Here is a 228,294-nt window from a genome sequence, read left to right as displayed (position 1 = left end):
TGGTCCCTAAACGGCCTGGCACGGGCATCGGCCTCACAGTGAACGTGGGAAGTCCCAAGGGGCGGGCCATCAGCATCGTATTTACGATCCTCTTTGTGGTGGTGCCGCTCGTTCTGGGCGTCATCGCCACCCTCTAAGGAACTTCGCGCCCGGATGTTGTTCGCCGTTTCGGTGCTTAGCTGCGCATTCGACGTCGCGCACGGCCTTGCGTGCAGCTAGGCGTCGGATCGGCGGAGCAGGCGGCGAACGCCTCTCCTCACTTTCAATCTATACGGCACTGGGGGCCTTGCCGCAAGGCCCAGGGGCTGCTGCACAATGGGGAGCTGAATCCGGACCAAGGAGCTCCCATGCCACTCGCAACCAGTGCCTTCAACCTGCCCGAGCACCTCTCCCCCAAAGCCGATCCTTCCCTCATCACCACGGACGAACAGCACTTCGCAGCCATCGCCGCGAGCTTGGAGGAAACGATCGCGGACCTCGAAGGCCAGCTCGAAGCCATCAAGAAAGCGCCAACCCGCTTCGGCCAGGAAGCCGTTGGAAAGGATGTCGAAACCCGCCGGCTCACAAGCCGCCTCAAAGCCCTGAAGCGCTTCGGCCTGGATCTTTGCCTGGGCCGCGTCGTCACCACAGCAGATGATGAAACCCTCTACATTGGTCGCCTCGGCCTCACTGACAGCGACGGCAACCGCCTCCTCGTCGACTGGCGCTCCCCCGCTGCCGAACCGTTCTTCGGTGCCACCCACGCCAACCCGATGGGTCTGGCCAGCCGTCGTCGGTACCGGTGGACGCGCGGCCGCATCACCGATTACTGGGATGAGTCCTTCGCGCAGGACAACAACCAGAACACGGCAGCGCTGGAGGACCTCTCTGCGTTCATCGCCAGTCTGGGAACCAGCCGCTCCTCCAAGATGCGCGATGTGCTCGGCACCATCCAAGCCGACCAGGACTCGATCATCCGGGCCTCCTCCCGTGGTGCGTTGGTGGTCGACGGCGGTCCCGGCACCGGTAAGACGGTGGTCGCCTTGCATCGCGCCGCGTATCTGCTCTACTCCGATCCCCGGCTGGGCCATCGCCGCGGCGGAGTGCTGTTCATCGGCCCCCACCGCCCGTACTTGAACTACGTCGCGGACGTCCTTCCCAGCCTGGGCGAGGAGGGTGTGCAAACGTGCACCATCGCTGACCTGGTTCCCGAAGGAGCCACCGCGGCGCCTGAGCCGGACGCCGCCGTCGTGCGTTTGAAATCCACCAAGGAGATGGTGAAGGCGATCGAAAATGCGGTCCGGTTCTACGAACAGCCGCCCAAGGAGGGCCTGGAGGTCGAGACCCCGTGGGCCGATGTCCGGCTGAGCGTGGAGGACTGGGCCGAGGCCTTCAACGCACCGAGCCCTGGCACCCCGCACAACGAGGCCCGCGAGGAAGTCTGGGACGAGCTGGTGGCCATCCTGCTGGACAGGTTCGATACCGAGGAGATTCCCGAGGACCTCCTCAGAAGGGCATTCGCGCAGAACTCTGAGCTGAGGGAAGAGTTCACCAAAGCATGGCCGCTGCTGGATTATGCCGAGCTGGTGGCTGATCTCTGGCGGGTCCCGGCATTCCTCAAAGTGTGCGCACCCTGGCTCGCAGAAAATGAGGCAAGGATGCTCCTACGCAAGGAACCCAACGCTTGGACCATCCCCGATCTCCCGCTCCTCGATGCGGCCCGCCAACGGCTGGGCGATCCCGAAGCCGCCAGGAACAGGCGGCGCCAGCGGGCAACGGCAGCAGCCGAGAAGGAACTCATGGACCGCGTGGTGGAGGACCTCATCGCGGCCGACGACTCCGAGCTCATGGTCATGTCCATGCTTCGTGGCGGGGACATGCAGGAGAAGCTCGCCGAGGATGTACCCGTGGCTGACCCCGATGTGCTGGCCGGCCCGTTCGCCCACGTGGTGGTGGATGAGGCACAGGAACTCACCGACGCCGAGTGGCAGATGCTGCTGCAACGCTGCCCCTCGCAAAGCTTTACCGTGGTGGGCGACCGCGCCCAGGCCCGGCACGGTTTCCACGAGTCATGGAAGCAACGGCTGGAGCACGTCGGTTTGGGGAACATCAACCAGACGAGCCTCACCATCAACTACCGCACGGCCGAGGAAGTCATGGCGGAGGCCGAGCCCGTGATCCGAGCCGCCCTCCCCGACGCCAACGTTCCCATCTCCATCCGGTCCAGCGGAGTGCCCGTCCGGAACGGAGGCGTTTCCGAGCTGCGGTCGATACTCACCGATTGGCTTGCGGGCAACGCTGACGGCGTTGCTTGCGTTATCGCCAGGCACGACGTCGGACCGGCCTCGCTCCCGGCCTCGCCACGCATCCGCGTGCTGGCGCCTGAGCTGGTGAAGGGGCTGGAGTTTGACCTGGTGGTCCTGGTGCAGCCGGAGCTGTTCGGAAGCGGCATCGAGGGAGCCGTGGACCGCTACGTCGCCATGACAAGGGCTACGCAGGAACTGGTGATCCTCAGCTAAGGCCGGCCCCGAATCGGCGCCGTCACGAAACAGCCCTTTGCAGCACTGACTTGAAAAGACTCACGTGCAAAAGAGGGATGACTCATGACTGGAATACGGGAAACCAAGGCTGCCGCAGAGCCGGGGGTTGGTTGGGTTATTGCGACTGACTGGACGGGATTGAGGGGCCGGAACGTCGAAATCTACGATCATGGGGAACTGCTGGACAAAGGGAAAGTGGAGAGTGTCACGCTGAGCGGCAACATCCTGTGGCTCTCCTTCCACGGCAACATCCCGCGACGGATCATCGAGAAGCTGCCCGAGATCAGCGTCCGCGTCATGCCGGACTAGGTCATGCCTAAGCGGTTCAGGTTGCCGCGGGCTTCCGCCACATCACCGAGAGCGCAATGACCACCAGGCTCAGGGCGAGCATTACCAGAACCATCAGGCCCCAGTTGGCTTGGTTCACGCCGGGACCGTAGAACACCCCTATGAGTACGGTGGCCGTGATGGCGCCAAGGTAACGGCAGGTCTGGAAGATCCCGGCGGCAACACCGCGTTCTTCAGGCCGCGCCGAGACGTACAAGCCCTGGTTCGAGGCCGTGCTCACGGCGCCGTACGGGACACCCATGACTGCGGTGAGCACCAGGACCAGGGGCGGCCATAGGGAAAATGTCAGCAAGCCGAGGCCTGCCGACGCCAAGGTCAGCACCAGCACCCCCGTAATCAGGACGGTCCTGACGCCGAACCGCTCGATCAGCCGCACCGTCAAGGGCGTCACCAAGACCGACATGGACGCCAGGGGAAGCATGAGCAGGCCCACCAGCCCGGCGTCGTAATTTCCTGCTTCCTGGAGCAACTGCGGAAGGCCGAAGAACGCAAAGTAGTAGACCCCGCTGAACACCACGAACAGCAGGTAGACGAGCAGCAGCGGCCGGTTCCTGCCCAGCAGCCGAAGGTCCAGGAAAGGCGGGCTAAACCGCAGTTCACGCCATGCGAAGAGGGCACCGATCACCACAGCCGCGCCGAGCAGGTACCAGCGGAAGGCCGGCATGACGTTGAGCAGCGCCATCATGGCGAGCATCAGGGAGAGCACGAACGCGAGGATGCCCGGAATGTCGGAGTCGCGGATGAGCTTCCCGAGCGAGCCGGTCTCCCGTCCGGCGTCGGCGGGTGCCGTCTTCTGCACGACCAACAGCGCGATCAATGCGAGCGGAACGTTGATCATGAACAGGGCCTGCCAGTCGAAGAGGCTCACCAGGAGTCCGCCGACCACCGGCCCGATAGCCGCAGCGGAGGTGTTGGCCATCTGGATCCGGCCAAGTGGCCGGGTGGTCGGCACCTTGGCCAGGCGGCTCAGCTCGGTGACCATGACGACGGCGGACGGGTACGCCGTCGCTGTTCCCACCGCCATCAGTGCGCGGGCCACGCAAACCAGCGCGAAGCTCGGAAGGAACGGCGCGATGGCGCACGTCACCGCCACGAGGGCCATACCGAAAGTGAACAGCCGACGCGGCCCAAAGCGGTCGGCAAGCCTGCCCATGAGTGGTTGGCCGGCAGCAGAGGCGAGGTAGAACGCGGTGATCACCCAGGTGACCGTTGCGACGTCGAGCGCGAAGTCCTCCCGGAGCACCACCAAGGCGACCGCAATCATGGACGAGTTCAGCGGGTTGAGCGCTGTGCCGATGCTGAGGGCAGCGATTGCGAGGCCGGGCCGGGAGTTCTTGTTGGTCACCTACCCCAGTCTGGTGCATGGTTGCCTCGGGTCACGAAACGTGGCTGCAGTCGGGGGCCTACTCCTCGAAGTGCGTCGTAACCTTCCCGGATGACACGGCCGCGATGATCGTTTGGGCCAAGTGCCGAAGCTTGATGTTCCGGTTGCTGGATGCGGTGCGCAGGATGGTGAACGCTTCGTCCTGGCTGCAGTGGTTCTGCGCCATGATGGCCCCCACGGCGAGGTCGATGATGGTCCGCGACTGCATTGCCGCGGCGAGATCGTTCCGGGCATCGCTGAGTTGGGCGATCTTCAGGGCAAGCCGCAACGACTTGGAGGCGTGGGACGCGAAGACTTCCGCCCGCTCAATGTCACCTTCCGTGAAGGCATTGGGCCGCTCGGAGTACAGGTTCAGAGCCGCGCGGGTATCACCCTCCACGAGGAGCGGGACGCTGAGGATGGAGCGCAGGCCTTGGTTGGAGGCAGCCTCAACGTACTGCGGCCAGCGGTTCTCGCGCAGCAGATCCGGAACCAATACCGGGGTCAGCTCATCCATGGCCGTGAGGCATGGACCCTCGTTCGTATTTTGAAGTTCGTCCATGAGACGGGCACGGTCGTCACTGCTGGCCGCCGTTGCAGCCCGCTTTCGGCGCAGGACAGTGACGCCGCAGAAGACAGGGCCAGGGTTCGAAAGACTTTCGGCGGAGAATGCAGCCAAGTCCGCCAGGAAGGCCTCGACATCTTCGCTACCCAGGACAAGATCCAGAAAGTATCCATTCTGGAGAGCTTCCTGTTCGGGGCGGGGGTTGACCATGTGACGTGTTCCTAATGACTGAAAAGCGTCCCTGGCCTACAGCAAAGGAGCGAAAATTGCCGCCCTCTGCAAAACGGTCTGAAGATACCTTATCCTCCAACGATCACCGGTACAAAGTGCAAGACGGCGGGGGCTGACCTGCGGTTTCACGAATCATCTCAAGGGCATCTGTCAACTCCAGGCTACTGTCACCTTGCGCAATAACTAAGTATGCTTACTATTGTAGTGCGAGTGTCCCAACAGGACCAATGGTGCAAAGGAGTTATCTGATGGGCATTGAAGAGAGCATCCACAAGGCAGCCGAAAACGCAATGGAAGATCTGGCCGGCACGTCGGATCCAGTTAACAAAGAGAGCGTCCCGGATCCCAACGAGAAGGCAGACGACATCCACGTCCACTCCTCGCTGAGTGAAGGCTCGAACGCCAACGATTCCGAGACCCCCGAGGAACAGGCGAAGCACACCTCAGGCCACGGCTCACCGGCAGATGGCCAGCCCTCTCCGGAGACAGCCGACGAGCGCTCCTTCGCCGTGGACGGCCATGGTGAAACGCACGAGGAGCACGCTCATCACGACACGGGCGTCACCGACAGCGACATCAACCAGGACCGCGAAGGCGACCAGGACGTGCCGGCAGCTTCCGGAGACGTTCCCGGGCCGGCAGGCCTACCCGAGGGCGATCCCGACGCGCTGCGCGCAGACCCATCCGAGGGCGGAGAGGATCCGTCCACCAGCATGGGCCGGGGTTAGGGCCCGTACCTCCCCGACCCGTTTTCACAAGCGAACGGCCACTTCGCAACCAGCTGCAGTTGCGGAGTGGCCGTTCTTCCATGAAAGAAGGTCGGGAGGCTACACCCACCGGCCTCAAGCGATCCGAGCGTCCGTGTCCGGGTCCTTCCGGGCACTGATCATCCCGGCGATCTTCTCCTCGAGTGCGGCGACCGTGGTTTCGGGCAAGACAATCAGTCCGTCCAGTTCCTTGCGGGCACGCTTGTAGGCCGTCTGCCGCTCAGCGGGGGTCGCGGCAATGTCCTCGGCAATGCGCAGGAGCTTCCTGGCGGTGGCAAGGCGTTCGCGTTCGGGGCCGGTGAAGTTGCCGTCCTTGATGCGCCTCGCTTCGTGCTCAGCCACTTCAAAGGCAATCTCGTAGCTGTGCACCGCCGCACGGTACTCGGCGAGCCGCGCCGCCGTCGTGATTTCCGAAGCAGCGGAAGGGCGCAGTCCGTCAGCCTCCTTCTTGGCGCGCAGGAAGGCAACGGTGAGGGGCTCGCGGACATCGCTCATGAGGGGGTAGTCGATGAGCTTTCCGACATCGAGTTCGTAGTCCAACCATTTGTGGTTCACGGCATCGTGGGCGGCCATCAGCGCAGCCACCTCGGCCTGGCTGGCCTGTTCAGTGACGGCTTGCTGGTTCTTCAGCTTGTACAGCTCCACCTTGCGTCGATGGCGCTGTTCACTGGCCCGGGACCATTGCCTGGCCCAACCGCCGGCCATGCCGCCGATGGGAAAGATGAGCCACCAGTAGTGTCCAAGAAAATCGAAGAAGGGTTGCACAGGTTCATCCTCCCACCGTCGCTGACTGCCCCTCAACACCCAACTACGGGTCACGGCTTAGGCGGGCACAAACTCCCCGAGCAAGAGAAATCCTTATGCTCACCCATATTTCCCATAAGCGCCGCCGAGCCCTCGGTACGCTCCTTCAAGAACACGTTAACCGTTTGGAAGGAATCGCTTTGCCTATCTCGAATGACCACAACGACGTGGCCGGCACCGAACAGACCACACCCGTCAACGTCGTGGTTGCCGGATCGACGAGCGCCGCAGGACAAGCGGTGGTGGCTGCGCTCCTCGCCAAGGGAGCCCGGGTGGCAGCCGTGGATCTGGACGCAGCGAAACTGGAGGCATTGGCCGCCTCACATGAGGGCATCACCCCCTACACCTGCAATCTGGCCAACCTCGAATCCGTGGAAAAGCTTGCGGCGTCGGTGAGGAACGATCTTGGCTCCGTCGACGGCCTTGTCCACCTCGTGGGTGGCTGGCGGGGCGGCGAAGGAATCACCGGCCAGAAGGACGAAGACTGGGACGTCCTGCACATGAGCATCATGACCACCCTCCGGAACACCTCCCGCGTTTTCTACCCGGATCTGGAGGCCTCGCCGCGTGGCAGGCTCGCAATCGTTTCCGCCACGAGCGCTGCCAAGCCCACAGCGGGCGGCGCGGGCTACTCGGCCATCAAGGCCGCGTCCGAAGCATGGGTCCTCGGCGTGGCGGACGGTTTCAATGCTGCCCAGTCCGGCCACAAAACGGAGCCCGTGGAGCAAACCTCCGCTGCCGTGGTCTTCGTGGTCAAGGCCCTGCTGGACGACGCAATGAAGGAAGCCGCCCCGCACCGCAAGTTCCCGGGATACACCCACGTGAACGAGCTCGCCGAGCACATCTCGGCGCTCTTCGACGCCCCGGCATCCCACCTCAACGGCACGCGGCAGCACCTGGGCTGAGTTCCGCCGTCGTACCCCCTCGCTAGCATGTGCGGTATGGATCAGCGACTGCATTTCATTACGTTCGCCACGCCGGACCTCCACCGGGCCCGGTCCTTCTATAAGGTCGGGCTCGGTTGGGAGCCCCTCATGGACGTCCCCGGGGAGATCATCTTCTTCCAGATCGCGCCGGGCCAAGTACTCGGCCTGTTCGATGCCGACAAATTCGACCAGGACCTCGGCGGCGGCATTTCAACGTCCGGAATCAGTGGCGTAACGCTTTCGCACAACGTGGGCAGCGAGGAGGAGGTCTCCAGCACCATCGACCAACTCAAGGCCGCAGGCGCCACCGTGCTCAAACCCGCGCAGGCCGGCGCTTTCGGCGGCATCTTCCACGGCCATGTAAAGGATCCCAACGGCATCGTGTGGGAGATTGCGTTCAACCCCGGATGGCGGATCGACGACGACGGAAAGGTGGTTTTCCAATGACCGCATATAAAGCTTCCACCGAGGATGTCATCACCGAAGACATCCGCACGCAGTTCGAGGCATTCCTTGACGAGCACCGCAAGGCACTGACCGCCAGTTTGGACGGGCTCACCGAGGAACAAGCACGACGCCGGTTGGTCCCCTCGCGCACGACCCTCCTGGGCTTGGTGAAGCACGTGACCTTCGTGGAGAAGGTGTGGTTCGACGAAGCCATCACCCGCCGATCCCGCACCGAGATCGGCATTCCCCTCACTCCGGACGAGTCCTTCATTCTGGACAATTCGGACACCATCAAGTCCATTCAAGAGGCCCACTTGGAAGCCTGCGAGGCTTCCCGTCGGGCGGCGGCACATCTGGACATCGATGACGAAGTACTGGGAAACCGCCGCGGGCCCTTGCCGCTGCGCTGGGTATATCTGCACATGCTCCGGGAGCTGGCACAGCATTGCGGGCACGCCGACATCCTCCGGGAGCAGCTCCTCAGCGACGAATAGCCGCCTTTGGCATACCAAACGTTTAACTGAGGTGTGGTCATCACGCGCCCTGTCTTGCCTAACCCGCCACTCCTAGGGCATTCTGGAATACCAAAAGCCGGGAACCGTCTTTATTGGAACCCGGCGTTTCCTTCCCCAGGAGTACAACGATGTGCCTTCACGACCACACCTCAGCACCCACACCCAAAGGTGAGCTGCCCCGCCGCGGCATCCTCGCCGGAGCGGCGGCCCTGGCCGGGATCTCCGTAGCAGGCATCGCCGCACAGATGGTTTCCGCTCCCCCAGCCCTGGCAGACAACCCCAACTACGGACCCAACTACGCGGGTAGCCCCCTCCCAACGCAGGCCGTGATCATCGAGGGCGGAACCGTCGTCGACCCTAAGACCGGCGATGCCGTCCCGGATGGAGTGGTGGTCCTCGACGGCGGGAAAGTCGCCGCCGTCGGCAGCCGTGATGAGACCCGGAAGGCCGTTGCCGCCGTCGCAAAGCGTGCCCGGGTGCTCAACGCATCGGGCCGCTGGGTCCTCCCCGGCCTGGTGGATGCGCACGTCCACGCCAACGCCCTCGCCGATGCGCGGCTCCTCCTCCAGGGCGGCGCTACCAGCGTCCGCAGCGGATCGAGCACTTTCTACCAGGACATCGCCATGGCCGCGGTCCCTTCGTGGGCTCCCGGCGTCACCCCGCGCATGACACCGGCAGGCCTGTTCATCTCACCGGACCAGGGTGACTCGCTGCTGGCCGATCCCGACCTCGCCCCGCTTGCCACGCTCAAGGGTGGAGTCAAGGAACCCCAGGACCTGGCCTACCTCACCCGCATCAACCTCAAGCGCGGGGCCGAGGTGATCAAGACCCGCGCCAACCCTCGCGCCGGCATTCCCGAGCAGGATCCCCGCGAACTCGTTTACAACGTGGACCAGATCGGCGCGATCGTAAAATCGGCGAAGGGCGCGGGAGTGCTGTGCCACGCCTACAGCGCGGAGGGCATCGACGGCGCGGTCCGCGCGGGTGTCCGCAGCATCGAGCACGGTGTATTCATGACGGAGGCAACCATCCACGAGATGGCCCGGCGCGGAACGTACTTCACGCCAACGATGGACGCGATCACCGGCATGGCCACCTCCTCCAACCCGATCCTCGCGGCCCGCGGCAAGGAGTACACGCCTATCCTCCAGGCTGCCGTGCGGGCGGCCAAGGACGCCGGCGTGACGATCATCGCGGGAACCGACTCGTTCGGCACGGATGTCACTCCCATCGGCACTGAGGTCCGGCTTCTCTCCGAGGCGGGGCTCACTCCGTTGGAGGCCCTTCAGGCGGCGACCACCAACGCGGCCCGCTTGCTTGGCCGGGGCGACGCCGTCGGTCGACTGGTCCGCGGTTCGCTGGCCGACGTCGTGATTGTCGACGCCGACCCCCTGTCCGACGGTAGCGCCCTCGAAAAGGTGAGCACAGTTATCGCCCAGGGAGCGGTGGTCCGAAGCAATCTCTAAGGTCCCGAAATCCATTGACACGTGACCAAATGGTCACCTATTCTGGCTGCATGGACCCCGTGTTCAAGGCACTCGCAGATCCAACCCGCCGGGAATTGCTCGACGAGTTGTACCGTGAGGACGGGCAAACCCTGTCCGGCCTCGGAGCCCGGTTCGAGATGACCCGGTTCGGTATCGCAAAGCACCTCAAACTGCTGGAAGATGCAGGACTCGTGGTCACCCGCCGTCGGGGGCGTGAAAAGCTGCACTTCCTGAACCCGGTCCCCATCCGGCTCATTCACGATCGCTGGGTGAGCAAATATGCAGAACCATGGGCCGCTGCCCTCAGCGACCTCAAATCCAGATTGGAAAGTCCCATGGAAAAGATCTTCGAGATTTACATCAAGACCACGCCCGAACGGCTGTGGGAAGCCATCACCACCAGCGAAATCCGCAGCAAGTACCAGTTTGGGAACACCCTCACCTCGGACTGGACCCAGGGTGGACGCTTTGAGATGCGGAATCCCAAGGCGGACGCTCCCCTGGGCGAGGGCGAAAACATCGAGGTCGACCCTCCGCGACGGCTGGTCCAGACCATGACCGCGCTGTGGGGCGAGGATGTGAAGGCCGAGGGAACCTCACGCATCACCTGGGAGATCGAGCCCGTTGGCGATTCGTGCCATCTCACCGTGACGCACGATCAGCTGCGCGAAGGCGCCAACGACCAGCTCTATGGTGGCTGGCCCATGATCCTCTCGGGCCTGAAGACCTGGTTGGAGACGGGCGAGACGCTCACAACCCCGGGCTCGCTGATGTACGCATAACCTCGTCCTCCGAGAGCCAGGCTGCCTGCATGGTTCCCAGCAGGTGCGGCGCGAACTCCTCGCCAATGGACAGCACCACGCGGCATCGGGCGCCGCGTTGATCCGGGAAGCCCACGTACTGACCGCGGAGATCACACACGGTCTGGCCACGGCCCGGACCGCCGGTGGTGTCTACCTGCACCCGAACCTTCGGAGCAACCGCGAGTTCGACTCCCCTGACGGCAATGGCCGCAGCGAGGGGATCGTGCATGGCCGAGCAAGCGCGCCCAAAGATGTCCACGTAGAAGCCGAAGTAGTAGCCGAGCATCTCACCCAGCGCCTGCGAAACCGCGTGGTCCGAGGCCAATAGTTCCTGCCTGTGGCTCTCCTCGAGAACGTTGGTCATGGTCACGTCCAAGGGCACCAGTGTCACGTCCCAGTCTGCAGCAAGGACCTCGGCCGCGGCTTCGGGATCGTTGGCGATGTTGGCTTCGGCAACCGGGGTGATGTTTCCGGGAGCCAGGGCCGCACCTCCCATGATGGTCAGCTCCGCGACGAGTGCGGGCAGATTAGGCTCCAGGCGCAGGGCTTCGGCAATGTTCGTCAACGGACCGATTGCGACGACGCGCAGCTCACCGGCGTGCTTCCGGGCGAGTTCGACCAGGAGCTCGGCCGCCGTACCCTCCACCGGCTCACGGTCCGAGGGCTCCAGGTCCACTCCCCCGATCCCGTTGTCTCCATGGACGTGCGGTGCGCCGCCGTGAAACGTGCCCACCTGCGGATCGTGCGCGCCCACGGCCACCGGGATGTCCGGATGGCCCGCAAGCTTGAGCAGGTCCAGGGTGTTCCGGGCCCCGCCTGCGGCGCTGATATTCCCGCTGACCGTGCCGATACCTACGAGCTCGGCCCGTGGAGTGGCCAGGAGGTAGGCGAGGGCCAAGGCGTCGTCGATGCCGGTATCGCAGTCAAGGAAGAAGGGGGCGGGCTGGTTCATGGTTTCTCTTTTCGGATCGGCTGGCGCCGTGGGTCGGCGTGCTGGGAGGAGGTGCGTTGGCCCGGAGGGTGCGGTCCGGCGTCGTGCGTTAGATCTTTTCGCCCTTGGGGGCAGCGATGAACAGGCTCACTATGAAGGCGAGAACAGTGATGGACACGGAAATCCAGAGGGCTGTTGAGTAGCCAGCGGCGGTGCCGAGGCCCGCGAACGGGGCAACAACCACGACGCCGAGACTCGCCCCGATGCCGAAGCCCGCTCCGTTGATTCCCGGCAGGGCGGCGGGTGCTTCCTTGGGCGAGAGGAGGACCGAGAGGCCGTTGATGGCGGTGAGGAAGAAACCGTTGTAGAAGACGCCGAGCGCTGCGATCGCGATCAGGACGGCGATCTGGTTGCTGGCGAACAAGGCAGCCACGATTGCGCAGGCAAGGCTGGCCGTGGAGCCAACGCGGACGGTCTTGATCCAGCCGCGGCGGTCGGCTATCCAACCGGCAAGCGGCGCGGCGAACACGCCGATCAGTGCCGCAGGAGTCAGGAAGAGGAGCGCCGCGACGGACGCGGACAGGCCGAAACCGCTGTTCTTGTCCTGGCTGAGGAGCACCACGGTGAAATTGATGATGGCGAAGATGCCGGCCAGGGTCAGGACCGTGGTGGCGATGACCGGCCACACTTGGCGGGAGCAAAGGTGGTGGACGGCTACCAGGGGCGTTTCGCGCTTCTTCTCGATCAGCCAGAAAGCCGTGAAGGAGGCGATGCTCCCGGCCAGGAGACCAAGGGCGGCAGGCGAGGTCCATCCCGCGGACGAACCCGTGGAGACGAAGTACGTGATGAACACGAGGAACACCGAGAGCGAACCGGCACCCCACCAGTCCATCCGGCCGGTCGCGGCAGTCGGGAGTCCCTTCGGGACGACTTTGATGACACACACGACGGCGATCGCAGCCAGTACCAGCACGGCGACGAAAATCGACTGGAAGCCCAGGGTCTCTGCCATGAGTCCGCCGAAGTAGCCGTCCACTCCGCCTACGCCGCCGTTGATGGCAGCGATGATGCCGATCGAAGTACCAAAAAGACGGGCAGGCAGGTACTCGTTCAGGACGATGTAGGAGAGGGCGAAGATCGCGCTGGAAACACCCTGCATGAAGCGGCCGGTAACCAGCAGGGGCAGGTTCGGGGCGAAGATGCACAGCACTGTTCCCGCGCCCATGATGCCCAGCACCAGCAGCAGGGCAGTCCGGCGTCCGATGAAGTCGCTCCACCGTCCAATCACGGGACCGGAGATGGCGCCGGCGAGGAAGAACATGGATTGGACCTGGGCTACGGCCTCGGGCGATTCGCCGAAGAAGGAGCCGATGTGCGGCAAGGCCGGCGTGATCATGCTGGCGTTGAGCTGGAACGCGAGCACGGCCAGGACCAGCGTGGTGATGAGGAAGGCCGCGGCACGGCCTTGGAAGCGGCTTTCCTCTTCGACGACGGCGGCCGTTTCGTGCGGCTCCACCGCTGTGTTGGGGATGTTCACATCAAACTCCTTTGTCCGAGGGCGCGAGACGGCGCCGCGAGATGTGAGTTGTTATACAAGCATGTATTACGAGCTTGTGCAACCTCTCACATTTCTCGGGTACAGTGTCCCTAACCGATTTCAAGCGAGGCTTCCTTGACCGACAACGCCGTCCAGTTCCTGTCCCGGCCCATTGCTCCCCAGCAGGGCCAGCCCCTGCGCGTAGCGGCGTACTCCCGCATCGCCGAGGCCATCCGGACCAAGATCCTTCCGCCAGGCTCACTCCTGCCCACGGAAACCGAACTGGGCAACATGATGGACGTCAGCCGGACCGTGATCCGGGAAGCGCTGATGCTCCTTGAGGAAGACGGCCTCACCCGTGCACGGCGAGGAGTGGGCCGCTTTGTTGCTGATTCGCTCCCCCGGATCGGGATCGAGCACATCCGGCCCTTCGATCAACTCCTCGGCGGCCAGGACTCGGATATCCAGGTCAAAAGGGTTGCCGCCATCACGCAACCTGCCTCGGAATTCGTGGCGCCCGGCCTCGGGGTCCAGCCAGAGGAAGACGTCTGGTTTTGGGAAAGCGTGCTCATCCGCAACGGAGAACCTGTGGCCCACCTGCAGGAAAACGTGCCGCAAGGAATTCCGGAGGCGGTTGCACTCACAGAGGCCGCGGAAGCTCCCGGGCTGCCCGCATCAACGCTGCTTGAAGTCCTTGCTGGCGTGTCGGGGACAAGCCTCGGGCCGGGTGAATGCCAGATCAGCCTGAGCACCGCCGGTCCCAGCCGCGCCAAGTTGCTGGACCTCCGCCCCTCCGATCCTGTGCTGGTGCTGACCCAGTACGTCCGCCGCAACGGTTCGCCGTTCTACTTGGCCAAGTGCCTCGTGGCCGCCCGCGCCGGCCACCTCTCGGTCATCCAGTCCTCCTGAACTTCCGCTCCCAGATAGGCCCCTCCATGAGCTCTTCCATGCCCAAATCCGCCCTCACCATCGTGGGCAGCATCAACCTCGACATCACCGCCACCACCCACCGACTCCCCTCCCCCGGCGAAACCGTTGGAGACGGCGTCCTTTGCCGGCAACCCGGTGGAAAGGGAGCCAACCAAGCAGTTGCTGCAGCCCGTCTGGCAGGTGCCTCGCGCATGATCGGGGCCGTTGGGCGCGACGAGGCCGGACGCCAACTTCTGGACGCAATGGCCAGTGCCGGCGTCGACGTCAAGAACATCCGGCACGTGGACGAGGCAACCGGCACCGCGCTGGTCCTGGTGGATTCCGACGGCGAGAACCAAATCGTTGTGTGCCCGGGCGCCAACGGGGAGGTGTCCGTGGATGGAGTGTCCTTCGGCGAGGAAGAAGCAGTGCTGTGCCAGCTCGAAGTGGACCAGGACGTAGTGCTGGACGCCGCCCGTCGGGCCAAGGGCTTCTTTGCCCTGAACGCTGCACCGGCCGCGCCGCTATTGCCGGAACTCCTTGAACGGTGCGACCTGGTGATCGTGAACGAAACCGAATATGCGCTCATCCCTGAGCTCCGGCAAGCTCCTCTGGTGGCCGTCACGTACGGCGGAGAAGGCTCGGCAATCTTCGAGCACGGCGAACGGGTGGCCGAAGCCCCCGCCGTCGCTGTTACGGATATCGCCAATACCATCGGGGCCGGGGACGCCTTCTGTGCGGCGCTGGTCCTGGCATTGCAGGCCGGGCTGGAGTACGAGCATGCCCTTGCTGCGGCGAATGCCGTGGGTGCCGACGCGGTCCGCGACGCCTCCTCCCAGCCTGCGCTGCAGCCGCTGGATCACTACGTCGCAGCGGGCCGCGCTTTGGCCGGCGACAGCCCCACGTAGTCTGGACGGCACCTCGACGCGACGTCACAGATTGGGTTGCTACCGTGACTGAGCATGACGTCACAGCATCCTTACAGCTCATCCCTTCGCAGCGGCATGGAGACCGAAGCTCAGGCATCGGCGCATGTATTTGCCGAACTGCTCGCGACGGTCAATGTGCGGGCTCTCCAGAACACGAATGCAGACTTTACCGCACTGGAGCGAGTGAAGGGGGAGATGAGCACGGCCGTGATACTGGCTGATGTTCGGGGTGACCGTTGAATTGGCCTAGCCGACTATATTGAACCCTTTGAACTCACCGGTCGCCTCGGTCACAGCTGATTCGATGTCTGCCACGCGGCCGGGGGCATCGGGTGAGTCCAACCAGGCCAGCATGCGGTCAACGTCAGCGGACGGTCCTTCGGCAACGAGCTCCACGGACCCGTCAAAGAGGTTCCGGACGGTCCCTTTCAGCAGGAGCTCGTCAGCTTTCCGGGCGGTCCAGTAGCGAAACCCAACGCCCTGCACCACTCCGGTAACGCGCGCCGTGAGCCTCACGTCCTCTGCAACCATGGACCCACCTTAACGAATCCCGCCCTTGTTCGCTGCTCCCCGCATTGATGAATGGGTACAGCGCACAAGGGCGGCATTCGTGTCCGGGCGGACCTAGCCCACCACGATGTCGTGCGTTGCGTGGCTGTACGTGATGGTGACGGGGCCGCCGTCGTGGTTCAACTCGTGGTTAGCACCGTCGCGGGTGCCGAATGCCCCATAGTTTTCGTCCCACGAGCGGTTAAGGGCGATCTTGTAGGTGTAGAAACCGGCGGGCAATTCGGCCTGGAGCGTCCACACCTGGACCAACGGGTTGAACTCCATCTGTGCCTCGTCGTACTGCGGAGCCCAGTCCTCCGGTGCGCCCAGGATCTTGTTGAAGTCGCCCGCAACAGCCACGGCTTCCGGCTGCGGCAAGGTCTCGACGGCGGGAGTAGCGGTTGCCTTGGCCGGGGCCTTGCGCGTGGTCTTCTTGGCCGTGGTCGCCTTGACTGCCGCGGCCTTCGGAGCAGCTACCTTCGCAGCTGCAACCTTCGGCTCCGCGACCTCACCGGCAGCAGCCTTCTTGCTCGCAGCGCGCTTCGTCTTCGGCTTGGCGGGAGGCGCGGTGGGAACGGCGACGTCGTCCGGAACGGGAGTCCCGGCGTCGAGCGCTGCAGCGAAAGCCGCAACGTCAGGGAAGGCGACCGTAGCGCGCAGCCCGTCCTCCGGGATGGTCCAGCCCGAGCGTCCCTTGACCAGCCAACCCGCCTTGACCAGCTTGGCCGAGGCCGAGGTGAGGGTCTTGTGGCCACGCGGGATGCCGCCGCTAAGCAGTTCAGCCTCGTGGGCGTTGAACGGGACGCGGGCGATCGCTTCGGCCAGCACCTCACCGGCGTTCAACGTTGCTCCGGACCACACGCCTTCAGCGAGGATGTCCAGGACGGCCTTCAAACGAAGGTTGGTGTTCTCGGCGGTGTTCGCGCCCATGCTTCTCCTTCAATGGGTGGATACTCACCCAGCAGTTTGCCAATGATTTGTTAATTCCCGCGACTGCAGAAGGTAAACACCGTGTGTCGTGACCGAGTGTGACATTCGCGACGCCCTAAGTGAGCTAAGAGTCTCGCCTGGAGCCCGGTTACTGGGGAGGAAGTGACTCTTTGACCCACTCGGAGACCTCGTCCAGCAGCACGGACTTCCGTTCATCGCTCGCGAACGAGGAGCGGATCGAGTTGGCCGCGAGGGTGGCTTGCTCGGGGATGGAGAAGCCGTGGACTTTGACCAACTGCTGGTAGTTGTCATCCACGTAACCGCCGAAGTACGCGGGATCATCGGAGTTCACACACACGTTGAGCCCGATCGCCAGCATCTCGGGCAGCGGGTGGTCCTCCAGCTTGTCGACGGCACGGAGGCGCACGTTCGAGAGCGGGCACACCGTCAACGGCACCTGCTCGGCGACCAGGCGCTGTACCACCTCGGTGTCCTCCATGCAGCGGATGCCGTGATCGATGCGCTCCACGTGCAGGAGGTCCAGGGCTTCCGTGATGTAAGACGCCGGGCCTTCCTCCCCCGCGTGGGCGATCCTCCGGAGGCCCGCCTCGCCTGCGCGCTCGTAGAGCTTCTCGAATTTCGACGGCGGGTTGCCCACCTCGGCAGAGTCCAGCCCGATTCCAACAATCGGAGCATGCATGTCGAGGAGCTGGTTCAACACCTCCAGCGCGGATTCCTCGGACATATCCCTCAGGAACGCGGCAATGAGCAGTGTCGAGACGCCGAAGTCCTCCTCTGAAGTGGCCAGCGCGTTGGCTACACCGTTGACGCACGTTTCCAGCGCCACACCACGGGAGACGTGCGCCTGCGGGTCCATCATGATCTCCGCATGACGCACCCCGCCGGCAGCCGCGCGCTTAAGGTAGTCCCTGGTCATATCCGTGAAGTCCTGCTCCGTCTGCAGGACGGCCATGTTGGCGTAGTAAAGGTCCAAGAAGGACTGCAGGTCGGTGAACTCGTACTTTTCGCGCAGTTCATCGATGTCCTCGTAGGGCAGTTCGATCCCGTTGCGCTCAGCCAGGGCGAAGATGAGCTCGGGCTGGAGGGTCCCTTCGATGTGCAGGTGCAATTCGGCAACCGGGGGTGCCGACGTCGTCGTTTTCTCGCCAAAAGTTTCCACCCGACAACTCTAGGCCGGATCGCAGCCGCGTGTCCCGGACCCTCAACTTGGTTCTCTGCCGGTGCACCCGCAGACTTAAAGGATGCAGACTTTCCTCCCCTTCGCCGACTTCCGCGAGAGCGCCGCCGCGCTGGACACCTCAAGGCTCGGCAAGCAGCGCGTCGAAGCCCTCCAGGTGCTCCGCGCACTCGTCATCCCCAACTACGGTTGGCAGAACCACCCCGCCGTCCGGATGTGGATGGGACACGTCCCGGCACTGACCATGTACGGCCTTGCCATGGCCGACGAATGGATCAAGCGCGGACACCCGGACAACACCCGTGCCAACATCGCCGAGTTCGCACCCCAGGCCGCGCACCCGGACTACGCGGCCAAGATCGTGATGCCGTGGTGGCTCGGTGACGAGGACCTGCACGAGACGCACCGGTCCAAGCTCATCGCCAAGGATCCTAAGCACTACGGCCCCCTCTTCACCGGCACGGAAGAGCGCCTGGAGTACATCTGGCCCGAGCCCCGCCACGAATTCCACCCCGAGGATCCGGAAGACGAGCGCCTCTGGATCCTGCGGGCCGCCGTCGAGGATCTCCGGCCGGAGGACCTGACCACGGTGAGCCTGCCCCCGCACGGCAAAGCCCGGCCGGCCGCGAACCCGGACGAATACCAGTTTGTGTACGAGGAAGAGAAGTCCCGCCGTAACCTCGGCGCCCCCAAGAAACGTGCAGTCAAGCTCGAGAAGAAGCCAACCCGCAAGCGCGCTGCCGCGGAAGAGGCGTTCAACACCCTCCCGGGCAAGACCGAGATCGCGGTCCCGTTCGAGGGTGGGCGGGTCTTCGCACTGGGCAAGGTAGTGGGCCGGCCCATCACCGTGGACGGGCGCTTTGCACGCAACTTCGAACTCACTGACGTGATCGACCGCGCCGCGTTCGACTACCCGGCCCTGCTGCAGGACCCCCGGGTCTTCTTCCCCGTTCCCGCACCGTAACGCCAGCACCGATAGTCCAGCACCGCCAGGAGGGCCATGGATTTCCAGCACATCATCGAGGTAGTTGGCCGCTACATGGACTTTGCAGGCGTGGCGGTCATGGTTGTTGGCGCCGTGATTTCCATTCCGCTGGCCGTCCGCGGTTACCAACCCAAGCGCGCCGACGGACTGGCTCCGTTCTCTCCCTACCGCGCGTACCGCCAGTTGCTTGGCCGTTCCATCCTGCTGGGACTCGAACTCCTCGTGGCCGCCGACATCATCCGGACAGTCGCGGTGACGCCCACGTTCGAGAGCGTGGGCGTCCTTGCGATCATCGTGCTGATCCGGACGTTCCTCAGTTTTTCCCTGGAGTTGGAGATCACCGGGCGGTGGCCGTGGCAGAAGGAAAAGAAATCCGACGGCGGCACGCGGGTACCTGACGGATCATCCGTTCCGTCGTAGCCGGCCTTCGCTATTTGCCAAGCCCGGCCCGGCGCAGGGCTTCCGCCATGGCCGTGTCCGCGGGTGCTGGACTGCCTTGGCGGCGGTTGCCGCCACTTCCGGGGTTGCCAACGCGTGGGTTGCTTTGGGCCTGCCGGCGCTGCCCCGGGCCGCGCTGGCCACCGTCGCGCCCTTCGCTGCGGGCCCCTTGGCCCCGGCCACCGGCTGCCCCAGGCTCGTCTTCCAAGCGCAACGTCAGGGAGATGCGCTTCCGTTCGGGATCGGCTTCGAGCACCTTGACACGCACCACCTGCCCTGACCTCACAATTTCCCGCGGATCCGAAACGAACTTGTTGGACAGTGCGGAGACGTGAACCAGGCCGTCCTGGTGCACTCCGACATCCACGAAAGCACCGAACGCGGCAACGTTGGTCACGGTTCCTTCCAGGATCATTCCGGGCTTGAGATCGGAGATCTTCTCAATACCCTCGGAGAAGGATGCAGCCTTGAAAGCAGGTCGCGGATCACGGCCGGGCTTCTCCAGTTCGGACATGATGTCTTTGACCGTCGGCAAACCGAACGTGCCGTCAACGAAAGCCTGCGGGTTTAGGGACGTGGCCGGTGCACCGCCGGCCGCCACGAGGATCTTGCGGGCAACGGAGTACGCCTCGGGGTGAACGCTGGAGGCGTCCAACGGCTCCGCTCCCCCGGTGATCCGGAGGAAGCCCGCGCACTGCTCGAAGGCCTTGGCACCCAGTCGAGGCACCTTCTTCAGGTCGCTGCGTTTGGCGAACGGCCCGTGCTCATTCCGGTAGGCCACGATGTTCTCGCTCAGCAGCGGCCCCACACCGGCCACGCGGCTCAACAAGGCGGGTGAGGCTGTGTTCACGTCGACTCCCACGGCGTTGACGCAGTCCTCCACCACGGCATCCAGCGAACGGTCGAGCTTGGCCGCCGTGACGTCGTGCTGGTATTGCCCGACGCCGATGGATTTGGGCTCGATCTTCACCAACTCGGCAAGGGGATCCTGCAGCCTGCGGGCAATGGACACAGCACCGCGGAGGGAGACGTCCATACCGGGAAGCTCGGAAGCAGCCAAAGCCGACGCCGAGTACACGGAGGCGCCGGCCTCGGAGACCACCAGCTTCTGGACTCCCTTCACGCCCGCGGCGTCAAGGGACTTGATGAGCTCGGTTGCCAGCTTGTCAGTTTCCCGCGAAGCCGTGCCGTTGCCGATGGCCACAAGCTCAATATTGTGTTGCTTGGCCAGGCGCCCAAGCGTTGCCAGTGCCTCGTCCCACTTCTTGGCCGGAGCGTGCGGGTAGATGGTGTCGGTAGCCACCACCTTCCCGGTTCCGTCAACGACCGCCACCTTCACGCCCGTTCGAAGTCCCGGGTCCAGGCCGAGGGTGGCCCGGTTGCCGGCGGGTGCCGCGAGGAGGACATCGCGCAGGTTCGCCGCGAACACACGAACGGCCTCGTCCTCGGCATCGGCGAACAGGCGGCCTCGAAGGTCCGTGGTGAGCCGATCAAGGATGCGGCCGCGCCAGGCGAGCTGGGCCGTCTGGGTGAGCCAGGAATCGGCGGGACGGCCTTGGTTGGCGACGCCGAGGGACTTGGCCACAGCATTCTCGTACCGCGAACGGGCGGCGGCGAGGGCGTCGTCGTCGGCTGGATCTGCTTCGGTGAGGTCGAGCTCCAGGACACCGTCCTTCTCGCCGCGCAACAGGGCAAGAACCCGGTGCGAGGGCATGCCTGAGGGGACCTGCGTGAACTCGAAGTAGTCCTTGAACTTCTGGCCCTCGGCCTCCATGCCCTTCTTCACCCGCGAGACCATCCGGCCCTGCTTCCACAGGCGTTCGCGGAGGTCCTCGGCCAGGTCCGGGTCTTGGGCCACGCGTTCCACCAGGATGGCCCGTGCGCCTGCGAGCGCCGATGCGGAGTCGTCGATGGAGTGCTCGGCGTTCAAGTACCTGGCAGCTTCCGTTTCCGGGTTCAGCTGCGGGTTGGCCAGGAGGGCGTCGGCCAGCGGTTCGAGCCCCGCTTCGCGGGCTATCTGCGCTTTGGTGCGGCGCTTGGACTTGAACGGAAGGTAAATGTCTTCAAGGCGCGCCTTGGTGTCGGCCCCGACGACGGCGGCTTCGAGTTCGGGGGTCAGCTTCCCTTGCGCTGCGATCGCTTCGAGGACGGACTTGCGCCGCTCTTCCAGTTCGCGCAGGTACCGCAGGCGTTCCTCGAGATCACGCAACTGGGTGTCATCCAGCGTCCCGGTGGCTTCCTTACGGTAGCGGGCGATGAAGGGAACGGTGGATCCGGCGTCGAGCAGTTCCACCGCTGCCTTGACCTGCCAGGCCTGGACGCCCAGTTCCTTGGCGATGAGTTGGTGGATGGCAGAGTCGGCTGACTGGTGTTGGAGAAGTTGGGTCACCATGACAGTTTGCCTCACCGGGCCGACAGTTTTCAGGTCCGGCCCTATCCCGGCGCCGAGGTTAGTGCTGTAGTTGGACCATGCAGGAACTGCTGATCATTCTCCAGGACGGGTTTGAATCCGATGACGTGACGGTGACCGTCAACGGCAAGCCGGCCGCGTCCGAGCGGGGTGTGTCCACCAAGATGCTCTTGGGAATGGCCGACGAACTCACGGTGGAACTGCCCGCGAAGGGAGCCACGGTAGGTATTGAAGTCGGCAGCCGAAAACTCAGCGCAACCAGGAAGCTGGCGGGTAAGCCCAAAAGCCTGATCGTCTCGATCGAAGACGGTGAATTGGTGCTGCGCGAAGGAACGGGCCGCGAGGCGTTCCTCTAGGAGGAGCGCTTCGCGGCGGCTGGATTACTGGGTGCTCCTGGCGGGGCTAGTGAGCCATGTGCTCCCTGGCGGAAATGTGCTCCACCATCTCGCCTACGCGGTCCTCGCTGTAGTTCCGGGCAATATCTCCCTGGCTGATGATGCCGACGAATTTGTGGTCGCTGATCACGGGAAGCCGGCGGACCTGGTGCTCTTCCATCATGCGGATGCATTCGTCGATGCTGGCGTCCGCATCAATCCAGTACGGCTTGCCCTGGGCCAGCTCGCTGGCCCGTACTTCGCGGGCATCCTTGCCTTCGGCCAGGCACTTGATCACGATGTCGCGGTCGGTGATGACGCCGGAGAGCTTGCCGTCATTACCGCAGATGGGAAGCGAACCGCAGTCCAGTTCCTTCATCTTGCGGGCGGCGTCCTCAAGAGTCTGGTCTTCCGGGATACACCAGGCATCCGTGGTCATGAATTCACGTACGACACTCATGGGTCCTCCTTCATCGATTGGGGTGTATCGACGCGGGGTCCTTCGGGTTGAGCCTTCGGCACCGGCGCCGATGATGCCAGCCTACGCCGGGCTGTCAGCACTGACTAGGCAACCCTGCGGCCTCCTGGGTAATAATTTCCCGGAAACCTATGGATATATTCCATTCGTTGGAGTATCTTCGTCTTGGGTTTATTCACGGCTTCTGGGCTAAGGCCTAACACCCCCATCATCGGGACTCCCCACTCGCACCGCCCCGCCCTGAACCGTCATGCCGCCGATCCGCCCGGAGCAGACCGACCAACAAGGTCCCTCTGTGCCTGTGACGCCGGCGAACGCATTGTTTGATTGCATGCAGCGCGAGAAAGATCCCTCCCATGGACATCCCCAACGTCCCCAGCACCCTCCTTGACCCTGTGCCCCATCACCCGTCAGCCTTCCCGTTTCAGTCCCCCGCCGACCAGTCGCCGCAGTCCTTCTCCTGGCCCACCGAGGATTGGTGGCGCTGCTGGCGCACCGCAGCGATCAGCGGGCGCTATGAGGGTACGCAAGCCACCAGCGGCCCGGTGGGCAGCGCACTTGACCTGAGGCTCGACGTCGATCCCCGCCAGGGCGTCGAATCTCCGGTTCTTAACAAAGTCAGCGGCGATATTTACAGCACCCGCCTCGTGAAAGTCGACGGCCTTACCCAGCTGGTGAAGACCTATGTGGAATCGTGGATTGTCGATACACCCGCGGTGACCATGAACCGCTCGGACGCGCGCATCACCGGGACGGTCCGGTATTGGAAAGGCGCCCATCCCGCCACCACCGTGGACATTGTGGTCTCTTGGGCCCACGGCGCCATCACGGGTGCCGTGGTGACGTTCACGGGAGGCGGCGTGGCCGGGCAGCCGTTTGCCTGCAAGTACCGCTCCGATTGCTTCAGGGACGTCAACCTTGAGCTGGACTATTGCCAGTCGGTGGACATCGATCCCAAAGCACCCCTGTACAACACCCACTTGCACAACAACCGTCCCGCGGATCTGGCGGAACGGACCCTGAGCATCGAGTCCGCCTACAAAGACGCGGGCGTCGCGGTGACGATCGATCCGGACCACACTGTGATCGACGACAGTGCCGCGGGCTTCGCATCCTGGAACGTGGGCGAACTCCACGACGCCATGGAAACTTCCTTCGGCAAATACAACTCCGGCTGGCCAGCGTGGAACCTGTGGGGCGTGCAAGCAGGACTCTTCGACACCGCGGGCGTGGGTGGCATCATGTTCGACGCCGCCGCGGGCTTTGGCGGCGCAGGCCGCGGACCCGACCGGCAGGGCTTTGCTGTGTTCAGGAAGCACACATGGTTCACCAACCTGGTCAATAACCCCGCCACCCAGGACCAGGCCTGGGCCATGCGCCATTTCCTTTACACCTGGGTCCACGAGGCAGGCCATGCCTTCAACTTCCTGCATGCGTGGGACAAGGCGCGCCCGGATGCGTTGTCCTGGATGAACTACGACTGGAAATACGATCAGCGCAACGGAGCCGACACGTTTTGGGCCAATTTCCGCTTCCGCTTTGACGACGACGAGTTGCTCCACATGCGCCACGGCGACCGCGCCGCCGTGATCATGGGCGGCGATCCGTGGGCCTCCGGCGGGCACCTTGAGTCCCCTCCCGGCGCCATGACCGTATCCGGTCCCGGCAGCGATGTGGAACTGGCGCTTTCCGCGAAGAGCTACTTCGACTACATGGAGCCTGTGGCCATCGAGTTCCGCCTGCGCAATACCAGTGACGCTCCCGTGTTGGTGGATGGCCGTTTGGATCCGCGGTACGGCAACACCACGGTCTATGTGCAGAAACCCGACGGAACCGTGGTCTTGCACGAATCGGTGGTCTGCTTCTACGGCCTTCCGGAACCGGTGAACCTGGCGCCCGCCGGCAATACGGACGGCAGCGACCGCTACAGCCAACTGGTCCAACTGGCCTTCGGCACGGTGGGTTTCGCGTTCGATGAACCCGGCCAGTATCTGGTTCGGGCCGTCTACAGCACTGACGGCGTGGTCCAGGCATCCAATACCCTGCCGCTTCGTGTCGGCTTCCCCGCCACCAAGGAGGAGGACCGCTTCGCTCCCGAGTTCTTTACCCGCGAAGTGGGCCTGACCCTGGCCTTCGAGGGCTCCATGTCCCCGCACCTGAGCAAGGGCCTGGACACCCTGACGGAGGCTGCCGAGCGGTTCAGCGGCGAACCTTTGGGCGTCAAGGCCGCCACGGCAGTGGCACAGTCCGTGGGAGACGATTTCTACCGTCGCAAGGACGACAAGATGGTCAAACACCACAGCGCCGACCCGGAACGTGCCCTTGCAATAACGGACGCAGGCTTGGCCGCGTATCAGCAGGAAGGCGTTCCCGGCAGCAACCTCGCCTACCGCAAACTGGTGGAGTTGCGCACTGAACTGCACGTGAAGGCCGACGACGCCGCAGCCGCAAAGTCCGAGGTGGAAACCCTCGCCAAAGACCTGGGAACGCGGGGCGCCAACCCCGCTGTCGTGGCCCAGGTCAAGGAACTGATTCCCCCAACTCCGGCGGCCCGTTCCCGCCGGTCGGCTCCAGGGAAGCCTGCCAAATAGCCGTCGGACGGCCTTTTGACGAATGGCTTCACAGCAGCCGGCGACGGCGGCACCCCGCCCTTGGTGCCGCCGTCGTACTTTAAGCCTTCACTCGGCGATGTCCTCGGCCCACAGTTCAGGGTGTTCTTCCTGGAACGCCCGCATCATGTCGACGCAGCGGGGATCGTCGAGGACCACCACCTCCACGCCACGTGACCGCAGGAGATCGAACTCGCCGGGGAAGGTCTCCGCTTCACCCACCACCACCCGCGGGATCTTGAACTGGATGATGGTCCCGGTACACATCGCACAGGGGGCAAGCGTGGTGTAGAGGGTGGTGTCCCTATAGGTCTTCTGGCGTCCGGCCGCCCGCAGCGCGGACATCTCTCCATGCGCAATCGGGTCACCGTGCTGGACGCGTTCGTTGTGGCCGCTTGCGATGACCTCTCCTCCGCGGGCCAAGGCCGCCCCGATAGGGATGCCCCCTTCGCTGAGGCTCTTTTGTGCGGCCTGGTATGCGGCTTCGAACGCCGGGTCTGTCAGGGCTGATTCAGTCATGGGGGCAGTCTAATTTGCCGGGCCTCCCGAATTGCCAAGCCTCCTATATTGTCCGGGCCCGCTATATTGTCAGGGCCCGCTGATAGCTTGGCAGCAAGGGTTTCAGCTTTGCTTGGCGTTAGGAGTCGGTCACCGTGTTCTTCCTCGATCCGGAGATAGCGGGCGCGCCCCGGGACCTGGTCTATTCCGCCAGCGACCTTGTCATTGCTGCCACGTGCGAGTACCAGCTGCTGCGCAAGCTCGACGAGAAGCTGGGACGGTCGCCGGTTCCCGATTTTGCCAAGGACGCGATGCTGGATCGTACTGCCAAGCTGGGCGATATCCACGAGCACATGGTCCTGGACGAGTTCGTAGCGGAATTTGGGCCTTGGGATGCGGCTACTGGAAGGGGCGTGTACGACGTCGATCCCGCCACTGAGATGGACCGCGCCACCCTTACGGCCAAGCATGCGGAATCCATCGAGGCTTTGCGGGCCGGCGCGGACATCGTGTTCCAGGCGGCATTCTTCGACGGCGTATTCCACGGCAGGTCCGACTTCCTGGTCAAGAGGCCCGGCGGCACCTATGCCGTCTTCGATACAAAGCTTGCCCGTCATGCCAAGGTCACGGCACTGCTCCAATTGGCGGCCTACGGGGATCAGTTGCTCAAGGCCGGGATCACTCCGGATCCGGTGGTGACGCTGGTCCTCGGCAACCGCGTGCACTCCGACCATCCGCTCGCGGAGATCCTGCCCGTCTTCAAGGAACGCCGCGAACGATTCCTGCGGATGACCTCGACCCGCATCGGTGAACCTGAACCCGTCCAATGGGGCGATCCCCGCTACACGGCATGCGGCCGTTGCGACTACTGCGCCGAACAGGTGTTGCTGCACCGCGACCTCCTGAAGGTTGCCGGAATGCGGATCAGCCGGCGGAAGAAACTGATCGAAGCCGGCATCACCACCATCGACGATTTGGCTGCCCTGCCTCCCGAAGGCGACCACACCTTGCTGCGGCTTAGGGAGCAAGCCAGGTTGCAGACCGGCACCGGGAACCCGGACGGCACGGTCCACTACACGGACAAAGCAGGCGAATCCAAGTCCGTCAGCTACAACGTCCTGCCCGACAACACACTGGGCAGGCTCCCCGCACCTGATCCGGGCGACATCTTCTTCGACTTTGAGGGCGATCCCCTCTGGCAGGATCCAGTCACCGGAAAGTGGGGCCTGGAGTACCTGTTCGGCGTCGTGGAGACCCCGGAGGATCCCGAGGCCGCGCCGGTGTTCCGGCCGTTCTGGGCCCACTCGCGTCCCGAAGAAGGCCAAGCATTCGTGGACTTCCTGGACTACGTGGACAAGCGGCGCGCCCAGTACCCGGGCATGCACATCTACCACTATGCGGCCTACGAAAAGACGGCCCTCAGGAACCTTTCCCTCACGCATGTGGTGGGCGAAACCGCCGTCGACGATCTTTTGCGGCAGGGCGTCCTCGTGGACCTTTACGATACGGTCCGGCACAGCATCCGGGTTTCAGAGAACTCCTACAGCATCAAGAAACTCGAGCCCCTGTACATGGGCCGGCATTTGCGGTCCGGTGACGTGACCGACGCCGGCGCTTCCGTTGTTGCGTATGCGGACTACTGCACAGCCAGGGACAACGGACAGGCCGAGCAGGCCGCTGCCATTCTTGAGAGCATTCGGGACTACAACGAATACGACTGCCTCTCCACCTTGGAGCTGCGGAATTGGCTGCTGGCACGCGGGGCGGAGCGGGGAATTGTTCCCGGCGGTGCTGAAGCTTCGCCAGTGGATGCGGAGTCCACGCCCGAGCCGGCGAAGTATCAAGCCGCGCCGGAAGAACAGGCACTGTTCGAGTACCTTGACGGGTTGTCCGACCACGAGCGGGCTTCAGCGGATTCGCGGGCCATTGGCATCGTGGCGGCGGGAGTCGGCTACCACCGCCGGGAGGACAAGCAGTACTGGTGGGGGCATTTCGACCGCCTTGAGAAGCCCACATCTCAGTGGGACGACGGGCGGGACCTCTTCATTGTTGACCACGCCCAAGTGCTGAAGGACTGGGCAAAGCCAACGCCCAAGAGCAATCCGGCGCGGATCCTGAAATTGGCGGGCCGTTCCGGTGACGGAGCAGGACTGGAGGTCGGCAAGAAATACTTCAGGATGTACGGCCCTCCGCTGCCTGATGCCTTGGTCGCAAAAGAGTCGTCCGTCTTGGGCCGGAGTGGTTGGGACGGAACAGAGGTGGTGGAGACCGGAGAGGAAGACGACTTCGAGTTCGTCATCGTCAAAGAAGGGCTACGCAATGATTCTTCGGAGTTCCGGCAACTCCCCATGGCTCTCACTCCCAGCCAGCCCATCTTCACAACAGGACAGAAGGCCGCACTGGCCGCCCTCGCCGCACGACTGCGGAACTCCCTGCCCGAATGGCCAAAACAACCTGCCCTGGACATCGTCCGCAGGCAACCGCCGAGGCTGGCCACACGTGAAGCACTGCCACCCGTCGGGGCGGGACCGGATGGATACATCGACGCCATCACCGACGCCGTCAAGGACCTGGACAACTCCTACCTCGCAGTCCAAGGACCTCCCGGCAGTGGAAAGACTTACGTTGGAGCCCATGTCCTGGCGCGGCTGGTGGACGAGGGCTGGAAAGTGGGCGTCGTTGCCCAGTCGCATGCCGTGGTGGAGCACATGCTGTGCGCCGCCGTGGAGAAGGCCGGCGTCGATCCGGAACGGGTAGCCAAGGAGGTCAAGCACAACGATCCCCTGCCGTGGAAACGGTGCGCCAAAGCAGACGTCGAGGGCATCCTGGCCAAACCCGGGGGCGCCCTCATCGGAGGGACAGCCTGGACCATGGTTGGCGCTTCGGTACCGGAAGGATCTCTGGATCTGCTGGTCATCGACGAGGCCGGACAGTTCTCCCTGGCCAACACCATGGCCGTCAGCCGGGCAACCAAGCGCCTCCTGTTGCTCGGCGACCCCCAACAGCTGCCGCAAGTCAGCCAGGGGACGCACCCGGAACCCGTGGACGAATCGGCCCTCGGCTGGCTCTCCGAGGGCTACAACACCTTGCCGCCGAACCTCGGCTACTTCCTTGCCCACTCATGGCGAATGCATCCCGCTCTGTGTGATGCCGTCTCCGACCTCTCCTACGACGGTCGGCTTGAGGCAGCACCCGCGGCGGCAAAACGCCACTTGGAGGGCGCCCGGCCTGGAATAGCTTGCGTGTACGTTGACCACACCGGCAACTCGACGTCTTCGCCCGAAGAAGCCGCAGAAGTCGTGCGGCAAGTACAGGCACATCTGGGGCTCCAATGGCTGGACCCGGAAGAAGACGGACCACGTCCCCTCGATGAGACGGGCATCCTCGTCGTTGCCGCCTACAACGCGCAGGTGCAGCTCATCAAGCACCAACTCCGGGAGGCCGGCCTCGGCAGCGTCAGGGTGGGCACTGTGGACAAGTTCCAAGGCCAGGAAGCGCCCGTGGTGATCGTGTCCATGGCGGCCTCCGCAGCGGGCGAGGTTCCCCGTGGAATGGAGTTCCTTCTCTCACGCAACCGGATCAACGTGGCAGTGTCGCGCGCGAAGTGGCGTGCCGTCGTCGTGCGTTCCCCCGAACTGACCAGCTACCTCCCCACGCACCCGGAGGGACTGGAGAACCTGGGCGGTTTCGTAGCCCTTTGCCAGCGCGCTCAGGACGCCAACTGAGTCGCAGTTGGGGTCGTTCCCAGGGCTGGGAACGACCCCACTGCGACCTACTTGGGGAGGGCGAGGGCTTCGTCCAGCACACGGCCGAAGTTCACGGGATCGTGCGCGAAGCGGCCCAGGAACAGCCCGGAAACCCCGGTGAGCTGCGGGAGGAGACCGGGTTTGGCCGAGCCTCCATAGATGATCGGCAGTCCGGCCAGGCCATGTGCGGCAACCAGCCCGCGAAGCTCCGCAACCACGGCCGAGACATAGGTGGCCGAGGCAGGCTCGGGGGCCCCAATGGCCCAGATGGGCTCGTACGCAAGCACCAAGCGACCGGCAGCGGACCAGTCCCCCGCGACGGCCGCTTCGATGCTCGCGAACACGAACCCCGCAGCCTCAGCGGGTTCGCAGCGGAGTTCCTCGCCGACGCACAGCAACGGCGTCAGGCCGGATTCGACGGCGGCACCCACCTTGCGTGCGATCATCTCGTCGGACTCACTGAACCAGCGCCGCCGCTCGGCATGCCCGATTTCCACCAGCCCAACCCCAAGCTCGGCGAGCATGGACGGTGAAACCTCGCCGGTCCACGGCCCGTCAGCCCAACCGCAGTTCTGTGCACCGAGTACCAAAGGTGTACCGGCCACCAGGTCGGCCGCCGCGGGAAGCACCGGGAATGACGGGATGACAAACGGGACCACCCGCCCGGCCGCGAGGGCCGGACGGGTGTCCACTTCTTTCACCAACTGCTCCAGCCACGCCAGGGATTGCGCATAGCCCAGATACATTTTGGTGCTGACTCCCACATAGACGGCGTCAGTCTTCAACAACATCACTTGCCCAGCAGCTCATCTGCCTTGTTGGTGAAGGCCCTGGTTCCGAACATCATGATCGCTGCGAGGAAGGGCAGGACGCCCAGCGCGTAGACGCCCATGGTTCCGGTGTCCGACGCCGTTGCCTCGTTGACCGCAGTGCGGAGGATCGGTGCCACGAAGCCACCCAGGTTGCCGAGGGAGTTGATGAGGCCAATGCCCGCAGCTGCGGCAGTTCCGGTGAGGAACGCCGTCGGGTAGGACCAGGCGATGGGGCCGATCGCCAGGAAGCTGCACACCGCGAGGGTGATGAAGATGATGCCGAGCGCCGGCTGGTGGTTGGCCCCGGCCCAGGCGGACCCGAAGATGCACAGGCCCGTTGAGACGAACAGGGCTGTACCCCAGCGGCGGCGACGGATCACCGTGTTGGCGGCCTTGCCAATGAAGAAGCAGGCAAAGATACCGAAGAACCACGGGATGGCGGTCAGGAGCCCGACCACGAGCCCCACCTTCTGGCCGGTCAGCTGGGACACCTGCTGCGGAAGGTAGAACGTCACACCGTACACCGCGATCTGCAGGCAGAAGTAGATGATGGTGAAGTACCAGACCTTGCCGTTCCGCATGGAGGCGAGGACGCCGCGGGGGCCGGATTCTTCCTTGACGTTGTCTTCGAGCGCCATGACGTCGGTCAGCGCAGCCTTCTCGTCCTTACTAAGGAACTTGGCGTCCTGCGGGCTGTTGATCAGGAAGAAGAAGGAGGCGATACCGGCAAGGACGGCGAGCAGGCCTTCGACGAAAAACATGACCTGCCAACCGGCCACTCCGGGAACCTGGTCGCCGATGTTGATCAGCCAGCCGGACAGCGGAGCACCGATCATCTGCGAGAACGGCTGGGCCAAGTAGAAGATGGCGAACATCTTCACGCGGACCTTGTTGGGGAACCATGCCGCAAGGAACATGATGACGCCCGGGAAGAGGCCGGCTTCGGTGACACCCAGCAGGAAGCGGAGGATGATGAATGAGGTTTCGCCTTGCACGAAGGCGAAACACGCAGAGACGATGCCCCAGGTGATCGCGATGCGGGCCAACCAAACTTTGGCACCGAACTTGGTGAGCAGCAGGTTGCTGGGGATTTCAAACAGTGCGTATCCGATGAAGAAGATACCGGCACCCAGCGCGTATGCACCTGCGGTAATCCCCTTGTCCACACCGAGGGCAGCCTCAGCGAAGCCCACATTGGTGCGGTCCAGGAAAGCCACAACGTACAGGATGACCAGCATGGGCATCAGCCGGAATGAAGCCTTGGATATCGCCGACTTCAGAACCGGCGAATCCAGCAACTCCTTGGTGGAAGTTGAGGCTACGGACATTGAAACTCCTCTTTGAGTAGTCATTTGGGGGTGATGGCTTTGGGCGCGCGCCATCAACGCGGTAAAGCCTGCGCCGAACAGAGCCGTCAGCGCGGGTAGAGAATGAGCACCATGCCCACAAGGCAGGCGATGACGCCTACGGCAAGGTAGATCTTCCGTTCACGGGTCCAGGTCTTCATCGACGAAGGCCTAGTGCATGTACAGGCCGCCATCCACATTCAGCGTCTGGCCGGAGATGTATCCGGCGTCCTCGCTGATGAGGAAGGCGATCGCTGCGGCGATATCGCGGGTGGAACCGACGCGGTTTACCACGAGGTCCTTGACGAGTTCGTCCTTGCGTTCCTCGCTCAAGGTTCCGCCCATGATGTCGGTGTCGATGGGGCCGGGCGAGATCGCGTTGACGGTGATGTCGTATTCGCCGAGCTCGCGGGCCGTGGCGCGGGTCAGTCCGATCACGCCTGCCTTTGCAACGGAGTACGGCGTCTTGGAGAAGGTGCCGCCGCCGCGCTGGGCGGAAACCGAAGAGATGTTGACGATGCGGCCAACGCGGTTCTTCACCATGGACTCAGCCACCCGGCGGGTTGCGTAGTGCACGCCGTTGAGGTTGATGTTCAGCACGCGGTCCCATTCGGCGGGTTCGAGTTCCAGGTAACCGATGGGTGAGCTGACACCGGCAACGTTGGCGAGTGCCACGATCTGCGGCAGCTCGGCTTCGAGCTCGTCAATGGCTGCGCGGACTTCGGCTTCGCTGGCTACGTTGGCGCCCACGCCGTGTGCCTGGACTCCGTATTCCGCGGCGATTTCCTTCGCGGCGGCCTTGCATGCGGCGTCATCGAGGTCGATGATGCCGATGTTCCATCCCTGCGCTGCGAGGTAGTTCACGGTTGCGCGGCCGATGCCGCGCTCTGAGACAGCGCCTGTAACGATTGCCGTCCGTGATGCGGGGAAAGTCATGTGTTTCTCCTGTTTAGTTGATGGGAGCCGGGCCGAGCTCTTCGATGAGCTTCTGCATGGCCACGTATGCCTTGTTGCGGTATGCGATGAGTTCCGGTGTGCGCTCGGCGGGAACGTTGAGGAAGCCTGCACCCGTCTTGGTGCCGAGCTTGCCGGCTTCCACAAGATCGGTGAGGATCTTCGGCGTGGCGAAGCGTTCCGGGAAGCTGGTCTGCAGCGACTTGTAGCAGAAGTTGTAGACGTCCAGGCCCGCCATGTCGGCAATGGCGAACGGGCCAAAGAACGGCAGGCGGAAGCCGAACGTCGTACGCACCAGGGTGTCGACGTCGTCGGCGGTTGCGATGCCCTGCTCCACCAGCTGCGCGGCCTCGTGGAACAGCGCGTACTGCAGGCGGTTCAGGACGAAACCGGTGACGTCCTTGACGACGGCGGTCTGCTTGCCGGCAGCGTGCACCATTTCCTGCGATGCCGAGACCGTTGCAGCCGAGGTGCCTGCATGCGGGATGACCTCGACGCCGGGGATGAACGGGGACGGGTTGGAGAAGTGCACGCCCAGGAAACGCTCCGGGTTGGTGACGGCTTCGGCCAGCGCGGCGATGGAGATGGTGGAGGTGTTGGAACCGATCAGGGCGTCCGGCTTTGCGGCGGCGCTGATCCGGGCCAGGGTCTGGTGCTTGATCTCCAGGACTTCCGGCACTGCTTCTTCGATGAAGTCGGCATCGGCAACGGCTTCCTCGATGTCCTTCGCAGCCCACAGGTTCTGCTTGAGGATCTCCGTGGAACCTTCCGGGAAGAGTCCGTCGGCGATGAACTGGTCCGATTCTTCCAACAATCGGTCGTAGTTCTTCCGGGCAACCTCTGCGGATACGTCCGCGAGGGCCACGCGGGCGCCACCGAGCGCCAGAACCTGGGCGATACCGCCGCCCATGTATCCGGAACCTACGACGGCGATCTTCCGGGCTTGGGTTTCTGCTGTAGTCATGGTCAGACCACCTTTGTGTAGTCGGGTTCGTAGGAGCAAATGGCGTCCACCTTGGCAGCGGAAGCGGAGTTCTCGTCGAAGCGGTGGCCAAGCCATTCGCCCACGAGCTTCTTGGCCAGTTCCAGCCCGATGACACGCTGGCCGAGGGTAAGTACCTGGGCGTTGTTGCTCAGCACGGAGCGTTCCACGGAGTAGCTGTCGTGTGCCGTGACGGCACGGATGCCGGGGACCTTGTTGGCAGCGATGGCCACACCGAGGCCTGTGCCGCAGATCAGCAATGCCCTGTCGGCCTCGCCTTCGGCTACCTTCCGTGCGGCATCGACGGCGACGTGCGGGTAGGCGGTGGAATCGTTTGCGCCCACACCCACGTCTGTCACCGAAGCTACCCGGGGATCGGCTTCGAGCAAGGCCTTGAGTGCGTTCTTGTATTCGACGCCTGCCTCGTCATTGCCGACGACGATCCGCCAGCCTTCTGTTGTACTCATGCTTCTGCTCCGTTTCCGGCTTGGGCCGCCGAAGCGGCGGAGGCCAGTTGTGAATCGATGAATTGTGAGATGCGTGAGGCGATCAGCCCGAAGGAAACCGCGCCGGGATCGGGGTGGCCGAGGCTCTTTTCCGCAAGCGGGCGGGCCCTGCCTTTAAGGGGGCGCAGCTCCGCGGTTGCCGCGGCAGCGGACTCTGCTGCCGCAGCAGCGACTGCCAGGGCGCGGTCAACCGGACCACCGCCGTCGAGCTCTGCCAGGAAAGCGTCCCGGAACGGGAGGAGGGCATCCACCATGGTCTTGTCGCCGGCCTCGGCTTTTCCGAGTTCGGTAATGGCGCCGGCAAACGCGGTCACGGCCGCCCTCGCGTCCTGCGCCGTGTACGAGTCACGGTTCCCGAGCGCCTGTCCGGCCGCGATGACCGCTGAACCCCAGAGCGCTCCCGATGTGCCTCCGGCCCTTTCGCTCCAGGCCTCGCCGGCTGCGAGAAGCACCCGCGAGACCGATGAACCCGAAGCCGCCTCACCAACGGCCGCAGCGGCGTCCACGCCGCGGCGCATGCCAATGCCGTGGTCACCGTCGCCGGCGATCGCGTCCAGTTTGCCGAGTTCCTCTTCATGTTCGACGACGACGTCCCTCACCTGGGCGAGTACGGCCACGGCCTGCCGCCCAAGTTCGGCAGCCGCAGTGGTGGGCTGCTCGCCTTCGGAGGTTTCGGCGTCGTCCGTCAACGCAGCGGTCCGGGGGGCGCGGGGCGCCATGCTTCCCTTGCGGAAGGCGGGCGTGTCAGCGGGAGCCGACCAATACTGCTCAAGTTCCTCATCCAGCCAGAGCAACGTCAGGGACAGGCCGGACATATCCAGGCTGGTCACCAGCTCGCCGCACTCGGGTTCGACTACCGTGAGTCCGGCACCGGCAAGGAGCTTCTCGATCTTGCCGAACAACAGGAAGAGTTCGTCATACTTCACGGTGCCCAGGCCGTTGACGATCGCCACCACGCGGTCCCCTGCACCTTCCGGCTTATCCGCGAGCAGCTTGGAGACCAGCAGTTCGGCGAGTTCGGAAGCCGTGGGCATCGGGTGCTCCGAGATGCCCGGCTCACCATGGATGCCGAGCCCGAGGGACATCTGACCCGCCGGAACGTGGAACAGCGGATCCTTGGCGCCGGGCAGGGTGCAGCCATCGAAGGCCACGCCAAGGGAGCGGGTCCGGTAGTTGGTCTTGAGGGCCAAACGCTCGACGTCGTCAAGGTTCAGTCCCGCTTCCGCAGCGGCTCCTGCAATCTTGAACACGGTGAGGTCACCGGCGATGCCGCGGCGATTCTCGAGCTGATCGATGGGTGCGCTGGCGATATCGTCCGTCACCAGGGCCGTGCGGGTCTCGATGCCTTCGGCGTTGAGCCGCAACTGGGCCTGGCCGAAGTGCAGGACGTCGCCGGCGTAGTTGCCGTAGCTGAGCAGCACGCCGCCTCCGGCATTGGCTGCCTTGGCCACGCGGTAAACCTGTCCGGCCGCCGGGGAAGCGAACATGTTGCCGCACGCCGATCCAGCTGCGAGCCCGGGACCTACCAGTCCGGCGAAAGCCGGGTAGTGTCCCGAACCGCCACCCACCACGAGTGCCACCTGGCCCTCGGGTATTTCGGTGGAACGGACCACGCCGCCGTCCACCCGGGCCACGTAGTTGCGGTTTGCCGCGACGAATCCGTCCAGTGCTTCATCGGCAAAGTCTGCGGGGTTGTCGAAGATCTGCGTCATTTCGCGGCTCCCGCCAGCTCCGCCGCGGGCTGCTGGCGGCCCTGGGCAACCTTGCTCTTCCCCAGCACGTAGCCGTCCTTCTTGGGCAGGACGTGGCGGCGCAGGTAATCCTGGTTGCTCGCAGTGACGCTGAGGCCGTCGCCGCCATAGTGCTCTACGCAAAGGATGCCCTGGAAGCCGACAGACAACGCGAACTTGAAGGCTTCGCGGTAGTTGATGAGGCCGCTTTCCATGGGCGCAGGCATCGCGATGTAGCTGTCGCGGGCCACGTCTTCGTCGCGGATGTAGTTCTTCATGTGCCAGTAGTTGGAGTATGGCAGGGTCTTGGCCACAAGTTCGCGCCAGTCCTCGATGGGGCGGTGCACGCGGATGAGGTTGCCGAGGTCGGGGTTGAGGCCGACGTTGTCCAGTCCGATGTCCTGGACCAATTGGACCGAGGAGTCGCCGGTGCCGAGGTACGTGTCCTCGTACATTTCCAGGGAGATGAGGATGCCGGCGTCGGCGGCGTGCCGGCCAAGTTCGCGGATGCGGGACACGGCGTTGTTCCAGGCTTCCTTGTCGCCGACCGGGTCCTTGTACCCCTCAACGGTCCAGAACCACAGTTGCTTCTGCTGTTCGGGAGTGATGGCCTGGTGCAGGCCGAAGGAAACTACTTCGCAGCCGAGTTCGGCGGCGGCGTCGATGGTGCGGTGGCTGTAGGCGAGGTTCTCTGCCCAGTCCTGCTGGTGGATGACGCTGCGGCGGATGGCGGAGATGACGGGAATACCGATGCCGACCTCGTTGGCGGACTGCTTGAACTCGGCGAGGCGTTCCTTGCTGAGGTCGCCCGGACGGACCCAGCTGTCAGTGAGGTCGGCGTTGGCGAAACCGGCGTCCTTCACTTCCTGGAAGACGTCAGCCCATACGGAAGCATCGGCGTCGTTGACGTGCCGGCCCGAAGCGTCGGTGCCCGGGAACTGCAAAAGGGCCGCGGTGATGGGCCAGTTTTCGGCGGTATACGCCATGAGTAATCACTCCTTCGTGCAATCCTGTTTCCTATAGGATTTACGAACCAAGCAAAGCTGTCAACCCTTTGGCGGAAACTTCCTAGATCCTATATGTCTTACATATGTTTGTGAAGGGGGTCACTCGGGCGCTGGGCTTGTGGGTGGGCTACACCCGGTTGGCTAGTCTTCCGGTGCGTCCGCCATGGCGCGGCCACGGACCTGCTCGACGTGGTGGACCATGGCCTGGGCCGCCTTCTCGGGGTCGCCGCTCATCATGGCATCCAATACCGCCTGGTGCTCGGCAATAGCCTGCTCAGCGTCGGTGATACCCACTCCCCCGAACAACCTGAAGCGCTGGATCTGCCCGCCGAGGGTGTTGTACGCCGCGAGGAGGAACTGATTGCTGGCTTGGGCGGCGATGAGTTGGTGGAAGCGCTCGTCTGCTTCGAGATAGCTGCGGTATTCGGCGAACGTGCCGCCACGGGGCGCCGTCTTCAGGTCCTCCACCGCCTGCTTCAAGGCGTCCAGGCCGTCCGGTGTCATGCGGGAACAGGCCAGCCGGGCATTCACCGGCTCAATCGAGAGCCTGGCTTCCATGAGCTCCGCGAAGTCCTCGCGCGTGAACACGGGCGCCACACGGTACCCCTTGAGGGCCACCCGGCGAACCATGCCCGTGTGTTCCAGTCGAGCCAGGGCCTCGCGCACGGGAGTAGGCGAAACTTCAAGTTCCCGGGCCATACCGTCAATGCTGACTGCGGCGCCCGGCTCCAGCCGCCCGTCCATGAGCCACTCAAGAAGGGCCTCATACACATGGTCGGCAAGGACTTGGCGGCTCACCGGAAGACCGGTACGGACGGACCTTGGAGAAGCTGCAGGCATGCCCAAATCCTATAGGAACGCGCCGCCCAAGCCTCCGACATCCCCAAAAGTGCCCACCTTTTCGACGTCATAATCCGCCCCCACTCCCCCAACTGGGCACCCGTTAACGCACGACGCCGGCACTCAAGCGAGTGCCGACGTCGTGATCGGTGGGGGTGCTTTGTGCCTAGTTGGCGTAGAACGGGTAGTCCGTGTAGCCCTCGGCGCCTTCGGCGTAGAACGTGGCCGCGTTTGGCTCGTTGAGCGGAAGGCCCTCGCGCCAGCGACGGGCGAGGTCTGGGTTGGCGATGGCGGGCCGTCCAACAACCACACCATCCGCGAGGCCGTCTGCCACCAGGGCGATTGCCTCTTCACGGGTGGTGATTTCGCTGAAGCCGGTGTTCACCAGGAACGTTCCGTTGAAGCGCTCACGCAGATCCTGGACCAGGGAACCCTTGGGATCATGGTGCAGGATGCTGAGGTAGGCAAGGTTCAACGGGGCGATGGTGTCCACCAGGACCTCGTAGGTGGCGCGAACATCTGCGGCATCGGTTTCGGCAATGCCCTGCACGTTGTGCTCCGGGGAGATACGGATGCCTACGCGGTTCGCACCGAGGGCTTCCACCACGGCGTTGACGGTCTCGATGACGAAGCGCGCACGGTTCTCGGGCGATCCCCCGTAGGAGTCCGTGCGGACGTTCGAGTTCGGGGCGAGGAATTCATGAAGGAGGTAACCGTTGGCGGAGTGGAGTTCTACGCCGTCGAATCCGGCCTCAATCGCGTTGCGGGAAGCGGTGACGATTTCCTGGATGACTCCGGGCAGTTCGTCGGTACGGAGTTCGCGGGGCGCCGGGAAGGCCTGCTTGCCCTTGGGTGTACGGACCTCGCCTTCGATTGCTACGGCGCTCGGGCCAACGATCTCGTGGCCGCCCGTGATGTCCGCGTGCGAAACACGGCCGCCGTGCATGATCTGCGCGAAGATCCTGCCACCCTCAGCGTGGACGGCGTCGGTGACCTTCTTCCAGCCGGAAACCTGTTCCTCGGTGACCAAACCCGGCTGTCCGGTGTAGGACTGGCCGGCAGGCGCCGGGTAGGTACCCTCACTAACGATCAGGCCCAGCGAAGCCCGCTGGCGGTAATGCTCGGCAATCAGATCGTTCGGAACACCGTTCAGCCCGGCACGCAAACGGGTCAATGGCGCCATGACCAAACGGTTGGGAAGTTCAAGCTCACCGAGTGCCAAGGGGGAAAACAGCATGCGCAGTTCCTTTCAGAATGAATGAGGTTCATCCTGCCTAACTGTGCGGCGTCTGCAACTATTCCGCGATGAGGGGCAGATCACATCAAACATGCAGGAAGCAGCGGTCACACCGCTGCTTTCCTACCCGCGCTGTTACTTCGCCAGCTCCCGCATTGCCTCGTCGAAGCATTCGCAGAGCGCAAGCACGGCCACCAAGTGGGCCTCCTCGGCATGCGGCGGGTCCGTATTGATGTTGATCGCTTCGCTGACAGCTTGTCCCAGCTCTTTGGAATCCCTGCCCGTTAGGGCCCAGACCTTGGCGCCGGCAGACTTGGCCGCAGCTGCGGCATCGCGGAGGTCATCGGTGATTCCCTTGGCAGCCAGGAGCACCACGATGTCCCCCCGTTTGACCAGTGTGGGAATCTGGTCCCTGATGGTCTCCCCGGCTTCCTTGTTGGCAACTATGGCCTTGAAGGAGCCGGGGCCGCCACCGTGATCGTGTGCAGCATCGTGGGCGGTGAGTTCGGAGGCAAAGCGTTGTGCCTCGTGGGCCGAACCATCGCTTCCGGCGGCGAACACTTTGCCTCCACGGAGCCTGGCCCTGGCCAGTTCCTCGCCCCATTCAGCAAGCCTCGACGACTCACGCCGCAGAGCTGCAACGGCCGGGCCGATCTCGCCCAAGTGGCCCAACACCACGTCCACCGCATGCCTGTTTTGCTTTGCGTCCGATGAGCGCACCGTTTGTCCTGTTCGCCTTACCACGATGCTCACTTCCCCGCCTCCGTCTCTCCCTTGAAACTATGCGTTCCTATCGCCGTCCCGTAAAGACCCATCGCGCCCCGAATCCTGGCGCACGGTGCTGTCACGGTGGGAGCGGTCGCGCGTCAGGCGATGTCCGTCGTGTTCAACATCCACGTCACGGTTGCGGGCGGAGTCGTTGGAACGGCTGGGGTCGGAGTCGTCGGAACGGGTGTTGGCGTCAGGATCGAGCTTTTCGGCATGGCGAAGGTGTTCCTCGACGCGTCCACTGGCTTCCTTCGCCTTGGTGGAGTGCCGTTCAGCCTCCCGGCGCAGACGGTTGGCTTCGGCTTCGGCCTGGACGGCAGCAGCCTCAGCTTGGGCGGACTGGGCTTTCGCCTGGTGTGCGCCTACAGCTTCCTGGTCGGCCTTTTCCCGCAACTCAACCGCACGACGGCGGTTCGCTTCAGTCTTTTTCCGGCGCCCAACCACCACCGCGATGATCACCGCGGCTATGACGATGACGGCCACTACGATAATCAGAACCAATTGCCCGGTATCCATGTGGATTGCCTCCTTGGTGAACGGCTTTCTTGGGCGCCGCTCCTGGCCCACGCTGTGACTGTGCCTCATCAGGCGGGTGATATCCCCGGTGTACCCGTCCGGAGTCGCTGCTAAACACCGTGCCCGCCGCCTGTTCCTAAGCGGGCAATTCCATGCGGAACCCGCAGGCGCACTGCAGCACGCGGGTTTCCAGATAGACATCCATCAGAGGGTCACCTTCGTCTTCGGTGGTGATGGGGGTGTAGATGCTCCGGGCGGACGACGTGGCGAAGGCCATGGGCTCCCCGCAGTGAACGTATTCGGCCCCTGCCCTCAGCAACCCCGTCAGGCCCTCCTGTACATAGGGGGTGTCTTCCGGAACCGGCGAATTCTGTATGATCGACAACTGCTCACTCCTCGGTCTTCACTGCCCGACAGATGTTTGTACCTCCCACCATATTAACACTATTTATCAGGCTGCTTACTAATATTTGGACACAAGTGAGCATCGCTGCAGCGCCGACTGCCGCCGTCGTCGTTTTATTACTTAGCTGCCCGTGGCCTCGGGATGCTCCCGCGCGCGCTTCTCTTCCGGCGATTCGCCGCTATCGTCGGGGATGAAGGTGGGGTCCACTTCCGTCGAGAAATCGCCCGTCCCCGGGTCGCTGTCGTGACTCTCGACGTCGGCTGGTACAGCCTGCTTTGGAGGACCGGCGGGTGCGCCGCCCGGCTCGCTCGGTTCCTGGCTCATAGCTTCAATCTAGGACCGGCAACCAAGGGTGTCGAGGCCGCCGGCGACCTTGTGCCCTGCTTGCATCTCTGATTCGCTGGAGAGGTCTCCTGCAGAGCGGGACACCTCCAGCCAAGAGCAGGGAGAGCGACTATGAAGGCAGTGACGTGGCAAGGCAGGCGCTCACTGAGCGTCATTGAAGTTCCCGATCCAACCATCCAGGAACCCACGGACGTGATCGTCAGAATCACCTCCACAGCTATTTGCGGTTCGGACCTGCATCTGTACGAAATCCTGGGTCCGTTCATGCACAAGGGCGATGTCATCGGGCACGAACCCATGGGCGTCGTGGAAGAAGTAGGCCCGGAAGTGCATCGACTGAAGAAGGGCGATCGGGTGGTGGTCCCCTTCAATATCTCCTGTGGACGCTGCTACATGTGCAACCAGGGCCTGCAGTCCCAGTGCGAAACCACGCAGGTAAAGGAGAAAGGTTCCGGCGCGGCCCTCTTTGGGTACTCGGAACTGTACGGCTCGGTTCCCGGCGGCCAGGCCCAATATCTGCGTGTTCCCTTCGGCGATTACGGGCCCGTCAAGATCGATTCCGATCTTCCGGACGAACGGTACCTCTTCCTTTCGGACATCCTCCCCACCGCGTGGCAGGCGGTGGAATACGCAAACGTCCCCGAAGGCGGAACCTTAGCCGTCCTGGGACTGGGGCCGGTGGGCCAGTTCGCTTCGAGGATCGGCAAGCACAAGGGCTTCCGTGTCATCGGCGTGGACCCCGTTCCGGAACGAAGGGCAATGGCAGAAGCCCACGGTGTGGAAACCATGGACTACGGCCCGGATGTTGCCGCGCAGATCCGTGAACAGACATTGGGTCGCGGACCCGACTCGGTGGTTGACGCCGTCGGCATGGAAGCCCATGGCTCCCCCGTGGCATCCTTCCTCCACAAGGCAGTCTCCCTCTTGCCGGACAAGCCCGCCCAGGTCGCGATGGAGACCATGAGCGTTGACCGGCTCGCGGCACTCCACACTGCGGTGGACCTGGTACGCCGCGGCGGAACCATCTCCCTGAGCGGCGTCTACGGGGGCCAGGCTGATCCAATGCCCATGTTGACGATGTTCGACAAGCAGATCCAGCTCCGCATGGGCCAGTGCAACGTGCGCAGGTGGACCGATCAGCTCCTGCCCCTGGTTGAGGACGACGCCGATCCGCTGGGCGTCATGCACCTGGTGACCCATACCGGCGGGCTTGAGGACGCGCCCGGCCTGTACGAGAAGTTCCAGAAGAAGCAGGACGGCTGCATCAAAGTGGTGCTGAAGCCCTGATCCAGGCACGCCCGTGCAGTTGCGCAGATATTCAGCAAACTTACAGAATTGCTAGCTAGCCTAGCGATCGTCAGCGTTCGCCTATCCGAAAGGGGCCCTCATGGGACTCGGAGACAAGATCAGCAACAAGGCCCAGGAAGTCACCGGCAAGGCAAAGGAAGCCTTGGGTGACGCCACCAACAACGAGAAACTGCAGGCAGAAGGCGCTGCCGACCAGGCCGAAGCCAAAGCAAAGCAGGCCGGCGAACACGTCAAGGATGCAGCCAAGGACGTCTTCGACAAGTAAGCCTCCCAGCACCAAACGAACACAGCGCAACGCCCCGGCTCCCGCCAAGGGAACCGGGGCGTTTGCCTGCACCCAGTTGGGCGGACAGCTCCGGAACCTACTTTTGCGCCGGGAGCACGTACCCGCCCGACTTGTCCGTGGACAAGGCGAGGGACGAGATGTACCGGGGTTCGCCGTCGGGCCCGTCCTGGGCAGAGCGGAGCATGTCCGGACGTTCAAACTCAATGCCCGTGACGTGGCACAGGAGCTTTTCGTTGCTCGGGTTTCCGTCGGCGTCGAACATCGGCAGGTCGATTCCATCGTCCTGGCGGCGGAGGTAGTACCGGCCGCGAGTTGCGATGGCGAGGACCGGCGGCATGATCAGTGCGATGACGACGGCGAAGATCGGCGAGTACGGCTGCACCGCCGCGCCAAATGCTCCGAAGAACACGGCGATGGAGACCCCTGCAGAGACCAGCATGGAAACGAAGCCCACGGGGTTCACGGCGTAGAGCATGCCGCGGCGGAATTCCGGAACCTTCGGGGAAATCTTCAGCAGGTACTTGTTGATGGCGATGTCCGAGGCCACCGTCACAACCCAGGCCATGGCGCAGTTGGCGTAGAAGCCAAGGATGGTGTTGAGGAAGTCGAACATGTTCGACTCCATGAGGATCAGCGCGATCACCAGGTTGACCACCACGAACACCATCCGGCCGGGGTAGGTCTTGGTGATGCGGGTGAACGAGTTGGTCCAGGCGAGCGAACCGGAGTAGGCGTTGGTGACGTTGATCTTGATCTGCGAAATGACCACCAGCACCACGGCCAGGGTCATGGCCAGCCAGGCCGGCATCATCTCCTGGTACACACCCAGGAACTGGTGGACCGGCTCATTGGCGTGGACGGAGGCTGACGGATCAAGGGTGGCGATGAGGTAGATGGCGATGAAGAGCCCGACGATCTGCTTGATCGCACCGAACAGCACCCAGCCGGGACCGGCCAGGATCACCGCGCGCCACCAAGCACCCTTGTTCTCGGCGGTCTTGGGCGGCATGAAGCGGAGATAGTCGATCTGTTCGGCGATCTGTGCCATCAGGGAGAGGCAGACACCCGCAGCCAGCATCACCGAGGCAAGGTTCGGTCCACCGTTACCGGATTCACCCGTGTAGGCGAAGAAGGAATCGATGCTTTCGGGGTGGGAGATCACCAGGTAGCCAACGGGGACCACCATCAGCAGCAGCCACAAAGGTGTGGTCCATACCTGGAGTGTAGCGAGCGTCTTCATCCCGTAGATCACCAGCGGAATGATGATGATGGTGGACGCCGCGTAACCCAACCACTGGGGAACACCGAGGCCAAGTTCAAGGCCTTGGGCCATGATGGAGCCTTCAAGGGCGAAGAAGATGAACGTGAACGTCGCGAAGATGACGTTGGTGACGATCGAGCCGTAGTAGCCGAAACCGGAACCCCGGGTAATGAGGTCGAGGTCTATGTTGTACCGGGCGGCGTAGTAGGCCAGCGGGAAACCCGTGGCAAAAATGATGACGGCCGCTACCACGATGCCAAGGATGGCATTGACAGTGCCGTAAGCGATGCCGATGTTCGCGCCGATGGAGAAATCGGCGAGGTAGGCAATGCCGCCGAGGGCACTGGTTGCCACTACGCCGGCACTCCACTTCCGATAGGACCGCGGGGCGAACCTGAGGGTGTAATCCTCGAGGCTCTCCTTCGCGGCACTCAATGCGTCGGCGTTGCCTTGAGGCGATGCGCCTGCGCCGCCGATTCCGACGGCGCTGCTTGCCGCCGTCGCCGGCTCCAGTATTGCGGTACTCGTCTTGTCGTCGCTCATGCGTGGTCGCTTTCGTCCGGGGAGGGTGCTACGTCCACGACGCTAGTCACGCGGCGCGTCAATCCAGTCACAACGATGTTTCGCAGCTGTAACTTCTGCATCACCCGTACCGCGCCTTCCGTACTAAAAAGGCGGTTCACCCTTTGTACGCACCCCACAAAACAGCCCCCCACCTGCGCGGATACCGTCGAGGACATGACCACTGCACCTCATGACGTTGCCCGCTACGCCATCCTCGAAACCGCCCGCGAACAGGTGCTGGGACGTGGTGAGGGCCTGAATGAAGGCCAGCTGATCGAGATTCTCCGGCTCCCGGACCACGCCATCCCCGCTGCCCTGCAGCTGGCCCATGAGGTGCGGCTCAAGCACTGCGGCGAAGACGTGGAGGTGGAGGGCATCATCTCCATCAAGACCGGCGGATGCCCGGAGGACTGTCATTTCTGCAGCCAGTCCGGCCTCTTTGATTCCCCCGTCCGCGGGGTATGGCTGGACATCCCGGAGCTGGTCAAGGCAGCCAAGGAAACCGCGGCTACCGGAGCTACCGAGTTCTGCATTGTCGCAGCCGTCCGAGGCCCGGACATCAAGCTCATGAACCAGATCAAATTCGCAATCGAGCGAATCAACGAGGAAGTGGACATCAACATTGCCTGTTCGTTGGGCATGCTCACCCGGCACCAGGTGGACCAGCTCAAAGAATGGGGCGTCCACCGCTACAACCACAATTTGGAGACGGCCCGCAGCTACTTCCCCGAGGTAGTGACCACGCACAGCTACGAGGAACGCCTGGAAACCTGTTCCATGGTCAAGGCTGCCGGCATGGAGCTTTGCTGCGGCGCCCTGATCGGCATGGGCGAATCCCTGGAGCAGCGTGCCGAACTCGCCGCCCAGCTTGCGGCGTTGGAGCCGCACGAAGTCCCGCTGAACTTCCTCAACCCCCGCCCCGGCACCCCGCTCGAGAACCAGGGACTGATGGACGGAAAGGATGCCCTCCGCGCCATCGCGGCGTTTCGGCTTGCGATGCCCCGCACGGTCCTGCGCTACGCCGGCGGCCGTGAACTTACCCTCGGCGATCTAGGCACGCGTGAAGGACTGCTCGGAGGTATCAACGCGGTGATCGTGGGGAACTACCTCACCACCCTTGGCCGCCCGGCAACAGCGGACCTGAACCTCCTGGTGGAGCTCAACATGCCCATCAAGGAACTGCAAAAGACGCTGTGACCGGCGAGGAGTCCCGCTGCGGGTACTGCGGTGGCACCGTGGAAAGCGGCGTGGCCGCCAAAGGTGACAGTCCGACGTCGGACTCGCACCGAAGCTGCCAACAGCAGCTGGCGATGGAGCCGCCAAGGTACTGCCCCTCCTGCGGCCGGCGCATGAAAGTCCAGGTAACTCCGCGGGACTGGACGGCCGCGTGCTCACGGCACGGGAGCCTCCAGGGATAGGCGCGTAGGCTGGATCCATGGGCCAGAGCCGCGATCTCCTGACTGCGGAGCAGCGAAGCAGGAACATGTCCAGGATCCGCGGCAAGGACACCAAGCCCGAACTCCTGGTTCGGAAGCTCCTGCATGCCAAGGGCTACCGCTACCGGCTGCACGGCCAGAACGGAGCGGCCAAGCTGCCTGGCCGCCCCGACCTGGTGTTCGCCGGCCGCCGCAAGGTCATTTTTGTCAATGGCTGCTTCTGGCATTTCCACGACTGCAAGGCGGGCCTCCACGCACCGGCGGCCAACGCCGAGTTCTGGGAAGCCAAGCGCACACGTACCCGCGAGCGCGATTCCTTGCAGCGCGAGCAGCTGAGCGCATCAGGTTGGGAAACATTAACCGTTTGGGAGTGCGAACTCAAAGATCGTTCCGTCCTCGAGGATCGGCTGGTGGCGTTCCTGGAGGGCTTTTAGCGCGGACGTTCTACGGTGTGGAGGACGCACTGGATTCTGCCGAATGGCCCACGGACGACTGCGCAGCTTGCTGCCACAAGGCAAAAGCCGACGTGCCTCCAATGCCCAGCAGAACGGCCAGGCAAAAGACGATGATGACCAACAGCCCCGCGGAGGGCCGAACGCCGCCGTCCATGGTTGGAACCTCTCCTGTTACCACGCTGGAATCCCCCTGATCCGCGAACATTCAACCGGTCATTATTACTGTCAGGTAACCCGATCAAGACTTCCTCTGAGTCCGCTCAAGATTGCATCAAGCTTTGGTTTTGCGGCACCTCCGAAGTTCCCCGCGCCCTACTGTTGAATCGTGAATCTGTTGTTTGGAGACGGGAGGAGTTTGGTGTCCGAGTATGACGAGTGCACTGACTCGCTGGTGGATCCCGCCGCCCTCTCCGAACTCCGGGCTGAACTGGGTGGAGACGAGTCAATCGTCAGCAATTTTGTCCGGAACTATGTGGCCATGCTGCCGTGGAGGGTCGCGCGGCTGCACCACGCACTGGACAATCTGGACATCGAAGACGCCATGGATGCGGTTTTGAGCTTGAAGACATCCAGCCACATGGTGGGAGCCATCTGCCTCCGCAGGTTGGCTACGGAGTTGGAGCTCAGCATGAAGCTCCTGCCGAATGGTGATCACCTTGGTGAGCTGAGCCCGCTGGTTGATGAGATCGATGCCTTTGTCTTTGGCACAATCTGCCAGCTCGAAGCGCCACTTCCGTAAAAATCTTCAGCAAAGTAAAGAAAACCATTGACCCGCTAAAAATCTTCACTATAGTTGTGTGAGTTAGCTCACCAACGAAGGATGCGGCAATGACCACCGAGACACCGGCTCCGCCAGCCACCAGCGAACTGCTGGCGACTGTAGGGAACAAGGTGCGCACCATGCGCAAGGCAAAGGGCATGACCCTGGCCCAACTCTCGGAGATCACCGGCCTCAGCCAGGCAATCGTCAGCCAGATCGAACGCGGCATGGCCAATCCTTCCTTCACCACACTGGCCCAACTGGCCCACGGCCTGGACATCCCCGTAGGGAGGTTCTTCATTGGACAGGACGAGTCAAAGTCCCCCGTGGTCCGCAGGTCCGAACGTCGCAACCTAAAAAACGTCACCCGGGAATCCGTGGGCGAGGCAGTACACGAACTGCTGACCCCCAACCGGGACGGAAGCATCGAAGCGCAATGGATCAGCACGCCCCCAGGGCACGACACCAGCGCAACCCCCTTTACCCACAGCGGTGAAGAGTTCTGCTACATCATCTCCGGCCGTAAGGACGTCTATCTGGACGGCGTCTGCTACAGCCTTGAAGAGGGCGACTCCATCACCTACTCCTCCGAAATTCCCCACTGGTACAAGAACAGCTACGAAGAGGTATGCGTAGCCATCTGGGTCAACGCACCACACGCGTGGTAACGCAGCCGCTCCCGAGCGGCCCTGGCGTTTTCCCTTAACTGTCCGGACACGATCCCCGTGGCCGCTGACACTCCTTGCCACTTTCGCATCAGACGCCTCCTCCAACGGGCGTTCCTGCGTCATACCCTTTCACGCCCTCCCGGGCGTCAGCGTAAGGAAACCTCCATGCTCGAAATCCAAACGGACAACGCCGTCCCCGCATCACGAACCAACCACCCATCCGCCGCCAAGAACGCGAAGTTCTCCCCGGAGGTCCGCAAAGGCCTTCTGGGCCTGGGCCTCGGAAACGCCCTTGAGTGGTACGACTGGATGGTCTTCGGACTCCTGTCTGCCTTCATCGGACCCAACTTCTTCCCCAGCACCGAACCGCTGTCCGCGACGCTGAATGCCCTGGCCGTCTTCGCCGTCGGATTCGCTTTCCGGCCCTTGGGCGGCATCCTCCTCGGGACCCTCGCGGACCGCATCGGCCGGCGCCGGGTCATGCTCCTGTCCATCATGCTGATGGCAGGAACCACACTGGTCATTGCAATCACTCCCAGCTACGCCACCATCGGCGCGTGGTCCGGCATCATCCTCCTGGTGTGCCGCGTACTCCAAGGCATCTCGACAGGCATCGAGGCACCGCTTTCAACGTCGCACGCCGTCGAGTTGGCCCCGGAAGGCCGAGAAGGCTACGTCGCGGGCATCATGTCCTTCTACGTCAACATCGGCATCCTGATGGCCTCCCTCGTCAGCTTCCTGTGCAGCCTGGTGATCGGCGGCGCAGCAATGGGCGAGTGGGGCTGGCGGGTTCCGTTCATCATCGGCGCCCTCTTTGGCTTCGTGGTTCTGTTCCTTCGCCGTTCCCTCCCGGAGACGCTCAAGGAAGAGGAAATGGCCACCAACACTCCCCGTGCGGTGTGGAAGGGCGTTGGCAAGCACTGGCTGTCCGTCCTGGCCATCGTCTTCGTGGTGGGCGCGGCCCAGGCCTACAACTACGCCTGGAACGTCGGTCTTCCCACGGCAGCCCGCAGCGGCTTCAAAGAAGACCCCACTGCGGTCTTCGCCCTCACAACCGCCCTCGCCGTCGTCCTGGTGGTGGGCAGCTGGGTCATCGGCAAATTGTCGGACGGCAAGGCCATGTCCCGCTGGTTCCTGGTGACCCGTGTCCTGGCTATTCCTTCGGTATTCCTCATGCTGCTCTACGTACAGCCGGGCATCGGCGGCTTCGCAGCGGTCCTCCTGGGCGGCTCGATTGTCCTGGTGCTCAACATGACCCTGTACAACGTGGTCAGCTCCTCCCTGATGCCCAAGAACATCCGCGGCACCGGCGTCGCACTGGGCTACGGCATTGGCGTAGCAGTCTTCGGCGGCACCGCCTCCTACCTCCTGGTCTGGTTCCAATCCCTGAACCTCACCTGGATCTTCCCGGTCTACGTGGCCGTACTGTCCATTCTCAGCATCGTTTTCTACATCGCCGCACGCCGCTCCAACGGCATCTTCGTCGGCAAGTAAGGACCTCACCATGAACTCCCTCGAACTTTCCACCACGACGGCGGACCTCACCGCCCCGGTCATCTCCCGTTCCGATGTACTCGTCGTAGGCGGCGGCCCCGCTGGTGTGGCCGCTGCCGTCACGGCAGCCCGTTCCGGTGCCAAGGTCACCTTGCTGGAGCGTTATTCATCCCTGGGCGGCCTGGCCTCCGGCGGCATGGTCCTGGTGCTCGATGACATGATCAACGGCCAGGAAATCACTGTCACCGGCATTGTGTCCGAGTACGTGGAGCGCCTCCAGAAGCTGGGCCTGGCCGTCGTCCCGCCGGCCGATGACCGCAAGACCTCCGAGGAACTGTGGAACAAGTGGGGCCGCTTCGGCACCTTCGACTTCCACTCCCACACCAACCCCAAGCCCATCTGCTACGCCGCAGCCTTCGATCCCGACGGCTGGAAGCGCGTCTCCAACGATCTCGTCCGTGAAGCCGGCGTGGACCTCCGCCTGCACTCCTGGTTTTCCCGCCCCATCGTGGACCACGGCCTGATCAAGGGCGTCATCTGCGAAACCAAGTCCGGTCCGCAAGCATTCATGGCCAACGTCGTCATTGACACCACCGGTGACATTGACGTCGCTTCCCGCGCAGGCGCCAGCTACGCCAAGGACAACTACCTCACCACCCTCGTCTTCCGCCTCGGCAACGTGGACACCGATGCCGCCGAGGCCTTCGAACAGGCCAACCCGAAGGAAGCCCGCGCCATCAACCGCAAGATCAAGCGCATCCTCGGCGGAGCTTGGGAATTGTGGTGGCTCAAGACCCCCATTGAGGGCGTGGTGTGGTGCAACGCCCCGCACATGACGGGCTTCGACGGCGTCGATCCCGCCGATATGACTGCTGCTGAATTCGCGGCCCGCGACAAGATCTCCGAAGCCGTGGACTACGTCCGTGCCCACCTGCCCGGCTTCGAGAAGTGCTACATGCTGGACGTCGCCTCCCAGATGGGCGTCCGGCAGACCCGCCTCCTGCAGGGCGAATACGTCATGACCAAGGACGACGTCACCCAGCGCCGCCACTTCGCCGACACCGTGGCCCGCGGCCGCGACTACTACTACCCCTACCGCTCGCTCCTGCCCAAGGAAGTGGACCAGCTGCTCGTGGCCGGCCGCCACTACTCCGCCACCCCCGAGGCCCAGAAGATGTCCCGCGAGATCCCGCCTTGCATGGCCATGGGCCAGGCAGTGGGCGTCGCGGCAGCCCTCGCTGTCGAAAACAACATCCTGGTCCGCGACGTGTCCGCTCTTGAAATCCAGGCGGGCATGCGCCGGCACGGCGCCGACCCGGGCGACGTCCCGTCGTCGAACGCCACCATCGACGCAGACGCTGTGGTGCCGGCATGAGCCTCATGACAGCGGAAGCGACAGAAAGCACGACGGCGGCCCAAGCCGCCGCGGCTCCGACACCAACGCCCCTCCCGCTGGAGGGCATCAAGATCGTGGACTTCACCCAGGTGTTCATGGGCCCCTCCTGCACCCAAATGTTGGGCGATTACGGCGCGGACATCATCAAGGTTGAACGTCCCGGAGCAGGCGACATCTCGCGCAATTCCTTCCCGGACCAGGACGGCCAGGACAACCCGATCTTCCTGTCCATCAACCGAAACAAGCGCAGCGTCTCCGTTGACACCCGCACCGAGGAAGGCCGCGAAGTCCTCCATCGCCTCATGGCCGACGCCGACGTCGTGGTCAGCAACTTCCGCTCCGGCGTCATGGAACGCATGGGCTTCGGCTACGAGGACCTGAAGGCGAAGAACCCCGGCATCATCTGGGCCTCCGGCACCGGTTTCGGACCCGTTGGACCCTACTCGCACAAGGGCGGGCAGGACGCGATCGCCCAGGCCTACTCGGGAGTGATGTGGCGGCGCGAGTCCGAGGACACCAAACCGGCGATCTACCCCACCACCCTGTGCGACTACATCACGGGCATGCACCTCATGCAGGGCATCCTGCTCGCGCTGCGCACCCGGGACACCTCCGGGGTGGGCCAAAAAGTGGAAGTCACCATGTACGACTCCATGCTGCACCTCCAAATGCAGGAAGCGTGCATGCAGCTCAACCGCGGCTACGAGGTCAACTGGGGTGCCATGCCGCTCTCCGGTGTCTTCGAAACCACCGACGGCGCCGTGTGCATGGTGGGTGGGTTCACGCCCGATCCCCTGGCCCGGATCTCCGACGCCCTGGACCTCGACGAAGACCTCACCGAACGGCCCGGCTTTGCAACCCTGGAGCAGCAGTTCAAGAACAAGCCCGCCCTCCAGGCCATCTTCCGTGAACACTTCGCTACCAACACCACCGCCTACTGGACGGCGAAACTGGAGGAACAGGGGCTGCTGAACGCTCCCGTTCACACCTTGGAGCAGGCCCTGGCAGACGCGCAGACTGAAGCGAACGGCATGATCGTGGAGGCCGAACACCCCTCGGTGGGCACCGTGAAGATGCTGAACGCACCCATCCGGCTCTCGGCAACCCCGCCGTTGATCCGTCGCACGGCACCCCGCCTGGGTGAGCACAATGTGGAGGTCCTGCTGGAGAACGGCTTCGATCAGGAAACCATCGAACGCCTGCAGCAGCTGGGGGTCCTCCGATGAGCGTTGTCGCAGAAAGGGTTGACGAGGTCACCCTGGACATCACCGGCGGCGTGGCAACGGTGACCATCGATCGCCAGCACGTGCTGAACGCCGTGGATGGCACCACCCATGCTCAGCTCAACGGGATCTGGTCCCAGCTGGAAAGTGACCCGACTGTGCGGGCAGTGGTGGTCACCGGAGCCGGCCCCCGCGCCTTCTGCGTCGGCGCCGACATGTCCGCCGACGCCGTGGACAAAACCGGCCTGGAGTACTGGGCCGGCCTGGATCCCAACGGCTTCGGCGGACTGAGCCTCCGCACCACCCTGGACGTCCCTGTCATTGCCCGCGTCAACGGCTACGCCCTGGGCGGCGGCATGGAAATCGTCCTCGGCGCGGACATCGTAGTGGCGGCTTCGAGTGCCAAGTTCGGCTTGACCGAACCGCGCGTTGGGCGGTTGGCGCTCGACGGCGGCATCCACCAGTTGGTGCGCAGGGTCCCGTACACCCAGGCCATGGGGATGTTGTTGACCGGACGCAAAGCCGATGCCGCAGAGATGCAGTCCATGGGCTTGGTCAACGAGGTAGTTCCGGCCGAAGAACTCGATGCTGCCGTACAACGCTGGGTCGACCAGATCCTGGCGTGCGCCCCCACCTCTGTCCGGGCTGTCAAGCAGATGGTTACACAGACCGCGCACCTCACGGCCAAGGAAGCCCGCGGCCTCAGGCTGCCGGCACTGATGGCGGCACTGGACAGTGAAGACTCCGCAGAAGGAGTCCGCGCCTTCCAGGAAAAGCGTCAACCGGTGTGGCCGGGACGCTAGGACGCTAAACGCCACCTGCACACGCCCTCCCACTCCGCAGTCCGCATTGAAAAGGAACCACCATGCCTCACCCTTCTGCGCCCAAAAACCGCGAAACCCTGCCGGCAGGCGTCTGGGGCGTCGTAGCCACGCCCTTCCAAGGCAGCACACTGGACGTCGACCTGGATAGCCTCGCCGAACTCGTGGAGCACTACGAAAACATCGGAGCAACCGGCCTCACAGTGCTTGGCGTGTTCGGCGAAGCAGCCGCCCTCACGCCGCAGGAACGCCGCGACGTCCTGGAAACCGTGGTCGAATCCACCACCCTCCCCCTGGTGGTGGGCGTGACCGCCTTGGCCACCCGGCCGGCCATCGAGGAAGTCATGGCAGCGCAGGAGGGCGCCGGAACACGCCTGGCCGCGGTCATGGTGCAAGCCAACTCCGCCCGGGCGGAAGCGGTGATCGCCCACCTCGACGCCATCCACCGGGCAACCGGTGCCAGGGTGGTCCTCCAGGACTACCCGCTGGCCAGCGGGGTCAGCATCGCCGCCCCGGCGCTTGCCTCCGTGGTCAACGCCTGCGAGTACGTCATCGCCGTCAAAGCCGAGGCCCCGCCCACCAGCGTGGCGATCGCAGAGCTGAGTGCCGTCGTCGGGGTTTCCATCTTCGGCGGGCTGGGCGGGCAAGGCCTCCTGGACGAACTCATGGCGGGCGCTTCCGGGGCCATGACCGGCTTCTCCTACCCCGAAGCCCTGATCGCCTGTGTGCGGGCGTGGCAGGACGGCGGGTACGAGGCCGCCGAACGTGAACTGCAGCCGTACCTGCCGCTTATCAATTTCGAGCAACAGGCCAAGGTGGCGCTGGCCATCCGCAAGGAATGCCTCCGCGAGCGCGGACTCATCAAGGACTCCGGCGTACGGGCACCCGCGGCCCTCTTCCCCGAAGCCCTGCGGGCCTCCATGGCAGTCCACCTGAAGGAAGCGGCATCGGCACTGGATGCCCGTGCAGTAGGGAGTTTCTGATGGACCTCGGAATCGCAGGGAAAACAGCACTCGTAGCCGCCTCCACCGGCGGACTGGGACTGGCCGTGGCGCGGGCGCTCGCAGCCGAAGGCGTGCGTGTAGCCGTTATAGGACGACGCCGGGACCGTGCCAAGGAGATCGTTGCCGAACTCCAGGCCGCCTACGGGACGGGAGTTCCGGGCAGCGGATCGTTGGAAACCAGCGGCTTTGACGCGGTTGCCATCGAAGCGGACCTTGGCACCCCGGAGGGCATCGAGTCCGCCGCGGACCAGACCGTAGCCAACCTCGGTCCGATCGACATCCTGGTCCTGAACGGCCCAGGACCCAAGCCGGGCGCGGCCGCAACCCTGACCTCGGAGGACATGGGAGCTGCGTTCGACCTCCTCGTCAAGCCACACCATGCCCTCGTTTCGCGGGTGCTTCCCGGCATGCGGGAACGCCGGTGGGGCCGCATCCTCGCGATCGGCTCCAGCGGAGTAACCGCTCCCCTGCCCAACCTGGCCGTTTCCAACACGGGAAGGGCGGCGTTGGCCGGTTACCTCAAGACCCTCGCTGCCGAGGTCGCGCTGGACGACGTCACGGTGAACCTGCTCCTTCCCGGCCGGATTGCCACCGACCGCGTCACCCAGTTGGATCAGGCCGCAGCCAAGCGCCGTGGCACCACGTTGGAGGACATCCAGCTCGAATCCCGCAAGACCATCCCCGCCCGCCGCTATGGAGAACCCGCCGAGTTCGGTGCCGCTGCCGCGTTCCTGTGCAGCGCGCCGGCGTCGTACATCACCGGCGTCGCACTCAGGTGCGACGGCGGCTTGATCCGCAGCCTCTGACCCTTAAGGACCCACAAATGACTTCCACGGCTTTTGACACCAACGTCACCACTATCACCGCCCAACACCTCATCAATGGTCAGTGGCTCGGAGCAGCCACCACAGAACGGATGAACCCGGCACGCCCGGGCGAACTCGCGGCCCTCTCCCCGAGCGGTACGGCCGAGGACGTCGACGCCGCCATCAGCGCCGCCGCAGCAGCACAGCCCGCGTGGGCCGCACTTCCGGCTCCCTCCCGGGGGGCAATCCTCATCACGGCCGGAAACCTGCTGATCGAACGACAGGCAGCGATCGCCGAGGACCTGGTCCGCGAAGAAGGCAAGACCCTGGCCGAGGCCAAGGGCGAGGTCAAGCGGGCTTCGGACGTCCTGCGCTTCTTCGGCTCCCTGGGCTGGGCGGCCACCGGCGAAGTCCTGCCGAGCGGGCTTCCGGACACCACCATCACTACCCGCCGCGAAGCGCTGGGAGTGGTGGGACTCATTACTCCCTGGAATTTCCCCATCGCCATCCCTGCCTGGAAGACCGCCCCTGCCCTGATCAGCGGCAACGCCGTGGTCATCAAACCGGCCGAGCTCACGCCGCTTTCCGCCACGCACCTGGCCCGGGCTCTCCAGGACGCCGGGCTGCCTGCCGGCGTGTTCAACGTCGTCCACGGCAAGGGCCGCGTGGTGGGTGACGCCCTGGCGCGTGATCCGCGCATTGCCGGGCTGTCCTTCACCGGCTCCACCAACGTTGGCCTTGGACTACAGGAAATCCTCAACGCCCGCCGCGCCCGGGTACAGCTGGAAATGGGCGGCAAGAACGGGGTCCTGGTGCTGGATGACGCGGATCCCCGCAAGGCCGCGCAGGTAGTGGCCGCCGGAGCTTTCGGGCTGACGGGTCAGGCCTGCACGGCAACGTCCAGGGTCTATGTCACCCCCGGGATCCGTGAGGCATTCCTCGAAGCGTTGGTGGCCGAAGCCGGAGCGTACAGTCCCGGCGACGGCCTCGGCAGTGTTGATTCGGGCGGAGCCCGAATGGGCGCCGTGGTGAGCCGGCAGCAATTCGAGCAGGACCAGGCAGCGGTGCGCTCCGCCGTCGAGCGCGGTGCCACCCTCCTGCACGGAGATTACGACGGCGACCCGACCGGCGCCCTGTACTTCCCGGCCGCGATTCTCACCGAGCTGCCGTTCGACGACGCAGCGGTGACGGAGGAGATCTTCGGTCCCGTCGTGGCCGTGCTGGAAGTACCTGACTACGACGCCGGGTTGGCCGCCATCAACGATTCACGCTACGGCCTCACAGCAGGCATCTGCACCGACTCGCTTGCGCTGGCAACCGACTTCGCCGCTCGTGCCCAGGCCGGCGTGATCAAGGTCAACCGACCCACCGCGGGCCTGGACCTCAACGTCCCCTTCGGCGGGGTCAAGGACTCCTCCACCAACACGTTCCGCGAACAAGGACGGTCAGCCCTGGACTTCTTCACCTGGGGCAAGACCGTCTACACGGGCGTGTAGTCGGCTATGAGTTACGTGATCGCGCAGCCCTGCGTGGATGTGAAGGACAAGGCGTGCATCGACGAATGCCCTGTCGATTGCATTTACGAGGGCGCGCGTTCCCTCTACATCCACCCGTCCGAATGCGTGGACTGCGGAGCGTGCGATCCCGTGTGCCCCGTGGAAGCCATCTACTTCTCCGAGGACGTCCCGGACGAATGGGCGGACTACGTCAGGGCCAATGCCGAATTCTTCGACGACGGCCCGGGCTCCAACCGCCCTGATGCGGACCACCCCGTGATCGCAGCAGAGCCCCTCGGCATCGCCCAGTTGGGTTAATTCGTGGACGCCGGGGCGAGCCGGTAGCCCACACCGCGGACCGTTTCCAGCCAACGCGGGCTTTGGATGCTGTCGCCCAGCTTCTTGCGCAGGTTCCCCATGTGGACCTCGACGGCGCGTTCGTCGGCGTCGCTGACATAGCTCCCGACGTCGTATGGTTCGTTGCGGAGGCGACGTGCCAGGTCCGCCTTGGTCCGTACGATCCTGCCGGTCTCCAGCAAGGCAACCAGGAGATCAAACTCAGTGCGCGTCAGCTTCAATTCCGTGCCGTTCAGGACCGCGGTGCGGGACCCCGCCGAGACAGCCAGGCCGTTGTGGGTCACTTCAGGATCGTTGTCTTCAGTGCCGGCCTTGGGTTCCGACGACGACGCGCGGGGCCTCCGCATCATGGCCTCCACGCGCGCACGCAACTCGCGGGGGCGGAACGGCTTGGTGAGGTAGTCGTCGCCACCGGCTTCGAGGCCCATGAGCGTATCGAGTTCCTCGGCGCGGGCCGTCAGCATGATGATGTAGGCGTCGGATGACTTGCGGATCTGGCGGGCAACCTCAAAACCGTCGATGTCCGGGAGGCCAAGGTCCAGGGTGATGACGTCGGGATTCAGTTCGCGGGCAGAGGTGACGCCGGCCGATCCTGTAGAGGCAACGTGGACATCAAATCCCGCTTGGGAAAGAACCACCCGTACCAATTCGCGGATATCCTGGTCATCCTCGATTACCAGACCCACACGTACTTCACTCATCGCAGCCCCTCAGCCCCCTTGATAACCCTTCGAAGTATAACCATTATGGTTAGGCTGATCTCATGAAACGTCTTTGTTCCCCTGCCCCGGCGGTTGTGTCATGACCTACCCGACCATGTGGGACTTTGGCGAAAAGAAGAAATTGCTGATATTTCAGCGCTCATTTCACGAACATTCATTGCGGATGCGGGTGGTCCTCAGCCAACTGCCGCTGTCCGTTTGCGTCTGCCTCTCGGCCGTGTTGGTATGGCTCTTCTTCCCGGCAACACTGTCCAACCCGCTCTTCCTCGTTTTCCTGCTGAGCCAGGCGTTCCTGCTTGCGCTCTGTGTCATCGTGCCTTGGCACCGCCTGCCCTTTCCAAGCTTCCTCGTCATCCCCATCCTGGACATGGTGTCCATCGCTTTCGGGCGTGAGGGCGGCCAGGAGGCACTGACAGGGCTCAGCGTCCTGGTGGTGCTTCCCGTCATCTGGCTCTGCGCTTCAGGCCTGTACCCAAAGCTCGCCATCATTCTGTCCTTTATCGGCCCCCTCGGGATTGTTTGGACACCCCTCTTCATCCGAGGCGACCTGACGGAGCAAGACCTCACCAAGCCCCTCTTGTTCCCCATCCTGATTTTGGGCATCGGGGTTTCCGTGAGCGTGCTGACCCTCAGCATGGTGCGGCAGCAGCGGGCACTCGAAGAAAAGGACCACGCACTCAAAGAGGCGCTGGAAGCAAGCACCAAGCAAGAGCGGCTCCTCAACACCGTGATGGAAGCGCTCCCGCTGGGCGTGGTGGCGGTGGACGGGGACGGTCACGACATCCTGATGAACCGCCGGCAGCGGCAGACGCATTCGCTGGCCACTCCGGAGGACAACGACGATCCCAACGAGTCAGAGCTGTTGGTGTTCGATACCGATCGGACCAGCCCCCTGCCTCCCGACCGGCGCCCCGTGCGGAGGGCAGTCCTCGGCGAGCGGTTCACTGACCAACTTGTTTGGTTGGGTACCGGTCCCGAACAGCGCGCATTCACCACCAGCGCAAGGCCCATGCTCGACCAAGCGGGCAACTTCGCCGGCTCAGTGGTGGTGTTCAGCGACGTCACGGACCTCGTCAACGCCTTGGCAGCCAAGGACGAGTTCGTGGCCAACGTGTCCCACGAATTCAGGACACCATTAACGTCCATCCTCGGGTATGTAGAGCTGATCCTCGATGACCCTCACGGGCTGGATCCCAAGTACCGCAAGCAACTGGAAGTGGTGCGGCGAAACGCGGAGCGCCTGCTCACGCTCGTTTCGGACCTGCTCGCAGTGCGCTCCGGGCAGATAGCGATCCAGCCGCACAAGGTGGACATTTCGGAACTGGTCCGTGGAAGCGTCACCTCCGCCGAGCCACGTGCCGCCAAGGCGGGGATTCGTTTGTCCATCGATGTCCCTGAGGCCCTCGAGGCGCGGGTGGATTCGTCCAGGATGTCCCAGGTGCTGGACAACCTGGTTTCCAACGCCATCAAGTATTCGCCCGACGGCGGTGACGTGAAAGTAGCGGCGTGGGAAGACCAGGAGTACGTCTTCTGCCGCGTCACGGACACGGGAATGGGCATGACCGAAGAGGATCAGGCCGAGGTCTTCACCAAGTTCTTCCGCGCGGGTGGCGTCCGCAACAGCGCCATCCCCGGCGTGGGCCTGGGTCTGCCCATCAGCAAAGCCATCGTGGAGGCGCACGGCGGCAGCATCGAGTTGGAAAGCGAACCGGGCCGTGGCACCACCTTCACGGTGCGCGTGCCGTCGTAGCGGTCAGCGCTTGGTTGCCACCACTGCTGCATCACGACGGCGACCGAACAGGAAGTAGCTGACGGGGCCAAAGAAGTTGATAAAGGAAGCTGCTCGCCACAAGACCTTCTTGCCTCTGATCTGCGCGTCAGGTGTACGGGCCAAACTTCGCTGGGCAGCGATCAGCAGGGTCAGGTTCAACGCTCCGCTCAGCATGAGCATGAAGCGCTGGCCGTTGCTCATGTCACGCCACGATTTCTTGCGGGCCATCATGCCTCCATCCAAGGAAATTGATTACTTCTCAGGCTAGTCGGAGGCTACGCGTCCCGCCACAGCCTGCCGGACTACCTCTCCCCACGATTGCTCGGCGAGGTCGTCGATGGCAGCAAGGATCTCCGCGGGCGGCAACGACAGGTCCAGCGGGTACTCGACGATATCGATGTCCGTGTTAAGGATCCGCCGCAGCTTGACCTCTCCCGCACCCGCGTAGACGAGCCACGCCGTAGGGACCCGCAGGGCCGTGCAGTACGCCAACAGCTGGTAATGGTCGGCGTTGAGGGACGCTCCTGCGTCGCCCGCTGCGGTGTACTTGGAGTCGTAGACCACCACGGGCTGGCCGCCCAGGAAATGCACGGCGTCAGGGCGCACAGTGAGCCGGTCGGTGTCCCGCACGGCCTCGTTGAGAAGGGCGCCGTACTGCAACCGCATCTCCCCGGGGTGGGCGCTCATCGCATGGCGCAACGCTGTACCCACGAACTCCTCGAAGACCCGTGCCATATCCACCACGAAGGACGCGGATTGCTGTTTCCCTTCTCCGGCCTCGGCGGAGGCGTTGCGGAGGATCACCTCGGAAAGCCGGAGAACCGGGTGGTACCGGAGGTTCATCCTGCTGGCCCGCCACGGCGGCAGCGGCGCACCGGACTGAAGCCTCGTCACGGCGTCGAGCTTTCCCTTGAGCTGCCGCAGGCGGCTCAAGACGTCAGGCCGTACCCCGGGGACCTGGCCCATCCGTTCCAAGGCAGCCCGAAGAATCCTGTTCTCGGCAATGTCCTCAGTGAACTCGTCGTATGAAACTTCCAGCGGGACCAGCATGCCGGGCCTGCGGGAAATCTGGTCCGATATCCGGATGCGGCCTTTCACCGTGCGCAGCGATTCATCAACCGTGAGGTAGCCCTGCAGGACACCCCGGCTGAGTGCCTTGTCCGCCAAACGCGCCAGTGATTCGGCCAGGGCGCTCCACAAGTCCGGGTGCTCCACGGCTTCCACGGAATGGTCCTGGAATCCCTGGTCCCCGGCGTAGCTCAAGAGGAACAGGAGGCGGCTCAGCCCCAGCCGGTCCTTGGGCCGCACCTCCAACTGGACGGAAGGTGTGCGGACGGAACCCACCTTGCCCACGGGTTCGATCCTGTACAGGCCCATGCCCATCGGGGAAGCCTTGGCCAAACCGCTGGCGTTGATGAACGCGGCGGAGTGGGGATCAAGCTTCTCCACCACGCCGCGGGACAACTCGTCCATCACGATGTGGCGCGGCCCCGCATTCCGCCTGGCGCTTGCCGGAGCCCGCCCCGGGCGGGGCGGGATGGCCTTAGCGGGCAGCAAGACGTCCCAGCAACTGGTCCAGGCCGAAGCGTTCCTCCAGCTGTGCCCTGTTCAGTTGCCCGTGGTAGTGCTCCTCCAACAACGGCATGAGCTCGTACTTCCAGATGCGGCGGAGGCCGGTGGGGGTCTGCGCTGCGTTCTTCATGAAGTAGGACGGCCCGATCATGAGGTCCCTGTCCCAATCGTCGATGGCGGCGTTCAGGGCATCCAGCAGGTCCGCGTTCAGCGTGTCCAGTCCGCGGGCTTCAAGGAAGCGGCGCAGCGAGCCCTTCACGGGTTCCACGTTCGGGTGCAGTTCGATGAAGGCGAAGCGGCGCCGGATGGCCGCATCCATCATGGCAATCGAGCGGTCCGCCGTGTTCATGGTGCCGATGATGTACAGGTTGTCCGGCAGGCTGAAAGGCTCATTCGGGCTGTACTGCAGGTAGATGCGGTCGTCCCGGTACTCCAGCAGGAAGTAGAGCTCGCCGAACACCTTGGCAAGGTTTGCCCGGTTCATCTCATCGATGATCAGGAAGTACGGCTTGTGCGAGTTCTCCGGCTTGGCTGCCTCTTCCGCGAGCCGGCGCAGGGGTCCGGCAACGAGTTTGAAGGACACCTGGCCGTCGTCGGTCTTGTCCGGACGGTAGCCCTCGAAGAAATCCTCGTAAGCGTAGGACGGGTGGAACTGCACCAGCTTGACGCGTTCATCGGTACTGTCTCCCGCGAGTTCCGCGGCGAGATGCTTGGCCAGGTAGGTCTTACCGGTGCCCGGCGGGCCGTATAGGACCAGCTGGCGGTTCTCTTCCAGGAGTTCCGCGATCTCCGTGAGCGGTTCGAGGTCCATGTGCAGCGAGGCCGCGAATTCTTCCGTGAGGGGACGGAATCCCTGCTGGACAACCTCGACGGCGACAGTCGGCGGAGCTTCATCCTCACCATCTGTCTCGGCCTCCACCGGCAGCAGTTCCTGAAGCGCCTGGATCACCCTGGTGACATCCACAATGATGCCCGGTGTGGACAACTGCCGCTGCGCGTGGCGGGGAAGTTCGGTGATGGCGTAGCTGTCATCGAACCAACGGACCTTGCGGCGGATGCGTCGGTTGTCCTGGTCAGGCTCGCCCAGGACCACACCAACGCGGACCCGGCCGCCGTGCTGGTACAGGGTGAGGTCGCCGGGCTTCATGACGGTCAGGAACGCGAAAACGGCTGTCTTGGTATCCTCGCGCTCCACATAGCCGAGGTGTTTGCAATCCTCGTCCACGGCATGCTGGACCACTCCTGCGGTGACACCCGCGTCCAGGGTGCGGAGGTGTTCCACATCCAGGGTGGCTTTCTCCTCGGCCACCCATGACGTCAACAGATCGGCGTTGTCATGGTGGGTGCGGAGAAGCCATGATCGGCGCCCGGGGTCGCCCACCTTCCGCCACTGGCTCACCAGCTGACGGGAATACCAATCGATGCGCTGGCCCGCCTGCTCGTCCAGGTGGAGCCGGATCCGATGGATGTCGGCGGTGATGTCTTCCTCGGTGTCACCCTTGGCACCACCCACCAGCGAGGCGAAGGCATCACGGATTTCGCGGCGCTCCACATCGGCAACTACGGGCTCGAAGTAGCTGGGCCATACCAAGTACTCAATGCTGCGTCGAAGAGCCGGCTGGTCATCCGGAGTGCCGGCGGCCAGTTCATGGAATTTGTGCGGATCCCGCAAAGCCTCGTTGATGGTCTCCGTGCTCTGGCTGTCCACGTGCTCAACAAAGCGGCAGAGCCACGTCAGGTGGTCCCAGATGGTCCAGTTGAACTCGGCAGTCCGGTCACGGATGACGCCGTGGTCCGTCATGCCTTGGTAGAGCTCCTCGGGCAGCTCCACCGGCGGCTCCACCCATGAGGCAGCCTCGGCCACGCGGGCCCGCTTGACGCGCAGGGATTTGACCTCGTGCGCCAGCGGCAACGACTGCAGGAACAGCAACTCCACAGCCAACAATTTGGCCTCGCGGGATGCCCCTTCAAGGTTCTGCCGGAGGTTGGTCATCATGGGCGCTTTGGAGTCCTCGACACCGCGCTCAAGGCGCTCCTGGAGTTCCTTGGCGGCGTCCGAAGTCCACGTCAGAGTCCGCCCGTCCAGCGCCGAGGGTTTACCCTGGAGCGCCGGATGCAGCACGTACCAGGCCGCGTCCTCGATCTCCTTGGAGATTCCCGGGGCGCGGTCAACAGCAGGCATTACGGAGGGGGTGGTCACCATGCCAACTTACCTTGTTTGCTTTAAGTCGGCATCTGGATTTCCACAGGCTTCGTTCAGCTTTTAATGCATCCCGAACCGGTAGGCCGGGGGCACGGCTTCGCCGGGGCAAACCTCCTCCCACAGCTCCGCGATCGCGTCCTCCCCTTCCCGCAAATCCGGAATCTCCACGCCGGCGCGCAGGATCGCGGCGGCTTGGTCTTTGTGTCCCTCCCGGGCGAGCGCGAGCGCCTTAAGGAACGTCAAGCGTCCGGCGCCTGCCCCGTCACGGGGTCCCGCGTCCGCCAAATCCAGCGCCATGGTGGGGTCGCCGTGGCGGACGGCCAGCGTGACTGCTTCCACGAGCAGGGCGGTGGCGGTGGAATCGGTTTCGACACCCGTCCGCAGCTCGGCAAGACCTTCTTCTTCCGCTGCCGCCGCGAGCAAGGCAAGGCCCAGGCCCCGGTACGAAAGTGCCATGGTACGCCGGCGGACCCCCTTGGTCTTGAGTATCTTCAGGTACTCCTCCTCCGCCCCCGCGAGGTCCTGCCGCGCATGCCTCATGGTGGCCAGGTGGAAAGCAGCTTCCGGGCCGTCCTGCCCCTCGAGCAGATCCTCCCAGTCAGCACCGGCAACAAAGGAGGCTGCGCCGTCGAACGGTTGTCCCTTCAGCAGCCCAAGCCATGGTTCCTCCTCAGCGGTGACGCTTTCATTAATAAAGGGCGTGCCGCTTTCGTCGATCCACGCCTTGCCTGACCGTCTCCGCCGGGACCGCTCCACTACTCCCCAGCCGCTGCCGGTCAGCAGCATTTTCGACGGCGGAACGTCGGCGTTGTTGATGGCCGCCGGAAGCATGGCCTCCAACTCCTCGTGGGGCTTCAGTGCTTCGAGCCGCTGCCCGGCGTGTTTCACGGCCGCATCCCAATCCGCACCGTGGGAGACGTCCGCATCGAGGTGCCCGTTGCCGTACGCCTCCACCCATGACCATGCAGCGCCCGGCGGCATCACCAGGTGCTCGAACTGGGTCTGCGCCAGCCCTGCCTGGATCTCCGCGTAAGGCCCCGCCCCGGGGCTCAGCCACTCCTGCCAGCGCTTGCCACCCTGCCCCTGGCCCCACACGAAGAGCTTCTTTCCCCGCAGCAGTCCCGTGGACAACATGGCCAGCCCGTCGCCGTCGTGATCCGAAGCCACCACCCAACGGCGCTCGGACGGATCGATATCGAAGAAGAAGTCCGCGGCGTGCGGGCTGTTGACCAGCCAGGTGCCGTCGTAGCCTTCGTGGGCCGTGGGCCGGACGCGGGTGATGTCCGTGGCGTAGTCACTGCCAAAAGCCTCGTCGGCGGGTGCGATCACGCGTGTCTTGTCAGTCTCCGGAATAGCCGCGTTGCTCCACCAATACATGGGAACCTCGTGGTCGTTGGGGTTGCGGATCCGCACAGCGGCAAACAGCACTTCCGAATCGTCCGGCAGCCAGATATCCACCTGGAACACCACTTCCCGGAGGCGTTCGAATTCCCACATGCGCAGGATGTGCTTGCCGTCGGGGGTGTGCACGAGTGCCGTGTGCAGCGGGTCGCAACTGGTGGGCGAATGGCCGCGGGTTCCGATGTTCCATTCCAGTCCCCCGGCAAACCAGGCCTTCCGGAGTGCGATGTTGGCCAGTTGCGGTGCCCCATGGGTGTGCAGCAGTTGCTTGCCGGTCGTTTTGTCCAAGAGCTCCCAGATGCGGCCGCCCAGGGACGGCAGCACGGTCGCCTTCAGCTTGCTGTTTTCAAGCACGACGGCGGGAAACTCCCTGGGTTGCGCGTCGCGGCTGTAACCGTCCTGCATAAGGTACGGGTACACGTTGGGCACCAATCCGTAACGGGCAGAAGCTTGGAGTTCCTCCGGGATGCCTTCGCCCACGGTGTAGGGCTGGTCCAGCTCGGCGGCGACCACGGGCAACGGGTTCAGCGGCCCAAGGTCAGCCATGCTCAGGGACACGGTGGTGACTGTGAGGTTGGAAGGTGTTGCCACGTCAGTATCCAATCGTGAGGAGGAGCCCGCGGTTCGGCTCCATGGTGATGGTTTGCCCTGCCTCGTAGCGCGCAGCGGTTTGGAAGCCTTCGATGGCCGTCGCTTCCGCGCCTGCAGACCCGAGGTGCGCCGATCCGGCGTCGAAATTCAACTGCACGTCCACAGTTTCCCCGGCCCAGGACGCGAGCGCTACCACCGCTTTTCCTTCCATTTCCCACACAGTGGCGGGAACGTCCGGGTGGCCTGTTTTCACTGGCACGTTCGGATCCCAAAAACCCGTCATGCGGGCGTGCTCCATCCCGGTCCTGGCCCAAAAGTCCCATAGGGGCCCGTTGTCCACGCGGGGAGCCCTGCCCGTCATGCCAAAGACCATCCCACGCCAGGGATTGCCGCCGCCTTCCAGCATCTCGCCCATTAGGCCGAACGGAATTCCGGACATTTCCACCAGCCAGTAATCAGGATCGGTTCCTTCGTAGTCGAAGTACTCTCCCAGCCAGAGCCGGTCCACATAGGGCAACTGCTCCATGTACAGATTGGCCGAGGACGCGTATCCGTCGTGGGCGGTGAACTGATTGGCCGAATGGAGGTCGATTTCCGGGCCGTCCACGCCCCTTTCCCGGCATGCTCTTTCCAGGACTTTCCTGACCCGCAGCATGGTGTTCCGGTCATAGGCGATGTCGTCCAGGTAGATCCCGTCGATCCCGTCCGCACCCTTGGCCAGTTCAGCGAGGCTCCTGACGTAGAAGTTCTCCAGGCGTGAGCCTCCGGTGGTGACCACCGCGATGTCCTCCACGTTCGGCGCGTACCACGCCGAGACGTAGCCGTCCCCGGCATGCTCCTGGAGCCAGATGTGGCCTTTGCCCGGGCCGTCGCTGAACACTTCGTGGTCCAGTTGCAGCATCGGCAGCAGTTCGGGGCTGTGGAATGTCAGCTCGCGAACGGTGTTATAGACCTTGGCCTTGAGCCCGTGCTTGTGGCACTTCGCGATGTAGGTCCGCAGGGTGTCCTCTGTCAGGAGGGGATCGTTGATGTACGGGGCCGCATCCGTGGCGTGGTGTATGTTCACCACCGTCGCACCCGCCTCCGCGATCTTCTCCGGGTCTGCGGGGTGGTGGAAATAGCGCTTGGCCAAGTGCTTGCCGGGTTCGATCGGCTTGAACGGGGTCAGGAGGAGCCGGAAATCGAAGTCCAGTCCTTCGCCGGCACGCAGGGCCCTCGGGCCGCTTGATGCCCTAACGGTCACCGTGTTGTCCGCGGTTCGCATCGTTACTCCGCCGGTCCCCCACGAGACCGGCTCAACCAAGGGCTTTTCACGGTAGAAGTTGGTGTTCAGCGGACGCTCGTAGTGCTGATCGCGCAGCGCTAGTTGCAGCCCCGCGTTGACGCCGCCAAGCCACAGCGCGTCCTGGTTCTTCGTCGCGACCTCCCAACTCCAGTCGAAGGTTTGCGGGCGTCGCCCACCCGGGATACCCAGGCCCATGGCCAGCGGAACTGCCGCCTCGTGAAGCGCAAGCCGCAGCCCGACGTCGGGCACCTCCACCGTCTCCTGCGCGGCCAGCCTCAGCTCGTACCGAACCGCGCCATCGGCGTCGAGCGTTCCTCCCAAACGCAGCGATGCTCCCTGCAAGGACGTCCAGGTGCAGGTCCACGAGACCCGCGCGGGGCCTTCCACCGTGAACTGGATCGGACCGTATAGCCAGTTGACCGCACCGACGTCCAGCACCATGGGCCGGGCCAGGAGCCCGACGGCGGGACCGTCCGTTCCCGTCACTGCTGCGGTGAAGGTGGACGTCACCTGTTCAGGCAGTCCCGAGGCTGCGAGTTTGAGCGTCCGGCCAAGGATGCCCAGCGTTCTGGTGTCCTCGTTGAGGGTGACTGCGGTGAACGGTGCCACGAGTTCTGCATCCTGGGCGATGCTTGAATTTAGCCACGCGAGCCGGCCGAGCAGGCGCGGATCGGTGGGGCGGTTGGTTCCTCCCTCGACATCCAGGGTCACTTCCAGGTGTTGTGCTTCTTCATTGTCGGGGTGGACCGTGACCTTCGCTTTGATGGTGCCAGTGCGTGGAACCGACACCACGACGTACAAAGCTTTCACGGTGCCTGCCGGTATGGTGAGGACTCTCCGCAACGGGTGTCCCAGCCGATCCGTTCCTTCCGTATTGACGCAGTACCCGTTCTCAACCTGCACCCTGACGTTGGCGAGATCCTTGATCGCATAGACCCCCAACTGCACCACATAGTCCTCTCCCGGTGCCGCGGTAGCCCTGAACTCGCTGGCCGGGCCGTTGATGACCCAATGGGCGGGCAGTTGGTCCCGCATGGAGACCGGGTTGGTCCTTTGTTCGGGGAACAGCAGGAAGGCTTTGCCCGCGTGTTCGCCGTGCAGCTTCTTCAGTTCTGCGGCTGTGGCCGTGAAGTTCATGGGGGCGAAGGAGTCGCGTTCGCTGGCCGCCTCATATCGCGTGACGTCTGCGGTCGGCAGGTTTGGTTGGTCAGTCACCTTCCCTGAACTGACGACGGCGGCAACCCAGCCCGGTTCAGCGGACGGCCTCTGCGGGAGGTACTGCGCCTGCGGATAGTGGGCCTTGCCCAGCATGGCGTAAGGCAGGTAGTAGGCGTAGTAGGTTCCTGGCCCGTCAATCGCCTGGAAGACGATGGTCCCCGCGTGTTGCGTGGCTGATTCCACGATGACGTTCCGTACACGTGTCCTGCTGCCCGCCGAAACGACGATGACATCCACGCTCCCCGGATCTTCGTCCTGCCGACGCCAAGGAATCACAATGCGGCGGTCCGCACCCCTGCCATCCTCCGGGACGTCGACGACGAACCGGTGATTGCCGTAGAGGAGCTTGTCCCACGAGCCGACGCCGCAAACCACGTCGGGATGGCCTCCGAACTTGCTTTGCGGTGTGTTCCGGCCAGGGAGTTCCGTGGGTGTGATGGCCGGGGCTGACGGCTCTGGCAGGGGCATCGCTGGGGCTCCTGAAATTGTCTCCGAGGGGTGGAATCACCGAGTTGGTGAATCCTTACATCATTCCGGCGCCCGACTTGGCCTGTAAAGGGTATTGCGATCCGCGATGAGTGGGATTGGGATGTGCCGCGTGCGTGTTGTGTGGAGTGAAATCGGCTTGGCTCAACCGGCCCGAGGAAGTTCGCGTGCAAGCGCCGCGGCAGCTTCGAACGAAGCCGGAGGTATGCGGTTGAACGCTGCATCTGCATCATCGCGGAGAACGTCGTCGGCCAGGACAGTCACCCGCATGGCTCCCTCCTCATCCATGCGCGCACACGCCATGACATCGCCGACCACCCGGCCCCCCAAGCCGCCTCGAGCGTGAGCTGCGAAGAATATCCACCAGCCCACCCCCTCGGAGTCCTTGAAAAGGTATCCGTCCCTGCTGCGGTACGCGCTGCCTTCGATGTCCCGCGTGGAAGCGGCCGTGAAGTCGCCAAAGACTTCGTAATGTATTGAGGGCTTGTCACGGTCACCCAAACCATGGAACGTCATGGCCAGCCGACCCTTCGTTAGCACGCACCTAATATCAGGCTAACCGGCAGTCGGCCCCCGGGTACCCGGCTTTTACGGATCCTTTACGGGAGTGAGCCTACGGATACAAGCAATTAACACACCGAACTATTGACCGGGTGCGGATCACACCTCTAGAGTTCTCTGATATATGAGTCATATGTCACATTTTTCGGCCCGATCTCCAGGTTCTGACCCGGAGGCTCGGCGGGAGGCGGAAGCCCGGACTTCCCCGCCTCCAGGAGCTGTTGCATTTGCGGCGCCGAAATCATCCAGTGAGTCCTATGCGGCCATAGGGGCTGGCCTCCAGCCAGCTGGCATCGTCCACCGGTCACAAAGGGGTGCGGCTGGCGGTCCAGGTAACAGCGTCAGCAGTCTGCGCTGACGTAAGAAGGGAACGAATATCAATGATCCATACGACCAGGACGTCGGCCTCCGTCGACACCTCTTTATCAAACGAGACAAGTTCCAAGTTCAAACGACGCTTCATGGTGCGGCTTGTCGCCGTCTTCATCGGTGGAATGTTCCTTGACGGCTACATCCTCGGAATCATCGGGCCGGTCACCGGATTGATGCGCTCAGACCTCCAGCTTGACGCACTTTCGCTGGGCATGATCGCTGCAGGACCGTTGGTTGGTATCTTCGTCGGCTCCCCGCTGGCCGGCTGGGCTACCGACAAGTTCGGACGCAAGCCCATGTTCCTCGTGGATATGGGTCTGTTCCTGGTCGCCTCGGCGGCCCAGTTCTTCGTGACTTCCGGAGACGGGGCCGTCATCCAACTGGCGGTCATCCGGTTCTTCATGGGCGTTGCGATCGGCGGAGAGTACTCGATCGGCGGGCCACTGCTCTCGGAGTTCTCTCCCCCAAAGCTCCGCGGGCGTTTGCTCGGGTTGACCTTGATCGCCTGGTACGTCGGTTTCATGATGGCATTCATCATCGGCACGATCCTGCACGACGCCGGCACCCCGTGGCGCATCGTCATCGGTACCAGCACCGTACTGGCGGCAATCCTGTTCATCGCCCGTCTGGGCCTCCCCGAATCACCCAGTTGGCTCATCACGAAGGGGCGGCGCGAGGAAGCACTTGCGATCGCACGCAAATACGTCGAATCACCTCAGATGCACAACAGCATCACCGAAGAGATCAACCTGAGGATGGTGCAGGAAGCCCAAGCCGCGAAGGACAGGACCACCATCAAGAATGCGTCCTTCGGGATGCTGTTCTCAAAGCAGTACTGGCGAACCACCCTGTTCACCGCAGGCTTCTGGTTCTGCGCGGTCACTCCTTACTTCGCGATTGCAACGTTCGCGGACGAGGTGCTCAACCAGTTCGGCCTCGGCGGTGGCTGGGCCGGCGGAGTCGGTCTGTCCGCACTGGCAGCCGCGGGTGTTGTTACCACTGTGCTTCTGATCGACAAGCTCGGACGCCGGATCCTCACCGTGCCCGGACAGTGGCTCTGCGCAGGCATCCTGCTGGTCATCGGAGTCTGGGCGGACGCACCGGCGATCCTGATACTCGCCTTGTTCCTGGCCTTCTCATTCTTCAACGCCGGCTACACCACCATGACCCAGGTCTACCCGGCCGAAGTATTCCCCGGCCACCTGCGCGGCATCGGCATGGGCTTCGCCGCGGCCTTCAGCCGTATCGGAGCCGCACTCGGCACCTTTGCCCTGCCATGGGCGATCAGCAACATCGGCATGGGTGCCAGCATGGTGGTAGCCGCCGCCGTCGCATTGCTCGGCGCGATCCTCTCGCAGTGGCTGGCGCCTGAGACGAAGGGTCGCACTCTCGCCGACATCTCAGCCGACTTCTCCCACTGAGGCCACAGCGTCCATCCGAGCGTAGAGCCGGGGTCCCGCCACTTGCGGAACCCCGGCTCTGGCTTTGTCACACGCAATGCTGCAACCAACCATTGCCAAGGTCAGAGGCCGCGCCGCTCAAGGTTCACGGCATTTACCGCAGCCCGGGCCGCCCGCACAGTCTCACGGTCCGTCACTTCGTATGCGGTGGGATCTACGCCGTCCTGGCTGCCCAGCGGCACCGAGCCCTCCGCCAGCGTGGAGACTGCCCGCTTAGCGGAGAGATGAACAGCGGATAGCCCGGCCGAGTGCATCGCGGGAATGTCCGAAAGCTTCAGCCCTCCCCCGGCCATAATCCCGATGGCGCCCGCTGAACGCTCCACGAGCCGGGCCAGCATCCCGAGGCCCTCACCCGCGGTTGCCTCGTGCCCCGATGTGAGGACGCGGTGGAAGCCAAACTCCACCAACCGGTCCAGGACCGCCAATGGATCCCTCGATTGGTCGATGGCGCGATGGAACGTCAGTTGGGCGTCTGCTTTGGTCTGCCTGGCAACGTCCACCAAGCGTTGCACCACCGGAGAGTCCACATCGCCGTCGGGAGTCAGGGCTCCAAGCACTATGCCGTCGGCTCCCAAGCTCAGCAAATGCCGGACTTCGTGGACCATGGTGTCCACCTCCGAGGCGGAGTACCGGAAGTCGCCCGGACGGCAGCGGACCAAGGCATGAATCCCCAATCTGCCGTCCACATGCTCCAAGCCGGCCTCGAGGAGTCCTTGGCTCGGAGTCAAGCCTCCGAGTTCCAAGGCGCTGCAGAGTTCAATCCTGTCAGCGCCCTCGGACGCAGCGGTCCCGGCACCGACGGCGCTCGTCACAGCGATCTCAAGTTCCATGGTGAAACTCTACGTGGGGTCAGGTTGCCTGGTAGGCCTGCAGTTTGCCTTTTTGCTCCGGCGTAAGCCGCAGGACCTGTCCCGTGGCTTCGGAAACGAAAGCCAGGTGCGTACTGGCCTTCACGCAGTCCTCGCGCGTTACCGGGTCCTTAATGACGTAGTGCAGGTCGAAGCTGGCGCCCTTGATGGCACCCACCCAGATTTCCACGATCGCGGGGATGTTCCGATACTCCAAAGTACGGACGTACCGGACTTTGTGCTCCACCACGAGGGTCATCACGCCTTCCCCAACGTCGTTGAAGAGGGCAGCCGGAGGTTCGACGCCGGGCAGCCCGGCACCGGCCGGCGGACCGAAAGCAGCGATACGGGCTTCTTCCAACATGCGGACGATCTGCACATTGTTGATATGGCCGTAGGCATCCATGTCACCCCAGCGCATGGGTACCAGGACCTCGATGCGCCGGGGTGCTTTGGTGCTCAGCTGTGCACCGCCGTCGAATCGTCTACGGTGACCTCACCGGCATCCTCACCGGCAAACTGCGACATGTAGAGGCGGTAATACGCACCCTGCAGTGCAAGCAACTGCGCGTGGTTTCCCTGCTCCACAATCTGTCCGTTTTCCATCACCAGGATGGTGTCGGCGTCGCGGATGGTGGACAGCCGGTGGGCGATCACAAAGCTCGTCCTGTCCGACCTGAGCGCGGCCATGGCCTTTTGCAGCAACAACTCCGTACGGGTGTCCACGGAGCTGGTGGCCTCGTCCAGGATGAGCAAGGACGGATCGGACACGAACGCACGGGCGATGGTGATGAGCTGCTTCTCACCGGCGCTCACATTGTTGCCCTCTTCGTCGATGATCGTTTGGTAGCCATCGGGAAGGGCGCGAACAAAGCGATCCACGTAGGTGGCCTTTGCAGCTTCCATGATCTGTTCTTCGGTGGCGTCCAGGTTGCCGTAGCGGATGTTGTCGTAGATGGTTCCGCCGAAAAGCCACGCGTCCTGGAGCACCATTCCAACCTTGGAGCGAAGCTCCGCCCGGCTGAGCTCCTTGATGTCCACACCGTCCAGGGTGATCCGGCCGGCATTGAGCTCGTAGAAGCGCATCACCAAGTTGACCAAGGTGGTCTTGCCTGCGCCGGTGGGGCCCACAATCGCCACAGTGTGTCCAGGCTCGGCGCTGAAGGAAAGGTCCTCGATCAGTGGCTTGTCCTCGACGTAGCTGAAGGAAACGTGCTCGAACTCCACGTGCCCGTCAGTCTTTGCAGGAAGGTTCTTGGTGCCTGCCTCCGGGACTTCCTCCTCGGCATCGAGGAACTCAAAGACGCGCTCCGCGGAAGCTACGCCGGATTGCAGCATATTGGCCATGCCGGCGATCTGGCCCAGCGGCTGGGTGAACTCGCGGGAGTACTGGATGAAGGCTGTGGCGTCGCCCAGGCTCATGGAGCCCGAGGCAACGCGGAGCCCGCCAACGACGGCGATTCCAACGTAGGACAGGTAGGAAACGAAGTTCATGGCCGGGAAGATGATGCCGGAAACAAACTGCGCGCCGAAGGATGCCTTGTACAGTTCCTCGTTCTTCTCGTCGAAGCGGACCAGCATGTCGGCATCGCGTCCGAACACCTTGACCAGGTCGTGTCCGGAGAAGGACTCCTCAATCTGGCCGTTCAGGGCGCCCGTGTTCTTCCACTGTGCAGCGAACAGTTTCTGGCTGCGGGCACCGATGACGCCGGCCATGATGCCGGACAGCGGAAGGGCGATCAGGGCGATCAGTGCCAGCTCCCAAGACACGATGAACATCATGACGATGATGCCCAGCACGGTGAGGACAGAGCTGACGAGCTGTGCGAACGCTTGCTGGAGTCCCTGCTGGACGTTGTCGACGTCGTTGGTCACGCGCGACAGGATGTCGCCGCGCTGGCGGGTGTCGAAGTAGTTCAACGGCAGGCGGTTGAGCTTTGCTTGAACCTCGTCGCGGAGGTTCTTGATGACCCGCATGACGATCCGATTCAGCAGCCACCCTTGGGCCCACAGGAATATGTTGGCCACAAAGTACATCAGCAGGACGATCGAGATCAGGAACGTCAGCTTGGGGAAATCGATGCCGTTGGTCAGGGTCATCTTCGAGACCATGTCCGCGAGGTTTTCCTGGCCTTGCTGGCGCATGAGGTCAGCGAACTGCTCGGGACTCACACCCGGCGGAAGCTGCTTCCCCACTACACCGCCGAAGATCACGTCCATGGCACTGCCCAGGACCTTGGGAGCGATCACGTTCAGGACCACCGAGACCACCACGAGGCCGATCACGATGAAAACGCCTACGCGCTCCGGTTTCAGCAGGCCCATGAGCCGCTTGGCCGAGGGCCAGAAAGCCTTCGCCTTCTTCGCCGGGAGGCTGCCGAACATGCCGCCATCAGCTTCCGAGGGGACGTACTCCTCCTCTACGGCATCGTCTTCAAGGACATCAGTTGCGACCTCAGCTTCAGCGGAGGCCTTGGCGGTCTTCGCGGCTTCCGCCCTGGCGGCCCAGCCGCGTTTCTTTTGCTGGTCCTGCCCGGTCATGCCACTTCCTCCACGCTCAGCTGTGATTCAACGATTTCCTGGTAAGTGGGCGATGTTTCCAACAGTTCGTCGTGGGTACCGCGGTCCACGATACGTCCGTTGTCCAGGACGAGGATCTCGTCCGCATCCTGGATGGTCGACACCCGCTGGGCCACGATGATGACGGTGGCGTCCTGCGTCTTGGCTTTCAGTGCCTTGCGCAGCCGTGCATCAGTTGCCACGTCCAGGGCGGAGAAGGAATCGTCGAAGAGATACACGTTCGGTTTGGTGACCAAGGCCCGGGCGATGCAGAGCCGCTGGCGCTGGCCGCCGGAAACGTTGGTGCCTCCCTGGGCAATCCGGCGATTCAGGCCGGCGGACTTCTCCTCCACGAAGCCCTTGGCCTGCGCCGTTTCAAGCGCATCCCACAGTTCCTGGTCCGTGGCGTCGGTTTTTCCGAAGCGCAGGTTGTGTTCAATGGTCCCGGAGAACAGGTAGGGCTTCTGTGGAACAGTGGCCACACGGCTGCTGATCTCCGAAGCATCCAACCGGGTGACCGGGACGCCGTCGAGCAGCACTTCACCGGAGGCGACGTCGTAAAGCCGCGGCAGCAGGGACACCAGGGTGGTCTTGCCCGCGCCGGTGGAGCCGATGATGGCCAGGGTCTTACCCGGCTCTGCCGTGAAGGAAATGTTGCTCAGGACGGGCGCCTCGGCACCCGGGTACTTGAAGGTGACGTCCCGGAATTCCACGCGGCCGGTCTTCTCGGCCGGCACCACCGGAGTGGCGGGGTTGTGGATGGAAGGTTCGACGTCGAGCACCTCGCCGATGCGGTCGGCACAGACCGACGCGCGGGGAATCATCATCGCCATGAAGGTACCCATCATGACGGCAATCAGGATCTGCAGGAGGTATTGCAGGAAGGCCGTGAGCGCCCCGACCTGCATATCCCCGGAATCCACACGCTGGCCGCCAAACCACAGCACCGCCGCCGTAGACAGGTGGAGGATCATGCCGATCGCGGGGAACATGAGGACGAACAGGTTGCCGATCTTCACCGAAACTGCCGTGAGGTCCTGGTTGGCGTTGCCGAAGCGCTTGGCCTCGTAGGGTTCGCGGACGAACGCACGGACCACGCGGATGCCGATGATCTGCTCGCGGAGCACCCCGTTGATGGCGTCGATCTTGGCCTGCATGGAGCGGAAGAGCGGCATGAGACGAACCACGAGGTAGCCGACAACGGCAACCAGGAGGGGTACCGAAACCCAGACCAGCCAGGACAGGCTGAGATCTTCCTGCACTGCCATGATGATGCCGCCCACGCACATGATGGGAGTGGAAACCATGAAGTTCAGGCCCATCAGCACCAGCATCTGGACCTGCTGGACATCGTTGGTGCCACGGGTAATCAGTGTGGGAGCGCCAAACTTGTTGACGTCCTGGGCTGAGAAGCTGCTGACTTGGCGGAAGACGCTGCGGCGGAGGTCGCGACCGATCGCCATGGCCGTGCGCGAGCCGAAGTAGACGGCCGCGATGGCGGTGACGACCTGGCCGAGGGCGACGGCGAGCATGAGCGCGCCGGTCCGCCAGATGAAGTCGGTATCGCCGCGGGAAACTCCCTCGTCAATGATTTTGGCATTGAGGCTGGGGAGGTAGAGCGTGGCAATGGTGGACGCCAACTGAAAGATGAGGACGGCCACTATTTGCGGCAAATACGGCTTGGAGTAGCGCCGTATAAGGGTGACAAGCATGCCCACGGATCCTTAGGGAGAGTGCGTGAATGGGTTCAAGAGAGTTCTAGCAGCAGGCGCTGACAGTATTAGCCTCCCTACTCTACGAGTTCGGTTGCCTGCACGAAACAAATTCGGGCAAAGATCATCCCAGCGGAGTAGTTCCCATGCGGGGAGTGCTCCCAAAAGAGCACAAGAGACGGCAAAGCGCCGGCTGGAACAACCAGCCGGCGCTTCTGCTTCAGTAAATTTCAGCCTGCGTGCTTGCCGTGGTCCGATCGGCCCTCGGCGCCTTGCAGGAGCATCAAAGCCATGCGTTCCTGCTGCCGGCGTTCGCGCTTGAGCTCCTTACGCAACGCCTTGAGCTCACTTGCGGTGCGGGCCTGCAGCTCGGCAACGCCCTGCTGCTCGCGGAGGCGGGCCTGCAGTTCAACGTTGGCCCGGCTCAATTGCAGCTGCTGTTCCGCCAGGACGTACTGGGTGCGTGACAGCTGTTCCTGGAGATCCTTGACGTCGGCCGCGCTGTGGGAACGTTCCTGGGTGAGGATCCGGGCAAACTCAAGATCAAGATCCTCGGACGCGCGCTCAGCTCCCCGGTTGCCATCGCTCGGCGACCCCGAACCCGACCCGCCACGGTGACCGCCCTGCACTGCGTCCATGGATGCCGTATCCAGGGACATTCCGGCGTCACCGGAGGCAGTTGCGATGAGTTCCTTCTCCGGCGCAGCATCGACGGTCCGGCGCAGCGGACGTTCCTTGATGAACAGCACCGCAAGGAGCGCCACCACGCTGATGAAGGCGGAGATCAGGAAGATCTGTGCCGTGGCGTCGCCGTAGGCGGCACGCATGATGTCGCGGATCGGTGCGGGCATGTCCGCGAGGTCCATGCTGGCACCCGAGGAACCGCTTTGGACGGGGATGCCGGCCTTGGCCATTCCCTCAACAGCAAGGTCCTTCACGTGGTTGGACATGATGGCGCCCAGGACCGATACGCCGATTGCGCCACCCACAGAGCGGAAGAACGCAACCGATGCGCTTGCCGTACCGATGTCCTTGGCCTGCACAGTGTTCTGTACAGCGAGGACGAGGTTCTGCATCAGCATGCCGAGTCCGAGGCCGAACACGCCGGTGTAGATGGCAACTACCCAGAGTTCGGTGGTGTGGTCCATGGTTCCGGCAAAGGCGAGGCCTCCGATCAGCAGGACGGAACCGGCAACGAGGAACCTCTTCCACTTACCGAACCGGCTGATCAGCACACCCGAAGCCACCGAGCCCACAAGGTTGCCCGCGATCATTGGGAGGGTCAGCAGGCCGGCTTCGGTGGGCGTGGCGCCGCGCGAAACCTGGAAGTACTGGCCGAGGAAGGTGGAGGAACCAAACATGGCGATGCCGACTGCGACGGATGCAAGGATGGCCAGGGCCGTGGTGCGCTCCGAGATGATCTTCAGGGGAATGATCGGCTGGGCAACCTTGGTTTCGACGAAGACCAGCAAGGCGAGCAGGGCCACGCCGCCGCCAACCATGAGTGCGGACTGCCAGGAGACCCAGTCGTAGTACTCGGGGTTGCCGGCGAAGGAAACCCAGATCAGGAGCAGGCTCACGCCTGAAGTCAGCAGGATGGAACCAAGCCAGTCGATCTTGGCGGGGCGTTTGATGTGCTGGATCTTCAACGTGATCTGCAGCAGGATGAGCGCGATCACGGCCAGCGGAACGCAGACGAAGAACGTCCAGCGCCAGCCGAGCGGGCTGTCAACGATGAATCCACCAAGTAGCGGGCCTCCGGCCGTGCCTACTGCCATGACAGCACCCATGTAGCCGGAGTATTTGCCACGGTCGCGCGGCGGGATCATGGAGCCGATGATGGCCTGTGCCAGCGCTGTGAGGCCACCCATGGCGATGCCTTGGATCACGCGGGCGGTCAGCAGCAGCGGAATCGATTCCGAAAGGCCGGCCATGACGGAGCCGGCTACGAAGATGATGATGCTGAGCTGGACCAGGAGCTTCTTGTCGAAGAGGTCCGCGAGCTTGCCCCAGATCGGCGTGGTGGCAGCGTTTGCGAGCAGGGCTGCGGTGATGACCCAGGCAAAGTCGGTCTGGGTGCCCTTGAGCTCGGACATGATGGTGGGAAGCGCGTTCGCCACGATGGTGCTGCTGAGGATCGCGGTGAAGAAGGCAGCAAGGAGGCCGGTGAGGGCTTCCATGATCTGGCGGTGGGTCATCGGCGCTGCGGCGCCGCCGTGCACCGCAGCTGGAGTTTGGACTGCTGGTTTGGCCATTCATTGGCTCCTAAACTGTGAGTTTCGTCGTTGTGGAACCGGCCGCCGTTGCCCGGATTGAGTCTTTGAGGGACGTGCTGAGTTTTTGCAATACCTGTGACGCCTCCAGGGCGTCCTCTTCGCTCCAGTCCGCGAGGTAATCCCGCAGCCGGACGCTCCGTTGTTCTTCGAACTCGCGCAATTTGGCCGCACCGCTCTCGGTCAGGGCCAGGAGCTGTGCCCGGCCATCCGCCGGGTCCGGCCGCCTGGTCACGAAGCCCAGTTCCTCGAGTTCGGCGACGTGGCGGCTGAGCACCGGGGCGCTGACGCCGAGCTTCGCCGCCAGTTGCGTGGCGCGGGTCTCACCCTCGCCAATGAAACGCATCACGCCTTGGACAGCCATTCCGACGTCGGGAACGCGGGCCAGGTGCGCGGTGACCACACAGCGCAGAGTCCGCTGAAGGTCGAAGATTTGATGCACTAGATCGGTTGCAGTGGCAGAACCGACAGACATGTAAAACACCCCTTTTGTTTGCCTAAAGCAACTATAGCCCAGAATGATTGCTTTGGGAAACTAAAGAAGGTGTGGGGTCATTCCTTGGTCAACTCCCGGGCAGCCGCGATAACCTCTTCCACCCGCCTCGGCCGCGCAACGCCGGGCGGAACGGCAGCCACGAGACGGTTTTCCGGCAGGCTGTCCGCGATTGGCACCAACGCAACCCGCGCGCCGGTATACAGCGATTCGATTCCGGGCCACACGTTGGTCACCGAGTACGCCCGCCCACTGGCTACGATGCCCCGGATGGTCTGTGCCACCACGCTCCGCCAGCGCACTTTCGGCTCAACGCCGGCCGAGTGGAACATGGCAATGACACGCTCGGCACTGGGCGGAACGTCGAACAGGACAACGTCCTCGTCCGCCAGGTCTGCGAAATGAAGGGACTCCCGGCCCGCCAAGGGGTGGTCGGCGGCCAACATGAACTGGGGGCGGGATGCGGCGACGGTCAAGATATCGACGCCGGGCATCGCCTGGAGCGAGTATAGGAACGCCACGTCGAGCTCCCCCTCCCCCACGGCCCGCTGCAAGTCCTCGGCATTGCCTTCCTCGAAGTCCAGTTCCACCTCGGGCCATCGGGCTGCAAAGACGCGGATGAGTTCCGGGATCAGCCGGGGTGAGATAGCGATCATGCAGCCAATGGAGACCCTACCCCGCATGTCCTCGTGGGATCCGCGAAGGGCGCCCTGCAGCTCCGCCGTCTCCCGCAGGATGCGCCGGGCACGGATCCCCAGCTCCACCCCGGCCGCTGTTGGTTCCACGCGCTTGGCCCGGGTACGGATGAGCAGATCCAGGCCCAGGCTCTTCTCGAGTTGGGCTATGGCCATGGACGCCGCGGCCTGGGAGATGTTGCTCTCCGTGGCGGCCTTGGTCAACGAACCGTGGTCCAGTACCGCGACGAAATACTCCAGCTGCCGGAGCGTGAACTCGCCCATCAGTTCTCCTTATGAACTTCTTAGAATTGATTGATTATACAAGTGACATGGCGCGGACCACACTGGAAGAAAGCCATCCCGAACAAGGAGAACCATGACGCCGACGTCATCCCTGAAGCCGCACATCGTCACCCTGGGGACAGCCGGTGGGCCGCGGTGGTGGGCAGCCGCCGACTCCGGCGAGCGCACCGGGATCGCCACTGCCGTTGTTGTCGGAGACGCCTTCTACCTCGTGGACTTCGGGCAAGGTGCCGGCCGACGGCTCAGCCAGTCCGGGCTGCAGCTCAAGGACCTCCGGGCGCTCTTCATCACCCACCTTCACTCAGACCATGTCTACGACCTCGCCGGGCTCGGCATCTTTGGGCTCTACGCCCTTACCGAGCGGACAAAGAACCCGGTCCGCATCATTGGACCCGGCAACCGCGGCGAGCTTCCAGCGGTCTCCCCGCGCGCCGTCGTCGCTCCTCAACCGCTGGCGCCGGAGAACCCGACGCCGGGAACCCGCCAGATGTTCGAACAGCTCATGAAGGCCCACGCCACGGACCTCAATGACCGCATTCTGGACAGCCTTCGCCCCAGCCCACTGGAGATCTTTCACGCGGAGGACATCCTCATCCCGGCCGAAAGCGGTTACCACCCGAACAACAACCCGACGCCGGATATGGAGCCGTTCGAGGTCTACCGGGACGAACTGGTCACCGTGACGGCGATCTTGGTGGAGCATCCCCCGGTTGCTCCGGCGTTTGCCTTCCGATTCGACACCGCCGAAGGTTCCGTGACCATCTCCGGCGACACCGCCTACACGCAAAACATGATTACCCTGGCCCAGGACACCGAGCTCCTGCTGCATGAGGCCATTGACTTCGCCTGGGTGGAATCCCTGTACGCGGACAAGACCGACGAATCCAGCCGCGCTTCCCGGGACCACCACTACAAATCGCACACCAGCGTCCGTGACGCGGCAAAGCTGGCTGAAGCGGCCGGCGTCGGGCATCTGGCGCTGCACCACCTGGTACCCGGCTCAGCCTCCGAAGCCGTCTGGCACGAAGCCGAAGAGCATTTCAGCGGAACGTTCACCGTGCCCAACGACCTCGACACCATCCCCTTCGCCCGTCAGCGCTGACGCGGCCTGAACACTGAGGAAACCCATGAGCTCCGCACCAACAACCCCGGATACGGGAGCGGCCACCGCCTCCGCACCGTCCATGAATTCCAAGGACATGCGCCGTATCCTCGCTTCCAGCTTCATCGGCAGCGCGATCGAGTACTACGACTTCGTCCTCTACGCCACTGCCGCCAGCCTGGTATTCAACAAAGTGTTCTTTGCAAACCTCGGCCCCGGGTTCGATCTCTTTGCTTCCTTTGTCACCCTGGCTGTCGGCTACATTGCAAGGCCCGTGGGTGGATTGATCTTCGGCCACTTCGGCGACCGGCTCGGGCGCAAGCAGATGCTGGTCCTGTCCATGCTGATCATGGGCCTTGGCACCACGGCCATCGGACTCCTTCCCACAACGGCCCAGATCGGCATGGCCGCACCGCTGGCCTTGGTGATCCTGCGCTTGGTCCAGGGCGTTGCCGTGGGCGGCGAGTGGGGCGGCGCGGCGCTGATGGCCATTGAGCACGCACCGAAGGAGCACCGCGGTTTCGCTGCCGCGTTCGCCAACGCCGGTGGACCCGCGGGAGCGATCCTTGGCACGTTGGCGCTCTCACTCTTCGCCGCGGTTTCCGGCAAGGACTTCCTCGTCTGGGGTTGGCGGCTGCCATTCCTGCTGAGCGCCTTGCTGATTGTGGTGGGCCTGGTGATCCGTTTGAAAGTCTCGGAGACCCCGGCTTTCCAGCGGCTTGAGGCGGCAGGCGAAAAGCGCCGCGTCCCCCTCCTCGATGTCCTCAAGAACAACCCGAGGGCCGTAGTGCTCGGCCTGCTGGCAACCACATCCTTCTACGTCTGCCAGTCCATGACCACCGTGTGGGGCGTCTCCGTTGCCGTTGACAGTGGAGCCGACAAGAACGGCGTCCTGAACATCAAGGCACTGGCCGCACTGCTGACCTTGGTGATCTGTTTCTACTCCGCGCGGCTCAGCGACCGTATCGGGCGCCGTCGGGTCCTTATCGGGGCATCGCTCCTGGGTGCGGTGCTCGTTTACCCGATCCTGATGCTCATGAGCAACGGCGAACTGTGGGGCTTCGCGCTGGCAATCATCCTGGGCAACGGACTGGTTCAAGGATTCCTCTACGGCCCGATCGCCGCGTACGTCGCCGAGCAGTTTCCCACCCGCAACCGGTACACAGGCGCATCGCTCGCCTACCAAGGCGCTTCCATGATCGGGGCAGGCTTCACGCCGATGATTGTCGCGGGCCTGAGCCTCGCTGCCGGCGGCGGGATCTGGCTGATCGCGGTCTTCTGGATCGTGGCGATGCTCGCCTCTGCCATCGCAGTGAAAGCAACACCGGAGGGAACGCGCCGCGATCTCGACTGATCCTCCGTTGTGGGGCCCGCTCTACGCTGAATTCGCCGCTTTTGCGGCGCTGAGCGGGCCTCACAACACAGGAAACCCCCGCATGGAAGACCGTGCGGGGTTTCGCTGTCGCGTTTCTTAGTCGTCCAGGTGTGTGGGCCCGAACATTTTGAGCAGGGTTTCAACCACGACGACGTTGGGTCCGTCCGCTTCGAAGGACGCCTTGAGCGCGTCCCCCACTTCCTCCGGGGCCACGCGGCGGGCCGGGACGCCGAAGGACTCAGCCAGCTTGACGAAGTCCGGGCGTGCGAGCTCGGTGGCTGTGGCTTTGCCGAAGGCACCCACCATGTATTCGCGCAGGATGCCGTACCCGCCGTCGTCCACAATCAGCCAGGTGACCGGGACGTTGTGCTGCTTGGCCGTGGCGAGCTCCGAGATGGAATACATCGAGGAACCGTCACCGGAAACAGCCAGCACACGACTGGGTTTGCCCGTGGTTTCCAGACCAACGGCCCCACCGATCGCTGCCGGGAAGCCATAGCCCAAGCCACCCGCGCCCTGGGCGGAGTGGAACTGCCCCTCACGGGCGTCCCAGCAGGACCAGCCCCAGTATGCGGAAATGGTCATGTCCCAGAAGGTCTGCATTTCCGCCGGGACGGCCTCGCGGATGTCGGCCATGAACTTCAGTTCCTTGGCCAGGTCCTGCGATTCCAGGCGGGTCTTGACCTTGGCCAGGGATTCCTTGACCACGTCCTCCGGGCTGGTGCCATGCCAGTCCCTCTTGCTTGCAGTGCCAGCGCCTGCCTCTGAGAGTGCTTCGTCCAAGGCCGCGAGGGCCTGGCCGGCGTCGGCCCGGATGCCCAGGCCGGGACGGTTGGATTCCAGGACCCGGGGTTCGGCGTCGATCTGGATGATCCGGCCGCGGGGCGCGAAGGTGAAGTAGTTCGAGGTCACCTCGCCCAAGGACGAACCGATGACAATCAGCACGTCGGCGTCCTCGAGGACGTCGGTCATGTACCTGTCCTCGATCCAGGACTGCAAGGACAACTCGTGGTTCCACGGGAACGCACCGTTGCCGCCCGGGGTGCAGATCACCGGGGCGCGCAACTGCTCGGCGATGGACAGCAACGACTTCTCTGCCCGGCCACGGCGCGTACCGCCGCCTGCGATGATCGCCGGACGTTCCGCCGTCGAAAGCCACTTCACCGCTTCACGGATCAACTCCACCCGGGGCGGGTTGTCGAACGCCTCAGCCAGGGCGTCTTCGACCGGGGGGACCACGATCGGGTCCAGCAGGACGTTCTGCGGGATCTCGATCCACACCGGGCCCTGGGGCGAAGAAATCGCCTCCGTCCACGCATCCTGGATGGCCGACGGAATACCCGAAGCGTGCTGGATCAGGCGCTGGCTCTTGGTGACGTTCGCGGCCGAGGCCTTCTGGTCATCGAGCTGGTGCAGCATGCCCTTGCGACGTGCGCCAAGGCCCTCCAACGGGATCTGGCTGGCCACAACCACCATCGGAACACCCGTGGCGTAGGCCTCCTGCAAACCGGCCAGGGACGTCAACGCGCCAGGACCGGTGGACAGGAACAGCACGCCGACCTCGCCCGTGGCACGGGAGTAACCGTCAGCTGCGAACGCCGAGTTGTTCTCCACACGGGAGGACACGAAGTGCAGGTTCCCGCGGCCCATCGCATCAAACAAGCCCAGCGCATGCTGGCCCGGGATGCCGAAAACCGTCTTCGCGCCCAGCGCTTCAAGGGTCTCGACGACGAGATCCCCGCCGTTGCGCTGGCCGGTCTCCTTGGTCGGAGCCGCTGTGCCCGGATCGAAGTCGATCATCGCTGGGTCGCCTTCGCGATTTCCTCAATGCGTGCACCGAGGGCTTGCTGGGCATAGCCGTTCGGAGCGCCGTGACGGTCACCTTCAACGGCGTTGTCTGCCATCAGGGTCACCAGTTCGTAGGCGACGTGGCTGCCTGCAACGCCGGTGATCTCAGCGTGGTCGTAGGCCGGGGCGACTTCCACCACGTCCGCGCCCACGAGGTTCATGCCGCGGAAGCCACGGATGATCTCCAGCAGTTCACGGCTGGTGATGCCGCCGGCTTCCGGGGTTCCGGTGCCGGGTGCGTGGGCCGGGTCCAAAACGTCGATGTCCACGGAAATGTACAGGGGACGGTTGCCGATACGGTCGCGGATCTTGGCCACTGTCTCAAGGACGCCCTGGTAGTAGACGTCGGCAGAGGTGACGATGCCGAAGCCGAAGCGGTGGTCGTCGTCGAGGTCCTTCTTGCCGTAAAGCGGGCCGCGGGTACCGACGTGGCTGATGGCCTCGGTATCCAGGATGCCTTCCTCGACGGCGCGGCGGAACGGGGTTCCGTGCGTGTACTCGGCACCGAAGTAGGTGTCCCAGGTGTCCAGGTGTGCGTCGAAGTGGAGCATCGCGATGGGCTCTCCTGCGCGTTCCGCTGCGGCGCGGAGGAGCGGCAAGGCGATGGTGTGGTCACCACCGAGAGTCACCAGCTTGCTGCCGTTGGCGGTCAGGTCCAGCGCATTCTGCTGGATCGTCTCGATGGCCTCGTTGATGTTAAAGGGGTTCACGGCCATGTCGCCGGCGTCGGCAACCTGGATGTTCTCGAACGGGCTGACGTCCCAGGCAGGGTTGTACGGGCGGAGCAGGCGGCTGGCCTCCCGCACGTGGTTTGCGCCGAAACGCGCACCGGGCCGGTAGGAAACGCCCGAGTCGAAGGGCACGCCGACAACGGTGACGTCGGCCTTCGCGACTTGGTCCAGACGAGGAAGCCGGGCATAGGTGGCTGCGCCGGCGTAGCGCGGGATGCGGGAGGAATCGATGGGGCCGAGATTGCCGTTGGCCTCGATACGGAGCTCTTCCAAAGTTGCGCAACTCCTTAAGTTGATGGCTGCTGTGACACCCATCATACACTCAAAGTTGCCTAATAAGCATCACCTGTTTACAAGCAATCCTTCCCGGACCATCACCGTGAGATGCCGGTCACACAGCCCGTAAAGATTCCATAAAAACCGGGCAATTGGTCTCCAGCCGGGTCCTACGCTCCTAGCAGAAGCAGCACCCGGCTGCCTGAGAGGACGATGTGACTACCCTGACGCGGCCCCCGGCGGATCCAGCCGATCGGCGAAAAGAAGCCTTTAACCTCAAGTCCTGGTTGCTCGAAGGCATGCCGGACACCGCAGGGAAAAGCCAAGGTCCGCACGGCCAGCCAACAGAGTCACACAAGCCACAGGCTTGGTGGAAGGTTATGTGCCTCACCGGCCTGGACTACTTCTCCACCCTGGGTTACCAGCCTGCCATCGCAGCCCTTGCCGCAGGCCTGCTGTCTCCACTCGCGACCCTTCTCCTGGTGATTGCCACGCTGGCCGGGGCACTTCCTGTCTACCGACGGGTGGCCAGGGAGAGCCCCCGCGGCGAAGGCTCCATCGCAATGCTCGAACGCCTGTTGCCCCGCTGGGGCGGCAAGCTCTTTGTCCTGGCCCTCCTGGGTTTCGCGGCCACCGACTTCATGATCACCATCACCCTCTCCGCAGCCGATGCCACTGCCCACCTCATAGAGAATCCGTTTGCACCGGAGTTCCTTGAAGGCCAGCACGGGGTGATCACCCTGGCCCTTATCGCCGGACTTGGCATCGTCTTCCTGCGCGGGTTCAAGGAAGCCATCAACGTTGCCGTCGTCCTGGTAGCGGTCTTCCTGGCACTCAACCTCGTTGTGGTCTTCGTGGCCATGAGTCACCTTTTCATCGAGCCACACGTGGTGACCGACTGGTGGACGGCATTGACCGCATCCCACGGCGACCCCTTGCTCATGATCGGCCTGGCCCTGCTGGTTTTCCCCCGATTGGCACTGGGCCTTTCCGGATTTGAGACCGGCGTGGCAGTCATGCCGCAGATCAAGGGCCGTGCCTCGGACACCGACGCGAACCCGGCAGGTCGCATCAAGGGCGCGCACCGCCTGCTGACAACCGCAGCCATCATCATGAGCTCGTTCCTCATCACCTCCAGCTTCACCACAGTGATGCTGATTCCTGCCGCGGAGTTCGAGTCGGGCGGCAAGGCAGAAGGGCGCGCCCTTGCCTACCTGGCCCACAAGTTCCTCGGGGACGGATTCGGCACCGTGTACGACGTCAGCACCATCGCAATTCTCTGGTTCGCCGGCGCCTCCGCCATGGCCGGACTCTTGAACCTGGTCCCGCGCTATCTTCCGCGCTACGGCATGGCTCCCGCTTGGGCCCGGGCACTGCGCCCACTGGTGCTCGTGTTCACGGTCATCGCGTTCGCAGTGACCATCATTTTCCAGGCAGACGTCAACGCCCAAGGCGGCGCCTATGCCACTGGCGTGCTTGTCCTCATCACCTCCGCTTCGATTGCCGTGACCCTCTCGGCCCGGCGCAAGAAGCAGCGGGGCCGGTTCATCGGGTTCGGCATCGTCTCACTCGCGTTCGTCTACACCACCGTGGTGAATTCCATCGAGCGTCCGGACGGTCTGAAGATCGCCGCCCTCTTTATCCTGGGCATTATGGCGGTCAGCTTCGTATCCCGTATCCGGCGGGCCTTCGAACTCCGCGCAACCCACATCAAGCTCGACCAAAAGGCCTTGGAGTTCACGGCAAACAACTCCGACGGACCAGTGCGGATCATTGCCCACGAGCCCAAGCGTTTCAGCGCGGACAGGTACCGGGAGAAGCTGCAGCACGCCCAGCAGGCCAATCACCTGCCCGTTGACAGCGACGTCCTCTTCATCGAGATCATCGTGGACGACAGCTCTGATTTCGAGCAGGAACTCCAAGTGGTGGGCAAAGAACGCCATGGCTTCAAGATCCTGGAAGTCCACAGCAACAACGTGCCCAACACCCTGGCAGCCGTTCTCCTCCACATCCGCGATGTCACCGGCTTCATGCCGCACATCTACTTCCGCTGGACCGAGGGAAACCCCATTTCCAACCTCAGCAAGTTCCTCTTCTTCGGTGAAGGCGAGATAGCGCCCGTGACCCGTGAGGTACTCCGCGAAGCCGAACCGGACATCACCCGCCGCCCCTGGGTGCACGTGGGTTAGGCGCTACCGGCTGGCCGCGGGCACCAGCACCCAGAGCACCTCGACGGTCTGGTCCGTGGGGTTGATCCAGGTATGGGGTTCGCGGCCCGGGAAGGAGAGAGTGTCCCCTTCTTCGAGGTCGTACTCCTCGTTGGTCAGGATGAGCTTGATCCTGCCCTTGACCACATGGAGCACATCGACGTCGCAGTCCACGGCGTAGAGCTCGTTCTCGCCCCGGCCCCTCGGTTCGATCGTCGCCTGGAGGATCTGCAGGCGACGTTCCGAGCGGGCCGTCAGCAGCCGTTCAACGATGCCCTGGCCACCAAGGGAAATCCGCGGGCCATCGTCGCGCCGCGTCAGGTGCGTTTCGGGGGCGGCAAACAAATCCCCCACCGAGACCGACAGGACCTGGCAGAGAGTCACCAGCGAGGCCACGGACGGCGAGGTCAGATCCCTCTCCACCCGGCTGAGGAACCCTTTGGTCAACCCGGTGGCATCCGCAACCTGCTCAATGGTGAGCCGTTGGGCTTGCCTGGCAGCACGGATTCTGGAACCGATGGCAACAGGCACATTGCTGGGTTCAACGGGTAGAGCCTTCATTCACGAAACCTTTCAGGCCGGCCCATGCGGCCTGGTCATTGGAGCCAATAGTATCCGGAGCGCAGCACCACCGCCCGGGAATCAGCAGGACCGTGACGCAAGCATCTTGACTGTTACTCCCATCACAACATATCCTCATAGGCAACAAGTGTTGTCTGTGAGGCACACAACACAAGTCCTATCTCCGTTCGTCAGCACAGAGACTTCGACGCCCTGCAGGAGTATCGTCGAAAACCCCAACCTCCGTGCATCAGCTCCAAGGAGCCACTCATGGACTCATCGTTCATTAACATCGCCATCGTGGTGGTGTATCTGCTTGCCATGCTGGCGTTCGGTTGGTGGGGCAAGTCCCGCACCAAGAACAACAGCGACTTCCTGGTGGCCGGCCGCCGCCTGGGACCCTTCCTCTACACAGGCACCATGGCCGCCGTCGTCCTTGGTGGCGCATCCACCGTGGGCGGCGTTGGCCTCGGGTACAAGTTCGGCATCTCCGGTATGTGGCTCGTCGTAGCCATCGGCGCCGGTGTGCTGCTCTTGAGCCTGCTGTTCGCCGGCACCATCCAGCGACTCAAGATCTACACGGTTTCCCAGATGCTCAGCCTCCGCTATGGAAGCAAGGCGACCCAGACCTCGGGCATCGTGATGCTGGCCTACACCCTGATGCTGTGCGCCACGTCCACCGGCGCCTACGCCACCATTTTCGTGGTGCTCTTCGGCTGGGAACGCTGGCTGGCCATCGCGGTTGGCGGCGCAATCGTCCTGGTTTACTCAACCATCGGCGGCATGTGGTCCATCACCCTGGCCGACCAGGTCCAGTTCATCATCAAGACTGTCGGCATCTTCTTCCTCATGCTGCCGTTCGTCATGAACGCGGCGGGGGGACTCGACGGAATCCGTCAGCGGGTCAACGAGAGCTTCTTCCAGATCGACGGCATCGGCACCCAGACGATCATCACCTATTTCGTCGTCTACACGCTGGGCCTGCTCATCGGCCAGGACATCTGGCAGCGCGTCTTCACTGCCAAGACCCCCCAGGTTGCACGTTGGGGCGGCGCCACCGCCGGCGTCTACTGCATCCTCTATGGCATCGCCGGCGCACTGATCGGCCTGGCCGCCCGGGTGGCACTGCCCAACATCGACGTCAAGGCCCTTGGCAAGGACGTGGTCTACGCCGAGGTCGCAACGCATATCCTGCCCATCGGCATCGGTGGCCTCGTCATGGCAGCAGCCGTGGCAGCCATGATGTCCACGGCTTCCGGCGCCCTGATCGCCGCCGCAACGGTGGCCCGCGCCGACGTCGTTCCTTTCGTGGCGAGCTGGTTCGGCAAGACCATCAACACCGACGACACCGAGAACCCCGAGCACGACGTCAAGGCAAACCGCTACTGGGTACTGGGCCTCGGAGTCCTCGCCGTGCTGATCTCCATGGCCGCACAGGACGTCGTTGTAGCCCTGACCATCGCGTACGACATCCTCGTGGGCGGCCTTCTGGTGGCCATCCTCGGCGGCCTTGTCTGGAAGCGCGGCACCGGCATCGCAGCCGCCTGGTCCATGGCGGTTGGTTCCGTCCTGACTTTGGCCCTGCTAATCCTGTTCGCAACGGGCGTGATTCCCAGCGAAGACGGCGTCTACGCAAACGATCCCATTTACTGGGGACTGGGCGCTTCGTTCGTGACCTTCGTAGTGATCTCGCTGGCCACTCCGCCCACGGACCCTGCGGTACGGGCGGCCTGGGACAAGCGGGTCCAGGGAGCGATCTCCGAGGAGCTCCCGCTGGACGCTCACCCGGTCAGCAGCCACAACGCCTGAAAGTTCCGCCACGCTGAGCGGAACTGAGCAATAGACGACGGCGGCGCCGCCCCTTTTCGGGGCAGCGCCGCCGTTTGTTTTTCTTGGCGAGCTTGCCAAGGCCTACGAAAAATCCGGAAAGCTACAGTTCCTCGTCCTCTTCGCGGAACTCCTCCTCGGCGTCGTCCAGCGGAACTATCCGCTCGTCGTCGTCGGCCGCTTCGTTTTCCTCCACCCAGGCCTCGTCCACTTCCTGGTCTTCGCTGTAGTCGTACGCGGGATCCGATTCGATGGTTGCCCGCTCCGGGTGGTTGGCGTGTGATTCGGTGTCCATGCTGCAACCTCCTTCTGGTGGGCTGCGGTGCAGCCCGCTGACCGATGCGCGGGAGGTTTCCCGCCCCTGTCCATCCATCTGAGCACCGGGCTCCGGAGTGGTCAAGGCACCCCGGCAGCGCCGCCTGGAAGTGCCGCCCTGCAGTGCCTGAATTAAGGTGCGCCGAACATTCCAGTTGAGGAATACCGGCCGAAAAACCCCGGAAATAAGCGGTACAGTGGTCGGTGCAATGGGGCATCACCTACCCCACCAAGCCCAGGAGAAGCAGTGCAGAAGCACCAGGAATCCCCCGGTCCGTCGAGCTCCGCTCCGACCCCCCGCCCCGAGGAAACACCCGCCACACCCACGCCTGCGGACATCAGGCGTTGGCGCCAGTACCTTGCAGACGAACGTGCCGAGGCCGCCGTCTACCGTGAACTTGCCCAACGCCGCGACGGCGAGGAACGCCAGATCCTCCTAGCCCTGGCCGAGGCGGAAGGCCGGCACGAGGCGCACTGGCTGAAGCTGCTTGGCGAACACGCCGGCATGCCCAAGGCCGCCTCGGCCCGCAGCCGCCTCCTTGGCTTCCTGGCACGGCACTTCGGTTCAGTTTTTGTCCTGGCCTTGGCCCAGCGCGCGGAAGGACGTTCCCCTTACGGCACCGAACCATCCGCTACGCCGGCCATGGTTGCCGACGAACAGATCCACGAGGAAGTCGTTCGCGGCCTGGCAACGCGCGGCCGCAACAGGTTGTCCGGAACCTTCCGCGCAGCGGTCTTCGGCGCCAACGACGGACTTGTCAGCAACCTTTCGCTGGTCATGGGCATGGCCGCCACCGGAGTTTCGAGCGCGGTGGTCCTGATGAGTGGCGTGGCCGGCCTGCTGGCGGGCGCCCTTTCCATGGGTGCAGGCGAATACGTCTCCGTCCGCTCCCAGCGGGAACTCCTGAACGCCACCCTCCCCACCCAGGCCACCCTGACGGCGGCGCCCGCATTGGACGTTGAACACAACGAACTGGTGCTGGTCTACCTTGCCCGGGGCATGACCCGTGAGGCGGCCGAACACCGGGCGGCCGAGCGGATGGGCCTGTTCAGCTGCGACTGCGACCCCAGCCTCTCCCTGCAGCCCGAGAAGGAAGAAGCCGCGGACGAGCACGAGACCGTCGGTTCGGCGTGGGGCGCGGCGATGTCCAGCTTCTGCTTCTTCGCATCCGGTGCCATCGTGCCCATCCTTCCGTTCGTGTTCGGAATGACGGGCTGGAATGCCCTGATCCTGTCGGCCGCATTGGTGGGCGTCGCCCTCCTGGCCACCGGCGCCGTCGTGGGCTTGCTGTCCGGAACCTCGCCGCTGAGCCGCGGCCTGCGCCAACTGGCGATCGGCCTGGGTGCAGCAGCTGCCACCTACGGGCTCGGGCTGCTCTTCGGCGCCGCGATCGTCTAGGCCTGGCCGTGTGAATAGACGGGGCACCCGGTGTCCCGTAATGTTGGTGCGTCCTCGACGCTTCCCGCGTGACCGGGGCACGAGGAACGGAGAAGCGTGGACACGGAGCCTGATGTGCGGAATCACCGCCGCGCCGGTAAGACGCTGCGCGTGGCCCTGGGCTTCCTCATGGCTGTAGCGGCAGCAACTGCCGCGGTCCTGGTCAGCGGCTTCCTCCACGGAGATCCGCGGATCACAGCACTCATTCCGGGCGCGGCGCTGCCCAACACGCAGCAGGGCGGGCAGGCAACCCACGCCCCCGCCCGCGCCCTGAACGCTCCTCCACCGGGACGTGAAGAATCCGATGCTCCGCTCGCCTCTCCGCCGGCACCGCCGGTCGCCAACGATTCTTACAAGTTCCTGGCCACCAACGACGACGGTACTCCGGTGGGCTATTCGCCGTGCCGCCCGCTGCATTACGTGGTGAACGACGCCGCCGCACCCGAGGGAACCCACGCCCTCCTCCGGACTGCCCTGGCCAACATTTCCGAGGCGACGGGAATCCAGTTCATCGACGACGGCACCACCGATGAGCTCCCTGCAGAAAAACGCGAGCCATACCAGCCGGGGAAGTATGGCGAGCGCTGGGCTCCCCTGCTCATTTCCTGGACCACGCCTGAAGCCGCCCCGGCCCTTGCGGACAAAGTCATTGGCACCGGCGGCAGCACCATGTATTCGTTGAACAAAGGACCTAAGAGCTACATCACGGGCAGCCTGGAGCTGGACACGCCTCAGATTTCCGAGCTGTTGGCGGAGGACGGCGGCTCCGACTACGTGTTGGCCGTCATGCAGCATGAGCTGAGCCACGTGATGGGCCTTGACCACGTGGACGATCCCATCCAACTGATGTACCCGGAGATCGGCGCCCCCGACGGCCTGGCCGACGGCGACCTGAACGGCCTGCATTTGCTTGCCTCCGCCCCATGCCGGAAAGACATCTGACAGAAAGCATTGTCCGTGCCCGGGCCATTGTCCGGTCCCAGCCATGGACTTCCCGGCCGGCGGGGTCCTATGCTGGCCAAAACGGCCGACGGCGGCGCCCCACCGCATGGTTTGAGCCTTCGCGTCAGGGGGTTCGATGGAACCTGATGGGTCGCCATACGGGCCTGACCCCTATCCCCCTCCGAACCCACGCGGTCCCCTTCAAAACCCCACGCCGCAGATCCGGCACCGGAGCATCGCCGCAATCGCGTTCCTGCTGCTGGTGCTTGGACTGGTGTGTGCGGGCGCCTATTTCAGCGGCGAAGTGCAGCGAACATGGACCGGGCCGGCTGCTCAAAGCCAGGTACCCCGGCCAGGCGTCTTGCCGTTTGGCCAGCGGCAGGACCCATTGCCCGGGCGCGAGGAAGCCGACGCTCCGTTGGGAACGCCTCCGCCACTGCAGCGGACCAGTAACTCGTACAAGTTCCTGGCCGTCAAGGATGACGGCACTCCCGTTGCCTACTCCCCGTGCCGGCCCATCCATTACGTGGTCAACTCCACCCTGGCGCCTGCTTCCTGGCAGCCGCTGGTTGAGGAAGCCGTGCGGCAGGCCAGCCTCGCATCGGGGCTGAAATTCATCTATGACGGGCCGACCTCGGAGGTTCCCACCAGCAACCGGGCGGGGTACCAGCCGGAAATGTACGGGGACCGCTGGGCGCCTGTCCTGATCGCGTGGACCACACCGGAGCAGGTACCGCGGCTGGCCGGGCAGACGGTGGGACTGGGTGGCAGCTCATCCATCGGGTTGAGCAACGGCTACAAGGCCTACGTCACCGGCACGGTCTCCCTGGACGAGCCGCAGTTCGCCGGAATCATGGATTCGCCCCAGGGCAAGGAGATCGGCGTGGCGGTCATCATGCACGAGCTTGGCCACGTGCTGGGGCTCGACCACGTGGATGATCCCCGCCAGCTGATGTACGACCAAGCCTCGTGGGTGCGCCAATACGCAGCCGGGGACCGGACGGGGCTTGCAAAGCTGGGCACGGGTCCGTGCAGCAAGGATTTCTAGCGCTGAACCGATTTAGTCCAGCGCCCCCACCACCACATCAACGGCTTCTTCCACTGTGTCCACCAGGAAGATCCGCTCAGCCATGGCTTTTCCGGCAGCGAGGCTTTGCAGCATGGGCCAGGCCGGGAATGTCTTTTCCCAGTGTTCCCGGCCCACCAGGACCATGGGCGTGATCGTTTCGGGTGCTCCGTAGTAGTTCTCGCACGCGTCCTGGAAGATTTCCTGCACGGTGCCGGCCGATCCCGGCAGGAACACGATCCCGCCGTTGCACAGTTCAAGGAGGATCGCTTCACGGATGGCATTGGCGAAGTACTTCGCGATATGGGTGGCGAAGAGATTGGGCGGCTCATGACCGTAGAACCAAGTGGGGATGCCGAGCGTCGCACTTCCGTTGGGATGACGGTCGACGACGGCGGCTGCCTGGCGCGCCCAAGCCGTCACCGACGGCCTGAACCCGGGAACCCCGGCGAGCGCCTGGAGCGCGGCGCGGAAGTCGTCGTCGTCCGTTCCGCTGAGGTACGCACCCATGTTGGCCGCTTCCATGGCCCCGGGACCACCGCCCGTTGCAACCGTCAGGCCGGCGTTGGCCAACAGCCGCCCCAGCAAGGCAGCTTGGTTGAACTCCCCCGTGCCGCGCTGGGCAGCGTGTCCGCCCATGACTCCCACCAGTTTTGAGCCCGCGAACGCACCGTTCTGCAGGGCATCGTCCAGGGCGTCCCCAATGGCGTGGTCGTGCAGTGCCGCCGCGAGGGTTGCGTCAAGGCTGGATCGCTGGCCAGGGAGGATGCTCCACTGGTAGACCTTGGCGTCCAGGGTGGACTCGTACTCCGTGGCGGAAATGTCCTCGTAAAGCTCCGCGGCGGTGTACAGGCTACCGCGGTACGGGTTGAACGGAACGCCGCGCAGTTTCGGGAAAATCAACGCGCCCCGGCTCCTCAAGGCGTCCTCCACGCCGTCGTCAAAAGTGCATCCTAGGAAGATCGCGCCCTGCGGGTTGAGCAAGAGGAGTTCACGGGAGCGTCCACGGAGGTCCAATGACTGGGCATGCCACCCGTGCATAGTGGCCGCCCCGGCGTCGATGAGGCGGTCGAAGTGCACCACGCTTTCGATGTCCAAGGTGCGCGGACTGGGGTTCAAGGCGCCGGATGGATTCATGTGTTCAGCGTAGTGGGCGGCACATTACCTCGATGTTTGGGGCCACCCGACTGATCCGTGCATCATGAAGCATGACCAACGCTTCCCCCCTGCGCCCACGCATCGGCGTCCCCGTCCGCCTCAGCAGCTCCGACGATCCCGATGCCCGGGTGGGCGAAGCCAACCAGCTGTTCGTCTTCATTGTCGACCTGCTCCGCGAGGCGGGAGCCGAACCTGTGCTCCTGACGCCGGAGTCGGAACTGGAAACCGAGTTGGCCGCCTTGGACGGCGTCCTCCTTCCGGGCGGCGGCGACCTGGATCCCCGGCTGTACGGGCAGGAACCCATCGATGCCCTGTACGACGTGAACCCCGAACAAGACCGCTTGGACTTCGACGTGGCACGGGCCACGCTCGACGCCGGGCTGCCGCTTCTTGGCATTTGCCGTGGCCATCAGCTGTTGAATGTCCTTTACGGCGGAACGCTGGTCCAGGACATGGTTCCGTCCACCGTGGTCCACAGCGGACTCGATCCGGAAGACACTACTGCCGGCGTCTGGGCATGGCACGACGTCGTGTTGGCGGAAGGCTCCAGGGTGGCCGCTCTCTATGGGTCCACGGCCGGAACCACCGTCAAGATAGCCTCGGGACACCATCAGGCCGTCGCCACCGTGGGCCGGGGACTGGCGGTCACGGCCATCGCAGACGACGGGACCATCGAGGCCTTGGAGGATCCTTCCCGCTGGGTCGCCTCCGTCCAGTGGCACCCCGAAGCCTCGCAACTGCCCGACGGCGAGCGCCTGCTTCCGTTCGCCGGGTTCGTTGAGGAGTGCCGGAAAGCTACCCAGGCACGGTCCGGAAGAGTACAGTAACGCTCACAGCATCAGTGTCCGTACTGTGGGGAGCACGGTGCGCATAATTTCATTCCAGTGACGCCGGAATCGGCGTCGTAAGTACGCCGGCTGGGGGGCCCAACATCTGCTCGAAGGAGCATGGTTGTGGTCCTTTCACATGTGTCCAGCCCGTCCGTAAACCCAAAGCCCCGCTCTTTTGCCCGTCGTCTGCTCAGCCTTTTCCTGACCCCCACCCTGACGTTTGGCAGCTTGGTGTTGGCCGCCGCACCGCCCGCTGCGGCTGCCGTTCCGCCCTGCGCCGGAACCGGCGGAGCCATGCAGATCGTGGCACACACCGACGATGACCTGATTTTCCTCAGCCCGGACTTCATGCGGGACATCCAGGCGAAACGATGTGTCCAGACCGTGTTCACTACCGCCGGCGAGGCAGGCGAAGGCGCTTCCTACTGGCGAGGACTCGAAGCGGGCATCCGCGCGAGCTACGCGAAGATGGCGGGAGTCACGGATTCCTGGACCACTTCCGATGCCGGCGTGCCCAACAGGCCGTTGACCATGCAGACCCTCAACGGCGCCCCGAACATCTCCGTTGTGTTCATGCGGCTCCCCGACGGATTTCCCAATGGCGACGGGAGCGCAGCGTACAACGATCAAAGCATCCTCAAGCTGTGGGACGGCCGGCTCTCAGCCATCCGCCCGGTGGACAACGCCGCCACCTTCACCAAAACACAGTTCCAAAACGCCCTGAACCGCCTGGTGGCCAACTTCCAGCCCACCACGTTCCGTACGCAGGACTGGACCGGCAACTTCAACAACCCCTATGACCACAGCGACCACTGGGCCACCGCCAAGTTCGCGCAGCTTGCAACCCGGAGCTACACCGGACCGCATACGTCCATGGCCTACGACGCCTACGTTATCGACGAGTATCCACAGAACGTCACAGGCGCGGAACTCACCGCCAAGGTGGACACCTTTGTCCGCTTCGCCGATTTCGATATGTACATTTGCAGCAGCCCGGGCGAGGGTTGCCCTGATTCCCCCTACGACGAATGGTTGAAGCGCCAATACATCACGGCCATCGAATGGGTGGGCAACGCAGCCAAGTCCACGGGAGCCACTGTCACTGCTTCCTCGCAATTGGCAGCCGCCCAAAGCCCCGAAAAGGCCCGGGACGGGTACTTCTGGGGAGCACCGATGGACGCCACGAAGGAGTGGGTCACAGCCGGTGAGAAGGCAGGGAGCTGGATCCAGTACAACTTCAACCCCACCCGCACCATCAACTCCGTGACACTCTCGGACCGCCCCGTCCTCAGCGACCAGGTCACGGGCGGCAACCTGGTGTTCTCCGACGGAAGCACTGTGGCCGTCCCGGCACTGCCCAACAACGGCTCAGGGCTCACGATCAATTTTCCAGCCAGGACCGTCAGCTCAGTACGTTTCAACATCACGTCCGTCAGCGCAAGCACCACCAACGCCGGGTTGGCGGAGTTCGAGACCTACCTCGCCGCGGACACGGTAGCGCCCGTGGTGACAGCAACCCCTGCAGGCGGGACCTACGCATCAGGCCAGGCCATCACCCTTGCGGCCAACGAGACCGCCACCATCTACTACACGGTGGATGGCAGCACTCCCACCACGGCGAGCCCCAAGTACACATCGCCTATCACGTTGACTGGCCCCTTGACCCTGAAATACTTCGCCGTGGATGGGGCAAACAACTCCTCGGCGGTGGCTACACAGACATACTCCACGGGCCCGGATGTCACCAAGCCCGTGGTTACGGCGAATCCGGCGAGCGGCGCGTACGCTGCCGGGACCAAGATCGCCCTCACGGCCAACGAGCCCGCTGAAATCAGGTACACCACCGATGGCACGGACCCCCTGACCGCAGGGCTCCTGTACAGTGCGCCGATCACCTTCAACGGTCCGGGACCCATGACGTTGAAGTACTTCGCCAAGGACACCGCGGGGAACGCCTCCGACGTTGCTACCCAGACCTACACGGTGCCGCCGGACACAACCGCGCCTGTGATCACGGCCAACCCCACCGGCAGGGCCTTGGCCAGTGGTGCAACCATCAGCCTTTCCGCCAATGAGGCAGCCGATATCTACTACACCACTGACGGCAGCACTCCCACGGCATCCAGTACCAAATACTCGACGCCGATCGTCATGGGCAGTTCCACGCTGACGCTCAAATACATCGGGGTGGACACGGCCGGAAACACGTCAGGTGTGGGAACCCAGACGTACACAGTTCCCGCAGCCGGACCGCCGTCGAGCCATGACTTCAATGGCGACGGCCGGGCGGATGTCCTGGCGGCAGACCCGGCCGGCAACCTGTACCTGTACCCGGGCGACGGCTCCGGTGGCCTCCTCCCCAGGCAGCTCGCCCTGGCAGCACCGGAATGGCAGTCCATCACGGACACGGTCACCCCTGGAGATTTCAACAAGGATGGCAAGAACGATCTGCTGGCCCGCTCCGGCGACATCCTGTACTTCTACCCCGGCGACGGTGCAGGCAGCTTCGGTGCCAGGAAACAAGTGAGTACGGGCTGGAGCACCATGACCCAGATCTTCTCCCCTGGCGACTTTAGCGGTGACGGCATCCCCGATGTCATCGCACGCAGAAGCAACGGAGACCTTCGCTTGTACGAGGGGAACGGAACAGGCGGCCAGCGGACGCCGTACACTGTCGGCACCGGCTGGGGAATCATGAACGCCATCTTCAGCACCGGTGATTTCAACGGAGACGGGAAGCCTGACGTACTGGCGCGGCGCACGGATACAGGCGCATTATGGCTGTATCCGGGCGACGGCGCCGGGGGTTGGCTGCAGTGGAAGCAGTTCGCGACGGGATGGAGTACCCGCACTGCACTCGCCGGCCCTCGGGACCTCAATGGAGACGGTAAAAACGACGTCCTTGGCCGCATTGGAGACACTCTGTGGCTGTATCCCGGATCTGGCAGCGGAACGCTGGGCAACGTGCCGCCGATCAGCCTGGGCACGGGTTGGCAGGGGATGAAAGTCATCGCCTGAGCAACCCCAATGAACCTGGCGCGGGTCGGAGTTTTCCCCCAGACTCATCCGGCCCGCGTCAGCCACGCCGTCCCTCTCTCACATCCCACCCTGTTTTCCCGCGTCCCTCTCGCACCTCCCACCCCCCTTCCGGCGTTCCTCTCGCACCTCCCACCCCCTTCCGGCGCTCCTCTCGCACCGGCGCTTTGCCGTCGCACCCGCTACCGCTCGACGCACCCCTAACACTGGGTGCATTCGGCGGGAAGGGATGCGGGGCGGACGGGCCAGGGCGGAAAAGCCAACCGCAGCGAAAGCCCGACGCCGGCACCCGGGCGAGCGCCGCCGTCGAACCTTCCGCGCGGGAGGTGACAGAGCAACCCCCGAAAACCGTCGGGAAGTGATAGAGCAACCGCGGAAAACCGTCGGGAAGTGAGAGAGCATCGCTTGGGGACGTGCGCCGCCACCCCTACTCCGATGGCGCACCCTTTGCCGCCGAATGCACCCGTAAGACTGGGTGCATTCGGCGGGAAGGGATGCGGGGGCCGGACGGGCCAGGGCGGAAAAGCCAACCGCAGCGAAAGCCCGACGCCGGCACTCGGGCGAGCGCCGCCGTCGAACCTTCCGCGCGGGAGGTGACAGAGCAACCCCCAAAAACCGCCGGGAAGTGATAGAGCATCGCAGGGGGACGTGCGCCGAGAGGGTTACACCGTTACCTTCACGGGGACACCCGTTTCCAGTGACTCCTGCGCCGCGTCCGCAACCCGGGAGGCGGCTACGGCGTCCTCTGGAGTACACGGGTTCTTCCGCTCCCCCAGGATCACTTCCACGAACGCGGACAATTCGGAACGGTAGGCCTGGTTGAAACGCTCCGCAAAAGTGCGATGCGCAACACCGGCCGGGAAGGCGATCCCGCGCTCGGCAGAACGTAGTGCCATCTGGTGGTCCATGCCCACCAGCACCGACCCTTCCGAACCTTGCAACTCCAGGCGGACATCATGCCCGGCCCCGTTGTAGCGGCTTGCCGAGACCGTACCCACCGTGCCGTCGTCGAACGTCACCACGGCAAGGGCGGTATCGACATCCCCCACTTCGCCGATGGCCGGGTCTCCGTTGTTCGAACCCTTTGCGTACACTTCAACGATCTCCCGTCCGGTCAGCCAGCGGAGGATGTCAAAGTCGTGGACGGAGCAATCCCGGAAGAGCCCCCCGGACGTCGCAAGGAAGGACACGGGCGGCGGAGTCATGTCGCAGGTAACGGCCCGGACTGAGTGGATCCAACCGAGCTCGCCGGCGTCGTACGCCCTCTTGGCTTCAAGGTAGCCGTCGTCGAAACGGCGCTGGTGGCCAATCTGAACCGTTCCGCCCTTCTCGGCGATGTAGTCCAGGATCGGGAGCGATGCGGCGACGTTGACGGCTACAGGCTTCTCGCAGAACACGGGGATGCCCGCGTCCACCCCTGCACGGATGAGATCCGGGTGGGTCGCCGTTCCGGTGGCGATGACCAGTCCGTCGATGCCCGAGGCAATCAACGCCTCAACGGAGGGAAGGAACTCTCCACCGAAATCCGCAGCCACCGAGCGGGCATGGTCCTCGGCAACGTCGGTGAGCTTGAGTTTCACCGCCGCCCGCTCAGGATCCGCGTTCAAGGCAACGATATTCCGGGCGTGCATTACCCCGATGCGGCCCACCCCCACCAGGCCAAGTGTTACTTCCTTCATGCCTTCTCCGGCGCAGCGTCCGCTACGTCTGCCACTTCGGCTTTGACCTCTTTGAGGGCTTCGGTGTGGCCACCGAGCTGCTCGAGTTCGTGGGCGAGCTCGGCCAGTTCGGCGCCGCCGGCCATCTGTGCGGTGAGCTCCTCAAGCGTGATGTCCTTCTTCTCGTAGTAGCCGATTGACTTGCCGCGCTTGAGCAGCAGGAACCGGTCACCCACGGGGAAGGCGTGGTGCGGGTTGTGGGTGATGAAGATGACGCCGAGGCCGCGGTCGCGGGCCTGCAGGATGTAGCGCAGCACGACGCCGGACTGCTTGACTCCCAGCGCGGCCGTCGGCTCGTCGAGGATCAGGACTTTGGCGCCGAAGTACACGGCACGGGCGATGGCCACACACTGGCGTTCACCGCCGGAGAGCTGCCCGATGGGCTGTTCAACGTCGCGCAGGTCGATGCCCATGTCCGCGAGTTCCTTCTTGGTGATGTCCTTCATTTTCTGGACATCCATGCGCCTGAACGGTCCCACGCCGGTGGTCAGCTCGGAGCCGAGGAAGAAGTTCCGCCAAATCGGCATGAGCGAGACGACGGCGAGGTCCTGGTACACGGCCGCAATACCGGCGTCGAGGGCTTCGCGCGGTGAGCCGAGCTTGCGGTCCTCGCCCATGATCTTGAATGAGCCTTCATCGTGCTGGTGCAGGCCGGCAATGATCTTGATCAGGGTGGACTTGCCGGCGCCGTTGTCGCCAAGGACGCACGTGACGCGGCCGTTGTCCACGGCCATGGTCACGTCCCGCAGGGCGATGATGTTGCCGTAGTGCTTGCCCACGGCTTCGAGGGAAAGCAGGTGCACCGGCGTGTGGGTCAAGGGATCCTTCTCGTCTTTCAGCAGGGTTTGCTGGTCGATCTGTTGTGCATTCATTGGTCCGGCTCCTTACTTCAGCTCTGCCCGGCGTTTGACGATGAGGTTGACGATTGTGGCCAGCAGCAGCATCAAGCCCAGGAAGAACTTGAACCAGTCCGGATTCCATTGTGCGTAGACGATGCCCTTGTTGGCCATGCCGAAGATGAACGCACCGATGGCGCCGCCCACGGCCGAGCCGTAGCCACCGGTCAACAGGCAGCCACCGATCACCGCCGCGATGATGTAGAGGAACTCGTTGCCCACGCCTTCACCGGATTGCACGGCGTCGAAAGCGAACAGGTTGTGCATGCCCAGGATCCAGCCGCAGAAACCCACCGCCATGAACAGGCCGATCTTGGTCTTGGTCACGGGGACGCCTACTGCGCGGGCCGCGTTGGCGTCGCCGCCCACGGCGAAGATCCAGTTGCCGATGCGGGTCCGCAGCAGGACCCAGGAAGCGATCAGGACCAGGACGATCCAGAAGAACACCGTGATCTTTACTTCCACCCCGCCGATGCTGATGGAGGAAGCGAAGACAGCACGGGCGGAGTCGAACCCATCCAGTTTGGAGATCGACGGCGAGGATACCGAGCCGCCGATGAGCCGGGTCAGTGCCAGGTTCAGTCCGGTCAGCATGAGGAACGTGGCCAGGGTGACGATAAAGCTGGGCAGTTTGGTCTTGACCAGGATCCAGCCGTTGATGAAGCCGATGCCGAGCGAAACCACCAGTGCCAGGGCAACACCTACCCACGCGTTCATGGAAAAGTACCAGCTGAACAGCGAGGCGGTCAGGGCCGAGGAGATGACGGCTACACCCGTGGAGAGGTCGAACTCGCCACCGATCATCAGCAGGGAGACGCCGACCGCCATGATGCCGATGGTCGAGGAACCGTAGAGCACGGTAGCCAGTGCGTTCGGCTGGGTGAAAGTTTGGGATACCGATGCGAAGAAGATAAAGAGGACAACGGCACCGACGAGGGCACCGACCTCGGGGCGGGCCAGGAATTTCTGGAACGGGTTCCGGCGTCCTACCCGCTCATCGCCGGGAGCCGAAGCGGGTGCCGGCGGCAGGGTTGCTGTGTTTGCCATGGGGATGACTCCTTGTTGTACAGGCTGCGCGGTTGGTCCGGTTGCGCGGCGGGTAGTTCGCCGCGCAACCGGGAGCCCGGGTCTAGCGCACGCCCTGCTGGGCGAACTTGAGGACGTCGGAAGCGTTGGACTTGTCAACAATGGTGGGGCCGGTGAGGACGGGCTGGCCGCCGCCGATCTTGAAGCCACCGCGCTTGGCCTGCCAGAGGGCGTCAACGGACATGTAGCCCTGGAGCCACGGCTGCTGGTCCACGGTGAAGATCACGTTTCCGTCCACGATCTTCTGGGCGAGTTCTGCGTTGAGGTCGAAGCTGGCCACCTTCGCCGAGCTGCCTGCATCGGAGACGGACTTCAGGAGGGTAAGCGTGATGGGGGCACCCAGGCCGATGATCACATCAGCGTCCTTGGACGCCTGGAGCTTGGCCGTGGCCGTGGACTGGACCGCTGTCATGTCCTTGCCGTCGACGTAGAGGATCTCCGTGGCGGGAACCTTGGCCTTTACGCCGGCGCAGCGTGCCTCGAGGCCCACGTGGCCCTGCTGCTGGATGACGCATACGGGGTGCTTGTAGCCCTCGGAGGCCAACCGGGTTCCCACGGCTTCGCCGGCAAGCTGTTCGTTGGAACCAAAGTGCGTGAATGCTCCGAGCTTTGCGGAAACCGATTCGCCCGCGTTGAGGCTGACCACGGGAATGCCCGCGTCCGTGGCCTTCTTGAGGACATCCTTCAGGGCGTCCGGCGTTGCGATGGTGACGGCGATGCCATCCACCTTTTGGTCGATGGCCTGCTGGACAAGCTGGGCCTGGCGGCCGGCTTCGGGATCGCTCGTGTACAGGAGTTCAACGTTGTCCTTCGAGGAAGCTTCCTCTGCACCCTTACGGACAATGTCCCAGAAGGTATCGCCGGCTGCGGCGTGGGTAATCAGGGCAACCTTGATACGGTCCGTGGAAGCAGCCTGACCGGCCGCGGCTCCGCCGCCGTTGTCTGCGGGCTTTCCGCCCTGGCTCGAACAGGCGCTCAGTGCTACCAGGGGAACCACTGCTGCGGCGAGCGCCGCTTTGCGCCACGAGAATTTTGCCACCGTTATCTCCTTTGATGTCAGCTTGGGTGTCCGGAGACTCGTATCCGGATCAGCCACTACTCAGATCATGGTGATTGGCCTCACACTTTGTCAATACTTTGTCCTGACATTAGGATGTTTTTACGTGAAACATTCCCTCGCACCGACCGTCCATGGCGCGGACGCAGAATTCCTTGACGGTCGAAGCGCGGCTGCTATTATCAAGAAAAGGCAGTATGTCCTATCAATCGAACATGAGCGGACAAACTCATCCATCCGGCAGAGGAGCCGCGACCCTGCTCCCCTGCTGGCTTTCCGCAGCCGTCCAGGAGGAACCAGTGACGCAACCACTCAGCCTTAGTATCGACCGTTCGTCGCCGGTGCCCCTGTACCACCAGGTAGTCCAAGGCATCGAAGCCGCGATCCACAGCGGCATTTTGGAACCAGGCAGCCGGCTGGATAACGAAATCGACCTCGCGGCACAGCTCAACCTGTCACGCCCCACCATGCGCAAAGCCATGGATGAACTGGTCCGGGCAGGCCTCCTGGTCCGCAAGCGCGGAGTAGGAACGCAGGTTGTTTCCAGCCAGGTCCGGCGCCCGCTGGAACTCTCCAGCCTCTTCGACGACCTCAGCAACAACGGGAAGAAGCCCACCACCGAGGTCCTGAGCTTCTCCCATGTGGAGGCCGACGCCGCCACGTTGACAGCCCTCCAGCTACCCGCGGGGTCCAAGGTCTACCACTTCACGCGACTGCGCAAAGTGGGCGGCAAGCCTTTGGCCCTCATGGAAAACTGGGTCCGCGACGACATCACCAGCATGGATGAAGCCCAGCTCGCCAGCGAAGGCCTTTACGCCATCCTGCGCCGCGGAGGCGTTAATTTCCGGCTGGCCTCCCAACGCATCGGCGCCATGATCGCCAATGACTACCAGGCACCCCTCCTCGACGCCGAGGTCGGCTCCGCCCTGGTCACCATGGAACGCACCGCGGTTGACGACACCGGACGCATGGTGGAAACCGGGCACCACGTCTACCGCGCTGATTCCTACAGCTTTGAAATGACACTCGTACAGCGCTAACGCAAGGACACAACTTATGGCCAACTGGGTTTACCCGCTGGGAACCGCCACTGACGGAAAATGGGACATCTCCCTCGGCACCTCCGATTCGAGCCTCGCCGTCGAAGGTTGGGCCCATACGGGACTCAAGGCCGCGACGCTCGCCGCGGGTGCCGCCGTCGAACTTCCCGCCGCTCCCGAGGAGCGCATCGTGGTGCCGCTGAGCGGTTCCTTCACGGTGACGGTCGACGGCGTGGCGTACAGTCTCGCGGGACGGCAGTCCGTTTTCCACGGGCCGAGCGACGTCCTCTACACCGGTATCGACAAAGGGCTGACCATCAGCTCGAACGACGGCGGCAGGGTGGCCGTTGCTACTGCGCCCGCCAAGGCTTCGTATCCCACCCGCCTGGTCACCGCAGCGGAAACGCCGGTGGAACTGCGTGGTGCCGGCAACTGCTCCCGCCAGGTCCACAACTTCGGCACACCGGCAGCCCTGGAAGCAGACCGCTTCATCGTCTGCGAAGTGATCACTCCTGCCGGCAACTGGTCCTCGTATCCACCCCACAAGCACGATGAGGAGAAGGAGGGCGAAACCAGCCTCGAGGAGATCTATTACTTCGAAACCCGCGTGGCTGCAGGCTCCCCCGCTCCGGAAGAGACGGATGCCATTGGCTATGCCCGTGTCTATGCCTCGGACGAGCGGCCCATCGACGTCTCCGCCGAAGTCCGCACCGGCGATGTGGTCCTGGTCCCCTACGGCTGGCACGGCCCGGCCATGGCAGCCCCCGGTTACGACCTCTACTACTTGAACGTCATGGCCGGCCCCGGACGCGTCCGTGACTGGCTCATCAGCGACGACCCCCACCACGGCTGGATACGCCGGACGTGGGAGGGCCAGGACGTGGACCCGCGCCTCCCGTTCACGGCCTGATTCCGGACACCCGGCCTGATTCCGGACACTAAGGAAGCCCCTGTGAATTCACAGGGGCTTCCTTAGTGTCCGGGACGCAGCTTTCCAGGCTGCTACTTGGCCTGGGCGACGTAATCCGTCATCGTCTTGAGCTGGTAGCGGGAGACTTCCTCGGCGTTCTCGTCCTCGGCGAAGACCGAGGAGACCATGACCGTGTTTTCCTTGTCCAGGAAGCCGATCTCCTTCAGGCCGCCGAAGAACTCGTTCCAGTTGACGTCGCCATCGCCGATCTTCAGGTGCTGGTGGACACGCACCGCGTTACCAGGCGGGTTGGTGATGTAACGCAGGCCGTGCGAGGCATGGTGGTTCATGGTGTCCGAGACATGCACCAGACGGAGCTTGTCGCCGGCCGCGCGCATGATCTCCAGCGGCTTGTTACCCATGTGGAAGGTGTGTGAGGCAACGTAGACCATGCCGATGTTCGGGGAGTTCACGCCACGGATCACTCGCAGGGCTGCCAGGCCGTCCTCCACGAAGTCGTCCGGGTGCGGATCGATCAGCACATCCAGGCCCTCCCGCTCAATGATGGGCAGGAGTTCCTCCATGGAGCGATAGAAGGCGCGCTCGGATTCTTCGGCCTTCTCAGGACGGCCGCTGAACTCCGTGTTCATCGTCTGTACGCCCAGGTCCACGGTGATCTGAATGGCACGCTTCCAGTACCGAACAGCAGCTTCGCGGGCGTCCTCGTCCGGCCCTGACCAGCGGAGCACGGGCAGGACGGAGGCGATTTCGATGCCGGCGTCCTTGCATGCGGCCTTCAGTTTGCCCACCAACTCGTCATCGGCCTTGGGGTGGTTGAAGAACGGAATGAGGTCCGCGTGCGGGGTCATCTGCAGGTACTTGTAACCGAGGTCGGCCGCGACCCGGGGAAACTCCAGCAGGCTGTGGCTGTGGTGGAACGGTGTGGGATCAAGTGCAATCTTCACGGAAAGCCCCTAGTTGTACAGGTCCGGCTTGGTGTTCAACTGGACCTTGACCTTCTCGCCGGACTTCTGCGCCTCGACGCCGGCCTCGCAGCACGCTGCTGTGGCGTAGCCGTCCCACGCCGTCGGGCCGCCGATCTCACCGCGAAGTGCCGCATCCACCCAAGCCTGCACCTCGACGTCGTACGCGGCACCAAAACGTTCCTCGAAACCGGGCGTGACGTTGCCGCCCCACTTGCCCGCGGTCTGCACGTACGGACCGCTGTCACCGCCGATGCTGACGATGCCGTCTTCGAAGGAAGCCTGCGTAGCCACCTGGTAGCCGAACTTGGCATTGACGTAGATTTCGACGTCGGCAAGCACACCGGATTCGGTTTCGATCAGTACCTGCTGCGGATCGTGTTGGCCGTTCGGTGCATTGCGCGTTGGCTTGCCCAGGCGGACCTGCACGGACGTGATCTCCTCACCCGTGAAGTAGCGGATCGCGTCGAACTCGTGGACAACAGAGTCGTTGATCAGCATCTCGTTGGTGAAGCCCTCGGGCGTGCTCGGGTTCCGGTGCTGGTGGTGCAGCATCAACAGCTCCCCCAATTCGCTGTTGCGGATGATGGAACCCAAAGCCGAGTACTCGGCGTCGAAACGGCGCATGAAGCCGACTTGGATGCGCTTGTGGCCCAGGGCAAGCTCCGCCTGGACAACCTTCCAGGAACTCTCGGCGTCCGGTGTGAGCGGCTTCTCGCAAAGGATCGGGAAGTCCTTCTCCAAAGCCTTGTACAGGATTTCCTCGTGCAGGAATCCCGGCGTTGCGATCAGGACGGCGTTGACGTCGCCGTTGTTGAGCGCCTCGTCGGCACTGGCAAGGGCCACCGCGTCCTCGATGCCTTCGATGGCGGCTTCCGCACGGGCAAGGTCGACGTCGACGACGGCGGCAACTTCAGCGCCGTGGATGCGCGTGCTGAGTCGCTTGATGTGGTCCGCACCCATGCGGCCTGCGCCGATGACGGCTACGCGAAGAGTCTTTGTCACAGTGTCTGTCCTTTGGTGAGTGTGGTTGGCTTGCTGCTGACGCGGACGGTGCTACTGGACACGGGTCCGGGAGCCGCAGGAGAGCAGGTAGTTTCGGGTGCGCTTGGCGATAGGCATCGGGACGTCGAAAGCCACCGGGTACATGTCCTGCTCCACGATGCCGAAGATGGGGCGGTTCAGGCCCTCTACGGCTTCGATCACGGCGCGCAGGTCCGGGAGGCCGTTGGGCGGCTCGGTCATGACGCCGGCCAGGTTTGCCGCGGCCCAGGTCATGTTCTTCTCGTTGACTTCGGCAAGGACCTCGGGGTTGATCTGCTTCAGGTGCAGGTAGCCGATGCGGTCCGGGTAGTTCTTAATGAGTTCCAGGCTGGAGGCACCGCAGTATTCGGCGTGGCCGGTGTCCAAGCACAGGTTCAGATACTCGGGATCCGTTGCTGCCAGCAGGGTTTCGATGTCCTTCTGGGCACCAACGTGGGAATCTGCGTGGGAGTGGAACTGCTGGTGCAGGCCGAAGTCCTCCAACAGGACCTTGCCCATGCGGTTGTGGCCGGCGAAGAGGTCTGCCCACTGCTCATCGCTGAGTTCCCCGTTTTCGACGGCTTCGCCCGTAACGTCATCCCGCCACATGGCGGGGATGACCACGATGTGCTCGCCGCCCATTGCTGCCGTGAGTTCTGCTACCTTGCGGGCCGGTTCCCAGGCTTCGTCATACTGCTTGGCGCCGCGGTGGAAGGCCGTGAAGACAGTGCCCGCGGTGACCTTGAGGTCGCGCTGTTTGAGTTCTTCCGCGAGGCGGGTGGGGTCGTTGGGCAGGTAGCCGTAGGGGCCGAGCTCGATCCATTTGTAGCCGGACTCTGCGACTTCGTCCAGGAACCGCTCCCACGGTGTCTGCTTGGGGTCGTCCGCGAACCACACGCCCCAGGAGTCGGGTGCGGTGCCGATGATGAGTTTGTTCTCGACGTCAGTCATGACAACGGTGTCTTTCTTCGAGGCCGGTGCGCCCTGGCCCTGTTGCCAGGGCGCACGGTTGGACTAGTTGGAGGGGAAGTTGTAGGAGGCGCCGGAGGCGTGGTGGGTTTCGGGCCAGCGGGAGGTGATGACTTTGCCGCGGGTATAGAAGGAGACGCCTTCGGGGCCGTAGATGTGCTTGTCACCGAAGAGGGAGGCCTTCCAGCCACCGAAGGAGTGGTAGGCAACCGGGACCGGGAGGGGCACGTTGATGCCGATCATGCCCACGGTGACAGAGCGCTGGAACTTCCGTGCCGCGGCGCCGGAGGAGGTGAAGATCGCGGTGCCGTTGCCGTAGGGGTTGGAGTTGATCAGCGCGATGCCGTCCTCGAGGGTGTCGACGCGGACCACCACGAGCACGGGTCCGAAGATCTCCTCCCGGTAGGCGCTCATTTCGGTCTTGACGTGGTCGATCACGGTGGGGCCTACCCAGAAGCCGTCTTCGTGGCCCGGGATCACGAGGTCGCGGCCGTCCACCACCATCGCGGCACCGGCGGCCTCAGCTTCGGTGACGATCTTCACGATGCGTTCCTTCGAGGCGGGGGTGATGACCGGGCCCATTTCGGCGCCAGGTTCGGTGCCGTTGTTGACCTTCACGGCCAGGGCACGCTCTTCGACCTTCTTCACTAGCAGGTCTGCGGCGTCCCCGACGGCGACGGCCACCGAGATTGCCATGCATCGCTCGCCGGCGGAGCCGAACGCGGCGGCGGCAAGGTGGTCGGCGGCGTTGTCCAGGTCGGCGTCCGGGAGCACGATCGCGTGGTTCTTCGCCCCACCCAACGCCTGGACACGCTTGCCGTGCTTGGTGGCGGTCTCGTGGACGTACTGGGCGATCGGGGTGGACCCGACGAAGCTGATGCCGTCCACGTCCGGGTGGGTCAGCAGGCCATCGACGGTTTCCTTGCCGCCGTGCAGGACCTGGAACACACCATCAGGCAAGCCCGCTTCCTTCCACAGTTTGGCGAGCAGCAGCGACGGGGACGGGTCACGCTCGGAGGGCTTGAGGATGAACGCATTACCTGTGGCAATGGCCATCGGCGCCATCCACAACGGCACCATCACGGGGAAGTTGAACGGCGTGATACCCGCCACCACGCCCAGGGGCTCGCGGAAGGAGAAGACGTCGATGCCGGTGGAAACCTGGTCCGAGTAGTCACCCTTGAGCAGGGTGGGGATGCCGCAGGCGAACTCGATGACTTCCAGCCCGCGGCCAATCTCGCCCTTGGCGTCGGAGAGGACCTTGCCGTGCTCGGCGGTGATCAGTTCGGCGAGTTCATCGACGTGCGCGGCGACGAGTTCGCGGAATTTGAACAGCACCGCGGTGCGCTTGGCCAGGGAAATGTCGCCCCAGGAATCAGCGGCTTTACGGGCAGCGGCCACCGTGGTGTTCAAGTCTGTTTCGTTGGCCAGCCGCAGCTCGGCAGTGACCTGCCCGGTGGCCGGGTTGTACACCGGCTGGGTACGGTCGCCCTCACCCGCGGACTCGGCGCCGTTGATGAAGTGGTTGATCGTTGTCAAAGTGGTCGTCGTCGACATAAGCGGACTTCCTTTTGGTCTTTAGGATCGGTGCGTTCGGGTCAGCCGAGCAGCTTGCGCTGCCGGCTCTTGTGGTCTGTGTACGTCTTGTAGGCCTGTTGCGTGGATTCCAGTTCCGACACGGCTGAGACGGGGACGTCCCACCAGGACTCTGAGGACGGTGCGTCCAGCAAGGGGTCGGATTCGACGTGGATCACGATCGGGCCTGTCTCCGGGGCGGCTTTGGCTTCCTTGATCGCAGCGCCGAGGGACTCGATAACGTTCTCGCCCGGTTCGATCCGGATAACCTTGGCGCCCAGTGATTCGGCGTTGGTCGCGAGGTCGATGGGCAGGTGCTCACCGGCGTCGAAACTGTGCTGTTCCTTGTCCAGGACGCGGTACTGCGTTCCGAAGCGCTGCGAGCCGAGGGACTCGGATAGGGAACCGATGGAGGCGTAACCGTGGTTCTGGATCAGGACCACGATCAGCTTGATGCGTTCGGCGACGGCGGTGACCAGTTCGGTGTGCATCATCAGGTAGGAGCCGTCCCCCACCATGACCACTACGTCCCTGTCCACGCCCCCAGCGGCGGCTTCGGCCAGCGCTGCGCGCTTCACGCCCAGCCCGCCGGGGATTTCGTAGCCCATGCAGGAGTAGGCGTATTCGACGTGGTAACCGAACGGGTCCCGGACGCGCCACATCTTGTGCAGATCACCCGGGAGGGAACCTGCGGCACAGATGACGACGTCGTGATCATCCATGGCCTTGTTCGTGGCGCCGATGATCTCGTTCTGCGCCGGCAACGGGGTGAAGCGCGTTTCGAAGGCCTCATCCACGATCGCGTTCCAGCGCTTCTTTTCCGCCGCGACCTTCTCTTCGAGGTCAGCCCCGACCCGGTAACCGCCCAGGGCCTGGTTCAGCTTCACCAACGCCTTGCGGGCATCAGCGACGATCGGCAGGTGCGTGCCGTGCTTGTACGCGTCGATCGGCGCGACATTGATGTTCACGAACTTCACGTCCGGGTTCTGGAACGCCGTCCGTGACGCCGTGGTGAAGTCTTCGTAACGCGTGCCGATCCCGATGATCAGGTCCGCTTCGGCAGCTATGGCGTTGGCCGCCGTCGTACCCGTAGAGCCAATGGCACCGAGGGAGTGCCTGTGGTCCCACGGAAGGACCCCGACGCCCGCCTGGGTGTTGCCAACCGGGATGCCGGTGAGCTCGGCGAACTTTGCCAGTTCGTCGTTGGCGTAGGCGTAAAGGACGCCTCCACCGGCGATGATCAGTGGCCTCTTGGCGGCACGGATTGCCTCGACGGCGCGGCGGATGTCGTCATCCTCGGCCTCCGGGCGGCGGATCCGCCATTCGCGCTCCGCGAGGAATTCCTCCGGCACGTCGAATGCCTCGGCTTGGACGTCCTGGGGCAGAGAGATGGTGACGGCGCCGGTCTCGGCCGGGTCCGTCAGTACGCGCAAGCCGTGATGGAAAGCGGAGAACAGCTGCTCCGGCCGGGACACCCGGTCGAAGAACTTCGAGAGGGGCCGGAAGGCGTCGTTGACCGTGATGTCATACGCGTACGGTTGCTCGAGCTGCTGCAGCACCGGGTCAGCCGCGCGCGTCGCGAAAGTGTCCGACGGTAGCAACAGCACCGGCAACCGGTTGGTCGTGGCCAGCGCCGCACCGGTGAGCAGGTTCGAGGACCCCGGACCAATCGAGGTGCTGATCGCGAACGTCTGGCGGCGGCGGGTGTGCCGGGCATAGCCCACGGCCTGGTGGACCTGCGCCTGCTCGTTGCGGCCCTGGTAGTACGGCATGATGGACGGATCCGCGGCCTGGTACTGCTTCAATGCCTGGCCCACACCGGCCACATTCCCGTGGCCGAAAATACCGAATGTGCCCGGAATCAGGCGCTCACGGAACTCCTTGCCGCCAACAGAATCGACGGTGTACTGCTTGGACAGGAACTCGACCACGGCCTGCGCCACGGTCATCCGACGGGTTACAGATCCCATGGGTAACTACTCCGATACTTTCACGGGGATGCGTTCTGACGAGGTGAGCCCTGCAGCGTCCAGTGCCGCGGGCGAACTGTTGTTCAGCAACGAGGCGGCCGTTGCAACGGCACCGGCCACATCGCCGTCGTGCGGGTAAAGCAAGGTGCGCCCCACAGTGAGGCCCTGGACGCCGGGGAGGGCGAGGGCAGCCTGCCACGAAGCGAACACCTCGTCCTGGCTGCCATCCGGGTCGCCGCCCAGCAGCACGGTAGGCAACGTGGTGGAAGCCATGACGCGTTCCATCTCGGCCACCACCGGCAGCTTCATCCAGGTGTAGGCACTGGTGGAACCCAGGCCCTCGGCGATGCCGACGGACTTGATCACGGCGTCGGCGCGGAGGTCGTTGCGAACCTTGCCGTGCGAATCCCGAACGGAGAGGAAGGGTTCAACCATGGCAATGAGCTTGCGCTCGGCCAGGGAGTCGATCGCCTTGGCGGTGGCCTCGAGGGTGGCAACGGTGTCCGGGTCTCCCAGGCAGATGCGGGTGAGCATCTTGCCTCCGTCAGCCCCCAGGGCTTCCAACGCAGCTGCCGTGTGGCCGGTGAAGCGATCGTCGAACTCATTGACCAGGCCGGCGAGTCCGCCACGGTTCATGGAGCCGAACACCAGTTTGCCTTCGAGGGCCCCGAGGAGCAGGAGGTCGTCCATGATGTCGGGCGAGGCCAGGATTCCGTCAACGGCGGGGTTCGCCAAGGCGATCTGCAAGCGGTCCAACAGGTCGCGGCGGTCGGCCATCGCCATCGGCTCCGAGCCGACAGCGAGGGCCCCACGGGCCGGATGGTCGGCGGCGACGATGAAGTTCTGCACACCATGCTTCAGGCCGGGATGACGACGGCGGGTGGCAGCTGCGCGGGCCACGGCCTCCGGGTCCTCAAGCCGGATGCGGCTCAAGTGCTCGTAGCGGCGGGGGTCATCGTTGAGGCTCAACGCACTGCTCCTTCTGCAATGGGGGCTTCGGCAGGGTTTGCGCCCGGGACCGGACGTCCGTGCTCGGCCAGCAGCGAGGTGACCTCCTCCGGCGTCGGCATGGCGTCCGCACAAGAGAGGCGGGAGGCGACGATGGCACCGGAGGCGTTCGCGTAATCCAGGACTTCGGAGAGCGGCCAGCCGGAGAGCAGTCCGTGGCAGAAGGCACCCCCAAAGGAGTCACCGGCGCCCAGTCCGTTGACGGTTTCCACCGGTACCGGCGCCGAAACCACCCGCTCCGTACGGGTCTTGGCCATGACGCCTTCCGCGCCGAGCTTCACCACGGCGATTTCGACGCCGGCGGCCAGCAGGCGGTCTGCCTGCTCATCAGGGGTTCCCTCCCCCACGGCCACGGCGCATTCCTTGTCATTGCCAATGGCTACCGTGACGTGTGGGAGGATTTTGGCGACCTCGGCACGGGCCTCTTCTTCGGAGGTCCAGAACATCGGGCGGTAGTCAAGGTCGAGGATGGTGAACTGACCGTCCTTGAGCCCGGTCCGGGGCCGGGCCCGGTGTGCGGCGATATGCGCGCTTCGGCTCGGCTCCTGGCAGAGGCCGGTGACGGTGGACCAGAAGATTCCGGCATTGCGGATCGCCTCGAGATCCAGTTCTTCGGCCTTGATCTGCAGGTCGGGAGCCGTGGGAAAGCGGCCGTAGAAGTACAGCGGGAACTCATCCGTGGCCGGCTTGATCGCACAGAACGTGGCCGGCGTCTGTCCAGCAGCGGGGGTGACGAAGGAATCGTCCACGTTGAACTTGCGCAGCTCGCGGTGCAGGAAATTGCCAAAGGGATCATCGCCGGTGCGGGTGATCACACCCGTGCGGCGGCCGTGGCGGGCGGCGGCAACGGCCACGTTGGAGGGCGAACCTCCGAGGTACTTGCCGAAGGACGTTACGTCCTCCAGGCCGACGCCGATGTCGTTCGGGTAGATATCAACGCTGATGCGCCCGATCGTAAGCAGTTCGTGGGTCACGGTACTCGTTGACCTTTCTCTTGAGAACTCTGAACCTTTGAGCGCTGGGCCCCAATGCCTTGCTACCCCTCAGTGAGCGGGGCCACACGACTACTTTGCACCAGATTTAATGTCCTGTCAAAGGTTTGTACTGACATATTTACAACATGACACCAGTAGCCCTCTATCGGCGTGGAACAGCCAGCTCGCCCGTGACATATTGACTGCGACCAAAGCCGAACGACCAGTCGCCCGCAGTATTCTCCACATAGCCCACGAACACATCCTCGCCGGAAACACCCACCTCAGCCAGGCTCTCGGCGATGGCCCGGAAGAGCGAGCTCTTTGCCTCTTGACTGCGACCTTCCTGCGTGAAGATCTGGATCATTACCACCCCGGCAGTCCGCTCAAAACCAAGCCCCGCATCCTGGGCGGTAATCTGCCCCGACGGGTGCTCGGTGAGGATATGGAAGTAGTCGCGCTCGGGAATTCCATACTCAGCGACTATCGCGTCGTGAATGGCGCGACTGACAGCCGTCAGCTCTTCGGGCGATCGGCCTTGGTTGACGTCGATTCGAACAAGCGGCACTGCAATCTCCTCAAGTAGTTTGTCCTAACATACTAACAAATCAGTCGGGTTCTGAATACAGCAAAGTCCCGCCGGAAGCTCCCGACGGGACTTTGCTCGAGCGTTGCGAGGCCCGCTCTGCGTCCCCAATGCCTCCCTAACCTCGCAAGCTCGGCCAGGGAACCCGGTCATTGTGGGCCCTGCTGACGAATGGCACGCACAACAGGCCCCACAACGGGGCTTAAAGCACGACGGCGGCCCGCCACCATTCGTGTTGAAAGGTGACGGGCCGCCGTCGTAAGTCAGCTGTGGTGACTAAAGTGCGGAGTAGACCTCGCGCAGCAGCGTAGCGGTCTCGGACGGCGTCTTGCCGACCTTCACGCCTGCAGCCTCGAGGGCTTCCTTCTTGGCCTGTGCGGTGCCGGCGGAACCGGAGACGATGGCGCCTGCGTGGCCCATGGTCTTGCCTTCAGGAGCGGTGAAGCCTGCCACGTAGCCGACAACCGGCTTGGTGACGTTGGCCTTGATGAAGTCGGCTGCGCGCTCTTCAGCGTCGCCACCGATCTCACCGATCATGACGATTGCCTTGGTCTCCGGGTCGGCTTCGAACGCAGCCAGGGCGTCGATGTGCGTGGTGCCGATGATCGGGTCGCCACCGATGCCGATCGCGGTGGAGAAACCGAGGTCGCGGAGTTCGTACATCATCTGGTAGGTCAAGGTACCGGACTTGGAAACCAGGCCGATGGGGCCCTTGCCCGTGATGTTTGCCGGGGTGATGCCAACCAGGGCCTCGCCCGGGGTGATGATGCCGGGGCAGTTCGGGCCGATGATGCGGGTGATCTGCTTGCCGTCAGCGTCCACCTTGGACTGGGCCAGTGCCCAGAACTCGGCGGAGTCCTGAACCGGAACACCTTCGGTGATGACCACAACGAGGCCGATTTCGGCTTCGATGGCTTCGACGACGGCATCCTTGGTGAATGCCGGCGGAACGAAGACGATGGAGACGTCTGCGCCGGTTTCAGCGATGGCTTCCTTGACGGTGCCGAAGACGTTGATTTCCTTGTCGCCGTGCAGGACCGTGGTGCCGGCCTTGCGGGCGTTCACGCCACCAACAATGTTGGTGCCGGCCTTGAGCATCAGGGCAGTGTGCTTGGTGCCTTCGCCGCCGGTGATGCCCTGAACGATGACCTTGGAGTCTTTGTTGAGGTAGATAGACATTCTCGCGTCCCTTTACTTAGCTGCGTTGGCGAGCTCGGCGGCCTTGTCGGCGCCCTCGTCCATGGTGGCGGCCAGGGTAACCAGCGGGTGGTTGGCCTCGGTCAGGATGCGGCGGCCTTCCTCGACGTTGTTGCCGTCGAGGCGAACTACCAGCGGCTTGTTCGCGGAGGAACCCAGCTCGGCGAGTGCACCCACGATGCCCTTCGCCACAGCGTCACAAGCGGTGATGCCGCCGAAGACGTTGACGAAGACGCTCTTGACCTGCTCGTCACCCAGGATGACGTCCAGACCGTTGGCCATGACCTCTGCGGAAGCTCCACCGCCGATGTCCAGGAAGTTGGCGGGCTTCACGTTGCCGTGGTTCTCGCCTGCGTAGGCAACGACGTCGAGGGTGGACATCACAAGACCGGCGCCATTGCCGATGATGCCAACTTCGCCGTCCAGCTTGACGTAGTTGAGGTCCTGCGCCTTTGCCTTGGCCTCAAGCGGGTCAGCTGCATCCTTGTCTTCCAGCTCACCGTGGTGAACGTGGCGGAAATCAGCGTTCTCGTCCAGGGAAACCTTGCCGTCGAGGGCAACGATGTCACCGGCGCCGGTACGGACCAGCGGGTTGACCTCAACCAGGGTGGCGTCTTCCTTCTTGAAGACGTCCCAGAGCTTCAGAATGACGTCGGCGACTTTGCCGCGCAGTTCTTCAGCGAAGCCTGCGGCTTCAACGATTTCGTCGGCCTTGGCCTGGTCGATGCCCACTGCGGGGTCGATGGCGATCTTGGCCAGGGCCTCGGGGCGCTCAACAGCCAGCTGCTCGATCTCCATGCCGCCTTCAACCGAGCACATGGCCAGGTAGTTGCGGTTCGCACGGTCGAGGAGGACCGAGAAGTAGAATTCTTCGGCGATGTCAGCACCCTGGGCGATCATCACCTTGTTGACGGTGTGGCCCTTGATGTCCATGCCCAGGATGTTGGTTGCGTGCTCAAGCGCCTCGTCGGCCGACTTGGCAACCTTGACGCCGCCGGCCTTGCCGCGGCCACCGACCTTAACCTGTGCCTTTACGACAGTAACGCCACCGATCTTCTCAGCAGCTGCCTTCGCTTCTTCAGGAGTGTGCGCCACGATGCCGGCGAGCACGGGTACACCGTGCGCTTCGAACATATCGCGCGCCTGATATTCAAACAGGTCCACGGTTTAGTGTCCTTCTACGTCGAAGTAGTTTCTGTCCAGCCGGAACCGCGATGACCGCGAAGCCAGCTGCGGAAAGTACGCGGTCAACAACCAGGGTTCATGCCCGGTCACATTGCGTAAGGTCCTCTCGGAACTTTAGCCCTTTGAGGAGTCCCGCCACTCCCACACTACCGGTTAAGTGAGTAAGCTTACACTTCTATCGGACGTAGAAAAACCGCGTGATAACGGGGTTTTTGGGCTCCTGCCGGTTGCCTGCAGGCCCTACGACAACTCCTTCAGGTTCCCGCGGACTGCCTTGCCGCCGTCGGAAATCAACTGGTATCCCTCGCGGCTGACGAAGAACGCAACGCCACCTGAGATGTTTCCGCAGGCAACGCCGTTGTTATATGCCGAACACCGCAAGCCGTTACGCTCGATGTTCTGGCCATCGGCCAGCTCACGAAGCTTGGAAATGGGCCCGTTCCGGCTCCCCTTCGGCCCGAATTCAGACTCCATTTGTGTTACGCCCGAACGACACGATCCGTACACCGCCTTGTCCGGTGACAACAGCACCGTTCCGCCCAGGTAGCCCAGGCCCGTTCCCGCGCAGTCATCCGCAATGTCCTCGCCCTGGGGTTTGCTGTAAGCAGCGAGTTCGCAGTGCACCACCGGGACCACGGCGAACTTGTTGTTGGCCGAGTCCGAGTAGGCATTGAGCTCATAAGGAAGGTTGATGTGACCGCCCTTGGAGGATGTCATGGCGCACACGATGTTGCGGTCGGCCGTCACGAATGCGGTGACGTTATCACCTGCGGCGAGGGCGGTCTGCTCCGTGACGGGCACCTGCTTCAGTTGCTCCAGCGGCGGCAGGGGAGGCGGCGGAACATAATTGGGGTCCTTGGTGGAAAAGGAACAGGACGTGCTTGCCACCAGGATCAAAGCGGCAAGAATCCCCAACACAGTCCGTCGCATGGCACCAATTATGCCGTGGCGATTCAGGCGCTCTTTCCTCGCATCCGGCCTCGGCGCGTTGCTGCCGCAAGAATGGTCCCGATTGCCAGGAGCCCGGCGGAGGCCCAAAGGATACCGTGGAGGCTTCCGGCCCGCAGCCCCGTCGCGGCCAGTTCAGCGTCCGACGTCGACTGCGCCGCACCCGCGGGGAGCACCTCTGCCGGAGGTGCCTCGCCCGCTGCCGGGGGTTGCGCTGCGGGCGGCTGTTCCGCGGCCGGTGGCCGGGTTTCGAGGACGGTGATGGTGGTCCAGAAGATCTCGCGCTCAATGAGGCCAGCGTCGCGGAATTTCACGTAGACGCTGAAGGTTCCAGCCCTGGTCGGCGTGCCCATGAGGACTCCGTTGCCGTCAATGAGGAGCCCGTCCGGACCGGGGTCGTGCCATGTCAAGCTGCCGGCCATGTGCTGCGGCGTTCCCCACCACATCTGGTACGGGCCCACTCCACCGCTGACGGAAGCGATCCTTGCCGAGTAGGGCTCGCCCAGGACTGCCGGGGGCACAACGTAACCCACTGCGTACGGTGCACTGGCCCGAACCGTAATCCGGAAAGTGGCCTCCGTGGAACTGTATTGGTCGCTTGCCCGGACCGTGAAGGCATAGCTTCCAGGAGTGGTGGGGATTCCGGACACGGTTTTTTCGTCAAACACCAGTCCGGGCGGAAGGTCTCCGGATACGCGTTCCAGCGTGTAGGGCAAGGACCCCGGAGTGTATACCCGGAATTCGGATTCGTAGTCCAGGCCGACGATTGCATCCTGGAATTCCCCGGTGTAGCTCGCAACAGAGATTACGGGAGGCTGGTAGTCCCAGATGGTGACGCTGACACCTCTAGTGACTACCTGCTGCGGTGAGGAAGAGTCCTTGACCGTAACGGTCGACTCGGCGAAGCCCGCAGTTGTGGGGGTCCCCACAAACCTCAAGTTTGCTTCATCAAACGTTAGTCCCGGCGGCACGTTCGTTGCCGTTGCCGTGTAGGGCCCGCTTCCGCCGGTGATGACCAACGGAGCGTCAAAGGGCTTTCCAACGTATCCCGAGTCCACGTACCCCTGCACCGCGAGAGGGTCGGCGTCCGCTGCAGGAGTCTGATCCGGCCCCGGTGGCACAACCACAGCCTGCGATGGCGTGGGCGAAGCGGCGGGTTCTGTTGGTTGGGGTGTCGGCACAGGGTCGACCACCGCAGGTCCAGGCTGCGTCACCGCCCCGGCACTGGGTGAAGGCGTCACCGCCCCGGCACTGGGTGAAGGCGTCTCCGCATCTGCGATTCCCGGAGGGGCAGACTGGATTGCAAGGGCACCGGCCAAGGCCGCGGCCAGGACCATCCCCCGGAATTTGCCGGCCAAGCTACGTTCCCCAGGCATGGTGCCCATGCGCGCGTCCTCCCCCACAAGAATGCAAACCACTAGCGGAGCGCCCTGCCGGCTCGTGCCGGGCCGAAGGCGCAACGCCCGGCCAGTCTAAGTCCCTGTAAGGTCCCTGACAATAGGCTGGAAAGGTGCCACCTCAGGCATCAAGTTTTGTGAGCGGCGCGTAACGCAAGAGCAGGCGCTTCTCGCCGACGTCAAACTTCACCTTGGCCACCGTCTTGTCTCCGGCGCCCTCGACGCCGAGCACCACGCCGTTGCCGAAACTCGTGTGGTTGACCTTGTCCCCCACCGCCACCGAGATGACTTCCTTCTGCGGCTGCACCCTGGTGCGGGCGACGACGGCGGGAACGTCGGCGTCGAACCCTGCGGTTGGGCTGGCGGCGACTCCGCGGGAGGTTCCTGCGCCCCAGAACGATCCGCCGTACCGGTTGGACCCGATGGGCGCACCGCCCCATCCCCCGGCTTGGCGGCTCATGCCTTCACGCTTCCAGTCGATGAGCTCCGACGGGATTTCCTCAAGGAACTGGCTGGCCGGGTTGTACTGGCTCTGGCCCCACATGCTGCGAACCTCGGAGCGGGTGACGTAAAGACGCTTGCGGGCACGCGTCAGGCCCACGTAGGCAAGGCGGCGTTCTTCCGCCAGTTCCTTTGGATCCGTAGCGGAGCGTTGGTGCGGGAAAATGCCGTGCTCCATGCCGGTCAGGAAGACGACCGGGAACTCCAGGCCTTTCGCCGTGTGGAGCGTCATGAGCGTGACGACGCCGAGGCGCTTGGCTTCGGCAACGGCGGCATCGATGTCCGCCCCGGGAGCGTCGGGAATCTGATCGGCGTCGGCCACCAGGGAGACCTGCTCCAGGAACTCCCCCAGTGAGCCCTCGGGGTTATCGCGTTCGTACTCCCGGACAACGGCCACGAGTTCGGCGAGGTTCTCCACACGGGATTCGTCCTGGGGGTCATTGCTGGCGCGGAGGCCGGCGAGGTAGCCCGTCTGTTCGAGGACGGCTTCCAGCGCCGCCGACGCCCCGGAGCCGGAAGCAACCTCGGCGAGGTCGTCCAGCAGTTTCACGAATCCCAGCACGGCATTCACCGAGCGGGTGGCCATGCCGGGAGCTTGCTCGGCCCGGCGCGCGGCGTCCATGAAGGAGGTCCTGTCCCGTTCGGCCAGGGCTGCAATGGCACCCTCGGCCCGGTCACCGATTCCGCGCTTGGGTTCGTTCAAAACGCGACGAAGGTTGACGTCGTCGTCCGGGTTTACCAAGACGCGGAGGTAGGCCAGGGCGTCTTTGATTTCCTTGCGTTCGTAGAACCTTGTGCCACCCACAACCTTGTACGGCAGGCCTACCCGGACCAGCACGTCTTCAATGGAGCGTGACTGGGCGTTGGTCCGGTAGAAGATGGCGACATCCCCGGGACGCAGCCCTTCCTCGTCCTGCAGCCGGTCGATTTCCTTGGCAATGAACTGGGCTTCGTCGTGCTCGTTCTCGCCGACGTAGCCGACGATCTTCTCGCCATCGCCTTCAGCCGTCCACAACCGCTTTTCCTGCCGGTTGGGGTTCCGGGAGATCACCGAGTTTGCTGCGCTGAGGATGTTCTGGGTGGAGCGGTAGTTCTGCTCCAGCTTGATGGTCCTGGCGTTCGGGTAGTCGTGCTCGAACTCAACAATGTTGCGGATATCCGCGCCGCGGAAGGCGTAGATCGATTGGTCGGAATCGCCAACTACGGTGAGCTCGCTGGGCTGCACCTCCGTGTCCGTGCCGAGGCCCACGATTTCGCGGACCAAGGCGTACTGGGCGTGGTTGGTGTCCTGGTATTCGTCCACCAGGACATGCCTGAACCGCCGGCGGTACGACTCTGCGAGCGCTGGGAAAGCCCTGAACATATAGACGGTCTGGGCGATGAGGTCGTCAAAGTCCATGGCGTTGGCCTGGCGCAAGCGCTGGGTGTAGCCCTTGAAGACCTCGGCGACGGCTGTTTCAAAGGGATCGTTGTAATTCGCTGAGGACGCGAACGAATCGTCGTCAACCAACTCGTTCTTGAGCGCGGAAATCTTGTGCTGGATGGACTTGGGCGGGAACTTCTTCGGATCCAGGTCCAGGTTCTTGGCCACCAGGGTGATGAGGCGCAAGGAGTCCGCGGAGTCGTAGATGGAGAAGTTGGAGTTCAACCCAACGTTGGCTGCCTCGCGCCGAAGGATGCGGACGCAGGAGGAGTGGAAGGTGGAGATCCACATGGCCTTGGCTCGGCCGCCAACCAGCGCCTCGATACGTTCCCGCATCTCGGCGGCGGCTTTGTTGGTGAAGGTGATGGCCAGGATTTCGCCGTGGTGCGCCCGTTTGGTGGCGATCAGGTACGCGATCCGGTTACTCAGCACGCGGGTCTTGCCCGAACCGGCTCCCGCAACAATGAGCAGTGGGCTCCCGGAGTGCTTGACGGCTTCTTCCTGTTGCGGGTTCAACCCCTGGAGCAAGGCCTCGGCCGATGGCAGTCCGTGCGAATCCGAATGCCCCCAGCCCCCGGAACCCGGACTGCTGCTACCCTCCTCCTGACGGGCGCGACCGGAGCCGCCACCGGCGTGCGAAAGCTCAGGCGCAGCCTTGACTGCGGCCCGCGGGCCGGCGTTGAAGGGTCCGTCTGCGTAGGGGTCAAACAACATATCCATGGTGCCTACCAGTCTAGGCGGTGGGTCTGACACTCCTTCGCAGGGCCCCGGAACTTACAACGGGACTGCCGGGAAATCAGGCGAACTGCGGAACCGAGGTGAGCGCCGTGCTCAACTCCCGGACCGCCGTCGTGCCTCCTGCGACGAACCAGTTAAGCCCGTTGACCTGTACGACGGCGGTGTCCCCGCCGGCAGCCCGCACGATCGCCTTGCCGGGAAGCCAGTCCCACTCCGGGCAGCTGTGCTGGAACCAGCAGCCGAGTTCGCCGTCGGCGACGCGTCCGAGGTCGCAGGACCCGGAGCCGAACATCCGCAGGGACGCTGCCGTGATCGCCGCAGCGTGCCAGGGCATGGCTGTCCGCGGATCAGCAAGCCAGGTCGGGTGGATGTAGGTGGCGGCACACAGTTGGCCCACGGCGGCGTCTCCGGAGCCGGCAATTCGCTCCCCGTTCAAGGTTGCGGGGCGTTCTTCTCCGCCGAGCCACAGCTTGTCCGTTTCCGGCTGGTAAATGGCACCCAGCACGACGTCGGGATCCACCACGGGGTTTCCACCCCGATCCCGGTCATCCCGCTTCAAGGCGATCGCCGAACACCAGTAAGTGGAACCATGCAGGAAGTTATATGTACCGTCCACGGGGTCTATGACCCAGGTCCGGCCACTGGTTCCCGCGAAGGAAGCACCCTCTTCACCAAGGATTCCGTCCTCGGGGCGGCAGCGGCGCAGTTGTTCCAGGACGTACGCCTCAGCGGCGCGGTCGGCGGCTGTAACCACATCGGACACCGATGTCTTCCGTTCGCCCTGCAACCCGCCCATCCGCATGAGCAACGCCAGTTGTCCTGCCTCCCGCACCAGGGCGCCGGCCAGCTGGTAGTCGTCGAGTGATGGGTCCAGTTCAGTTGCGGTGTGCCTGCCGATGGTCATGGGTCCAGCTTATGTGGCGGGATAATGAATCACATGGCCAAGACCCCAGCGCAGCGCATGAAGAAGCACGGAGCCAGAGCGGTGGTTCCCGATAACCAGCTGCCGCCCGTGATCAATCCGACAACACAGCGGACGCCGCAGAAGGCGCAGGGCAACTCCAGGCTGATTGTCATCGCGGGCGTCGTGGCCAGTGTGTTCCTCTTTTGGTACCTGCATCTCCTGGCACTGAACCAAATGACCCAGCTTTCCGGCGGACTCGCCATGCCCGACTCCCTGATCGGCGGATTCTCGCAGGACTACATCGTCCAATTGCGTTCAGCCATGGACAGCGACGCTCTGGGCCAGTTGAACTACGTCCACAAAACGGCAGGCACACTGTTTCCCCTGATTTTCGGGTTCAGCTGGCTGTTGCTGATCGGTACCAACGTGGCCCGCAAGTCGTGGCGCTGGGCCATGTGGGCGGCTCCCCTGCTCTTTGCCGTTGCGCACTTGTGGTCAAACGTCGCCATCGATTCGGTACTGGCTTCAGAGGCGCCCGACGCCGGTTCGGTCGCCGTGGCCTCGGCCGTGACCGTTGCGTCGTGGATGCTTTTCCTGGTGAGCCTTTTGTGCGGCGTGGTGGCTGTGTTCCTGGGACGGAAAGGTACTGACGGCAAGGGCTCCGGCGCTAGGAACGCTGCCGCAAAGTCCTGACTGCTTTCCGCTGCCTGGTAACCCGGTTGGCCACTATCAGCCCCACCAGGGACAGCCCCAGGATGATGGGGTAGGCCATGGTCCTTTCGATGGCGCCCGCTTCATCGACCCTGAGCCGGGCCGCAAGGACATAGATGGTGGTCCCCAAGGAGACAACGCCAAACAGCAGGACCATCCAGGACATCTGCGTATGGCCCCGCCAAACCAAGCCCAAAACCACCAAGGCAAGGGGCCCCGCGATGAAGTAGAGCCCGGCTCCTGTGAGGTGCAGCGCCAACTCCGTGTCTTCGGGAACCAGGCCCACCATGGCCTGTCCGATCCCCGCGATGAGGATCAGCACCCGCACGATTCCTGCCGCCACCCATGGAAAAGCTTCCGCGGACCTCGTGGCCATGCCGGGCCGGATCCCCCGCCGGCCGGGCTCAGCAGCGACGGACAAGACGGCGGAACTGACCAGCACCGCCCCCAGGATCATGGCGACACCCTGGAGGACGAACGAGGCGTTCATCAGCCAATTCAGGGGTGAACACACGTCGTAGCCGTTGAAGGGCCCACAATGCGCAGCACCGAGATCGCTGATGACATGTTCCCGGCGGTCATAGGAAGGGCTTCCACGCCAGGCGGCCATCGCCACGGCTTCCACCACGAAGTAGTGGATCAGCGTGATTGCAGCCCAACCCCCAACAAGCTCACGTCGCCCTGCGAGATCAGGCAAAAGCCCGCGGTCCCCGCCACGCGGACCAGCCGCCGTCGTCATAGCGCCAGAATAAACCCGCACCGGAGGCGACGCAGCCCCTCCCGTCTATGCGGCGCGGGAACGCCGTTCGCGGTGCACGCGCCCGGCTATCACCAGACCGGCAGCGGCCAGCCCGATCGTCACGGGATAGCCCATGAGCCTTTCCAGCAAACCGGGTTCGGGCACGTCCATGCGGGTCACGCCACCGGCCACAAGCGCAGCGATGCACACCACTCCGCACGCGGCGAGGAACCAACTGACGGGTGTCTGCCGGAACCAGAGGAAGCCAAGGACCAGCAGCGCAAACCCGCCGCCGATGAAGAACATCAGCGCCCCGGCAAAATGCCAGGGCGAGCCGTAATCCTCCGGGACAAGGCCCACAATGACCGTTCCAACGCCTGAAATCCCCGTCAGTATCCGGATGGCGACGGCCGAGACCCAGTGTTTGGCCGGGCGGGAAGTGCCTGGCCCGGGATGGAACCGCCGCGCCGCCACGCCCGGCCTGGCCGCCACGCACAGCAGGCCTGCGGTCAGGAACAAGGCCCCAAAAACCAGCGCAAGCCCCTGCACCACGAACGAAGCGTTCATCAGCACGTGCAAAGGTGAACAGACGGCCCGGTCCTCGTAGATTCCGCAGGAAACAGCACCAAGGTCGCTGATGTAGCCCGTGGTCCTGCTGTACGGTTCGGGTCCGGCCCACGCATCAATCACGGCAGCCTCGGCCACGAAGTACTGCACCACGCTCAACTGCGCCCACCCGCCGATTGCGGCACGGACGCTGCGGACGTTGGGAAGGAACGTCGCCGCCGATGCCGGTACTGTCGCGTGACTCATATCCGCCAGCCTAACTGTGTTCGGGCATGCCCCCGCCAGCTTGTATGCTTATAGTCGTGTTCGGGCCGGAGGCTCCCGCGAGGGACCCTGTTGGCAACAAAACACACGCCCTCGTAGCTCAGTGGATAGAGCACGGCTCTCCTAAAGCCGGTGTCGTTGGTTCGATTCCAATCGAGGGCACTTGAATGACCAGCAGCCACGGATGGATTTGCGGGCCTACCTGGCCGGCGATTGGACCGTGGAGCGGACCCTCCTCGATCGCGCCACCGGCACCCGCGGAACCTTTACCGGCGTCGTGCGCTACGCGAAGAACCCCGACGGCGGCCTGGACTACCGCGAAGACGGGACCATGCACTGGCCGACCCACTCGGGGCCTGCCTTCCGCGAATACGTCCTCAAGCCCGGCGCCACGGAGGAAAGCATGGACGTGTTCTTTCCGGACGGCCGGCCGTTCCACGTCATGAGCTTCGCCGGGGACGCCAACCAGGACAAGCACTGGTGCGATCCCGACGATTACTACGTCAAATACTCCTGGCAGGGACCGGACGGGTTCAGCTTCACGTGGGATGTCCACGGGCCCGCGAAGGACCTGCTGCTCGAATCCCGCTTGAAGAGGCAACAATGAACGTGATCGTGGTCAGCGCAGTCTGCATCTACAACCCCGACGGCCGGCTCCTGACGGTGCGCAAGCGTGGCACGGACAAGTTCATGCACCCCGGCGGCAAGCCGGAGGTCGGCGAAACCGCTGCAGAAGCGGCGTCCCGGGAGCTCCTCGAGGAAGTCGGCATCGCCGTTGCTCCTGAAGACCTGGAGCTCATGGGGGTTTGGCATGCTGTCGCGGCCAATGAGGCGGAAACCACCATCGAGGCAACGGTTTTCACTGCACCCGGAACATGGGAGGCGCACCCTTCAGCGGAGATCGCCGAGATCAGGTGGCTTGACCTCCGTGCGCCCCTGCCCCGGGACTTGGCTCCGCTGCTGACGGACCACGTGCTCCCGGCCCTCGCCCTACCCAAGTAGGGGACAGATCGCGGCCTTGCGAGGGTCCGGTAGAGCGGGATCTGTCCCCCAGTTGGGTCAGAGTTCCGGGACCGCTTCGCGCGCCACCGCAGTGGCTTCGGCAAACTGTGTCCGGTACAGCTCCGCGTAGCGTCCCTCCGCCTCAAGCAGTTCCGTATGGGTGCCACGCTCCACGATCCGGCCGTCCTCGACCACCAGGATCGCATCGGCTGCACGGATAGTGGACAGGCGGTGGGCAATGACGACGGCGGTGCGCCCCTCAAGTGCCTCGCCCAGAGCCGCCTGGACGGCGGCTTCGTTGGTGGAGTCCAGTGCGGCTGTCGCCTCGTCAAGGATCACGACGCGCGGTTGCTTGATAAGCAGCCGGGCGATGGTCAGCCGTTGGCGTTCACCACCGGAAAGCCGGTACCCGCGCTCCCCCACCACGGTCTCCAGGCCATCGGGCAGGGACCGGATCATGGGTTCCAGGCGGGCCCTGCGCAGGACCTCCCACATTTCCTCTTCCGTGGCGTCAGGCCGGGCCAAGCGCAGGTTCGACGCAATGGTTTCGTGGAAGAGGTGGCCGTCCTGGGTGACCATGCCCAAGGTATCGCGGACCGAATCGAATCGCAGCTCGCGGACATCCACGCCTGTACCGGCGCCGTGGCCGCCCAAGCGCACCGCACCGGAGTCGACGTCGTAAAGCCTGGACAGCAACTGGGCCACGGTGGACTTGCCCGCACCCGAGGAGCCCACCAAGGCCACGGTCTGGCCGGGCTCGACGCGGAAGCTGACGCCGTGCAGGACTTCCTCCCCGCCCCGGGTGTCCAAGGTGGCCACATCCTCCAGCGAAGCCAGGGACACCTTGTCCGCCGAGGGGTAGGAGAAACGGACGTTATCGAATTCAACGGCGACGGGACCGGCCGGAACGGACACTGCGTCCGGCTTTTCGGTGATGAGCGGTTTCAGGTCCAGGATCTCGAACACGCGCTCAAAACTGACCAGCGCGCTCATCACCTCCACCCGGGCGTTCGAGAGGGCCGTCAAGGGCGCGTAGAGGCGGGTCAGGAGGAGTGCCAGGACCACTACATCCCCGGGAGCCAGCTGGCCACCGATGGCCAACCAGCCGCCGAGCCCGTAGACCAAGGCCAAAGCCAATGCGGAAACCAGGGTCAAAGCCGTGACGAAGGTGAACTGCAGCATGGCCGTGCGGATCCCGATGTCGCGGACACGTCCCGCCCGGGCCGCGAACTCCCGCGATTCCTCATCCGGCCTGCCGAAGAGCTTCACGAGCGTGGCGCCGGGTGCCGAGAACCGCTCGGTCATCTGCGTTCCCATGGCGGCGTTGTGGGCCGCGGCTTCGCGTCTCAAGTCGGCCAGCTTGGATCCCATCCGCCGTGCCGGGATCAGGAAGATCGGGAGGAGCACCATGGCCAGCACAGTCACCAGCCAGGAGGTGTTAAGCATGACGGCCAGGGTAAGGGCCAGTGCAACCACGTTGCTGACCACTCCGGACAGCGTGCCCGCAAAGGCCGACTGCGCTCCGATCACGTCGTTGTTGAGGCGGCTCACCAGCGCCCCGGTGCGCGTACGGGTGAAGAAGGCAATGGGCATCCGCTGAACATGGTCGAAGACCCGGGTTCGGAGGTCCACGATGACCCCTTCCCCAATGGTTGAGGACAACCACCGGGTCAGCAGCCCAACTCCCGCCTCGCCCACGGCCACAAGTGCGATCAGGACCGCGAGCCAGATGATCGTTCCCGCTCCGGCCTTGCCGATGATGGCATCAACAACCTGCCCCGCCAGCACCGGCGTGGCCACGGCAAGGACGGCGCCCGCAATCGAGGCGATGACGAATGCGATCAGCTTGCCCTTGTGGGGGGCGGCAAATCCAAGGACCCGTTTCAGCGTTTCCTTGGAGAACGGCTGGGAGCCGCTTTGGGCCCGCGTCAGCTTGTAGAGCGAGCTCCAGGCCACTCCATCCATGCTCATGGTTACTTCTCCTGGCCGGGAAGGTGGTGCAGCTCCTGGACACGGCCGTTTTCCAGGTGCCAGCGTGAATCAAGCCGGACGTTTTCCAGCAGCCTGCGATCGTGCGTGACCAGGAGAAGGGCGCCTTCGTAGCTCTCCAGTGCTTCTTCCAGTTGCTCGATCGCGGGCAGGTCGAGGTGGTTGGTGGGTTCATCCAGCACCAGCAGGTTTACCCCGCGGGCCTGCAGGAGCGCCAGCGCGGCGCGGGTCCGTTCGCCCGGGGACAACGAATCGACAGTCCTCGAGGTGTGGTCCGCCTTGAGGCCGAACTTGGCAAGGAGCGTCCGGACGTCCGCGCTGTTCCAATCCACCAGCACGGCTTCGACGGCCTCGGCAAGCTGCTTGCCGCCGTCGAGCAGTCCGCGGGCCTGGTCCACTTCGCCAACGGCCACGGACGCACCCATGGAAGCATCGCCGTCGTCCGGTTGTTGTGTCCCCAACAGGAGGCGCAGGAGGGTGGACTTGCCGGCCCCGTTCGGACCCGTGATGCCGATCCGTTCCCCGCCGTTCAGTTGCAGGTTGACAGGCCCCAGCGTGAAGTCGCCCTGCCGCACGACGGCGTCACGCAGGGTAGCGACGACGGCACTGGAGCGGGGTGCCTGGCCGATGCTGAACTGCAGTTGCCACTCCTTGCGGGGTTCCTCCACCTCAGTGAGCCGTGCGATGCGCGATTCCATTTGGCGGACCTTTTGCGCCTGCTTCTCGGAGGACTCCGTACTGGCGGCCCGACGGATCTTGTCGTTGTCCGGATTCTTCTTCATGGCATTCCGGACGCCTTGGGAGCTCCATTCCCGTTGCGTTCGCGCACGCGCCACAAGGTCTGCCTTAGTGGACGCGTATTCCTCGTAGCGTTCCCGGGCGTGGCGCTTGGCCACGGACCTCTCCTCGAGGAAGGACTCATAGCCGCCGTCGTACACGGCCACGGAGTTCTGCGCCAGGTCCAGTTCCACCACGGTAGTGACACAGCGGGCCAGGAACTCGCGATCGTGGGACACCAGGACCACGCCGCCGCGGAGCCCCTGTACGAATGCTTCCAGGCTGGCGAGCCCGTCCAGGTCCAGGTCGTTGGTGGGTTCGTCCAAAAGAACGACGTCGAACCGGCTCAGCAGGAGGGCTGCGAGCGCAACGCGGGCCGCTTGGCCGCCGGAGAGCCCCGTCATCAGGGCTTCAGCGCCCAATTCCAAGCCAAGATCAGCGAGCACCGCAGGGATTCGCTCTTCGAGGTCGGCGGCACCGGAAGCCATCCAACGGTCGAAAGCCACGGAGTAGGCGTCATCCGCCCCTGGTGCCCCGGAGCCGAGGGCCTCCGCCGTGGCCTCCATCTCTGCCGTTGCCTGGGCGCAACCCGTCCGGCGCGCGATGTACGCCGCTATGGTTTCGCCCTCGGTCCGCTCATGCTCCTGCGGCAACCAGCCAACGAACGCATCGGACGGGGCAAGGTTGACGCTTCCCTCCTGCGGCTGGTCCACCCCGGCGAGGATGCGCAGGAGTGTCGATTTGCCCGCTCCGTTCGCACCCACTACTCCGACGACGTCGCCGGGTGCCACCGTGAGGGAGAGCTTGGAAAAGAGTGTGCGGTGACCGTGGCCACCCGCAAGATCCTTGGCCACCAAGGTTGCAGTCATTCTTAAAGTCCTCTCGCAGCCCGCGCGTTTCCAGCAGGCATGGAAAAACCCGCCGGTCCGGACTTGGGGGGTGTACGGACCAGCGGGTTCAAGAATCAAGCATAATTCAATGTGGCGTCCGCGTAAAATCGTTTTGTACTCCCACTTACGGCAAAACTTTTCAGCGATGCCGCGACCGCCCGTCTGAGATACCAGAAAGCCCTCCATGCCCTTACCGTCCAAGGCGTTCCAGCGCTGGCTGCATGGCGTTGCGCCCCATGCCAGCACTGCGGACGTCTGCAGGGTTTCCGGCATCAAGCGGACAACGCTGGCCCAACAGTTGGTGCGGGGCAAGGTGGCGGAGTCCACGCTGGTGAGCATCAGCCGCGCGTACAACCTCAACCCGGTCGCGGAGCTGGCCACGTTCGATCTTTACGCGGACCTGCGCGGCGATCCGGTTCCTCCCACTCCTGCCGAGCTGGTGAGCCAGGTAGCCACCACCGATCTGCTCCGGGCGGTAGTTGAACGCAGCGAACCGGGACAGGCGCCCACTCCAAGCCTTTCGGATACGCCGCACCCAACCGCTGTGCGCAACTGGGTGGAAGCGATCGACGACGGCGAATTGCGGCACCGCGTCAGCGAAACCACCGGGATTGCACCACAAAACTTCTCGGCGCACCTGACTGCCAACCGACTGCCTCCGGAATTGGCCATCGCCACCTCGCGGGCTGCCGGCGTCGGGCCCGCGGGAGGCCTCGTGGCCGGAGGCCTGATCACGGAGGCGGAGGCCGGCTGGGCGCCGAACGGCCGCCAGGAGGCGCTCAACCGGATGACCCTTGGCGAGCTGGTAACCCTGGCCGGAGAACGACTCCAGGCCCTCGGCAAGTCCCTGCGCCGGCAGGAACAAGACCACGAACGAACTGAACGAATTTGGGAGAACCTCGGATGACGGCTGTCCTGCCCTGGGCCACGCTGGTTATTTGCCTTGCCATCACCTTGGCGCGCGTCCCCAGCGCGCTGCGCGGTGAGAACCGTGTGGTGTTCTATATCTTCGCGCTCATCACCATGGACATCCTGCTCAGCATCGAGGCTCCCTACCTGGCCATCGATGCGGTCCTGGGCGGCATGAACATCACCAACCTGATCCTGCGCTTTCTCCTTTACGGCACGTTCCTGCTCATGGGCGTCAAGATCGCCACAGGTTTCGATTCAAAATCGGCTGTCCGCGCGATCCGCGGCCCCTGGGGTTTGACCGTGCTGGCGATCACCGCGGCCTTGACTGCGTTCTTCTTTTTCATCACTGATACCAGGGGTTCCACTGTGGGCATGTCCGGCCTGACGTGGGGTCCGTCGATGGATGCCTACGCTGCTCTGGGACGGTTCTACCCGGGGTTCGTCTCCGCCTGCCTCCTGCCCGCAATCTGGCGGACCATGACGGGGCGCTTCCCCGCACTGCTCCGGGCAGCCTCGGCCCTCCTCCTGGTTGGACTAACGCTGTTGCTGGTGTCCCAACTCTTCCCACTGATCCCGCCGGTCCACTTTTGGCTGAGGTCGTTGATCAACTACTCAGCGGTCCTCGCTACGTCCATCGGACTGGCCGGAATCTGGTTTTCCAAGGCCTACGCCCGGCGGAAAGCACGTCGTACGGCGTAAGACTTTCACAAAAGCATTAGATCGTGGCACAATCATGAATGTGTGAATGAGGCTTGCAGCCTGACACCGGAATCAGAGAACGGGTTTCCGGCGGATGTGGCGCCCTCAGGATCACAATTGGGGGGATGAGTGGTGGCGGGCTGTTGGGGACCGCCCCCACTCAGCCTTTTTAAGCGTCCTTTTGCGGTGTTGCCGGAACCGGCAGCCCGGCGTTGTCCGGGGCCGTGGCTAAGATGGCTCCATGACCAGTCTCCGTACCCGCCGTTCCGTCCTGGCAGCAACCCTGGCCTCCGTGGCCCTGGCACTTTCCGCATGTGGCGGCGGAGGTTCCTCCCCGGCACAGTCCGGTGGCGATACGTCCTTGTCCGACGTGAAGTCCAAGGGTGAGCTCATCGTCGCCACCGAGGGCACCTACCGTCCCTTCAGCTTCCACGCCGACGGTGCAGGCGAACTGACCGGTTACGACGTCGAGATCGCCAAGGCAGTGGCTGAAAAGCTCGGCGTGAAGGCAAAGTTCCAGGAGACCCAGTTCGATGGCATCTTCGCCGGACTCGACGCCAAGCGGTTCGACACCATCGCCAACCAGATCTCCATCAATGAAGACCGCAAGGCCAAGTACGATTTCTCCACCCCATACACCGTCTCCACGGGCGTCGTGGTGACCAAGTCGGACAACTCGGGCATCAACAGCTTCGCCGACCTCAAGGGCAAGACCACTGCGCAGTCGCTGACGAGCAACTTCTACAAGATGGCAGTGGAAGCGGGGGCCAACGTCCAGGCCGTCGAAGGCTGGGCCCAGGCAGCCACGCTGGTCCAGCAGGGGCGCGTGGATGCCACGGTCAACGACAAACTCACCTACTTGGACTACGCCAAGACCACTCCCAACTCGGGACTGAAGGTGGCCGCCGAAGCCCCTGACAAGACGGAGAGCGCCTTCGTGTTCCGCAAGGGCTCCAGTGAACTGGCTAATGCCGTGAGCAAGGCCCTGGCCGATCTCAAGTCGGACGGGACGCTGGCAAAGATCTCGGACAAGTACTTCGGCGCGGACGTCACCAAATAAATGAACTGGGACCTCGTCTGGAGTTCCTTCGGGCCGATCGTCACCGGTGCCGTGACCGGAACCATTCCGCTCACGTTGATATCTTTCGCCTTCGGGCTGGTCCTTGCCCTGCTGGTGGCGTTGATGCGGTTGAGCCCCAACATCGTGCTCTCGGGAATCGGCCGTTTCTACGTCTCGGTGATCCGCGGTACGCCGTTGCTGGTGCAGCTGTTCGTGATCTTCTACGGCCTGCCCAGCATCGGCGTGAAGCTTGATCCGTGGCCCAGTGCCGTCATCGCGTTCTCATTGAACGTTGGCGGCTATGCGGCGGAAATCATCCGTGCTGCGATCCTTTCCGTGCCTAAGGGACAGTGGGAAGCCGGCCACACCATCGGCATGTCCGGCAGCCAGGCCCTGGTCCGCATCATCCTCCCCCAGGCGGCGCGGGTGTCTGTTCCGCCGTTGTCCAATACCTTCATTTCCCTGGTCAAGGACACCTCGCTTGCGTCCCTGATCCTGGTCACCGAACTCTTCCGCAATGCCCAGCAGATCGCCGCATTCAGCCAGGAGTTCATGATCCTGTACCTGCAGGCAGCACTCGTCTATTGGATCATCTGCCTGGTCCTTTCCACCGCGCAGTCCGCGGTGGAAAGGAGATTGGACCGCTATGTCGCCCACTGATGCACCCTCACCAAACCAGGCCGGCGCCGCCACCGTCCTGAAGGCCGCCAACCTGGCCAAGGCATTCGGCAGCAATGTAGTCCTCCGCGATATCGACATCGAGATCCGCCGCGGGCAAGTGGTGGCCCTTATCGGGCCATCCGGTTCGGGAAAGACCACCGTGCTGCGCTCGCTCAACGGACTGGAAGTTCCCGACGCCGGTACGGTCACCTTCGGGGCCGACGGCGCGGAAAGTGGCCTGTCCATTGATTTCGGTACCAAGGTGGGCAAGAAAGAGATCGCCGCCCTGCGGGACCGCAGCGCCATGGTGTTCCAGCACTACAACCTGTTTCCACACATGACAGTGCTGAAGAACATCATTGAAGGCCCGGTCCAAGTCCAGAAGCGTCCGCGGGCGGAAGCCATTGCCGAGGCCGAAAAGCTGTTGGCCCGGGTCGGCCTTGCCGACAAGCGCGACGCCTATCCCTTCGAGCTGTCAGGCGGCCAGCAACAGCGCGTGGGGATCGTCCGGGCCTTGGCACTGAAGCCACAGCTCCTGCTCTTCGACGAGCCTACCTCCGCGCTGGACCCCGAGCTGGTGGGCGACGTCCTCGGCGTCATCAAGGAACTCGCAGAAGAAGGCTGGACCATGGTGATCGTCACCCACGAACTCGCCTTCGCGCAGCATGTGGCAGACGAAGTGATCTTCATGGACGGCGGCGTGGTGGTGGAACGGGGTCTTGCCTCGGAGGTGCTGCGGGCGCCAAGGCAGGAACGTACAAAGCTCTTCGTCAAGCGGCTTCAGCACGATCTCTGAGCCTACGGCTGCAAGAACCATCGAGGGTCCCGCACTTCCGTGCGGGACCCTCGGCCGTTCAGCGTGCGAAGCGCAGAGTCACCAACTGGAACGGGCGCAGGAGCAACTCGCCGGCACCGCTGGAGCAGTCAACTCCCGGTGCCTCAAGCGGCCGTTCAAGCAGGTCCGTCGCGACGACGCCGGAAGAGGCAAAGTTGGCCAGCACCGTAGCCTTGGACCGCTGTCCGAGGGACTCGTAGAGGCGCACTATGACGTCCCCGCTTCCGTCCTCGGCCAGCTTCACCGCTTCCACCACAACGGCGGGGTTGGACACAGCCACCAGCGGCTCAACGGGCTGGTTGCCGAGCACGTAGCGCGGCGCCAGGTTGGTCCGGTAGCCCTCTTCCACGGCGTCGGCAATCCCGGCCCCGGGACGGATGGTGACCTCAAGGGTGTGTTCGCCACGGTCCGCTTCAGGATCCGGGAAGCGCGCGGAGCGCAGCAGCGAGGTGCGGACCGTCGTCGTGGTCCCTCCGTCGGCGCGGACCGCGCGGGTGACGTCGTGGCCATAGCTTGAGGAGTTGCTGACCGCCACCCCGTATCCCGGTTCCGCCACGTGGATCCAGCGGTGGGCGCAAATCTCGAACTTGGCCGCATCCCAGGAGGTGTTGGTGTGGGTTGGCCTGGAAACATGCCCGAACTGTGTCTCCGAAGACGAATGATCGGCGCGTACATCCAACGGGAAGGCGATCTTCAGCATCTTCTCGCGTTCCTGCCAGTCAACGGCGGTGGAAATGCCGAGTGACTCGGCACCGGCGTCGAGCGTGATCCGCTGCGTGATGGCAGAGGCCCCCACCGAACGCTCAACCACCACGACGGCGCCCGTCGCGGTTGTTTCGACGGCGATGGCTTCCGCCGTTGTCAGCGGGGCCACGTTACGCCGGTAGAACTCCTCAATGTCCCAAGCGTCCCATTCGTTCGGGATATCCCTGAACAGTTCCAGCAGGTTGCCGGACTGGCCCGGAGCGATCGCATCCCTTCCACTGGCATGGTCCACCAGCGAGGTCAGCAGGCCGTTGCTGTCCAGGACAGCCCGGATGATGCCGTTGTCCAGTACGTACCCACCATCCTGCTCCGTCACGTCCACCGGGGTTTCGGGCCGGGTGGCCTCGGCAACGGCGAGCGCGGAGACTCCATGGCGTTTATGCGGCGCGGCGTTCAGGAGGAACCGCGTGTGGCCGCTACCCACCAGTGCCTGCGCCGCTGAAGCGATGATGGCTTCAAGGTCGCGGGCGATCGCCGCGTAGTTTCGTTCGGCGTCCTGGTGCACCCAAGCGATGGAACTGCCGGGCAGGATGTCATGGAACTGCTGCAGCAGGACCAGTTGCCAGAGCCGCTTGAGCTCCGCGGCCGGATATTCAAAGCCCACACGGACAGCGGCCGTGGAGCACCAGAGCTCCGCTTCCCTGAGGAGGTGCTCGCTGCGTCGGTTGCCACGTTTGGTCCTGGCTTGGCTGGTGTACGTACCCCGGTGCATCTCCAGGTACATCTCCCCCACCCACACCGGCAATTGGGGGTACTCCGCCTCGGCCTTGAGGAAGAACTCCTTGGCTGTGCCCAAACGTACCTTCGGTGATCCTTCGAGGTTGGCCGTGCGGTGCGCGGCGGCCAGCATCTCCCGCGTGGGTCCGCCACCGCCGTCGCCATAACCGAACGGAACCAGCGACATGGTACCCCGGCCGTGGTCCCGGTAATTGCGCTCGGCGTGGGCCAGTTCCCGTGCGTGCAGTTCGGCGTTGTAGGTATCCACCGGCGGGAAGTGCGTAAACAGCCGGGTCCCGTCGATCCCTTCCCAGGAGAAGGTGTGGTGCGGCATGCGGTTCACCTTGTTCCAGGAGATTTTCTGGGTCAGGAACCAGCGGGAGCCTGCCGACTTAACGATCTGGGGCAGGGCACCGGAGTACCCGAACGAGTCGGGCAACCAGGCTTCCTCGCATTCGATATCGAATTCCTTGAGGAAGAAGCTCTTGCCTTCCACGAACTGCCGGGCCATGGCTTCGCCGCCGGGCATATTGGTGTCCGATTCCACCCACATGCCGCCCACCGGCACAAATTGGCCGGCCTTGACCTTTTCCCGGATGCGGACAAAGAGTTCCGGGAAGAATTCCTTGATCCACGTAAGTTGCTGCGCGGAGGAGCAAGAGAAAACAAAGTCCGGGTCTTCGTCCATCAACGCCACCACGTTGGAGAATGTCCGGGCACACTTGCGGATGGTCTCGCGGACGGGCCACAGCCAAGCCGAATCGATGTGGGCATGCCCCGTGGCGAGGAGCTCGTGTGCCGAGGCGTACGCGGGGCGGCCAAGCACCTCGGCGAGGGCTTCCCGGCCGGCCGCGGCGGTGCCCGCGACGTCGTCCGGGTCCATGATGTCCAGCATCCGTTCCAAGGCCCGGAGGATCTCATGGCGGCGGGGCAGTTCCGTGGGCAGTTCATGCATGAGGCCGCTGAGGGTCCAAACGTCCTGGTTCAATTCCCAGACGGTCTCGTTCAGCTCGGCAATCGCTATCCGCCCCAAGCGATAACGGGGTTCGTCACCCGCCGTGGCCTTGTCCCCCAAAGGCGTGGGCGCGAAGGACCAGCCTTGGGCGACGTCGGGGTTGGCTGCGGCCTCAACGTAGAAGTCCACGGACAATCCGCCGCCGAGGAGCTTCAACGGCACGTGGTAGTTGCGCGGCGAAATGGCCTTGATAATGCTGCCGTCGGCACGCCAGGCCGTTCCCTCACACTGGAAACCGGGGACATCGCTGTTGAACCCCAGATCCACGATGATCTCCACGGTGGTGTCTTCCGAGCTTCCCCAGCCCTCCGGGACTTCGCCTTGGAGCCGGAGCCATTTGGTGCTCCAGGCCTTGCCCCATGCTGCGCCGGGTTCCTGCGGCGTGAAGAGCTGCCGCATGGCTTCGGCTGCCGGCACAGGTTCGCCTGGGGCTTCCCAGCTGCTGAGCCCCAGCGGAACGGACCTGCCGTAGACAGCCGGAAGAAGGCGTTCCCGGACAAAGCGGTCGAGACGCTGTTCAGTGATCCGGCGGTCGTCGTGCAACTAATTCCCCTTTTGGCGTGGGCTGGCGGCGGAAGATCCAGGCTCGGACCAAGCGTTTTACGGCGGCGGCGGTCCGACGTACTTCGATTCCAATCGATGGATAAAATCTACGTTGTTCCGTCCTAATAACCAAGTGATCCGGCGCTCTCCAGCGGCCTTCCGGAACCTAGGGGACGATCGCCGGGGCCGGTTCGGCTTCGAGTATCCGCGTCCGGCCGGCGTAAACGTTGAGGCTGTGTCCACGGCTGAACCCCACCAGGGTCACACCCGCGTCATCAGCAAGCTCCGCGGCCAGGCTGGACGGCGCACTCACCGCCGAGAGCACGGGAATACCGGCCATGGCGGCCTTCTGGACAAGTTCGAACGACGCCCGTCCCGAGACCTGCAAAACCGTTCCCTTCAGCGGCAGGTGGCCTGCGCGCAGGGCCCAGCCCACCACTTTGTCCACTGCATTGTGGCGGCCAACGTCTTCCCGGAGGCAGAGCAGTTCGGTAGTGCCGTCGTCGTGAATCCGGAAGAGTCCGGCAGCATGGACACCGCCCGTCTTTGCAAAGACCGCTTGCGCCTCCCGGAGCCTGTCCGGAAGAGCCGCCAGCGCCCGCACCGGGATGGTCGCCGGATCTTCCTTTGGACTGTGGTGTGAGGACTTCCGGACCGCTTCGATCGAATCAGTTCCGCAGATGCCGCAAGAACTGGAGGTATAGACGTTGCGGCCCGTATCGGGACGTACGACGTCGGGACGCAACTGGGCGTCCACGACGTTGAAGGTCTGTACTCCGTCCTCGTTTTCTCCTGCGCAGAACCGTTCGGACACCAATTGCCCGGGCTCCCAAATGATCCCCTCCGAGACGAGGAAACCGGCTACGAGATCGAAGTCGTCTCCCGGTGTCCTCATGGTCACGGAGAAGGACATCTCGCCCAAGCGGATCTCCAGCGGTTCCTCCACCGCAAGGACATCTCCTTTGTAGCGGACCGGATGCTCCAGCGCTTGGGGCGAACCGTCCAGGACGAACTTGTGCACTTTGCGGCGCTGCGTAACGCGGCCCATATCAGGCTTCCTTCTCCTCGTGGGGGATGAACCGGACGGTCATTGCCTTGTAGCCCGGAGTGTTGGACTCCCTTGCAACCAGTTCCCGGTGAACCAGCGCGTTGGCCTCCGGGAAGTAGGCGGCGGCAGAGCCTTTGGCGGTCGGATAGGCGACGAGCCGGAACTTGTTGGCACGCCGCTCGCTGCCGGCGAAGGTGGAGATGACGTCCACCAGGTCCCGGTCCCGGAATCCGAGTTCCGCGAGATCCTCTTCGTGGACCAGGATGACGCGCCTGGCCTCGGATATGCCGCGGTACCGGTCATCGAGGCCGTAGAACGTGGTGTTGTACTGGTCGTGGCTGCGCATGGTCTGCAGGATCAGGTGTCCAGCCGGCGGCTCAAGGTACTCCAGGGGGCTCACCGTGAAGCGTGCTTTGCCGATGTCCGTGGCGAAGGTCCGGGTATCGCGGGGCGGGTTGGGCAGGACAAAGCCGTTCTTTGTCCGGACGCGCATGTTGAAGTCCTCGAAACCAGGAATCACCCGTGAGATGTGGTCCCGGACAACGTCGTAGTCCTCGGCCATGGCACGCCAGTCCACCACGTGATCGTCACCAAGGGTGGCCTGGGCCATGCGCGCCACAATGACCGGCTCGGCGAGGAGGTGCTCGGACACCGGTGTCAGCCGGCCCTGGGTCTTGTGGATGACGGACATGGAGTCTTCCACGGAAAGGAACTGCTTACCCTTGGGGTGTTTGTCGTCAGTGTCCGTCCGGCCGAGCGTGGGCAGGATGAGGGAGGTCTTGCCGTGGACCACGTGCGCGCGGTTGGGCTTAGTGGAAATATGGACGGTCAGTCCCGCGTTCTTAAGGCCTTCCTCAAGGGCAACGGTGTCCGATCCGGCCGCCGCGAAGTTCCCGCCCATGGAGACGAAGACGTCAACCTCGCCCTTTTCCAGTGCGTGCTGGGTTTCCACCGAGTCGTAGCCGTGTTCCCGCGGCATGCTGAAGCCAAACTCGGTATCGAGCGCAGCCAGGAACGGTTCCTTGGGCTTCTCCCAGATCCCCATGGTGCGGTCGCCCTGCACATTGGAGTGGCCGCGAACCGGACAGGCGCCGGCACCCGGCTTGCCGAAGTTGCCCTGCAGAAGGAGCAGGTTGACGATCTCCTTGAGCGTGTTCACCGAGTGCGGCTGCTGCGTCAGGCCCAGCGCCCAGCAAATGATGGTGGCCTTGGACTTCACCATCATTTCCGCAACAGTGGTGATCTCCTCGCGGGAGAGTCCTGTGGCCCGCTCGGTCTCGTCCCAGTCCAGCACTGACCGCGCTGCCGCGTAGGCTTCGAAGCCTTCCGTTTGCTTGCCGATGAAGGACTTGTCCACCACGGTCCCGGGGTGCCGCTTCTGTTCCTCCAAGAGCAGGTGTCCGAGCGCCTGGAAGAGCGCGAGGTCGCCACCCACCCTGATTTGGAGGAATTCGTCCGCGATGGTGGTGCCGCCTCCGATCACGCCATTGAGCGATTGCGGATCCTTGAAGTTCAGCAGCCCCGCTTCCGGAAGCGGGTTGACTGCGACCACCTTGCCGCCATTGTTCTTGCAGTCGCGAAGGGCGGAAAGCATGCGCGGGTGGTTGGTTCCAGGGTTCTGGCCCACCACGAAGACCAGTTCGGACTGATGGATGTCCTCCAGGGAAACCGTGCCCTTGCCGATGCCAATGGTCGGATTCAATGCGCTGCCGGATGACTCGTGGCACATATTGGAGCAGTCCGGCAGGTTGTTCGTTCCCACGCTGCGGGCAAACAACTGGTACATGAATGCGGTCTCGTTGGCTGTCCGCCCCGAGGTGTAGAACACGCAGCGATCGGGCGTCGAAGCGTTGATGTGCTCGCCGATCATCTTGAATGCTTCGGTCCACGTGATGGGCGAATAGTGGGTGTCTCCCGGCCTGATCACCACGGGATCGGACAGCCTGCCCTGGCTCCCCAGCCAGTACTCGGTTTTCTCCTCGAGGTCCGCTATGGAGTGCCCGGCCCAGAAAGCCGCGTCCACGGTTCGGGTGGTGCTTTCCTCGGCGATTGCCTTGGCACCGTTTTCGCAGAACTCCGCGGGCTTGCGCCGCCCGGTAATGGATTCGGGCCAAGCACAACCGGGGCAGTCGAAGCCATCGTGCTGGTTGACGCGCAGCATGGACCGGACCGTGCGGGCCACGCCGGCCTGCGAATAGCCCCTTTCGAGGGCCACGGTGACGGCTTTGATTCCGGCGGCAGCGCGCTTGGGCGGGTGGATCTGCAGGTCATCCTCATTGATGTCCTGTACGGGGGCATGCCTGTTCATGTGTCCATCATTACAAGCCCGGCAGTCTTGATGCCACCTGAGTCCAGAAGCAGCCTCAGGCGTCCAGGCCACTCCAGTCCACGGGTCCTGAGGGTGCCTTCCTTGGCTGCCGTGCAGGGGATTTGCGGGGCTTCTCCTCAGTATCCTTCGGCAGGGGAAGCGGTTTGCCCCAGGGCAACGGAAAAGCCGGAACCAACTCCCCCAGCTGGACCCCGTGCGGTGGGACCACCATGACGCCGTCGGCATGCGCGAGACCGCGCATCATCCCCGGCCCCGCATGCTGCGCCGGTGAAGCCAGCCCGTAGACGAGCCTGAAAGGCATCAACCGGGTGCGGCCCGGATCGGCCTCGATCATGGCGCCGCAAGGCACCTCGCCGGCATCTTCCAACCGGCCATGGCCCAAACCTGCCAGCAAAGGGCCACCCACCGTGAAAAGCGCCATCATGGCTGCAAGCGGATTCCCCGGAAGCCCCAACACAAAGCGTCCATCGGGCAATTCGGCCAGGACGGCGGGATGTCCCGGACGCATGGCAATTCCATCTATGAGCAGTTTTCCACCCAGCCCGGCTATTGCCCTCCTGAAATGGTCGGTTCCGGAACGTCCGGTACCGCCAGTGGTGATGACGACGTCGGCAGGCGGTTGGGCGTACTCGTCCGCCTGGTCTGTGGCTTCCCCGAGGACGGGCTCCGGCTCCTCGAGGGCAGCGACCCAGTGGTCGTAGTCGTCCCCTACCCGCTCCTGCTCCCCGGCAATACCGCCGAGCAGTTCAACAACGGCACCAAGCTGGGGGCCGAAAGTATCCCGGACTTTTCCAGGGTCCGGTACCCCTTTGTCCACCACTTCCGAGCCTGTCAGGAGGAAACGCACCAATGGCTTGCCCTGTACTTCCACCTCATCCAAACCTGCCAGGGCTGCCAGGGCAAGATGTGCGGGATTCAGGACGGTTCCGGCTTTGAGGAGCATCTCCCCTTCGGCGGCCTCCTCCCCCGCTTTACGGATGTGTTGGCCATTTTTGGGCTCGCCCGGTTTCGCCGCGCCGCCAAGGGCAAGCACGGGCAGACCATCCTCGTCAGTGGTGATGATGCCGCTTTCGCTGCGCAGCACTGCTTTGGCACCGGGCGGGATGAGGCCTCCGGTGACTATGGGACTGGCTTGATGCGGCGCCAACCTTTGTCCGGGCTCACTGAGGATCCAGGGGCCGCTGCCGTTGACTGCCCAACCGTCCATCGCCGAGGAAGCATAGTGCGGCATGTCGTGAAGGGCGCGGATATCCGCGGAGAGGGTACGGCCCAGCGCGGAACGGAGAGGGACAGGGCCTGGCGGTATGGGAGCCGCCACATCAAAGGCGCGTTGCCGGGCCTCCTGCCATGAGTGCGCCGCGTGATGGCCCTGGTGGGGGGCCTCGGTCATTCCGCTTCGGACTCCGGGTACTCCTTGGCAATCCGGCGGGCGAGCCCCAAAGCCGCGCTCATCGCAGCGTCGTCGTTGGCCTGGCCGATCCCCCGTGCCATGCCGGCAGCATAACCGGCGATGAAGGTCGTCAAGGGTGCCGCGGGCCGCACCACGGAATGGGCCGCCACCCCGGCCACGGCCAAAACCTCATTGACGTCAACCTCGACGCCTTCAAGCTCAAACGCCTGCAACAGCATGCGGCACCATTCTTCGAGCGTCTCGTCCTGGCTCTTCATCTCCGCCTCCAGCTCCTTGTCGATGCCCAAAGCCGCAGCATCTTCCCAAGTGTCCACATCATCCGTGGACCCGTCGGGAACAGCGACGGCCAGCACATTCAGCCTAGCAAGCAGCCGGAACACTGAAGAGTCGGTCAACCCCGAACCCGCCGAGGCAATGGCCACTTCCCGCTCCATTGCACTCGTGTCATACAGGCCCAGGAGTGGTTGGCGACGTCCGTCGGCGGATTCCGCCATGGCCCCTTCGCTGTTTGCGTCATACTCAAGCACCGCTTGCAGAGCCGGAACACCGCGTGCGGCATTCGGCATATCGCAGGCCAGGATAAGCGTCCACTTTGCTTTGGGCCGTGTGGAAAGGGCTGCCAATCCCGCAGCAATGGCAGCGGCAGGACCCCCATAGGCGGGTTCCTCCCGTGCCGTCAGTACACCCTGGGGCAGTCCGCTCGGTTCCGGACCAACAACCACCACGGCCGAAGCACCCCCGGCAGCGTCAAGGGCACGCGAAAGGAGGCTGGCGCCGTCGTACTTCAGCGTTGACTTGGGCACGCCGCCGAGGCGGGTGGCCCTGCCACCCGCCAGGATCACGGCGTTGAATTCCATCCGCCCAGACTACCTGTGCGCATGGAGTTCGACAGAAATCGATCAGGCAGCGGATTCCGGCAGGAGGAACGGGTCCCAGTCCGGCGCAGGTTTCTCGAGTTCTTTGATCTGCCATATGGTTCCCGTGGGCACGCCGGGCGTGAAGCGGAGCTTCCAGCCCATCTCAGCCAGCGTGTGGTCGCTCTTGGCGTTGTTGCATTTCAAGCACGCCGCAACCAGGTTTTCCCAGGAATCCGCGCCGCCCCTGGATTTGGGGTGGACATGGTCTATGGTGTGGGCTGTTTTGCCGCAATAGGCGCAGCGGTGACCGTCGCGGCGGAGAACTCCGCGGCGGCTCACGGCAGTGATCCTGTTGTATCTGGGGCGGATGTAGCGGTTAAGGAGAATGACGGACGGACGTCCGAGGATCTCCTGTGGCCCGACGACAGGTTCGCCGCCTTCGGCCACTACGCTTGCTTTCCCAGTGAGCACAAGGACCAGCGCCCGGCGGAATGTCACAACCGCCAGCGGTTCATATCCAGCATTCAGAACGAGTGTGCGCATGCACGTACCTCTTCACGGCCGCACCCGTCAGGGGCACGAGGGCCGGCTGCCCTCTGCATGTACGGGCTGTGGATCGACACCATAAGAGTAAGCACTTATATGCCGTATCAACGAATTTCCGGCGCTGTTCCCGGGCGGTGTCGGCGAAAGTTCACTCGTGGTTAAAGCAGGACACCCCTCCAGGCAGGAGCCTGAAGGGGTGTTCCGAAGTGCTTGATTAGCCGTTGACGCGGATAAACACCGGGCCGGAGCCTACGTTCACGCTGAACAGTGCAGTGGTGGATCCGTTCCATCCGCCGTGCACTGCCATGCCGTTACCGACGTAGACGGCGATGTGGGCCATTCCACCGTAACCACCGTTGGCGTAGTAGGCGAGGTCGCCTGGCTGTGCCTCCGCTGCGCTGACCACGCGGCCGAGGGAGAGGTAACCTGCAGGCCAATCGTGGAAGTGGATTCCCACGGCGGCCAGCGAGTTGGTCACCAGCATGGTGCAGTCCTGCGTCACGCCGAGCTGGGCGTAGGCGGCGGCAGCAATTGCAGCGCCCAGGCCGCTGGAAGCAGCGGGGGCTTTGGCGGCCGGAGTGGAGGAGTTCACGGCAAGCGTGGCATTACCGGAGGTCGAAGCAGTCTTTGCCTCCGCCTTGGCCGGAGCCTGCTCCACAACCGGAGCGGGAGCCTCCACCGTCGAGACAACGGGACGCTCGTAGGAGATGGCCACCGTGGAATCAGCGGCGATGCTCGACTGCGCAACAGCTTGGACATCGATCGACGACGTGGCGGTGGAATCATGCTGGACGTTGGCGTCGGCAGCGTTTGCGGCCACACCGCTGGTCAGGACCAAGCCCGAAGCAGCAGCAATAACGGCTGCCTGGCGGCCAACGCCACCGGCGTTGTCGCTGACAGCCTTCGCGATGACGGCGAGTGAGCTGGTCTTGGGGGCCTCAGCTCGGTGCCGTGCAACCTTGTTTGCACTGGTCATGGTTAATCTCTTTCCGTTTCCGTGCGCGGCTGGGACAGCACACGGGTCATGGGAGAGCCGGCACTTGGGGGGCATGCCGGCTAACCCGAATGGTGTTTTCTACTGCAGAGTGAAGAAGGAGGAGGTGCCCGTGGAGGCAACCGAGTGCAGGAGCGTGCCCTGGCTGGGGTTCAGCGCGCTGATCATCATGCCGTTGCCGACGTAGATGCCGACGTGCGCGCCGCCGTTCTGCATGACCAGGTCCCCGGGCTGGGGGTTGCTGGTGGGCTTCATTGCGGTCCATGCGTTGACGCGGGGGATGCTAATGCCGGCCTGGGCGTAGACCCACTGGGTGAAGCCGGAGCAGTCCCAGCCGTTGGGGGTAGTGCCGCCCCAAACGTAGGGGTGGCCGATGCCGGTGTAGGCGATCGCTGCGAGCCCCGAGGCGGCTGCGCTGGTTGCTGAAGCCTTTGCGTCGGAGGACTGGGCAGTGACGGCGCCGTTGGCCTGGTCTCCGGCGGCCTGGGAACGCTGCGTGGCCTGGGAAGCGCGCTGGACCTTGGGGGCTTCCTTGGTGACGACTACCGGGCTCTCGAAGGAGACGGTGGCGGTGGGCTCTGCGGTGACGACGGCGGTGGTGACCAGCTGCTGGGTGCTGGACTCTGCCTTGGAAACGTCGGTATCGGCTGCCTGGGAGGGAAGGCCCACCGTCAGGACGAGGCCGGATGCTGCGGCCAGGACTGCGGCCTGGCGGCCAACGGTTCCGGCGTTGTTCGAAACAGCCTTCGAAAGGGTGTTCAACGGGTTAACCGTCTCGGCGCGGTGGCGCGCAGGGGTAGTGCGTGATGACACGTAGGTAGCCTCTCCCAATGCCTGCGAGGTGAGCTGTCGGATTCGGATGGGAGTCATCCGGCCACGGCTTCGAAGAAGCTTTGTGACTTAACCCCAAGGCCTTCTTTCGAAGACCAAAAGTGGTTCCCCCGCCCCTGCCAGACGATTTATGCGAACGGACCCTGAGTGGTGGCAGAGCTAGGCAATCCACTCAAGTGCATCGGCCCCCTAAAAAGCCGATGCGCTTTAGACGGTACAACAGTTGAACGCGAATGTCACATTCAGATCACGGGGCGTGTCACGAATGCGAGAGACAACCATCAGCTGGCCTAGAGCCAACCCATGGGATCAACGACTTCGCCGTTGACCTGGACTTCAAAGTGGAGGTGGCAGCCGGTCGAGGCGCCTGTAGTGCCGCTCAAGGCCACGACGTCGCCGCGGTTGACGGTCTGGCCGACCTTGACGTTGAAGGACGACAGGTGGTTGTACGTGGTCTCCAGGCCGTTGCCGTGGTCCACTACCACCCGGTTGCCGCCGCCGTATTCGTGCCAGCCTGCAAAGGTGACCTTGCCTGCTGCCGCTGCGTGGACTGCGGTTCCACACTGCGCCACGAAGTCCTGGCCGCGGTGGAAGTCTCCGGTGCCGCCGGTCAAGGGGCTGACGCGGTAACCGAAGGGAGAAGCCGTGGTCAGTGTGTCGAGGGGGCTGCCCAGGGTGCCCTTGGAGGAGCTGGCAGTAATGCTTCCCACCGACTGTGCGCTCAAGAGCTGCTTGAGCTTGCCGTCCGGGTCGGCCTTGGTAGCCACTGCCGCCCGGCTGAAGTCGATTTTTGCCGACGCCTCGGCGGAAACCTCGGGCTGGCTGCCCCCGGAGACAGCCAGGGCCGCTTCGGTCTGGCCGGATTCCGAGGTGGCCATGACGGGGCTGGTGCCCGGCAGGCCGACAGTAAGGGCCAAACCGGTGGCAGCTAGTGCAACTCCGGCTTTCTGCCCTACGCCACTGGCTGCGGCAAAGTCAGCTACCTGACGCAACGGGCTCTTACGGCGGCGCACCTGACGCTGGGTATCGCGCGGCCGGATCTCCGTTACGACGCGGGCTGGCCGCAGCTCAGCAGCGGGGCCGGACGCGCGTCGGCGGCCCCTGACGTTCTGCGATGTCAATCTCTGTTCCTCTCTCAAAAGCCTGCGAAGTTAGCTGTCGGATTCGGATCAGAGAGTGCAAAGACCCGGCCCGCACACAGCGCTCACGACACACAGGTATCCCCGGAAGGACTTGCGTAAGTAGGCACTGCTGCTGCGGGCTTCACCCCAAGGCTGCTTCTCTAGGCAGCCGATTGTGGTTCCCCCGCCTCTGCCAGTGGTGGTAACACCCCTGATCTGCTGGCAGAGCTCGGCTCCAGATCAGGTAACGCTTTGATATCGGCGCTAGTAGATAACTATAGGGGATGAACCCCCTTGGTAATAAATTCGTTATCTTCTGTCACACGGGGTTTGGCGCCGCTCCAGCGGCACTTCCCCGTGGAACGCGCAGGTCACGCGCTTCCCGGCGCCTGCGGAGTGAGATCGGACACTGGAAGAGGTCACACAAAGACCTAAGCGCCCCATCCGTGCTTGTCTCGTGGGCGCCGCGGATTCCGGAGCGGGAACGCTATCCCACTGCCACGAAGACGTGGGCCGCAACCTCGGGAGGAAGTTCCAGGGCACCTTCGATCCCCGGGACGCGGACTGAGATGTACTCCCCCACCCGCTCCAGGGAAAGAGCAGCTCCCGGGCGGATACCGCCCTCGTCCAATTGCGTCAGGAGTTCCGGTTCCACCTGGATGGGCTCGGCCAGCCGGCTGACCACCACCCGGGAATCCCCGGCGTAGCCGTCCATGGCCTGCAGGAGGTTCACATCGCCGCGCCGCGGGAGTGCAGCGGAGAGTCCGCCCAAAGCCTCCAAACCCGGGATCGGGTTGCCGTACGGAGACTCGGTGGGATGCTCGAGCAGCTCGTAGAGCCTGCGCTCGACCCGTTCGCTCATGACATGTTCCCAACGGCAGGCTTCGTCGTGGACATACGCCCAGTCGAGGCCGATGACGTCCGCCAGCAGGCGCTCGGCAAGGCGGTGCTTGCGCATGACCTCCGTGGCGCGCTTTCGGCCAACCTCGGTCAGTTCCAGGTGCCGGTCATTGGAAACAATCACCAATCCGTCGCGCTCCATGCGGCCGATTGTCTGCGAGACTGTGGGGCCGGAATGGCGGAGGCGCTCGGCGATGCGTGCCCGAAGAGCAACAATGTTCTCTTCTTCCAGCTCCAAAATGGTCCGAAGATACATCTCAGTGGTATCGATCAGATCCGTCATCCAGCTCAGCTCTCCTCGAACGCAGTTCTTGCGTAATCTCCACCGTACCGCGTCCTGCCGAGGCGGCCGGTCCCCTTGCGCCACCCAATGAACGCGTTCTCAAGCCTAGCTTATTTGGAATTACTCTTGATAATTTTCCCGGGGTCGCAATGCGGCCGGACGTGGGTCTTCCCTGCCCGGACAAACGGAATGCGCGCAAGCACGTTCCACGTAGCGGACTATGACACCACCAGCTACGCGCCCGGCTGTCCGTTCAGGCAGAATTGGGGTGTCGAAGGGGCAGCTCCACCTGCCACCTCCCCATCTTTGACCGATACACATTGGAGCCACGCGTGAGCGACAACAGCATCACCATTCCCGCCGACCTGCTACCCAAGGACGGACGCTTCGGCGCCGGACCGTCCAAGGTCCGCCCAGAGCAAGTGGAAGCCCTGTCCGCTGCATCGAAGACCATCCTTGGCACGTCCCACCGCCAGGCCCCGGTCAAGAACCTCGTGGGCTCCGTGCGTGAGGGCCTCAGCCAGTTCTTCCGTGCTCCTGAAGGGTACGAGGTAGTCCTCGGCGTCGGCGGCTCCACGGCCTTCTGGGATGTGGCAGCGTTCGGCCTCGTCGAAAAGAAGGCACAGCACCTTTCCTTCGGTGAGTTCGGCTCCAAGTTTGCTGCCGCCACCAACAAGGCTCCGTTCCTGGACGAGTCCTCCATCATCAAGGCCGAGCCCGGCACACGTCCCGCTCCTGCAGCCGAAGCCGGCGTGGACGTCTACGCCTGGCCGCAGAACGAGACGTCCACCGGTGTGGCGGCGCCGGTCAAACGCGTTGCCAGCGCCGACGAGGGTTCCCTGGTGCTGGTGGACGCCACCTCCGCAGCCGGTGGCCTGGACGTGGACGTGGCCGAGTCCGACGTCTACTACTTCGCGCCCCAGAAGAACTTTGCTTCCGACGGCGGCCTGTGGCTCGGCCTCTTCTCCCCCGCGGCATTGGAACGCGCCGCCCGCATCAAGGCCGGCGGCCGCTGGATCCCGGACTTCCTGGATCTCCAGACCGCCATCGACAACTCCAAGCTGAACCAGACATACAACACGCCTTCGCTCTCTACGCTGGTGACCCTGGATGCGCAGGTGCAGTGGCTCAACAACAACGGTGGCCTGGACTTCGCCAGCAAGCGCACAGCGGATTCCGCAAGCCGGATCTACTCCTGGGCCGAGGCCTCCGAGTACGCCACTCCGTTCGTTGCGAACGCGGAGGACCGCTCCAACGTCATTGCCACCATCGACTTCGACGACTCGATCGACGCCGCGGCCATCGCCAAGGTACTGCGCGCCAACGGCATCGTCGACACTGAGCCGTACCGCAAGCTTGGCCGCAACCAGCTGCGCATCGCCACGTTCGTTGCGATCGAGCCGGATGATGTATCTGCGCTCCTCGCCAGCATCGACTACGTGGTTGGCGAGCTGAAGAAGTAGCTGACACGAAAATCGGCGCCGGCCCGGGAAGAATCTCCCGCAGCCGGCGCCGATATCGTTTAAGGGCCGCTTCCCGGTTTTAGCCGCGCCGGCTCATTCCTCCGAAGCGTCCTCGGGCTCCGCGTCCGGAGCTTCCAAGCCGGTGACTTCCGCTTCATCGTCTGCTTCATCGGCTTCCGACGGCTCGTGCACGGATGCCTCGGCGTCGGCTTCCTCCGCCTTGATGGCATCCTCCGGAACGTCCGCCACGGTCTCCTCAACCAAGGGAGCCTCGTCTTCGGGGCGGACCCGCTTGGCCCACGGCACCCATTCCGGTGCCAGGATGGAATCCTCGGACGGCAGGAGGCCCAGCTCGCTGACGGTCACGATCTTGGACCGCGAGTTCCTGGTCACCACTGCGTACCACTGCCAACCGCCGTAGCCGGGAAGCCTGGATTCGAACAGGTGGGTAACAACCCGGTCCCCTTCAGACTTGGCGCCAAGGTGGGCACCGACCTCTCCCGGTTTGGAAATGCCTTCGACCGCCCGGCGGGCAACGTCGACGGCGGCAGCGAGGAATGCGTCAGGCTTGCCGGTGCGCCACAAGGGAACACCTGCGCGCGGCTTCGGGGCCGTTGCCTTGGGTTCAGCGGGCTTCCGCGCGGGGGCTACCCTGCCGGCGGGAGTGTCCCCGCCTGCAGGAGCCTGGGCAGCCGGAGCCTGGGCAGGTGATTCCTGCCCTTCCCCTTCAGCCTGCAATTCCTGTGCGGATTCCGATGTCATGGCGTCCTTAGGCTTCCAGCTCGTCGGCGACCTTGCGCAGTGCCATGCCGATGGCCTTGGCCTTGTTGCCTTCCGGGTACTTGCCCGACGACAAAGTACCGGACAGGTTGTCCAGTACGGAGACGAGGTCCTGCACGAGCGGTGCCAGGTCGCGGGCGTTCATGCGCTTGGCCTTGGCGATGGACGGAGTCTTGTCCAGAACGCGAAGGCCCAGGGCCTGGGCACCACGGCGGCCGTCGGCCACGCCGAACTCCACGCGGGTTCCCGCTTTAAGTTCAGTCACGCCTGCGGGCAGCGACGTCTTGGGCAGGAATACTTCCTGTCCGTCTTCGGCCGCGAGGAATCCGAAGCCTTTGTCCTTGTCATACCACTTGACCTTGCCGGTGGGCACGTAATCAACCTTCTTCGTTCTTGCTTGGGAAACACGTCCGGCCAACACCGCATCCACAGGGTCCTGCGGGATCAGGGGTGACAGCCCGGTCCGTGTGGGTCTGTTCCTTCAAGGTTATCCTGCCGGACCCCTTATCCCCGCTTTGGACCCCGCGCGTAACACAGGCAGGCGTCGCAAGGGCTAACGTTGAGTCATGACTTCCCCGGGTTACCGTCGCTCCTTCACGATTGCCGCCGCCGTCGTCGCCTTCATCTCCCTGGCCGCCGTGGCGGCTGTCATGGCGATTGCCTTTGGTGGAGCTGTTCCCCCCGTTTGGGTTACGTCGACCGCGCTCTACGGACTGCCCGCTGCCTTCATCCTGGCCGCCGTTCCCGTGGTGGACGCTGTGCGCCAGCGCCGCCGCCACTGACCAATTTCTGCGTTGCGAGGCCCGGTCTGCGCGCCAAAACACCAGCCAAGCACGTACAGAGGGCCCCGCAACGGTGGAGACCGGCCCCGGTGGCGGTAACGTTGGATTGATGTCCCTCATTCGCGCGCTCAGCATTGAACTTGAAGCGCGCAGCGACGATTCGCTGCGGGCCTTGTTTGCTGCGCGGCCGGACCTCATCTCTCCCATGGCTCCGGATTTCCCGGCCTTGGCAGCCCGTGCCAGCGCGCGCGTGAGTGTGCAGCGGGCCCTTGAACGCCTCAACAAACCGGAGATGCAGGTACTGGAAACCCTGCATCTGAGCACCAACACCGATACCGGCCACAGCGTCTCCGCCGCGGGCCTGAAAAAGGCCATCGCCGGTTCCACCCTGTCCGCCTTGGAGCCGATTCTTGGCAAACTCCAGGACCTTGCCCTGATCCACCGCGCCGATCCCCCTGCTTCACTGCACGGTACCGCCGGGCCGCGGCAACGGTTCTACTTGCCCGTCGCAAGCCTGAAGGACGTGATTGGCATCTACCCAGCCGGACTGGGGCGGAGCTACACGGAACTGGTCCGGCTGCAGCCGGCGTTCGCCCAGCGCGTGGTCCAGCTTGTGGCCGAACTGCAGCAGAGCGGGGCGGACATCCATCCGGCGAGCACCCCCATGGACGCCGCCCTTTCCCTGCAACGATGGACGTCCACTCCTGAAAGCGTCCGCGCCATCCTTGCCACCGCACCCGAAAGAACACAGGGGCTGCTGGACAAATTTGGAGGCTGGGCCATGGGAGCGGTTCCCCAAGCTCAGCGGCGGGCTTCGGTCACCCACGAAAGCGCCGACGTCGGCCCGGTTGACTGGCTGCTCGCCCGCGGGTTGCTCGTTCCACTCGATGCCGGCCACGTAGAGCTTCCACACAGCGTGGGCCTGGCCCTGCGCGGCGGCGCCATCGTGGACAACTTCACCTTGCTGCCTCCTGCTCCGGAGCTCGGCCACACAAGTGCCGCCCTCCGGCGCAATGCGGCACTGGGGGCCATCGCCGAGACACTCCGGCTGGCCAACGAGCTGCTTTTTGCCGTCCGGGAACAGCCGCTGGCCACCTTGCGGAGCGGCGGCGTAGGAGTACGGGAACTTCGCCGGCTCGCTGAATCGATCCGCTGCGGCGTGCATGAAACCGCCATCCTTCTTGAATTGTGTGCACTGTCCGGGCTGCTCCGGCTCGACGTGGACAGCTCCACCTGGGTCCAGCCGCCATCGCTCGAATGGTTGTCCTTGCCCCGCCAGGAACAGTGGCTATGGATGGTCAACGCCTGGCTGGCCAGCGAGCGCGCACCGTCGCTGGTGGGACAGCCCCTTACGGGAGGCACCGCGGCACCCCACCAGGGAGCGGCCGGAACCACGATCAACGCTTTGTCCGCGGAAGCCCAAAGGCCCGATGCCCCTGTGGTGCGGCGGAGGATCCTGGAGATTCTGCACGAGCTCACGGTGGAGGCAGCCGCCCCCGACGGCAAGGCTCCGGTATTGGACGCACGGGCCGTGCTGCAAAGGGCCGAATGGGCCCAGCCGCGGATGTCGCGGCGTTTCAGCTCACTGGTCCGGGGCATCCTCGAGGAAGCCACGCTCCTGGGCTTGATGGGGTCCGGAGCCTTCACCCAGCTGGGTTCGGCCATTGCCGACGGGCAACCGGAGCAGGCCATGGCCATCCTGGGCGAACACCTGCCGGCAGCCGTCAACCACATCCTGCTGCAGGCTGACTTGACCGCGGTGGCGCCGGGATACCTGGCCCCGGAGCTCAGCGAGACGCTGCTGTTGATGGCGGACGCGGAAGGACAAGGCCCCGCTTCGATCTACCGGTTTTCCGCCGCGTCGATCCGCAGGGCGCTCGACGCCGGGCAGGACGCGGAATCGCTGTTGGCGTTCCTCCGCGAGCACTCGGCAACCGAGGTACCCCAGCCGCTGGCCTACCTCGTCCAGGACACGGCTTCGCGGCATGGCCGGCTCCGCATCAGCTCCAGTGCCAGTTTCATCCAGAGCGACGACGAATCCGCGATTACGGAATTGCTCCAGGAGGCACGGACCTCCGTCCTCAGCCTGCTGCGGCTGGCTCCCACAGTGCTGGCCTCCTCGGCCAGTCCGCGGGAAACAGCCCGGGTGCTGCGCGAGCTGGGACTGTCACCTGCTGTCCAGGAGGCCGAGCCCGCCGTCGTGCGCTTCAAGCGGACCACGGCCGTGCCGGGCAGTGCCCGGCCGGTCTATTCCGCCCCCCGGACCGCCCCACCGGATGACGACGTCGAAGCGCAGCTTTCCATCCTGCGGCAGCACCGCGGCGTCCCCGCTGACGGGACGGGAGAAGCGTCCACGCAACTGGGGCTTGAGACGCTGCAAAAGGCCATCCGGCTCAAGCAGGCCGTCACCATGAACGTGGTGGACAGCCTGGGCAACTCGAACACCGAAACAGTCGTGCCGGTATCGGTCTCCGGGGGCCGGGTGCGGGTGTTCGATCCCGAGAAGGACACGGAGCGGGTATTGTCCATCCACAGGATCATTGACGTGGAGCCAGTCGGAGACCGGCACAAGTGAGGATTGAAGAGTGACCGACGGTCCGCTGATTGTTCAAAGCGACAAAACCATCCTGCTCGAGGTCGACCATGAGCTTGCCACCGAGGCGCGGCACGCCATTGCCGCATTCGCCGAACTGGAACGCGCGCCCGAGCACATGCACAGCTACCGGCTCACCCCGCTGGGCCTCTGGAACGCCCGTGCGGCCGGGCTCGACGCCGAGCAGGTCCTCGACACGCTGCTGAAATACTCGCGGTTCCCTGTCCCGCATGCCCTCCTGATCGACATCGAAGAAACCATGTCCCGCTACGGCCGCCTGCGCCTGGAGAAGGACCCGCAGCACGGACTGGTGATGCGGACCGATGACTACCCCGTACTGGAAGAAGTGATCCGGGCCAAGAAGATCGCGCCGTTACTTGGACCGCGGATCGACGGCGAAACGGTGGTGGTGCACTCTTCGCAACGCGGCCAGCTGAAGCAATTGCTCCTCAAGCTTGGCTGGCCCGCGGAAGACCTGGCCGGTTACGTGGACGGCGAGCCGCACCTCATCATGCTCGACGAAACCGGCTGGCAGCTGCGGCCCTACCAGAAGGTGGCCACGGAGAACTTCTGGGCCGGCGGCAGCGGCGTCGTCGTGCTTCCATGCGGCGCCGGCAAAACCCTGGTGGGCGCAGCCGCGATGGCAACGTCCTCAACCACCACGCTGATCCTGGTGACCAATACCGTCTCGGCGCGCCAGTGGAAGGACGAGCTGCTCAAGAGGACCTCCCTGACCGAGGACGAGATCGGCGAATACTCGGGGGCAGTCAAGGAAGTCCGTCCGGTAACCATTGCCACCTATCAGGTCCTCACCACCAAGCGCGGCGGCCTGTACCCCCATCTTGAACTCGTGGACGGGCACGATTGGGGGCTCATCATCTACGACGAAGTCCATCTGCTCCCCGCACCGATTTTCAGGATGACAGCCGACTTGCAGGCGAGGCGCAGGCTTGGCTTGACCGCCACCCTGGTCAGGGAAGACGGGCGCGAAGGCGAAGTCTTCAGCCTCATCGGCCCCAAGCGCTACGACGCGCCCTGGAAGGACATTGAAGCCCAAGGGTACATCGCCCCGGCGGACTGCGTGGAGGTGCGGGTGGACCTTCCCCGCGACGAACGGGTTGCCTACGCCATGGCCGATGACGCCGACAAGTACCGGCTCTGCGCAACTTCCGAAACCAAGACGGCCCTGGTGGAACAGCTGGTCGCTGCGCATCAGGGCGAGCAACTGCTGGTGATCGGCCAGTACATCGACCAGCTCGACGAGATTTCGGAACGGCTCGACGCACCCCTGATCAAGGGCGAGACGAGCGTCAAAGCACGCCAAAAGCTCTTTGACGCGTTCCGCAAGGGTGAGATCCAGATCCTGGTGGTGTCCAAGGTGGCGAACTTCTCCATCGATCTTCCCGAGGCTTCTGTTGCCATCCAGGTGTCCGGGTCCTTCGGCTCGCGCCAGGAAGAGGCACAGCGCCTGGGCCGGCTCCTCCGGCCTAAGCAGGACGGCCGGGCGGCACGTTTCTACTCACTCGTGGCCCGCGACACGCTTGACCAGGATTTCGCCGCGAAGCGCCAACGTTTCCTTGCCGAACAGGGCTACGCATACCGCATCATGGACGCCAAGGACGTGGGAAAAGACGTGGGTACGGAACAAGGCTGAGCCCGGGCCGTCGGCCGGTTTCGGGCCGAACCACGTGGCGATCAACCCCGGTTCCCTTGCTATTTATCTCCAGCAATTTTACGATTCCAAGTGAAGCTCTCCGCCCTGATGGGCTGCCCTTGGTCCAGGCAGCCTGGCGGCCAGTCATCGGCAGTGGGGGCAGCCCGCAGCCAAGGGAGCCGATGACTAGAAGGCCTTAAAGAATCCGTTAAGTTTTTGTCCGAGGATTCCCCATGCGTAAGACCCTTTTGGTCCTTGCGGCCATAATCCTGCTCTCATCACTTGCCCAACTGTTCTTTGCCGGCTATTTCCACTTCCAAAACACCATCGAGGCCCAACGCGAGGCGGGCGTCTACCACGTCATCAACGGCCAATTCGTCCTCCGCTATGGTGCCCTCCTCGCCGTCATCGTCGCGGCCCTTGCCAGGGCCGGCTCCCGAACCATCTGGCTCGCCGCCGGAATCTTCCTGATGACCTGGGTGCAGCTCTTCATCTTCATCATCGGGGGGATGCTCACGGGTTCTTCCGAGGACTTCATCACGCCCTCGGGATCGTGGGTAGCCGCAATCCACCCGGTCACGGGACTGCTCATCATCTTCATGTCCTACTGGCTGTTCAACCGGGCACGCGCGGTGGCGCTCAACCCGCAGCCTTTGCCGCCTAAAGCTGCATCCACGGATGCCTCGGCCTCCTCTGCCACCGCTTGACCGCCGGCAGCTGTGAACACCTCACAGCTGCTTGCGGTGGACCTCGTGCTGGCGGTACTCGCCGCCGGCGCCTGGTCCGCTGCGGCTTGGATGACCTGGGCGTCGGCAGTCAAGGGAAGGGCCATCCGACGTCGTGCGGACGTAGCACTCCTGTTGGTGGTGGCCGCCGTCGTACTGACTCTGGCCCGCTACGCTTTGCTTCCTGCCTTGGCGGCCGGCAACTGGTGGTTCGCCAGCGAACGCCTGACCATCAGTCTGCCCCTGACCGCCATCCCCGCGGCTTGGGCCGCGATGGCCGGTGTTCCGTACTTGCTGAGGAGACGGAACACCGGCGCAGAACCTCACGCAGCGGATGCCCGCGAAAGGGCAGTACTGGCATTGGCTTCGGCGAGTGCGGCTGCGGTTGGGTCACTCGTGCTGATATTGGTCTTGGGTCCCTTCCCTGCCGCCTGGACCCTGGTGGTCCTGCTGCTTCTCGCCGCAGGAGCAGTGTTGCTGGTCAAGCTCGCGCTCTTCGCCCCAGCGTCGGCGGTCGGGGAAGACACGACGGAGCGGCTTCCTGGTCGGCGCCGGCGTCGGCGCCCGGGGCGGCGAACAAGCACGACGGCGGCAGTCGCCGTCGCCGGACTCATGACCTGTACGGCTTTGGGCTCGGGCGTCTTCGCCTGGCTTGGCAGCCGCGCCACTGATGGATACAGCATTACCGCCGCCGTAGGACATCACGACGGCGGGGCAACAGTTCCGGGGCCGACCACCCAAGTAACCCAATTGCTCGGTACCGTCACTGCCAACGCGGTGGTCCGGCATTACGAGCTCACCGCGCGCGTAGAACGGGTGACCTTGCCGTCCGGACAAACGACGGAAGCCTGGACGTTCGGCAGCCTTCCCGGCCCAACCTTGGAAGCAGAGTTGGGCCAGACAGTGGAGGTGGTGCTGAACAACCGTGATGTGGCTGCCGGGGTGACGCTTCACTGGCACGGCTATGACGTCCCGAATGCCATGGACGGGGTGGCCGGCACAACGCAGGATGCAGTGCTCCCTGGGCAGTCCATGACGTACCGTTTCACCGCTGCGCAATCGGGTACGTATTGGTACCACACGCATCAGGATTCTGCCGAAGGAGTCCGAAAGGGCCTTTTTGGCATATTCGTCGTGCACGATCCCGCCGCCGTCCGTGCTGATACGGACATCGTGGCGGCCGGGCATGACCTCAGCGGTCTGGGGTTGCTGGGCTCCTCAGACCGTAGCAGTGTGTACCGGGCTTCCCCCGGCTCCGCAGTGCGGGTACGGCTTGTCAACACCGACAACTTGCCCCAGCGGTACCTGCTGGAGGGTACGGCATTCAAGGTCGCCGCCGTGGACGGGACGGAGGTGAACGAGCCCGGGGAAGTCTCTGGAGAGCTGCTCCGGATTGGCGCCGGCGGCCGCAACGACGTCACGTTCACCATGCCGGCGTCGCCGGTGACCGTCCGTGTGGATTCCGCTGCCGAAGCCGTAGTGGTTGTCGCTCCACCTGACAGCCCTGGTACGGTATCGGCCAAGGCGCCACCGGGTGTTTTTGCCGTCACACCTGTCCTTGACCTGATGGGCTATGGCAAACCGTTGCCAGGTTCGGCAGCTGTCCCCTCGGCCAACCGTGACGAAACACTCGTGCTGGACCGGCAGTTCCGCTTTGTCGATGGCGTCCCGCGCTATGCGTTTACCGTGAACGGCGCTGCGTATCCCTTGGTCCCTTCCATTGAGGTGGCAAAAGGGGATGTGGTGAAAGTGACCATCGTGAACCGCACAGCCGAGCCCCACCCCATGCATCCTCATGGGCACCACGTGCAGGTCCTCAGCAGGAACGGCCTTGCACCAACCGGTTCACCGTTGGTTCTTGACACCGTTGACGTGCAGCCTGGCGAAGTGTGGGAACTCTTGCTCAAGGCTGACAACCCCGGCATCTGGATGGACCATTGCCACAATCTGGAGCATGCCTCCGAAGGGATGATGATGCTCCTGCAGTATCAAGGAGTCAGCTCACCGTTCATCCACGGAGGGCACGGGCACAACAAGCCTGAGTAGTGCGCGGCCCCGGCCGAGCGATGCTTAGGCGGCGAGGCGGATGTGGGCTGCGATCTCGACGCGTTCCACTACTGCCCAGCAGTCCTCGGTGCGGAGCTGGATGGCCGCAAAGCGCTCGGCGGCACGAAGGTCCGCGAATTCCTCGACCTGGACACGGCCAACTTCGGAGTCCAGGTAGCTGACGTGGTACTCGTACTGGACCTCGAACGTTTGGTCTGCGTTGCTGACGGAAGCTGTTTTCTTTGCCATGTTTCAAGTGTGGAATGGGGCACTGACATTTTTGGAAGTATCGGCGGGCGTGTTCCGAATCGAGTCGTTTCGGGCGGCACATTGGAGGCTACGGCTGCCTGAGGAACTCCGAAGCGGTCTTCCGGACGGTATCAGTGAGGAGGTCCAGGACGTTGGAAGCCGTCTTCCACCGCTGCCAATACAACGGAACGTCGTGGGGCCTGCCAGGGGCCAGCTCCACCAAGCGGCCGTCTGCTATGTCCGCACCACACTGGATCTCCGGAATCAGGCCCCAGCCCAGCCCAAGCCGAATGGCATCGCCAAAATCGTGGGAAGCCGGTACGTAGTGCCTCGGCCCTTTGCGTTCAAGCGTTGGCCTGCTTTTCCGGCCCCGTGCCGGCCATGACTGCACGAACGCCCACTGGTAGGTATCTTTCCGGTCGAAGTCCACGGTGGGTGCCGTGTTGAGCTTCTCCTGGTCCACGCCGTCGCCGAACCATCGCGCCGCGAATCCGGGCTCGGCCACTGCGCAGTACCGCATCACGCCCAGCGGTTCCACCCGGCACCCCTGGACGGGATCAGGGGTGGCGGTCACGGCAGCCATGACCTTCCCTGACCGCAGGAAAGAAGCCGAGTGTTGCTCGTCGTCCCGGTGAAGGTCGAACGTGACGTTCAATGCGGGCGGAATACGCTTCAGCGCCTGGAGGAACCAGACGGCCAGGGAGTCGGCATTCACCACGATCGGTATGGCCAACTGCGGGCCGTCCGTTCCCAGCCCCAACTCCGCGCCGGCGTCGGCCTCCAGCTGTGCCACCTGCCGGGCGAGCCGCAGGACAACTTCGCCGGCCTCGGTGGCTTGGACAGGGTTGCTCCGCTGGAGGAGGACACGCCCGGCTGATTGTTCCAGTGCCTTCAGCCGCTGCGATACGGCCGACGGCGTGATGTGGAGTTGCCGCGCGGCGGCGTCGAGAGTCCCCTCGGAGAGCACCGTGGCGAACGTCAGCAGCTGTTCGGAAGGAAATTGTGTCATAAGAAAATCTTAGGGGCCTGAAGAATCATTAGCTGGTCTTAGGATTGCGGCGATCATAATTTTGAAAGGTGAACTTTGCTGACATCTTCAACTCCACAGGCCTTGGCCTGGCCACCGGGCTCGCCCTCATAGTTGCCATTGGTGCACAGAACGCTTTTGTGCTCCGCCAGGGCATCCGCGGCGAGCACATCGGACCGATCGTGGCGGTATGCGCACTGTCAGATGGCGTGCTTATCGCGGCGGGGGTCCTCGGGATAGGTGCGCTCATCACGGCCGCGCCCGCCGTCGTTGTGGTTCTGCGGTATGTCGGGGCAGCGTTTCTGGTGGTCTACGGCGGCATGGCGGCCCTGCGGGCGCTCCGCCCGCAGACGCTGGTGGCTGCCGACGACTCCGCAGCCCCCGCCAAACGCGGCGCGGCCGCGGCCATCACCACCATGCTTGCCCTGACGTGGCTCAACCCGCACGTATACCTGGACATCGCCCTGCTGGGATCAATTGCCAGCTCCCAAGGCGCGCAACTGCAATGGTGGTTCGGCGCCGGGGCAATGCTCGGAAGCATCATCTGGTTCTGCTTGCTTGGTTTCGGGGCCCGGTTCCTCCGCGGATTCTTTGCCAAGGCCCGGTCGTGGCGCATCCTGGACGGAGGAATTTCCCTCACCATGCTGGCTTTGGGCACCACCCTGGCCCTGGGTTCGTAGGCTTGCAGCTTACCGACGAGACACGCAGTTCCCTCCCATAGAGCGTCCAGATAACTCCCAGATACTGGGAGCATCATGGGTGTCATGAAAAAGAACGGCCCCGAAGCCAAGCTCCTTGTCGTCGATGACGAACCCAACATCCGCGAGCTTCTCTCCACGTCACTGCGCTTTGCAGGTTTCGAGGTCGTAGCCGCGTCAAATGGCCGCGAAGCGCTGGCCGCAGCAGATGCCCATGCCCCGGACCTTGCCGTCCTGGACGTCATGCTGCCGGATATGGACGGTTTCACCGTGACCCGCCGCCTCCGCGCAGCCGGAAAGCACTTCCCTGTCCTGTTCCTCACCGCGAAGGACGACACCGAGGACAAGGTGACCGGACTGACCGTGGGCGGCGATGACTACGTCACCAAACCCTTCAGCCTGGACGAGGTGGTTGCCCGTATCCGGGCCGTGCTCCGCCGCACCCAGCCGCTCGAGGATGACGACGCCGTGATCCGCGTCGATGACCTCGAACTCGACGACGACGCCCACGAGGTCCGTCGGGGCGGAACGGTGATAGAACTCTCCCCCACTGAATTCAAGCTGCTCCGCTATCTCATGCTCAATCCCAACCGGGTGCTGTCCAAGGCCCAGATCCTCGATCACGTCTGGGAGTACGACTTCAACGGTGACGCCTCGATCGTTGAGTCCTACATCTCCTACCTGCGCCGCAAAGTGGACATCGACCCCGATGCCGCCGCCCTCATCCAGACCAAGCGCGGCGTGGGCTATGTGCTGCGAACGGCAGAGAAGCGCTGACCTTGCTGCAACGCTGGAAATCGGCGTCCCTGCGATCGCAGCTCGTTGCCATCATCATGGGACTGCTCCTGCTAGCCCTCGCGGCCACAGGAGCTGGAACGCTGACGCTCGTCAAGAGTTACCTGCAAGGCCAAGTGGACGACAAACTCAAGGCCGCAGTCGCCCTTGCCCAAGACCAGCAGTCGTTCGACAAACTTTCCGAGTACAACCCGAGCGTTCCCACCGACTACTCACTAACCCTCTACGTTCCCGGCTTGTCTCCCTACCCCTTCGGGGGCAACGCCAACGACCGTCCCGCCATAGCCAACATCACGCCGGCTGAAGCCAAGGCAAGGGGCAACGTTCCCTTCCAAGTAAACGGCACGGGCGGTTCCAACTGGCGCGTAGTGGCCGTCGGCGTCGTCGCAAACGGCCAAAACGGCGTGGTGATCATCGGCCTGCCACTGACCCCGGTGGACAAGGTCATGGAACACGCGGTGCTGGTTGTGGTCGGCGTTGGCCTACTGACACTCGTGTTGGCATTCTTCATCGCCACGTGGACGGTTGCCCGTTCCTTCAGGCCCTTGGCACGCGTGGAGAAAACCGCCGCAGCCATCGCCGCCGGCGACCTGTCCAGGCGCGTTGAGATCGACAACCCCCACACGGAGGTCGGACGGCTCGGTGGTTCCTTGAACGCGATGCTGGCCCACATCGAAGCTTCCTTCGCAGCACGGGCCGCCTCCGAGGCCCGCATGCGGCGTTTTGCAGCAGATGCCTCGCACGAACTTCGCACACCCCTGGTGACCATTCGCGGCTTCTCCGAGCTCTACCGTCACGGCGCCCTCACCTCGCCCGAGGACGTTGCCACTGCAATGGGGCGGATCGAAAGCGAAGCCAAGCGCATGGGCTCCATGGTGGAGGACCTCCTCATGCTCGCCCGCCTTGACGAGCAGCGCCCGCTGCATCTCAAACCGGTAGACCTCCAGCTCCTGGCCAACGACGCCGTGGTGGACACCAAGGCCTCCTCATCCGACCGGACCATCAGCCTAGTGGGGCTGGACGGTTCTTCGCCCGGACCGGCACCGGTCCAGGGCGACGAGGCCAAGCTCCGGCAGGTCATTGGAAACCTGGTGGGCAATGCCCTCCGATACACACCCGACGGCAGTCCCATTGAGATTGCCGTCGGAGTCCGGACGGCTCCGGAGGGCGCACAATCCGTGATCGAGATCCGCGACCATGGTCCCGGCATCCCCGAAGACGAGACGAACAAGATCTTCGAGCGCTTTTATCGGGCGGATACTTCGCGTACTCGCGAAACGGGTGGCAGCGGCCTGGGACTTGCCATCGTGGCGGCGATCGTGGGCACCCACGGCGGTACTGTCCGCGTCGCGGAGACCGACGGCGGCGGGGCCACTTTGGTGGTCAGCCTGCCGTTCCATGAGGAGCCCGCAGAGCTGTTATCCACATAGCGGCGAAGCTCCGTTACGCCCGTATTGGCGGCTGCCTAGGCTCGATGTTGTGGCCCACACTTTCTTCGCAACAAGCGGAACAACATCGTCGAAAGGCAGTACACATGAGCGTCATCTCCGTCGATACCGAGCTACTTCAACTCAAGGCGTCCAACGTCCAAACGACCGTGGACAGGATCAGCACCGACGTACAGGCCATGAAGCAGGGGCTCGATGAGCTGCAGGCCACCTGGCGCGGCTCGGCGGCCACCAACTTCCATTCGCTGGTCCTCGAATGGTCCCTGACCCAGAGCAAGGTGGAGTCGTCCCTCGCTTCCATCAACGTAGCCTTGGCCACCGCCGCCTCAAACTACGCCGAGGTTGAGCAGGGCAACACCCAGCGCTTCGCCTACTGATCCCCTGAACCCCTGCGGGGCCGACCGTCTTCCCCCTGTGCGGACGGCTCCGCAGGTCAGTACGTCAGCTTTCCGGCGTTCCTTGATGGAAGCGCAGCCGCCACTGGCCCCGTTCAAGAAGCCAAACCGAGCTGCGGAGCGCCGAACCCGCATGGGACAGGCTCCGGTAATTCAAAAGGATGGTGTTCTCGCTCAGGCGGTCCGCGCTGAGGAGCTCAAGTTCCACATGTTCACCGGGGTCTTCCTCCAGTGCCACCATCATCGCGTCGCGTGTCCAGAACCTGCCGGACTGACCGATCTCGGCGAAATCCGGGTGGAGGAGCACCCCGATCCTGCCGATATCTGCCCGCACGTCAGGTCGCAGGAGTTCACGTTCCAAGGCGACAACCAGCTCTTCCGCCGAGACTTCGGGAGTAGCTGCAGCGTCCTCGAGTTCGCTGAAAAGGTCCGCCTGGCCGAATATCCCCGATTCTCCGAAAAGGGTCGGTTCCGAATGAAGGCGGGGAGGGCGATCCAGTTTGGATGCCGGAAGGGGGCTGGAGGGTGGACGCGTTGCCGCTGCCGCTTCCAAGGTGGCGGCCGGCACGGCGCCGGTCAACGAAGCGGAGCCGCTGGAACGCCCCGCACCTGCAGGAATCCGCTCCTGGGAGTCCTTCGATCCCACCGACGCCCCGGCACCAGTTTGGAAACCGGGCCCACTCGGAGCAGCAACCCCTTGCTGGAATGCGGTAGCAACAGCGCGGGCGCGCTCATCGGCGGCTTCGTTGAGTTCATGGCCGGCGTGGCCCTTGACCCATTCGAAGGTGTATTTGCGGCCTTGGATGGCCTGATCGATGTCCTTCAAGAGATCGACGTTGAGAACCGGCTTTCCATCCGCCTTGCGCCAGCCCTTGCGCTTCCATCCCGGCATCCACTTGGTGATGCAATTGATGACGTATTGGCTGTCGCAAAGGATCCGCAGGTCCTCTTGCGGGATATGGGCGGTGGATCGGAACAAGTCCAGGACGGCCATCAGCTCACCCATGTTGTTGGTTCCATGCGGCCAACCTCCGGCCCGCCAACAGGAGTCGTCAACATACCAGGCCCAACCGGCCGGCCCAGGATTACCGAGGGCAGAACCATCGGCGGCAGCAATAATCGTCATGCATTCAATCCTGCCAGACTGCACTGACACAAAGAGCCTGCTTGGGCGCCAGCTTGCCTGAACGGGTAAACGTCGACGGCGGCCCCCACCCGAAGGTGAGGACCGCCGTCGTTTGCTATGCGCGATGCTGCAGAACAGGGGGCTTAGAAGCCGCCCATGCCGCCCATCTCGTCGCCGCCCGGAGCCGGAGCGTTCTTCTCAGGCTTGTCGGCAACTACAGCCTCGGTGGTCAGGAACAGACCAGCGATGGAGGCAGCGTTCTGGAGGGCCGAACGGGTGACCTTTACGGGGTCGTTGACGCCGGCGGCCAGCAGGTCTTCGTAGACACCCGTGGCAGCGTTCAGGCCGTGGCCGGAAGGCAGGCCGCGGACCTTGTCGGCAACAACGCCCGGCTCGAGGCCAGCGTTGAAGGCGATCTGCTTCAGCGGAGCGTCGATGGCGACCTTGACGATGTTCGCACCGGTTGCTTCGTCGTTCTCGAGGGTCAGGTTGGCGAATGCCTTGGCACCGGCCTGGATGAGGGCAACGCCACCACCGGCAACGATGCCTTCTTCAACGGCAGCCTTTGCGTTGCGGACAGCGTCCTCAATGCGGTGCTTGCGTTCCTTGAGCTCAACTTCGGTTGCGGCACCGGCCTTGATGACTGCAACGCCGCCGGCCAGCTTGGCCAGGCGCTCCTGCAGCTTCTCGCGGTCGTAGTCGGAATCGGAGTTCTCGATCTCGGCGCGGATCTGGGCTACGCGGCCGGCGATGGCGTCGGCGTCGCCTGCACCCTCAACAATGGTGGTCTCGTCCTTGGTGACAACAACCTTGCGGGCGGTACCGAGGAGTTCCAGGCCGGCGTTCTCCAGCTTCAGGCCAACCTCTTCGGAGATGACCTGGCCGCCGGTGAGGATGGCGATGTCGGCAAGCTGTGCCTTGCGGCGGTCGCCGAAGCCCGGAGCCTTGACGGCGACGGACTTGAAGGTGCCACGGATCTTGTTGACGATCAGGGTGGCCAGGGCCTCGCCCTCGATGTCTTCGGCGATGATCAGCAGCGGCTTGTTGGACTGCATGACCTTCTCCAAGACCGCAACGAGTTCCTTCACGTTGGAGATCTTGGAGTTGACGATCAGGATGTACGGATCTTCGAGGACCGTTTCCTGGCGCTCAGCGTCGGTGACGAAGTAAGCGGAGATGTAGCCCTTGTCGAAGCGCATGCCCTCGGTGAGCTCAAGCTCGAGGCCGAAGGTGTTGGATTCCTCGACCGTGATGACGCCTTCCTTGCCCACCTTGTCCAGGGCTTCGGCGATCAGGCTGCCGATTTCCGGGTCGCCGGCGGAGATGGAAGCCGTGGCTGCGATCTCTTCCTTGGTTTCGATTTCCTTGGCGGAAGAAAGCAGTTCGCTGATAACAGCCTCGACTGCCTTCTCGATGCCGCGCTTCAGGGACAGCGGGTCGGCGCCGGCGGCAACGTTGCGCAGGCCTTCCTTGACCAGTGCCTGGGCGAGAACCGTCGCCGTGGTGGTACCGTCGCCAGCGACGTCATCCGTCTTCTTGGCAACTTCCTTGACCAGCTCGGCGCCGATCTTCTCGTAAGGGTCGTCCAGCTCGATCTCCTTGGCGATGGACACGCCATCGTTGGTGATCGTGGGAGCGCCCCACTTCTTCTCGAGGACGACGTTGCGTCCACGCGGGCCGAGGGTGACCTTAACGGCGTCAGCAAGGGTGTTCAGGCCCCGCTCGAGGCCGCGGCGTGCCTCTTCATCAAATGCAATGATCTTGGCCATAACGGCGGTAGTCCTTTCGGGACAGACGTTAAGAAGGTACCTGTCAGGTGGGATGCCCGCGACGGACGATCCTTTGCTTGCGGTCTCTGTATGCCGCTTGCTCCGGACCTCACCCCACCAAGGGTGTTTCTTGATCCTCCCGGCACCGGCCACCTATCCTCCGGCCCCATAGCGGGTTCGCGGAAATTAGCAGTCGATGCACAAGAGTGCTAAATCAATAATTAGCACTCGACCGTGGAGAGTGCAAGCAGAGGCGCCACTTGGCGCTATATATCCGGGAGCTTTCAGCCGATAGCTGAGGCAGCGCCATCAGTCAGGCGATGCGGACACTTTCAGCCTGCGGCCCCTTAAGTCCTTCGCCCAGTTCGAACTCTACGCGCTGGCCTTCTTCGAGGGCGCGGTAACCGTCCATTTGGATCGCCGACCAGTGCACAAAAACGTCGTCGCCGGAGTCATCCACAGTGATGAAGCCGTACCCTTTTTCGGCGTTGAACCATTTCACGGTTCCCAATGCCATGATGCCCACACTTTCGCAGTAGCCAAGACCGGTGTCGGGATCTCCGTACCGGAATCAGTCCACTGTAACCACAGTCACTGCCGCCGCGCTCCTGCCCGGAGGCGGAGCATGATTTTTGTTATTGAGGCTTAACCGAGTTGGCTTCCAAGCGGCTCCAGGAGGCGGATCTACCGGTAGCCGGGTCCCACAACGACCACCAGCGGCTGCTGCACTTCGGGGGACTCCACGATCGTCGTAATGCCCAGGAGGGCACCCACGGCTTCAGCATTCGCCTTCTGCGCGGGGGCGTTGTAAAACACCACGGAAGTCTGCTGCGGGAGGCCGCCCCAGTTGCCCACGGTACCAAGGGTCCAGCCACCACTTTGGACTATTCCGGCCACCCGGTTTGCGAGGCCGGCTGTGGCCGTTCCGTTGTAGACAGCCACGGCAGTGCTCTTGTCCACCGGAGCGGAGGACTGCGTGGCGGAAGGTGAAGCGGAAGGGGTGGAACCGGGTGTCGGCTCACCCGAAGCGATCGGGGCGTTGCCTGATTCGCTGGGTGCGGCGGAGGGTGACGGCTCACCGCTCTGCTGGGGCGCCGGTGTCGAGACACTGGACGAGGCCGCGGGCGCTGTGATCCCGAGGCGCGGCAGGATCAGGAACGCCACCAGGCCAAGCACCAGGGCTACTGCGCCGACCGTAAGCACCGGCCACAGAGTGGGGCGGGTGGTCCCGGTGGCATCCCGGTGGACGCCCTGGCGGGACGTGTTCTGAGGAACCCGGTCGAATTCATCCTTGGCATATTTGGTCATGGTGAAGCGTTGTCCTTGCTGGTTGCTGCTGACAGATCGCGCCTGGCGAATTACGCGTCGGACCCCAAACGGCGCGCTGTCCGCGCACGTTGGCGCGACGTACGTAGTCTACGCAGTCTCTTGACCAGCATGGGATCGTGGGCCAAAGCGTCCTCGGTATCGATCAGGGCGTTGAGGATCTGGTAATAGTGCGTGGCAGAGAGATCGAAGAGCTCCCGGATGGCCTGTTCCTTGGCCCCGGCGTACTTCCACCACTGCCGTTCCAGTGCCAGCATCTGCTGGTCGCGTTCGCTCAATGGAGAGTCGGTGCGGACACCTGCGGCGAGTTCTTCGAGGGCGAAACCGGCTGCCTGCGTCGCCATCGGTTCCGGTGCTGGTTCGGCCACGGCACACTCCTAAGACGCGTGTTGGGGAAAATGTCCTACCCCCATGTTACGGGTGAATAACAACGCTGTCATTCGCCCACCCCGTGCCGGGAGGGGGACAATGGCCGGGTGACTTTCGAGGATGCACTTTTTGACCTTGAACCTGACGCTCCCGCAGATCAGGGCTTCGACGCGCTGCTGGACAAGCCGTTGGAGGAACTGATCGCGCCTGATTGGGCTGAAGCCTTGCGGCCGGTTGAACCGCCATTGCGCGAGGTCATGGCCTTTGTGACCGACCAAGCGAAGGACGGCGTCCAAATCCTTCCTGCCGCTTCGAACCTTCTCCGCGCGTTCCGGCAGCCGTTGGCCGACGTCAAGGTCCTTGTCCTGGGGCAGGACCCCTACCCGACGCCTGGTCACGCCGTGGGACTCGCGTTTTCCGTTTCCCGCAATACACGCCCCATTCCACGAAGCCTGGCCAATATCTACCGCGAACTGCAGGACGACCTCGGATTGCCGCCACGCGTCCATGGGGACCTCGGCGCATGGTCCGAACAAGGCGTCCTCCTGCTAAACCGGGTCCTCAGCGTGGTCGCCGGAAGTGCCGGCTCGCACCGAGGCAAGGGCTGGGAGACAATCACGACGGCGGCCGTCACCGCCGTCGTCAATCGAACGGATGCCGCGGGGAAACCCAAGCCGCTGGTCGCGATCCTCTGGGGCAAGGACGCCGAATCGGTGGCGCCGTTGCTGAACGGCGCGCCGTCGGTCGTGTCCGTGCACCCGAGTCCGCTCTCGGCGTCGAGGGGTTTCTTCGGTTCCAAGCCGTTCAGCCGGACCAATGAGTTGCTGGTTGCGCAGGGCGCGTCGCCGGTCAATTGGGAATTGCCGGTCCTGTAGCTCCCCGCCCGATCCTCACTCACAACCCGCCCCTCCCCCAGGCCAAGTGAAAAAGGAATCCCAAGAACGCGGCGGTATATGAGAGAGGAAACAGGAAAAGCGGGCGGGAGGTGAGAGAGGAACGGTTGTAACGTTCGACTCATACCCAGCCTGCGCGCAGCCGACTGGCTTAGGCTTGCCTTCATGGCTGCTCTTCCCGTGACGTCGTCCGCTACCCGCCAAACCCGTCCCCAAGTCACCCTGACGGTGCTGCGCAAAGAGGTGCTCTCACCGCACATGGTGCGGATTGTCGCCGGCGGGCCGGGCTTCAGCGACTTCGCCAACAACGAATATGTGGACCGGTACGTCAAGATCGTGTTCCCGCAGCCCGGTGTTGACTACCAGTTGCCTTTGGACCTGTGGGCCATCCGTGAAACCATGCCCCGGGAACAGTGGCCGCACACCCGTACCTACACCATCCGCTGGGTGGACCTGGCTGCCCGGGAACTCGCCATCGACTTTGTGGTGCACGGGGACGAAGGCCTCGCCGGGCCCTGGGCCGCAGCTGCCCAACCCGGGGACAGCCTCACGTTCACGGGCCCGGGCGGGGCGTACAACCCGGCGCCCGAGGCCGACTGGTACCTTTTCGCCGGTGATGATGCCGCTATTCCGGCGATCGCCGCGTCCATCGAAGCCCTGAGCCCGGACGCGCGGGGTGTTGCGTTCCTGGAGGTCGACACCGCCGACGATGTTCTGCCCCTCAACGCTCCCACCGGTTTGGAAATCCGCTGGCTATACCGCAACGGACTGCAGGCCGGATCCAGCGATCTCCTGCTGGACGCCGTACGCAACGTTGAGTGGCTGCCCGGACGCGTGGATGTGTTCGCGCACGGTGAGCGCGGATACATGAAGGGCCTCCGTGAGGTTTTCTTCGTCCAGCACGGCCTGGAACGCTCCCAGGTCTCCCTGTCCGGCTATTGGGCCCAAGGCAGGGTGGAGGAAGTGTTCCAGGCCGAGAAGAAACTTGCCATCGGCAAGATCTAGCAAGATCCAGCAGGATCTAGCGCCGGCGCACCCTCCGCCGCTCATTACTGGACAGGCCCTTGGTCAGCGGCCTGGCAAGGTTGTCCCCGAGCACGATGCCCGCCGCCACGCCCAGCACTATTGCCGCCGCATTCAGCATGCCGCCGGCACCCAGCAGGATGTTCGTTTCCTCCGTGGTCAACAGATACATCGAGCGGAAAATAGTGAGGCCCGGCAACAGGATCAGGGCAGCCGGGACGGCCACCACAAGCTGCGGCGCCCCCAGCTTCAACGCCACCACCCGGCCAAGAAGGCCAATAACCACCGCCGAAACGGCGGGTGACAAGCGGTCGCCGAGGCCGAGCTCGGCGGCCCCCCACAAGACGAAGAAGCCCACCAGGCCGACTGCCGCCGTCGGGAGCAAAAGGCGCATCTGCGTCTGTTCGGTGACGCAAATTGCCGCCACGGCAATGGCGATCAGGATCGCCTGACCCCAGAGCGGATAGGCGGGCGGGAACGTGTTGGTGACGTCCAGGACCGCGCTGCCCATCAAGGTTCCGGTCACGACGGCGACGGCGATTCCCGCCACGATCGCACCGAACGTCAGCAGGGTGGACAGGAAGCGGCCCGCGGCCGTCACGGGGAAGCCGTTGATGGCATCCTGTACCGAGGAGACAAGCCGGCCTGTGGGAAGCAGGAGCAGGATGCCGCCCGCCACCACAATGGACGGCGCAATGTCCGCGCCCGCCCATCGCAGCATCAAGGCGATGAAGGTGACCAGGAACGAGCAGGCCATGGTGATGAAGAAGTCCGGGGTGCGCCAGCGGCCCAACTGCCGGGCCACCAGGCTGATGAGCAGGTTGGATGCGAACGCCAGCGCGGATGCCCCCGGACCGCCGCCGAGGACACCTACGAACACGGCAGCGAACACGCCGAAAGCCACGGTGACCATCCACCGAGGGAAGGGCTTGGCGCTGCGAACGATCTCGTTAAGCCGTTTCACGGCCTCGGCGCGGCCCACTCCCCCGGCCACGATGTCCGTGACGAGCTGATGCACCTGGGCCAGACCGGCATAGTTGTTGGTCCATGACCGCACCACACGGAGCAGCGTGATGGGCGTCTGGTCCTTGGGGGCATAGTTGATGGCCACCGACTGGTTGGTGATGTCCACCTCGATATTCTTCAGGCCCAGGGCAGCGGTGACCGCGATCATGCTGGTCTCCACCTCCAAGGCACCGGCCCCGTAGCGGAACATTGCCTCGGCAAGGTGCAAGGCGAAGTCGATCGTCTTGCGGGCTGAGGCGTCCACCCCGGCCACCTGGATGGTGGGGTTGGCGTAAGGGCTTCCTGCCAGCCTGTCCACGATGCTCATGGGTGCCGTAGGCGGGCTGTCACCTTGCACCAGCCGCATCAGCATGCGCTTGGCGTTGGCGTTCTGCCGAACCTGCGACGGCCGCAGCGGCTGGGTCTTAGGCAAGCCATCCGTGTGAGGCCTGCCGCCAATGCCCTCCGGGCGTTCAGTCACGCAGCATTCCTCCTTTGCTTCAGTTTCCCTTGAGGAGTTTTCCTATGACGGGCAATTTTGCCGGTTCCCGCAAGTTTCCCAAAACGGTCTGGGCGGCTCCTGCGAGCTTCCTGACCGCCCGGTAGGCCGTGTACTTGACCGGGTTGACGGGAGCAACGAAGTCGCCGATAAGCTGTACCACCTCGCCGCCGAAGCCCTTCTTGAACTCGTACCCACCATGACCGGTTTCATCCTGGCCCTGGATGCCGAACGTTCCATAGAAGTTGTAGCGCGAGTAGCCATTGTTGAGGGCGTGCAGCATCATGCCCCAATACAGCGACGTGGCGCCGTTGAAGTAGATGTAGTCCTGGACCGTGCCGCCGATGACGCACGTGAGCTCATCACCCGAGCACGCAAAGTGGATGGCGGCCACCGTAGCCACGCCAACGGAGTCCGGGAAGCGCTCGATGTCCTTGAGGCTTCGTTCATAGCTGTCCACGAGGTCCTGGACGACCTTGACCCGGTTGGCCTTCTTCTTGCTGCCGGTTTCCTCCACCTCACGCTTGAGGTCGGCGAGAGTCTTGGATTCGGCCTCGAGCCGTTCCGTGATGGAGGCACGGTATTCCGGGATGTTGATCTTGGCCATCATGAGCTTGGTGAACTCATCTGAGGTATTGCGGAGCAGCTGCTCGTAGTATTCGCGTTCGCGGTACGTGAAGCCCTTCTCGTCCCCCGCCGTTTTGAGGGCGTTGTAGAAGTCGTCCAGGGTCTCCAGCGTGGCCTGCTCCAAATAGACGCCGTTCTTCTCGGCCTTACGGATGGCCTTCCGGGTCCGGTAATTCATCCCCATGATGAGCTCTTCGGCGTCGGCGATGCCGTCCAAAGTCTTGATGAACATCCAGTTGATGTTGGCGAAGTTCATATCGAAGCCTTGGTGCTTGAACCCAAGTCCCTCGAGTTCCTTCATCAGGGGACGATTGTCCTCGATCTCCGGGTGCTCGGCGCCGTCCTCATCGCGCGCAATGTACTTGATGTTGGGCGAGATGCGCAGCTCGGCAGCTTTCTTCGCTGCGGCGTGCTTCTTGAGGAGTTCGACGACGGGCCTCACCGCGGCCGCGTCGCTGTAGTCCATCAGTGGTCCCTTGGCGCAGTCAGCCACCTTGTACCCGATGCGGTTGGTGGAATAGACGATCTTTCCGGCAGCGATGAGGGTGCCGCCGCGGTTGACGCCAAACAGCTCCACCTCCTGCCCGCGCGCCCGCTGAAAACGGGTCAGCTCCATGGACTGGATGAAGCTCCCCTGGGGGTGTCCCTTGGCGAAGGTCTCGAAATCAGCGTCACTGAGAATCACGAATTCCATGTCGGTTCCAGCCTCGATCGGAGTCAAAGAAAATTACCTCACCTAGATAGATTTGCACCCGTTGGTGGCCGGGGCGGGCCTTGTTGTTTGCCGGGCGGTGCTTTTTAGTAGAACTGGCCGCCGGTGCGCATGGTCTCCAAACGGCGGAAGACCTTCTCTCCACCCTTAAGCCAGAGCTTGTACCGGAGCGGGCTCAGGACCAAGTCATAACAGCCCACGAAGTCAGTGACCGTTTTGGTGAAGCTCGTCTTGAACGATCCGAGGCCGTACAGGGGGTGGCTCTTGTCCTTGATGCGGGCTGAACTCGGAGTGCCGCAAAAGTCGTACTCGACGCAGCCGAGTTCCTGCATGCGTTGGATTGCGGCCCACTGGGTCAGGTGCGAATCGCCGTACTGCTTGCGGTTCTGGGTTGAGCCGCCGTCCTTGTACGTTGCCTTGGAACCGTAGTTGATCACGAAGGCGCCGACGCTCGGCCGGCAATCCTCGTAGACAAAGAAGAAGTGGCCTTGTCCGCGGCTGCTGAACTCTCCCCAGAAAGTGGCGTAGTACTCGTAGCTGCGCAAGGGCATGGCCCCCTTGGCGTTCACGGTGTTCTGCATGAGTGAGTAGAGCTTTTTGTAGCTCTGCTCGCCGGCTTCTTCCTGGATGACCTCGCACCCCTCGCGCTCCGCCCTGCGCACCGCATTCCGGGCCCGGGAAGAGATGCTGCGGAGGACCTCGTTGTTAGGCTTACTGATATCCAGGATCGCGGTGGAGTCGTTGGACTGGATGTTCGGGGCCTTGACCAGGCCGGCGGCCTGCAGTTGGGCGGTCACCTCAGGCGACTCCACGACGTCGGGCTCTATCTTGATGGTGAAGACGTTCAGTTTCTGTTCCTTCGCCAAACGGGCGACGGCGTCCAGCATGGGCTTCACATCTTCGACGGCGGCGGCGTCAGGCCCCTTGATGAGGTACCAGAGGCGTCCCAAGACAGGGAACTTCTTCTCCAGCAGCAGGTTGTAGCTGGAGTAGTCGGCGGTCTCGACGACGAGCCGACGGACCAGCCAGCCGTTGCCGTCCTTGACTGCTGCGTAGGCGTCCGACTGCAGCATGTTGCCGCCGTTCGGATTGGCCGTGACGTGCTTGTCCCAGTTATCGATTTCCTCGGCGGTGGCAAAGCGGGCGGTAAATTCTCGCAAGGTGGCCGTGTCCAATCTCAGGGTTCAATGCAGTGTTCAAAGCGGTGTTCAAAATGCGGGGCGCATGCGGGCATGCAGGATCAAGTCTATCGGGCGGAGTGTAAATGGCGATTCCAGGATCGACAGGGAGCGGCGCCCCGGCGGTCAGCCCCTTATGGCCTGCGCCGGGTTAGCTCGCGAAGCCGATATAGCGGGATACACAGCCGCCAGAACACCCGTGACCGCACCAGCTACGACTCCCATCGTGACAGCTTCCAAACCCAAAACCGGCGTCCATCCTTGCTGAAGGCAAACAACGAGCAGTGCCACCATGCCGGCCGCACCGCCTGCGAGTCCGCCCCCGGTTCCGACAAGCAGGCCCTCAAGTACGAACATTCGCCGGATGCTCGCCCGGCTGGTTCCGATCGCCCGGCGGAGCGCTATCTCGGACTTTCTCGTTTGTACGGTCAGGTACATGGAAGTCGCAGAGCTAAGACAGGCCAGGGCTAGCAGGACCCACGAGATGATGCTGATGAACACACTGAGATCGTTTTTGACACCTCTGGTTAGTGACCGGAGGTCCGCCACCGTGCTCACTGTAAAGTACTCGGGATGTGCTGCGTTCAGCGCAAGAGGAACGGCATCGCTCAGCGGGGCAGGGAAACCGGGAACAGTACGAACAATGAACACTGGATTCGTCGAGAGTGGGTCGTCGAAGCCCCCAATGCCGATGACTATGCTGTCTGAGAGCAACTGGTTCCGGCCGGGACTTTCGATGACACCCACTACAGGCACGGGCTGCCCGCCAACCCAGATCTTCTGATCCGGCCCTGCAGCTGAGATACCCCAGCGCGTGGCTGTTTCACGACCGATAAGCACAACGGGTTTGCCGAAGGACTCATCCAAAAGCGATAGGGCAGAACTGGGCTCAACAACAGCACCGTTCAGTGCAAGATAATGGGAGTCTGCAGCCAGCAAGGAACCCGCGAACGTTGGCTCCTGCACCGTCAGACCGGGCTCAAGCCGCGACGGTTTCATGTCCTTCGAAGCCAAGTCGTAGCGCAAGCCAACGTCGACGACGCCAGCAAGCCCCTCGATCGTTTTCCTCTGATCCGACGGCGGCGCCTTAGTGGCTTGGGCTCCCGAGGCACTCAACGACACTTGGAATTCATCGAGAGCCGCCTGAGCTAGCCGCTCTGAAACCTGGGAGGAAGCACTTTGGCTTAGCCCGACCGACATTACAAGCCCTCCCGATCCGAGCATAAACGCGATGATCAGAAGCATCGTCCGTCCAGTCCGCGACGTCAGCGCTGTCAGTGCGTCGAACACGTCGTCGACGATTCCCCGCCAACGCGTCGGTCTCTGTCCAAGATGCACCAAAGCCGTCGAGTCTGCCACATACGACTCGGAAGCAGGCAGGTTTGACGACCTTGACGTCCGCATTTCCTCGGCACGTACGGTTGATTGTGCCAGGACGCCGTCCACGATAGTCACCTGAGACCGAGCCGCAGCGGCAACAGCCGGATCGTGCGTAATGACGACAACCGTCATTCCTTGGGCATTCAGACTCTTGAGTTCCTCGATGACCCGTTCTGTATTGGCAACGTCCAGGTTTCCAGTCGGTTCGTCGGCAAAAAGAACTCTTGGATTCGTGGCAAGGGCGCGCGCCAATGCCAATCTCTGGCGTTCACCTCCCGACAAGTTTTTGCCGGGCGCATCCTTTCGGTGAAGGAGCCCAACCCGCTCGAGGGCGGGGCCAACACGCATTTCCCGTTCTCGGTGCCCAACGCTTTGGATACGGAGTCCAAGGGCGACATTCCTGGCTGACGACTCTTCACTCATCACATGGGATGCCTGAAAGACAAAGCCAAACATCTCCGACCGCAGAGCATCCCGTTGCCGCTCACCCATCCCGGTCACATCGTCGCCGTTGACGCAATAGCTACCGCCCGTCGGCCGGTCAAGGAGCGCAAGGACGTTTAACAGCGTGGACTTCCCTGATCCTGAGGGCCCGAGGATCGCAAGAAAGTCGCCTTCACTTATTTCCAGATCGACGTCGACAAGCGCCTGGGTCTCAGAATCCCCGACGTTGTAGGTTCGCCCTATCCCTTTCATCTTCAAGAGAGGCACGGCATTTGTTGAGAGTCGAGTCTCTGTCACGAAACCGTCACCAGTGTTCCGGGCTGAAGTCTCGGATTCTCCTCGATGGCAGCCCACCCGTCCCGCTGTTGGGTCACCGTAATGTCCACTCGTTCGGGTGATGAACTACTTTCTCCATGGTCCGTTGTGCCTGGCAACGTAACGTAGGTCCCGTGGTCGTCCTGCTTAACAGCGGTCAAAGGTACAGCCAGAGATTCAACAGCGGTTTGGTGGGCCTTAATTGAGACCGACTGGCCAGGCTTTGGTTGGTCTCCATCCACAGGAACAGCAGACACGATGTCCATGCCCGGAACAACGCCCTTGTCAGGGTCCCCTTCATTGAAAGCACCAATGCTTTGGATCGTTCCTTTTGCCGAATACCCCGCGGCTTGGAGATCTACCTCCTGCCCCACAACCAGCGCATCGGCTTGGTCGACCGTAGCGCGGCCAACCACCACATCGGGGGCCGTCTGGACCCTCCCCAGACTCAGGTCTTCTGCCAATACATCCCCGGGTCTTACCAAGCTCGTAATCTTTCCCGAATCCCCCGGGATCTGCACGAACTCGCGCCAGCGAAAGGCAACCTTCCCATCTTCAGACGTCGGGGCCGTCAGTTGAAGGTCGCGATAAAGGTTCTTGAGGGCGCTCTCTGTACCTTGGTCGAAGACTCCTGTGACCCCCGGCCAATACGCCAAACCTTGCAGCCACTTCTGCAGCGCCATCACATCAGGGCCCCGGTCGCCCGGAAGAAGATCCCGGTACAAAGGCACGTTCGAAGACATCACAAGAACAGGACGACCCGAGACCGCTGCGATCAGCGACCCCGGGGCGACGGTCTCGCCGATGCTGGCATACACGGCCGTCACTACGGCGCGGTCGGCACCCTTTGGAACAGATGCCTGCAACGGCACCGATGGCCCGGCCGACATGGTTGCCGAAACGATTACGGAAGTGGCCAGCGACTTCTTTTCCACGGCAGCGCTCACATCGACTTTTGAATTGATGGAATCGATGGCAGAGGATTCGGGCGTTCGCATCTGACTGCCAAGAAAGAACGAACCAGCTGTACAAACGAAAATGACACACAGGAAAACAACAACTCGTCTGAACCGTGGAACCCGCGGAAGTTTCACGGGTGTAGGTTCCGTCGCACCCACTACAGGCCACTATGTCCGTGTTGCCGGAGAATGTCCTTCGCTCTACCCAATGCGGCGGCCTTCTCATCGGCGAGAGTATTCAATGCCGCTTGGTGGGCCGCTATAAGGGCGGTTTGGTACTGGGCACGTATATCCATCAAGCCCTGCATAGTATTTTCCCTGTTCTTACATTCTGCATCTTGGAGGGCGGTCCGTATCTCACCTTGTTTGTCGGCAGGGTACGACGGCACCCAAGCATCGGGGGAGTCCTCACGCATGTTGATGCCGGCATCCCCGAGGCACTTGATCCATGCTTCACGCAAGGTCTTCCAGGCCACATCTCGTTCGGCCACAGCATTAGAGTCATTCACGATATTCGTCAATAGTGAATCTTGGCCGGCTACCCTACTTCGAAACGCAGGAATCTGGTCACCTGAGGTAGAGGTGTCGCACTCAAAGTACTTCTTAACGGTGGCTTGCGGCGATTCCCGGGTTCCAGAATCGTAGATTCCGGGGATGGTCCTGACGATTGGCCGTTCATACCCGTATTTAGCAGCAAATTCCGGGACCCAGATGCCGTACGATTGATCCGCCTTCACGTCGAGATCACCGTGCTTTTCCGGCATAGCAAATCCGGCCTTCTTCATACAGTCCTCGATGATGTACATGTTTGCTGCTGTGATGACCATGGACTCATCGGCGTTTGCCTCATATGTATCCACAGGCATAACGATTACTGCATTAGCCTTGTCCAGTTGTGCGTGCACCCCCGCATAGGCTGAACGATCGATCGAGGGCAGGGTCCCTGCGTCGGCCTGTTGTCCAGTTTGATTCGCGCTGCACCCTGACAGCACGAAGAGCAGCACCAGTGGTAGAAGCAGACGCCGGGTCATGGTCACCTTTCGACTCTTTCAGTTCAGGGAACTGTGGAATCAGTACGATTCATCGTGGCTCGAAATTCGGTTATCCCAATTCCCGCCACCCGGATAGGCGATGTCCGCAAGGTAGCTGATAGCCTGCCCCTCCTTCATGTAAAAGGAGTTGCCACCAAAGTTCAGGTGTTCAAAGAATGTTACGTATCGGTAGGATGGGTTGGTCGTGTATCCAACAATGTTTGACGTTGGATCATTTGCACCGCTACCTACCCAAGATGTTGCGTAGTTGTTCGAGTACTTGGTTCCGTTCCACATTGAGCTTTGGAACAAGCAGACTTGCCCGTTTGCACATGTTTGATCTGCCCACGCATTTGCCGCACGGGCGTTGGCTCCAACCATGACAGGTATTGCGACTACGGCGGCCGCAGCAAAGCTCAGAATCTTTTTCATTTCACCATTCTCTCAATAGGAGTGAAGTCTGGTGATGACAATCCACGAAACGCCAAATAGGTACGATGCCAGTCACTGCCCCCCAGTAGTCTCGAAAATAACGGGGCATCTGCGGCAAATCAACCGGAACGCCACAATGATAGGAATCTCGGGAAATATAGACCACCCAAAAGTAATATTCATAATGTCGCGTCACGATCAGACCGCTTCACCCACGTACCTTGGGGGGGTGTTTACCCTTATCGTTGTGTAGTCTGAAAACGCCTCCGGAAACGCATGGTACGACTCGCAGTCAGCGCCATCGCCGCCCTGCTGATCGTTTGGGCTGGTCCATCTTTTGGGCGCTCATCGAGGAGGGCGACGCTCCACCGGATGGGGGTTCCGGGGCGGTTACCGGTCCAAGCCAAGCAAAGGAAATATCACTTGGTTGCGGATCGAGAGGATGCTGGCGCGAAATGGTCGTGGACGTCGAACCGCCCCAAACGGCTCAATCGCTTGCAAAAACTGCGACACGAAAGCCACACCGGCACTACTGGTTGGATATGGCGCAGCGTTCTCCTGCGCCGCAGCGCACGTCAAGCACCGCTTGCCCTTTCCAAGCAGCTGGCGTGCCGTCGTCGACCGATGGCCACCCCATCGCATCGGATCGACAGCGGTGTGGCTGGTCTCCACCACCGGCCAGCCACACCGCGATGTCCACCCCTGCGCCAGCAAATGGAGAACTGATGCCTCAAAACATCGAAATCAAAGCACGCATCGAGAGCGTCGAAGATATGTTGCCGGTCGCGACGGCTTTAGGCAGCAGCGCAGCTCAGTATGTGACCCAGGACGACACCTTCTTTCAATGTCCCGATGGACGGCTCAAGCTCCGTGTCACCGACGACGGCGAGGGAACGCTGATCTTCTACCGCCGTCCGGACCAGTACGGACCGAAGGCTTCGTCGTATGTACACACATCTACGACCGATCCGCATGAACTCCGTGAAGTCCTCTCGGAAGCCTATGGAGAGCTCGGACGGGTGCGGAAGAGCAGGATCGCATTGCGCGTTGGCCACGCCCGCGTTCACTTGGATGTTGTCGAGGGGCTTGGCCATTTCCTCGAGCTCGAAGTCGACGTCAGGGCTTCCGAGCAGGATGCCGTCGAAGAGGCGCATGCACTCATGGCCGCCTTGGCAATCGCCGATGCGGACTTGGTTCAGGGATCCTACCTGGATCTCTTGCAGGACACTGCCCGTCAAGAATCCTGAACGCAGCCAGCGGGACGCTTGCCACCAGCCCCCCGGACCAACCTCACAGCCGAATCTGGCTCATGCTCTCCAGCTCAATGGCCTTCGGAGCCTTCCCCAGCTCACGCTGGCCGCTGGCCAGCCGGTCCGCAGCAGTGAGCCGGCTCAGGCTCAGCCCAGTGAGGTCGGCAATCTCGCCGATGGGAACCTGGAACGTCCGGAAAGGACCCAACGGGGGTGGTTCGCCCTCCAGCAGCCGCTCGGTGATGGCCTTCTTCAGTTCAACCTTCCCCAGCAACGGCGACTGGTCAAGGATGAAGCCGGCGGCCCCAAGCTTGGCATCGTTGGTCCAGGCTGCGATCTTCCAGAACCGCCGAGGCACCTGCACGCCCCGGTAGGGAGGGTCGTCGTCCAGGAGGACCGGCCCGGTGAACACACTGAGCTTGGCATCGAAGGAGTCGGCGTGCTCCAGAACGTGGTCCTCCAGCCCGACCCACAGTTCCTTGCCCTGGTTGAAATCATCAACCTGTGGAGCTGCGTTGGTGAAGACAAAAGTGTCCTGGTTGGCCTTCTTGGCCGTCGCTTGGTCGCCCCAGACAGGGTCCAACCGCCGGACAAGGTGGCCGCGGTCGAAGGCGTTGTTCTTATAGACATCGGGACCGGCCTGCTGTTCCTTGGGAACGCGCTCGTCAAAATGCCAGGTGCCTTCGCGGGCCAAGGGGTTCAGTTCGCTGCCGCTGATGTTGACCCCCACGATCGCCGCGAGCTTCCGGGCCGTCCGGAAGCGCACGGAGAAGTGGGTGTAATCCAACAGAATCGTCGTTGCCGACGGACTGGGCAGCTCAAGGCGTGCCCGCAAGAAATCCCGGTCATATCCCCCGCTCATGCATACAGCATGGCACTAGGCACTGACAGCGAACAGAGACTTCCTGCGTTGCGGGGCCTGCTGTGCATCCCCACCGCCTCCCTAACCTCGCAAGCTCGGCCAAGGAACCCGGGCAGCGTGGGCCCTGCTTTGGAATTAGCGCGCAGAGCGGGCCTCACAACAGGGCTTCCCTGCGTTGCGGGGCCTGTTCAGCATTCGACGACGTTGACGGCCAGGCCGCCCATCGCGGTTTCCTTGTACTTATGGGACATGTCCTTGCCCGTCTCACGCATGGTCACGATCACCTCATCCAACGAAACCCGGTGCGTGCCATCACCCCACAACGCCATCTTCGCCGCGTTGATCGCCTTCGCAGCAGCAATCGCGTTCCGCTCAATACACGGAATCTGCACCAACCCCCCGATCGGATCACACGTCAACCCCAGATTATGTTCCATCGCGATCTCAGCAGCGTTCTCCACCTGAGCCGGCGAACCACCCATCACCTCAGCCAACCCCGCAGCAGCCATCGACGACGCCGAACCCACCTCACCCTGGCAGCCCACCTCGGCACCGGAAATCGAGGCCTGCTCCTTATACAAAACCCCCACCGCCCCGGCAGCAAGCAAGAACCGCACCACCACCTCGTCCTTATCGGCCTCGGTGGCCTTGTCCATCCCCGGAGCGTAATTCAACGCGTAATACAACACCGCCGGAATGATCCCCGCCGCACCATTGGTCGGAGCCGTCACCACCCGGCCACCGGAAGCGTTCTCCTCATTCACGGCCAGGGCGATCAGGTTCACCCACTCCTGCCAATACTTCGGATCGTTCCGGTCCTTGTCCTCCTTCAGCAACCGCTCCAACCAATCCGGTGCACGCCGCTTCACCCGCAACCCGCCCGGCAGCACACCCTCACGCTTCAGCGACGTCTCAACACAGGCCTCCATCACCGACCAAATATGCAGCAAACCCTCCCGGATCTCCTCCTCCGACCGGGACGCCCGCTCATTGATCAACATGATCTCGGAAATGCCCAGGCCCTTCGACGAGCACCGGCCCAACAACTCCGCCGCCGTCCGGAACGGCAACGGCAACTCCGCCTTGGACTCCTCCAACTCCGCCCGGGCCGCGTTCTCCTCACCCTCACGGACAATGAACCCACCACCCACCGAGAAAAACGTCGCCTCCATCAGCACCGTCCCCTCAGCATCGGACACAGCAAACTTCATCCCATTCGTATGCCGCGGCAACACCGTCAACGGATGCAACACCATATCCTCCACCGCATAGGGCAGTTCCACGCCGTCGCCGGAAGCACCGGCGAGGTTCAACACACCGGTCTCGGCGATCGCGGCCAGGCGTTCCTCCACTTCCTCCGGGAGGATCAGCTCGGGGTGGTAACCCTCAAGGCCCAACAGCGTCGCAGTCATCGTCCCGTGACCGCGCCCTGTAGCTGCCAACGACCCATACAGGTCCACACGCAACGACGCCACCGAGCCCAGGACGCCGCTGTCCCTCAACTCGCCGGCAAATACAGCCCCGGCCCGCATCGGACCAACCGTATGCGAACTCGACGGGCCGATGCCCACGGAAAACAGATCGAAAACACCAACAGCCATGGCCGGGATCCCTTTTACAGCTTGAAAACGGTCCGGCAGATGGTCCTGCCGGATGGCCTCCCCCGCTCTTGACGGCAGGCGACCGAAGCACGACGCCGGGTGGCCCCCTCAGGCGGCAACCCGGCGTCGCAAGTTCATTCAGTTATTAAGTCCACGCTACGCCAGAGCAGACTTGGCCAAAACGGGGCTTCGCTGCGGTAGATGCCGTGCGCACGGCATGTTGAGCAGCGAAGCCACGATTCGGCTGATGCTAGGCGAGGTCTCCGCCGTTCTTGGAGGCGTATTCCTGCGCCGAGAGCAGCGGACCGTCAGACTCTGCGGCAACCTTGAACAGCCAGCCGTCGCCGTAGGGGTCGTTGTTGATGAGGGCCGGGTCGGAAACAACGGCGTCGTTGATCTCGGTGACCTCACCAGTGACGGGCGAGTACAGGTCGGAGACCGACTTGGTGGACTCAACTTCGCCACAGGTCTCGCCTGCAGTCACGGTGGAACCTACCTCGGGCAGGTCCACGTACACGATGTCACCCAGTGCGTCGGTGGCAACTTCAGAGATACCGATGGATACCGAGTTCCCCTCCCCACGCAAAACCCACTCGTGTTCGTCGGAGTACTGAAGTTCAGGCGCTACTTTGGGCATTCTGTTTCCTTTACGTTGTATGGACAAAAACTGCTTAGCGGGACCGCTTGTAGAACGGCAAGGCGACGACTTCGAAGGGCTCGGCCTTGCCGCGGAGGTCCACGTCCAGGGCGGTGCCGGGCTCAGCATAAGCAACGTCCACGTATGCCATGACCACCGGGTACCCCAAGGTGGGGCTTGGCTGGCCGGACGTCACTTCGCCAACGACAGCTCTGTCCTTCACCACGGGGTAGTGTGAGCGGCCGGCGCGGCGTCCCAGGCCCTTGAGGCCCACGAGCTTGCGTCCAGTGGAGACCCCGGCACCTTCAGCCTTCAAGGCAGCGAGTGCTTCCTTGCCAACAAAGTCGCCTTCCTTGGACAACGCCACAACAGGCCCGAGCCCGGCAGCGAAGGGATTGCCTTCGCGGGAGAGCTCGTTGCCGTACAGGGGCATGCCGGCTTCCAGGCGGAGTGAGTCGCGCGAGGCCAGGCCAGCCGGGACCAGCTCGCCCTCTTCGGCGACGGCGGTAATCGCCTGCCACAGCGCGCCGGCGGATTCGTTGGGAACGAAGATCTCGAAGCCGCCTTCGCCCGTGTACCCGGTGCGTGCCAGGAGCAATTCCTGGCCGCTGCCAGCCACCAGGAAGGTGACCTCGACGGCGGCGTAGTACTTCAATTCGGTGACCAGCGAGTGCTGCTCGGCCGGGACAAGCCGCAGCAGAATCGCTTCGGCAAGGGGACCCTGGACGGCGATGAGCGAGGTCTCGGGCGAGGCATCCTCAACCACGACGTCGAATCCGGCCGCACGCACCAGGAGTTCGGCAGCAACAACTGCCGCGTTGCCGGCGTTCGGCACCACCAGGAACTTCTCCGCACCCCGACGGTAGACGATCAGGTCATCAATAATCCCGCCGTCTTCCTGGCAGATCAGCGAATACTTGGCCTTGCCTTCGGCCATGGCCGAGATCTTGCCCACCAGCGCATAGTCGAGGAACTCGGCGGCCTGCGGGCCGGTGACCCAGACTTCACCCATGTGGGAGAGGTCGAACAGGCCAGCGGACTTGCGAACGGCGTGGTGTTCGGCGAGCTCGGAGGTGTACTTGAGCGGCATCTGCCAGCCACCGAAGTCCGTGAAGGACGCGCCCAGCTTCTTGTGCTCTTCGTAGAGGGCTGTGTATTTCCCTGTCATTTTCCCAAACCCTTAGTTCTCGAAGTCTTCGATCGGAGGGCACGAGCACACCAGGTTGCGGTCGCCTGCTGCGCCGTCGATGCGTCCCACCGGCGGGAAGTACTTGTCCTGCTTGAGGTGGTGGACAGGGAAGGCGGCCTGCTCGCGCGGGTAGGCACGGTCCCAGTCGGAGCTCACGACGGCGGCTGCCGTGTGGGGTGCGCGGCGAAGCGGGGAATCCTGCACGGAGAAGTCGCCTGCAGCAACCTGGTCGATTTCCTTGCGGATGGTGATCATGGCCTCGATGAAGCGGTCGATCTCTACGAGGTCCTCGGACTCCGTGGGCTCCACCATGAGTGTGCCGGCAACCGGGAAAGCCAGGGTCGGCGCGTGGAAGCCGAAGTCGATGAGGCGCTTGGCCACATCCTCGGCAGTGACCCCGGTCTTCGCGGTGAGCTCGCGGAGATCGAGGATGCATTCGTGGGCCACCAGGCCGGCTTCGCCCGTGTAGAGCACCGGGAAGTAGTCGTTGAGGCGCGCTGCGATGTAGTTGGCAGCGAGCAGCGCGGACTTGGTTGCTTCAGTGAGGCCCTGGCCACCCATGAGCTTCACGTAAGCCCAGGAGATCGGAAGGACACCGGCCGAGCCGAAGCGGGAGGCGGAAATCGGGACATCGTTACCTTCGGTCCAGGAAGCGGCATCGCCCGGCATGAACGGTGCCAGGTGGGCCTTGGCTGCGACCGGGCCAACGCCGGGTCCGCCGCCGCCGTGCGGGATGCAGAAGGTCTTGTGCAGGTTCAGGTGGGACACGTCGCCGCCGAACTTGCCGGGCTGTGCGAGGCCGACGAGCGCGTTGAGGTTGGCACCGTCGATGTAGACCTGGCCGCCGGCCTCGTGGACGGCGTCGCAGACCTCGCGAACGTCTGCGTCGTACACCCCGTGGGTGGACGGGTAGGTGATCATGATGGCCGAGAGAACGTCACGGTTGGCTTCGATCTTGGCCTTCAGGTCGGCGTGGTCGATGGTTCCATCGGGAGCCGTGGCCACAACCACAACCTTCATGCCGGCGAGCACTGCCGAGGCGGCGTTGGTGCCGTGGGCCGAGGCGGGGATCAGGCAGACGTTGCGCTGCTGGTCTCCGCGGGAGTGATGGTAGCCGCGGATTGCGAGGAGGCCGGCCAGCTCACCCTGGGAACCGGCGTTGGGCTGGATGGAAACCTGGTCGTAGCCCGTAATCTCGGTCAGTTGGGCTTCGAGGTCGGCGATCAGTTCGCGCCAGCCAGCGGTCTGGGAATCCGGGGCAAACGGGTGGATGGAGGCGAACTCGGGCCAGGAGATGGCTTCCATCTCTGCGGTGGCGTTGAGCTTCATGGTGCACGAACCCAGCGGGATCATGGTCCGGTCCAGCGCGAGGTCCCGATCCGAGAGCTTGCGGATGTAGCGCAGGAGCTGGGTTTCGGAGCGGTGGGTGTTGAACACCGGGTGCTGCAGGTAGTCGCTGGACCGTTCCACGGAAGCCTCAAGCGCGAAGCCCTCCACGGACTCGACAACTGAAGCGCCGAACACGTCGAGGACACTGCCAACAACCTCAGTTGTGGTTGTTTCATCCACCGAGATGCCCACCGTGTCAGCATCGATGCCGCGCAGGTTGATACCGCGCTCTTCAGCGGCAGCCGCGAACTCCGCTGCGCGCCCCGGGACACGGGCAGTCACCGTGTCGAAGAACGAGCCGTGAAGAACCTCGACGCCGGCAGCCTTCAAGGAGGCGGCCAGGGTGCGGGCGTGGTTGTGGGCGGTATCGGCGATCGCCTTCAGGCCCTCGGGACCGTGGTAAACGGCGTACATCGAGGCAACGATGGCAAGCAACGCCTGCGCCGTACAAATGTTGGACGTAGCCTTCTCGCGGCGGATGTGCTGCTCACGGGTCTGCAGCGCCAAGCGGTAGGCGGGAACACCGGCGTCGTCCTTTGAAACGCCAACCAAGCGACCCGGCATGGAGCGCTCAAGGCCCTTCTGGACAGCCATATAAGCGGCGTGCGGGCCGCCAAAGAACAGCGGCACGCCCAGGCGCTGGGCAGAACCGACGGCGATATCGGCACCCTGCTCACCCGGAGGGGTGATGAGCGTGAGCGAGAGAAGGTCGGCGGCAACGGTGACCAGGGCACCCCGCTCTTTAGCCGAAGCGATCACGGCGGAGTGGTCGAAGACGCGGCCGGAAACGCCGGGCTGCTGGAGGACGACGCCGTTGATGGCGCCTTCCGGAAGACCGTTGGCGAGATCCGCCACCTCGACTTCAAAGCCAAGAGCCTCGGCGCGGCCCTTCACGATGGCGATGGTCTGGGGCAGGCAGTCGGCGTCGAGAACGGTCTTGCCGTCCTGCGCAGCTTTGTTCTTGTTGGCCCTGCGCATCATCAGCACCGCCTCAGCCACTGCAGTTGCTTCGTCGAGCAGGGAGGCATTGGCGATGGGCAGGCCAACGAGGTCCTGCACCATGGTCTGGAAGTTCAGGAGTGCTTCAAGGCGGCCCTGCGAAATCTCGGGCTGGTACGGCGTGTATGCGGTGTACCAGGCCGGGGACTCGAGGATGTTCCGGCGGATCACCGGAGGCGTGATGGTGTCGAAGTAACCCTGGCCGATCATCTGCACGGCGGTCTTGTTCTTCGAAGTAAGTTTGCGCAGTTCGGCGAGAACCTCAACCTCAGAAAGGGCGTTCTGCAGGGTCAGGGCAACGTCCTGGCGGATGTCGTTGGGAACCGCGGTGTCCACGAGGGAATCCACGGAGTCGTAACCGACGGACTTGAGCATGGTGTCAATGTCGGCCTGGCGGCGGGCACCGATATGCCGGTCGACGAAGGCGGTGGAGGCTGAACTAACCGTCACGAAGGAACTCCATTACTTGGGCGGCGTTTGGGTACGCCGCAGTGGCTCGGGTTCCTCCCCGCTCTGTATTGGACCTGAGAGTTTCCGCGGGGGTGTCCGCACACGACCCGCTTGCACCGTCGGTGAGCACAGCATCCGTTCACACGGAGTGCCTGCTGCTTTCCAGAGTTGCCTAACCGCGGCGGTGCGTGGGCCTGAGAGATTCCTGGGGAGGATTTGCTCCTACGGCGCCTGCATCACGTACTGCAGGACTCTCCCGCCGCAGATCAAAGGCTTTTATGCAATTTTTGCGGCCCGCAGCTAAGGCGCACCACAGTTGTTAATTGTCCTACGCCCGCGGCGCAGCGGCAAATGGGGGATGCGCTACTTCCGCAGGCGGGCCAGGACTTTCAAAAGAACCTCGACGTCGGCCTCGCGACTGGCGTTGCCGGCGTCCTGCCCGCCTTCAAACATGGCGTTGAAATAGAGCCCGTCGCCCATGTAGCTGACGGCTTTGGCCACTTCCGGGCCAACGTCCTCGGCAAGGACGTCCTGCCAACGTTGCTGGATGGCCGTGAAGCGTTGCCGGGTCTCCTGGTGCGCAACTTCGGCCAGACGGGTCGCCGCCACGAAGGCGCGGTCCATGGGCGTTCCACCCCACAGCGACGTGCGGATGAAGTAGGCGGCGGAACCGTCGGGCGCCGCCTTCATCAGCTCTATGTCCTGCTCCGCCAGTTCATCGAGACGCTCCAGCAAGGCACTGATCAGCGCTTCCTTGTTGGGGAAGTGGTAGAGCAGCCCGCCCTTGGAGACCCCCGCACGCTTGGCGACGGCATCGAGCGTGGCAGCACGCTCCCCCACTTCGATAAGGAGCGATTCAAAGGCGTCCAGGACAGCATCCCTGGCAACTGGTTTTCGCGGCATGCATCCATCATTCCGTAAAGCTTGGCTTGGTTCTATTTGAAACTATACCGTCTAGACGGTACAGTAACGACCATGTTCTCGCCGTCCTCGACCCAAGCACCCCGTTCCGTCAACCCCGTTAAGGGGCAGGCAGCACCGTGGCGCGATTGGACGGCCCTGGCACTGCTGATGTTCCCGGTGCTCCTCGTGGCCGTCGACAACACCGCGCTCACCTTCGCCCTGCCCGAGATCGCCCGTTCCCTGGAAGTGGGCGGCATCCAACTCCTGTGGATCGTCGATGCCTATCCCTTGGTTCTGGCCGCGCTGCTGGTTTCCATGGGCAACCTCGGTGACAGGATCGGACGACGGCGGTTGCTCCTGATCGGCAGCACAGGCTTCGCAGCGGTTTCGGCTGCTACGGCGTTCGCGCCGTCGGCGGAATGGCTGATTGCCGGACGCGCCTCGCTTGGCGTCTTCGGTGCGATGCTGATGCCCTCTACGCTGTCCCTGATCCGCAATATCTTTGCTGATCCCAACCGGCGCCGCCTCGCGATCGCAGTTTGGGCTGCGGGCTTCTCCGGCGGTGCCGCACTCGGTCCCATTTTTGGCGGCTGGCTCGTGGAGCACTTCTGGTGGGGCGCCGTCTTCCTGGTGGCGACATTCCTGCTTTTGCCCCTGCTGGCTTTCGGCAAGGTGCTCATTCCGGAGTCCAAGGACGCCAACCCGGGTCGCGTGGATGTACCAAGCATCGCCCTCTCAGTCCTCGCCATGGCTCCGTTCGTCTACGGCATCAAGGAATTTGCCGTGCACGGCTTCGGCGCATCCGCGGCTGCCTTCATGCTTTTCGGCGCCGTCATGGGGGTCCTCTTTGTCCGGCGGCAGCGGCAGCTGGCGAGCCCCATGCTGGATGTCGCGTTGTTCAGCAACAAGGTGTTCAGCACCGCGATCGTGGCCAACGTACTCTCCTTGTTCTCCATGACGGGCTTCATCTACTTCTTCGCCCAGCACCTGCAACTTATCGAAGGGCAGTCTCCGATGGAGGCAGGGATCGCCATGATTCCGGCACTGACGGCGACGATCGTCGCGGGACTCGTTGTGGTGCCGCTGGTCAAGCGGATCCGCCCCGGCTTTGTTGTAGCCGGTGGACTGGTGCTCAACGCCGTCGGCTACCTGGTGGTTGTGGTGGGCGACCACGGCAGCAGCCCGATGTTCCTGCTGTCCGCGCTGACAGTTCTTGCCGTGGGGGTGGGGGCTGCGGAGACCATCTCCAACGACCTCATCCTCGGGTCGGTACCGGCGGACAAGTCCGGCGCTGCTTCGGCCATCTCGGAAACCGGCTACGAGCTGGGCTCTCTCCTGGGTACGGCAGTGCTCGGATCGATCCTCACGGCGTCCTACCAGCACAACCTCACGATCCCCGACGGCGTCTCCTCGGCGGCCGCCGGGAAGTCGGGAGAGACTCTGGCCGGGGCCGTGGACGCTGCCGCCAACCTCCCGGCCCCCTTGGCCGAAGCACTGACCTCCGCTGCACGGGTGGCCTTCGAATCAGGAGTCCACATCACGGCGGCGATCGGGCTGGTACTGATGGCCGGAGCGGCGGTGCTTGCCGCCGTCGTACTCCGCCGGGTGCCCAAGGCGCAGTAAGTAACTGACCGCATGGCGAAGCCCGGGTCACCTGAGTGGCCCGGGCTTCCTGCTGCCTGCTGCTAGACGGCTTGGTTGAGCGTAGACCCGAGGCCCAGGCTCCTGGTGATTCCGCCGGTGGTGGCCGTGGCCAAGGCGGAAAGGTAGTCGTTCCGGCGTCGGGCGGTAATGCGCGATTCCGGTTCAAAAGCCTGTTCGGGGTTGTCCGCGTAATGGGCGGCGAGTCCGTCGCGCATCAGCCGGATGCCTTCGGCGCGCTGCTGCGATACGGCTGCGTGCGTGGAACCCAGCTCTTCCGCGAGTTCCTTGACCGACCTGCCTGCCAGGTAGATCTCCTGGATGACAAAACGCATCTTCTCCGGCAAAGCGTCGACGGCGGCACGCAGGTACTTGATCCGTTCATCGGCCAGTACCGAATTCTCCGGGGACGGGGCGACGGAAGCCACCGTGTCCACCACCACCTCATCCAGCGAAGTCAACGTTCGTGCCGCGTCAGCCAGGGCCGCCTCAACATGGCTGCGCTCAACACCCAGCGCCGAGGCCATTTCGGCAATGCTCGGGCTGCGGCCCAACACGCCGGTGAGGGTTTCCTGGATGGCCATGGTTTCCTTGATCCGCTTCCTCGCGGACCGGGTAGCCCAATCTCCCGCACGCATTTCGTCAGCGAAAGCACCAATGATCCGCCGGCGTGCGAAAGCCCCGAACGGGACGCCAAGATCCGGATCAAAGGAATCGGCGGAAGTAATGAGCGCCAGGGAGCCAACAGATGCAAAATCATCGCGCGACAAATGAGATGCGCGCGCACAAAGGTCAGAGACCAAGTAACCAACGAGCGGAAGGTGCTGCAACACCAGCTCGTTGCGCTGTTCGCGATTCAAAAGTAAGTCCCCCCATGAGACCGGAATATTGAGTTGCCATGCCCTTGATCCGCAAATTCCGGACGGCGCGTAGAGACCAATCACAGCGACGTTGTGGGACTTCGTTCAGGTACGTGTTCAGTGAACATATCACCTGAAAACGACTCTGCGTGTACGCTCGACACAAGAAACTCAAACGCCTGCAAAAACGTCATTTTCGCAAGGCAACAACGGATTGGGGAACCGTGGGGGCGGACGAGCTATCAGCGACTCTGTGGCGCGGGCGAAGGCAGCTCGATTTCCTGCTGTTCCTCCTCGAAACACAGCTTCTGCACCTCCGGGCCGGTCACTGGCACCGGCTCAACTTCACCGCGTCCGAGCTCGAAAAAGTCATCGAAAATCTTCGCTTTGAATCGCTTGCCCGAGGCGTGGAAGCCACGTCTTTGGCCACAGAGTGGCAGGCCCCGGATCGCTCCACCCTGCCTGCCTTGGTGGAAATTGCACCGGAGGGCATCTGGGCGGGGCTTTTGGATGAACACCGACGGGCCATGGTTTTGTTGGTGGAAAACATCGATACTGCCGTTGCCGCGAACATTTCCGCCTTGGAAACGGGCCCGGATAAAGCCGGCTCCGATGGCGACGAGTTGGAATTGCTGGCGATCCAAGCGAACATCCAACGGGCATTGACCGCTGTGCGCGAGGCCTCGCTTCCGTTATTGCGGGAATTCCTCGGGATCTCGTGGCGGGACGTGAGAGAGGAACCGCCCAAACCCAGCGGGACGTGAGAGAGGAACCGCCCAAACCCGGCGGGACGTGAGAGAGGATCAGTCCTTGGCGGGGGTTGGCGGGCGGAGGCCGGCAAGGAGCTCCTCGGCGTCGGGGCCCGCTTGGGTCGCGGCAAGGTTGGCGGCGGCGATTGCCTCCACCACTTCGCTGCGCTGGATGGACACACCACGGGGTGCTTCGATTCCGATCCGTACGCCGTCGCCACGGCCTTCCATGACGGTGATGACAATGTCGTCACCAATCATGATCTTCTCGCCCGGCTTACGCGTCAGTACCAGCATGGATTCAATGTACCTTTCCGAGGACCGGCTTGCTTGCGGCCTTGCCGTCAACCCAGCCCACGGGAATGCCCAGACCATCGACTGTTTCCGGGGTCGCGGTCTCCGAGGCACCAATGACGGCGAGGGCCGAGACGGCAGCATTGTCATTCCGCAGCAGCTGTTGAAGCGCCGCGACCCACGCCCTGGTGTCCTCGGCCTTGCGTCGGGCATCCACCACCACCCAGAGCTGGTCGGCGGAGAGGCTCGCAATGGTGGCAGCCTGCATGGGTACGTCGTGCGCCTTTCCCAAGCCGAACGCCACCAGGACGCTCTGGCCCGTGAGCACCGCCTGGGCTCGCGCCGCCGTCGCGCTTTGGCGCCCCTGGACGTGGAGGTGGCCGAAAGCGCTGAGCTGCCCCGCGGTACGGACGTCCGAGCCGCCGGCGGCGATGGACATTTCCAAGGCGGGGCCAAGGGCGTCGTCGCCGAGTCCAAGGAGCAGGATGAGGTTGCCGTCGCCTGCCAGGGGCTGCGGCACCTTGGCTGAAGGAGCGTCCGACGGCGGCGGTGTCACCACGGCGCCTTGCGGCACGGCAGCGGGCGCCGTGGAAACCAGCACGGGCGCAACCGCCGGACCGGCTTCGAGTTCCTTGCCAAGCTGTTCCAGCAGTCCTGCGAAGTCCGGTGATGCCGTGGAGACGGGCTCCGGTTTGTGGAGTTCGAGTTCGGCAGCGTCGGCACGTTCCAGGAGCGCTGCGATGGCCGGTCCATGCAATTCGTGGGCGTCCGCCGGCCCTGGCGGTGCAGCCACGGCGGCCGGCTCGGGGGCATTCACGGGAACTGCTCCCACTTCCACGGTGGCCTCGAACCGGGCTGCGGCAAACATGCCAACGATCCCCGGGTTGGTGACCTTCTCCGCCGCGACGATCCGCGCACCGGGACCGTATTGCTGCAGGGCCTTCTCCCGGATGGCATCAAGGGAAACACCCCTAAGCTTGTAGCGCTTCTGCATAGCGGACCACCCCCACTGTTTCGATCCTGATGTTCGCCGACGTCACTTCCCGGTACGAAAGGACCGGGACACCGCCGTCGGGCGCGGCCACAAGGCGACGGATCGCCGGGCGCAGCGCGGGCGCACAGACCAGGACGGCTTGCCGTCCGGTGGCTGCGGCACCGTCCACTGCCGACTTGAGGGAATTCAGCACGTCGTCCAGCTTGGCTTGGCCCATCACGATCTGCGTGCCACCCTCGGCCGGCCGCATGTCTTCGAGCATCGACTGTTCCAGCAACGGATCGATCATCACTACGGGAAGTACTGACCCGTCCAAATACTTGTTGGCGAGGACGGGCCCCAGGGCGTTCCGGGCGGATTCGATGAGCGCTTCAGGATCCGTGGATACCTTGGCCCGCAAGGCAAGGGCTTCGTAGATACGGGGAAGATCGTTGATGGGGACCTGTTCCTCCAAGAGTCCTTCCAGGACGCGTTGGATCTCTGCCAGGGTGAGCAGCCCGGGAGTGAGTTCCTCAACGGCGGAGGGGCTCTGCTTGCGGACACCTTCGGTGAGCACGCGGACGTCTTCCCTGGTGAGGAGCCGCGCGGCGTTGGCACTGATGATGGAGGAAAGATGGGTGACCAGCACGGAGACGCGATCAATGACGGTTGCACCCGTCATCTCGGCGCTGTGCCGCATTTCCGTCGGGACCCATTTGCCGTTCAGGCCAAAGACCGGTTCCACGGTTGAAGTTCCGGGCAGGGCGTCCAGGAACTCGCCGAGTGCCAAGAGCTTGCCCGACGGCGCCACTCCCCTTCCGGCCTCGACGCCGGCAATGCGTATGGCGTAGGTGGAAGGCGGCAGGTCCATGGCGTCGCGGGTCCTGACGGGCGGAACCACGAGTCCCAACTCCATGGCGATCTTGTGCCGCAGCGATCTCACCCGGGCCAGGAGGTCGTCCGAGGCCCCGGAAACAATGTCCACGAGGTCGGGAGCCAGCAGGATCTCCACGGGGTGGACGCGCATGTCTTCCAGGAGCCGTTCGTTGGGATCTTCCTCGGCCGCGACAGCGGCGTTGCCTGCCGCCTCAGCCGCGGCTGCAGCCTTCTGCCGGGCGGCCACCCTGCGTGAAGCGAAGACCAATAAAGCGGCCACCAGGAGGAACGGCAGAATGGGCATGCCCGGAATGATGGCCATGCATGCCGCCGCCAGGCCCGCGATCAGCAGCGCGTTGGGTGACTGCATGAGCTGCGACGACGCCGTGCGGCCCATGTCCTCCTCGGCGTTGGACCGGGTGACGATCATGCCTGTGGAAACGGCCATGAGAAGGGCCGGAATCTGCGTGACCAGGCCATCACCCATGGTCAGGAGCCCGTAGGTGTTCAAGGCGTCGATGGCATCCTGGCCGCGCTGCAGCACGCCGATCGCGATGCCGCCCACAAAGTTGATGATGATAATGATGATGCCCGCGATGGCATCACCCTTGACGAACTTGGAGGCGCCGTCCATGGCCCCGTAAAAGTCGGCCTCGGCGGAAACCTCGGCCCGGCGCTTACGGGCTTCCGTGTCCGTGATGAGTCCGGCGTTGAGGTCGGCGTCGATGGCCATCTGCTTGCCGGGCATGGCATCGAGCGTGAAGCGGGCGCCCACCTCGGCAACACGCTCGGCGCCCTTGGTGACCACCACGAACTGGATGACCACCAGGATCAGGAACACCACTGCACCGATGATCAGGGAGCCGCCCACTGTGACCTTGCCGAAAGCCTCAATGACCTGGCCGGCGAAACCCTGTCCCAGCACCAGCCGCGTGGAAGCCACGTTCAGCCCCAGTCTGAACAACGTTGCCACCAGCAACAGCGAAGGGAACACCGAGAAATCCAAGGGCTTCTTCACGAACATGCTGGTGAGCAGGATCAGCAAGGCCAACAGGATGTTGCACACGATCAGGAAGTCCAGCAGCGGCGCCGGCAGCGGTACCACCAGGAGCAGCACGATTCCCACGATGCCTACCGGCACCGACAGCCGGGCGAACTTGTTGTTGTTCATGCCAGCAGACCTTCCTTCATACGATGGATTCCCCGTGCTGTTCCTCGGGTCTTAAGCGACATCACGAAGGCCAGGACGGCGGCAACCGAACGGTAAAGCTCCACGGGAATCTCCTGCCCCAGCTCGCACGCGGAATGCAACGCCCGGGCCAGGGGGATGTCCTGCACCATGGGCACGCCCTTGGTCTCGGCTTCTTCCCTGATCCGCGACGCAATGACCCCCGCGCCCTTCGCCACCACGCGGGGTGCCGATTTGCCGGCGTCGTACTTCAACGCCACTGCAACGTGCGTCGGGTTGACCAGGACCACGTCGGCGTCCGCGATCGAGGCGATCATCCGGTTCCGGCTCATGCTCAGCTGGCGCGAACGCCGCTGGGACTTGACCAGCGGATCGCCGTCGGTGTTCTTGTTCTCGTCCTGGACTTCCTTCTTGGACATCCGGGTCTTCTTCCGGTTGCGCCGCATGACCACGAAGATATCCGCGGCTGCCAGCACCAGCCCGGCCGCGACGGCGAACTGGATGAGCGCCCCTATCCCGCCCGCCGCCGCGGCCAGGACCCCTGCTACCGGCAGTCCACCGGCCGTCAACAGCACGGGCATGAGGCCCTGGATGACCGTGTACAAGACAAGGCCTACGACGGCGGTCTTCAGCAGTGCCTTGACGCCGCCCCAAAGCGCCTGGGCACCAAACATCCGTTTGAAGCCCGCGAGCAGGTTGAAATGCCCAAACTCGGCACGGAACCTCTTGAAGCGGATGCCGCCCTGCAACGCGGACCCGGCCAGGACCACTACGGTGACCACCAGGAAAAGCGGGCCGAGGATCCCGGCGAGGGAACCCAGCCCCGCCTCCAGTGCCGCCATGGCCTTGGCAGGATCCGGATCCGCGATGACGGCCTTGACTGTGAACAGCTGGTCCACGGCGGCGTTGGACCCGTGGTCGATGGTGGCCGGAAGCATCGCCGCGGCCCCGCCCACGGCAAGCCACGCCATGAGGTCCTGGGACCTCGAAAGCTGCCCCTTCTGACGGACCTCGCGCATGCGTTTGTCCGTGGCTTGTTCGGTTTTCTCCTGCGAGTCCGACACCTACCCCACCCCCAAAACAGTCCGGGCAGCCAACTCCGCAAGGGACGCCACGAGCCGTGGCAGCGCCAGGAAGAGGAAGCCTGCCAGGGCCAGCGTGATGAAGATCTTGAGCGGGAACCCGAGCGAGAAAGCATTCAGTGCCGGGGCCACGCGCGTGAGGAGACCGAGTCCGACGTCGGCCAGCACCAGGACAACCAGCAACGGACCGGCGATCTGGACCGCGGAGATGAACATGCCGGTAATCGCGCCCACCACCGCGTCAACAGGCTTGCTGAGGTCGATGCCACCGGCCAGAGGCAAGGCGTTGAAACTGCCCGTCAGGCCACCGATCACCAGTTGATAGCCGTCGGAGGCGAAGAGCAGGGCAAGGGCGGCCATCTGCAGCAAGCGGGTGAACTGGGCGCCGTTGACCATCATCTGGGGATCGAACGCCTGCGCCATTTGGAACCCGCTGAAGAGGTCTATCAGGCTTCCAGCCGACTGGATAGCGGCAAACACAGCCATCACCAGGAAGCCGAGGACCAGGCCCGTGACCAGCTCCAGGACAATTGCCGTGATGAAGCCCGCCGTGTCCCTGGGAACGGCGTCGGCGGACAGGCGCTGGGAGACGGCCAAGCCAAGGCCGATGCCGAGCATGGCCTTGATCCGGGCAGGGATGGCGTGGTGCGCGAAAGGGGGAGCCACCACCAGGAAGGCCGTCATGCGGACCGAAGCCAGCAGGAGGACCTGGATCCACGACTGGCTGATGGGGATGTCCACCTCACGCGCCACCGATCAGACCGGGAATACGGGCGAAGAGCTCGTTGGTGAAGGTGACCATCTCGGAGATCATCCAGTGGCCGCACACCACCAGGGCAATGGCTACGGCCACGGCTTTCGGGACGAAGGACAGCGTGGCTTCCTGCAACTGCGTAATGGACTGCAGGAGTGAAATCGCCAAGCCCACCACCAAGGCGGTGACCAACGTGGGAGCGGCCAGCTTGGCGGCGACAATCATGGCCTGGAGGCAAATGTCCAGGACTGCGTTGGTATCCATCAGCCGCTCGAATAGCTCTGGATCAGCGACGTGATCACCAATCCCCAGCCGTCAACCAGGACGAACAGGAGAATCTTGAACGGCAGCGAAATCATCACCGGCGGAAGCATCATCATGCCCATGGACATCAGGGCCGCGGAGACCACGAGGTCGATCACCAGGAACGGAATGAAGATGACGAAACCGATGATGAACGCGGCCCTCAGTTCCGAGATCATGAACGCCGGAACAAGGGTCTGCAGCGGTACGGCTTCAGGGTTGGCCGGGTTCTGCATGTTGGCAGCCCGCGTCATCAGCGCGATGTCCTCTTCGCGTGTATGAGCCAGCATGAAGTGCTGCAGCGGCGTCCACCCGGCGGACATGGCTCCGTTGAAGTCCACGCCACCGTTCAGGTACGGCTGCACGGCCACTGTGTTGATATCCGAAACAACGGGCCACATGACGAAGAGGGACAGGAACAGGGCCAGCCCTGCGAGGACCTGGTTGGGCGGAATGGCAGGGAGGGACAGCGCATTCCGGGTCATGGCCAGCACCACGAAGATCTTGGTGAAGGACGTCATCATCAGCAACAGCGCCGGAGCCACGGACAACAGCGTGATCCCGATAAGCGTCACCACGGCCGACGACGGAGCCCCGTCCAGGCCATTGATGTTGATGCTGACATTGCCGCCGGATTCCGGAGCAGCCGGAGGGGTGGGCGGCGTGGGCGCGGTGGGGTCGATCGGTGCTGCGTGCGCCACCGCCGTGCCCAGCCACAGCAAAACAGCCGTGATCAGGAGGACCCACAGCATCGCAAGCCACGCCCGGGAAGCCCGGGACGTGAAGGAGGGCAGTCCCGGCGAGCCGGGACCAGCGGAACGGATCAATTGCGGCGTCCCCTGAAGGCATCGGACGCCTGGCGCCAAGTGGAAGCGGAGAGTATGGAGCCGTGGAGCGGATGTGCCTGCGCCGGTGTCCGACGATGCAGCTCGGCCCGGCGACGGACCACGGGAATCTGGCCCGTGACCAGCTCATTCCGGGGCACGGATTCCCCGGAAGCCTGGCGGAACAACTGCGCGAAGCTTTGTTCCTCGACCATCTGCGGCTGGAGGGGTTCAACGATTTCCGCAGGGACCACGGGGGCGTCGCTCGTGTGGAGGACGGTGACGTTATGCTCAGTCACTCCAAGAAGGAAGCGCTTGTCACCGGCGTCCACCACCACAACCGAAGCCTTTTGGCCCACGGCTTGCCGGCTCACCACACTCAGCGTGGAATCCGCACGACGCCGGCCCTTGCCCTTGCCGAGGCGGCGCTGGAGGAGCCAGATCACGCCCAGCACGGCACCGAGGGCCACCACCACGCGCAGCCCGAGGATGAAGGAATCCATTTACAACGTGCCCTCTGCCCCGTCCAGGATGCGGGTGATCCGGACGGCGTAGTCCTGATCCACCACCACAACCTCGCCATGGGCAATCAGGCGTCCGTTGAGCAAGACGTCTGCCGGCGCGCCGGCAGAGCGGTCAAGTTCGATCACCTTGCCCGGTTCCAGCGCCAAGGCATCGCGCACCGACATCCGGGTGCGTCCGATCTCCACCGTCAACGCCATCTCAACGTTGCTGATGAGGCCTAGGCGCGCGGCCATGTCAGCGTCCTGAGCGCCGCGGGAGGGACCGGCGTCGTTATCCCGCACGCGGACGGCGAACCACCCGAACGGAGCAGCGCCGTCGTTAAGCTCAAATACAACCGTGGCCGGGTCCTGAAGCAGCCCGGCGGCGTCCTCCTCGCGCAATTCACCCAGCACGCCGGCATCGAACGCTGATGCGGCTTGCTCCAGGGCAGGACGCAGGACGTCACCGGCGGAGAACTGCGCCCCGGCGACTGCGCCTCCAGCAGCGGCGAGGAACGAGGTGTCCACCAGCAGCAGGGCGAAATCCGCCGTCGACGCGCCCACGAAAGTGGCCGTCACCGCCGGAGAGGCATAGGGCGCGGCAACCTCGGCCGGGACGATGCCGGCCACGGTCAGCATCGCCGACGCGGGCAGGTGCTGCGCCAGGCGCTCGGCTGCCGCTTCCTGCAGGGTCAAGGTGATGCTCATCTCTGGTGCTCCTCGGTTGTGACAATGACGGCAGCGGCGCGCGAACCGTGCCGGGCGGCGGCCGCTGTGGCCAGGCGGGTGCCGTTGATGGTGACGTCGAACGGACGGTTTTCCAGGTGCGGCAGCGGCAGGACATCGCCGACGGCGAGTGCAAGGATCTGCGCGGGAGTCACCTGCGCGGGGGTCAGCTGGATAGCGACGTCGACCGGAACCTGGGCGAGCTGCGTCCGGACGAGCGCCTCATTGTCAACGCTGTGGACGGTGGGATTCACGTCGCCGAGCCTGGACAGGAGCACATCCGCGGGAATGGCCAACGTGGAAGCGCATTGGGTCTCGCCCACGTTCACGCTGAAAGTGGCCACGATCATGAGTTCGGACGGTGCGGCGGCCTGGGCGAACTGGGAGTTGTACTGGATGCCGTCCATGGTTACGGACTGGGTGAGGAGGTTGCCGAGGGAGTACTTCAGGTCCTCGAGGACTTCCTCAACCATGCGGCTGATCAGGGCATGCTCGATCTGCGTGAACTTGCGTTCGGGGGCCACCGTGTCCGCGGACCCGCCCAGCATCCGGCTGAGCCACGCCAGGGCGGCGGTGGCGGGAAACTGGATAACGAGCCTGGACTCGCTGTCCTCCACCCGGCACAGCACCATGGAAGTCACCGACGGCAAGGAAGCGGAGTACTCGTCGTAGCTCTGCATGCTCAACTGCTCAAGGGTGGCGGTGGATTTCAGCCGGACCTTGGCCGTGAGTTGGGTGCCCCACTGGCGGGCGAACGTCTCGAAAGCCACTTCCAGGACACGGCTGTGCTGGCGTGGCAGGGTGGTGGGCCTGCGGAAATCGTAGACGTCCACGGTGCGTTGCCGTGCCGCCGCGCGATCTTCCTGTTCTCCCACGGACGGCACTATCGGCCTCTAAGTTGCGGGCGTAAGGCTATTTATCACGCGGTTTTCTGCGCAGACTACTTTGCCGCCTTCGCAGCAGCCGCCGAATCGTGGGTCTGCTGCTCTACGGCTTGCGGAATGAGCGCACGGATGTCCTCCGGTCGGTCCGAAACCAGGACCACGTCCACCCGGCGGTTCAACTCCATCAGTTCTTCTGTGGAGTCGTCCGTGACTTGCCTGGCAGAGCCGAACGCAACCGCCCCGATCTTGGCCGCCGGCATTCCGGATTGGTCCACGAAGAAGCGCAGGACGTTCACCGATCTTGCCGCGGAAAGTTCCCACGTTGACGCGTAGGCGGTGTAGCCCTTGGCTGCGTGGCCCTCGATCATCACTTCCAGGCCTGAACCAACCACCGTGGGAGCGATGGCCTTGAGGATCTCCACGGCCTTGGGCGTCAAATCAGGCATGTCAGGCTGGAAAAAAGTCTGCGAACCAACGAGTTTCACCGTCAGGCCGCGCTCCCCCACAACGAACTCCACGTTCTTGTCCAAGCCCATCGACTGGAGCTTGGTCTGCATGGCACCCTGCAGGGCAGTCAGCTTGTTGACTTCCTGCGTCGCCAGATCCAGTGGAGAAAAGCCTTCCCCTTTGGCTGTGGTCAGGTCGCCCGGGACCACGACACCGCTGGCGGTGTCCACTTTCTGGCTGATCTCGGTGCCGAAGCCCGTGGCCAGGGAATTGCGCAGCTTCTCGAACTTGATCTGGTCCACCGAAGACATAGCGAAAAGCACGATGAACATGCACATGAGCACCGTGACCATGTCCATGTAGGAGGCCATCCAACGCTCATCGACGTGGTGCTCTTCGAGCTTGGCCCCGCGTTTCCTGCGCGACCTCATGCTGCCCTGGACGCTGTGAGCTTGCCGGTCTTGCCGCCGTCGTCCGCTTTCTTGTTCCCCTTGGACTTGGGGTCGGCCGGGACCATCGCGCGCAAGCGCTCAGCCAAAAGCAGCGGCTGGGTACCGCTCTGCACCGCGAGCAGGCCTTCCATGAGGAGGTTCATCCGCTCCACCTCCAGCTCAGACAGTCGCTTGAGCTTGGAGCTGATCGGGAGCCAAATGAAGTTCGCGGACAGCAGGCCCCACAAAGTGGCAACAAAGGCCGCAGCGATCATCGGCCCCAGGTGGTCCGGGGAAGACAGGTTCTCCAGCACATGGGTCAGGGAGACCACGGTACCAATGATGCCGATGGTGGGCGCGTAACCGCCCAGGGCAGCGAAGAACTTGGACGCGACGTGGTCCGCGCGCATGCGGGTATCGATCTCGTCCTCCATGAGGAGGCGGAGTTCCTCGGCGTCCGTGCCGTCGGCGATGTTCTGCAGCGAACGTGCAAGGAACGGATCCTTGGCGTTGTTGGCTTCCTCTTCCAAGGACAGCAAACCCTCGCTGCGGGCCTTCTCCGCCAAACGCACCAGCTCATCGATGCTCGCACTGGCCTTGGCGGGCTTGCCCATGAAGACCTTCGGGACCTGTTTGAAGGACTGGATGACGTCCGGAAGCGTATTGCCGGCCAACCCCACGGCGATGGTGGCCCCGAACACCAGCACCATGGGCGCCGGCAGGAGCAGGGACATCAGGTTGGCGTGTTCCAGGGTGACCATGACCACCACGGAGGCAAAGGCGAGCAGCAGGCCGATGATTGTCACGGGGCTACCTTCCGTTTCTGGGGTCGGGATTGTGCGGTTCTTCTTCCGCCGGGGGCACCAGGCTTAGCGGGTACCCGGAGACCCGCGGGAGGTCCTGGGCCCGCCGCAGCACGCTTGCCCTGTACTCCGCAATCAGTTCCACCACTTCCACCAGCGATTCACGAACCACATAGGCGGCGCCGTCGAGGGTCACCAAATGGGTATCCGGACTCTCATGGATCCGTTCCAGGATGTCCGGGTTCACGGCAAAACGTGTGCCGTTGAGGCGGGTGACGATGATCATGTGCTGTTCTGCTTTGGCTTGGGGCGGCTGTAGTCCCTACTGTCGGCCGAAAGCTGCGCGGCGTTAGGGGCCCATGGGGAAACCTGCGACGGCGGGTGCCGACTAGACGATCCTGCGTCCGTCCGGATCCAGGCGCTTGCCCACGTGTTTGGGACTGCGCAGCACAATGGAACGGTCCACGATTTCGACAAAAGGGAACCGCTGGTTCAGCTGCCGTTCAAGCAGCGCCATGTCCTCAACGCGGCGAAGCCACACCGCGAGCACCAGTGAGTACGTGCTTCCCGTGGTGACCACGAGCCGTGCCTCATCCAATCGGGCCAGGCTGGCGGCGACAACCTCGACCTTCGACGCCGGCGCACGCATGAAATACCAAACACTGACCGGCCACGGCGAGAAGGTCCGGGCGATCTCGAGCCGCACCACCACCTTCCTGGAACCAAGGACGTGCAAGAGGGCGCTCTTTGCCCGGGACGGACTTACCTGGAGCAAGTGGGCAAGATCAGCCACCGAGGTCCGTCCGTCCATCAGGAGAAACCGGACCAGATCCTCCTCCGCCTTCTCCGGCAGGCTCGATTTGGTGGGGAACGGTGCCGGGACGGCCCTCTCCAAGGCCGACACCTCCTCAACCCCCAAGGACCTCAGCCGCCACCTTTGCGCGTCGGCTACCAGGTTGATCACGCGATGGGTACGGGTGCTGGTGATCCCCGGCACCATCGGAATCCGATCCACCAGGAAACGCGACAGCTCGTCGTCGGTCCCGCAGAGAACCGTAACCACCAGGTCCCGGTCTCCCGCCGTCTGGTCTATTGAGACCACCTGCCGATCCCGCGCCAGATCCACCACCACAGCGGCGGTGCTTGACGGCACACACTGGATCTCGACGATTGCCCCGACAAAGCGCGCTCCGGCACCACGGTACGACGTCGTCCACGCCAAGCCGGTTTCCTGGAGGACATTCCATCTGCGCGCCAAGGTGACAGCATCTGCGCCGACCACCGGAGCCAAGGCCGTCCACGGAGCCCGCGGCCGTACCTGGAGGGCGTGCAACAGCCGCAGATCACGCTCCTCAAACTCAAAATCCTGCATGCGCGGCCGGCTTAACTCGATTTCCTGCGTTTTCCGTGAATTCAATCATGCGCCGCCTAGGTTTGGCCCCGCCTAAGCCACTTTGAAAGGAGCACAATGGGGAACCAGCTGACGGCGGCTGCCGCTGACGTCGGCACCCGCAGCGACCAGGAACTGATAATGCTTGTCCGTGACGGAAGGCCGGAAGCATTCGAGGAACTGTTCCGGCGGCACAAGAGGGCGGCCGAATACATGGCCCGCCGGGAATCGGACAATGCCAGCGATGCCGAGGACATCGCAGCGGAGGCCTTCCTGTCCATACTTGCCAGCCTGTGCGCGGGAAAAGGGCCCGACCAACATTTCAGGTCCTATCTGCTGACAGTGACCCGGCGCATGGCCCACCGGCGCAACACCCGGGCACGGCGTCTGGCACGCCTTGCCCACGACCGCGCCTTGGAACCGGCAGGCATCGGGCAACTGCCGGACCTTGAACCCTCCACTATGACGCGGGCCTTCGAATCGCTTCCGCCGCGTTGGCAGACCGTCCTTCGCTGCGTGGACATCCAAGGCATGGCGCATGCCGAAGCCGCAGCGTACGTCAATGTAGGCGCCAACGGTGTGGCCTCGCTCCTGGTCCGTGCCAGGAAGGGTCTGCGCCTTGCCTACCTGTGGGAGGACCGTGAAAACTTTCCTGCTCCCCCGGGTCTTCGCCGGCCTGACAACCGGCCGGCGAAGGCCACCGGAGACTAGCGCTTCAGGTTGCTCAATTCCTGCAGGACCTCGTCCGAGGTAGTGATGATGCGGGCGTTCGCCTGGAATCCGCGCTGGGCCACGATCAGGTTGGTGAACTCCTGGGACAGGTCAACGTTGGACATTTCCAAGGACCCCGAGCTCAGGGAACCAAGTCCCGCGTCGCCGGGGACGCCCAGCTGGGCTGCGCCGGAGTTGGCCGTGGCGATGTACGCCGAACCGCCAGCCTTCTCCAGGCCTTCGGTGTTGGTGAACCGCGCCAGCGCAACGCGGGCCAGGACCTGGGTGCTGCCATTGCTGAACGCGCCCACGAGCGAACCGTCAGCAGCCAAGGTGAAGGACTCGAGCTTTCCGGCTTCGGCACCGTTTTGTCCCGTCACAGTGAGGGTGCTCATCTGGGCAAACCCAGTGACGGCGCCCAGGTTCACGTTGATTCCGCCAACGTTCAATGAACCGCCGGAGGTCAGGGCGCCGTTGGTGAAGGTCAGCGCACCCGAGCCCGTGGCGCCGTTTGCGTCCGCACCCGCGACGCTCCAGCCGGTGTTGGTACGGCTGAACGTCAGTGTGAGGGCCCGCTCTGCTCCGTTGCCGTCGAAGACCTTGACCTGGCGTTCCAGCGTGGTTCCAACGGCAGCGTCGGAGGGCAGGTTCCCGCCCAGTGTGGCAGAACTGGTTGCCACGGCAGCGGCAGTGGTGTTCGGGGACAACGTGATGGGACCGGTGGCTCCGCCCAGGTTCACCGCACCGTTGGTGGCCGACCAGCCTTGGAGGATGCCGCCGTCGGGACTCACCAAGCGGCCCCCGGCGTCCAGTTGGAAGTTGCCCGCACGGGTGTAGAACTGCTGGGTTCCCTTCTCCGTGACGAAGAAGCCCTGGCCCGAGATCATGAGGTCCGTACCCCGGCCGGTGCTCTGCGACGACCCCTGGCCGAAGTTGGTACTGACCCCCGCCACCCGGACACCGAGACCCACCTGTGCCGGGTTGGAACCACCCGTCGCTGCCTGGGGCGCCGCGGCACCTTGGCTCAGTTGCGACAACGTGTCCTGGAACTGCGCCGACGACGACTTGAAGCCCGTGGTGTTGACGTTGGCGATGTTGTTGCCAGTGACGTCGAGCATGGTCTGGTGGGCGCGGAGACCGGAAATTCCGGAGTACAGCGAACGGAGCATGGTGTTGCCTTTCTTCGGGGTCTGTGTTTTCAGGCGGCGGTGATGCCGGTGATGCTGTCGAGTGGGACCTTCTTGTCACCGATGCTGACCAGCGGAACGCCGTCGTCGAAGGAGACGGCGGTTGCCTTCCCCTCGCCCTTGGTTCCGTCGGCGAGCGCGTAGGACACGTTGGTGCCGATGATTTGCGCGGCTGCAGTGCGCATCTGGAGCGAGAAACTCTCCTTGGAACCAGCGGTGAGCTCGGTCATTTTCTCCATCATGGACAATTGCACCGACTGGCTCATCATCTGGTTGGTATCCATGGGCGCGCTGGGATCCTGGTACCTCAACTGCGTTACCAGGAGGTGCATGAAGACCTCCGAATCCATGGTCTGGGCGGGGGTCCGCTTTGGGGTTGCGGTGTTCGCTTGTACCGCGCTGGGTATGGCCTGGATGGTCACGCTGTTCTCTCCTTTGCTTCAGACGAGGACGTCGAGCCGGCTGGTGGTGGGTGCTTCGCTTGCTTCGGCTGCTTCGCTTGCTCCGTTTACGGCCCGCGGTGGTGCTGCCGGCCTCGGATCGTTGCCATGCTCAGTGACGGGCCTTCTCGCTTCCCCCTGGCTGCCGTGCCGGGTGCCTGTGTCCTGGGCACCGTGGTGGGGGTGCTGCTGCTGCGAAGTATTCCGCGGATTGTCCTGCGACGCGTTCCGAGGGCTGTCCTGCGAGGACAGGCTCAAGCTCGCGCCGGTGTCCTCCAGCCCCCGCCTGAGTTCGGGCAGCACGTGGCGGACCGCCTCCCGTCCCGCATCCCCGGCCGCGAACAGCTCGATCCGTACGCCTGCGCCGTCAATATGGGCACGCACCGTCAACGGGCCCAAGTCCTCCGGCGATACCCGCAGCGTCATCACGTGCTCCCCGGGTTTCGCCGAGGCCAACACGAACAACGGTTGTGCCAGTTGCTGGGCGAGGGGTTGATGGTGGGCGGGTGATGCCGGTTGGGCCAGTGCGGCTTGGGTGCCTGCCTGCAGCTGGGCCGGAGGCACGACGACGACGGTCGCTTGTGCGGCTGCGTCGGCTCCCGTTGGGGTCGGCTGCGGGACACCCGGGCCGGGGTTGGCTGAGGGTGCGGGGTTAGCCACCTGGACACCCGCCATTCCGGGGTTTCGCTGCAGATCAGGCCGTGCCAACGGCCTATCCGGCAGCGCTCCCGCGTTTTGGGGGTTCGTGGGCCCCGGGGCAACACTTGGCGCGCTGGCCCCCGGATTCCCCACGGCTGCAGGAGCTGCCCCGGACCCCGGATTCCCCGCGGCTGCAGTGGCAGACCCGGCGGCGGAAGCTACGCCCATACCGGGGTCCGGCTGCAGATCAGGCCGTGCCAACGGCCTATCCGGCAGCGCTCCCCCGTTTTGGGGGTTCGTTGTGCCCAGGATGTCCGAGCGTGGTCCAGCCAGGGCAGCAACCCCAGACCCGGACCCCGGATTCCCCACGGCTGCGGATGCTGACCCGGACCCCGGATTCCTCCCGGCTCCATTAGCTACCCCGACGGCGGAAGCTACGCCCATTCCGGGGCGTGGCTGCAGATCAGGCCGTGCCAACGGCCTATCTGGCAGCGCTCCCCCGTTTTGGGGGTTCGTGGGCATGGGGGCAACACCGGCCAAGCCGGCCCCGGGATTCCCCACGGAGGCAGAGACCGCGCCCGAACCTGGCTGTGAGGCAACCGCGGGCGCGCCGCCAGGTACGAGTGTGCCGCCAGGTGCGAGCCCCTCCGTTTCGACGACTTCCTGCGCGTTAGACGTCTGGAGGCGTCGAACGGGCAGCGATCCGTCGAAACGGTCCGTCAAAGCCGGGCAGGCCAGCGGGTCCAGGAACTCGCCGTGGTCCGTTCCAGCCGCGATCCCGTTGCCTTGCTGCAGATCACGCGGTGCGGACGTCGCAATTCGCACCGCAACCTCCGCCTCCGCCTCCGCCAGGGCCGGTGACCCCGAAGCTGAGAGCACTTGATTGGAAGGAGCTTCACCGGATAGCCCGCTCCCCGAGATGACAAAACCCTGAGCCCAGGCAGTCGGCGAGTCAACGGGGTTGGCCCCAAAAAGGTCAGCGCGGTTTGCTTCAGCAAAGTCACCAGGGTTGGGCCGCCCTAAGCCCCTACCCTGCGCCAGCACCGATGGGCCCACGGGGTCCTGGCGAGGGGGCGTCGCCGAATGAGCCGACGCGCCGTCCACGGGGATGGCTTCCGGTGCCTTGGACGTCACGAACCGACCACCAAGCCGGGCACCACCAAGCACGGAATCACCAGGCAGGGCACCATCAAGCAGGGAATCCTCTGAAGGGGCGGGTGTGGGAGACAATCCCACACCCGGCGGGGTTCCAACAAAGCGCGCCGTCGAGGTGCCAAGCATCCCGCCAAGGAGCACGTCGAAATCTCCCCCTGCAAAACCAGCCGAACCTGCAGAACCAGCCAAACCAGCCGAACCTGCAGAACCTGCAGAACCAGCCAAACCAGCCAAACCAGCGGACGTACCACCAACATCCGCCAATCCGGCAAATGCCTTACCAGCTCCGGCAGGCCTGCCGCCAGGAAAGGAACCCACCTGCATCAAGCACCCCCGGCCGGGACGATCCTGCGGATGGACGTGAGGTTGGAGTACTTCTCCCACGCATCGCGGATCTGGATGGTCTGCCCGGGCACAGGGGCATCGATGGCCTTGCCGTTGCCCAGGTAGATGGAGATGTGTTCGCCGCCGTAGCTCACCAGGAGGTCACCTGGCTTCGCCTCGGCCAGGGAGGCCACGGGAGTGCCTTTTTGCATTTGGTCGCTCACCACGCGAGGCAGTTCAACACCGAGGTCCTTGAATACCCGCTGCACAAATCCGGAGCAATCCATGCCTACGGCCGGGTTGGTCCCGCCCCATACATATGGCACCCCGATGTACTTCTTGGCAGCAGCAACCACCGCGTCGCCTGTGGTTCCCCCGCCGGTGTTGCCGGTCGCAGCGGGAGCCTGGACCGGCGTCGTACTTCCGACGGCGGAGAGCACCGTGGAAAGGTCTGGGACCCCTGAGGTCCCCAACGCCGTGTTCAGCGCTGAGGCGAACGAGGCGGAGGAATCCGCCGGGGTAACCGAAGAGGCCGTAGAAACTGAAGCAGCAGCAGACGAAACAGACCGCTCAGCCAACTGCTGCAAAGACGCCTGGATGCCCTGGATCCGGCCCAGCGCTTCAACCATGCTCACGAGCCGGCCTTCCTGTGCCAGCCCGCTGAGGCGATCTCGTCCAGGGCACCTTGTTCGGCGCGGAGCTCAGCAGCCACGAATGCGGCGTCGTGCCGGGATTCGAGCTTCTCCAGGCCGACGGCGCGGCGCCTGGCTTCCGTGTATCCGTCCTGGGCGGCGGCCGCCTCGGTTTCGGCAAGGGCGGCCAAGGCGTCGAGTTCGGCGAGCATGCCCTGAGAGGATGCACGTGCGGCGGCGATGGCCAACAAAGTGGCTGAATCCCCAACGGAACCGGCCGAATCGGCTGACTCACCCAGCGCGGTCCGTGCCTCGGCCCGGCGTTCACGCAGCGAAGAAGAGCGCATGTTCGCCGCAGCCAATCCACTTTCGGCGGCTTTCTGTTCGGCCTGACGAAGCCTCAGCAGGCCTGCAAGGGAGAATTGTCGGTTCACGTGGCTCCTTCCGAACCGAACAGGGCGGCCAGCCTTGACAGCGCGGCCCACGAGTCTTCGAACGCAGAAGAAAAGTCCATGTTTTGGCGCAGGAACTGGTTGATCGCGGCCTCGTTGTCCAGCGCTGCGTCTACGAGCGGGTTGCTGCCGCGCTGATACGCGCCGACGTCGATCAGGTCCTGCGCTCCCCGACGCGCGGCAAGGACCCGACGCAACGCGACGGCGAGCTCGGTCCGGGACGGGGGGTTCACTTTGGAAGCCACCCGGGACACCGAACCGAGCACGTCAACGGACGGGAAGTGTCCGGTCACAGCCAGTTTGCGGTCCAGGACCACGTGGCCGTCCAGGATCGAGCGCGCGGCGTCGGCGATGGGTTCGTTGTGGTCGTCGCCGTCCACCAGGACTGTATAGATCCCGGTGATGGAGCCGGTTTCCGCTGTGCCGGCCCGTTCCAGGAGCCGTGCCAGGACCGAGAAGGTCGACGGCGGGTACCCGCGGGTTGCGGGCGGCTCGCCTGCGGAGAGGCCGATCTCGCGCTGTGCCATGGCCACGCGGGTGAGGGAGTCCATCATGAGGACCACGTCCTGCCCGGCTTCGCGGAACGACTCCGCGATCCGGGTTGCTGTCACGGCAGCACGGAGCCGCATGAGGGCGGGCTCGTCCGACGTAGCGACCACAACCACGGACCGGGCCAGTCCCTCGGCCCCGAGGTCGTCTTCGAGGAACTCGCGGACTTCACGGCCACGCTCGCCCACGAGTGCGATCACGGAAACCTGGGCGTCGGTGCCGCGGGCCACCATGGACAGCAGCGAGGACTTGCCGACGCCCGAGCCGGCGAAGAGCCCGATCCGCTGCCCTCGGCCGAAGGTGGTCAGGGTGTCAATCACCCGGACGCCCGTCTGGAGCGGTGTGTCGATGCGTGCGCGGAGCATGGCGTTGGGTGCTTCCTGGTCCAACGGCACCCGGCCGGAACTGAGCAGCGGCCCCTTCCCGTCTATCGGCCTCCCCAGCCCGTCCAGCACCCGGCCAAACAGACCCGCCCCGGTCGGAGCCAGCAACGGGGATCCTGCCGCCCGTGCCGGTGCTCCCGCCGCGATTCCTGCCAGGCGGCCCAGGGGCATGCAACGCACTCCCCCGCCCACGGAGGCGACCACCTCGGCGTCGAGCTTTTCAGGACCGTCACCAACGGTGACCAGTTCCCCTACTGCGCAATCCAGTCCGGCGATTTCCAGGCCGAGGCCCAGCACGGACGTCACGGTGCCAACACGTTGCGGCGCGGCAGCTGCCACGGCAGTGGCCAACGCCCTCATGCCTGGTCTCCGAGAAGCGCCTGCCGGGTCCGCTCCAGCGCGGAAGCGAGCCTTGCGTCGATCCACCCTTGCGGGTATTCCCCGACGGCGTCGCCCGGGTTGAGCGTGGGATCGGCTTTCAGCTCCACACCGGCAGGAAGCACGACGTCGGCGGCCTCCAGGGTGGCGAGGTCGCCAGGGTGCAAGCGAACGGTTGTTACGGTGGCGCCGGGTTGCCCCAGTGCCCGGTCCAGGGCTGCCCTAGCCGTCCGGTCGCCGTGTGCCAGTTCGTAGCCGAGGATGGCTTCCGCGAGTTCCAAGGCGCTTGAGGCCAGCACGTCCTCGACCTCGCCCACGGCCACCTCCTGGCGGCGATGGGCAGCGTCACTTGCAGCCGCCAGGATGGCGACGGCCCGGGCGATAGCCGAGCGGCCGGCGTCGAGCATTTCCGCGTGTCCGGCCTGCAACTGTTCCCGCAAGCGGCGCTGCTCGGCTGCCGCGGCCCGCATCCCTGCGGCGTATCCGGCTGCGTGGCCCTGGGTGTAGCCCCGGTCCTTGGCTGGATCCGCCGACTGGAGGGTGGGAAAAGTAACGGGGGTGTAGGACTCAGTAGACAAAGTCGTCCTCGTCTCCGCGCCGCACCACGATGGCCCCCTCGGCCTCCAGTTCCCGGATGGAGCGCACGATCTCGGCCCTTGCTTCCTCCACTTGCGAGGCCCGGACGGGGCCGGATGCGGCCGTCTCGGATTCGAGGATCTCCAGGTTCCTGCCGGACATGTTGGCGCGGATCGTGTCCAGGACAACCGGCGGCGCACCCTTCATCGCCACGGCCAGGACGCTCGCAGGGACGCCGCGGAGGATCTGCTGGATATCGCGCGGCTCCAGCTTCACGATGTCCACGAACGTGAGCATCCTTGCGCGTACCTCGGTGGCGAGCTCCGGATCCACCGTACCCAGGCCGTCCAGGACGGAGCGCTCAGTGTTGACGTCGGAACGGTTGATGATGTCCACCAACGGCTGGATACCGCCCACGATTTCGTTGGTCTTCCGCTGGGACATGACGGCGCCCGCACGGATCTTGAGGGTCTCTGCCACGATGCCCACCGCTTCCGGGGACGCCGACCCCATGGTCGCGATGCTGCGCGCAACCTCGATCCGTTGGGCATCGCCCAGGCCGGACATGACCGCGGAAGCCTTCCCGGGCCTGAGGTGAGCGAGGATCAGGGCGATGGTCTGTGGGAGTTCCCCGTCGATCAGGGCCAGGATCTGCCCGGCATCCATCATTTCCAGGAACTCAAAGGACTTGCCTGCCATGGTTGAGGCAAGGCGGTCCATGAAACCCGCGGCTTTGTCCGCGCCGAAAGACGCTTCAAGAAGTCCGACGGCGAATTCCTGGCCGCCGCGGGCAGTACGGCGGCCGCTAACGGCCAGTCCGTGGAACTCGTTGATCACGTGGTCTGCAACAACCGAGGAGACGCGGCGGAGCCGAACGATCTCGGCCGCAATATCCTCGGCCTCCGATTCGGAGAACTGCGCCATGACGGAGGCCGCACTGGCGGGACTCATCTGCATGAGGACCACGGCCACCTTCTGCACCCCGTTCAAAGCCGAGGCTTCCGGGAGGCTCACACCGACTGCCTTTCATCCATGAGGCCACGCAGGTACTCGGCGGTGCGGGCCGGATTGTCGGCTACCATGGCTTCGATCTGGGCGCGCTTCAGTTCGCCGTCGAGTGCTTCGGAGCCTGGAAGCGGGAGCGCCGGCGTGGGCTCCAGCGGGGCCACCGGCTGGATGGAAGTGAGTTCAATGGCGGTGGTGGGCGGTCCCCCGATCGCCGGGGTGGGGATGGCTTCCGGCAAGGCGTCGTAGTCCAGGCGTTCGCCGAGGTCCACGGGTTCGCGCTGTTGGCGGCGCTTGAGGATGATCAGGACAGCCACGATCAGGGCGATCGCAGCAAGCAGGATGCTTCCGGCCATGATCAGCGTATTCATGAGTGCCGCGTCCTTGGCTGCGGCGGCATCGGCCTGGGCAGCCCCGAGCGCTTGGGCGGCCTTGTCAGCTGAGGCTGTGCTGAACGGCAGGACCTCCACTGTGACCACGTCGCCACGGGCGGTGTTGATGCCTGCCGCGGACGTCACCAGCGCGCGCACGGAGTCCACATTGACGCCTCCGGCCGCGGACTGGTTAATGGCCACGGATATGGTTTGCCGCTTGACTGCACCTTGGGGGATGGTGCGGTCCTCGGTGACTTTGTTGACCGCGTTGTTCTTTGTGGTGTCACTGGAGTCATAGGAGCCGTTGGCTCCCGTTCCACCGGGAACGGCAATGTTGTCCGGTCCCAGTACACCGGAGGCACCGCCGCCGGTCCCGGTGTACTTCTCGGTCTTGGTGGACTCGCTCAAGGCCGGGGTATTGGTGGCCGGGGTGAAGGTCTCGCTGCGCTGCTGGGCGGATTCCGCGGTGACATCGGCAGCCACGGCAACGGTGGAGTTGCCCGGTCCCACCACGCTGTCCAGCACTGTCCGCACAGCATCCGAAGTCCGCTGCTGGTAGTCGGTTGCCTGCTTGGACGAAGAGCCCGTGGCTCCGCTGCCGACCGTGGAGAGCACGTTGCCTTGGGAGTCCACCACGGAGACATTGGTGGGCTTGAGGTTTTCGATCGCCGCGGAGGTCAGGTGCACGATTGCCTGGACCTTGTCCGAGGACAAGGTGGTGCCCGGCTGGGTTTCCACGAACACGGAAGCCGTGGCCTCCGGTGTCGTGGCCACAAACACGGACTTTTCAGGGATGGCGAGCTGCACGGCCGCCCGTTTGACGCCTTCCATGGCTTGGATCGTGGTGCTGAGTTCCCCTTCGAGGGCCCGCTTGTACGTCACGGACTGCTGGAACTCCGAGGACGTCACGCCCAATTTGTCCAGCAGCGAATACCCTGTGGCGGCGGCAGTGGGCAGCCCGGCAGCCGCGGCCTTCAGGCGTTCGTCGTACACCTTGTCTTCGGGGACCATGATGGTCGAGCCGCCGTTGCTGAGCTCGTACGGGATGTTGTCCTTCCGCAGCTGCTCAACGATGCTGTTCGCGTCCGTGTCCTTCAGGCCGGAGAACAGCGGCGAGTACGCAGGCTTCCCCAACCACGCCGTCAGAGCCACGCCGCCGAGCACAAGCACGGCCACACCCAGGATCGCCAACGTGCGCTGGGCAGGGCTGAACGCCTGCACACCGCTGCCGAGCCTGCGGAAAAACTGGGTAATAGCCGGTGGCATCAGGCCTGCATCCTCATGATCTCGTTGAACGCGTCAACACCCTTGTTGCGCACGGCCGCCACCAGCTCAAACGTCACTTGGGCACGGGTGGAAGCGAGGGTTGCTTTGTGGATGTCATCGAGGTTGCCGGTCACCGCTGACACGGCAAGTTCCTTGGAGGTGGACTGCAGCGATTGCAGATTGTCGACGGCGCCAGTCAAGGCCGCGCCAAAGTCACCGCCGGCGCCGGCCGGCTTGGCGCTGCCCACATACCCGGTTCCGCTGACGCCTTGTACGCTCTCGATGGGACCCACGGACATCAGGATTTTCCGATCTCGAGTGCAGCCAAGTAGGTTTCCCGGGCCCGGTCCACCACTTGGGCGTTGGCCTGGTAACCGCGCTGGGCCACGATGAGTGTGCCCATTTGTTCGGCGAGGTCGATGTCCGGGTACTTCACGTTGCCGTTGGCATCGGCCAGGGGGTGGTCCGGCTGGTAGACGATCCTGCCCGTGGCGTCTCCCAAAGGTGTGCTCTTGACGTACACGCCTTGGCCGTCGTTGCCCTCGGCGGCCTCGATGTAGCGGGCACGGAACACCTGCCCGTCGGTGCGGGATGCGTTGTTCATGTTTGCAAGGTTGTCCGAGACGGCGTCGAGCCACTTGCGGTGCACGGTGAGCGCCGAACCCGCGATTCCGATTGCGTCGAAAGTCATCAGTTAGTCCTCAATGCCGTGCGCAGGGAGGTGAACTCACCCGCGACCGCCCGCGCGGCGAACTGGTACCGGAGCACGGTGTCGATGTTGGAGAGCGTTTCCGTGTCCAGGTTGACGTTGTTTCCGTCCGTCCGGGTGGGCTCGTCAGAGGGCGAGATCGTGGCGTTCACGGTGCCGTCACCGGACCTGACCGAGGCAGCCAACTGGTCTTCGAAGGAGACCCTTTTGGCCGTGTAATTGGGTGTGTTGATGTTCGCGATGTTGTTGGCGATGGTCCGCTGGCGCAAGGAAAGCGCGTCCATGGCGCTGGCCAGGGCGACGGAAGTCACGGATTCAAGCACAAAGTCCTCACCGGGTGGTGTTCAGAGGCCAATCCGTGGCCAAGCATCGAGCGATCCCTGCTCAGCAACAGTTATCGACACCGCGCTATCGGACGTTAGGAAAATCCATAACAAATTTTGTAAACCGCCGGCAGGGTTGCGTTGCAGGGCCCGCTCTACGCCCCATCCCCGCGAAATACCCCGCAAAGCAGGCCTCACAACGCGTCGGTTGGGGCAGCTTTGGCGTCTACTTGGGCCGTCAGTTCGTCGATCCGGTCCAGGGCACTGCTGAGTTGGCCCACTGTTTGCCACAACTCAGGGTGTCGCGAACGGACTTCTTCGAGCGACGTGCCGCCCTTGGCCAGTGCTGCGAGGTCGAAGCTGACGTTGGTCCGCGCGCCGGCGATGGCCGCCCGCAATGCGCCGAAAGCCACAACGACGTCGGCTATGAGGGCAGGATTCCCGTTCATGGCCAGCCATCCCAGATCTTCGATGGCACCGATGGCGCGATCACCCAGTACGGCCGAAGCCTTCGCCGCTTCAACCGATGCCTTGCGGATGGCCTCGTCACGGGACGGGCCGGGATCCAGGCGGAAGGCCGCGCCGAAGGCCTTGGATGCGGCGGCGTCCTCGTCCGCCAAACGCAGGGCAGTCCGGCGCAGACTGCGCGCCCGATCCAACAGTTCCTCGTCGGCATTTTCAGAGTACCCCGCAACCATGGACGTCAGGGAAGCAGCGATACCGAGCATCACACCGGTGCCTGCTCCGCCGCCAGGCGAGCCATTCGACTGTGCCAAAGCCTCGGTCCATTCCTCCACGGTGGATTGCCGGGTGGTGACTTCGTCGGGAGTTTCCATGCGTCCAAGTCTGCACTGGCGGTCCGGCTTTGGGCACCACAGGCGCAGGTGTCATCAGGCGCAGGTTTCATCAGGCGGAGCGCCCACAACACGCCCGGAATGCACCCAAAGGAAACCCAAGGCACCCAAACCCAGGTACCGCCGTCGTACGTTTTGACCCTGAACCGCCCGCACGGAGCCCACCGACGGCCCAATAGAGGCCCTCCTGCGGCCACGCCGTGACCAGACCACGGGCCTCCGAACCACCCACGCACAGGAAGTCGGCAGGACCGCTCGTTACACTGGCCCCATTCCCAGGCGTCGAACGGTAAGGGGTAATCCCGTGAGCATTGACCTAGAAGAGCTGTACAAAGACTTGCACTCCAACCCGGAACTTTCGTTTCAGGAAGTGCGAACTGCAGGCATCGTGGCCGCGCATCTCAAGGAGCTGGGCCTGGTGGTCCACAGCGGGATCGGCAAGACCGGCGTGGTGGGTGTCCTTGAAAACGGGGAAGGCCCGGTGGTGATGCTGCGGGCGGACATGGACGGCCTTCCCGTCCAGGAAGCCACCGGGCTGGACTACGCGAGCACAGCGACCGGGGAAGACCACCAAGGCCGCGAAGTACCGGTGATGCACGCCTGCGGGCACGACGTACATGTCACGTGCCTGCTTGGAGCCGTCGAAAAGCTCGTCAGCGGCAAAGCCGACTGGCACGGCACGCTCATCGCACTTTTCCAGCCGGCCGAGGAGTGGGGCGGCGGGGCCAACGCCATGGTCAAGGATGGACTGTACGATCGCATCCCCAAGCCTGATGTGGTGCTGGGCCAACACGTGGCACCATTCCCTGCAGGTTGGTTCGGGCTGCGTTCCGGTGTTGCCATGGCCTCTGCAGATTCGCTCAACGTGACCTTGCACGGACGAGGCGGGCACGGATCCCGTCCGGAAACCACGGTGGATCCTGTACTCATGGCAGCCGCGGCAACTGTGCGCCTTCAGGGCGTGGTGGCCAGGGAAATCGCAGCGGGCGACTCCGCCGTGGTGACTGTCGGTCAGCTGCACGCCGGGACCAAGAACAACATCATCCCGGAGACCGCGACACTGGGCCTCAGCATCCGGTCCTTCAGCGAGCCGACCCGCGAAAAGGTATTGGCCGCCGTCGAACGTATTGTGCGCAGCGAAGCCACGGCCTCCGGCGCCACACAGGAGCCGGACTTCGAGTACGAGGAACGCTTCCCGCTCACCGTCAACGACGATTCAGCGGCCCAGCGCGTCGATGCCGCGTTCCGGGCCACGTTCGGCCAGCACCAAGTCATCGACCCCGGCCCCGTTTCCGGCAGCGAGGATGTGGGCATGCTGGCGACGGCGGCCGGCGCACCTTTGGTGTTTTGGTTCCTTGGTGGCATCGAGCCCCACTATGCGAAGGACTTCGCGGAGAAGGGCAGGCTCCCGGAAGACGTCCCCTCCAACCACTCGCCCTACTTCGCGCCCGTGATCCAGCCGACCCTGAGCATTGGCACGGAGGCCTTGGTCACGGCTGCCCGCGAATTCCTCGCCTAACCCGCCGGCCCAACCAGGGGACAGCAAACGCTCCATTGAAGCCTCAGTGGAGCGTTATCTGTCCCTCAGTTGGGTAGGCCATCATGGGGAGGTCAGCCGCGTACGTCAAGGAGCAGCGGCCTTGACGAACCCAGGCCGGGCGATACTGCGTCCAGCGCACCGAGTTGCGTTCCGGCGTCGTGCTTCATGCGGGCCAAAAGGTCCATGGCGTCGGCCTGCGCGTCAAGGACTCGACGCGCGCGTTCTTCCAAGGCAACCGGCAACGGTCCAGCGTCCAAGGGGGGTGCCCACGAGGGCGGAAAACCTCCGGAGACGGCCAGGGCGATGTCCGACTCCAAGTTGTCGAGGATTGCGGTCCAGGACTCAAGCGACACCGAGCGCCCGCCCCGGGACAGGAGCGCCAACAGCCGGCGCCTCCACAGGCAGCTGCGCGGCGGCCTCGTGCCACCCCTGCCGCAGCGGTTCAAGCAGCTCGATGCACTCCTTGGTCCGCTCCACATCCCGGTAGATGTTGGCACCGATGAGGGCCTGCATGGCGTACTCGTAGATGCTGGCAAGCGAAGCCGCCCCATCCCAAAGGTCCACGCGGAGTGTTGACTGCAGCTCGGCAACGATCGCCTGGGCATGCAGCAGGTTTTCCCGGGCCGAGTCCCAGTTGGTGTTTTCCTGCGCCAAGCGGGCACGCTTCAGGTCCAGCAACAGGCGGTCATAGAGCATGGTGAGCAAGCGAGCGGGCGGCGCGGAGAGGACGGCGTCGTCGTTGTAGCGCGAGAGCTGCTGCGCGCGGAGGGCACTGTAGGTCATGGCTATGCTCCTGTGGACGGCTTGGGGAGGCTGGAGATCTGGCCGGAAAGCCAGGTTGACTGGGACTGGAGGCCACCGAGCAGCACCTCCATGTTGGTGTAAACGCTTTGGAGGGTGGCGCGGCGTGTGGCCAAGCGCTGGTCCCAGTCCGCGATCCTGGTGCCGAGGTCCCTGGACTCGGATTCGCGGCCTTTGATGAGGCTGGAAATGGATCCGGTGTAGGGGTCGGCAGCGGCAGTGGCCGCATCGGCTACCCGGGCAGCGAGGGCTTGGACAGCGGACTGTGTGGCGGCCGGGTCGGCGGCCAACGCGGCAGAGAACTTCGCGGAGTCGAACGTGAAGTTTCCGTCCTTGGTGATGTTGATGCCGTATTCTGCCGGCGACTTCCCATCGATTGGCCTGGACAAAGCCGCAAGGACCTGGTCGTTGACGGCCCGCACGCTGGTGTTGCCGGTCAGGATCCCGGCTTTGGGCACAGTGGCTCCGCTGGAATCGGTGCTCTTGGACACCGCGCTGTACATCGAAACGAAGCTGAGGACGTCGTTGACCGCAGTCACCAACTCTTCGGCTTTCTTGGTGATGCCGGGAACATCGCTGGATACGGTCACAGTCACCGGGCCTGTGCTGACAGCCGACGCGGTCACGGCAACACCGGGCAGGACGTCCGTGAACGTGTTGGTGCCGGAGGTCAGCACCTGCTCCGCGGCAGTGCCCGCGTACAGGGTCGCCTTGGCATCCTGGGCGGACTTGACGACGGCGGCTGTCGGGTCCGCCATGAGGTCCACCGCGGTGCCGCCCGCAACTTGGGCCGCTGTGCCCTGGTAGGCGGTAAAGGCTCCGGCGGCACCGGACGTGGCAGCCGTCAGTTGCAGCCTGTAAGTGCCGTTGCCGGCCGGAACCTTCACCGCGTGAGCGCCACCGGAGGCTGCGTTGATGGCCGAGACCACGTCATCCAAAGAAGTGCTGCTGGGAGCAATCTCGGTCGTCTTACCCGTGGAATCGACGATCGTCAGGTGTGCCGGCGCACCACCGTCGGTAGGCCAGGAGGCCATGGCCGCGGTGACGTTTACCTGCGTCTGGGCCAACTGCGTCACGGTCAGGTCGATCGATCCCGCAGTGGCCGCCGTCGTGGTTTTCGCCGTGACGGAGGTGGAGCTGCTGGTGGCAGTGAACAGGTTCAGGGCGCCGGTGGCCGAACCCGCAACGGAAAGGTCCTTCAGCGCAGTGAGTTTGGTGTTGAGGGACTGCAGGGTGGAGATGACGGTCTGGTTGGAGGCCAGCTTGGTCTTGAGCTGGGTTTGTGGCAGTGCCTCCACGGACATCAACGAGTTGATGATCGCGGTGGTGTTCAGGCCGCTTGCGAGCCCGTCGATGGCGGTTGTCACAGGTTCTCCTTCCAGATCCGGTCAATCCCATGCCGACGGCGGCCGGCCAGGATGGGGCCTGGCCGGACACCGTGTCACGCAGGTTGGTCCTAGCGCAGGAGCGAAAGAACGCCCTGGCCGGACTGGTTGGCCTGTGCCAGCATGGCCGTGCCTGCCTGGGACAGGATGTTGGCCTTGGTGTACTTGACCATTTCCGCAGCCATGTCAGTGTCCGCGATGCGGGACTGGGCAGCCTGCAGGTTTTCGCCGGCAACGTTCAGCGACTTGATGGCGTGGTCCAGGCGGTTCTGGCTTGCACCGAGGTCCGAGCGCTGGGTGGACACTGCCTTGATGGCGGTGTCGATCGCCGTGATGGTGGTCTGGGCGGTGGCGTTGCTGGTGACGTCGAAGCCCGTCGAACCGGTGTTGCTGGACAGGGTGCCAACGGCCGTCGCGACATCGCCGAGGGTGACGGAGATGACGTCGTTTGCCGAACCGGCGGTACCCACCTGGATGTCCTTCGAGCCACCCTTGAGGAGGTCGATGCCGTTGAAGTTGGTGGACTGCGTGATGCGGTCCAGCTCCTTGCCCAGCGAGTCGGCTTCCTTCTTGATGGCCGCACGTGCGTCACCGTTGTTGGTGTCCGAGGCACCCTGGACTGCGAGGTCGCGCATGCGCTGCAGAACGGAGTGGACTTCGGTAAGGGCACCTTCCGTGGTCTGGATGATGCTGATGCCGTCCTGGGCGTTACGGGCGGCTACAGCCGAGCCGCTCACCTGGGACTTGAGGCCTTCGGAGATGGCAAGGCCGGCCGCGTCGTCGGCTGCGCGGTTGATGCGCAGGCCGCTGGAGAGCTTCTCCATCGACTTGGACAGGGTGTCCTGCGTGGCGTTCAAGCTGCGGTAAGCGTTGTTTGCCATCAGGTTGTTGTTGATCTGCATGCCCATGATTTTTCCTCCGTGATCTGGACTTACTGTGTGGCAGCCCATCCGTGGGCCGTCACAGTGCACATTCGGCGGACAACCGGACGCCGTTAGCAAAAACCCCAAAGGTCTTTTGGCGCCGCGCCGCCTAACGCCCGGGCAGTCCCGGCCGATAGCTATTGGGGAGTTGACGGGCCATCACCCCGCTCTCCATCACCCCGCACCCCATCCCCCACCCAGAACTGGAGTTGACCGCAGTGGCCATCCATGAACTGTCAGCCCTGCTGTGGCGAGAACGTGAGCTCCTGGATCTCCTGACGTTCAAGCTCGAAGAAGAGCAATTGCTGCTGACGGCCGGCAAGTCCAGGTGGCTGCCGCACGGCACCCGTGAAGTCGAACAGGTCCTGGAGCGTGTTTCAAAGGCCGGCCTTGCCAGGGCCATCGAGATATCGGCCGTGGCAGAACAATGGGGACTTTCGCAGGATTGTTCGCTGGCCGAACTGGCCGCCGCGGCTCCTGACCCTGCGTGGGCCGATGTCCTGACCTCGCATCTGGAGGCCATGCGGCAGCAGACGGCCACCATCAAGGAGCTCCGGGACGCGAACGAACAATTCCTGCGGGCTGCTGTCCGTTCGACCCAGGAAACCTTGGCGGACCTGAAACCCGCGGCCGGCACCTATGACGCCCATGGCAGGACGGGCGATTCATCCTCCGCCCACCTGGTGGACCGGAAATTCTGAGAAGGTACGCACAGTGAGCACATTCGGCGGACTCAATACGGCCTACCGCGGCCTGACGGCAGCCCAGCAGGCCATCGACCTGGCCGGGCAAAACATCGCCAACGCCTCCACCCCCGGGTACACGCGCCAGCGGATCGAGCAGTCCGCCATCGGCGCACCCCTACCCGTCGGGCTTACCCCCGGGCTGGGGCAGGCCGGGCAAGGCGTCTCGGTGGACGGCATCGCGCGCCTGGGCAGCAGCTTCCTTGACGCCGGTGTCCGCAGCAGCGCAGCCACGTCGGGTTTCGCCACCGTCCGTTCCACGGAACTGCAGCGGCTGGAGGACTCGTTGCAGGAACCCGGAGCGCATGGACTCTCGACGGCGTTGCAAACGTTTTGGGCCTCGTGGCAGGGAGTCGCCAACCACCCGGGCGAGTCCGCTCCGGCGTCGGTCCTGTTGGAAGCCGCAGCGACGCTCTCCGAAACCGTCTCCGCGGGGTACAAAGCCCTTGACGCGCAGTGGAGCCGGGTCCGTGGCGAAGCGGCTTCTTCCGTCAGCGAACTCAACGATGCCGCGGGTCGCGTGGCGGACCTCAATGCCCGGATCAGGTCGACGGTCGCGGCCGGGGGTTCCGCCAACGAACTCATCGATGCCCGGAACCAGTTGACAGAGTCAATCGCGTCCATGGCCGGGGGCACTGTCCGAGAGAACGCCGACGGCACTGCCGACGTCTTCATTGGAGGCAACGCCTTGGTCTCCGGGACCTCGGCACGCCAGCTCACCCTCGCCGGACCCACGGGCCTCGGTACAGTGAGCCCGGTGCAGCTTGAGTGGACAGACAGGCCTGGCGCTTCGGTAAACCTCGACGGCGGCAAGCTCGCCGGTGCGGTTTCCCTCCTCGCGCCGGCCAACGGAAGCGGGACCGGCGGAGCGATCTCCGAGGCCGCAGCCGCGTACAACGCCTTCGCCACGCAATTGATGAATGACGTCAACGCCATCCATCGAACGGGGCAGTCCAGCAGCGGGGCAGGCAACCTGGACTTCTTTACCACCTCCGCGGGGGTCCCGGCTGCGTTGTCGCTCCGGGTGATCCCAACCAATGCGGCCGGAATCGCCACGGGGGCCGCCGGATCCGGTGCCCTCGATGGTAGCGTTGCGGACAAGCTCTCGCAGATCGGTTCCTCGGCATCCTCGCCCGATGTTTTCTGGAGGGGCGTGGTTTCCGGGATCGGCATGGCCTCACGTTCGGCGCAACAGCATTCCCAACTGGCCAACGCTGCCGAGGTCGCCGCCGTCGGGCAACGCAACTCGGGTGCCGGAGTCAGCATGGACGAGGAGAACATCAACCTGCTCGCCGGACAGCACGCGTACCAGGCCGCGGCCCGGGTGATGACGGCCATCGACGAGGCCCTGGATGTCCTGATCAACCGCACCGGATTGGTAGGAAGGTAAGCCATGCTCAATCGCGTCACTACCCAGATGATGGCGACCTCGTCGCAGCGGAGCCTGCAATCGGCGCAGACCCGTCTCGCCGAGATGCAGGACCGCGCCCTCACGCTCAAGAACATCAACCGGCCATCCGACGATCCCGCCGGCGCAGCCCAAGCTATCGCCTTGCGCGGCCAGCTCAACGCGGCCACCCAATACGGCAGCAACATCAGCGACGGCAATGGCTGGCTGGCGGCGGCGGACACCGCGCTGGGCCAATCCACCAACATCCTCAACCGGGTCCGCGACCTTGTGGTCCAAGTGGCCAACGGCACGCTGAACGATTCCGCGAAGGAAGCGATCGCCGTCGAAATCGAGGGCCTTGGCAAGGACCTCCTGACGCAGGCCAATACGCAGTACCTGGGCCGCAACGTGTTCGCGGGCAGCGCGGACACGGATGGTGCCTTCACCAATGCGACGCCCCCGATGTTCAACGGCGTGGCCGGCAGTTCGGTGGAACGCCGCGTGGACTCTTCCCGGACCGTTCGCGTGGATTCCGACGGCGGTGCAATCTTCGGCAGCGGTGCCGGCTCTGTTTTCGCCGTGCTGGGTGACGTCGTGGCCGACATCCGCGCCGGAATCAACCCCAATGGACGGCTCGCCGCGATCGGAGAACGGATTCAGTCGGTCATCGATGGAAGGGCCGACGTCGGAATGCGGCAGACACGCCTGGGACAGGCCCAGGATTCTTTGGAAGGGATGAAGGCTACGCTGGAAAGTCAGAGGTCGCAGGTGGAAGACCTGGATTTGGGAAAGGCCGTCATGGATTTGAAAGTGCAGGAAACCAACTACCAGGTTGCCCTCGCCGTGACCGCAAAGGTGCTGCAGCCCACCCTCATGGACTTCCTGCGATGAGCAGCGTGACCTTCGCCGCTCCCCTGCCCGGACTGGAGGCCGCGGAGGGGTTTTCCCTGCGGGGCATTCCCGGCGCCACCGGGCTCTTCGCTTTGGAGGCCGAAGAGCCGCAAGTCCGGATGTTCGTAGCTGACGCCTCCGTCTATGTGCCGGACTACTCGCCGGTCATCCCCCGGTTTGCCTTGGAGGCCGTCGGGGTTTCCCCGGCTTCGGAGGGGACCGTTTTGGTGGTGGTGAATCCCGCCTCGGACAAGACCACCGTTAACTTGATGGCACCGATCGTGCTCAACCCCGCTACCGGCGTATGCATGCAGGTGATTCTCGACGGCGGCAAGTACCCACTGCGGGCTGAGCTCACCTCTTAGACCCGAAACCCCGCCCTCCGGACAATTCACCCCGGCGTTCCCCGGTGAATTGTCCGTTGGACGGGGTTGTTCCTTAAGCCGGTGTCGCGTGGAGCGATGCCTCGAGGGCGGCATCGGCCTCACGGAGGACCCTGGCAGCGACCTCCAGCCCTTCGATCCGGCCGAGGGACACATCCTCGTGTTCGATGTTGACCAGCATGTTCGGATCCACCTCATAAAGGGCGCGGAGGAATTCGGTCCAGTAGGCGGTGTCGTGGCCCCGGCCCAGGGCTACGAAGTCCCACGCGGAGTTCTTCGGCCATTCGTTGGCCCATTCGTCCCCGCCCAGGTTGGTGCGGTTTTCCTCGGGTGAAAGACGCCGGAAGCTGTTGTCCAGCACGCCGTAGAGTGCCGCGTTGCCCTTGTTGACGCGGACGTCCTTCGCGGCGGCCTGGAACACCAGCGGGCCGAGTTCGCGGACCACGGCCACGGGGTCCATCTGCTGCCAGAACAAGTGCGAGGCATCCAGTTCCACACCCACGTGGGTGGCTCCGGTGAGTTCGATGAGCTTGTAGACGTCGGCAGTGTTGAAGACGATGTTCTGCGGATGCAGCTCCAGCGCCACCTTGACGCCGTGATCTGCTGCGAGCCGGTCGGTTTCCTTCCAGAATTCCGCTGCCACGCCCCATTGGTAGTCCAGCACATCCAGCGCCGCCGAGTTCCAGGCGTTGACCACCCAGTTGGTGACAGTCGCACCGGGTTCACCTCCGGGTAGGCCGGACATGGTCACCACCCTGTCCTGGCCGAGTCGGTGTGCCAGACGGATGGAGCGGCGGATGTCCTCGGCATGCTTTTCGCCGATTTCCCGGCGCGGATGCAGTGGGTTTCCGTTGCAGTTCAGGCCCGCGATGGACACACCGGTGCCCTCGAAGAGGCCCAGGAAGTCATCCCTTGCGGCGTCGGAAACCAGGATGTCGTCCATGGTGGGCACGTGGACAGCAGGGAGGAAACCACCGGTGTTGATCTCGATACCGGTCAGGCCAAGGTCCGTGATGACCTTCAAAGCCTCGGGCAGCGGACGGTCGTGCAGGATCGCGTTGTAGACGCCGAGCTTCATAGCGTGATCTTCTTTCCGTTGTTCAAAGCGGATTCGGTGACCGCGCCCAGGAGTTCCATGTTGCGGACTCCGTCCTCGAACGTGGCGCAACGGGGCAGCGACCCTGCCTCGGGAAGGCCTGCCACTTCTTCGAGGAATGCCCGCGCCTGGTAGGCGAACGCGTCATTCTGGCCGAAGCCCACCTCGGGGGCGTCCATTGCCAGGCCGCCGGCGATGTACGGGTGGCCGGGGCCAAGGATGACCTGGCGGTAGCCGTTCTGCAGGCCGGACTCGTCGTTGAGGAAGAGCTGGATTTCGTTGGGACGTCGCTGGTCGAATTTGGCACCCCCGTTTTCGCAGAACACCTCGAACTGCAGGCTGTTGGCGTGCCCCGCCGCTACCCGGGAAACTTCGAAGCTGCCGGCACCGTTGGCGAATTCCGCGTTGAAGGCGGCGTAGTCGTCGTTCTCCACCGCTTCGAAAGTGTCACTGACGGCAACGTGGTCGTGGCCCATGACGGCACTCAGCGGCAGGGGGCGCTTGTCGATCGCGGTGGCCAGGCGTCCGCCGCTGATGGACTGGATGTCGCCGCACAGGAACTCGGAGATGTACGTCAAGTGGCTTCCGACGTCGGCCAGCGCACCGGAGCCCGGGCCGCCCTTGTAGCGCCAGCTCATGGGGGCGGAGGGGCTGAACCCGTAGTCCGTCCAGTAGCGTCCGCTGAAGTGCAGCACGTTGCCCAGCACCCCGTTCCGGATCAGCTCACGGATGTACGCGATGCCGGGGGTGCGGCGGAACGTGAAGCCGATCCGCGCCAGCTTGCCGCGGGCTTCGGCGGCGCGGGCAGCATCGGCCATCGCCCGGGCGTCCTCCAGCGTGTCGCTCAAGGGCTTCTCGCAGAGCACGTGCTTGCCGGCGGTGAGGAGGCCTTCCACCACTTCGCGGTGCAGCGGGTTTGCGATCACCACGCTGACCACGTCAATATCCTCGGCTTCGGCGATCGCCTGCCACGAGGTGTCATTCCGCTCGTACCCAAACCGGCGGGCGGCCAGGGAACCGAACTCTGCGTTGACGTCGCCAATGGACACCAGGCGCACCTGGGGCAGCACCGGGCTGTAGAGAGCGGACGCCGTGCGGTATGCGGCGGCATGGGCTTTGCCGGCCATGCCTGCACCGATGACGGCGACGCCGAGGCTTTCAGCCATTGATTTCTCCTTTGAAATTCGCCGCCAGTGGGGCACATCGACGGCATTTTGTAGCGCTACAATTTTTGCACTGGCATTGATCGTAGCTATGTCCATATGTCCTGTCAATCATTCTCCGGCTATCCTCGAAGGCAGACCCGAAAGGTATCCAGGCTTACGTGAACAACTCCCCCACCCGGCGCCCCACCCTCTACGACGTCGCCACCGAAGCCGGCGTCTCGCCGTCGTTGGTTTCGCTTTACCTCAAGGACCCCGAAAGGGTCAGCGCAAAGCGACGCGACGCCGTTCACAGGGCCATCCATGAGCTCGGTTACCGCCCCAGCCGCGCAGCAACCACGCTGGCCAGCAACAGCACCAAGAGCATCGGACTGGTCATCGACGACTACCGAAACCCCTGGTTCGTGGATCTCTTGCGGGGCATGGAGTCCGTCCTCTCCGATCTCGGCTACCAGGTGACGCTGGCCGACTCCAGGCCGGGCGAGCACCGCATCAAGGAAGCCACCGACGGCCTCCTCGCCATGCACGTGGATGCCCTTGTGCTTGCCGCAGAGCCCAGCACAACGATGCTCGACCGGACCTGGGTGCCAACCGTCGTGGCTGGTTGGCGGAACGGAGTCCCCGCCGGTGCCGACCTGATCACCAACGACGACGACGCCGGTGGAAGCATGGCAACCAACCACCTGCTCGGCTTGGGCCATGAGCGGATCGGCCACCTTTCAGGGCACGACGGCGCCTCCGCCCATCGGCGCGCAGGTTACCTGCGGGCAATGGAGGCAGCCGGCGTGGAAGCGGTGGTTGCCGAATCCGACGGGACTTCCGAGGAGGACGGCTACGCCTCAGCGTGCCGGCTGCTGGACCACCACCCCGGCATCACCGCCATCTTCGCCGCGAACGACACGATGGCCCTCGGTGCATTCGCCGCCTTGAAGGCCCGCGGCCTGTCCGTCCCGCAGGATGTTTCCGTGATCGGCTACGACAACTCCCCGCTGGCCAAATCCCGTTTCCTGGACCTGACATCCATCGACAACCGGAGCGACGTGGTGGGCGCGAGTGCCGCCCGACGAATCCTGGACCGTCTGGAGGATCCGAAACTCGAGGCGGAGGAAAGCCTCATCGAGCCCTTGTTGGTACTCCGCAGCACCACCGCAGCAGGAGGATCCAGGACATAGGAAAGGCGCCGCTGGTGCAGCGCCTCCCGTGGATACGGTTCAGACTTTCTCGCGAATGCGTTCAGTCGTTGGTTCCGAGACTTCGTATTCCCGACGCCGGCGGGCCAGGAACGTCCATACCGTGCCTTCGGTCTTGGGGCTCTGCTGGACCGTTGTTTCCTCAGTCTTGTGCGTTTCGGGTTTGCGCGCGGAGTCCTTCTTCGTGCGCCGCTCGAAGTCCTCATAGTACGAATAGCACATACCCAACCTCCTTTGATGGCTGCCCTTTAATCGTCCTCGCCTTAGGTCCACAAGTCGACCGTTAATTGCTTGATCGCAATTCTCCAGCCACTGCGAGTTGCCCGTTTTCGATCAACCATCCCACGGACTCGAAGATGGCTGCATCAGGTTCATAGCGGGGCTTGTAACCAAGCAACTCTTCCGCCTTCCTGATGGAGAAGCAGTGGTTGCGGTGCAAATGCTCCCAACTGGTTTGGGCATGGTTCCCGACGCCGGAGTTGCGGAACTCCTCCCACGTCACGGGCTCAAGGTTTGCTTCCCGACCAAACCACCCCGCGGCGATCTCCGCATATCCGCGAGCGCTGAGGGCCGTGGGAGCGACGATGTTGAAATCTTCTCCGGCGGCTGCTTCGCGGTGGTCCACGGCTTTCTCGAAGGCCTGGGCGAGGTCGTCCGCGTGGACGTGATGCATGAGTGCGGTGCCACCGTCGGGGATGCGCAGCTTCGCGCCCGATGAGAGCGTGTACCAGACGTCCGGGTCCAGGTTTCCCAACGGGCCGATGGGCTGCCACCCCGGGCCCACAATGTGCCCCGGGTGCAACGACGTGGTGGCGAGCCCGCCACCAGCAGTCTCCTCCTTGAGCATCCGCGCGATCCGGTCCTTTTGGATGCCGTATTCGCCGAAGGGCGGCAAGTCGGCGTCTTCAGGAACGGGCACCTTGCGGCTGGGGCCGTAACGCCAGATTGAACCGCAGTGCAGCAGGTGACCGGCCTGGCCACGAAGCCGTTCAACAAGCGCCGTGGCTGAGTCGAGCGTGAAGCACACCAGGTCAATCACGACGTCGGCACCCAGTTCCGCGATCCGCCCGCCAAAGGCGCCGGTCAAGTCCTCCTGCCCGCGGTCCGCGATCACGTGCCGCACGTCCTGCCACTCAGGTCCATCCACATACGGCTTCCGATGTCCGCGGCTGACGTTGGTGACCTCATGGCCGGCCCGTACCAGCCGTGGCACCAGGAAGCTGCCGATGTGTCCACTGCCGCCAATGACAACGATCTTCATGGTGCCCCGTTTCCGTGGGTTGGAAGGCTTGGCACCACGCTAGTCCGTCACTTGGCCGTTGCGGGAGACCCCCTGCGGGCCTCCTCAAGCGCCCGGTCATAAAAGAACGGTATTCGTTTCACCCCTTGCGCTCAGGCGTGACTGCCGCCATACTAAATGAACGCTATTCATTTAGTGACAGTCGTCTCACCGGAGTACATGCCATCATGATTGAAATTACCCGCCTCGAAGCCCCGACTTCCCTGGCACGCACCGAACCGTCCACCCGCACCCCGCTGCGGGTCGGCGTCGTCCAGCACCAGTGGCACGCCGACGAAGCCGCTTTGCGCGCCGAACTCAACGAAGGCATCGAGCGTGCGGCCAAGCTGGGAGCCACCGTCGTTTTCCTGCCTGAGCTGACACTCTCCCGCTACCCTGCCGACACCAAGCCGGAGAACAACCCCGCGGCAGGGATCCGCCCGTCGGACATCACTGAGGACCTGCTGACCGGCCCCACCTTCACCTTCGCCGCAGAAGCCGCCCGCAAGTTCGGCGTCTCGGTCCACGCCTCCCTGTACCAGCGTGCAGAGAACCCGGATGGCACCGATGACGGCCTTGGCCTGAACACGGCGATCCTGGTCTCCCCCGCCGGCGAGCTCGTGGCCCGCACCCACAAGCTGCACATCCCCGTCACCGCCGGCTACTACGAGGACAAGTTCTTCCGCCAGGGCCCCGATGCCGACGACGCCTACGCAGTGCATGCACCCGCCGAGCTGGGCGGCGCCCGACTTGGCATGCCCACCTGCTGGGACGAATGGTTCCCGGAACTCGCCCGGGTCTACTCCCTCGGCGGCGCGGAGATCCTGGTCTACCCCACGGCCATCGGCTCCGAGCCGGACCACCCCGACTTCGACACCCAGCCCCTGTGGCAGCAGGTGATCGTGGGCAACGGCATCGCCAACGGCCTCTTCATGATCGCCCCCAACCGCCACGGCAGCGAAGGCACCCTGAACTTCTACGGTTCCTCCTTCATCTCCGACCCGTACGGCCGCATCCTGGTTCAGGCACCCCGTGATGAGTCCGCCGTCCTCGTTGCAGACCTGGACCTGGACCAGCGCAAAGACTGGCTGACCCTCTTCCCGTTCCTCGCGACCCGCCGACCGGAAACTTACGGCCGCCTTACGGAGCCCGTAAACCCGGAGGCACCGCTTGGCAGCAGCCCGGCGTCCAGCCAGCAACCACAGGCAGTCTCCGCGTGAGCGCCTGGCGCATGCCGTCGGAGACGGCACCGCAGGACCGCGTCTGGATGGCCTTCCCCACCGGCGGATACACCCTCGGGGACACCGAGGAAGAGGCGCACGCCGCCCGCTCCACTTGGGCCGCCGTCGCCAATGCCATCCTTGAATTCGAGCCGGTCACCATGGTGGTAGCGCCTGACGACGTCGAAACGGCCGCGCGCTACCTGGACCCTCGCGTCGAGGTACTGACGGCTGAACTCAACGACGCCTGGATGCGCGACATCGGGCCGTCCTTCGTGTTGGACGCCAACAAGCAGCTCGGCGCCGTGGACTGGATCTTCAACGGCTGGGGCGGCCAGGATTGGGCGGCCTGGGACAAGGACTCGCAGATCGCGGAGTTCGTCGCCGGCCAGGCCAACGTAACCCACCTTCCGTCCGGAATCGTCAACGAGGGCGGCGGCATCCAGGTGGACGGCGAAGGCACCGTGCTCGTCACGGAAACCGTCCAGTTGGACCAGGGCCGCAATCCGGGCCTCACCAAAGCCGATATCGAAGAGGAACTGGCCCGCACCATCGGCGCCACCCACGTGGTGTGGCTCCCCCGCGGACTAACCCGTGACTCGGAGAAGTTCGGCACCCGCGGCCACGTGGACATCGTGGCGGCGATCCCCAGCCCGGGAACGCTGCTGGTGCACTCCCAGCAGAACCCCGGGCACCCGGATTACAAGGTTTCCCGGGAAATCATCGACTTCCTGCGCACCACCCATGACGCAGCAGGACGGGAATGGAACATCATCGAAGTTCCGGCCCCGGAAACGCTAAGCGACGACGAGGGGTATGTGGACTACAGCTACATCAACCACCTCGTGGTCAATGGCGGGGTCATCGCCTGCAGCTTCAACGACCCCATGGACGAGAAAGCCCTCCGCATTCTCGCCGATGCCTACCCCGGACGCCGCGTGGTCAGTGTTGACGCGCGCGAACTCTTCGCACGGGGTGGCGGCATCCACTGCATCACGCAGCAGCAGCCTACGGCCATCTAGAAAGGGCCCTCCATGAGCCAGACAATCCGCAGCAGCGGAACCGACGCTGCAACGTCGCACGACATCAGCGGCAAGGGACTGAAGACGGGGCAGTTGGGGCTCCTCGCCGTCGTCGTTCTTGGCATTTCAACCATCGCCCCGGCGTATACGCTCACCAGCGCGCTCGGACCGACCGTCAACGAGGCCGGACTTCAACTGCCGGTCATTTTCCTGATCGGGTTCATCCCGATGATCCTCGTCTCGCTAGCCTACCGGGAGCTCAACGCAGACTCCCCGGACAGCGGCACCACCTTCACGTGGGTCACCAAGGCCTTCGGTCCCTGGGTGGGCTGGATGGGCGGCTGGGGCCTGCTGGCAGCGAACATTATTGTGCTGTCCAACCTGGCCGGCGTAGCAGTCGACTTCTTCTACCTTTTCCTGGCCCAGGCCACGGGTTCACCTGAACTCGCGGACCTGGCCGACGACAAGGTCATCAACGTCCTGACCTGCTTTGTGTTCGTCGCCTTGGCCGTGTGGGTCAGCTACCGCGGCCTGCACACCACCAAGATCGTGCAGTACGGCCTGGTTGGCTTCCAACTGCTGGTCCTCGGCCTCTTCGTGGCCATGGCATTCGCCAACTGGTCCACGTCCGAGACCGCCATCCCGTTCAGCTGGGACTGGTTCGACGTCACCAAGATCGAGACGTTCGGCCAAGTAGCGGCGGGCATCTCGCTCTCGATCTTCGTTTACTGGGGTTGGGACGTCTGCCTCACGGTCAACGAGGAAACCGCCAACGGCAAGAAGACCGCGGGCGCCGCCGGTACCTTGACCGCGGTGATCGTCCTCGGTATCTACCTGCTGGTCACCATCGCCACCATGATGTTTGCCGGCGTCGGCGATACCGGAATCGGCCTGAACAACGAGGAAAACCACTCCAACGTGTTCACGGCCCTCGCTTCCCCGGTCATGGGTCCGTTCGCGATCCTCATGTCCCTGGCAGTGCTTTCCAGCTCGGCGGCCTCCCTGCAGTCCACCTTCACGTCGCCGTCCCGGAGCCTCCTGGCCATGGCCCACTACGGCGCCCTGCCGGAGCGTTTCAGCCACATGAGCAAGAAGTTCTCGACGCCGGGCTTCGCCACCATCGCGGCAGGCGTCCTGTCCGCGGGCTTCTACGCAGTGATGCACGTGATCAGCGAGAACGTCCTGAATGACACCATCCTGGCCCTGGGCCTGATGATCTGCTTCTACTACGGACTGACCGCCATCGCCTGCGTCTGGTACTTCCGCCAGAGCGTCTTCACCAGCGCACGGAACTTCTTCCTGCGGCTGCTCTGCCCGCTGCTGGGCGGCGTGGGCCTGTTCGTGGTGTTCCTGCAAACGGCCGTGGACAGCTGGGCGCCGGAGTTCGGCAGCGGTTCCGAGATCTTCGGCGTGGGCCTGGTGTTCATCCTCGGCGTGGGCATCCTCGCCATGGGTGCCGTGGTGATGCTGGTCATGTCCCGCGTCCGTCCCGGGTTCTTCCGCGGCGAGACCATCCGCAACGACACTCCTGCGCTGGTGGTCCCCGAGTAGGCCTGATCTGCACCGTCCATTTCACCGAGTTCGCTGGAAAGCTGCCAGTCCGTCCGGAAACTCCCTGTGTGTCAGGCTGTCGTGTGACAGGTTGTGTGTCGCTCGCGGTCTGACGCACAGGGCGGGGAAAGGTCCGTCATGGATTTTGTTATTCCC

213 protein-coding genes, 1 tRNA gene and 3 riboswitches (1 of these 217 only partly in view) are annotated in these 228,294 nt (G+C 63.8%); of the genes, 79 read left to right on the top strand and 135 right to left on the bottom strand.

What is annotated here, in order from left to right; all coding sequences use genetic code 11:
- From ACIPY2_RS08665 to ACIPY2_RS08655, 3 genes are all read left to right on the top strand, one after another.
- On the top strand, positions 1-137 hold the end of the coding sequence (locus ACIPY2_RS08665) for a DUF1648 domain-containing protein (RefSeq protein ID WP_400265970.1). It extends 613 nt beyond the left edge of the window; 137 of the gene's 750 nt are visible here — the last part of the coding sequence; its start codon lies off the left edge, out of view; the stop codon is at positions 135-137.
- Between the two features lie 210 nt (positions 138-347).
- Complete coding sequence (helR, locus tag ACIPY2_RS08660; protein ID WP_400265969.1) at positions 348-2,498, top strand: RNA polymerase recycling motor ATPase HelR; 2,151 nt, start codon at positions 348-350, stop codon at positions 2,496-2,498.
- A gap of 84 nt (positions 2,499-2,582) precedes the next feature.
- On the top strand, positions 2,583-2,828 hold the full coding sequence (locus tag ACIPY2_RS08655; RefSeq protein WP_400265968.1) for a hypothetical protein: 246 nt from the start codon (positions 2,583-2,585) through the stop codon (positions 2,826-2,828).
- A 16-nt stretch (positions 2,829-2,844) separates the two neighbouring features.
- Here the strand turns inward: ACIPY2_RS08655 and ACIPY2_RS08650 are convergent, their stop codons facing one another.
- Complete coding sequence (locus tag ACIPY2_RS08650) at positions 2,845-4,212, bottom strand: MFS transporter (RefSeq protein ID WP_400265967.1); 1,368 nt, start codon at positions 4,210-4,212, stop codon at positions 2,845-2,847.
- Between the two features lie 58 nt (positions 4,213-4,270).
- Entirely contained in the window at positions 4,271-5,005 is a 735-nt protein-coding gene (locus ACIPY2_RS08645) for an ANTAR domain-containing protein (protein ID WP_400265966.1), read from the bottom strand.
- A 269-nt stretch (positions 5,006-5,274) separates the two neighbouring features.
- On the opposite strand from ACIPY2_RS08645, the gene ACIPY2_RS08640 reads away from it, so the two are divergent.
- Positions 5,275-5,754 carry a hypothetical protein gene (locus ACIPY2_RS08640; RefSeq protein WP_400265965.1) on the top strand — a complete coding sequence of 160 codons (480 nt, stop codon included), beginning with the start codon at positions 5,275-5,277 and terminating at the stop codon, positions 5,752-5,754.
- A gap of 114 nt (positions 5,755-5,868) precedes the next feature.
- Here the strand turns inward: ACIPY2_RS08640 and ACIPY2_RS08635 are convergent, their stop codons facing one another.
- On the bottom strand, positions 5,869-6,558 hold the full coding sequence (locus ACIPY2_RS08635; RefSeq protein WP_400265964.1) for a hypothetical protein: 690 nt from the start codon (positions 6,556-6,558) through the stop codon (positions 5,869-5,871).
- Positions 6,559-6,737: 179 nt separating this feature from the next.
- Here ACIPY2_RS08635 and ACIPY2_RS08630 point away from each other — a divergent pair, with 179 nt between their 5' ends.
- The 5 genes from ACIPY2_RS08630 (at position 6,738) to ACIPY2_RS08610 (ending at position 10,754) form a co-directional block, all read left to right on the top strand.
- On the top strand, positions 6,738-7,502 hold the full coding sequence (locus ACIPY2_RS08630) for an SDR family oxidoreductase (protein ID WP_400265963.1): 765 nt from the start codon (positions 6,738-6,740) through the stop codon (positions 7,500-7,502).
- A gap of 36 nt (positions 7,503-7,538) precedes the next feature.
- Positions 7,539-7,970: a VOC family protein gene (locus ACIPY2_RS08625; protein ID WP_400265962.1), complete on the top strand. Its 432-nt coding sequence runs from the start codon at positions 7,539-7,541 to the stop codon at positions 7,968-7,970.
- Entirely contained in the window at positions 7,967-8,464 is a 498-nt protein-coding gene (locus ACIPY2_RS08620) for a DinB family protein (protein ID WP_400265961.1), read from the top strand. Before ACIPY2_RS08625 ends, ACIPY2_RS08620 begins: the two co-directional genes overlap by 4 nt.
- Positions 8,465-8,613: 149 nt before the next feature.
- Positions 8,614-9,951, top strand: a complete 1,338-nt coding sequence (locus tag ACIPY2_RS08615) for an amidohydrolase family protein (protein WP_400265960.1) — start codon at positions 8,614-8,616, stop codon at positions 9,949-9,951.
- A 50-nt stretch (positions 9,952-10,001) separates the two neighbouring features.
- The gene (locus ACIPY2_RS08610; RefSeq protein ID WP_400265959.1) at positions 10,002-10,754 is read left to right on the top strand and encodes an ArsR/SmtB family transcription factor; all 753 of its coding nucleotides are present in this window, start codon (positions 10,002-10,004) and stop codon (positions 10,752-10,754) included.
- On the opposite strand, the gene ACIPY2_RS08605 is transcribed toward ACIPY2_RS08610, so the two are convergent.
- The gene (locus tag ACIPY2_RS08605; protein ID WP_400265958.1) at positions 10,723-11,727 is read right to left on the bottom strand and encodes a nucleoside hydrolase; all 1,005 of its coding nucleotides are present in this window, start codon (positions 11,725-11,727) and stop codon (positions 10,723-10,725) included. The two genes, ACIPY2_RS08610 and ACIPY2_RS08605, sit on opposite strands and share 32 nt — an antisense overlap.
- 88 nt (positions 11,728-11,815) lie before the next feature.
- Positions 11,816-13,243 carry an MFS transporter gene (locus ACIPY2_RS08600; RefSeq protein ID WP_400265957.1) on the bottom strand — a complete coding sequence of 476 codons (1,428 nt, stop codon included), beginning with the start codon at positions 13,241-13,243 and terminating at the stop codon, positions 11,816-11,818.
- Between the two features lie 135 nt (positions 13,244-13,378).
- Between ACIPY2_RS08600 and ACIPY2_RS08595 the strand changes: the two genes are divergently transcribed.
- The 3 genes from ACIPY2_RS08595 to ACIPY2_RS08585 are packed head-to-tail and all read left to right on the top strand — an operon-like array spanning position 13,379 to position 15,321.
- Entirely contained in the window at positions 13,379-14,152 is a 774-nt protein-coding gene (locus ACIPY2_RS08595; RefSeq protein ID WP_400265956.1) for a GntR family transcriptional regulator, read from the top strand.
- Positions 14,153-14,178: 26 nt separating this feature from the next.
- On the top strand, positions 14,179-15,060 hold the full coding sequence (locus tag ACIPY2_RS08590; protein WP_400265955.1) for a PfkB family carbohydrate kinase: 882 nt from the start codon (positions 14,179-14,181) through the stop codon (positions 15,058-15,060).
- A gap of 54 nt (positions 15,061-15,114) precedes the next feature.
- Positions 15,115-15,321 (top strand): hypothetical protein, encoded by a 207-nt coding sequence (locus ACIPY2_RS08585; RefSeq protein WP_400265954.1) that lies wholly within the window; start codon positions 15,115-15,117, stop codon positions 15,319-15,321.
- Positions 15,322-15,327: 6 nt separating this feature from the next.
- Here the strand turns inward: ACIPY2_RS08585 and ACIPY2_RS08580 are convergent, their stop codons facing one another.
- The 3 genes from ACIPY2_RS08580 to ACIPY2_RS08570 all read right to left on the bottom strand — a co-directional run bounded on the left by ACIPY2_RS08580 (position 15,328) and on the right by ACIPY2_RS08570 (position 17,740).
- Complete coding sequence (locus tag ACIPY2_RS08580) at positions 15,328-15,612, bottom strand: acylphosphatase (RefSeq protein ID WP_400265953.1); 285 nt, start codon at positions 15,610-15,612, stop codon at positions 15,328-15,330.
- Between the two features lie 93 nt (positions 15,613-15,705).
- On the bottom strand, positions 15,706-16,560 hold the full coding sequence (locus ACIPY2_RS08575; RefSeq protein WP_400265952.1) for a glycosidase: 855 nt from the start codon (positions 16,558-16,560) through the stop codon (positions 15,706-15,708).
- 148 nt (positions 16,561-16,708) lie between these two features.
- On the bottom strand, positions 16,709-17,740 hold the full coding sequence (locus ACIPY2_RS08570) for an adenosine deaminase (RefSeq protein WP_400265951.1): 1,032 nt from the start codon (positions 17,738-17,740) through the stop codon (positions 16,709-16,711).
- Between the two features lie 82 nt (positions 17,741-17,822).
- Here ACIPY2_RS08570 and ACIPY2_RS08565 point away from each other — a divergent pair, with 82 nt between their 5' ends.
- Together ACIPY2_RS08565 and ACIPY2_RS08560 are read left to right on the top strand one after the other, a co-directional pair.
- On the top strand, positions 17,823-18,722 hold the full coding sequence (locus ACIPY2_RS08565) for an MSMEG_6728 family protein (RefSeq protein WP_400265950.1): 900 nt from the start codon (positions 17,823-17,825) through the stop codon (positions 18,720-18,722).
- A gap of 36 nt (positions 18,723-18,758) precedes the next feature.
- On the top strand, positions 18,759-19,163 hold the full coding sequence (locus tag ACIPY2_RS08560) for a DUF1622 domain-containing protein (protein WP_400265949.1): 405 nt from the start codon (positions 18,759-18,761) through the stop codon (positions 19,161-19,163).
- 10 nt (positions 19,164-19,173) lie between these two features.
- Here the strand turns inward: ACIPY2_RS08560 and ACIPY2_RS08555 are convergent, their stop codons facing one another.
- Positions 19,174-21,573 carry a Tex family protein gene (locus tag ACIPY2_RS08555; protein ID WP_400265948.1) on the bottom strand — a complete coding sequence of 800 codons (2,400 nt, stop codon included), beginning with the start codon at positions 21,571-21,573 and terminating at the stop codon, positions 19,174-19,176.
- 77 nt (positions 21,574-21,650) lie between these two features.
- Between ACIPY2_RS08555 and ACIPY2_RS08550 the strand changes: the two genes are divergently transcribed.
- Positions 21,651-21,947, top strand: a complete 297-nt coding sequence (locus tag ACIPY2_RS08550) for a hypothetical protein (protein ID WP_400265947.1) — start codon at positions 21,651-21,653, stop codon at positions 21,945-21,947.
- Positions 21,948-21,993: 46 nt separating this feature from the next.
- Here ACIPY2_RS08550 and ACIPY2_RS08545 read toward each other — a convergent pair whose 3' ends face one another.
- Positions 21,994-22,425, bottom strand: a complete 432-nt coding sequence (locus tag ACIPY2_RS08545) for a CBS domain-containing protein (RefSeq protein WP_400265946.1) — start codon at positions 22,423-22,425, stop codon at positions 21,994-21,996.
- Between the two features lie 374 nt (positions 22,426-22,799).
- On the opposite strand from ACIPY2_RS08545, the gene ACIPY2_RS08540 reads away from it, so the two are divergent.
- Complete coding sequence (locus ACIPY2_RS08540) at positions 22,800-25,034, top strand: hypothetical protein (protein WP_400265945.1); 2,235 nt, start codon at positions 22,800-22,802, stop codon at positions 25,032-25,034.
- A gap of 87 nt (positions 25,035-25,121) precedes the next feature.
- Here ACIPY2_RS08540 and ACIPY2_RS08535 read toward each other — a convergent pair whose 3' ends face one another.
- A complete protein-coding gene (locus tag ACIPY2_RS08535) occupies positions 25,122-25,571 on the bottom strand; it encodes a nucleoside deaminase (RefSeq protein ID WP_400265944.1) in 450 nt (149 codons plus the stop codon).
- 134 nt (positions 25,572-25,705) lie between these two features.
- Here ACIPY2_RS08535 and ACIPY2_RS08530 point away from each other — a divergent pair, with 134 nt between their 5' ends.
- A complete protein-coding gene (locus ACIPY2_RS08530; RefSeq protein ID WP_400265943.1) occupies positions 25,706-29,275 on the top strand; it encodes a TM0106 family RecB-like putative nuclease in 3,570 nt (1,189 codons plus the stop codon).
- Between the two features lie 47 nt (positions 29,276-29,322).
- On the opposite strand, the gene ACIPY2_RS08525 is transcribed toward ACIPY2_RS08530, so the two are convergent.
- From ACIPY2_RS08525 to ACIPY2_RS08465, 13 genes are all read right to left on the bottom strand, one after another.
- Positions 29,323-30,087 carry a triose-phosphate isomerase family protein gene (locus ACIPY2_RS08525; RefSeq protein WP_400265942.1) on the bottom strand — a complete coding sequence of 255 codons (765 nt, stop codon included), beginning with the start codon at positions 30,085-30,087 and terminating at the stop codon, positions 29,323-29,325.
- The gene (locus ACIPY2_RS08520; protein ID WP_400265941.1) at positions 30,087-31,436 is read right to left on the bottom strand and encodes an MFS transporter; all 1,350 of its coding nucleotides are present in this window, start codon (positions 31,434-31,436) and stop codon (positions 30,087-30,089) included. Before ACIPY2_RS08520 ends, ACIPY2_RS08525 begins: the two co-directional genes overlap by 1 nt.
- A 189-nt stretch (positions 31,437-31,625) precedes the next feature.
- A complete protein-coding gene (locus ACIPY2_RS08515; RefSeq protein ID WP_400265940.1) occupies positions 31,626-32,390 on the bottom strand; it encodes an SDR family NAD(P)-dependent oxidoreductase in 765 nt (254 codons plus the stop codon).
- A gap of 13 nt (positions 32,391-32,403) precedes the next feature.
- Positions 32,404-33,372, bottom strand: a complete 969-nt coding sequence (locus tag ACIPY2_RS08510) for a 3-hydroxyacyl-CoA dehydrogenase family protein (RefSeq protein ID WP_400265939.1) — start codon at positions 33,370-33,372, stop codon at positions 32,404-32,406.
- A 2-nt stretch (positions 33,373-33,374) separates the two neighbouring features.
- Positions 33,375-33,857 (bottom strand): ribose-5-phosphate isomerase, encoded by a 483-nt coding sequence (locus tag ACIPY2_RS08505; RefSeq protein ID WP_400265938.1) that lies wholly within the window; start codon positions 33,855-33,857, stop codon positions 33,375-33,377.
- Positions 33,854-35,608, bottom strand: coding sequence for a dihydroxyacetone kinase subunit DhaL (gene dhaL, locus ACIPY2_RS08500; RefSeq protein WP_400265937.1), 1,755 nt, complete (start codon positions 35,606-35,608; stop codon positions 33,854-33,856). Before dhaL ends, ACIPY2_RS08505 begins: the two co-directional genes overlap by 4 nt.
- On the bottom strand, positions 35,605-36,612 hold the full coding sequence (locus ACIPY2_RS08495) for a sugar phosphate isomerase/epimerase family protein (protein WP_400265936.1): 1,008 nt from the start codon (positions 36,610-36,612) through the stop codon (positions 35,605-35,607). The genes dhaL and ACIPY2_RS08495 overlap by 4 nt, the downstream gene beginning before the upstream one ends.
- Positions 36,613-36,774: 162 nt before the next feature.
- Entirely contained in the window at positions 36,775-37,473 is a 699-nt protein-coding gene (locus tag ACIPY2_RS08490; protein ID WP_400265935.1) for a GntR family transcriptional regulator, read from the bottom strand.
- Between the two features lie 166 nt (positions 37,474-37,639).
- Positions 37,640-38,710 (bottom strand): alkene reductase, encoded by a 1,071-nt coding sequence (locus ACIPY2_RS08485; RefSeq protein WP_400265934.1) that lies wholly within the window; start codon positions 38,708-38,710, stop codon positions 37,640-37,642.
- A 135-nt stretch (positions 38,711-38,845) separates the two neighbouring features.
- Complete coding sequence (locus tag ACIPY2_RS08480; protein ID WP_400265933.1) at positions 38,846-39,463, bottom strand: SIS domain-containing protein; 618 nt, start codon at positions 39,461-39,463, stop codon at positions 38,846-38,848.
- A gap of 27 nt (positions 39,464-39,490) precedes the next feature.
- Entirely contained in the window at positions 39,491-39,994 is a 504-nt protein-coding gene (locus ACIPY2_RS08475) for a hypothetical protein (RefSeq protein ID WP_400265932.1), read from the bottom strand.
- Between the two features lie 136 nt (positions 39,995-40,130).
- Positions 40,131-40,379: a hypothetical protein gene (locus tag ACIPY2_RS08470; RefSeq protein ID WP_400265931.1), complete on the bottom strand. Its 249-nt coding sequence runs from the start codon at positions 40,377-40,379 to the stop codon at positions 40,131-40,133.
- 141 nt (positions 40,380-40,520) lie between these two features.
- Entirely contained in the window at positions 40,521-40,724 is a 204-nt protein-coding gene (locus ACIPY2_RS08465; RefSeq protein ID WP_400265930.1) for a hypothetical protein, read from the bottom strand.
- A 132-nt stretch (positions 40,725-40,856) separates the two neighbouring features.
- On the opposite strand from ACIPY2_RS08465, the gene ACIPY2_RS08460 reads away from it, so the two are divergent.
- Positions 40,857-42,032, top strand: a complete 1,176-nt coding sequence (locus ACIPY2_RS08460) for a zinc-dependent alcohol dehydrogenase (RefSeq protein ID WP_400265929.1) — start codon at positions 40,857-40,859, stop codon at positions 42,030-42,032.
- A 100-nt stretch (positions 42,033-42,132) separates the two neighbouring features.
- Complete coding sequence (locus ACIPY2_RS08455; protein WP_400265928.1) at positions 42,133-42,318, top strand: CsbD family protein; 186 nt, start codon at positions 42,133-42,135, stop codon at positions 42,316-42,318.
- 97 nt (positions 42,319-42,415) lie between these two features.
- Here ACIPY2_RS08455 and ACIPY2_RS08450 read toward each other — a convergent pair whose 3' ends face one another.
- Positions 42,416-44,143, bottom strand: a complete 1,728-nt coding sequence (locus ACIPY2_RS08450; protein WP_400265927.1) for a purine-cytosine permease family protein — start codon at positions 44,141-44,143, stop codon at positions 42,416-42,418.
- Positions 44,144-44,338: 195 nt separating this feature from the next.
- Here ACIPY2_RS08450 and bioB point away from each other — a divergent pair, with 195 nt between their 5' ends.
- Positions 44,339-45,361, top strand: a complete 1,023-nt coding sequence (gene bioB / locus ACIPY2_RS08445; protein WP_400265926.1) for a biotin synthase BioB — start codon at positions 44,339-44,341, stop codon at positions 45,359-45,361.
- 238 nt (positions 45,362-45,599) lie between these two features.
- Positions 45,600-46,034: a very short patch repair endonuclease gene (locus ACIPY2_RS08440; RefSeq protein ID WP_400265925.1), complete on the top strand. Its 435-nt coding sequence runs from the start codon at positions 45,600-45,602 to the stop codon at positions 46,032-46,034.
- A 10-nt stretch (positions 46,035-46,044) separates the two neighbouring features.
- Here ACIPY2_RS08440 and ACIPY2_RS08435 read toward each other — a convergent pair whose 3' ends face one another.
- Positions 46,045-46,233: a hypothetical protein gene (locus ACIPY2_RS08435; RefSeq protein WP_400265924.1), complete on the bottom strand. Its 189-nt coding sequence runs from the start codon at positions 46,231-46,233 to the stop codon at positions 46,045-46,047.
- A gap of 180 nt (positions 46,234-46,413) precedes the next feature.
- Between ACIPY2_RS08435 and ACIPY2_RS08430 the strand changes: the two genes are divergently transcribed.
- The 10 genes from ACIPY2_RS08430 to fdxA all read left to right on the top strand — a co-directional run bounded on the left by ACIPY2_RS08430 (position 46,414) and on the right by fdxA (position 56,041).
- A complete protein-coding gene (locus ACIPY2_RS08430; protein ID WP_400265923.1) occupies positions 46,414-46,794 on the top strand; it encodes an Hpt domain-containing protein in 381 nt (126 codons plus the stop codon).
- Between the two features lie 89 nt (positions 46,795-46,883).
- Positions 46,884-47,483, top strand: a complete 600-nt coding sequence (locus tag ACIPY2_RS08425) for a helix-turn-helix domain-containing protein (RefSeq protein WP_400265922.1) — start codon at positions 46,884-46,886, stop codon at positions 47,481-47,483.
- Positions 47,484-47,648: 165 nt separating this feature from the next.
- The gene (locus tag ACIPY2_RS08420) at positions 47,649-48,977 is read left to right on the top strand and encodes an MFS transporter (protein WP_400265921.1); all 1,329 of its coding nucleotides are present in this window, start codon (positions 47,649-47,651) and stop codon (positions 48,975-48,977) included.
- Between the two features lie 10 nt (positions 48,978-48,987).
- A complete protein-coding gene (locus ACIPY2_RS08415) occupies positions 48,988-50,352 on the top strand; it encodes an FAD-dependent oxidoreductase (RefSeq protein ID WP_400265920.1) in 1,365 nt (454 codons plus the stop codon).
- Between the two features lie 5 nt (positions 50,353-50,357).
- Entirely contained in the window at positions 50,358-51,599 is a 1,242-nt protein-coding gene (locus ACIPY2_RS08410; RefSeq protein WP_400266214.1) for a CaiB/BaiF CoA transferase family protein, read from the top strand.
- Positions 51,596-52,399, top strand: a complete 804-nt coding sequence (locus ACIPY2_RS08405) for an enoyl-CoA hydratase-related protein (RefSeq protein ID WP_400265919.1) — start codon at positions 51,596-51,598, stop codon at positions 52,397-52,399. Before ACIPY2_RS08410 ends, ACIPY2_RS08405 begins: the two co-directional genes overlap by 4 nt.
- A gap of 62 nt (positions 52,400-52,461) precedes the next feature.
- On the top strand, positions 52,462-53,400 hold the full coding sequence (locus ACIPY2_RS08400; RefSeq protein WP_400265918.1) for a dihydrodipicolinate synthase family protein: 939 nt from the start codon (positions 52,462-52,464) through the stop codon (positions 53,398-53,400).
- On the top strand, positions 53,400-54,227 hold the full coding sequence (locus ACIPY2_RS08395; RefSeq protein WP_400265917.1) for an SDR family oxidoreductase: 828 nt from the start codon (positions 53,400-53,402) through the stop codon (positions 54,225-54,227). The genes ACIPY2_RS08400 and ACIPY2_RS08395 overlap by 1 nt, the downstream gene beginning before the upstream one ends.
- Positions 54,228-54,244: 17 nt before the next feature.
- Positions 54,245-55,723: an aldehyde dehydrogenase family protein gene (locus ACIPY2_RS08390; RefSeq protein ID WP_400265916.1), complete on the top strand. Its 1,479-nt coding sequence runs from the start codon at positions 54,245-54,247 to the stop codon at positions 55,721-55,723.
- A gap of 6 nt (positions 55,724-55,729) precedes the next feature.
- Complete coding sequence (gene fdxA / locus ACIPY2_RS08385; RefSeq protein ID WP_400265915.1) at positions 55,730-56,041, top strand: ferredoxin; 312 nt, start codon at positions 55,730-55,732, stop codon at positions 56,039-56,041.
- Here fdxA and ACIPY2_RS08380 read toward each other — a convergent pair.
- Positions 56,038-56,781: a response regulator transcription factor gene (locus tag ACIPY2_RS08380; RefSeq protein WP_400265914.1), complete on the bottom strand. Its 744-nt coding sequence runs from the start codon at positions 56,779-56,781 to the stop codon at positions 56,038-56,040. The genes fdxA and ACIPY2_RS08380 overlap by 4 nt on opposite strands.
- A gap of 100 nt (positions 56,782-56,881) precedes the next feature.
- Between ACIPY2_RS08380 and ACIPY2_RS08375 the strand changes: the two genes are divergently transcribed.
- Positions 56,882-58,552: a sensor histidine kinase gene (locus ACIPY2_RS08375; RefSeq protein ID WP_400265913.1), complete on the top strand. Its 1,671-nt coding sequence runs from the start codon at positions 56,882-56,884 to the stop codon at positions 58,550-58,552.
- A 3-nt stretch (positions 58,553-58,555) separates the two neighbouring features.
- Here the strand turns inward: ACIPY2_RS08375 and ACIPY2_RS08370 are convergent, their stop codons facing one another.
- The 6 genes from ACIPY2_RS08370 to ACIPY2_RS08345 all read right to left on the bottom strand — a co-directional run bounded on the left by ACIPY2_RS08370 (position 58,556) and on the right by ACIPY2_RS08345 (position 67,869).
- Positions 58,556-58,804 carry a PLDc N-terminal domain-containing protein gene (locus ACIPY2_RS08370; RefSeq protein ID WP_400265912.1) on the bottom strand — a complete coding sequence of 83 codons (249 nt, stop codon included), beginning with the start codon at positions 58,802-58,804 and terminating at the stop codon, positions 58,556-58,558.
- Between the two features lie 33 nt (positions 58,805-58,837).
- Positions 58,838-60,046, bottom strand: a complete 1,209-nt coding sequence (locus ACIPY2_RS08365) for a restriction endonuclease (RefSeq protein ID WP_400265911.1) — start codon at positions 60,044-60,046, stop codon at positions 58,838-58,840.
- A gap of 70 nt (positions 60,047-60,116) precedes the next feature.
- Positions 60,117-62,348, bottom strand: coding sequence for an McrB family protein (locus tag ACIPY2_RS08360; RefSeq protein ID WP_400265910.1), 2,232 nt, complete (start codon positions 62,346-62,348; stop codon positions 60,117-60,119).
- A gap of 60 nt (positions 62,349-62,408) precedes the next feature.
- Complete coding sequence (locus tag ACIPY2_RS08355) at positions 62,409-64,340, bottom strand: DUF5107 domain-containing protein (protein WP_400265909.1); 1,932 nt, start codon at positions 64,338-64,340, stop codon at positions 62,409-62,411.
- Between the two features lies 1 nt (position 64,341).
- Positions 64,342-67,311 carry a glycoside hydrolase domain-containing protein gene (locus tag ACIPY2_RS08350; protein WP_400265908.1) on the bottom strand — a complete coding sequence of 990 codons (2,970 nt, stop codon included), beginning with the start codon at positions 67,309-67,311 and terminating at the stop codon, positions 64,342-64,344.
- 162 nt (positions 67,312-67,473) lie between these two features.
- On the bottom strand, positions 67,474-67,869 hold the full coding sequence (locus tag ACIPY2_RS08345; RefSeq protein ID WP_400265907.1) for a hypothetical protein: 396 nt from the start codon (positions 67,867-67,869) through the stop codon (positions 67,474-67,476).
- Between the two features lie 482 nt (positions 67,870-68,351).
- Between ACIPY2_RS08345 and ACIPY2_RS08340 the strand changes: the two genes are divergently transcribed.
- A complete protein-coding gene (locus ACIPY2_RS08340; protein WP_400265906.1) occupies positions 68,352-69,683 on the top strand; it encodes an MFS transporter in 1,332 nt (443 codons plus the stop codon).
- A gap of 101 nt (positions 69,684-69,784) precedes the next feature.
- Here ACIPY2_RS08340 and ACIPY2_RS08335 read toward each other — a convergent pair whose 3' ends face one another.
- The 7 genes from ACIPY2_RS08335 to ACIPY2_RS08305 all read right to left on the bottom strand — a co-directional run bounded on the left by ACIPY2_RS08335 (position 69,785) and on the right by ACIPY2_RS08305 (position 78,566).
- Entirely contained in the window at positions 69,785-70,552 is a 768-nt protein-coding gene (locus ACIPY2_RS08335; protein WP_400265905.1) for a copper homeostasis protein CutC, read from the bottom strand.
- Positions 70,553-70,571: 19 nt separating this feature from the next.
- On the bottom strand, positions 70,572-70,991 hold the full coding sequence (locus tag ACIPY2_RS08330; RefSeq protein WP_400265904.1) for an acyl-CoA thioesterase: 420 nt from the start codon (positions 70,989-70,991) through the stop codon (positions 70,572-70,574).
- A 38-nt stretch (positions 70,992-71,029) separates the two neighbouring features.
- Positions 71,030-73,111 (bottom strand): ABC transporter ATP-binding protein, encoded by a 2,082-nt coding sequence (locus ACIPY2_RS08325; protein ID WP_400265903.1) that lies wholly within the window; start codon positions 73,109-73,111, stop codon positions 71,030-71,032.
- Positions 73,108-74,841 (bottom strand): ABC transporter ATP-binding protein, encoded by a 1,734-nt coding sequence (locus ACIPY2_RS08320; RefSeq protein WP_400265902.1) that lies wholly within the window; start codon positions 74,839-74,841, stop codon positions 73,108-73,110. Before ACIPY2_RS08320 ends, ACIPY2_RS08325 begins: the two co-directional genes overlap by 4 nt.
- Positions 74,842-75,071: 230 nt before the next feature.
- Complete coding sequence (locus ACIPY2_RS08315; protein WP_400265901.1) at positions 75,072-77,096, bottom strand: MFS transporter; 2,025 nt, start codon at positions 77,094-77,096, stop codon at positions 75,072-75,074.
- A gap of 10 nt (positions 77,097-77,106) precedes the next feature.
- Complete coding sequence (locus ACIPY2_RS08310) at positions 77,107-77,589, bottom strand: MarR family transcriptional regulator (RefSeq protein ID WP_347110040.1); 483 nt, start codon at positions 77,587-77,589, stop codon at positions 77,107-77,109.
- 77 nt (positions 77,590-77,666) lie between these two features.
- On the bottom strand, positions 77,667-78,566 hold the full coding sequence (locus ACIPY2_RS08305; protein ID WP_400265900.1) for a LysR substrate-binding domain-containing protein: 900 nt from the start codon (positions 78,564-78,566) through the stop codon (positions 77,667-77,669).
- Positions 78,567-78,660: 94 nt separating this feature from the next.
- Between ACIPY2_RS08305 and ACIPY2_RS08300 the strand changes: the two genes are divergently transcribed.
- Positions 78,661-79,689 (top strand): MBL fold metallo-hydrolase, encoded by a 1,029-nt coding sequence (locus tag ACIPY2_RS08300; RefSeq protein ID WP_400265899.1) that lies wholly within the window; start codon positions 78,661-78,663, stop codon positions 79,687-79,689.
- Positions 79,690-79,714: 25 nt separating this feature from the next.
- A complete protein-coding gene (locus ACIPY2_RS08295) occupies positions 79,715-81,043 on the top strand; it encodes an MFS transporter (protein ID WP_400265898.1) in 1,329 nt (442 codons plus the stop codon).
- 117 nt (positions 81,044-81,160) lie between these two features.
- On the opposite strand, the gene ACIPY2_RS08290 is transcribed toward ACIPY2_RS08295, so the two are convergent.
- Together ACIPY2_RS08290 and speB are read right to left on the bottom strand one after the other, a co-directional pair.
- Complete coding sequence (locus ACIPY2_RS08290; protein WP_400265897.1) at positions 81,161-82,864, bottom strand: thiamine pyrophosphate-binding protein; 1,704 nt, start codon at positions 82,862-82,864, stop codon at positions 81,161-81,163.
- The gene (gene speB, locus ACIPY2_RS08285) at positions 82,861-83,916 is read right to left on the bottom strand and encodes an agmatinase (RefSeq protein WP_400265896.1); all 1,056 of its coding nucleotides are present in this window, start codon (positions 83,914-83,916) and stop codon (positions 82,861-82,863) included. The genes ACIPY2_RS08290 and speB overlap by 4 nt, the downstream gene beginning before the upstream one ends.
- A gap of 218 nt (positions 83,917-84,134) precedes the next feature.
- Between speB and ACIPY2_RS08280 the strand changes: the two genes are divergently transcribed.
- Complete coding sequence (locus ACIPY2_RS08280; RefSeq protein WP_400265895.1) at positions 84,135-86,108, top strand: amino acid transporter; 1,974 nt, start codon at positions 84,135-84,137, stop codon at positions 86,106-86,108.
- A gap of 3 nt (positions 86,109-86,111) precedes the next feature.
- Here ACIPY2_RS08280 and ACIPY2_RS08275 read toward each other — a convergent pair whose 3' ends face one another.
- Entirely contained in the window at positions 86,112-86,687 is a 576-nt protein-coding gene (locus tag ACIPY2_RS08275) for a helix-turn-helix domain-containing protein (RefSeq protein WP_400265894.1), read from the bottom strand.
- 270 nt (positions 86,688-86,957) lie between these two features.
- On the opposite strand from ACIPY2_RS08275, the gene ACIPY2_RS08270 reads away from it, so the two are divergent.
- Complete coding sequence (locus ACIPY2_RS08270) at positions 86,958-88,496, top strand: sodium:solute symporter (RefSeq protein ID WP_400265893.1); 1,539 nt, start codon at positions 86,958-86,960, stop codon at positions 88,494-88,496.
- Positions 88,497-88,617: 121 nt separating this feature from the next.
- On the opposite strand, the gene ACIPY2_RS08265 is transcribed toward ACIPY2_RS08270, so the two are convergent.
- A complete protein-coding gene (locus ACIPY2_RS08265) occupies positions 88,618-88,809 on the bottom strand; it encodes a hypothetical protein (protein WP_400265892.1) in 192 nt (63 codons plus the stop codon).
- A gap of 267 nt (positions 88,810-89,076) precedes the next feature.
- Here ACIPY2_RS08265 and ACIPY2_RS08260 point away from each other — a divergent pair, with 267 nt between their 5' ends.
- The 3 genes from ACIPY2_RS08260 to ACIPY2_RS08250 all read left to right on the top strand — a co-directional run bounded on the left by ACIPY2_RS08260 (position 89,077) and on the right by ACIPY2_RS08250 (position 92,257).
- A complete protein-coding gene (locus tag ACIPY2_RS08260; RefSeq protein ID WP_400265891.1) occupies positions 89,077-90,228 on the top strand; it encodes a VIT1/CCC1 transporter family protein in 1,152 nt (383 codons plus the stop codon).
- A 168-nt stretch (positions 90,229-90,396) separates the two neighbouring features.
- Positions 90,397-91,209: a matrixin family metalloprotease gene (locus ACIPY2_RS08255; protein ID WP_400266213.1), complete on the top strand. Its 813-nt coding sequence runs from the start codon at positions 90,397-90,399 to the stop codon at positions 91,207-91,209.
- A 136-nt stretch (positions 91,210-91,345) separates the two neighbouring features.
- A complete protein-coding gene (locus ACIPY2_RS08250) occupies positions 91,346-92,257 on the top strand; it encodes a matrixin family metalloprotease (RefSeq protein WP_400265890.1) in 912 nt (303 codons plus the stop codon).
- Positions 92,258-92,269: 12 nt separating this feature from the next.
- On the opposite strand, the gene ACIPY2_RS08245 is transcribed toward ACIPY2_RS08250, so the two are convergent.
- On the bottom strand, positions 92,270-93,412 hold the full coding sequence (locus tag ACIPY2_RS08245; RefSeq protein WP_400265889.1) for an LOG family protein: 1,143 nt from the start codon (positions 93,410-93,412) through the stop codon (positions 92,270-92,272).
- 71 nt (positions 93,413-93,483) lie between these two features.
- Here ACIPY2_RS08245 and ACIPY2_RS08240 point away from each other — a divergent pair, with 71 nt between their 5' ends.
- Positions 93,484-94,260 carry a gamma-glutamyl-gamma-aminobutyrate hydrolase family protein gene (locus tag ACIPY2_RS08240; RefSeq protein WP_400265888.1) on the top strand — a complete coding sequence of 259 codons (777 nt, stop codon included), beginning with the start codon at positions 93,484-93,486 and terminating at the stop codon, positions 94,258-94,260.
- A 126-nt stretch (positions 94,261-94,386) separates the two neighbouring features.
- Positions 94,387-97,281 (top strand): chitobiase/beta-hexosaminidase C-terminal domain-containing protein, encoded by a 2,895-nt coding sequence (locus ACIPY2_RS08235; protein WP_400265887.1) that lies wholly within the window; start codon positions 94,387-94,389, stop codon positions 97,279-97,281.
- 680 nt (positions 97,282-97,961) lie between these two features.
- Here ACIPY2_RS08235 and ACIPY2_RS08230 read toward each other — a convergent pair.
- The 4 genes from ACIPY2_RS08230 to ACIPY2_RS08215 all read right to left on the bottom strand — a co-directional run bounded on the left by ACIPY2_RS08230 (position 97,962) and on the right by ACIPY2_RS08215 (position 102,038).
- Entirely contained in the window at positions 97,962-98,978 is a 1,017-nt protein-coding gene (locus ACIPY2_RS08230) for a Gfo/Idh/MocA family oxidoreductase (RefSeq protein ID WP_400265886.1), read from the bottom strand.
- Positions 98,975-99,889 (bottom strand): ATP-binding cassette domain-containing protein, encoded by a 915-nt coding sequence (locus ACIPY2_RS08225; protein ID WP_400265885.1) that lies wholly within the window; start codon positions 99,887-99,889, stop codon positions 98,975-98,977. The genes ACIPY2_RS08230 and ACIPY2_RS08225 overlap by 4 nt, the downstream gene beginning before the upstream one ends.
- 12 nt (positions 99,890-99,901) lie before the next feature.
- Entirely contained in the window at positions 99,902-100,960 is a 1,059-nt protein-coding gene (locus tag ACIPY2_RS08220; protein WP_400265884.1) for an ABC transporter permease, read from the bottom strand.
- Positions 100,961-101,042: 82 nt separating this feature from the next.
- Positions 101,043-102,038: a substrate-binding domain-containing protein gene (locus tag ACIPY2_RS08215; RefSeq protein WP_400265883.1), complete on the bottom strand. Its 996-nt coding sequence runs from the start codon at positions 102,036-102,038 to the stop codon at positions 101,043-101,045.
- A gap of 317 nt (positions 102,039-102,355) precedes the next feature.
- On the opposite strand from ACIPY2_RS08215, the gene ACIPY2_RS08210 reads away from it, so the two are divergent.
- Both ACIPY2_RS08210 and iolB read left to right on the top strand, forming a co-directional pair.
- Complete coding sequence (locus tag ACIPY2_RS08210; RefSeq protein WP_400265882.1) at positions 102,356-103,096, top strand: GntR family transcriptional regulator; 741 nt, start codon at positions 102,356-102,358, stop codon at positions 103,094-103,096.
- A gap of 16 nt (positions 103,097-103,112) precedes the next feature.
- Positions 103,113-104,006 (top strand): 5-deoxy-glucuronate isomerase, encoded by an 894-nt coding sequence (gene iolB, locus ACIPY2_RS08205; RefSeq protein WP_400265881.1) that lies wholly within the window; start codon positions 103,113-103,115, stop codon positions 104,004-104,006.
- 92 nt (positions 104,007-104,098) lie between these two features.
- Here iolB and ACIPY2_RS08200 read toward each other — a convergent pair whose 3' ends face one another.
- From ACIPY2_RS08200 to ACIPY2_RS08135, 14 genes are all read right to left on the bottom strand, one after another.
- On the bottom strand, positions 104,099-104,971 hold the full coding sequence (locus tag ACIPY2_RS08200) for a sugar phosphate isomerase/epimerase family protein (RefSeq protein ID WP_400265880.1): 873 nt from the start codon (positions 104,969-104,971) through the stop codon (positions 104,099-104,101).
- A gap of 9 nt (positions 104,972-104,980) precedes the next feature.
- A complete protein-coding gene (locus ACIPY2_RS08195) occupies positions 104,981-105,994 on the bottom strand; it encodes a Gfo/Idh/MocA family protein (RefSeq protein WP_400265879.1) in 1,014 nt (337 codons plus the stop codon).
- Positions 105,995-106,045: 51 nt separating this feature from the next.
- Positions 106,046-106,963, bottom strand: coding sequence for a sugar phosphate isomerase/epimerase family protein (locus ACIPY2_RS08190; RefSeq protein ID WP_400265878.1), 918 nt, complete (start codon positions 106,961-106,963; stop codon positions 106,046-106,048).
- 63 nt (positions 106,964-107,026) lie between these two features.
- Positions 107,027-108,538, bottom strand: coding sequence for a CoA-acylating methylmalonate-semialdehyde dehydrogenase (locus ACIPY2_RS08185; RefSeq protein WP_400265877.1), 1,512 nt, complete (start codon positions 108,536-108,538; stop codon positions 107,027-107,029).
- Positions 108,539-108,579: 41 nt separating this feature from the next.
- Positions 108,580-110,526 (bottom strand): 3D-(3,5/4)-trihydroxycyclohexane-1,2-dione acylhydrolase (decyclizing), encoded by a 1,947-nt coding sequence (iolD, locus tag ACIPY2_RS08180; protein ID WP_400265876.1) that lies wholly within the window; start codon positions 110,524-110,526, stop codon positions 108,580-108,582.
- Between the two features lie 6 nt (positions 110,527-110,532).
- Positions 110,533-111,495 carry a deoxyribose-phosphate aldolase gene (locus ACIPY2_RS08175; protein WP_400265875.1) on the bottom strand — a complete coding sequence of 321 codons (963 nt, stop codon included), beginning with the start codon at positions 111,493-111,495 and terminating at the stop codon, positions 110,533-110,535.
- Positions 111,492-112,508, bottom strand: a complete 1,017-nt coding sequence (gene iolC / locus ACIPY2_RS08170; protein WP_400265874.1) for a 5-dehydro-2-deoxygluconokinase — start codon at positions 112,506-112,508, stop codon at positions 111,492-111,494. Before iolC ends, ACIPY2_RS08175 begins: the two co-directional genes overlap by 4 nt.
- 163 nt (positions 112,509-112,671) lie before the next feature.
- Complete coding sequence (locus tag ACIPY2_RS08165; RefSeq protein WP_400265873.1) at positions 112,672-113,076, bottom strand: tautomerase family protein; 405 nt, start codon at positions 113,074-113,076, stop codon at positions 112,672-112,674.
- A gap of 294 nt (positions 113,077-113,370) precedes the next feature.
- Complete coding sequence (gene sucD, locus ACIPY2_RS08160; RefSeq protein WP_400265872.1) at positions 113,371-114,273, bottom strand: succinate--CoA ligase subunit alpha; 903 nt, start codon at positions 114,271-114,273, stop codon at positions 113,371-113,373.
- Positions 114,274-114,285: 12 nt separating this feature from the next.
- A complete protein-coding gene (gene sucC, locus ACIPY2_RS08155; protein ID WP_400265871.1) occupies positions 114,286-115,455 on the bottom strand; it encodes an ADP-forming succinate--CoA ligase subunit beta in 1,170 nt (389 codons plus the stop codon).
- Between the two features lie 261 nt (positions 115,456-115,716).
- Complete coding sequence (locus ACIPY2_RS08150) at positions 115,717-116,406, bottom strand: hypothetical protein (protein WP_400265870.1); 690 nt, start codon at positions 116,404-116,406, stop codon at positions 115,717-115,719.
- A gap of 23 nt (positions 116,407-116,429) precedes the next feature.
- Positions 116,430-117,809, bottom strand: a complete 1,380-nt coding sequence (locus ACIPY2_RS08145) for a putative Ig domain-containing protein (RefSeq protein ID WP_400265869.1) — start codon at positions 117,807-117,809, stop codon at positions 116,430-116,432.
- 133 nt (positions 117,810-117,942) lie between these two features.
- The gene (gene pcrA, locus ACIPY2_RS08140) at positions 117,943-120,465 is read right to left on the bottom strand and encodes a DNA helicase PcrA (protein WP_400265868.1); all 2,523 of its coding nucleotides are present in this window, start codon (positions 120,463-120,465) and stop codon (positions 117,943-117,945) included.
- Between the two features lie 76 nt (positions 120,466-120,541).
- Positions 120,542-121,387: an inositol monophosphatase family protein gene (locus ACIPY2_RS08135; protein WP_400265867.1), complete on the bottom strand. Its 846-nt coding sequence runs from the start codon at positions 121,385-121,387 to the stop codon at positions 120,542-120,544.
- 33 nt (positions 121,388-121,420) lie between these two features.
- Between ACIPY2_RS08135 and ACIPY2_RS08130 the strand changes: the two genes are divergently transcribed.
- The gene (locus ACIPY2_RS08130; protein ID WP_400265866.1) at positions 121,421-122,080 is read left to right on the top strand and encodes a hypothetical protein; all 660 of its coding nucleotides are present in this window, start codon (positions 121,421-121,423) and stop codon (positions 122,078-122,080) included.
- Here the strand turns inward: ACIPY2_RS08130 and ACIPY2_RS08125 are convergent.
- Complete coding sequence (locus tag ACIPY2_RS08125; protein WP_400265865.1) at positions 122,055-122,837, bottom strand: DUF998 domain-containing protein; 783 nt, start codon at positions 122,835-122,837, stop codon at positions 122,055-122,057. The two genes, ACIPY2_RS08130 and ACIPY2_RS08125, sit on opposite strands and share 26 nt — an antisense overlap.
- Positions 122,838-122,882: 45 nt before the next feature.
- Positions 122,883-123,650 carry a DUF998 domain-containing protein gene (locus tag ACIPY2_RS08120; protein ID WP_400265864.1) on the bottom strand — a complete coding sequence of 256 codons (768 nt, stop codon included), beginning with the start codon at positions 123,648-123,650 and terminating at the stop codon, positions 122,883-122,885.
- Positions 123,651-123,757: 107 nt separating this feature from the next.
- Between ACIPY2_RS08120 and ACIPY2_RS08115 the strand changes: the two genes are divergently transcribed.
- The 3 genes from ACIPY2_RS08115 (at position 123,758) to ACIPY2_RS08105 (ending at position 124,670) form a co-directional block, all read left to right on the top strand.
- Positions 123,758-123,830 (top strand) — tRNA-Arg (locus ACIPY2_RS08115).
- Position 123,831: 1 nt separating this feature from the next.
- Positions 123,832-124,275, top strand: a complete 444-nt coding sequence (locus ACIPY2_RS08110) for a DUF6314 family protein (RefSeq protein ID WP_400265863.1) — start codon at positions 123,832-123,834, stop codon at positions 124,273-124,275.
- On the top strand, positions 124,272-124,670 hold the full coding sequence (locus ACIPY2_RS08105; protein ID WP_400265862.1) for an NUDIX domain-containing protein: 399 nt from the start codon (positions 124,272-124,274) through the stop codon (positions 124,668-124,670). The genes ACIPY2_RS08110 and ACIPY2_RS08105 overlap by 4 nt, the downstream gene beginning before the upstream one ends.
- A gap of 57 nt (positions 124,671-124,727) precedes the next feature.
- Here ACIPY2_RS08105 and ACIPY2_RS08100 read toward each other — a convergent pair whose 3' ends face one another.
- Positions 124,728-126,641 (bottom strand): ABC transporter ATP-binding protein, encoded by a 1,914-nt coding sequence (locus tag ACIPY2_RS08100; protein ID WP_400265861.1) that lies wholly within the window; start codon positions 126,639-126,641, stop codon positions 124,728-124,730.
- Between the two features lie 2 nt (positions 126,642-126,643).
- Positions 126,644-128,305, bottom strand: coding sequence for a ribosomal protection-like ABC-F family protein (abc-f, locus tag ACIPY2_RS08095; protein ID WP_400265860.1), 1,662 nt, complete (start codon positions 128,303-128,305; stop codon positions 126,644-126,646).
- A 205-nt stretch (positions 128,306-128,510) separates the two neighbouring features.
- On the opposite strand from abc-f, the gene ACIPY2_RS08090 reads away from it, so the two are divergent.
- The 5 genes from ACIPY2_RS08090 to ACIPY2_RS08070 all read left to right on the top strand — a co-directional run bounded on the left by ACIPY2_RS08090 (position 128,511) and on the right by ACIPY2_RS08070 (position 132,453).
- A complete protein-coding gene (locus tag ACIPY2_RS08090; protein WP_400265859.1) occupies positions 128,511-129,233 on the top strand; it encodes a hypothetical protein in 723 nt (240 codons plus the stop codon).
- The gene (locus ACIPY2_RS08085; protein ID WP_400265858.1) at positions 129,230-129,937 is read left to right on the top strand and encodes a hypothetical protein; all 708 of its coding nucleotides are present in this window, start codon (positions 129,230-129,232) and stop codon (positions 129,935-129,937) included. Before ACIPY2_RS08090 ends, ACIPY2_RS08085 begins: the two co-directional genes overlap by 4 nt.
- Positions 129,938-130,178: 241 nt before the next feature.
- Entirely contained in the window at positions 130,179-130,997 is an 819-nt protein-coding gene (locus ACIPY2_RS08080) for an amino acid ABC transporter substrate-binding protein (RefSeq protein ID WP_400265857.1), read from the top strand.
- Entirely contained in the window at positions 130,998-131,657 is a 660-nt protein-coding gene (locus ACIPY2_RS08075) for an amino acid ABC transporter permease (protein WP_400265856.1), read from the top strand.
- Positions 131,644-132,453 carry an amino acid ABC transporter ATP-binding protein gene (locus tag ACIPY2_RS08070; RefSeq protein WP_400265855.1) on the top strand — a complete coding sequence of 270 codons (810 nt, stop codon included), beginning with the start codon at positions 131,644-131,646 and terminating at the stop codon, positions 132,451-132,453. The genes ACIPY2_RS08075 and ACIPY2_RS08070 overlap by 14 nt, the downstream gene beginning before the upstream one ends.
- A 58-nt stretch (positions 132,454-132,511) precedes the next feature.
- Here ACIPY2_RS08070 and ACIPY2_RS08065 read toward each other — a convergent pair whose 3' ends face one another.
- From ACIPY2_RS08065 to ACIPY2_RS08020, 10 genes are all read right to left on the bottom strand, one after another.
- A complete protein-coding gene (locus ACIPY2_RS08065) occupies positions 132,512-135,532 on the bottom strand; it encodes an alpha-mannosidase (RefSeq protein ID WP_400265854.1) in 3,021 nt (1,006 codons plus the stop codon).
- Between the two features lie 166 nt (positions 135,533-135,698).
- A complete protein-coding gene (fdhD, locus tag ACIPY2_RS08060; protein WP_400265853.1) occupies positions 135,699-136,580 on the bottom strand; it encodes a formate dehydrogenase accessory sulfurtransferase FdhD in 882 nt (293 codons plus the stop codon).
- Position 136,581: 1 nt separating this feature from the next.
- On the bottom strand, positions 136,582-138,888 hold the full coding sequence (locus ACIPY2_RS08055; RefSeq protein ID WP_400265852.1) for an FdhF/YdeP family oxidoreductase: 2,307 nt from the start codon (positions 138,886-138,888) through the stop codon (positions 136,582-136,584).
- 55 nt (positions 138,889-138,943) lie between these two features.
- Positions 138,944-140,299: a molybdopterin molybdotransferase MoeA gene (locus ACIPY2_RS08050; protein ID WP_400265851.1), complete on the bottom strand. Its 1,356-nt coding sequence runs from the start codon at positions 140,297-140,299 to the stop codon at positions 138,944-138,946.
- Complete coding sequence (locus ACIPY2_RS08045) at positions 140,296-141,177, bottom strand: NTP transferase domain-containing protein (RefSeq protein WP_400265850.1); 882 nt, start codon at positions 141,175-141,177, stop codon at positions 140,296-140,298. Before ACIPY2_RS08045 ends, ACIPY2_RS08050 begins: the two co-directional genes overlap by 4 nt.
- A 42-nt stretch (positions 141,178-141,219) precedes the next feature.
- Entirely contained in the window at positions 141,220-141,720 is a 501-nt protein-coding gene (locus ACIPY2_RS08040; protein WP_400265849.1) for an HNH endonuclease, read from the bottom strand.
- A 217-nt stretch (positions 141,721-141,937) separates the two neighbouring features.
- Positions 141,938-142,699 carry an NlpC/P60 family protein gene (locus ACIPY2_RS08035; protein WP_400265848.1) on the bottom strand — a complete coding sequence of 254 codons (762 nt, stop codon included), beginning with the start codon at positions 142,697-142,699 and terminating at the stop codon, positions 141,938-141,940.
- 99 nt (positions 142,700-142,798) lie between these two features.
- Complete coding sequence (locus tag ACIPY2_RS08030) at positions 142,799-143,530, bottom strand: C40 family peptidase (RefSeq protein ID WP_400265847.1); 732 nt, start codon at positions 143,528-143,530, stop codon at positions 142,799-142,801.
- 4 nt (positions 143,531-143,534) lie between these two features.
- Positions 143,535-143,714: riboswitch (cyclic di-AMP (ydaO/yuaA leader) on the bottom strand.
- A 124-nt stretch (positions 143,715-143,838) separates the two neighbouring features.
- Positions 143,839-144,669, bottom strand: a complete 831-nt coding sequence (locus ACIPY2_RS08025) for a M23 family metallopeptidase (protein WP_400265846.1) — start codon at positions 144,667-144,669, stop codon at positions 143,839-143,841.
- A 4-nt stretch (positions 144,670-144,673) separates the two neighbouring features.
- Positions 144,674-144,914: riboswitch (cyclic di-AMP (ydaO/yuaA leader) on the bottom strand.
- A gap of 242 nt (positions 144,915-145,156) precedes the next feature.
- Positions 145,157-145,852: a metal-dependent transcriptional regulator gene (locus ACIPY2_RS08020; RefSeq protein WP_400265845.1), complete on the bottom strand. Its 696-nt coding sequence runs from the start codon at positions 145,850-145,852 to the stop codon at positions 145,157-145,159.
- A gap of 332 nt (positions 145,853-146,184) precedes the next feature.
- On the opposite strand from ACIPY2_RS08020, the gene serC reads away from it, so the two are divergent.
- Complete coding sequence (gene serC, locus ACIPY2_RS08015; RefSeq protein ID WP_400265844.1) at positions 146,185-147,315, top strand: phosphoserine transaminase; 1,131 nt, start codon at positions 146,185-146,187, stop codon at positions 147,313-147,315.
- A 93-nt stretch (positions 147,316-147,408) separates the two neighbouring features.
- Here the strand turns inward: serC and ACIPY2_RS08010 are convergent, their stop codons facing one another.
- Positions 147,409-148,077: a DUF3027 domain-containing protein gene (locus ACIPY2_RS08010; protein ID WP_400265843.1), complete on the bottom strand. Its 669-nt coding sequence runs from the start codon at positions 148,075-148,077 to the stop codon at positions 147,409-147,411.
- 7 nt (positions 148,078-148,084) lie between these two features.
- Entirely contained in the window at positions 148,085-148,468 is a 384-nt protein-coding gene (locus ACIPY2_RS08005) for a cold-shock protein (protein WP_400265842.1), read from the bottom strand.
- Positions 148,469-148,661: 193 nt separating this feature from the next.
- Between ACIPY2_RS08005 and ACIPY2_RS08000 the strand changes: the two genes are divergently transcribed.
- The 5 genes from ACIPY2_RS08000 (at position 148,662) to ACIPY2_RS07980 (ending at position 155,895) form a co-directional block, all read left to right on the top strand.
- Complete coding sequence (locus tag ACIPY2_RS08000) at positions 148,662-148,877, top strand: hypothetical protein (RefSeq protein WP_400265841.1); 216 nt, start codon at positions 148,662-148,664, stop codon at positions 148,875-148,877.
- A gap of 109 nt (positions 148,878-148,986) precedes the next feature.
- Positions 148,987-151,452: a helicase-associated domain-containing protein gene (locus tag ACIPY2_RS07995; RefSeq protein WP_400265840.1), complete on the top strand. Its 2,466-nt coding sequence runs from the start codon at positions 148,987-148,989 to the stop codon at positions 151,450-151,452.
- A 10-nt stretch (positions 151,453-151,462) separates the two neighbouring features.
- Complete coding sequence (locus ACIPY2_RS07990) at positions 151,463-153,124, top strand: DNA repair helicase XPB (protein WP_400265839.1); 1,662 nt, start codon at positions 151,463-151,465, stop codon at positions 153,122-153,124.
- 233 nt (positions 153,125-153,357) lie between these two features.
- Positions 153,358-153,831, top strand: a complete 474-nt coding sequence (locus tag ACIPY2_RS07985) for a hypothetical protein (RefSeq protein ID WP_400265838.1) — start codon at positions 153,358-153,360, stop codon at positions 153,829-153,831.
- Positions 153,832-153,843: 12 nt separating this feature from the next.
- Positions 153,844-155,895 (top strand): multicopper oxidase family protein, encoded by a 2,052-nt coding sequence (locus ACIPY2_RS07980; protein ID WP_400265837.1) that lies wholly within the window; start codon positions 153,844-153,846, stop codon positions 155,893-155,895.
- 24 nt (positions 155,896-155,919) lie between these two features.
- Here ACIPY2_RS07980 and ACIPY2_RS07975 read toward each other — a convergent pair whose 3' ends face one another.
- Positions 155,920-156,144: a hypothetical protein gene (locus ACIPY2_RS07975; protein WP_400265836.1), complete on the bottom strand. Its 225-nt coding sequence runs from the start codon at positions 156,142-156,144 to the stop codon at positions 155,920-155,922.
- Between the two features lie 88 nt (positions 156,145-156,232).
- On the bottom strand, positions 156,233-157,153 hold the full coding sequence (locus tag ACIPY2_RS07970; RefSeq protein WP_400265835.1) for a LysR family transcriptional regulator ArgP: 921 nt from the start codon (positions 157,151-157,153) through the stop codon (positions 156,233-156,235).
- 68 nt (positions 157,154-157,221) lie between these two features.
- Here ACIPY2_RS07970 and ACIPY2_RS07965 point away from each other — a divergent pair, with 68 nt between their 5' ends.
- The 4 genes from ACIPY2_RS07965 (at position 157,222) to ACIPY2_RS07950 (ending at position 160,489) form a co-directional block, all read left to right on the top strand.
- Entirely contained in the window at positions 157,222-157,851 is a 630-nt protein-coding gene (locus tag ACIPY2_RS07965; protein WP_400265834.1) for a LysE/ArgO family amino acid transporter, read from the top strand.
- 84 nt (positions 157,852-157,935) lie between these two features.
- Complete coding sequence (locus ACIPY2_RS07960; RefSeq protein WP_400265833.1) at positions 157,936-158,646, top strand: response regulator transcription factor; 711 nt, start codon at positions 157,936-157,938, stop codon at positions 158,644-158,646.
- 2 nt (positions 158,647-158,648) lie between these two features.
- Positions 158,649-160,094 carry a sensor histidine kinase gene (locus ACIPY2_RS07955; protein WP_400265832.1) on the top strand — a complete coding sequence of 482 codons (1,446 nt, stop codon included), beginning with the start codon at positions 158,649-158,651 and terminating at the stop codon, positions 160,092-160,094.
- A 104-nt stretch (positions 160,095-160,198) separates the two neighbouring features.
- On the top strand, positions 160,199-160,489 hold the full coding sequence (locus ACIPY2_RS07950; protein WP_400265831.1) for a WXG100 family type VII secretion target: 291 nt from the start codon (positions 160,199-160,201) through the stop codon (positions 160,487-160,489).
- Between the two features lie 64 nt (positions 160,490-160,553).
- Here ACIPY2_RS07950 and ACIPY2_RS07945 read toward each other — a convergent pair whose 3' ends face one another.
- From ACIPY2_RS07945 to ACIPY2_RS07925, 5 genes are all read right to left on the bottom strand, one after another.
- Positions 160,554-161,633, bottom strand: a complete 1,080-nt coding sequence (locus ACIPY2_RS07945) for an RNase H family protein (RefSeq protein WP_400265830.1) — start codon at positions 161,631-161,633, stop codon at positions 160,554-160,556.
- A gap of 143 nt (positions 161,634-161,776) precedes the next feature.
- Entirely contained in the window at positions 161,777-163,402 is a 1,626-nt protein-coding gene (gene groL, locus ACIPY2_RS07940) for a chaperonin GroEL (protein ID WP_400265829.1), read from the bottom strand.
- Positions 163,403-163,715: 313 nt separating this feature from the next.
- Positions 163,716-163,919: a cold-shock protein gene (locus ACIPY2_RS07935; protein ID WP_400265828.1), complete on the bottom strand. Its 204-nt coding sequence runs from the start codon at positions 163,917-163,919 to the stop codon at positions 163,716-163,718.
- A 167-nt stretch (positions 163,920-164,086) separates the two neighbouring features.
- Positions 164,087-164,710, bottom strand: coding sequence for a LytR C-terminal domain-containing protein (locus ACIPY2_RS07930; protein ID WP_400265827.1), 624 nt, complete (start codon positions 164,708-164,710; stop codon positions 164,087-164,089).
- A gap of 50 nt (positions 164,711-164,760) precedes the next feature.
- Positions 164,761-165,096, bottom strand: coding sequence for a DUF3263 domain-containing protein (locus tag ACIPY2_RS07925; protein WP_400265826.1), 336 nt, complete (start codon positions 165,094-165,096; stop codon positions 164,761-164,763).
- Between the two features lie 108 nt (positions 165,097-165,204).
- Between ACIPY2_RS07925 and ACIPY2_RS07920 the strand changes: the two genes are divergently transcribed.
- Positions 165,205-165,972: a uracil-DNA glycosylase gene (locus tag ACIPY2_RS07920; RefSeq protein ID WP_400265825.1), complete on the top strand. Its 768-nt coding sequence runs from the start codon at positions 165,205-165,207 to the stop codon at positions 165,970-165,972.
- 183 nt (positions 165,973-166,155) lie between these two features.
- A complete protein-coding gene (locus ACIPY2_RS07915) occupies positions 166,156-166,995 on the top strand; it encodes a siderophore-interacting protein (protein WP_400265824.1) in 840 nt (279 codons plus the stop codon).
- A 16-nt stretch (positions 166,996-167,011) separates the two neighbouring features.
- Here the strand turns inward: ACIPY2_RS07915 and ACIPY2_RS07910 are convergent, their stop codons facing one another.
- The 7 genes from ACIPY2_RS07910 to ACIPY2_RS07880 form a co-directional block, all read right to left on the bottom strand.
- Complete coding sequence (locus ACIPY2_RS07910; RefSeq protein WP_400265823.1) at positions 167,012-168,499, bottom strand: threonine/serine exporter ThrE family protein; 1,488 nt, start codon at positions 168,497-168,499, stop codon at positions 167,012-167,014.
- Positions 168,500-168,518: 19 nt separating this feature from the next.
- Entirely contained in the window at positions 168,519-169,838 is a 1,320-nt protein-coding gene (locus tag ACIPY2_RS07905; protein WP_400265822.1) for a peptidoglycan bridge formation glycyltransferase FemA/FemB family protein, read from the bottom strand.
- A 104-nt stretch (positions 169,839-169,942) separates the two neighbouring features.
- Positions 169,943-171,031 carry a lipid II:glycine glycyltransferase FemX gene (locus ACIPY2_RS07900; protein ID WP_400265821.1) on the bottom strand — a complete coding sequence of 363 codons (1,089 nt, stop codon included), beginning with the start codon at positions 171,029-171,031 and terminating at the stop codon, positions 169,943-169,945.
- A gap of 129 nt (positions 171,032-171,160) precedes the next feature.
- On the bottom strand, positions 171,161-173,125 hold the full coding sequence (locus ACIPY2_RS07895; RefSeq protein WP_400265820.1) for an ATP-binding cassette domain-containing protein: 1,965 nt from the start codon (positions 173,123-173,125) through the stop codon (positions 171,161-171,163).
- A 26-nt stretch (positions 173,126-173,151) separates the two neighbouring features.
- Entirely contained in the window at positions 173,152-174,267 is a 1,116-nt protein-coding gene (locus tag ACIPY2_RS07890; protein ID WP_400265819.1) for a peptidoglycan-binding protein, read from the bottom strand.
- A 23-nt stretch (positions 174,268-174,290) separates the two neighbouring features.
- Complete coding sequence (locus ACIPY2_RS07885) at positions 174,291-175,169, bottom strand: hypothetical protein (RefSeq protein ID WP_400265818.1); 879 nt, start codon at positions 175,167-175,169, stop codon at positions 174,291-174,293.
- Positions 175,170-175,202: 33 nt separating this feature from the next.
- Positions 175,203-175,595 carry a hypothetical protein gene (locus ACIPY2_RS07880; protein ID WP_400265817.1) on the bottom strand — a complete coding sequence of 131 codons (393 nt, stop codon included), beginning with the start codon at positions 175,593-175,595 and terminating at the stop codon, positions 175,203-175,205.
- A 725-nt stretch (positions 175,596-176,320) separates the two neighbouring features.
- Between ACIPY2_RS07880 and ACIPY2_RS07875 the strand changes: the two genes are divergently transcribed.
- Complete coding sequence (locus tag ACIPY2_RS07875) at positions 176,321-176,842, top strand: class IV adenylate cyclase (RefSeq protein ID WP_400265816.1); 522 nt, start codon at positions 176,321-176,323, stop codon at positions 176,840-176,842.
- Positions 176,843-176,885: 43 nt separating this feature from the next.
- Here ACIPY2_RS07875 and ACIPY2_RS07870 read toward each other — a convergent pair whose 3' ends face one another.
- From ACIPY2_RS07870 to ACIPY2_RS07845, 6 genes are all read right to left on the bottom strand, one after another.
- A complete protein-coding gene (locus tag ACIPY2_RS07870; protein ID WP_400265815.1) occupies positions 176,886-177,707 on the bottom strand; it encodes a DNA/RNA non-specific endonuclease in 822 nt (273 codons plus the stop codon).
- A gap of 188 nt (positions 177,708-177,895) precedes the next feature.
- On the bottom strand, positions 177,896-179,308 hold the full coding sequence (locus ACIPY2_RS07865) for an L-serine ammonia-lyase (RefSeq protein ID WP_400265814.1): 1,413 nt from the start codon (positions 179,306-179,308) through the stop codon (positions 177,896-177,898).
- Positions 179,309-179,558: 250 nt separating this feature from the next.
- Positions 179,559-179,945: a glycine cleavage system protein GcvH gene (gene gcvH / locus ACIPY2_RS07860; protein WP_400265813.1), complete on the bottom strand. Its 387-nt coding sequence runs from the start codon at positions 179,943-179,945 to the stop codon at positions 179,559-179,561.
- Positions 179,946-179,979: 34 nt separating this feature from the next.
- Complete coding sequence (gene gcvT, locus ACIPY2_RS07855) at positions 179,980-181,113, bottom strand: glycine cleavage system aminomethyltransferase GcvT (RefSeq protein ID WP_400265812.1); 1,134 nt, start codon at positions 181,111-181,113, stop codon at positions 179,980-179,982.
- Between the two features lie 12 nt (positions 181,114-181,125).
- On the bottom strand, positions 181,126-183,972 hold the full coding sequence (gene gcvP, locus ACIPY2_RS07850) for an aminomethyl-transferring glycine dehydrogenase (protein ID WP_400265811.1): 2,847 nt from the start codon (positions 183,970-183,972) through the stop codon (positions 181,126-181,128).
- A gap of 172 nt (positions 183,973-184,144) precedes the next feature.
- Positions 184,145-184,241, bottom strand: a riboswitch (glycine riboswitch).
- 94 nt (positions 184,242-184,335) lie between these two features.
- Complete coding sequence (locus ACIPY2_RS07845) at positions 184,336-184,875, bottom strand: TetR/AcrR family transcriptional regulator (protein ID WP_400265810.1); 540 nt, start codon at positions 184,873-184,875, stop codon at positions 184,336-184,338.
- Positions 184,876-184,947: 72 nt separating this feature from the next.
- Here ACIPY2_RS07845 and ACIPY2_RS07840 point away from each other — a divergent pair, with 72 nt between their 5' ends.
- A complete protein-coding gene (locus tag ACIPY2_RS07840) occupies positions 184,948-186,498 on the top strand; it encodes an MFS transporter (protein WP_400265809.1) in 1,551 nt (516 codons plus the stop codon).
- A 62-nt stretch (positions 186,499-186,560) separates the two neighbouring features.
- Here ACIPY2_RS07840 and ACIPY2_RS07835 read toward each other — a convergent pair whose 3' ends face one another.
- Positions 186,561-187,376 carry a sigma-70 family RNA polymerase sigma factor gene (locus ACIPY2_RS07835; RefSeq protein WP_400265808.1) on the bottom strand — a complete coding sequence of 272 codons (816 nt, stop codon included), beginning with the start codon at positions 187,374-187,376 and terminating at the stop codon, positions 186,561-186,563.
- A gap of 224 nt (positions 187,377-187,600) precedes the next feature.
- Here ACIPY2_RS07835 and ACIPY2_RS07830 point away from each other — a divergent pair, with 224 nt between their 5' ends.
- Positions 187,601-188,140, top strand: a complete 540-nt coding sequence (locus tag ACIPY2_RS07830; protein WP_400265807.1) for a hypothetical protein — start codon at positions 187,601-187,603, stop codon at positions 188,138-188,140.
- Between the two features lie 39 nt (positions 188,141-188,179).
- Here the strand turns inward: ACIPY2_RS07830 and csrA are convergent, their stop codons facing one another.
- From csrA to ACIPY2_RS07760, 14 genes are all read right to left on the bottom strand, one after another.
- Positions 188,180-188,422 carry a carbon storage regulator CsrA gene (csrA, locus tag ACIPY2_RS07825; protein ID WP_400265806.1) on the bottom strand — a complete coding sequence of 81 codons (243 nt, stop codon included), beginning with the start codon at positions 188,420-188,422 and terminating at the stop codon, positions 188,180-188,182.
- A gap of 4 nt (positions 188,423-188,426) precedes the next feature.
- Positions 188,427-189,413, bottom strand: coding sequence for a hypothetical protein (locus ACIPY2_RS07820; RefSeq protein WP_400265805.1), 987 nt, complete (start codon positions 189,411-189,413; stop codon positions 188,427-188,429).
- Complete coding sequence (locus tag ACIPY2_RS07815) at positions 189,391-191,439, bottom strand: flagellar biosynthesis protein FlhA (protein ID WP_400265804.1); 2,049 nt, start codon at positions 191,437-191,439, stop codon at positions 189,391-189,393. Before ACIPY2_RS07815 ends, ACIPY2_RS07820 begins: the two co-directional genes overlap by 23 nt.
- Positions 191,436-192,521: a flagellar biosynthesis protein FlhB gene (locus ACIPY2_RS07810; RefSeq protein WP_400265803.1), complete on the bottom strand. Its 1,086-nt coding sequence runs from the start codon at positions 192,519-192,521 to the stop codon at positions 191,436-191,438. Before ACIPY2_RS07810 ends, ACIPY2_RS07815 begins: the two co-directional genes overlap by 4 nt.
- On the bottom strand, positions 192,522-193,280 hold the full coding sequence (locus ACIPY2_RS07805; RefSeq protein WP_400265802.1) for a flagellar biosynthetic protein FliR: 759 nt from the start codon (positions 193,278-193,280) through the stop codon (positions 192,522-192,524). It abuts the gene before it with no gap.
- 1 nt (position 193,281) lies between these two features.
- Complete coding sequence (gene fliQ, locus ACIPY2_RS07800) at positions 193,282-193,557, bottom strand: flagellar biosynthesis protein FliQ (protein ID WP_397323185.1); 276 nt, start codon at positions 193,555-193,557, stop codon at positions 193,282-193,284.
- Positions 193,557-194,348: a flagellar type III secretion system pore protein FliP gene (fliP, locus tag ACIPY2_RS07795; RefSeq protein ID WP_400266212.1), complete on the bottom strand. Its 792-nt coding sequence runs from the start codon at positions 194,346-194,348 to the stop codon at positions 193,557-193,559. Before fliP ends, fliQ begins: the two co-directional genes overlap by 1 nt.
- A 71-nt stretch (positions 194,349-194,419) precedes the next feature.
- Entirely contained in the window at positions 194,420-194,923 is a 504-nt protein-coding gene (fliO, locus tag ACIPY2_RS07790) for a flagellar biosynthetic protein FliO (RefSeq protein WP_400265801.1), read from the bottom strand.
- On the bottom strand, positions 194,924-195,631 hold the full coding sequence (fliN, locus tag ACIPY2_RS07785; protein WP_400265800.1) for a flagellar motor switch protein FliN: 708 nt from the start codon (positions 195,629-195,631) through the stop codon (positions 194,924-194,926).
- Complete coding sequence (locus ACIPY2_RS07780; RefSeq protein WP_400265799.1) at positions 195,628-196,524, bottom strand: flagellar motor switch protein FliM; 897 nt, start codon at positions 196,522-196,524, stop codon at positions 195,628-195,630. The genes fliN and ACIPY2_RS07780 overlap by 4 nt, the downstream gene beginning before the upstream one ends.
- A gap of 65 nt (positions 196,525-196,589) precedes the next feature.
- Positions 196,590-197,411 (bottom strand): flagellar motor protein MotB, encoded by an 822-nt coding sequence (locus ACIPY2_RS07775; RefSeq protein ID WP_400265798.1) that lies wholly within the window; start codon positions 197,409-197,411, stop codon positions 196,590-196,592.
- Positions 197,408-198,172, bottom strand: a complete 765-nt coding sequence (locus ACIPY2_RS07770; RefSeq protein ID WP_400266211.1) for a motility protein A — start codon at positions 198,170-198,172, stop codon at positions 197,408-197,410. The genes ACIPY2_RS07775 and ACIPY2_RS07770 overlap by 4 nt, the downstream gene beginning before the upstream one ends.
- Positions 198,173-198,221: 49 nt before the next feature.
- Positions 198,222-198,500, bottom strand: a complete 279-nt coding sequence (locus tag ACIPY2_RS07765; RefSeq protein WP_400265797.1) for a flagellar FlbD family protein — start codon at positions 198,498-198,500, stop codon at positions 198,222-198,224.
- A gap of 102 nt (positions 198,501-198,602) precedes the next feature.
- The gene (locus ACIPY2_RS07760; RefSeq protein ID WP_400265796.1) at positions 198,603-199,586 is read right to left on the bottom strand and encodes an Lrp/AsnC ligand binding domain-containing protein; all 984 of its coding nucleotides are present in this window, start codon (positions 199,584-199,586) and stop codon (positions 198,603-198,605) included.
- Between the two features lie 96 nt (positions 199,587-199,682).
- Here ACIPY2_RS07760 and ACIPY2_RS07755 point away from each other — a divergent pair, with 96 nt between their 5' ends.
- Positions 199,683-200,315 carry an RNA polymerase sigma factor gene (locus ACIPY2_RS07755; protein ID WP_400265795.1) on the top strand — a complete coding sequence of 211 codons (633 nt, stop codon included), beginning with the start codon at positions 199,683-199,685 and terminating at the stop codon, positions 200,313-200,315.
- Here the strand turns inward: ACIPY2_RS07755 and ACIPY2_RS07750 are convergent.
- Genes ACIPY2_RS07750 through ACIPY2_RS07740 form a run of 3 tightly spaced genes read right to left on the bottom strand, consistent with a single transcriptional unit; the run spans position 200,312 to position 202,602 of the window.
- Complete coding sequence (locus ACIPY2_RS07750; protein WP_400265794.1) at positions 200,312-201,484, bottom strand: flagellar hook protein FlgE; 1,173 nt, start codon at positions 201,482-201,484, stop codon at positions 200,312-200,314. The genes ACIPY2_RS07755 and ACIPY2_RS07750 overlap by 4 nt on opposite strands.
- A gap of 29 nt (positions 201,485-201,513) precedes the next feature.
- Entirely contained in the window at positions 201,514-201,924 is a 411-nt protein-coding gene (locus tag ACIPY2_RS07745; RefSeq protein ID WP_400265793.1) for a flagellar hook assembly protein FlgD, read from the bottom strand.
- Positions 201,925-201,942: 18 nt separating this feature from the next.
- On the bottom strand, positions 201,943-202,602 hold the full coding sequence (locus tag ACIPY2_RS07740; RefSeq protein ID WP_400265792.1) for a flagellar hook-length control protein FliK: 660 nt from the start codon (positions 202,600-202,602) through the stop codon (positions 201,943-201,945).
- 1,062 nt (positions 202,603-203,664) lie between these two features.
- On the opposite strand from ACIPY2_RS07740, the gene ACIPY2_RS07735 reads away from it, so the two are divergent.
- The gene (locus ACIPY2_RS07735) at positions 203,665-203,790 is read left to right on the top strand and encodes a hypothetical protein (protein WP_400265791.1); all 126 of its coding nucleotides are present in this window, start codon (positions 203,665-203,667) and stop codon (positions 203,788-203,790) included.
- A gap of 269 nt (positions 203,791-204,059) precedes the next feature.
- On the opposite strand, the gene ACIPY2_RS07730 is transcribed toward ACIPY2_RS07735, so the two are convergent.
- From ACIPY2_RS07730 to ACIPY2_RS07685, 10 genes are all read right to left on the bottom strand, one after another.
- Positions 204,060-204,689 (bottom strand): C40 family peptidase, encoded by a 630-nt coding sequence (locus ACIPY2_RS07730; RefSeq protein ID WP_400266210.1) that lies wholly within the window; start codon positions 204,687-204,689, stop codon positions 204,060-204,062.
- Between the two features lie 2 nt (positions 204,690-204,691).
- The gene (locus tag ACIPY2_RS07725) at positions 204,692-205,126 is read right to left on the bottom strand and encodes a flagellar FliJ family protein (RefSeq protein ID WP_400265790.1); all 435 of its coding nucleotides are present in this window, start codon (positions 205,124-205,126) and stop codon (positions 204,692-204,694) included.
- Positions 205,123-206,436 carry a FliI/YscN family ATPase gene (locus tag ACIPY2_RS07720; protein WP_400265789.1) on the bottom strand — a complete coding sequence of 438 codons (1,314 nt, stop codon included), beginning with the start codon at positions 206,434-206,436 and terminating at the stop codon, positions 205,123-205,125. The genes ACIPY2_RS07725 and ACIPY2_RS07720 overlap by 4 nt, the downstream gene beginning before the upstream one ends.
- Positions 206,433-207,032 (bottom strand): FliH/SctL family protein, encoded by a 600-nt coding sequence (locus ACIPY2_RS07715; protein ID WP_400265788.1) that lies wholly within the window; start codon positions 207,030-207,032, stop codon positions 206,433-206,435. Before ACIPY2_RS07715 ends, ACIPY2_RS07720 begins: the two co-directional genes overlap by 4 nt.
- Entirely contained in the window at positions 207,022-208,044 is a 1,023-nt protein-coding gene (gene fliG, locus ACIPY2_RS07710; protein WP_400265787.1) for a flagellar motor switch protein FliG, read from the bottom strand. Before fliG ends, ACIPY2_RS07715 begins: the two co-directional genes overlap by 11 nt.
- Positions 208,041-209,675, bottom strand: coding sequence for a flagellar basal-body MS-ring/collar protein FliF (fliF, locus tag ACIPY2_RS07705; protein ID WP_400265786.1), 1,635 nt, complete (start codon positions 209,673-209,675; stop codon positions 208,041-208,043). The genes fliG and fliF overlap by 4 nt, the downstream gene beginning before the upstream one ends.
- Positions 209,675-209,974 carry a flagellar hook-basal body complex protein FliE gene (locus ACIPY2_RS07700; RefSeq protein ID WP_400265785.1) on the bottom strand — a complete coding sequence of 100 codons (300 nt, stop codon included), beginning with the start codon at positions 209,972-209,974 and terminating at the stop codon, positions 209,675-209,677. The genes fliF and ACIPY2_RS07700 overlap by 1 nt, the downstream gene beginning before the upstream one ends.
- The gene (locus tag ACIPY2_RS07695) at positions 209,974-210,366 is read right to left on the bottom strand and encodes a flagellar basal body rod protein FlgC (protein WP_397323207.1); all 393 of its coding nucleotides are present in this window, start codon (positions 210,364-210,366) and stop codon (positions 209,974-209,976) included. Before ACIPY2_RS07695 ends, ACIPY2_RS07700 begins: the two co-directional genes overlap by 1 nt.
- Complete coding sequence (locus ACIPY2_RS07690) at positions 210,366-210,707, bottom strand: flagellar basal body rod protein FlgB (protein ID WP_400265784.1); 342 nt, start codon at positions 210,705-210,707, stop codon at positions 210,366-210,368. Before ACIPY2_RS07690 ends, ACIPY2_RS07695 begins: the two co-directional genes overlap by 1 nt.
- Positions 210,708-210,901: 194 nt before the next feature.
- Positions 210,902-211,543, bottom strand: a complete 642-nt coding sequence (locus tag ACIPY2_RS07685) for a cyclodeaminase/cyclohydrolase family protein (protein WP_400265783.1) — start codon at positions 211,541-211,543, stop codon at positions 210,902-210,904.
- Between the two features lie 322 nt (positions 211,544-211,865).
- On the opposite strand from ACIPY2_RS07685, the gene ACIPY2_RS07680 reads away from it, so the two are divergent.
- Positions 211,866-213,080 (top strand): amidohydrolase, encoded by a 1,215-nt coding sequence (locus ACIPY2_RS07680; protein WP_400265782.1) that lies wholly within the window; start codon positions 211,866-211,868, stop codon positions 213,078-213,080.
- Positions 213,081-213,172: 92 nt separating this feature from the next.
- On the opposite strand, the gene ACIPY2_RS07675 is transcribed toward ACIPY2_RS07680, so the two are convergent.
- From ACIPY2_RS07675 to ACIPY2_RS07660, 4 genes are all read right to left on the bottom strand, one after another.
- Positions 213,173-213,454 (bottom strand): hypothetical protein, encoded by a 282-nt coding sequence (locus ACIPY2_RS07675; RefSeq protein ID WP_400265781.1) that lies wholly within the window; start codon positions 213,452-213,454, stop codon positions 213,173-213,175.
- The gene (gene fliS / locus ACIPY2_RS07670) at positions 213,444-213,884 is read right to left on the bottom strand and encodes a flagellar export chaperone FliS (protein ID WP_400265780.1); all 441 of its coding nucleotides are present in this window, start codon (positions 213,882-213,884) and stop codon (positions 213,444-213,446) included. The genes ACIPY2_RS07675 and fliS overlap by 11 nt, the downstream gene beginning before the upstream one ends.
- Positions 213,885-213,886: 2 nt before the next feature.
- Positions 213,887-215,269, bottom strand: coding sequence for a flagellar filament capping protein FliD (gene fliD, locus ACIPY2_RS07665; protein WP_400265779.1), 1,383 nt, complete (start codon positions 215,267-215,269; stop codon positions 213,887-213,889).
- An 89-nt stretch (positions 215,270-215,358) separates the two neighbouring features.
- Positions 215,359-216,195, bottom strand: a complete 837-nt coding sequence (locus ACIPY2_RS07660) for a flagellin (protein WP_400265778.1) — start codon at positions 216,193-216,195, stop codon at positions 215,359-215,361.
- A 233-nt stretch (positions 216,196-216,428) separates the two neighbouring features.
- On the opposite strand from ACIPY2_RS07660, the gene ACIPY2_RS07655 reads away from it, so the two are divergent.
- The 4 genes from ACIPY2_RS07655 to ACIPY2_RS07640 are packed head-to-tail and all read left to right on the top strand — an operon-like array spanning position 216,429 to position 219,599.
- Entirely contained in the window at positions 216,429-216,911 is a 483-nt protein-coding gene (locus ACIPY2_RS07655) for a flagellar protein FlgN (RefSeq protein ID WP_400265777.1), read from the top strand.
- Between the two features lie 13 nt (positions 216,912-216,924).
- Positions 216,925-218,343, top strand: a complete 1,419-nt coding sequence (gene flgK / locus ACIPY2_RS07650) for a flagellar hook-associated protein FlgK (RefSeq protein WP_400265776.1) — start codon at positions 216,925-216,927, stop codon at positions 218,341-218,343.
- A 3-nt stretch (positions 218,344-218,346) separates the two neighbouring features.
- Complete coding sequence (gene flgL / locus ACIPY2_RS07645) at positions 218,347-219,234, top strand: flagellar hook-associated protein FlgL (RefSeq protein WP_400265775.1); 888 nt, start codon at positions 218,347-218,349, stop codon at positions 219,232-219,234.
- Positions 219,231-219,599, top strand: coding sequence for a flagellar assembly protein FliW (locus ACIPY2_RS07640; RefSeq protein ID WP_400265774.1), 369 nt, complete (start codon positions 219,231-219,233; stop codon positions 219,597-219,599). Before flgL ends, ACIPY2_RS07640 begins: the two co-directional genes overlap by 4 nt.
- A gap of 73 nt (positions 219,600-219,672) precedes the next feature.
- Here ACIPY2_RS07640 and ACIPY2_RS07635 read toward each other — a convergent pair whose 3' ends face one another.
- A complete protein-coding gene (locus ACIPY2_RS07635; protein WP_400265773.1) occupies positions 219,673-220,695 on the bottom strand; it encodes a sugar phosphate isomerase/epimerase family protein in 1,023 nt (340 codons plus the stop codon).
- On the bottom strand, positions 220,692-221,879 hold the full coding sequence (locus ACIPY2_RS07630; RefSeq protein ID WP_400265772.1) for a Gfo/Idh/MocA family protein: 1,188 nt from the start codon (positions 221,877-221,879) through the stop codon (positions 220,692-220,694). Before ACIPY2_RS07630 ends, ACIPY2_RS07635 begins: the two co-directional genes overlap by 4 nt.
- A 158-nt stretch (positions 221,880-222,037) precedes the next feature.
- Here ACIPY2_RS07630 and ACIPY2_RS07625 point away from each other — a divergent pair, with 158 nt between their 5' ends.
- Entirely contained in the window at positions 222,038-223,048 is a 1,011-nt protein-coding gene (locus ACIPY2_RS07625) for a LacI family DNA-binding transcriptional regulator (protein WP_400265771.1), read from the top strand.
- Positions 223,049-223,087: 39 nt separating this feature from the next.
- Here ACIPY2_RS07625 and ACIPY2_RS07620 read toward each other — a convergent pair whose 3' ends face one another.
- Together ACIPY2_RS07620 and ACIPY2_RS07615 are read right to left on the bottom strand one after the other, a co-directional pair.
- Entirely contained in the window at positions 223,088-223,288 is a 201-nt protein-coding gene (locus ACIPY2_RS07620) for a hypothetical protein (RefSeq protein ID WP_400265770.1), read from the bottom strand.
- A gap of 61 nt (positions 223,289-223,349) precedes the next feature.
- Positions 223,350-224,327, bottom strand: coding sequence for an NAD-dependent epimerase/dehydratase family protein (locus ACIPY2_RS07615; RefSeq protein ID WP_400265769.1), 978 nt, complete (start codon positions 224,325-224,327; stop codon positions 223,350-223,352).
- 206 nt (positions 224,328-224,533) lie between these two features.
- Here ACIPY2_RS07615 and ACIPY2_RS07610 point away from each other — a divergent pair, with 206 nt between their 5' ends.
- From ACIPY2_RS07610 to ACIPY2_RS07600, 3 genes are read left to right on the top strand one after another with little or no spacing between them, the layout of a single operon-like run.
- On the top strand, positions 224,534-225,565 hold the full coding sequence (locus ACIPY2_RS07610; protein WP_400265768.1) for a nitrilase-related carbon-nitrogen hydrolase: 1,032 nt from the start codon (positions 224,534-224,536) through the stop codon (positions 225,563-225,565).
- The gene (locus ACIPY2_RS07605; protein ID WP_400265767.1) at positions 225,562-226,587 is read left to right on the top strand and encodes an agmatine/peptidylarginine deiminase; all 1,026 of its coding nucleotides are present in this window, start codon (positions 225,562-225,564) and stop codon (positions 226,585-226,587) included. Before ACIPY2_RS07610 ends, ACIPY2_RS07605 begins: the two co-directional genes overlap by 4 nt.
- A 12-nt stretch (positions 226,588-226,599) precedes the next feature.
- Complete coding sequence (locus tag ACIPY2_RS07600) at positions 226,600-228,138, top strand: APC family permease (protein ID WP_400265766.1); 1,539 nt, start codon at positions 226,600-226,602, stop codon at positions 228,136-228,138.
- Positions 228,139-228,294 lie beyond the last annotated feature (156 nt).

This window comes from Paenarthrobacter sp. NPDC089675 (assembly GCF_044749185.1).
Classification (GTDB): Bacteria; Actinomycetota; Actinomycetes; order Actinomycetales; family Micrococcaceae; genus Arthrobacter.
Note: the sequence above shows the minus strand (reverse complement) of the source record. Positions and strands in the feature narration are given on the sequence as shown.

Coding starts and splice junctions, on each gene's coding strand:
- abc-f (WP_400265860.1), bottom strand. CDS start 128,305: ATGACTGCAACCTTGGTGGCCAAGGATCTTGCGGGTGGCCACGGTCAC.
- ACIPY2_RS07865 (WP_400265814.1), bottom strand. CDS start 179,308: ATGGCTGTTGGTGTTTTCGATCTGTTTTCCGTGGGCATCGGCCCGTCG.
- ACIPY2_RS08300 (WP_400265899.1), top strand. CDS start 78,661: ATGACGCCGACGTCATCCCTGAAGCCGCACATCGTCACCCTGGGGACA.
- ACIPY2_RS08055 (WP_400265852.1), bottom strand. CDS start 138,888: ATGAACAGGCATGCCCCCGTACAGGACATCAATGAGGATGACCTGCAG.
- ACIPY2_RS07840 (WP_400265809.1), top strand. CDS start 184,948: ATGTTCTCGCCGTCCTCGACCCAAGCACCCCGTTCCGTCAACCCCGTT.
- pcrA (WP_400265868.1), bottom strand. CDS start 120,465: ATGGATATGTTGTTTGACCCCTACGCAGACGGACCCTTCAACGCCGGC.
- ACIPY2_RS08465 (WP_400265930.1), bottom strand. CDS start 40,724: ATGAGCCAGGAACCGAGCGAGCCGGGCGGCGCACCCGCCGGTCCTCCA.
- ACIPY2_RS08375 (WP_400265913.1), top strand. CDS start 56,882: ATGACCTACCCGACCATGTGGGACTTTGGCGAAAAGAAGAAATTGCTG.
- ACIPY2_RS07775 (WP_400265798.1), bottom strand. CDS start 197,411: ATGAGGTCGCGCAGGAAACGCGGGGCCAAGCTCGAAGAGCACCACGTC.
- ACIPY2_RS08045 (WP_400265850.1), bottom strand. CDS start 141,177: ATGGAATTCAACGCCGTGATCCTGGCGGGTGGCAGGGCCACCCGCCTC.
- ACIPY2_RS07975 (WP_400265836.1), bottom strand. CDS start 156,144: ATGGCAAAGAAAACAGCTTCCGTCAGCAACGCAGACCAAACGTTCGAG.
- ACIPY2_RS08270 (WP_400265893.1), top strand. CDS start 86,958: ATGGACTCATCGTTCATTAACATCGCCATCGTGGTGGTGTATCTGCTT.
- ACIPY2_RS08535 (WP_400265944.1), bottom strand. CDS start 25,571: ATGACTGAATCAGCCCTGACAGACCCGGCGTTCGAAGCCGCATACCAG.
- ACIPY2_RS08390 (WP_400265916.1), top strand. CDS start 54,245: ATGACTTCCACGGCTTTTGACACCAACGTCACCACTATCACCGCCCAA.
- ACIPY2_RS08490 (WP_400265935.1), bottom strand. CDS start 37,473: ATGCCTGCAGCTTCTCCAAGGTCCGTCCGTACCGGTCTTCCGGTGAGC.
- fdhD (WP_400265853.1), bottom strand. CDS start 136,580: ATGGGCCGCGTTACGCAGCGCCGCAAAGTGCACAAGTTCGTCCTGGAC.
- ACIPY2_RS08315 (WP_400265901.1), bottom strand. CDS start 77,096: ATGGCCAAACCAGCAGTCCAAACTCCAGCTGCGGTGCACGGCGGCGCC.
- ACIPY2_RS07600 (WP_400265766.1), top strand. CDS start 226,600: ATGAGCCAGACAATCCGCAGCAGCGGAACCGACGCTGCAACGTCGCAC.
- ACIPY2_RS07820 (WP_400265805.1), bottom strand. CDS start 189,413: ATGCAGAAGCGCTACAAGCTTAGGGGTGTTTCCCTTGATGCCATCCGG.
- gcvT (WP_400265812.1), bottom strand. CDS start 181,113: ATGACAGGGAAATACACAGCCCTCTACGAAGAGCACAAGAAGCTGGGC.
- ACIPY2_RS08105 (WP_400265862.1), top strand. CDS start 124,272: ATGAACGTGATCGTGGTCAGCGCAGTCTGCATCTACAACCCCGACGGC.
- ACIPY2_RS08020 (WP_400265845.1), bottom strand. CDS start 145,852: ATGACGGATCTGATCGATACCACTGAGATGTATCTTCGGACCATTTTG.
- dhaL (WP_400265937.1), bottom strand. CDS start 35,608: ATGACGCAGATCTTCGACAACCCCGCAGACTTTGCCGATGAAGCACTG.
- ACIPY2_RS08460 (WP_400265929.1), top strand. CDS start 40,857: ATGAAGGCAGTGACGTGGCAAGGCAGGCGCTCACTGAGCGTCATTGAA.
- ACIPY2_RS08305 (WP_400265900.1), bottom strand. CDS start 78,566: ATGGGCGAGTTCACGCTCCGGCAGCTGGAGTATTTCGTCGCGGTACTG.
- ACIPY2_RS07685 (WP_400265783.1), bottom strand. CDS start 211,543: ATGGAAACTCCCGACGAAGTCACCACCCGGCAATCCACCGTGGAGGAA.
- ACIPY2_RS08070 (WP_400265855.1), top strand. CDS start 131,644: ATGTCGCCCACTGATGCACCCTCACCAAACCAGGCCGGCGCCGCCACC.
- ACIPY2_RS08395 (WP_400265917.1), top strand. CDS start 53,400: ATGGACCTCGGAATCGCAGGGAAAACAGCACTCGTAGCCGCCTCCACC.
- ACIPY2_RS08440 (WP_400265925.1), top strand. CDS start 45,600: ATGGGCCAGAGCCGCGATCTCCTGACTGCGGAGCAGCGAAGCAGGAAC.
- ACIPY2_RS08615 (WP_400265960.1), top strand. CDS start 8,614: ATGTGCCTTCACGACCACACCTCAGCACCCACACCCAAAGGTGAGCTG.
- ACIPY2_RS08505 (WP_400265938.1), bottom strand. CDS start 33,857: ATGAGTACAACAGAAGGCTGGCGGATCGTCGTCGGCAATGACGAGGCA.
- flgL (WP_400265775.1), top strand. CDS start 218,347: ATGCTCAATCGCGTCACTACCCAGATGATGGCGACCTCGTCGCAGCGG.
- ACIPY2_RS07905 (WP_400265822.1), bottom strand. CDS start 169,838: ATGGAATTCGTGATTCTCAGTGACGCTGATTTCGAGACCTTCGCCAAG.
- ACIPY2_RS08550 (WP_400265947.1), top strand. CDS start 21,651: ATGCAGGAACTGCTGATCATTCTCCAGGACGGGTTTGAATCCGATGAC.
- ACIPY2_RS08625 (WP_400265962.1), top strand. CDS start 7,539: ATGGATCAGCGACTGCATTTCATTACGTTCGCCACGCCGGACCTCCAC.
- ACIPY2_RS07640 (WP_400265774.1), top strand. CDS start 219,231: ATGAGCAGCGTGACCTTCGCCGCTCCCCTGCCCGGACTGGAGGCCGCG.
- ACIPY2_RS08640 (WP_400265965.1), top strand. CDS start 5,275: ATGGGCATTGAAGAGAGCATCCACAAGGCAGCCGAAAACGCAATGGAA.
- ACIPY2_RS08425 (WP_400265922.1), top strand. CDS start 46,884: ATGACCACCGAGACACCGGCTCCGCCAGCCACCAGCGAACTGCTGGCG.
- ACIPY2_RS08275 (WP_400265894.1), bottom strand. CDS start 86,687: ATGAAGGCTCTACCCGTTGAACCCAGCAATGTGCCTGTTGCCATCGGT.
- ACIPY2_RS07760 (WP_400265796.1), bottom strand. CDS start 199,586: ATGCAGGATTTTGAGTTTGAGGAGCGTGATCTGCGGCTGTTGCACGCC.
- ACIPY2_RS08075 (WP_400265856.1), top strand. CDS start 130,998: ATGAACTGGGACCTCGTCTGGAGTTCCTTCGGGCCGATCGTCACCGGT.
- ACIPY2_RS08590 (WP_400265955.1), top strand. CDS start 14,179: ATGAGCTCTTCCATGCCCAAATCCGCCCTCACCATCGTGGGCAGCATC.
- ACIPY2_RS08610 (WP_400265959.1), top strand. CDS start 10,002: ATGGACCCCGTGTTCAAGGCACTCGCAGATCCAACCCGCCGGGAATTG.
- ACIPY2_RS07695 (WP_397323207.1), bottom strand. CDS start 210,366: ATGACTTTCGACGCAATCGGAATCGCGGGTTCGGCGCTCACCGTGCAC.
- ACIPY2_RS08240 (WP_400265888.1), top strand. CDS start 93,484: ATGACCAACGCTTCCCCCCTGCGCCCACGCATCGGCGTCCCCGTCCGC.
- ACIPY2_RS08350 (WP_400265908.1), bottom strand. CDS start 67,311: ATGCCCCTGCCAGAGCCGTCAGCCCCGGCCATCACACCCACGGAACTC.
- ACIPY2_RS07765 (WP_400265797.1), bottom strand. CDS start 198,500: ATGATCATCGTCACCCGCCTCAACGGCACACGTTTTGCCGTGAACCCG.
- fliQ (WP_397323185.1), bottom strand. CDS start 193,557: ATGGATACCAACGCAGTCCTGGACATTTGCCTCCAGGCCATGATTGTC.
- ACIPY2_RS08100 (WP_400265861.1), bottom strand. CDS start 126,641: ATGAGCATGGATGGAGTGGCCTGGAGCTCGCTCTACAAGCTGACGCGG.
- fliF (WP_400265786.1), bottom strand. CDS start 209,675: ATGCCACCGGCTATTACCCAGTTTTTCCGCAGGCTCGGCAGCGGTGTG.
- ACIPY2_RS08230 (WP_400265886.1), bottom strand. CDS start 98,978: ATGAAGGAAGTAACACTTGGCCTGGTGGGGGTGGGCCGCATCGGGGTA.
- fliO (WP_400265801.1), bottom strand. CDS start 194,923: ATGGATTCCTTCATCCTCGGGCTGCGCGTGGTGGTGGCCCTCGGTGCC.
- ACIPY2_RS08565 (WP_400265950.1), top strand. CDS start 17,823: ATGCAGACTTTCCTCCCCTTCGCCGACTTCCGCGAGAGCGCCGCCGCG.
- ACIPY2_RS07770 (WP_400266211.1), bottom strand. CDS start 198,172: ATGGTCACCCTGGAACACGCCAACCTGATGTCCCTGCTCCTGCCGGCG.
- ACIPY2_RS08510 (WP_400265939.1), bottom strand. CDS start 33,372: ATGACTACAGCAGAAACCCAAGCCCGGAAGATCGCCGTCGTAGGTTCC.
- ACIPY2_RS08545 (WP_400265946.1), bottom strand. CDS start 22,425: ATGAGTGTCGTACGTGAATTCATGACCACGGATGCCTGGTGTATCCCG.
- ACIPY2_RS08310 (WP_347110040.1), bottom strand. CDS start 77,589: ATGTCTGTCGGTTCTGCCACTGCAACCGATCTAGTGCATCAAATCTTC.
- ACIPY2_RS08365 (WP_400265911.1), bottom strand. CDS start 60,046: ATGGACGAGTTGTCCCGCGGCGTGGTGGAGAAGCTTGATCCCCACTCC.
- ACIPY2_RS08150 (WP_400265870.1), bottom strand. CDS start 116,406: ATGCGACGGACTGTGTTGGGGATTCTTGCCGCTTTGATCCTGGTGGCA.
- ACIPY2_RS07985 (WP_400265838.1), top strand. CDS start 153,358: ATGCGTAAGACCCTTTTGGTCCTTGCGGCCATAATCCTGCTCTCATCA.
- ACIPY2_RS08360 (WP_400265910.1), bottom strand. CDS start 62,348: ATGGTGACCACCCCCTCCGTAATGCCTGCTGTTGACCGCGCCCCGGGA.
- ACIPY2_RS08220 (WP_400265884.1), bottom strand. CDS start 100,960: ATGGCAAACACAGCAACCCTGCCGCCGGCACCCGCTTCGGCTCCCGGC.
- ACIPY2_RS08415 (WP_400265920.1), top strand. CDS start 48,988: ATGAACTCCCTCGAACTTTCCACCACGACGGCGGACCTCACCGCCCCG.
- ACIPY2_RS08410 (WP_400266214.1), top strand. CDS start 50,358: ATGACAGCGGAAGCGACAGAAAGCACGACGGCGGCCCAAGCCGCCGCG.
- ACIPY2_RS08225 (WP_400265885.1), bottom strand. CDS start 99,889: ATGAATGCACAACAGATCGACCAGCAAACCCTGCTGAAAGACGAGAAG.
- ACIPY2_RS07915 (WP_400265824.1), top strand. CDS start 166,156: ATGGCTGCTCTTCCCGTGACGTCGTCCGCTACCCGCCAAACCCGTCCC.
- csrA (WP_400265806.1), bottom strand. CDS start 188,422: ATGCTGGTACTGACGCGTAAGCCGGGCGAGAAGATCATGATTGGTGAC.
- ACIPY2_RS08520 (WP_400265941.1), bottom strand. CDS start 31,436: ATGTCCGTAGCCTCAACTTCCACCAAGGAGTTGCTGGATTCGCCGGTT.
- ACIPY2_RS07970 (WP_400265835.1), bottom strand. CDS start 157,153: ATGACACAATTTCCTTCCGAACAGCTGCTGACGTTCGCCACGGTGCTC.
- ACIPY2_RS07880 (WP_400265817.1), bottom strand. CDS start 175,595: ATGAAAAAGATTCTGAGCTTTGCTGCGGCCGCCGTAGTCGCAATACCT.
- ACIPY2_RS08010 (WP_400265843.1), bottom strand. CDS start 148,077: ATGACATCGGAATCCGCACAGGAATTGCAGGCTGAAGGGGAAGGGCAG.
- ACIPY2_RS07615 (WP_400265769.1), bottom strand. CDS start 224,327: ATGAAGATCGTTGTCATTGGCGGCAGTGGACACATCGGCAGCTTCCTG.
- fdxA (WP_400265915.1), top strand. CDS start 55,730: ATGAGTTACGTGATCGCGCAGCCCTGCGTGGATGTGAAGGACAAGGCG.
- ACIPY2_RS07875 (WP_400265816.1), top strand. CDS start 176,321: ATGCCTCAAAACATCGAAATCAAAGCACGCATCGAGAGCGTCGAAGAT.
- ACIPY2_RS07630 (WP_400265772.1), bottom strand. CDS start 221,879: ATGGCTGAAAGCCTCGGCGTCGCCGTCATCGGTGCAGGCATGGCCGGC.
- ACIPY2_RS08085 (WP_400265858.1), top strand. CDS start 129,230: ATGACGGCTGTCCTGCCCTGGGCCACGCTGGTTATTTGCCTTGCCATC.
- ACIPY2_RS08450 (WP_400265927.1), bottom strand. CDS start 44,143: ATGAGCGACGACAAGACGAGTACCGCAATACTGGAGCCGGCGACGGCG.
- ACIPY2_RS07730 (WP_400266210.1), bottom strand. CDS start 204,689: ATGGTTGAAGCGCTGGGCCGGATCCAGGGCATCCAGGCGTCTTTGCAG.
- ACIPY2_RS08050 (WP_400265851.1), bottom strand. CDS start 140,299: ATGACCGAGGCCCCCCACCAGGGCCATCACGCGGCGCACTCATGGCAG.
- ACIPY2_RS08000 (WP_400265841.1), top strand. CDS start 148,662: ATGACTTCCCCGGGTTACCGTCGCTCCTTCACGATTGCCGCCGCCGTC.
- ACIPY2_RS07660 (WP_400265778.1), bottom strand. CDS start 216,195: ATGGGCATGCAGATCAACAACAACCTGATGGCAAACAACGCTTACCGC.
- ACIPY2_RS08515 (WP_400265940.1), bottom strand. CDS start 32,390: ATGACTTTCCCCGCATCACGGACGGCAATCGTTACAGGCGCTGTCTCA.
- ACIPY2_RS07930 (WP_400265827.1), bottom strand. CDS start 164,710: ATGACCAAATATGCCAAGGATGAATTCGACCGGGTTCCTCAGAACACG.
- groL (WP_400265829.1), bottom strand. CDS start 163,402: ATGGCCAAGATCATTGCATTTGATGAAGAGGCACGCCGCGGCCTCGAG.
- ACIPY2_RS08320 (WP_400265902.1), bottom strand. CDS start 74,841: ATGCTTGTCACCCTTATACGGCGCTACTCCAAGCCGTATTTGCCGCAA.
- ACIPY2_RS08080 (WP_400265857.1), top strand. CDS start 130,179: ATGACCAGTCTCCGTACCCGCCGTTCCGTCCTGGCAGCAACCCTGGCC.
- ACIPY2_RS07720 (WP_400265789.1), bottom strand. CDS start 206,436: ATGAGGGCGTTGGCCACTGCCGTGGCAGCTGCCGCGCCGCAACGTGTT.
- ACIPY2_RS08290 (WP_400265897.1), bottom strand. CDS start 82,864: ATGATCGACTTCGATCCGGGCACAGCGGCTCCGACCAAGGAGACCGGC.
- helR (WP_400265969.1), top strand. CDS start 348: ATGCCACTCGCAACCAGTGCCTTCAACCTGCCCGAGCACCTCTCCCCC.
- ACIPY2_RS08575 (WP_400265952.1), bottom strand. CDS start 16,560: ATGGGCGCGAACACCGCCGAGAACACCAACCTTCGTTTGAAGGCCGTC.
- ACIPY2_RS07870 (WP_400265815.1), bottom strand. CDS start 177,707: ATGAGCGGGGGATATGACCGGGATTTCTTGCGGGCACGCCTTGAGCTG.
- ACIPY2_RS08560 (WP_400265949.1), top strand. CDS start 18,759: ATGGATTTCCAGCACATCATCGAGGTAGTTGGCCGCTACATGGACTTT.
- ACIPY2_RS08245 (WP_400265889.1), bottom strand. CDS start 93,412: ATGAATCCATCCGGCGCCTTGAACCCCAGTCCGCGCACCTTGGACATC.
- bioB (WP_400265926.1), top strand. CDS start 44,339: ATGACCACTGCACCTCATGACGTTGCCCGCTACGCCATCCTCGAAACC.
- ACIPY2_RS07995 (WP_400265840.1), top strand. CDS start 148,987: ATGTCCCTCATTCGCGCGCTCAGCATTGAACTTGAAGCGCGCAGCGAC.
- fliN (WP_400265800.1), bottom strand. CDS start 195,631: ATGAGCATCACCTTGACCCTGCAGGAAGCGGCAGCCGAGCGCCTGGCG.
- ACIPY2_RS08555 (WP_400265948.1), bottom strand. CDS start 21,573: ATGGTGACCCAACTTCTCCAACACCAGTCAGCCGACTCTGCCATCCAC.
- ACIPY2_RS07620 (WP_400265770.1), bottom strand. CDS start 223,288: ATGTGCTATTCGTACTATGAGGACTTCGAGCGGCGCACGAAGAAGGAC.
- fliS (WP_400265780.1), bottom strand. CDS start 213,884: ATGACCTACAGTGCCCTCCGCGCGCAGCAGCTCTCGCGCTACAACGAC.
- ACIPY2_RS07935 (WP_400265828.1), bottom strand. CDS start 163,919: ATGGCATTGGGAACCGTGAAATGGTTCAACGCCGAAAAAGGGTACGGC.
- ACIPY2_RS08580 (WP_400265953.1), bottom strand. CDS start 15,612: ATGGTTGCAGAGGACGTGAGGCTCACGGCGCGCGTTACCGGAGTGGTG.
- ACIPY2_RS08120 (WP_400265864.1), bottom strand. CDS start 123,650: ATGAGTCACGCGACAGTACCGGCATCGGCGGCGACGTTCCTTCCCAAC.
- ACIPY2_RS08265 (WP_400265892.1), bottom strand. CDS start 88,809: ATGGACACCGAATCACACGCCAACCACCCGGAGCGGGCAACCATCGAA.
- iolD (WP_400265876.1), bottom strand. CDS start 110,526: ATGGGATCTGTAACCCGTCGGATGACCGTGGCGCAGGCCGTGGTCGAG.
- ACIPY2_RS08585 (WP_400265954.1), top strand. CDS start 15,115: ATGACGTCACAGCATCCTTACAGCTCATCCCTTCGCAGCGGCATGGAG.
- ACIPY2_RS08035 (WP_400265848.1), bottom strand. CDS start 142,699: ATGACCAGTGCAAACAAGGTTGCACGGCACCGAGCTGAGGCCCCCAAG.
- ACIPY2_RS08335 (WP_400265905.1), bottom strand. CDS start 70,552: ATGGAACTTGAGATCGCTGTGACGAGCGCCGTCGGTGCCGGGACCGCT.
- ACIPY2_RS08325 (WP_400265903.1), bottom strand. CDS start 73,111: ATGACCGGGCAGGACCAGCAAAAGAAACGCGGCTGGGCCGCCAGGGCG.
- ACIPY2_RS08495 (WP_400265936.1), bottom strand. CDS start 36,612: ATGGCGTATACCGCCGAAAACTGGCCCATCACCGCGGCCCTTTTGCAG.
- ACIPY2_RS08645 (WP_400265966.1), bottom strand. CDS start 5,005: ATGGTCAACCCCCGCCCCGAACAGGAAGCTCTCCAGAATGGATACTTT.
- ACIPY2_RS07755 (WP_400265795.1), top strand. CDS start 199,683: ATGGGGAACCAGCTGACGGCGGCTGCCGCTGACGTCGGCACCCGCAGC.
- ACIPY2_RS07735 (WP_400265791.1), top strand. CDS start 203,665: ATGAGCCGACGCGCCGTCCACGGGGATGGCTTCCGGTGCCTTGGACGT.
- ACIPY2_RS07700 (WP_400265785.1), bottom strand. CDS start 209,974: ATGTCCGTGGGTCCCATCGAGAGCGTACAAGGCGTCAGCGGAACCGGG.
- ACIPY2_RS08405 (WP_400265919.1), top strand. CDS start 51,596: ATGAGCGTTGTCGCAGAAAGGGTTGACGAGGTCACCCTGGACATCACC.
- ACIPY2_RS08255 (WP_400266213.1), top strand. CDS start 90,397: ATGGCTGTAGCGGCAGCAACTGCCGCGGTCCTGGTCAGCGGCTTCCTC.
- ACIPY2_RS08135 (WP_400265867.1), bottom strand. CDS start 121,387: ATGACCATCGGCAGGCACACCGCAACTGAACTGGACCCATCACTCGAC.
- ACIPY2_RS08605 (WP_400265958.1), bottom strand. CDS start 11,727: ATGAACCAGCCCGCCCCCTTCTTCCTTGACTGCGATACCGGCATCGAC.
- ACIPY2_RS08185 (WP_400265877.1), bottom strand. CDS start 108,538: ATGTCGACGACGACCACTTTGACAACGATCAACCACTTCATCAACGGC.
- ACIPY2_RS08040 (WP_400265849.1), bottom strand. CDS start 141,720: ATGCGCACACTCGTTCTGAATGCTGGATATGAACCGCTGGCGGTTGTG.
- ACIPY2_RS08525 (WP_400265942.1), bottom strand. CDS start 30,087: ATGTTGTTGAAGACTGACGCCGTCTATGTGGGAGTCAGCACCAAAATG.
- ACIPY2_RS08485 (WP_400265934.1), bottom strand. CDS start 38,710: ATGCTGTTTTCCCCCTTGGCACTCGGTGAGCTTGAACTTCCCAACCGT.
- ACIPY2_RS08620 (WP_400265961.1), top strand. CDS start 7,967: ATGACCGCATATAAAGCTTCCACCGAGGATGTCATCACCGAAGACATC.
- fliP (WP_400266212.1), bottom strand. CDS start 194,348: ATGCTGTGGGTCCTCCTGATCACGGCTGTTTTGCTGTGGCTGGGCACG.
- ACIPY2_RS08190 (WP_400265878.1), bottom strand. CDS start 106,963: ATGACTGACGTCGAGAACAAACTCATCATCGGCACCGCACCCGACTCC.
- ACIPY2_RS08250 (WP_400265890.1), top strand. CDS start 91,346: ATGGAACCTGATGGGTCGCCATACGGGCCTGACCCCTATCCCCCTCCG.
- ACIPY2_RS08475 (WP_400265932.1), bottom strand. CDS start 39,994: ATGGATACCGGGCAATTGGTTCTGATTATCGTAGTGGCCGTCATCGTC.
- ACIPY2_RS08540 (WP_400265945.1), top strand. CDS start 22,800: ATGGACATCCCCAACGTCCCCAGCACCCTCCTTGACCCTGTGCCCCAT.
- ACIPY2_RS08125 (WP_400265865.1), bottom strand. CDS start 122,837: ATGACGACGGCGGCTGGTCCGCGTGGCGGGGACCGCGGGCTTTTGCCT.
- ACIPY2_RS07815 (WP_400265804.1), bottom strand. CDS start 191,439: ATGAACAACAACAAGTTCGCCCGGCTGTCGGTGCCGGTAGGCATCGTG.
- ACIPY2_RS08340 (WP_400265906.1), top strand. CDS start 68,352: ATGGTGCGGCTTGTCGCCGTCTTCATCGGTGGAATGTTCCTTGACGGC.
- sucD (WP_400265872.1), bottom strand. CDS start 114,273: ATGTCTATCTACCTCAACAAAGACTCCAAGGTCATCGTTCAGGGCATC.
- ACIPY2_RS08420 (WP_400265921.1), top strand. CDS start 47,649: ATGCTCGAAATCCAAACGGACAACGCCGTCCCCGCATCACGAACCAAC.
- gcvH (WP_400265813.1), bottom strand. CDS start 179,945: ATGCCCAAAGTAGCGCCTGAACTTCAGTACTCCGACGAACACGAGTGG.
- ACIPY2_RS07945 (WP_400265830.1), bottom strand. CDS start 161,633: ATGACGATTATTGCTGCCGCCGATGGTTCTGCCCTCGGTAATCCTGGG.
- iolB (WP_400265881.1), top strand. CDS start 103,113: ATGGCCAACTGGGTTTACCCGCTGGGAACCGCCACTGACGGAAAATGG.
- ACIPY2_RS08380 (WP_400265914.1), bottom strand. CDS start 56,781: ATGAGTGAAGTACGTGTGGGTCTGGTAATCGAGGATGACCAGGATATC.
- ACIPY2_RS07950 (WP_400265831.1), top strand. CDS start 160,199: ATGAGCGTCATCTCCGTCGATACCGAGCTACTTCAACTCAAGGCGTCC.
- ACIPY2_RS08330 (WP_400265904.1), bottom strand. CDS start 70,991: ATGCGCTGGGGTGACATGGATGCCTACGGCCATATCAACAATGTGCAG.
- ACIPY2_RS08145 (WP_400265869.1), bottom strand. CDS start 117,809: ATGGGCACCATGCCTGGGGAACGTAGCTTGGCCGGCAAATTCCGGGGG.
- ACIPY2_RS08370 (WP_400265912.1), bottom strand. CDS start 58,804: ATGATGGCCCGCAAGAAATCGTGGCGTGACATGAGCAACGGCCAGCGC.
- ACIPY2_RS07960 (WP_400265833.1), top strand. CDS start 157,936: ATGAAAAAGAACGGCCCCGAAGCCAAGCTCCTTGTCGTCGATGACGAA.
- ACIPY2_RS07750 (WP_400265794.1), bottom strand. CDS start 201,484: ATGCTCCGTTCGCTGTACTCCGGAATTTCCGGTCTCCGCGCCCACCAG.
- ACIPY2_RS07635 (WP_400265773.1), bottom strand. CDS start 220,695: ATGAAGCTCGGCGTCTACAACGCGATCCTGCACGACCGTCCGCTGCCC.
- ACIPY2_RS08455 (WP_400265928.1), top strand. CDS start 42,133: ATGGGACTCGGAGACAAGATCAGCAACAAGGCCCAGGAAGTCACCGGC.
- ACIPY2_RS08400 (WP_400265918.1), top strand. CDS start 52,462: ATGCCTCACCCTTCTGCGCCCAAAAACCGCGAAACCCTGCCGGCAGGC.
- ACIPY2_RS07845 (WP_400265810.1), bottom strand. CDS start 184,875: ATGCCGCGAAAACCAGTTGCCAGGGATGCTGTCCTGGACGCCTTTGAA.
- ACIPY2_RS08130 (WP_400265866.1), top strand. CDS start 121,421: ATGGCCAAGACCCCAGCGCAGCGCATGAAGAAGCACGGAGCCAGAGCG.
- ACIPY2_RS08295 (WP_400265898.1), top strand. CDS start 79,715: ATGAGCTCCGCACCAACAACCCCGGATACGGGAGCGGCCACCGCCTCC.
- ACIPY2_RS07610 (WP_400265768.1), top strand. CDS start 224,534: ATGATTGAAATTACCCGCCTCGAAGCCCCGACTTCCCTGGCACGCACC.
- ACIPY2_RS08090 (WP_400265859.1), top strand. CDS start 128,511: ATGCCCTTACCGTCCAAGGCGTTCCAGCGCTGGCTGCATGGCGTTGCG.
- ACIPY2_RS08655 (WP_400265968.1), top strand. CDS start 2,583: ATGACTGGAATACGGGAAACCAAGGCTGCCGCAGAGCCGGGGGTTGGT.